Origin of the sequence: Chryseobacterium sp. JK1 (genome assembly GCF_050632815.1) — a bacterium.
In the GTDB taxonomy this organism is placed as follows: Bacteria; Bacteroidota; Bacteroidia; order Flavobacteriales; family Weeksellaceae; genus Chryseobacterium.
Window position 1 is genome coordinate 1,497,446 of sequence record NZ_JBODRU010000001.1, and the last position, 230,686, is coordinate 1,728,131.

223 protein-coding genes and 1 other RNA gene (1 of these 224 only partly in view) are annotated in these 230,686 nt (G+C 35.7%); 102 read left to right on the top strand and 122 right to left on the bottom strand.

The window, feature by feature from the left end; all coding sequences use genetic code 11:
- Positions 1 to 69: 69 nt before the first annotated feature.
- The 5 genes from ACQ76T_RS06705 to aroB form a co-directional block, all read right to left on the bottom strand.
- Entirely contained in the window at positions 70 to 780 is a 711-nt protein-coding gene (locus tag ACQ76T_RS06705) for a porin family protein (RefSeq protein ID WP_431342546.1), read from the bottom strand.
- A gap of 951 nt (positions 781 to 1,731) precedes the next feature.
- Positions 1,732 to 2,322: a porin family protein gene (locus tag ACQ76T_RS06710; RefSeq protein WP_431342547.1), complete on the bottom strand. Its 591-nt coding sequence runs from the start codon at positions 2,320 to 2,322 to the stop codon at positions 1,732 to 1,734.
- Positions 2,323 to 2,593: 271 nt separating this feature from the next.
- A complete protein-coding gene (locus ACQ76T_RS06715) occupies positions 2,594 to 3,211 on the bottom strand; it encodes a porin family protein (protein ID WP_431342548.1) in 618 nt (205 codons plus the stop codon).
- Positions 3,212 to 3,434: 223 nt separating this feature from the next.
- The gene (locus tag ACQ76T_RS06720) at positions 3,435 to 4,082 is read right to left on the bottom strand and encodes a porin family protein (RefSeq protein ID WP_431342549.1); all 648 of its coding nucleotides are present in this window, start codon (positions 4,080 to 4,082) and stop codon (positions 3,435 to 3,437) included.
- A gap of 277 nt (positions 4,083 to 4,359) precedes the next feature.
- On the bottom strand, positions 4,360 to 5,406 hold the full coding sequence (aroB, locus tag ACQ76T_RS06725; protein ID WP_431342550.1) for a 3-dehydroquinate synthase: 1,047 nt from the start codon (positions 5,404 to 5,406) through the stop codon (positions 4,360 to 4,362).
- A gap of 102 nt (positions 5,407 to 5,508) precedes the next feature.
- Between aroB and ACQ76T_RS06730 the strand changes: the two genes are divergently transcribed.
- From ACQ76T_RS06730 to ACQ76T_RS06740, 3 genes are all read left to right on the top strand, one after another.
- Positions 5,509 to 6,690 (top strand): pseudouridine synthase, encoded by a 1,182-nt coding sequence (locus ACQ76T_RS06730; protein ID WP_431342551.1) that lies wholly within the window; start codon positions 5,509 to 5,511, stop codon positions 6,688 to 6,690.
- A gap of 227 nt (positions 6,691 to 6,917) precedes the next feature.
- Positions 6,918 to 7,487: a TetR/AcrR family transcriptional regulator gene (locus ACQ76T_RS06735; RefSeq protein ID WP_431342552.1), complete on the top strand. Its 570-nt coding sequence runs from the start codon at positions 6,918 to 6,920 to the stop codon at positions 7,485 to 7,487.
- Positions 7,484 to 8,332 (top strand): sialate O-acetylesterase, encoded by an 849-nt coding sequence (locus ACQ76T_RS06740; RefSeq protein ID WP_431342553.1) that lies wholly within the window; start codon positions 7,484 to 7,486, stop codon positions 8,330 to 8,332. Before ACQ76T_RS06735 ends, ACQ76T_RS06740 begins: the two co-directional genes overlap by 4 nt.
- A gap of 70 nt (positions 8,333 to 8,402) precedes the next feature.
- Here ACQ76T_RS06740 and pncA read toward each other — a convergent pair whose 3' ends face one another.
- Positions 8,403 to 9,008, bottom strand: coding sequence for a bifunctional nicotinamidase/pyrazinamidase (pncA, locus tag ACQ76T_RS06745; RefSeq protein ID WP_431342554.1), 606 nt, complete (start codon positions 9,006 to 9,008; stop codon positions 8,403 to 8,405).
- A 390-nt stretch (positions 9,009 to 9,398) separates the two neighbouring features.
- On the opposite strand from pncA, the gene ACQ76T_RS06750 reads away from it, so the two are divergent.
- From ACQ76T_RS06750 to ACQ76T_RS06770, 5 genes are all read left to right on the top strand, one after another.
- Positions 9,399 to 10,487, top strand: a complete 1,089-nt coding sequence (locus ACQ76T_RS06750) for a DEAD/DEAH box helicase (RefSeq protein WP_431342555.1) — start codon at positions 9,399 to 9,401, stop codon at positions 10,485 to 10,487.
- 211 nt (positions 10,488 to 10,698) lie between these two features.
- Positions 10,699 to 11,235 (top strand): YfiT family bacillithiol transferase, encoded by a 537-nt coding sequence (locus ACQ76T_RS06755; protein ID WP_431342556.1) that lies wholly within the window; start codon positions 10,699 to 10,701, stop codon positions 11,233 to 11,235.
- Positions 11,229 to 11,690, top strand: coding sequence for a DUF1569 domain-containing protein (locus tag ACQ76T_RS06760; RefSeq protein ID WP_431342557.1), 462 nt, complete (start codon positions 11,229 to 11,231; stop codon positions 11,688 to 11,690). The genes ACQ76T_RS06755 and ACQ76T_RS06760 overlap by 7 nt, the downstream gene beginning before the upstream one ends.
- Positions 11,687 to 12,067 (top strand): bacillithiol system redox-active protein YtxJ, encoded by a 381-nt coding sequence (gene ytxJ, locus ACQ76T_RS06765; protein WP_431342558.1) that lies wholly within the window; start codon positions 11,687 to 11,689, stop codon positions 12,065 to 12,067. Before ACQ76T_RS06760 ends, ytxJ begins: the two co-directional genes overlap by 4 nt.
- Positions 12,064 to 12,660 carry a Crp/Fnr family transcriptional regulator gene (locus ACQ76T_RS06770; protein ID WP_422692342.1) on the top strand — a complete coding sequence of 199 codons (597 nt, stop codon included), beginning with the start codon at positions 12,064 to 12,066 and terminating at the stop codon, positions 12,658 to 12,660. The genes ytxJ and ACQ76T_RS06770 overlap by 4 nt, the downstream gene beginning before the upstream one ends.
- 85 nt (positions 12,661 to 12,745) lie before the next feature.
- Here the strand turns inward: ACQ76T_RS06770 and ACQ76T_RS06775 are convergent, their stop codons facing one another.
- Complete coding sequence (locus ACQ76T_RS06775; RefSeq protein ID WP_431342559.1) at positions 12,746 to 14,170, bottom strand: PLP-dependent aminotransferase family protein; 1,425 nt, start codon at positions 14,168 to 14,170, stop codon at positions 12,746 to 12,748.
- A 92-nt stretch (positions 14,171 to 14,262) separates the two neighbouring features.
- Here ACQ76T_RS06775 and ACQ76T_RS06780 point away from each other — a divergent pair, with 92 nt between their 5' ends.
- The 5 genes from ACQ76T_RS06780 to ACQ76T_RS06800 all read left to right on the top strand — a co-directional run bounded on the left by ACQ76T_RS06780 (position 14,263) and on the right by ACQ76T_RS06800 (position 17,567).
- On the top strand, positions 14,263 to 15,147 hold the full coding sequence (locus tag ACQ76T_RS06780; RefSeq protein WP_431342560.1) for a DMT family transporter: 885 nt from the start codon (positions 14,263 to 14,265) through the stop codon (positions 15,145 to 15,147).
- A gap of 295 nt (positions 15,148 to 15,442) precedes the next feature.
- A complete protein-coding gene (locus ACQ76T_RS06785; protein ID WP_431342561.1) occupies positions 15,443 to 16,054 on the top strand; it encodes a Crp/Fnr family transcriptional regulator in 612 nt (203 codons plus the stop codon).
- A 186-nt stretch (positions 16,055 to 16,240) separates the two neighbouring features.
- Positions 16,241 to 16,543, top strand: a complete 303-nt coding sequence (locus tag ACQ76T_RS06790) for a hypothetical protein (RefSeq protein ID WP_431342562.1) — start codon at positions 16,241 to 16,243, stop codon at positions 16,541 to 16,543.
- Positions 16,544 to 16,555: 12 nt separating this feature from the next.
- Positions 16,556 to 16,939 (top strand): hypothetical protein, encoded by a 384-nt coding sequence (locus tag ACQ76T_RS06795; protein ID WP_431342563.1) that lies wholly within the window; start codon positions 16,556 to 16,558, stop codon positions 16,937 to 16,939.
- Positions 16,940 to 17,066: 127 nt separating this feature from the next.
- Positions 17,067 to 17,567: a CinA family protein gene (locus ACQ76T_RS06800; RefSeq protein WP_431342564.1), complete on the top strand. Its 501-nt coding sequence runs from the start codon at positions 17,067 to 17,069 to the stop codon at positions 17,565 to 17,567.
- A 119-nt stretch (positions 17,568 to 17,686) separates the two neighbouring features.
- Here the strand turns inward: ACQ76T_RS06800 and ACQ76T_RS06805 are convergent, their stop codons facing one another.
- On the bottom strand, positions 17,687 to 17,815 hold the full coding sequence (locus ACQ76T_RS06805) for a hypothetical protein (protein WP_431342565.1): 129 nt from the start codon (positions 17,813 to 17,815) through the stop codon (positions 17,687 to 17,689).
- A gap of 142 nt (positions 17,816 to 17,957) precedes the next feature.
- A complete protein-coding gene (locus ACQ76T_RS06810; RefSeq protein WP_431342566.1) occupies positions 17,958 to 18,110 on the bottom strand; it encodes a hypothetical protein in 153 nt (50 codons plus the stop codon).
- Between the two features lie 417 nt (positions 18,111 to 18,527).
- On the opposite strand from ACQ76T_RS06810, the gene ACQ76T_RS06815 reads away from it, so the two are divergent.
- The 3 genes from ACQ76T_RS06815 (at position 18,528) to ACQ76T_RS06825 (ending at position 22,908) form a co-directional block, all read left to right on the top strand.
- Positions 18,528 to 19,664 carry an Atu1372/SO_1960 family protein gene (locus ACQ76T_RS06815; protein ID WP_431342567.1) on the top strand — a complete coding sequence of 379 codons (1,137 nt, stop codon included), beginning with the start codon at positions 18,528 to 18,530 and terminating at the stop codon, positions 19,662 to 19,664.
- A gap of 303 nt (positions 19,665 to 19,967) precedes the next feature.
- Positions 19,968 to 21,776 (top strand): hypothetical protein, encoded by a 1,809-nt coding sequence (locus tag ACQ76T_RS06820; RefSeq protein WP_431342568.1) that lies wholly within the window; start codon positions 19,968 to 19,970, stop codon positions 21,774 to 21,776.
- 187 nt (positions 21,777 to 21,963) lie between these two features.
- Positions 21,964 to 22,908 (top strand): aldo/keto reductase, encoded by a 945-nt coding sequence (locus tag ACQ76T_RS06825; protein ID WP_431342569.1) that lies wholly within the window; start codon positions 21,964 to 21,966, stop codon positions 22,906 to 22,908.
- An 81-nt stretch (positions 22,909 to 22,989) separates the two neighbouring features.
- Here the strand turns inward: ACQ76T_RS06825 and ACQ76T_RS06830 are convergent, their stop codons facing one another.
- Positions 22,990 to 24,837, bottom strand: a complete 1,848-nt coding sequence (locus tag ACQ76T_RS06830) for a chloride channel protein (RefSeq protein WP_431342570.1) — start codon at positions 24,835 to 24,837, stop codon at positions 22,990 to 22,992.
- Between the two features lie 260 nt (positions 24,838 to 25,097).
- Between ACQ76T_RS06830 and ACQ76T_RS06835 the strand changes: the two genes are divergently transcribed.
- The 6 genes from ACQ76T_RS06835 (at position 25,098) to ACQ76T_RS06860 (ending at position 32,351) form a co-directional block, all read left to right on the top strand.
- The gene (locus tag ACQ76T_RS06835) at positions 25,098 to 25,775 is read left to right on the top strand and encodes a response regulator transcription factor (protein ID WP_431342571.1); all 678 of its coding nucleotides are present in this window, start codon (positions 25,098 to 25,100) and stop codon (positions 25,773 to 25,775) included.
- Positions 25,776 to 25,825: 50 nt separating this feature from the next.
- A complete protein-coding gene (locus ACQ76T_RS06840) occupies positions 25,826 to 27,124 on the top strand; it encodes a sensor histidine kinase (RefSeq protein WP_431342572.1) in 1,299 nt (432 codons plus the stop codon).
- Between the two features lie 84 nt (positions 27,125 to 27,208).
- Complete coding sequence (locus ACQ76T_RS06845; RefSeq protein ID WP_431342573.1) at positions 27,209 to 28,243, top strand: sulfite exporter TauE/SafE family protein; 1,035 nt, start codon at positions 27,209 to 27,211, stop codon at positions 28,241 to 28,243.
- A 59-nt stretch (positions 28,244 to 28,302) separates the two neighbouring features.
- Positions 28,303 to 29,055, top strand: coding sequence for a COG4705 family protein (locus tag ACQ76T_RS06850; protein ID WP_431342574.1), 753 nt, complete (start codon positions 28,303 to 28,305; stop codon positions 29,053 to 29,055).
- A gap of 43 nt (positions 29,056 to 29,098) precedes the next feature.
- Entirely contained in the window at positions 29,099 to 31,516 is a 2,418-nt protein-coding gene (locus ACQ76T_RS06855; protein WP_431342575.1) for a TonB-dependent receptor domain-containing protein, read from the top strand.
- Positions 31,517 to 31,550: 34 nt separating this feature from the next.
- A complete protein-coding gene (locus ACQ76T_RS06860) occupies positions 31,551 to 32,351 on the top strand; it encodes a phosphatase PAP2 family protein (RefSeq protein WP_431342576.1) in 801 nt (266 codons plus the stop codon).
- Between the two features lie 62 nt (positions 32,352 to 32,413).
- On the opposite strand, the gene ACQ76T_RS06865 is transcribed toward ACQ76T_RS06860, so the two are convergent.
- Together ACQ76T_RS06865 and ACQ76T_RS06870 are read right to left on the bottom strand one after the other, a co-directional pair.
- Positions 32,414 to 33,217: an SDR family oxidoreductase gene (locus ACQ76T_RS06865; protein ID WP_431342577.1), complete on the bottom strand. Its 804-nt coding sequence runs from the start codon at positions 33,215 to 33,217 to the stop codon at positions 32,414 to 32,416.
- Positions 33,218 to 33,248: 31 nt separating this feature from the next.
- Positions 33,249 to 34,913, bottom strand: a complete 1,665-nt coding sequence (locus tag ACQ76T_RS06870) for an FAD-binding dehydrogenase (RefSeq protein WP_431342578.1) — start codon at positions 34,911 to 34,913, stop codon at positions 33,249 to 33,251.
- Positions 34,914 to 35,053: 140 nt separating this feature from the next.
- Here ACQ76T_RS06870 and ACQ76T_RS06875 point away from each other — a divergent pair, with 140 nt between their 5' ends.
- From ACQ76T_RS06875 to mug, 3 genes are all read left to right on the top strand, one after another.
- A complete protein-coding gene (locus tag ACQ76T_RS06875) occupies positions 35,054 to 35,482 on the top strand; it encodes a rhodanese-like domain-containing protein (protein WP_431342579.1) in 429 nt (142 codons plus the stop codon).
- A 1-nt stretch (position 35,483) separates the two neighbouring features.
- Entirely contained in the window at positions 35,484 to 35,981 is a 498-nt protein-coding gene (locus ACQ76T_RS06880) for a TlpA family protein disulfide reductase (RefSeq protein ID WP_431342580.1), read from the top strand.
- A 561-nt stretch (positions 35,982 to 36,542) separates the two neighbouring features.
- A complete protein-coding gene (gene mug / locus ACQ76T_RS06885; protein WP_431342581.1) occupies positions 36,543 to 37,067 on the top strand; it encodes a G/U mismatch-specific DNA glycosylase in 525 nt (174 codons plus the stop codon).
- Between the two features lie 55 nt (positions 37,068 to 37,122).
- Here the strand turns inward: mug and ACQ76T_RS06890 are convergent, their stop codons facing one another.
- The gene (locus tag ACQ76T_RS06890; RefSeq protein WP_431342582.1) at positions 37,123 to 37,728 is read right to left on the bottom strand and encodes a DNA-3-methyladenine glycosylase; all 606 of its coding nucleotides are present in this window, start codon (positions 37,726 to 37,728) and stop codon (positions 37,123 to 37,125) included.
- Between the two features lie 83 nt (positions 37,729 to 37,811).
- On the opposite strand from ACQ76T_RS06890, the gene ACQ76T_RS06895 reads away from it, so the two are divergent.
- From ACQ76T_RS06895 to ACQ76T_RS06950, 12 genes are all read left to right on the top strand, one after another.
- Positions 37,812 to 38,306, top strand: coding sequence for a GNAT family N-acetyltransferase (locus ACQ76T_RS06895; protein WP_431342583.1), 495 nt, complete (start codon positions 37,812 to 37,814; stop codon positions 38,304 to 38,306).
- 148 nt (positions 38,307 to 38,454) lie between these two features.
- Positions 38,455 to 38,871, top strand: coding sequence for an RrF2 family transcriptional regulator (locus tag ACQ76T_RS06900; protein WP_431342584.1), 417 nt, complete (start codon positions 38,455 to 38,457; stop codon positions 38,869 to 38,871).
- Positions 38,872 to 38,952: 81 nt separating this feature from the next.
- Complete coding sequence (locus ACQ76T_RS06905) at positions 38,953 to 39,666, top strand: phosphoadenylyl-sulfate reductase (protein WP_431342585.1); 714 nt, start codon at positions 38,953 to 38,955, stop codon at positions 39,664 to 39,666.
- An 11-nt stretch (positions 39,667 to 39,677) separates the two neighbouring features.
- Positions 39,678 to 40,586 carry a sulfate adenylyltransferase subunit CysD gene (gene cysD, locus ACQ76T_RS06910; RefSeq protein ID WP_431342586.1) on the top strand — a complete coding sequence of 303 codons (909 nt, stop codon included), beginning with the start codon at positions 39,678 to 39,680 and terminating at the stop codon, positions 40,584 to 40,586.
- 69 nt (positions 40,587 to 40,655) lie between these two features.
- A complete protein-coding gene (locus ACQ76T_RS06915) occupies positions 40,656 to 41,894 on the top strand; it encodes a sulfate adenylyltransferase subunit 1 (RefSeq protein WP_431342587.1) in 1,239 nt (412 codons plus the stop codon).
- 5 nt (positions 41,895 to 41,899) lie between these two features.
- Positions 41,900 to 42,730 (top strand): serine O-acetyltransferase EpsC, encoded by an 831-nt coding sequence (gene epsC / locus ACQ76T_RS06920; protein ID WP_431342588.1) that lies wholly within the window; start codon positions 41,900 to 41,902, stop codon positions 42,728 to 42,730.
- A gap of 27 nt (positions 42,731 to 42,757) precedes the next feature.
- Positions 42,758 to 43,669 carry a cysteine synthase A gene (cysK, locus tag ACQ76T_RS06925; RefSeq protein ID WP_431342589.1) on the top strand — a complete coding sequence of 304 codons (912 nt, stop codon included), beginning with the start codon at positions 42,758 to 42,760 and terminating at the stop codon, positions 43,667 to 43,669.
- A gap of 22 nt (positions 43,670 to 43,691) precedes the next feature.
- On the top strand, positions 43,692 to 44,537 hold the full coding sequence (gene cobA, locus ACQ76T_RS06930) for a uroporphyrinogen-III C-methyltransferase (protein WP_431342590.1): 846 nt from the start codon (positions 43,692 to 43,694) through the stop codon (positions 44,535 to 44,537).
- Entirely contained in the window at positions 44,527 to 46,239 is a 1,713-nt protein-coding gene (locus tag ACQ76T_RS06935) for a diflavin oxidoreductase (RefSeq protein WP_431342591.1), read from the top strand. The genes cobA and ACQ76T_RS06935 overlap by 11 nt, the downstream gene beginning before the upstream one ends.
- A gap of 41 nt (positions 46,240 to 46,280) precedes the next feature.
- Positions 46,281 to 47,954 (top strand): NADPH-dependent assimilatory sulfite reductase hemoprotein subunit, encoded by a 1,674-nt coding sequence (locus ACQ76T_RS06940; protein ID WP_431342592.1) that lies wholly within the window; start codon positions 46,281 to 46,283, stop codon positions 47,952 to 47,954.
- 359 nt (positions 47,955 to 48,313) lie between these two features.
- Positions 48,314 to 51,190 carry a TonB-dependent receptor gene (locus ACQ76T_RS06945; RefSeq protein ID WP_431342593.1) on the top strand — a complete coding sequence of 959 codons (2,877 nt, stop codon included), beginning with the start codon at positions 48,314 to 48,316 and terminating at the stop codon, positions 51,188 to 51,190.
- A gap of 4 nt (positions 51,191 to 51,194) precedes the next feature.
- On the top strand, positions 51,195 to 52,700 hold the full coding sequence (locus ACQ76T_RS06950) for a TSUP family transporter (protein ID WP_431342594.1): 1,506 nt from the start codon (positions 51,195 to 51,197) through the stop codon (positions 52,698 to 52,700).
- A 362-nt stretch (positions 52,701 to 53,062) separates the two neighbouring features.
- Here ACQ76T_RS06950 and ACQ76T_RS06955 read toward each other — a convergent pair whose 3' ends face one another.
- The 4 genes from ACQ76T_RS06955 to ACQ76T_RS06970 form a co-directional block, all read right to left on the bottom strand.
- Positions 53,063 to 53,971 carry a helix-turn-helix domain-containing protein gene (locus ACQ76T_RS06955; protein WP_431342595.1) on the bottom strand — a complete coding sequence of 303 codons (909 nt, stop codon included), beginning with the start codon at positions 53,969 to 53,971 and terminating at the stop codon, positions 53,063 to 53,065.
- A 71-nt stretch (positions 53,972 to 54,042) separates the two neighbouring features.
- Positions 54,043 to 54,972 carry an NAD-dependent epimerase/dehydratase family protein gene (locus tag ACQ76T_RS06960; protein ID WP_431343725.1) on the bottom strand — a complete coding sequence of 310 codons (930 nt, stop codon included), beginning with the start codon at positions 54,970 to 54,972 and terminating at the stop codon, positions 54,043 to 54,045.
- A 293-nt stretch (positions 54,973 to 55,265) separates the two neighbouring features.
- Positions 55,266 to 55,757 (bottom strand): hypothetical protein, encoded by a 492-nt coding sequence (locus ACQ76T_RS06965; RefSeq protein ID WP_431342596.1) that lies wholly within the window; start codon positions 55,755 to 55,757, stop codon positions 55,266 to 55,268.
- 185 nt (positions 55,758 to 55,942) lie between these two features.
- Complete coding sequence (locus ACQ76T_RS06970) at positions 55,943 to 56,341, bottom strand: VOC family protein (protein ID WP_431342597.1); 399 nt, start codon at positions 56,339 to 56,341, stop codon at positions 55,943 to 55,945.
- A gap of 76 nt (positions 56,342 to 56,417) precedes the next feature.
- Between ACQ76T_RS06970 and ACQ76T_RS06975 the strand changes: the two genes are divergently transcribed.
- Both ACQ76T_RS06975 and ACQ76T_RS06980 read left to right on the top strand, forming a co-directional pair.
- Positions 56,418 to 57,590: an MFS transporter gene (locus tag ACQ76T_RS06975; RefSeq protein ID WP_431342598.1), complete on the top strand. Its 1,173-nt coding sequence runs from the start codon at positions 56,418 to 56,420 to the stop codon at positions 57,588 to 57,590.
- A gap of 6 nt (positions 57,591 to 57,596) precedes the next feature.
- Positions 57,597 to 58,346, top strand: a complete 750-nt coding sequence (locus ACQ76T_RS06980) for a DeoR/GlpR family DNA-binding transcription regulator (protein ID WP_431342599.1) — start codon at positions 57,597 to 57,599, stop codon at positions 58,344 to 58,346.
- A 53-nt stretch (positions 58,347 to 58,399) separates the two neighbouring features.
- Here ACQ76T_RS06980 and ACQ76T_RS06985 read toward each other — a convergent pair whose 3' ends face one another.
- On the bottom strand, positions 58,400 to 58,792 hold the full coding sequence (locus tag ACQ76T_RS06985) for a Fur family transcriptional regulator (RefSeq protein WP_422692387.1): 393 nt from the start codon (positions 58,790 to 58,792) through the stop codon (positions 58,400 to 58,402).
- An 88-nt stretch (positions 58,793 to 58,880) separates the two neighbouring features.
- Here ACQ76T_RS06985 and ACQ76T_RS06990 point away from each other — a divergent pair, with 88 nt between their 5' ends.
- The 11 genes from ACQ76T_RS06990 (at position 58,881) to ACQ76T_RS07040 (ending at position 69,553) form a co-directional block, all read left to right on the top strand.
- Positions 58,881 to 59,219: a MerC domain-containing protein gene (locus ACQ76T_RS06990; RefSeq protein ID WP_431342600.1), complete on the top strand. Its 339-nt coding sequence runs from the start codon at positions 58,881 to 58,883 to the stop codon at positions 59,217 to 59,219.
- An 11-nt stretch (positions 59,220 to 59,230) separates the two neighbouring features.
- Positions 59,231 to 60,430 (top strand): GTP-binding protein, encoded by a 1,200-nt coding sequence (locus tag ACQ76T_RS06995; RefSeq protein ID WP_431342601.1) that lies wholly within the window; start codon positions 59,231 to 59,233, stop codon positions 60,428 to 60,430.
- A 76-nt stretch (positions 60,431 to 60,506) separates the two neighbouring features.
- Positions 60,507 to 61,901 carry an alkaline phosphatase gene (locus ACQ76T_RS07000; RefSeq protein ID WP_431342602.1) on the top strand — a complete coding sequence of 465 codons (1,395 nt, stop codon included), beginning with the start codon at positions 60,507 to 60,509 and terminating at the stop codon, positions 61,899 to 61,901.
- Positions 61,902 to 62,101: 200 nt separating this feature from the next.
- Positions 62,102 to 62,716, top strand: coding sequence for a TetR/AcrR family transcriptional regulator (locus ACQ76T_RS07005; RefSeq protein ID WP_431342603.1), 615 nt, complete (start codon positions 62,102 to 62,104; stop codon positions 62,714 to 62,716).
- A gap of 70 nt (positions 62,717 to 62,786) precedes the next feature.
- On the top strand, positions 62,787 to 64,076 hold the full coding sequence (locus tag ACQ76T_RS07010) for a TolC family protein (RefSeq protein WP_431342604.1): 1,290 nt from the start codon (positions 62,787 to 62,789) through the stop codon (positions 64,074 to 64,076).
- Positions 64,077 to 64,091: 15 nt separating this feature from the next.
- Entirely contained in the window at positions 64,092 to 65,024 is a 933-nt protein-coding gene (locus ACQ76T_RS07015) for an HlyD family secretion protein (protein WP_431342605.1), read from the top strand.
- A 50-nt stretch (positions 65,025 to 65,074) separates the two neighbouring features.
- Positions 65,075 to 65,989 (top strand): ABC transporter ATP-binding protein, encoded by a 915-nt coding sequence (locus ACQ76T_RS07020; RefSeq protein ID WP_431342606.1) that lies wholly within the window; start codon positions 65,075 to 65,077, stop codon positions 65,987 to 65,989.
- A gap of 10 nt (positions 65,990 to 65,999) precedes the next feature.
- Positions 66,000 to 66,743 carry an ABC transporter ATP-binding protein gene (locus ACQ76T_RS07025; protein WP_431342607.1) on the top strand — a complete coding sequence of 248 codons (744 nt, stop codon included), beginning with the start codon at positions 66,000 to 66,002 and terminating at the stop codon, positions 66,741 to 66,743.
- Between the two features lie 16 nt (positions 66,744 to 66,759).
- Complete coding sequence (locus ACQ76T_RS07030; protein WP_431342608.1) at positions 66,760 to 67,866, top strand: ABC transporter permease; 1,107 nt, start codon at positions 66,760 to 66,762, stop codon at positions 67,864 to 67,866.
- Positions 67,863 to 68,987: an ABC transporter permease gene (locus ACQ76T_RS07035; protein WP_431342609.1), complete on the top strand. Its 1,125-nt coding sequence runs from the start codon at positions 67,863 to 67,865 to the stop codon at positions 68,985 to 68,987. The genes ACQ76T_RS07030 and ACQ76T_RS07035 overlap by 4 nt, the downstream gene beginning before the upstream one ends.
- Positions 68,988 to 69,064: 77 nt before the next feature.
- Positions 69,065 to 69,553: a hypothetical protein gene (locus tag ACQ76T_RS07040; RefSeq protein WP_431342610.1), complete on the top strand. Its 489-nt coding sequence runs from the start codon at positions 69,065 to 69,067 to the stop codon at positions 69,551 to 69,553.
- Positions 69,554 to 69,603: 50 nt separating this feature from the next.
- Here the strand turns inward: ACQ76T_RS07040 and ACQ76T_RS07045 are convergent, their stop codons facing one another.
- On the bottom strand, positions 69,604 to 70,416 hold the full coding sequence (locus ACQ76T_RS07045) for an anti-sigma factor (protein WP_431342611.1): 813 nt from the start codon (positions 70,414 to 70,416) through the stop codon (positions 69,604 to 69,606).
- A gap of 1 nt (position 70,417) precedes the next feature.
- Positions 70,418 to 70,987 carry an RNA polymerase sigma factor gene (locus tag ACQ76T_RS07050; RefSeq protein WP_431342612.1) on the bottom strand — a complete coding sequence of 190 codons (570 nt, stop codon included), beginning with the start codon at positions 70,985 to 70,987 and terminating at the stop codon, positions 70,418 to 70,420.
- A gap of 872 nt (positions 70,988 to 71,859) precedes the next feature.
- Between ACQ76T_RS07050 and ACQ76T_RS07055 the strand changes: the two genes are divergently transcribed.
- The 3 genes from ACQ76T_RS07055 (at position 71,860) to ACQ76T_RS07065 (ending at position 74,066) form a co-directional block, all read left to right on the top strand.
- Positions 71,860 to 72,429, top strand: coding sequence for a fasciclin domain-containing protein (locus ACQ76T_RS07055; RefSeq protein WP_431342613.1), 570 nt, complete (start codon positions 71,860 to 71,862; stop codon positions 72,427 to 72,429).
- 78 nt (positions 72,430 to 72,507) lie between these two features.
- Positions 72,508 to 73,224 (top strand): ferritin-like domain-containing protein, encoded by a 717-nt coding sequence (locus ACQ76T_RS07060; protein WP_431342614.1) that lies wholly within the window; start codon positions 72,508 to 72,510, stop codon positions 73,222 to 73,224.
- A gap of 26 nt (positions 73,225 to 73,250) precedes the next feature.
- Positions 73,251 to 74,066, top strand: coding sequence for a ferritin-like domain-containing protein (locus ACQ76T_RS07065; protein ID WP_431342615.1), 816 nt, complete (start codon positions 73,251 to 73,253; stop codon positions 74,064 to 74,066).
- Between the two features lie 206 nt (positions 74,067 to 74,272).
- On the opposite strand, the gene ACQ76T_RS07070 is transcribed toward ACQ76T_RS07065, so the two are convergent.
- Positions 74,273 to 75,061 (bottom strand): XRE family transcriptional regulator, encoded by a 789-nt coding sequence (locus ACQ76T_RS07070; protein WP_431342616.1) that lies wholly within the window; start codon positions 75,059 to 75,061, stop codon positions 74,273 to 74,275.
- Positions 75,062 to 75,508: 447 nt separating this feature from the next.
- On the opposite strand from ACQ76T_RS07070, the gene ACQ76T_RS07075 reads away from it, so the two are divergent.
- From ACQ76T_RS07075 to ACQ76T_RS07085, 3 genes are all read left to right on the top strand, one after another.
- Positions 75,509 to 75,793, top strand: a complete 285-nt coding sequence (locus ACQ76T_RS07075) for a bacteriocin-like protein (protein WP_047430248.1) — start codon at positions 75,509 to 75,511, stop codon at positions 75,791 to 75,793.
- A gap of 157 nt (positions 75,794 to 75,950) precedes the next feature.
- Positions 75,951 to 76,430 (top strand): RidA family protein, encoded by a 480-nt coding sequence (locus ACQ76T_RS07080; RefSeq protein ID WP_431342617.1) that lies wholly within the window; start codon positions 75,951 to 75,953, stop codon positions 76,428 to 76,430.
- 214 nt (positions 76,431 to 76,644) lie between these two features.
- Positions 76,645 to 77,235 (top strand): methyltransferase domain-containing protein, encoded by a 591-nt coding sequence (locus ACQ76T_RS07085; RefSeq protein ID WP_431342618.1) that lies wholly within the window; start codon positions 76,645 to 76,647, stop codon positions 77,233 to 77,235.
- A gap of 152 nt (positions 77,236 to 77,387) precedes the next feature.
- Here ACQ76T_RS07085 and ACQ76T_RS07090 read toward each other — a convergent pair whose 3' ends face one another.
- Positions 77,388 to 77,846: a hypothetical protein gene (locus ACQ76T_RS07090; protein ID WP_431342619.1), complete on the bottom strand. Its 459-nt coding sequence runs from the start codon at positions 77,844 to 77,846 to the stop codon at positions 77,388 to 77,390.
- 185 nt (positions 77,847 to 78,031) lie between these two features.
- Here ACQ76T_RS07090 and ACQ76T_RS07095 point away from each other — a divergent pair, with 185 nt between their 5' ends.
- The 3 genes from ACQ76T_RS07095 (at position 78,032) to ACQ76T_RS07105 (ending at position 79,159) form a co-directional block, all read left to right on the top strand.
- Complete coding sequence (locus ACQ76T_RS07095; protein ID WP_431342620.1) at positions 78,032 to 78,298, top strand: T6SS effector amidase Tae4 family protein; 267 nt, start codon at positions 78,032 to 78,034, stop codon at positions 78,296 to 78,298.
- Between the two features lie 2 nt (positions 78,299 to 78,300).
- Positions 78,301 to 78,768 carry a hypothetical protein gene (locus ACQ76T_RS07100; RefSeq protein ID WP_431342621.1) on the top strand — a complete coding sequence of 156 codons (468 nt, stop codon included), beginning with the start codon at positions 78,301 to 78,303 and terminating at the stop codon, positions 78,766 to 78,768.
- Positions 78,769 to 78,889: 121 nt separating this feature from the next.
- Positions 78,890 to 79,159 carry a transposase gene (locus ACQ76T_RS07105; RefSeq protein ID WP_431342622.1) on the top strand — a complete coding sequence of 90 codons (270 nt, stop codon included), beginning with the start codon at positions 78,890 to 78,892 and terminating at the stop codon, positions 79,157 to 79,159.
- A gap of 65 nt (positions 79,160 to 79,224) precedes the next feature.
- Here the strand turns inward: ACQ76T_RS07105 and ACQ76T_RS07110 are convergent, their stop codons facing one another.
- The gene (locus ACQ76T_RS07110; protein WP_431342623.1) at positions 79,225 to 79,818 is read right to left on the bottom strand and encodes a hypothetical protein; all 594 of its coding nucleotides are present in this window, start codon (positions 79,816 to 79,818) and stop codon (positions 79,225 to 79,227) included.
- Between the two features lie 153 nt (positions 79,819 to 79,971).
- On the opposite strand from ACQ76T_RS07110, the gene ACQ76T_RS07115 reads away from it, so the two are divergent.
- Together ACQ76T_RS07115 and ACQ76T_RS07120 are read left to right on the top strand one after the other, a co-directional pair.
- Positions 79,972 to 80,367 (top strand): VOC family protein, encoded by a 396-nt coding sequence (locus ACQ76T_RS07115; RefSeq protein ID WP_431342624.1) that lies wholly within the window; start codon positions 79,972 to 79,974, stop codon positions 80,365 to 80,367.
- 196 nt (positions 80,368 to 80,563) lie between these two features.
- Complete coding sequence (locus ACQ76T_RS07120) at positions 80,564 to 81,433, top strand: DMT family transporter (RefSeq protein ID WP_431342625.1); 870 nt, start codon at positions 80,564 to 80,566, stop codon at positions 81,431 to 81,433.
- 75 nt (positions 81,434 to 81,508) lie between these two features.
- Here the strand turns inward: ACQ76T_RS07120 and ACQ76T_RS07125 are convergent, their stop codons facing one another.
- A complete protein-coding gene (locus ACQ76T_RS07125; protein WP_431342626.1) occupies positions 81,509 to 82,291 on the bottom strand; it encodes a YdcF family protein in 783 nt (260 codons plus the stop codon).
- 124 nt (positions 82,292 to 82,415) lie between these two features.
- On the opposite strand from ACQ76T_RS07125, the gene ACQ76T_RS07130 reads away from it, so the two are divergent.
- The 3 genes from ACQ76T_RS07130 to ACQ76T_RS07140 all read left to right on the top strand — a co-directional run bounded on the left by ACQ76T_RS07130 (position 82,416) and on the right by ACQ76T_RS07140 (position 85,164).
- Positions 82,416 to 83,225, top strand: coding sequence for an AraC family transcriptional regulator (locus tag ACQ76T_RS07130; protein ID WP_431342627.1), 810 nt, complete (start codon positions 82,416 to 82,418; stop codon positions 83,223 to 83,225).
- Between the two features lie 69 nt (positions 83,226 to 83,294).
- A complete protein-coding gene (locus tag ACQ76T_RS07135; protein ID WP_431342628.1) occupies positions 83,295 to 83,768 on the top strand; it encodes a DUF6265 family protein in 474 nt (157 codons plus the stop codon).
- Between the two features lie 634 nt (positions 83,769 to 84,402).
- Positions 84,403 to 85,164, top strand: a complete 762-nt coding sequence (locus ACQ76T_RS07140) for an O-methyltransferase (protein ID WP_431342629.1) — start codon at positions 84,403 to 84,405, stop codon at positions 85,162 to 85,164.
- A gap of 264 nt (positions 85,165 to 85,428) precedes the next feature.
- Here ACQ76T_RS07140 and ACQ76T_RS07145 read toward each other — a convergent pair whose 3' ends face one another.
- Positions 85,429 to 85,683, bottom strand: a complete 255-nt coding sequence (locus tag ACQ76T_RS07145) for a SymE family type I addiction module toxin (protein WP_431342630.1) — start codon at positions 85,681 to 85,683, stop codon at positions 85,429 to 85,431.
- Positions 85,684 to 85,833: 150 nt separating this feature from the next.
- Here ACQ76T_RS07145 and ACQ76T_RS07150 point away from each other — a divergent pair, with 150 nt between their 5' ends.
- The 8 genes from ACQ76T_RS07150 (at position 85,834) to ACQ76T_RS07185 (ending at position 92,984) form a co-directional block, all read left to right on the top strand.
- Positions 85,834 to 86,253, top strand: coding sequence for an XRE family transcriptional regulator (locus tag ACQ76T_RS07150; RefSeq protein ID WP_431342631.1), 420 nt, complete (start codon positions 85,834 to 85,836; stop codon positions 86,251 to 86,253).
- An 890-nt stretch (positions 86,254 to 87,143) separates the two neighbouring features.
- On the top strand, positions 87,144 to 89,261 hold the full coding sequence (locus tag ACQ76T_RS07155; RefSeq protein ID WP_431342632.1) for a carboxy terminal-processing peptidase: 2,118 nt from the start codon (positions 87,144 to 87,146) through the stop codon (positions 89,259 to 89,261).
- Positions 89,262 to 89,415: 154 nt separating this feature from the next.
- Complete coding sequence (locus ACQ76T_RS07160; RefSeq protein WP_431342633.1) at positions 89,416 to 89,748, top strand: ArsR/SmtB family transcription factor; 333 nt, start codon at positions 89,416 to 89,418, stop codon at positions 89,746 to 89,748.
- Positions 89,749 to 89,858: 110 nt separating this feature from the next.
- Positions 89,859 to 90,323, top strand: coding sequence for an SRPBCC family protein (locus tag ACQ76T_RS07165; RefSeq protein WP_431342634.1), 465 nt, complete (start codon positions 89,859 to 89,861; stop codon positions 90,321 to 90,323).
- Between the two features lie 125 nt (positions 90,324 to 90,448).
- Entirely contained in the window at positions 90,449 to 91,027 is a 579-nt protein-coding gene (locus ACQ76T_RS07170; protein ID WP_431342635.1) for a YdeI/OmpD-associated family protein, read from the top strand.
- Between the two features lie 17 nt (positions 91,028 to 91,044).
- Entirely contained in the window at positions 91,045 to 91,443 is a 399-nt protein-coding gene (locus ACQ76T_RS07175) for a DoxX family protein (protein ID WP_431342636.1), read from the top strand.
- Positions 91,444 to 91,582: 139 nt separating this feature from the next.
- Positions 91,583 to 92,140, top strand: coding sequence for a DUF4256 domain-containing protein (locus ACQ76T_RS07180; RefSeq protein ID WP_431342637.1), 558 nt, complete (start codon positions 91,583 to 91,585; stop codon positions 92,138 to 92,140).
- A 343-nt stretch (positions 92,141 to 92,483) separates the two neighbouring features.
- Positions 92,484 to 92,984, top strand: a complete 501-nt coding sequence (locus ACQ76T_RS07185) for a hypothetical protein (protein WP_431342638.1) — start codon at positions 92,484 to 92,486, stop codon at positions 92,982 to 92,984.
- A gap of 74 nt (positions 92,985 to 93,058) precedes the next feature.
- On the opposite strand, the gene ACQ76T_RS07190 is transcribed toward ACQ76T_RS07185, so the two are convergent.
- The 4 genes from ACQ76T_RS07190 to ACQ76T_RS07205 all read right to left on the bottom strand — a co-directional run bounded on the left by ACQ76T_RS07190 (position 93,059) and on the right by ACQ76T_RS07205 (position 98,713).
- On the bottom strand, positions 93,059 to 94,057 hold the full coding sequence (locus tag ACQ76T_RS07190; RefSeq protein WP_431342639.1) for a phosphotransferase enzyme family protein: 999 nt from the start codon (positions 94,055 to 94,057) through the stop codon (positions 93,059 to 93,061).
- Positions 94,058 to 94,088: 31 nt separating this feature from the next.
- Positions 94,089 to 95,120, bottom strand: coding sequence for a threonine aldolase family protein (locus ACQ76T_RS07195; protein WP_431342640.1), 1,032 nt, complete (start codon positions 95,118 to 95,120; stop codon positions 94,089 to 94,091).
- A gap of 57 nt (positions 95,121 to 95,177) precedes the next feature.
- On the bottom strand, positions 95,178 to 95,600 hold the full coding sequence (locus ACQ76T_RS07200) for a hypothetical protein (protein ID WP_431342641.1): 423 nt from the start codon (positions 95,598 to 95,600) through the stop codon (positions 95,178 to 95,180).
- Positions 95,601 to 95,701: 101 nt separating this feature from the next.
- Positions 95,702 to 98,713, bottom strand: a complete 3,012-nt coding sequence (locus tag ACQ76T_RS07205) for a zinc-dependent metalloprotease (protein WP_431342642.1) — start codon at positions 98,711 to 98,713, stop codon at positions 95,702 to 95,704.
- Between the two features lie 331 nt (positions 98,714 to 99,044).
- Here ACQ76T_RS07205 and ACQ76T_RS07210 point away from each other — a divergent pair, with 331 nt between their 5' ends.
- A complete protein-coding gene (locus ACQ76T_RS07210) occupies positions 99,045 to 99,698 on the top strand; it encodes a metal-dependent transcriptional regulator (protein WP_431342643.1) in 654 nt (217 codons plus the stop codon).
- 55 nt (positions 99,699 to 99,753) lie between these two features.
- Here ACQ76T_RS07210 and ACQ76T_RS07215 read toward each other — a convergent pair whose 3' ends face one another.
- Positions 99,754 to 100,668, bottom strand: coding sequence for a DMT family transporter (locus ACQ76T_RS07215; RefSeq protein ID WP_431342644.1), 915 nt, complete (start codon positions 100,666 to 100,668; stop codon positions 99,754 to 99,756).
- Positions 100,669 to 100,779: 111 nt separating this feature from the next.
- Here ACQ76T_RS07215 and ACQ76T_RS07220 point away from each other — a divergent pair, with 111 nt between their 5' ends.
- Positions 100,780 to 101,253, top strand: coding sequence for an Lrp/AsnC family transcriptional regulator (locus ACQ76T_RS07220; protein WP_431342645.1), 474 nt, complete (start codon positions 100,780 to 100,782; stop codon positions 101,251 to 101,253).
- A gap of 163 nt (positions 101,254 to 101,416) precedes the next feature.
- Positions 101,417 to 102,139, top strand: coding sequence for an IND family subclass B1 metallo-beta-lactamase (gene blaIND / locus ACQ76T_RS07225; protein ID WP_431342646.1), 723 nt, complete (start codon positions 101,417 to 101,419; stop codon positions 102,137 to 102,139).
- Between the two features lie 60 nt (positions 102,140 to 102,199).
- Here blaIND and ACQ76T_RS07230 read toward each other — a convergent pair whose 3' ends face one another.
- From ACQ76T_RS07230 to ACQ76T_RS07245, 4 genes are all read right to left on the bottom strand, one after another.
- On the bottom strand, positions 102,200 to 103,366 hold the full coding sequence (locus ACQ76T_RS07230; RefSeq protein ID WP_431342647.1) for an aminotransferase class V-fold PLP-dependent enzyme: 1,167 nt from the start codon (positions 103,364 to 103,366) through the stop codon (positions 102,200 to 102,202).
- A 97-nt stretch (positions 103,367 to 103,463) separates the two neighbouring features.
- On the bottom strand, positions 103,464 to 104,603 hold the full coding sequence (locus ACQ76T_RS07235) for a hypothetical protein (protein ID WP_431342648.1): 1,140 nt from the start codon (positions 104,601 to 104,603) through the stop codon (positions 103,464 to 103,466).
- Positions 104,604 to 104,628: 25 nt separating this feature from the next.
- Complete coding sequence (locus tag ACQ76T_RS07240; RefSeq protein WP_431342649.1) at positions 104,629 to 105,531, bottom strand: TssN family type VI secretion system protein; 903 nt, start codon at positions 105,529 to 105,531, stop codon at positions 104,629 to 104,631.
- A 54-nt stretch (positions 105,532 to 105,585) separates the two neighbouring features.
- Positions 105,586 to 106,503, bottom strand: coding sequence for a type VI secretion system baseplate subunit TssG (locus ACQ76T_RS07245; RefSeq protein WP_431342650.1), 918 nt, complete (start codon positions 106,501 to 106,503; stop codon positions 105,586 to 105,588).
- 411 nt (positions 106,504 to 106,914) lie between these two features.
- Here ACQ76T_RS07245 and ACQ76T_RS07250 point away from each other — a divergent pair, with 411 nt between their 5' ends.
- The 9 genes from ACQ76T_RS07250 (at position 106,915) to ACQ76T_RS07290 (ending at position 116,108) form a co-directional block, all read left to right on the top strand.
- Positions 106,915 to 107,706, top strand: coding sequence for a S1/P1 nuclease (locus tag ACQ76T_RS07250; protein WP_431342651.1), 792 nt, complete (start codon positions 106,915 to 106,917; stop codon positions 107,704 to 107,706).
- 464 nt (positions 107,707 to 108,170) lie between these two features.
- Entirely contained in the window at positions 108,171 to 109,037 is an 867-nt protein-coding gene (locus tag ACQ76T_RS07255; protein ID WP_002979276.1) for a sigma-70 family RNA polymerase sigma factor, read from the top strand.
- Positions 109,038 to 109,116: 79 nt separating this feature from the next.
- The gene (locus ACQ76T_RS07260; protein ID WP_431342652.1) at positions 109,117 to 109,689 is read left to right on the top strand and encodes a hypothetical protein; all 573 of its coding nucleotides are present in this window, start codon (positions 109,117 to 109,119) and stop codon (positions 109,687 to 109,689) included.
- Positions 109,690 to 109,778: 89 nt separating this feature from the next.
- The gene (locus ACQ76T_RS07265; protein WP_431342653.1) at positions 109,779 to 111,011 is read left to right on the top strand and encodes a hypothetical protein; all 1,233 of its coding nucleotides are present in this window, start codon (positions 109,779 to 109,781) and stop codon (positions 111,009 to 111,011) included.
- A 12-nt stretch (positions 111,012 to 111,023) separates the two neighbouring features.
- Positions 111,024 to 111,821, top strand: coding sequence for an alpha-ketoglutarate-dependent dioxygenase AlkB (locus ACQ76T_RS07270; RefSeq protein WP_431342654.1), 798 nt, complete (start codon positions 111,024 to 111,026; stop codon positions 111,819 to 111,821).
- Positions 111,822 to 111,891: 70 nt separating this feature from the next.
- Positions 111,892 to 112,392 (top strand): GNAT family N-acetyltransferase, encoded by a 501-nt coding sequence (locus ACQ76T_RS07275; RefSeq protein WP_431342655.1) that lies wholly within the window; start codon positions 111,892 to 111,894, stop codon positions 112,390 to 112,392.
- Positions 112,393 to 112,462: 70 nt separating this feature from the next.
- The gene (locus ACQ76T_RS07280; RefSeq protein WP_431342656.1) at positions 112,463 to 113,581 is read left to right on the top strand and encodes an FAD-dependent monooxygenase; all 1,119 of its coding nucleotides are present in this window, start codon (positions 112,463 to 112,465) and stop codon (positions 113,579 to 113,581) included.
- A 90-nt stretch (positions 113,582 to 113,671) separates the two neighbouring features.
- Complete coding sequence (locus tag ACQ76T_RS07285; RefSeq protein ID WP_431342657.1) at positions 113,672 to 115,696, top strand: S9 family peptidase; 2,025 nt, start codon at positions 113,672 to 113,674, stop codon at positions 115,694 to 115,696.
- 154 nt (positions 115,697 to 115,850) lie between these two features.
- Positions 115,851 to 116,108, top strand: coding sequence for a hypothetical protein (locus ACQ76T_RS07290; protein ID WP_431342658.1), 258 nt, complete (start codon positions 115,851 to 115,853; stop codon positions 116,106 to 116,108).
- A 74-nt stretch (positions 116,109 to 116,182) separates the two neighbouring features.
- Here ACQ76T_RS07290 and ACQ76T_RS07295 read toward each other — a convergent pair whose 3' ends face one another.
- The 8 genes from ACQ76T_RS07295 to ACQ76T_RS07330 form a co-directional block, all read right to left on the bottom strand.
- On the bottom strand, positions 116,183 to 118,981 hold the full coding sequence (locus tag ACQ76T_RS07295; protein ID WP_431343726.1) for a multicopper oxidase domain-containing protein: 2,799 nt from the start codon (positions 118,979 to 118,981) through the stop codon (positions 116,183 to 116,185).
- Between the two features lie 103 nt (positions 118,982 to 119,084).
- Complete coding sequence (locus ACQ76T_RS07300) at positions 119,085 to 119,558, bottom strand: DUF3347 domain-containing protein (RefSeq protein ID WP_431342659.1); 474 nt, start codon at positions 119,556 to 119,558, stop codon at positions 119,085 to 119,087.
- Between the two features lie 121 nt (positions 119,559 to 119,679).
- Entirely contained in the window at positions 119,680 to 120,060 is a 381-nt protein-coding gene (locus tag ACQ76T_RS07305; RefSeq protein ID WP_431342660.1) for an HYC_CC_PP family protein, read from the bottom strand.
- A 162-nt stretch (positions 120,061 to 120,222) separates the two neighbouring features.
- The gene (locus ACQ76T_RS07310) at positions 120,223 to 122,466 is read right to left on the bottom strand and encodes a TonB-dependent receptor plug domain-containing protein (protein ID WP_431342661.1); all 2,244 of its coding nucleotides are present in this window, start codon (positions 122,464 to 122,466) and stop codon (positions 120,223 to 120,225) included.
- Between the two features lie 43 nt (positions 122,467 to 122,509).
- Entirely contained in the window at positions 122,510 to 123,319 is an 810-nt protein-coding gene (gene kdsA, locus ACQ76T_RS07315; RefSeq protein ID WP_431342662.1) for a 3-deoxy-8-phosphooctulonate synthase, read from the bottom strand.
- A gap of 389 nt (positions 123,320 to 123,708) precedes the next feature.
- Positions 123,709 to 124,233 (bottom strand): DUF1697 domain-containing protein, encoded by a 525-nt coding sequence (locus tag ACQ76T_RS07320; RefSeq protein WP_431342663.1) that lies wholly within the window; start codon positions 124,231 to 124,233, stop codon positions 123,709 to 123,711.
- A gap of 101 nt (positions 124,234 to 124,334) precedes the next feature.
- Complete coding sequence (locus tag ACQ76T_RS07325) at positions 124,335 to 125,828, bottom strand: hypothetical protein (protein ID WP_431342664.1); 1,494 nt, start codon at positions 125,826 to 125,828, stop codon at positions 124,335 to 124,337.
- 88 nt (positions 125,829 to 125,916) lie between these two features.
- Positions 125,917 to 129,402 (bottom strand): glycosyltransferase family 117 protein, encoded by a 3,486-nt coding sequence (locus ACQ76T_RS07330; RefSeq protein ID WP_431342665.1) that lies wholly within the window; start codon positions 129,400 to 129,402, stop codon positions 125,917 to 125,919.
- Positions 129,403 to 129,625: 223 nt separating this feature from the next.
- Between ACQ76T_RS07330 and ACQ76T_RS07335 the strand changes: the two genes are divergently transcribed.
- From ACQ76T_RS07335 to ACQ76T_RS07350, 4 genes are all read left to right on the top strand, one after another.
- Positions 129,626 to 130,663 carry a PLP-dependent cysteine synthase family protein gene (locus ACQ76T_RS07335; protein WP_431342666.1) on the top strand — a complete coding sequence of 346 codons (1,038 nt, stop codon included), beginning with the start codon at positions 129,626 to 129,628 and terminating at the stop codon, positions 130,661 to 130,663.
- A gap of 81 nt (positions 130,664 to 130,744) precedes the next feature.
- Positions 130,745 to 132,016 carry an aminotransferase class I/II-fold pyridoxal phosphate-dependent enzyme gene (locus tag ACQ76T_RS07340; protein WP_431343727.1) on the top strand — a complete coding sequence of 424 codons (1,272 nt, stop codon included), beginning with the start codon at positions 130,745 to 130,747 and terminating at the stop codon, positions 132,014 to 132,016.
- Positions 132,017 to 132,090: 74 nt separating this feature from the next.
- The gene (locus ACQ76T_RS07345) at positions 132,091 to 132,969 is read left to right on the top strand and encodes a DMT family transporter (RefSeq protein WP_431342667.1); all 879 of its coding nucleotides are present in this window, start codon (positions 132,091 to 132,093) and stop codon (positions 132,967 to 132,969) included.
- Between the two features lie 128 nt (positions 132,970 to 133,097).
- Positions 133,098 to 135,287, top strand: coding sequence for a B12-binding domain-containing radical SAM protein (locus ACQ76T_RS07350; protein ID WP_431342668.1), 2,190 nt, complete (start codon positions 133,098 to 133,100; stop codon positions 135,285 to 135,287).
- Positions 135,288 to 135,664: 377 nt separating this feature from the next.
- Here the strand turns inward: ACQ76T_RS07350 and ACQ76T_RS07355 are convergent, their stop codons facing one another.
- From ACQ76T_RS07355 to atpD, 3 genes are all read right to left on the bottom strand, one after another.
- The gene (locus tag ACQ76T_RS07355) at positions 135,665 to 136,483 is read right to left on the bottom strand and encodes a hypothetical protein (RefSeq protein ID WP_431342669.1); all 819 of its coding nucleotides are present in this window, start codon (positions 136,481 to 136,483) and stop codon (positions 135,665 to 135,667) included.
- A gap of 81 nt (positions 136,484 to 136,564) precedes the next feature.
- Positions 136,565 to 136,852, bottom strand: a complete 288-nt coding sequence (locus tag ACQ76T_RS07360; RefSeq protein WP_422692464.1) for a FoF1 ATP synthase subunit delta/epsilon — start codon at positions 136,850 to 136,852, stop codon at positions 136,565 to 136,567.
- Between the two features lie 89 nt (positions 136,853 to 136,941).
- Positions 136,942 to 138,450 (bottom strand): F0F1 ATP synthase subunit beta, encoded by a 1,509-nt coding sequence (gene atpD / locus ACQ76T_RS07365; protein WP_431342670.1) that lies wholly within the window; start codon positions 138,448 to 138,450, stop codon positions 136,942 to 136,944.
- Positions 138,451 to 138,738: 288 nt separating this feature from the next.
- On the opposite strand from atpD, the gene ACQ76T_RS07370 reads away from it, so the two are divergent.
- On the top strand, positions 138,739 to 139,674 hold the full coding sequence (locus tag ACQ76T_RS07370) for a bifunctional riboflavin kinase/FAD synthetase (protein WP_431342671.1): 936 nt from the start codon (positions 138,739 to 138,741) through the stop codon (positions 139,672 to 139,674).
- On the top strand, positions 139,649 to 140,722 hold the full coding sequence (locus tag ACQ76T_RS07375) for an acyltransferase family protein (RefSeq protein WP_431342672.1): 1,074 nt from the start codon (positions 139,649 to 139,651) through the stop codon (positions 140,720 to 140,722). Before ACQ76T_RS07370 ends, ACQ76T_RS07375 begins: the two co-directional genes overlap by 26 nt.
- Positions 140,723 to 140,817: 95 nt before the next feature.
- Here ACQ76T_RS07375 and ACQ76T_RS07380 read toward each other — a convergent pair whose 3' ends face one another.
- The 3 genes from ACQ76T_RS07380 to ACQ76T_RS07390 form a co-directional block, all read right to left on the bottom strand.
- Positions 140,818 to 141,303, bottom strand: a complete 486-nt coding sequence (locus tag ACQ76T_RS07380) for a hypothetical protein (protein ID WP_431342673.1) — start codon at positions 141,301 to 141,303, stop codon at positions 140,818 to 140,820.
- 154 nt (positions 141,304 to 141,457) lie between these two features.
- Positions 141,458 to 145,189 carry a DUF3857 domain-containing protein gene (locus ACQ76T_RS07385; RefSeq protein ID WP_431342674.1) on the bottom strand — a complete coding sequence of 1,244 codons (3,732 nt, stop codon included), beginning with the start codon at positions 145,187 to 145,189 and terminating at the stop codon, positions 141,458 to 141,460.
- 17 nt (positions 145,190 to 145,206) lie between these two features.
- Positions 145,207 to 145,560, bottom strand: coding sequence for an MmcQ/YjbR family DNA-binding protein (locus tag ACQ76T_RS07390; protein ID WP_431342675.1), 354 nt, complete (start codon positions 145,558 to 145,560; stop codon positions 145,207 to 145,209).
- A 120-nt stretch (positions 145,561 to 145,680) separates the two neighbouring features.
- Here ACQ76T_RS07390 and ACQ76T_RS07395 point away from each other — a divergent pair, with 120 nt between their 5' ends.
- A complete protein-coding gene (locus tag ACQ76T_RS07395) occupies positions 145,681 to 146,337 on the top strand; it encodes an NAD(P)H-binding protein (protein WP_431342676.1) in 657 nt (218 codons plus the stop codon).
- 10 nt (positions 146,338 to 146,347) lie between these two features.
- Here the strand turns inward: ACQ76T_RS07395 and ACQ76T_RS07400 are convergent, their stop codons facing one another.
- From ACQ76T_RS07400 to ACQ76T_RS07460, 13 genes are all read right to left on the bottom strand, one after another.
- Positions 146,348 to 146,863, bottom strand: a complete 516-nt coding sequence (locus ACQ76T_RS07400; protein ID WP_431342677.1) for a VOC family protein — start codon at positions 146,861 to 146,863, stop codon at positions 146,348 to 146,350.
- A 78-nt stretch (positions 146,864 to 146,941) separates the two neighbouring features.
- Complete coding sequence (locus tag ACQ76T_RS07405) at positions 146,942 to 147,517, bottom strand: glutathione peroxidase (protein ID WP_431342678.1); 576 nt, start codon at positions 147,515 to 147,517, stop codon at positions 146,942 to 146,944.
- A 39-nt stretch (positions 147,518 to 147,556) separates the two neighbouring features.
- The gene (locus ACQ76T_RS07410; protein ID WP_431342679.1) at positions 147,557 to 148,219 is read right to left on the bottom strand and encodes a histidine kinase; all 663 of its coding nucleotides are present in this window, start codon (positions 148,217 to 148,219) and stop codon (positions 147,557 to 147,559) included.
- A gap of 76 nt (positions 148,220 to 148,295) precedes the next feature.
- A complete protein-coding gene (kdsB, locus tag ACQ76T_RS07415) occupies positions 148,296 to 149,018 on the bottom strand; it encodes a 3-deoxy-manno-octulosonate cytidylyltransferase (RefSeq protein WP_431342680.1) in 723 nt (240 codons plus the stop codon).
- 139 nt (positions 149,019 to 149,157) lie between these two features.
- Positions 149,158 to 150,144 carry a phosphatase PAP2 family protein gene (locus ACQ76T_RS07420; RefSeq protein ID WP_431342681.1) on the bottom strand — a complete coding sequence of 329 codons (987 nt, stop codon included), beginning with the start codon at positions 150,142 to 150,144 and terminating at the stop codon, positions 149,158 to 149,160.
- 292 nt (positions 150,145 to 150,436) lie between these two features.
- The gene (locus ACQ76T_RS07425; RefSeq protein ID WP_431342682.1) at positions 150,437 to 151,690 is read right to left on the bottom strand and encodes a pyridoxal phosphate-dependent aminotransferase; all 1,254 of its coding nucleotides are present in this window, start codon (positions 151,688 to 151,690) and stop codon (positions 150,437 to 150,439) included.
- Between the two features lie 28 nt (positions 151,691 to 151,718).
- A complete protein-coding gene (locus ACQ76T_RS07430) occupies positions 151,719 to 152,612 on the bottom strand; it encodes a hypothetical protein (RefSeq protein ID WP_431342683.1) in 894 nt (297 codons plus the stop codon).
- Between the two features lie 21 nt (positions 152,613 to 152,633).
- Complete coding sequence (locus tag ACQ76T_RS07435) at positions 152,634 to 154,349, bottom strand: phospho-sugar mutase (RefSeq protein WP_431342684.1); 1,716 nt, start codon at positions 154,347 to 154,349, stop codon at positions 152,634 to 152,636.
- Positions 154,350 to 154,553: 204 nt separating this feature from the next.
- A complete protein-coding gene (locus tag ACQ76T_RS07440; protein ID WP_431342685.1) occupies positions 154,554 to 155,255 on the bottom strand; it encodes a GIN domain-containing protein in 702 nt (233 codons plus the stop codon).
- Positions 155,256 to 155,547: 292 nt separating this feature from the next.
- Positions 155,548 to 155,931, bottom strand: coding sequence for a hypothetical protein (locus tag ACQ76T_RS07445; protein ID WP_431342686.1), 384 nt, complete (start codon positions 155,929 to 155,931; stop codon positions 155,548 to 155,550).
- Positions 155,932 to 156,039: 108 nt separating this feature from the next.
- Positions 156,040 to 156,432, bottom strand: a complete 393-nt coding sequence (locus ACQ76T_RS07450) for a hypothetical protein (RefSeq protein WP_431342687.1) — start codon at positions 156,430 to 156,432, stop codon at positions 156,040 to 156,042.
- A complete protein-coding gene (locus ACQ76T_RS07455) occupies positions 156,432 to 157,382 on the bottom strand; it encodes a glycosyltransferase family 2 protein (RefSeq protein ID WP_431342688.1) in 951 nt (316 codons plus the stop codon). Before ACQ76T_RS07455 ends, ACQ76T_RS07450 begins: the two co-directional genes overlap by 1 nt.
- A gap of 16 nt (positions 157,383 to 157,398) precedes the next feature.
- The gene (locus ACQ76T_RS07460; protein ID WP_431342689.1) at positions 157,399 to 158,001 is read right to left on the bottom strand and encodes a DUF4199 domain-containing protein; all 603 of its coding nucleotides are present in this window, start codon (positions 157,999 to 158,001) and stop codon (positions 157,399 to 157,401) included.
- A 131-nt stretch (positions 158,002 to 158,132) separates the two neighbouring features.
- Between ACQ76T_RS07460 and ffs the strand changes: the two genes are divergently transcribed.
- Positions 158,133 to 158,230, top strand: an RNA gene (gene ffs / locus ACQ76T_RS07465) — signal recognition particle sRNA small type.
- 116 nt (positions 158,231 to 158,346) lie between these two features.
- Here the strand turns inward: ffs and ACQ76T_RS07470 are convergent.
- The 6 genes from ACQ76T_RS07470 to gyrA all read right to left on the bottom strand — a co-directional run bounded on the left by ACQ76T_RS07470 (position 158,347) and on the right by gyrA (position 165,324).
- Positions 158,347 to 159,033, bottom strand: coding sequence for a metal-dependent hydrolase (locus tag ACQ76T_RS07470; RefSeq protein WP_431342690.1), 687 nt, complete (start codon positions 159,031 to 159,033; stop codon positions 158,347 to 158,349).
- 142 nt (positions 159,034 to 159,175) lie between these two features.
- A complete protein-coding gene (locus ACQ76T_RS07475) occupies positions 159,176 to 159,622 on the bottom strand; it encodes an SRPBCC family protein (RefSeq protein ID WP_431342691.1) in 447 nt (148 codons plus the stop codon).
- A 17-nt stretch (positions 159,623 to 159,639) separates the two neighbouring features.
- Positions 159,640 to 160,569 (bottom strand): 1,4-dihydroxy-2-naphthoate octaprenyltransferase, encoded by a 930-nt coding sequence (gene menA / locus ACQ76T_RS07480; protein WP_431342692.1) that lies wholly within the window; start codon positions 160,567 to 160,569, stop codon positions 159,640 to 159,642.
- A 75-nt stretch (positions 160,570 to 160,644) separates the two neighbouring features.
- A complete protein-coding gene (locus tag ACQ76T_RS07485) occupies positions 160,645 to 161,481 on the bottom strand; it encodes a 1,4-dihydroxy-2-naphthoyl-CoA synthase (RefSeq protein WP_034697698.1) in 837 nt (278 codons plus the stop codon).
- 156 nt (positions 161,482 to 161,637) lie between these two features.
- Positions 161,638 to 162,675: a tetratricopeptide repeat protein gene (locus tag ACQ76T_RS07490; protein ID WP_431342693.1), complete on the bottom strand. Its 1,038-nt coding sequence runs from the start codon at positions 162,673 to 162,675 to the stop codon at positions 161,638 to 161,640.
- A gap of 27 nt (positions 162,676 to 162,702) precedes the next feature.
- On the bottom strand, positions 162,703 to 165,324 hold the full coding sequence (gene gyrA / locus ACQ76T_RS07495) for a DNA gyrase subunit A (protein WP_431342694.1): 2,622 nt from the start codon (positions 165,322 to 165,324) through the stop codon (positions 162,703 to 162,705).
- A 148-nt stretch (positions 165,325 to 165,472) separates the two neighbouring features.
- Between gyrA and ACQ76T_RS07500 the strand changes: the two genes are divergently transcribed.
- Entirely contained in the window at positions 165,473 to 165,787 is a 315-nt protein-coding gene (locus ACQ76T_RS07500) for a DUF4286 family protein (RefSeq protein WP_431342695.1), read from the top strand.
- 60 nt (positions 165,788 to 165,847) lie between these two features.
- Here the strand turns inward: ACQ76T_RS07500 and ACQ76T_RS07505 are convergent, their stop codons facing one another.
- The 5 genes from ACQ76T_RS07505 to ACQ76T_RS07525 form a co-directional block, all read right to left on the bottom strand.
- On the bottom strand, positions 165,848 to 166,081 hold the full coding sequence (locus tag ACQ76T_RS07505; RefSeq protein ID WP_431342696.1) for a hypothetical protein: 234 nt from the start codon (positions 166,079 to 166,081) through the stop codon (positions 165,848 to 165,850).
- 105 nt (positions 166,082 to 166,186) lie between these two features.
- Positions 166,187 to 166,363 carry a quinol oxidase subunit 4 gene (locus ACQ76T_RS07510; protein WP_431342697.1) on the bottom strand — a complete coding sequence of 59 codons (177 nt, stop codon included), beginning with the start codon at positions 166,361 to 166,363 and terminating at the stop codon, positions 166,187 to 166,189.
- Positions 166,364 to 166,466: 103 nt separating this feature from the next.
- Positions 166,467 to 166,958, bottom strand: coding sequence for an N-acetyltransferase family protein (locus tag ACQ76T_RS07515; RefSeq protein WP_431342698.1), 492 nt, complete (start codon positions 166,956 to 166,958; stop codon positions 166,467 to 166,469).
- 6 nt (positions 166,959 to 166,964) lie between these two features.
- A complete protein-coding gene (locus ACQ76T_RS07520) occupies positions 166,965 to 167,477 on the bottom strand; it encodes a DUF421 domain-containing protein (protein ID WP_431342699.1) in 513 nt (170 codons plus the stop codon).
- A gap of 184 nt (positions 167,478 to 167,661) precedes the next feature.
- Complete coding sequence (locus ACQ76T_RS07525) at positions 167,662 to 168,882, bottom strand: MFS transporter (protein ID WP_431342700.1); 1,221 nt, start codon at positions 168,880 to 168,882, stop codon at positions 167,662 to 167,664.
- Positions 168,883 to 169,034: 152 nt separating this feature from the next.
- Here ACQ76T_RS07525 and ACQ76T_RS07530 point away from each other — a divergent pair, with 152 nt between their 5' ends.
- The 4 genes from ACQ76T_RS07530 to ACQ76T_RS07545 all read left to right on the top strand — a co-directional run bounded on the left by ACQ76T_RS07530 (position 169,035) and on the right by ACQ76T_RS07545 (position 170,811).
- The gene (locus ACQ76T_RS07530; RefSeq protein WP_431342701.1) at positions 169,035 to 169,625 is read left to right on the top strand and encodes a TetR/AcrR family transcriptional regulator; all 591 of its coding nucleotides are present in this window, start codon (positions 169,035 to 169,037) and stop codon (positions 169,623 to 169,625) included.
- Between the two features lie 69 nt (positions 169,626 to 169,694).
- Complete coding sequence (locus ACQ76T_RS07535; protein WP_431342702.1) at positions 169,695 to 170,153, top strand: hypothetical protein; 459 nt, start codon at positions 169,695 to 169,697, stop codon at positions 170,151 to 170,153.
- Between the two features lie 2 nt (positions 170,154 to 170,155).
- Positions 170,156 to 170,458, top strand: a complete 303-nt coding sequence (locus tag ACQ76T_RS07540; RefSeq protein ID WP_431342703.1) for a DUF3817 domain-containing protein — start codon at positions 170,156 to 170,158, stop codon at positions 170,456 to 170,458.
- The gene (locus tag ACQ76T_RS07545) at positions 170,455 to 170,811 is read left to right on the top strand and encodes a rhodanese-like domain-containing protein (RefSeq protein ID WP_431342704.1); all 357 of its coding nucleotides are present in this window, start codon (positions 170,455 to 170,457) and stop codon (positions 170,809 to 170,811) included. Before ACQ76T_RS07540 ends, ACQ76T_RS07545 begins: the two co-directional genes overlap by 4 nt.
- Before the next feature lie 60 nt (positions 170,812 to 170,871).
- Here the strand turns inward: ACQ76T_RS07545 and ACQ76T_RS07550 are convergent, their stop codons facing one another.
- Positions 170,872 to 171,825: a nitrilase family protein gene (locus ACQ76T_RS07550; RefSeq protein ID WP_431342705.1), complete on the bottom strand. Its 954-nt coding sequence runs from the start codon at positions 171,823 to 171,825 to the stop codon at positions 170,872 to 170,874.
- Between the two features lie 65 nt (positions 171,826 to 171,890).
- Positions 171,891 to 172,685 (bottom strand): helix-turn-helix domain-containing protein, encoded by a 795-nt coding sequence (locus ACQ76T_RS07555; protein WP_431342706.1) that lies wholly within the window; start codon positions 172,683 to 172,685, stop codon positions 171,891 to 171,893.
- A 202-nt stretch (positions 172,686 to 172,887) separates the two neighbouring features.
- Here ACQ76T_RS07555 and ACQ76T_RS07560 point away from each other — a divergent pair, with 202 nt between their 5' ends.
- Positions 172,888 to 173,394, top strand: a complete 507-nt coding sequence (locus ACQ76T_RS07560; protein WP_431342707.1) for a pyridoxamine 5'-phosphate oxidase family protein — start codon at positions 172,888 to 172,890, stop codon at positions 173,392 to 173,394.
- Positions 173,395 to 173,515: 121 nt separating this feature from the next.
- Here ACQ76T_RS07560 and ACQ76T_RS07565 read toward each other — a convergent pair whose 3' ends face one another.
- The 3 genes from ACQ76T_RS07565 to ACQ76T_RS07575 are packed head-to-tail and all read right to left on the bottom strand — an operon-like array spanning position 173,516 to position 175,118.
- The gene (locus ACQ76T_RS07565) at positions 173,516 to 173,749 is read right to left on the bottom strand and encodes a thioredoxin family protein (protein ID WP_431342708.1); all 234 of its coding nucleotides are present in this window, start codon (positions 173,747 to 173,749) and stop codon (positions 173,516 to 173,518) included.
- 4 nt (positions 173,750 to 173,753) lie between these two features.
- Entirely contained in the window at positions 173,754 to 174,632 is an 879-nt protein-coding gene (locus tag ACQ76T_RS07570; protein ID WP_431342709.1) for a dihydrodipicolinate synthase family protein, read from the bottom strand.
- 30 nt (positions 174,633 to 174,662) lie between these two features.
- Complete coding sequence (locus tag ACQ76T_RS07575; protein ID WP_431342710.1) at positions 174,663 to 175,118, bottom strand: cupin domain-containing protein; 456 nt, start codon at positions 175,116 to 175,118, stop codon at positions 174,663 to 174,665.
- A gap of 101 nt (positions 175,119 to 175,219) precedes the next feature.
- On the opposite strand from ACQ76T_RS07575, the gene ACQ76T_RS07580 reads away from it, so the two are divergent.
- Complete coding sequence (locus tag ACQ76T_RS07580) at positions 175,220 to 176,653, top strand: PLP-dependent aminotransferase family protein (RefSeq protein ID WP_431342711.1); 1,434 nt, start codon at positions 175,220 to 175,222, stop codon at positions 176,651 to 176,653.
- A gap of 101 nt (positions 176,654 to 176,754) precedes the next feature.
- On the opposite strand, the gene ACQ76T_RS07585 is transcribed toward ACQ76T_RS07580, so the two are convergent.
- The 7 genes from ACQ76T_RS07585 to ACQ76T_RS07615 all read right to left on the bottom strand — a co-directional run bounded on the left by ACQ76T_RS07585 (position 176,755) and on the right by ACQ76T_RS07615 (position 187,592).
- Complete coding sequence (locus ACQ76T_RS07585) at positions 176,755 to 177,159, bottom strand: hypothetical protein (protein ID WP_431342712.1); 405 nt, start codon at positions 177,157 to 177,159, stop codon at positions 176,755 to 176,757.
- A 186-nt stretch (positions 177,160 to 177,345) separates the two neighbouring features.
- Entirely contained in the window at positions 177,346 to 178,236 is an 891-nt protein-coding gene (locus ACQ76T_RS07590) for a hypothetical protein (RefSeq protein ID WP_431342713.1), read from the bottom strand.
- Entirely contained in the window at positions 178,236 to 180,257 is a 2,022-nt protein-coding gene (locus tag ACQ76T_RS07595; protein WP_431342714.1) for a hypothetical protein, read from the bottom strand. The genes ACQ76T_RS07590 and ACQ76T_RS07595 overlap by 1 nt, the downstream gene beginning before the upstream one ends.
- A gap of 77 nt (positions 180,258 to 180,334) precedes the next feature.
- Positions 180,335 to 183,163, bottom strand: coding sequence for an excinuclease ABC subunit UvrA (gene uvrA, locus ACQ76T_RS07600; protein ID WP_431342715.1), 2,829 nt, complete (start codon positions 183,161 to 183,163; stop codon positions 180,335 to 180,337).
- Positions 183,164 to 183,660: 497 nt separating this feature from the next.
- The gene (locus ACQ76T_RS07605) at positions 183,661 to 185,544 is read right to left on the bottom strand and encodes a type VI secretion system baseplate subunit TssF (RefSeq protein WP_431342716.1); all 1,884 of its coding nucleotides are present in this window, start codon (positions 185,542 to 185,544) and stop codon (positions 183,661 to 183,663) included.
- Between the two features lie 24 nt (positions 185,545 to 185,568).
- Entirely contained in the window at positions 185,569 to 186,009 is a 441-nt protein-coding gene (locus ACQ76T_RS07610; protein WP_431342717.1) for a GPW/gp25 family protein, read from the bottom strand.
- 170 nt (positions 186,010 to 186,179) lie between these two features.
- Positions 186,180 to 187,592, bottom strand: a complete 1,413-nt coding sequence (locus tag ACQ76T_RS07615) for an APC family permease (RefSeq protein WP_431342718.1) — start codon at positions 187,590 to 187,592, stop codon at positions 186,180 to 186,182.
- Between the two features lie 139 nt (positions 187,593 to 187,731).
- Here ACQ76T_RS07615 and ACQ76T_RS07620 point away from each other — a divergent pair, with 139 nt between their 5' ends.
- Entirely contained in the window at positions 187,732 to 188,232 is a 501-nt protein-coding gene (locus ACQ76T_RS07620; RefSeq protein WP_431342719.1) for a DUF4920 domain-containing protein, read from the top strand.
- Positions 188,233 to 188,298: 66 nt separating this feature from the next.
- On the opposite strand, the gene ACQ76T_RS07625 is transcribed toward ACQ76T_RS07620, so the two are convergent.
- Entirely contained in the window at positions 188,299 to 188,703 is a 405-nt protein-coding gene (locus tag ACQ76T_RS07625; RefSeq protein ID WP_431342720.1) for a hypothetical protein, read from the bottom strand.
- A gap of 75 nt (positions 188,704 to 188,778) precedes the next feature.
- Positions 188,779 to 189,888: a M14 family zinc carboxypeptidase gene (locus ACQ76T_RS07630; protein WP_431342721.1), complete on the bottom strand. Its 1,110-nt coding sequence runs from the start codon at positions 189,886 to 189,888 to the stop codon at positions 188,779 to 188,781.
- Positions 189,889 to 190,857: 969 nt separating this feature from the next.
- Here ACQ76T_RS07630 and ACQ76T_RS07635 point away from each other — a divergent pair.
- Positions 190,858 to 191,394 carry a helix-turn-helix transcriptional regulator gene (locus ACQ76T_RS07635; protein WP_431342722.1) on the top strand — a complete coding sequence of 179 codons (537 nt, stop codon included), beginning with the start codon at positions 190,858 to 190,860 and terminating at the stop codon, positions 191,392 to 191,394.
- A 471-nt stretch (positions 191,395 to 191,865) separates the two neighbouring features.
- Here the strand turns inward: ACQ76T_RS07635 and ACQ76T_RS07640 are convergent, their stop codons facing one another.
- From ACQ76T_RS07640 to atpB, 31 genes are all read right to left on the bottom strand, one after another.
- Entirely contained in the window at positions 191,866 to 193,032 is a 1,167-nt protein-coding gene (locus tag ACQ76T_RS07640; RefSeq protein WP_431342723.1) for a proline dehydrogenase family protein, read from the bottom strand.
- 63 nt (positions 193,033 to 193,095) lie between these two features.
- Positions 193,096 to 194,025 (bottom strand): UbiA family prenyltransferase, encoded by a 930-nt coding sequence (locus tag ACQ76T_RS07645; protein ID WP_431342724.1) that lies wholly within the window; start codon positions 194,023 to 194,025, stop codon positions 193,096 to 193,098.
- A gap of 10 nt (positions 194,026 to 194,035) precedes the next feature.
- Entirely contained in the window at positions 194,036 to 194,962 is a 927-nt protein-coding gene (locus ACQ76T_RS07650) for a mevalonate kinase family protein (RefSeq protein WP_431342725.1), read from the bottom strand.
- A 161-nt stretch (positions 194,963 to 195,123) separates the two neighbouring features.
- Positions 195,124 to 197,286, bottom strand: a complete 2,163-nt coding sequence (locus tag ACQ76T_RS07655) for a M12 family metallo-peptidase (protein WP_431342726.1) — start codon at positions 197,284 to 197,286, stop codon at positions 195,124 to 195,126.
- A 178-nt stretch (positions 197,287 to 197,464) separates the two neighbouring features.
- Positions 197,465 to 198,955 (bottom strand): MFS transporter, encoded by a 1,491-nt coding sequence (locus ACQ76T_RS07660; RefSeq protein WP_422692521.1) that lies wholly within the window; start codon positions 198,953 to 198,955, stop codon positions 197,465 to 197,467.
- A gap of 290 nt (positions 198,956 to 199,245) precedes the next feature.
- Positions 199,246 to 200,424: an acetyl-CoA C-acyltransferase gene (locus ACQ76T_RS07665; RefSeq protein WP_422692523.1), complete on the bottom strand. Its 1,179-nt coding sequence runs from the start codon at positions 200,422 to 200,424 to the stop codon at positions 199,246 to 199,248.
- Positions 200,425 to 200,483: 59 nt separating this feature from the next.
- Entirely contained in the window at positions 200,484 to 200,909 is a 426-nt protein-coding gene (locus tag ACQ76T_RS07670) for a hypothetical protein (protein ID WP_431342727.1), read from the bottom strand.
- Positions 200,910 to 200,926: 17 nt separating this feature from the next.
- Positions 200,927 to 201,313 (bottom strand): hypothetical protein, encoded by a 387-nt coding sequence (locus ACQ76T_RS07675; protein WP_431342728.1) that lies wholly within the window; start codon positions 201,311 to 201,313, stop codon positions 200,927 to 200,929.
- Between the two features lie 321 nt (positions 201,314 to 201,634).
- Complete coding sequence (locus tag ACQ76T_RS07680) at positions 201,635 to 203,017, bottom strand: nucleoside permease (RefSeq protein ID WP_431342729.1); 1,383 nt, start codon at positions 203,015 to 203,017, stop codon at positions 201,635 to 201,637.
- A gap of 22 nt (positions 203,018 to 203,039) precedes the next feature.
- Positions 203,040 to 203,639, bottom strand: a complete 600-nt coding sequence (locus tag ACQ76T_RS07685) for a bifunctional nuclease family protein (protein WP_431342730.1) — start codon at positions 203,637 to 203,639, stop codon at positions 203,040 to 203,042.
- Positions 203,640 to 203,828: 189 nt separating this feature from the next.
- Positions 203,829 to 204,776 (bottom strand): electron transfer flavoprotein subunit alpha/FixB family protein, encoded by a 948-nt coding sequence (locus ACQ76T_RS07690; RefSeq protein ID WP_431342731.1) that lies wholly within the window; start codon positions 204,774 to 204,776, stop codon positions 203,829 to 203,831.
- Positions 204,777 to 204,817: 41 nt separating this feature from the next.
- Positions 204,818 to 205,564, bottom strand: a complete 747-nt coding sequence (locus ACQ76T_RS07695; protein ID WP_422692529.1) for an electron transfer flavoprotein subunit beta/FixA family protein — start codon at positions 205,562 to 205,564, stop codon at positions 204,818 to 204,820.
- A gap of 149 nt (positions 205,565 to 205,713) precedes the next feature.
- On the bottom strand, positions 205,714 to 206,421 hold the full coding sequence (locus ACQ76T_RS07700) for an SDR family oxidoreductase (protein ID WP_431342732.1): 708 nt from the start codon (positions 206,419 to 206,421) through the stop codon (positions 205,714 to 205,716).
- Positions 206,422 to 206,645: 224 nt separating this feature from the next.
- Entirely contained in the window at positions 206,646 to 207,179 is a 534-nt protein-coding gene (locus tag ACQ76T_RS07705) for a hypothetical protein (RefSeq protein ID WP_431342733.1), read from the bottom strand.
- On the bottom strand, positions 207,172 to 210,231 hold the full coding sequence (locus ACQ76T_RS07710) for a M60 family metallopeptidase (protein WP_431342734.1): 3,060 nt from the start codon (positions 210,229 to 210,231) through the stop codon (positions 207,172 to 207,174). The genes ACQ76T_RS07705 and ACQ76T_RS07710 overlap by 8 nt, the downstream gene beginning before the upstream one ends.
- Positions 210,232 to 210,469: 238 nt before the next feature.
- A complete protein-coding gene (locus ACQ76T_RS07715) occupies positions 210,470 to 211,387 on the bottom strand; it encodes a T9SS type A sorting domain-containing protein (protein ID WP_431342735.1) in 918 nt (305 codons plus the stop codon).
- Between the two features lie 202 nt (positions 211,388 to 211,589).
- Positions 211,590 to 212,969 (bottom strand): dipeptidase, encoded by a 1,380-nt coding sequence (locus tag ACQ76T_RS07720; RefSeq protein WP_431342736.1) that lies wholly within the window; start codon positions 212,967 to 212,969, stop codon positions 211,590 to 211,592.
- Between the two features lie 156 nt (positions 212,970 to 213,125).
- Positions 213,126 to 213,404, bottom strand: coding sequence for a hypothetical protein (locus ACQ76T_RS07725; RefSeq protein ID WP_431342737.1), 279 nt, complete (start codon positions 213,402 to 213,404; stop codon positions 213,126 to 213,128).
- Positions 213,405 to 213,534: 130 nt separating this feature from the next.
- On the bottom strand, positions 213,535 to 214,680 hold the full coding sequence (locus ACQ76T_RS07730) for a class I SAM-dependent methyltransferase (protein WP_431342738.1): 1,146 nt from the start codon (positions 214,678 to 214,680) through the stop codon (positions 213,535 to 213,537).
- A gap of 248 nt (positions 214,681 to 214,928) precedes the next feature.
- The gene (locus tag ACQ76T_RS07735) at positions 214,929 to 215,312 is read right to left on the bottom strand and encodes a GxxExxY protein (RefSeq protein ID WP_431342739.1); all 384 of its coding nucleotides are present in this window, start codon (positions 215,310 to 215,312) and stop codon (positions 214,929 to 214,931) included.
- A 165-nt stretch (positions 215,313 to 215,477) separates the two neighbouring features.
- The gene (locus ACQ76T_RS07740; RefSeq protein WP_431342740.1) at positions 215,478 to 216,641 is read right to left on the bottom strand and encodes a methylmalonyl-CoA mutase family protein; all 1,164 of its coding nucleotides are present in this window, start codon (positions 216,639 to 216,641) and stop codon (positions 215,478 to 215,480) included.
- 110 nt (positions 216,642 to 216,751) lie between these two features.
- Positions 216,752 to 217,108, bottom strand: a complete 357-nt coding sequence (locus ACQ76T_RS07745) for an FtsB family cell division protein (RefSeq protein ID WP_422692536.1) — start codon at positions 217,106 to 217,108, stop codon at positions 216,752 to 216,754.
- Positions 217,109 to 217,113: 5 nt separating this feature from the next.
- Positions 217,114 to 217,728, bottom strand: coding sequence for a uridine kinase (udk, locus tag ACQ76T_RS07750; RefSeq protein ID WP_431342741.1), 615 nt, complete (start codon positions 217,726 to 217,728; stop codon positions 217,114 to 217,116).
- A 507-nt stretch (positions 217,729 to 218,235) separates the two neighbouring features.
- Complete coding sequence (locus tag ACQ76T_RS07755) at positions 218,236 to 218,541, bottom strand: ATP-dependent Clp protease adaptor ClpS (protein WP_422692537.1); 306 nt, start codon at positions 218,539 to 218,541, stop codon at positions 218,236 to 218,238.
- 10 nt (positions 218,542 to 218,551) lie between these two features.
- A complete protein-coding gene (locus tag ACQ76T_RS07760; protein WP_431342742.1) occupies positions 218,552 to 219,910 on the bottom strand; it encodes a hemolysin family protein in 1,359 nt (452 codons plus the stop codon).
- 270 nt (positions 219,911 to 220,180) lie between these two features.
- On the bottom strand, positions 220,181 to 221,044 hold the full coding sequence (gene atpG / locus ACQ76T_RS07765; protein WP_431342743.1) for an ATP synthase F1 subunit gamma: 864 nt from the start codon (positions 221,042 to 221,044) through the stop codon (positions 220,181 to 220,183).
- Positions 221,045 to 221,121: 77 nt separating this feature from the next.
- A complete protein-coding gene (atpA, locus tag ACQ76T_RS07770; protein ID WP_426478777.1) occupies positions 221,122 to 222,699 on the bottom strand; it encodes a F0F1 ATP synthase subunit alpha in 1,578 nt (525 codons plus the stop codon).
- Positions 222,700 to 222,715: 16 nt separating this feature from the next.
- Complete coding sequence (gene atpH, locus ACQ76T_RS07775; RefSeq protein ID WP_431342744.1) at positions 222,716 to 223,255, bottom strand: ATP synthase F1 subunit delta; 540 nt, start codon at positions 223,253 to 223,255, stop codon at positions 222,716 to 222,718.
- A gap of 2 nt (positions 223,256 to 223,257) precedes the next feature.
- Positions 223,258 to 223,752, bottom strand: a complete 495-nt coding sequence (locus tag ACQ76T_RS07780; RefSeq protein ID WP_431342745.1) for a F0F1 ATP synthase subunit B — start codon at positions 223,750 to 223,752, stop codon at positions 223,258 to 223,260.
- Between the two features lie 100 nt (positions 223,753 to 223,852).
- On the bottom strand, positions 223,853 to 224,071 hold the full coding sequence (locus ACQ76T_RS07785) for an ATP synthase F0 subunit C (RefSeq protein ID WP_034681712.1): 219 nt from the start codon (positions 224,069 to 224,071) through the stop codon (positions 223,853 to 223,855).
- A gap of 52 nt (positions 224,072 to 224,123) precedes the next feature.
- Positions 224,124 to 225,251, bottom strand: a complete 1,128-nt coding sequence (atpB, locus tag ACQ76T_RS07790) for a F0F1 ATP synthase subunit A (RefSeq protein ID WP_431342746.1) — start codon at positions 225,249 to 225,251, stop codon at positions 224,124 to 224,126.
- Positions 225,252 to 226,008: 757 nt separating this feature from the next.
- Here atpB and ffh point away from each other — a divergent pair.
- Complete coding sequence (gene ffh, locus ACQ76T_RS07795) at positions 226,009 to 227,370, top strand: signal recognition particle protein (protein ID WP_431342747.1); 1,362 nt, start codon at positions 226,009 to 226,011, stop codon at positions 227,368 to 227,370.
- A gap of 71 nt (positions 227,371 to 227,441) precedes the next feature.
- Here ffh and ACQ76T_RS07800 read toward each other — a convergent pair whose 3' ends face one another.
- The 5 genes from ACQ76T_RS07800 to ACQ76T_RS07820 form a co-directional block, all read right to left on the bottom strand.
- Positions 227,442 to 228,110, bottom strand: a complete 669-nt coding sequence (locus ACQ76T_RS07800; RefSeq protein WP_431342748.1) for a porin family protein — start codon at positions 228,108 to 228,110, stop codon at positions 227,442 to 227,444.
- 67 nt (positions 228,111 to 228,177) lie between these two features.
- Positions 228,178 to 228,843, bottom strand: a complete 666-nt coding sequence (locus tag ACQ76T_RS07805; protein WP_431342749.1) for an outer membrane beta-barrel protein — start codon at positions 228,841 to 228,843, stop codon at positions 228,178 to 228,180.
- A 91-nt stretch (positions 228,844 to 228,934) separates the two neighbouring features.
- Entirely contained in the window at positions 228,935 to 229,543 is a 609-nt protein-coding gene (locus ACQ76T_RS07810) for an outer membrane beta-barrel protein (protein WP_431342750.1), read from the bottom strand.
- Positions 229,544 to 230,001: 458 nt separating this feature from the next.
- Positions 230,002 to 230,499, bottom strand: a complete 498-nt coding sequence (locus tag ACQ76T_RS07815; RefSeq protein ID WP_431342751.1) for a hypothetical protein — start codon at positions 230,497 to 230,499, stop codon at positions 230,002 to 230,004.
- Positions 230,500 to 230,646: 147 nt separating this feature from the next.
- Positions 230,647 to 230,686 carry the final stretch of a porin family protein gene (locus ACQ76T_RS07820; protein WP_431342752.1) on the bottom strand. Its footprint extends 632 nt past the window's final position, so the window shows 40 of its 672 coding nt (coding positions 633-672); the start codon falls outside the window, past its right edge; it ends in the stop codon at positions 230,647 to 230,649.

Below are 230,686 nucleotides of genomic sequence, written 5' to 3' on the forward strand. Positions count from 1 at the left end.
ACATACAAAAGAGCCAGATGTACTACATCTGGCTCTTTCTATTGGGGTTAAAAAATTGGTTTGTATTAATTAAAATTTATAGTTTAAACCTAACTGAAATACTCTGTTGTTATTTTCAGCTGCAGACATACTCTTGTCGATCTTCGTTAAACTGTTTACATATCTTGCACTGATCCCGATATTGGAAGTGATATCATACCCTAAACCAAGTCCTAAACCGACGTTGAATCTGTTAATTTGGTCTTTGTCGATATCTGAAGAGTGAGAACTTGTTGTAGTTGTCGTAACACCTCCAGTAGTGCTTGCTACAGTTGTTTCTCCTTTATTTTTTCCGGTAATGAAATAACTGAATTCAGGTCCTGCTTCAATATAAAAATTATCTACAGGTCTCATCTGAAGCATTAATGGTACTGAAATATAATCCATTTTTACTCTGCTTTGAGCTTTAGTCTTTACATTCGTTACTCCGTTGTCAGTTTCTGTAGAATAAATTACATCTTTTGCACCCATCTGGTTATATAAAACCTCTGGCTGTAAACTGAATTGTTTAGAAAGTGGAATATTAACAAATGCTCCGGCATGGAACCCTAATTGCTGGCTATTGATACCGAATTTCTGCTGACTGAAGTACGCTGAGTTTCCTCCGGCTTTGATCCCGAATCTAACAGGTTGAACATCTTTTTTAAGAGGTGATGGATTTACTTTTTCTGTTTTTGGTGTTTCCTGTGCGAAAGCTAGAGTCCCGGCCGTTAAAGCCAGCCCTAAAAATAACTTCTTCATAATTTTATCTTTTAATTTTACTATTTGTGTCTTCGAATGATTTCTCAATCAGACTTGAATTATTTTGCAAATTGCTTGCCAAAGTTTAGAAATCCCTGTTTAAAGGGTGTTTCGGAGGGCTTCTGCTATAATTACATTTACTTTTTTTATTGCCTTTAGTAAAAAAAGATATCTTAAATATCCCTTTTTAGGGAATATTTTAAAAGTAATAAAGGTTATTTATTGATATTTTAATATTGTGGATAATTTGAAATAGGGCATTGAATTTAATGATAGAAAGAATCCTTTTTAGCGAAAAATTGAGAGAGAATATCTTTTTTGAGATCTGCTTCTTTCATGATTTGATTAAAAAAATAAAATGCCAGACTCAACAGAATCTGGCATACATTTGAAAAATAATAAATATCTCTACTTGATTAAACTAATCCACAATTATTTAAAAGAAAAATGTCTTTATTATCACGTTGAATTACCTGAAGAAAATTGACTGACTTAAAAAAAGCGAAAAAGTCAGACTTAAACAAATAAGCCTGACTTTTTCTATTGAAATCAAAATGTATTTTACTTTACAGGATTATAGTTCTGTATTCCGATCTTTCCTTTACAACATATCATATATTCAAAAATACCTTGTTTAGATTGGTACATACACCTGAATTTGAAATGAAAACCGATTTTAAATGGAATCAGTAAACATCTCATCTCAATAACAAAATTGTAGGTTGGATATATTTCGGAATAAGGATACAATCACTACTTTATACGCAAATTTCTTGCCAAAATAAATTGAATTGATAAAATAAAGTCATTTTTTTGTTAATGAGGCTGAGTGATCTTTTTAAGTGTTGATTATTAGAAGTTAACGTTAAAAACAATCACAAAAAAACCGGATTACATACATAATCCGGTTTCTATTAATATAAAAATTTGTTATCGTAAATGAAACTTTTCTTAAAATTTGTACGCCAAACCTACCTGGAATACACCGTTTTTAGATTTATCTGTAGAAAGGTCAGGTCTGTTTTTAGCAACATCTGTTAAGCCTGCAACATATCTTGCTGTAACTCCGATGTTTTGAGTGAAATAGTATCCAGCTCCTAATCCAATTCCAAAATCAAATGATTTAAATAGATCTTTACCATCTGTAGAGTTTGATCTATACTTTATCTTCGAATTCACCAAAAAGCTAAATTGAGGTCCTGCTTCTACATATAAATTAGGAAGAGCATTATATTGAATCATTAATGGAACTGAAATATAGTCAAGGTTGGCTTTTACATCACTATTTGCTTTAGTTTTTGCACCCATTCCACTGTACAAAACTTCAGGCTGGAAAGAGAAATCCTGTGCTACAGGAATATTAGCGAATACTCCTCCATAAAATCCAGCTTTTGAATTAAAATCTCCACCGGAAAGGTTAGAAATATTAAGACCCGCTTTCAAACCGAATCTTGCTGAACCTGTTGAAGTTGAAGTTGATGTTTTCTGAGCGAAAGTGAAAGTACCTGCTACAAGGGCAAGGCCTAAAAGAATCTTTTTCATAGTATTTTCTTTAATGTTGGGTTATTAAGTTTTATTTAACACTTTTTTTATTATCAAATGGCATGCCAAAAAACACATCTTTAATTAACATGCTGAAAATCAACTGTTAATTTAATTTGATTGTGGGCTTGATTTTAAATTTTTAATTGATTAAGTTTATATTCGTTAACATATTTTAAGATATATTGAAAAAAAACAGTTGTCTCAATTACTGAAACAACCGAATATATTTGTTAATATGAAGTTTGTTATCTAAAAATAGAAGTCAGATTTAGAACTTATAAGAAACACCCACCTGGAATACTCCGTTTTTTACAGAATTGGTATTATCATATCCATAATAATATCGTGTTTTTACAATATCAGATAAACCTGCAACATATCTTACATTCACACCGATATGACGGGTAATATAATATCCTGCTCCTAATCCGATTCCAAAATCAAACGACTTTGTTCCATCTTTATACGCTCCGGTAGAAGCGCTTTTCTTTAATCTGGCATCAATTAAGAAATTAAACTGAGGCCCGGCTTCAACATATAAATTAGGCAGAGCATTATATTGGAACATTACAGGAACAGATAAATACTCTAAGTTGAGCTTAGTACTGCTGTCTTCTTTTAATTTTCCTCCCACAGCACTGTACATTACTTCTGGCTGAACGGAGAAATCTTTAGTTACCGGAATATTAGCAAATACTCCTCCATAGAATCCGGCTTTTGCATTCATATCCATATTAGAAACCGTAGAAACATTAAGTCCCGCTTTTAATCCGAATTTGATAGAAGAAGAGGAATTAGGAGATGGAGTTGTGGTTGTGTCAGAAGTACTTTGTGCAAAAGCAAATGAGCCTGCAGCAAGTGCCAGGCTGAAAAAAATCTTTTTCATAGGTTAAAAGTTATTTTTATGTATGTTTAACCCGCGATCAGAAACAAACAACATGCCACAATCCCTTTATTCATCGGTATTAACGTTTTGTTAGCATATGGAGTGAATTCTTAAATCAATACCTATTTTTACTCTTTTGTGAAAAAAGAAAAAGATCAGACTGAAAACAATCTGACCTCTTTATTGAATATAAAAATTTGTTAGTGAATGTGTATGGAAAAGCTTATTTGAATTTATAAGCTAATCCTACCTGGAATACGTTGTTTTTTACAGAGTCTCCATTGTTATTTTTGTAAATATCTGTAAGACCAGCCGTATATCTTGCGGTAATTCCTAGGTTAGGAAGGAAATAATAACCTGCTCCGATTCCGATACCAAAGTTGAATGTTTGGAAATCGTCCTTGTTAAGAGTAGCAACCTGAGTGTTGTTGTTATTGTTGGTTGAGTTTTTGAATTTATCCTTAGCGCTTACTAAGAATCCGAACTCCGGACCTGCTTCAAGGAAGAACTCTGGAGTCGCGTTATATTGGAACATTACAGGTACTGCAACATATCCTAAGTTTCTTGAATATTCACTTCTGTATGTATTTCCAAGAGCTGAATATTCTCTGGTTACTTTTGAACCTAAGTCATTATAAATAACCTCCGGTTGTACACTGAAAGAACTCGCTAATGGAATGTTTGCGAAAACACCCGCGTTAAAACCGATTTTTGATTTTGAATCACTTAAGTCGGCTCCGTTAGATAATGAAGATACGTTCATACCACCTTTCACACCAAATGTTACCGGATTGGAAGAAGTGGTAGGGGTCTGTTGAGCGAATGCTAATGTTCCAGCAGTTACTGCTAATCCTAAAATTAACTTTTTCATAACTTTAATTTTTTAATTTTACTCTTTCTTAATTTTAAATTTTACTACTTGTCAACATTTTCAGTTGAACGCTGAGTATCTTCCAAATTGCTTGCCAAAATTCTTTTTTATGAGTAAAATCAATAAAGAAACCACTCAGGAAATGAGTGGTTTGTAATGTAAATAATTGATTTTCAATTACTAATTTAATTAAATAAACATTTGTTTAGAAGTGGTCTAAATTGACAATTTTGTCAAAAAGAGGATTGAAAAACTGAATGTTTGAATACAATTTGTACTATGCATCATTCAATTTTCGGTAAAAATGAATGGATTCAAGAATATTTTTATGGCTACATTGGTGATCATAGGTACAAGAACCAATTCCCGAAAGTAAAGAAAAGTTAATCTTACTGTCCGTGTTCTTTTTATCATTCATCAGTAAAGCCGTAATATCTTCATCTTTAAAATCACTGATATCCAAATAGGGGTAATATCTCTGAATATTTTCAATGATGATTTTTGAATCTTGTTCTGAAATAAGATTTTCAAGATAAGCAAGGTGAGCTTCAGCAATCATTCCCATGGCTACTGCTTCACCATGAAGAATAGGATTTTCCTGCTGCAGACATAAGCTTTCAACAGAATGTCCTATCGTATGCCCAAAATTTAATGTTTTTCTGATATTCTGCTCATGGAAATCTTTTTCTACCACATCCTGCTTAATGTCCATAGAAGTCTGAATATGAGGTGTAACGGAAGCTACATCTAACTTTTGAATTTGAATCAGCTGTTCCCAATGTGCTTTATCTGCAATAAGGCCATGTTTCAGCATTTCTGCAAAGCCACTTCTTAATTCTTTAAAGGGAAGTGTTTCCAAGAATTTCGGAAAAATAAAAATCTGCTCCGGGAAAGCAAAGGTTCCCACCATATTTTTATAATGCATCAGATCAATTCCTGTTTTACCTCCAATAGAAGCATCACACATCGATAAAAGGGTAGTAGGGATATTGATGAACTGTATTCCTCTTTTATAAGTAGAAGCTACAAAACCTCCCATATCGGTAATCACACCGCCACCAAGGTTGATAACCAATGCTTTTCTGTCCGCCTGCATTTCTGTAAGAATTTCCCAAAGCTGATTGGCTGTCTGGATATTCTTCATTTCCTCTCCGGCTTCAATCTCCAGAATTTCGAACCCAAGGTCTGTTTCCATGTTTCCAAGAAGAACAGGAAGACAGTATTCATGAGTATTCTCATCTACCAGTATAAAAATCTTACTGAAAGATTTTTCGTGAAGAAAGTCGTTGAGTTGAGAAAAATTATCATTTAATATTGTTATCATCTTAGTTGATATATAAAGTTAAAAACATAAACTATATTGCAAAGTTATGATTCTTAATTTTTAACTCATAACTAAATTACTATCTTTGCAGAAATTTTTAGAATGAGCAGAGATAATAATAATTCAGACAGACCAAAGAGACCAAGAATTTCAACCAAGAAAAGTTCTGATGATTCTCGTGCTTCCAGATCTGGAAATTCTTCAGGATCAAAACCTTTTAAAAAACCTTTCTCTAAAGACGGAGGAAGAAAAGGCCCGGAACATCAAGGGTCCAACTCAAAATTTGAAAAGAAACCTTTTAAGAGAAATACAGAAAGTTCTGAAAGCTCAAATGAAGATTTTGGCTCAAGATCTGAACGTAAGCCATACATTACGAACAAAAGTGAGAGCTTTGAGAGAAAATCTTTTGGAAAACCTAAAAGAGGTGGAAAAAATTTTGATACAAGAGATAAGTATGAAAGAGGCAGCCTGAAATATGGTAGAAGACCATCTAACGGCGAAGAAAGAAATGATGACAGAGCAAAATCTTTTGTACAGAAAAGAAGGCTGAACAAAATCGAAAAGGATGTCCACAAAGACAGCATCCGTTTGAATAAGTATATTGCCAACTCAGGGATCTGCAGCAGAAGAGAAGCTGATGAGCTGATCACTCAGGGACTTGTAGAGGTAAACGGAAAAGTAGTAACCGAAATGGGTTATCAGGTACAAAAAACAGATAGAGTAGTGTTTGACGGACAAAGTATTACACCAGAAAAACCTGTATATGTACTTTTGAACAAGCCAAAAGGTTATATTTCTACTACTAAAGATGACAAAGCCAGAAAAACTGTAATGGATCTTGTAGCCAATGCTTCTCCTTACAGACTTTTCCCGGTAGGAAGACTGGATCGTTCAACAACGGGAGTTATCTTGTTAACGAATGACGGTCATATGACGAAAAAACTTACTCACCCTTCTTTCGATGCTAAAAAGATTTACCACGTAACACTGGATAAGAAACTTACGGGTGAAGATTTGCGTCTTATTGCGGAAGGAATTCGTCTGGATGAAGGAGTAGCGGTTGTTGATCAGATTTCATATATCGAAGGAAAACCAAAGAATGAGATTGGAATTGAAATCCATATCGGATGGAACCGTGTGATAAGAAGAATATTCCAAAGATTAGGATACGAAGTAGAATCTTTAGACAGAGTAATGTTTGCCGGATTAACGAAGAAGAACATCAAAAGAGGGCACTGGAGAATCCTTTCAGAACTGGAAGTAAATAACCTTAAAATGCTTTAGACTCATGATGAGCTTTGAATTTTAGATTCAGGCTTCTGATTGAAACTATTATTGCCAGGTAATAATTTTAAAGGCAAAGAATAAAAAGCGCAGAAACTAGTTTCTGCGCTTTTTTGTAATATTAATAAGATAAAAATGCGGTTTCATTTTATATAAATTTATTATTTAAAAATCAAATTGTCTCATTGTTGAGACAATTGTCGTATATTTGTGTCAATAAAAAAGATATGAATACCCAGCAGAAAATTATTGATGCGGCAATATCCGTTTTGAACGAGAATTTCTCAGCAACATTTGAGGATATTGCGGTAAACTGTGGCATTAACAGAAGAACGATTCACCGGTATTTTAAAAGCCGGAATGAACTGTTGGAAGCATGTAACAGGAATATGATGGAAGCATGGGAATCGGCCACTCTTACAGTTTGTGACAGCTCAGAAGATCCTTTAATACAGCTTGAACATTTATTATATGCAGGAATTGATAGCGGAACAAAGTATGCTTTTCTTATTAAACTGAATGATCATGTTAAATTTTCTTCAACAATTGACGAAAACAGTCAAAGTGAGGCCTATTTAAAAAGAAGAAATCAGTTATTTGATGCCATTCAGGCATTACAAAAGCAGCAGGTGATCAATAATCAGCTTCCATTACCTTGGATAAGGATTCTTTTCACAAGCGTGATCACTGCAACGATTACGGCATTCAGATCCGGAGATATTGCTCAGAATGAAGTGAAAAAACTGGCCTGGTATTCATTCAGCAGAAGTATTGGTATACAAGAGAATAAAAAATGATACATTCCTTTTTAATGATAGGTCAGTCCAATATGGCTGGTAGGGGTTACACCAAAGAAGTTCCGCCTATCTACGATGAGCATATTAAAATGCAAAGAAACGGATTATGGCAGATTATGTCTGAGCCTATTAATTTTGACCGTTCCAATGCCGGTGTGGGACTTGCCGCTTCATTTGCTGCATCCTGGAGACTAGGCCATCAACAAGACGAGATAGGATTGATTCCCTGTGCTGACGGAGGAACCAGCCTTGATGATTGGGCGGTAGGAAGTGCTTTGTTTGAAAATGCTATATCACAGGCAAAATTAGCACAACGAACAAGCCAGATTGCAGGTATTCTCTGGCATCAGGGAGAAAATGACTGTTCTCCGGAAAAGGCCGAGAGATATGGCGAAAAATTTTCTGTAATAACAGAAACTTTGCGCCAGGAGCTTAATATTCCGGAAGTTCCTCTTATAATAGGTGGCTTAGGGGATTTTCTATCCAGTGGAATCTTCGGGAAATATTTTACTTCATATCCTCTGGTTAATCAGGCTCTGGAAGAATTTGCAAAATCCCATGAAAACTGTTATTTTGTTACAGCGAAAGGACTTACTGCCAATGCTGACAGTATTCATTTCAATGCCTTGTCACAAAGGATATTGGGTATCAGATATTACAGCGCTTTTCGTGAGGCAAAACATCTTCTGGTCCCTCGTCATGATGAAGAAAGTATTCTGAAGACAATCTATGATAGGCCTTATACAAAAACAGAAAAAATCAAACTGTTGGAACATGAATTTGCGATGGGAAATATTGAGCCCAAAGATTTTCTGTCAGAATTAGCGGTACTGAGCCAGGAGTAATCTATTATAAAAAAATAAACAGCATCACTGATGCTGTTTATTTTTGAGTATATCTTTATTGTATGCTGTTTTATCCAAGTACCGTTACTCCTTTTTCGATCATTTCATAGATCGCATCTCTGCCATTGTCAGGCTTCACATTTACGGCACGCGTTCCGTTAAAGTGTAAGCAGGTAATATAGCCGTTTGCTACAGCATCCTGAGCCGTAAACTTCACACAGTAATCCATTGCCAGGCCTACGATTTCCACCAATTGAATATCATGATATTTCAGGAAGTCATCCAAACCTGTTTTCATAAAATGGTTATTATCCTGAAAGCCGCTGTAGCTGTCAATTTCAATATTTTTACCCTTTTGTATCGTGTGAGTTACTTTTTCCTGATTCAGATCTTTATGAAATTCTGCGCCAAAACTTCCCTGTACACAATGATCGGGCCACATAAACTGAGGAACACCGTTCAAAATAATACTTTCTCCTACTTTTCTTCCGTTGCTGCTGGCAAAACTTTTGTGCCCTACAGGATGCCAGTCCTGAGTAAGAACAACCTGATCATATTCATTTTCCTCCATCAAAAGATTGATGTAAGGAATAATTTCATTAGCTCCCGGTACTGCAAGGGCTCCTCCTTCACAAAAATCATTCTGCACATCAACTATTATTAACGCTTTTTTCATATTTAGATTTATCGAATTTTTGATTAATTTACGAAAATCAGCGTCAAAAATTCTTCCAAAATAAAATTATCGGACAAATCGGCAATATAATTTTATTATAATGCTGAGAATAGAGGATAAAAGAGTAAAGTAAGACGTTTTAAGCTCTTATCAGACAGATTAAAAGAAACAGATATAACGTAAGAAAAAAAACAAGTTTTAATATTGAATTAGATTCCAATAAATACCTGAATTTTTTCAACTTATAGAGTAAAGGATAAACTTTGTCTTCAGTGATTCCTTTTTAAAGCGAAAACCAAATCTCAATAGCTTATCTTTGCAGGAAATAAGTATTTTATGTCATTTGAATCTTTAGGATTATCACACAATATTATTCGTTCTGTCAAAAAAATGGGTTACTTAAAGCCATTTCCCATTCAGGAGCAGTCTGTCCCGATTATTTTGCAGGGGAAAGACTTGATGGGAATTGCACAGACAGGTTCCGGAAAAACCGCTTCTTTTGTAATGCCGATTTTAGAGAAACTACAACATTCAGAAGCAAAGAAAGGACGTAATGTTCAGGTTCTGGTATTGGTTCCAACCCGTGAGTTGGCTATTCAGATTGATGAAGTTTTCAGAGCTTTCGCAGAGGATCTGAATCGTGAAATTCGTACAATGGCAGTGTATGGTGGTGTATCCATTAATCCACAAATGAAGGGGATGTTTGGCGTAGAAGTGCTTATTGCAACTCCTGGACGATTATTAGACCTGATTGATCATAATGCATTGAGTATTTCGGGCATTCAGCATTTGGTAATTGACGAAGCAGACAAAATGTTTCAGTTAGGCTTTGGGGAAGAAATGAATAAACTTTTTGCCATGATGCCGGTAGTGAAGCAGACTATTTTATTTTCAGCGACATTGAATGATAAGGTTTCTGAAATGAAAGAACGTTTATCCATCAATCCCGTTATCGTTGAGATAAAAAAAGAAGAAGTTGAAATAGATAATATTGAACAATTAGCGTATCACGTTGCTCCAGAAAACAAAGGTCCTTTTCTGCGTTATTTGATTAAAGAAAAGAAAGTTGAAAAAGCACTGATTTTTGTTTCATCTACAAGATCTGCCGATAATCTGGTTGAAAAACTGAAAAAGAATAAAATTAAAGCCGTAGCGATCCACAGTCAGAAATCACAAGGCGCCCGTAGAAATAATTTGGAAGAATTTAAAGTAAATGGAGCGCAGATCCTGGTTGCGACAGACTTAATTGGTCGTGGAATTCATATCGAATCTCTTCCGTGTGTGATCAACTATGAATTGCCCCGGTCTCCCTTAGACTATATTCACAGAATTGGTAGAACAGGACGTGCCAATGAAAAAGGAACCGCCATTACCATTCTTACAGATGATGAATTACAGCATTTCCGTGTTATTCAAAAGAAAATGGGCCGAAAGGTTACCTTACAGAGGACGGAAGGTATTGATCTGCATGGCTATTAATCTTACAATAAATAAAAGGCTTCATTTTTTATAAAATTGAAGCCTTTTTTTATGGAATGAAGATCATTCGTTTTTTAAGCACAATTAACATTTTTTTCATACTCACATATCTCGGATTTTTGATACATTTACAGACATAACAGCTAAAATTTGCTTTCAACTGAATAATCAGGCTGATCCTGGTAATATTTAAAAATTAAAACCCTGAATAATGAACGATTTAGAGAAAAAAAGATTTCCTATAGGGCCGTTTGAAGCTCCGGAAAATATCTGCGATACCACACTGGATACTTACATCAAAGTGATCAAAGATTTCCCCGGAAGGTTGAAAAATCTCATCGAACATTTTACGGATGATCAGCTGGATACTCCTTACAGAGAAGGCGGATGGACGGTAAGACAGGTTGTGAATCATCTTGCGGACAGTCATATCAACAGCTTTATCCGCTTTAAACTTGCCCTTACAGAAGATAATCCAACGATAAAACCTTATAATGAGGCACAATGGGCAGAACTTCAGGACAGTTATCATATGCCTGTAAAGCCGGCAATGCGTATGCTGAAAGGAACACATCAAAGATGGGTTACTCTTCTTAAAAGTCTTACCAATAAACAGTTTGAAAGAACATTCCAACATCCGGAGCACAACAGAAGCTATAATCTTAGAGAAAGTCTTGCCTTATATGTTTGGCATTGCAATCATCATTTTGCTCATATAGAAAATCTGAAGAAAGAAAAAGGTTGGTAAAGAAAAAACTGAATAACCCGATATATTACAGGGAAATTGTAGACAGAATTTCCCAACTTTCTGAAAATTCTCCAAAAAAATGGGGAAAAATGAATGTAAGTCAGATGCTTAGGCATTGTGATCTGGTGCTTCAGGTCGCTTTAAAAAAAATAGAACTTCCCCCCATCAACTTTATTTTTCAAACCATCGGGATCGTTACGAAAATAGAAATGTATGTTTTCAATAACGGAATTCCCAGAAATATGCCTACTTTTCGAAAACTAATCGTTAATTTTGAGTGTGATTTCGATGAATCAAAGACCAATCTACTGAAAACACTGGATGAATTCCGGGCAGCCTGTGATTATAAAAGCCTGCCTGACCATCATAGATTATTCGGGAACATGACTGAAAAAGACTGGCAATTTTTAGAATATAAACATCTTGATCATCATTTAAAACAATTTAATGTATGAGTTTTTTTGATAAAATATTCGGTGGGAACAATGAAAACCCCGATCAAAAATCTTTTTGGAAGAAGATAGAATCTGAGGAAGATCTGGTAAAAGCTATTGAAGAGTCTCACCATCATAAAATAGCAATATTCAAGCATTCTACAAGCTGTTTTATCAGCAGAACAGTTTTGAAAAATTTCGAAAGAGAGGTTGAAAATTCAAACCAGCCATTAGAACTATACTATCTGGATCTGCTGGCGTACAGACCGATTTCCAATAAGATTGCCAGTGATTTTGAGATAAGACACGAAAGTCCGCAACTGATCGTTATACAGGACGGAAAAGCAGTAAATAACGCTTCGCATCAAGACATTTCTTTAAGCCAGATTGTATCATGAAGAATATCAATAATTATTTAGCCAAAGTTTTAAACGTTCCGCTTCAAAGTGTGAATGCCTGCAGTCTGCATTACGAAGTAAAAAAGATCCCTAAAAATCAGTTTCTTTTGCAGTATGGAGAAATATGCAGACATATATTCTTTGTTGAAAGAGGGCTTTTAAAAATGTATTCTATCGATAAAAACGGGAAGGAACATATTATACAATTTGCTCCGGAAAGTTGGTTGATTTCTGACCGAAGCAGTCTTTATTTCAACGAAAAATCCAATTATTATATTGAGGCTGTTGAAGATTCAGAAGTCCTGTTTCTGCATCCCGACTTCTTCAACAAGCTGGTAGAACAATTCCCGAACAGTATTGAAAGAAGTGATTTTCTTCTTCAAAAGCACATCAGAAGCCTTCAGAACAGAATCAATTCTTTGCTTGGTGAAACGGCTGAAGAGAGATATATGAAATTCATTAAAATGTATCCGGATCTTCTTTTGCGCGTTCCACAATGGATGATTGCTTCTTATTTAGGAATCACTCCTGAAAGTTTAAGCCGCGTAAGAAAAGAACTCGCAAGAAAGAATTTTGTTCCGGATAATAAATAAAAAGCGGAAAAATTGAACAAATAAAGCTGGAAGTGATTATTGAAAGTAATGACTTCCAGCTTTCATTTTTAATATCAGAATCCTTTTAAGAAGTCTGATAAATCTTTTTAGCAAGTTGTCCTACCTGTCTCAGTTTTGTCTGGGTATCTTCCGACCAAGGGAGACCAATGCAAAGACGCATACAGTTTTCAAACTGCTCCTGAAAGGTAAACATTCTTCCGGGAGCAATGCTTATGTTCTGCTTAATAGCCAGATCGTAGAGTTCGGTAGTTCGGATTTTTTTATCAAATTCTATCCATAAAGAAAGACCTCCCTGAGGGCGACTGGTTTTAGTTCCTTCAGGAAAAGATTCAGCAATTGTCTGTACATAATTCTGATAATTACTTTGAAGTGTTTTGCGAAGCTGCAGAAGGTGTTTTTCGTATTTTCCGGATTTTAAAAAGTTGGCAACTGCTTCATTGACAATTGAGATGGAAGAAGTGGAATGCAGCAGTTTAAGTTTCAGTATTTTCTCTTTATATTTTCCGGGAGCAATCCAACCGACCCGGTAGCCAGGGGCCAATGTCTTCGATATTGAGCTGCAATACAGCACACTGCCGTCTTTATCAAAAGATTTGCAGCATTTTGGGCGGGAAGCTCCGAAATACAGATCTCCGTATACATCATCTTCAATCAAAGGGATATTATTTTCAGATAGTATTTTAACAACCTCTTTTTTGTTTTCATCAGGCATACAGCTTCCCAAAGGGGAGTTGAAGTTGGGAATCAACAGGCACAGATCAATTTTAGGGATCAGTTTTTTTAAAGCTTCTATTTCTATTCCTGTAGTGGGATGGGTGGGTAGTTCCAGAACTTTTAGTCCCATCCCATTGGCGAGCTGTAAAATTCCCGGATAACAGGGACTTTCAATAGCAATCGTGTCACCTGGTTTTCCTAATGCCATCAGACAGAAAGACAATGCATTCATTCCTCCATTGGTTGTCACGAGATCATCCTCTTTAAGGCCCCCTCCCCATTGAAGAGAGCGTACTGCGATCATTCTTCTAAGGGTAAGGTTTCCCTGAAGTTCTTCATACTCCGTTCCACCTTCCTTAAGGACACGGATAGCATTCACAATTTCTTTTTTAAGCTTGGCTTGGGGAAGAAGATCTCCAGAGGGAATTCCTATCGAAAAGAAAGTAAGATCTTTTCGTCCCATATTTTCATAAACCTTACTGATCAGTTCATCCGGTTCATCATTGTTGGCAATTAAAGACGGACGGCTTACCTCAGGAAGAGGGAGCTTTACAGATAATAACGGGCTTACAAAATATCCGGATTGGGGCTTCGACTCAACCATGGACATGGATTCAAGCTCCAGAAATACCCGTTTCGCGGTATTCATACTTACCTGATGTTCCTGACATAGCATTCTTACTGAAGGAAGCTTATCTCCAGCTTTTAACACTCCATTTCTGATCTGATTGGCAATGCCGTCAGCAATTTCTGTATATAAGAATTCTTTACTCATAATTTAAAACTGTGCTCATGCAAATATACAAAACTGATACTGTGTTTATCTATTTTTCCTTTCTAATTTTGAACCATACAAAAAATTAAAAAATGATGACAGATACAATTTCAAAAGATCAGGCGATAAGCGGATGGGTTAACGGATTCATTGGTGTTTTGCTTTTTAGTGGCTCAATGCCAGGTACAAAGCTGGCGGTAATGGAAATGGATCCTATATTTGTAACCATTGCAAGAGCTGTAATTGCGGGAATTCTTGCCCTTTCCGTACTGCTGATCTATAAAGAAAAACGTCCTGCTAAAAATCAGTTGTTTTCTCTGGTTCTAGTCTCTATAGGTTGTGTGATAGGATTTCCGCTGCTTTCCTCTTTGGCATTACAGTATCTCACCTCTGCCCATTCTATTGTATTTTTGGGAATGCTTCCTCTGGCTACCGCTATTTTCGGAGTGTTCCGTGGTGGAGAAAGGCCGCATCCTATATTTTGGTTTTTCTCGGTTATCGGAAGTCTTTTGGTGGTAGGTTATGCTTTTTCTCAAGGAATTTCAGTATCTCCTGTGGGAGATATTCTGATGCTTTTGGCTGTCGTTTTATGCGGATTGGGTTATGCTGAAGGCGCAAAACTTTCAAAAACATTAGGAGGATGGCAGGTGATTTCATGGGCATTGGTCATCTCTCTGCCGCTTATGCTTCCTCTTTTCTTTATTTATTTCCCCGAAAATCTGCAAGACGTTAGCTTTAAAGGGTGGTTTGGGTTAGGCTATATTTCTTTATTCAGCATGTTTATTGGTTTTATATTCTGGTATAAAGGATTGGCGCAGGGTGGCATTACAACAGTAGGACAACTTCAGTTGTTACAGCCTTTCTTTGGGTTGGCACTGGCTGCATATTTTCTTCAAGAGCAGGTAAGCATAGGAATGTTGGGAGTGACTGTAGGCGTCATTTTGTGTGTTGCAGGAACTAAAAAATTTGCCAAATAATACAAAACGTTCATCAAAAGGTGCAGAGCCTTCACCATATTTTTCAGAAAATGCATAGTTCTGAATAGCCGATTCCAGTTTGTTTTCATGATGAAAATAGCTGGAATTTTTTTTGAAATCATCAATATCCTCAATAATAGGTTTAATCGTTGGATTTTTACGAATAATATTCATAAACAGTTTCAAGGAAATAGAATTCGAAAATCAATTTAACTATTTTTAACATTTTTATCAATTTTTAAGGTTCAGTTTTTGTATAGGCATTAAAATCGACAAACACAACCACAATAAAATTATGAAAACGATAAGCTGTATGAATATTGACGAACATCTTCTGTACTCATTTGGTGCAGAAGATAAGACATACAAACCCAAAGAAACTATTTTTAAAGAAGGAGATCATACACTTTATTACTTCCAGATTGCCAAAGGAAAAGTTAAACTGAATAACTACAATGAAGACGGAAAAGAATTTATTCATAATATTCTGAAAAAGAATCAGAGTTTTGGAGATCCACTTCTTTTTCTGAAACATCCTTATCCCATGAATGCCGTTTGTATTGAAGCTTCTGAAATAATAAGGCTTCCCAAAAACAGTTTCCTTGAAATGCTCAAAGAAAATCCCGAGCTTTCTCTGGAAATGAATGCCTGCTTTTCTCAACAGGTGTATTACAAGCTGGTGATGATGCAAAGTTTAGCGTCACAAAATCCGGTTCAGCGTTTAAAAGGAATTTTGGATTATCTGAAAAGTTTCCATGAAGAAAGCTGTGGAAGTTTTCAAGTTGAATTTACAAGACAGGAATTGGCCAACCTTGTCGGGCTTCGGGTAGAAACTGTGATCCGTACACTAAAAAAAATGGAAAAAGAAGGCCAAATTAAGCTAGAAAATAGAAAAATATTCTATTAGCATCTTTTAATATGATCCAAGTCATAATAAAGTGAGCTATTCTGATGTAAATTTAAAACATTAATTTTAGTAAAAATAAAGGCCATCTTATCAACATATTATGCGTAAGGCTTTTATTCTGAATTTCCGGAGACAAGATCTTTTGCTAAGGTTTATCATACATCAGAAACTCAAATACAATGAGATATGGATTGCCAGAAGATCATTAAGAATTTAACGCATCAAGATTTTGTGAAAGTTCCCAATAAAGGGGATTGGTATGAAGCCGGAGCAGCCATTTATGCAAAAGAAATTAAAGAGAATATATTTCTGCTGTTTATCATTTTAAAAGATATACATATTGAAAATATTCAGGCTCTGATCGCTCATTTTGATTGTTTCAGCAGCATTGGAAATAAAGAACCGGAACAGATCATGTTCTATCTTTCCATTAAAGACAAAGATGATCTGCACTATTTTGAACATTATTTAAAAGCAACCAATAACTAATAACCTGGAAATATGATATTTGAAAATGAAACTTTACTGCATTCGGGATTGAATGATAAAAACAATGCCATTGAAAATGAATCTTTGTTTCCAGTTATTATCAATTCATACGGAGTGACTGCTTTTCTCATCAAATCTCTGGAAAAGATCAGGAACAATGCAAAATGTGAGATCCTGAAAAAAGTAATTAATGACAGTATCGATGAATACTTCCTTCATATCCGTGATTTTCACAGCCAAAATACAAGGGGAAATACAGATACTGAGGCAGAAGTAAGAATAGAAAGCCCTTCCTTCACTTTATATGCGAAAACAGCCTATTATAAAGTGAAAAAGGAGGAAGAATATATGAACAGATTTCTTGAACTACTGGAGAACAGCAAAAAGATTGATTAAAAGAAACACCCTTCACACCATCTTATAATATGAAATGAAAAAGCTGCAGTTTGATGCATTCAGCAGCTTTTTTTACCTTCATGATGCTGAAATCCCATTTTTAACCTATCACTTAAAATATTGTATTATGGATTTTCAAAAAAACCTTCTGGAATATATCAGTCAGTCTCTACTCAGTATCGATGAAACGATTTCCGTAGCGGAAAGTGTTACTTCAGGATGCTTACAGCTGGCTTTTTCACAGATGCCAAATGCCCAGCTATTTTATAAAGGAGGAATGACAACCTACAGTCTGCCGGAGAAAGTAAGATTATTAAAGGTAGACCAAAAAGAAGCCGAAGACTGCGATGCTGTATCAAAAAATATTGTTGAAACCATGGCTCTGCAGATTGCAACATTGTTTGAATCCGACTGGTCTATCGCCACAACTGGGTATTCTATCTCCAACAGAAGCTCGGCATATAAAGTGTATGCCTACTTCTCATTTTCTTATAAGGGAGAAATTATTCTCACCAAAAAATTGGAGCTGCATCCTAAAACCCAGGCTTTGAATGCTCAACTATATTATACCGAGTTTATTTTGGGTTGTTTTAAAAGTGAGCTCAACAGATTATTAATCTTAAAATAAATACAGTTCTATACGCTTTCGGCCTTATTCTTATGATGGCCCGGTTTGATGGTTTTTATCGCCGTAAAATAAGAATAAGTAAAGATTGAAAGGCTCTGATAACCTGTCTTATAGCAGGCTTAATTTAAAGTATATTGCCGGGTGTCAATCAGTTCTGTACTTTTTAAAATTCTGGTCAGCTGCAGGTATTTTTGTAATGTGATCCCTGTTTCATTTTTAAAGATGCGCTGCAGGCTTCTGACAGACATTTGGGCTTTTTCTGCCAAAGAATCAACATCCAGATTATATTTAAAATGAGTATTGATTTCTTGGATACAGGAATAAGTCTGATATCAGTTGACACAGGGATTTCCAATTCATTGCTTTCTTTACAGAAGTTGGGAAGACTCTTTAAAATCGCTTTAAAGAAAATACCCTGTTCATCATTTCTACAAAAGATTGGTTCCATTTTAAAGCATAAAGCAGCATTTCCCTGAGAATCGGAGGAGCGGCAAATACCTGAAGATTCTGATAAAATTCTTCTTCAAAAACTGATTTGAACAAAATACCATCAAATTTACCGTCTGTGTTTCTGAAGTTATTTTGTGAGCTTTATCAGAGGGTATCCATATGACATGCTGCTGCGGCACGAGATATATGAAAATATTGATAGCCATCTTCCACAAAAAGTAAGCTGGGCAAGGTGATGAATATGTTCGTAATCATCATGTTTCCAGTTTTTCTCGCACCATAGATTTGCTTCCTTTTCAATAGAGTCTACAAACTGGCTTTCTGTTGTTTCGGCTAAACCATATTTTATATTGTCGTTTAAGATATATTTTTTGGCAAATTTAATAAAAACGCCAATGCTAATTTTGTACTATCAAAGAAATAGATATTTTAATTCATCCACTTTGTATGAAAATATATGAAGAATGGAAAAATAAATGCCGGAAATAATAAACTTATATCTTATTAATAATGAAAAAATTATGTTCTTTTTTTATCTTAACTTTACTATTTAACACCATCAATATCATGGCACAAAACAAAGCTAAAGTATTGGTTCTCATTCAGTCTGATAATGGAGGAACCTACGAATTGGCTAAAGAAATAGCCAAAGGAATTGAAAGTGAAAACAACGCTGTTCCTTATATCAAATTGGTAAAGGAATCCCCCAATCCAATTCTTAAAAACCTACCAGTAGCTACCGTAGAAGAACTTACGGGTTATGATGGTATAGCTTTTGGTTCACCAGTTTATTTTGGGAATATAAGCACTGGGATGAGTGAGTTTTTATCAAAAACAGTTCAGCTTTGGACCAATCATGCATTGGAAGGCATTCCGGCTACCGTCTTCATGTCAGCTGGAAGCGGGGCAGGAAAGGAGCTTGCGCTACAGGCATTTTGGAACAGTCTTGCAGTGCACGGAATGGTTTTGGTTTCTAATGGAATACGTGGAACAGAAGATTTGAATAAATCGATTCCACAAGGTAATTCCGTGTTAGGAATTACAAGCATGGCTTCGTTAAAAGATGTGGAAAGACCTACCAAAGGAGAGCGCCAACTGGCAGAGCTACAAGGTAAAAACTTTGCAAAAGTAGCGTTGGCATTAAAAGATACTCATGCTAAAAAAACAATTCCTATGGTTGAAAATCATCAAAACTTCAATGAAATATTAAAGCAAAAAAATATTAGTCTTCCTCAGGTTCCAAAGCCTGCCGGGAATTATCAACCTTTTGTGCGCACAGGAAATCTGGTATTCATTAATCAGGTGGCATTAAAAGACGGTAAAATTTTTAATCCTGGAAAATTGGGAGTAGAAGTGAACGAACAGCAGGTTAAAGAAGCAACGAAAGTAACGATGCTTAATGTAATTGCTGTATTAAAAGACGCTGTGGGTGGAGATTTAAGTAAAGTAAAGCAATGTGTACAGCTTACAGGAATTTTCAATACAAAAGACGATTATACCAAGCATGCAGATCTTATGAACATTGCTTCGGATCTTACAGTGGATGTTTTTGGAAATAAAGGTAAACACGCAAGAGCAACATTGGGAGCAACATCTATTCCAGTAAATTCATCTGTTGAAATTCAGGCTATTTTTGAAGTGGAATAGTTACTGATAATATTATTTTCTACAAAACCCGCTGATCTTAACAGGTTGGCGGGTTTTTTATTGAGGATAGAATCTGAAAAAGATCTCCGGATTTTCTATACTCTCTGTAGATTAGAAAACCCGTTATCGCTTCAACAAAGAGAATATCGAAAGTACTTTTGGTTGTAAATGATGATATTTGGCATGTTTTCAATATTAAAAATGTTATTTAATGCATAATTCATTGTAAAATAATATATTTAAAGAGTGAATAGTTTTTAGAAGGATTTTTAGTGCATTAAGGAAAACTTTTATCGACAATATATGACAAAAAAACCTTTGCACAATTTCCATATTCCGGTAATGGGACTGGCGTATACAATAGACAGCCCCATCCGCGTTGCTCAATATGGAATCTCTTCCGTTATTTCTATTATTGATGATGAAATTCTGGAAAAAATGAAAAACTTTTATAATAAGAAATTTAATCTCGATTATTTAGGAATTTCAACAAAAACGGAAGACTACAGAGCCAAAAGAATTACAGCCTATCTGGATATGGTTGATGATATCGTGAACGAAAAATTTGAATCTTTCAAACAGGAAATCAGCAAAAATAAGGAGGCTTTGAAAGACTTTATGGCAATGTTGCCCAATACCTCAGATCTGAAGGACAGCCTTCAGAACTTTATGAATCAAACGGATAACTGGAGCTCAAATATTAAGAATTTCATTGAGTCTAACCTAAAGCCGGGAAGTATTGATGTAAATATCATGACGAAAGTAGATAAAGATAATTTTCAGAAAAATGAACAGCTTCCTGTAATGTACAATGATGCTCATGCTTCACTTCGCGGGTTTGCGATGAGTAAATTATCTTCTTCTATGGTTCTTTCTGCCGGAATGAACCCCCGTTTATACAGCTATATGGAAGAATTTGAAGACTTCTTCCCCAATGAAAACGGAATTATAAAAAAGAAAATCATCCTTAAAGTCAGTGACTTCCGTTCTGCAATGATCCAGGGAAATTTTTTAGCTAAAAAGGGACTTTGGGTTTCAGAATACAGAATAGAATCCGGGCTGAACTGTGGCGGTCATGCATTTGCTACCGAAGGAATGCTTTTGGGGCCTATTATGGAAGAATTTAAGCAGAAAAAAAACGATTTGATACAATCTGCTCATGCTTTAATGATTACGGCTTTGCAGCAGAAAGGAAAACCTGTTGTCTCTGAACCTTTAGAAATGAAAATTACCGTTCAGGGAGGAGTCGGAACGTCCGAAGAGCATGATTTTTTATTGGCGAATTATGATGTCGACAGTGTCGGATGGGGTTCTCCCTTTCTTTTAGTTCCTGAAGCGACTTCTGTAGATCCGGAAACGCGTAATCTTCTTTTACAATCCAAAGAAGAGGATCTTTATCTCAGCAATATTTCGCCTTTGGGTGTTCCTTTCAATACTGTAAAAGGGACTTCCAATGAAAGATTAAAGTATGAAAAAGAAGCAAAGGGTAGATATGGAAGTTCGTGTCCAAAGAAATTATTGGCTTTAAGTAAAGAATTTTCACAGGAAGGAACCTGTACGGCGTCTAAAAAATACCAGGAGATCAGATTGAAAGAGCTGTATGGCGAGCAATCATCTTTATCTCCGGAACAGTTTAATAAAAAGAAAGCAGAAATTACAGACAAAGCCTGCCTGTGCGTAGGATTGGTAAATGCGGCGTACATGGAACAGAATCTTGCGATAAAAGGAGAAAAACAAGGTGTTGTTATATGCCCGGGACCGAATATCGCTTTTTTTGATAAGGAAGTTTCTCTGTCGGAAATGGTACAGCATATTTATGGAAATGCCAATATTCTTTCTGATAATCAACGTCCGAATATGTTTATCAACGAACTTAAAATGTACATAGATTATCTGAAAAAGGAAATTACCAGTTCATCTGTTCAGATTACCAGTTCTCAATCTAAAAAATGGAACACTTTCAAAAATAATGTATTAGAAGGAATAGAATATTACCGTAATCTGTTTACAACATCTTCATTTTTCAAAAACGGATTACCAACGATAAACCTGCAGCTGCAGGAATATAAACTACTGCTTACAGCTCTTGAGATACCTCAGGCTGAAAAGTAGCCTTATTTTTTTATTGATAGATAAAACAGTCTTTCATTGGAAGGCTGTTTTTTTGTCTTTTTATTGAAAAAAAACGAGGAAAAATGGGGATTTTGATTTATAATAACTATAGACAGCATGGCTATTTTAAATCTTTTATTTGCCTCTATATTCCTTACCTTAGAGGTCACTTAGTAAAATTATTTTTATGGAAAAAAGAAAAATCAAAAATACGGACCTTGCCATAGCACCCATTAATTTTGGAGGAAATGTTTTTGGATGGACTTTGGACGAAAAGCAGTCCTTTGCTATATTGGATCGTTTTGCAGATGAAGGTTTTAATTTTATAGATACTGCAGATACCTATTCATGGTGGGTAAACGGAAAAGGCGGACAGTCTGAGGAAATCATCGGAAAGTGGATGAAAAACCGCTCCAACCGCAAAGATATTGTACTGGCCACCAAAGTAGGTTCTGAAACCAAAGAACATGGTTACGATATCAGCAAGAAGCATATTTTACAATCTGTGGATGAATCTCTGCAAAGACTTCAAACTGATCATATTGACATTTATTATACTCATTTTGATGATCATACCACTCCGGTAGAAGAAACCCTTTCTGCTTATGATGAGATTATTAAAGCTGGAAAAGTACGTTATATTGCAGCGTCTAACCTTTCTCCGGAACGTTTAAAGGCCTCATTTGAAGCATCGGAAAAGTATAACCTTCCTAAATATGTAGCATTACAGCCCCATTATAACCTGGTGGAAAGAGAAGGTTTTGAAAAAAATTATGCCCCTTTAGTAGAAGAATTTGATTTAAGCGTTTTTCCATATTGGTCGCTAGCAGCAGGATTCCTGACAGGAAAATACCGCACCGAAGCAGATTTTGCCAAAAGCACAAGGGGAGAAGGAGTGAGAAAATATTTGAATGATAAAGGAATTGCTGTATTAAAAGCGCTTGATCAGGTAGGTGAAAAGCATCAGGCTCCACAGAGTACGGTTGCTCTTGCATGGCTATTAGCCAATCCGCTGATCACAGCACCTATTGTAAGTGCAACCAGTGCATCACAACTTGATACGCTGTTCAATGCTCCCAAGTTGGTTTTAGATCAGGACGATATTGATCTGCTGAATAAAGTAAGCAATTAATTATATACCCCTCATTATTAGATTAAAAGAAATCCGTTCAAAACTGAACGGATTTTTTATTGATATGGTTAAAAAATGGTCTTAATCGGAGTATTCTTTAAGAAGCTGTCTGTAGCTCATCAGGATAGAAGATTTTGAGATAAACCCGATGAAATCATTATTTTCACTGACTACAGGAAGATTCCATACCCCTGTATCATCAAAAGTCTGAAGAATATCCAAAGGCTTATTTTCACGATGAAGAATAGCAGGCGGAGCTTTCATCACCTGGATAACTTTCTGTAAAGGATCAATCTCTTTATTGAAAAGATAAGGTCTGATATCATCCAGAGTAAGTACACCTTTTAGTTTTCGGTTTTCATCTATTACGGCAAAAATATTTTTATCTCCATTTTTTACCAATTCAAACAATTCTGTAATAGCGTCATTTTCATGGATCGTTTGCGAATATTTATCAATAAAATCTTCTGTTCTAAGAGCAAAAAGGAGGTTTTTATCATGTTTATTAGTGAATATTTTTCCTTCATCTGCTAAAGATTTAAGTTCAGGAGAGATAGGAGAGAACCACTTGGCAATAAGATAAGACATTACAGAAACAATCATTAGAGGAATAAAAAGATCATATCCGAAACTGGATTCTGCAATCAGAAATATAGCGGTAAGCGGGGCATACAAAACACCGCTCATGGCTCCTGCCATTCCAACCAGGACAAGATTGGTAACAGGAACATCGGTAAATCCAATATGCTGACATATTAAGGCAAACAAATATCCCAAAGTACCTCCCGCAAATAAAGACGGAGCAAAGTTTCCTCCATTTCCTCCACTAAAGATGGTAAATGACGTTGCAAAAGCTTTTAAAAGAAGAACAAGAACCAGAAATATAATGATGGTCCAGTCTCCGATCTCAAAATATCTGAAAAAGCTGTTTTCGATAATAGAATAAGTATTTCCATTCGTAAAAGCCTTTACTGTTTCATAGCCTTCCCCAAATAATGGAGGAAATAAAACGCATAATAATGAAAGAACAGCACCTCCAAACATCGCTTTACGTATTCTGGAAAGTTGGAGTCCTTTGATAAAATGTTCTACTTTTTGAGAGATAATGACAAAATATCGGGCATATAACCCTGTTACCAATCCCAAAATAAGGTAATAAGGTACATTTTTATAGTTAAAAGGATCTCTGGTGTAAAATCTGAAAAGTACGTCTTCCTGCAGCAAAATTCTGGATAAAAGGCTTCCGCAAACGGCCGCAACAACCAGAGGAATAAAATCAGTGAATACAACTCCGGTGAGTAGAATTTCAAAAGCAAACATGATCCCGGCAATAGGTGCATTAAATGCTGAAGCAATCCCGGCAGTGGCTCCCGCAGCTAAAAGCAGTGTTCGTTCTTTATAGCTAAGTCTGTAGGTTTGTGCATAGTTGGACCCAATGGCAGCTCCGGTAACGGCAATAGGACTTTCTAGCCCTGCAGATCCTCCTAAACCAACGGTAATAGCACTTTGAATAACCTGCGAATACATTTTTACAGACGCTACAATACTGGAATTTTGTGCAATTTCATATAAAATAGCCCCGATACCTTTTCTGTCCTGCCCTTTAAACAACGTCAGAACAATCATGGTTGTTAAAACGATTCCTAAGAAAGGAAAAACAATATAAAATAAAATCTGATACTCAAAATGGACTTTATTGGTAATAAAATAATGGATGTTGTGAACGAGTGTTTTCAGGATCACTCCGGCTAAACCAGCCGTACATCCCACGAGAATTCCGGAAAGAACAAGAAACTGGTTTCTGCTCAGACGATTGTTCAGCCAATGCAGAATAAGCTCATAACTGCGTGCTTTTTCCAAACCATATTTCTGGAAATCTCTTTTAAATTTAAGGAAGCTTAAGTACTTTTTTTTGTTGTGAATTTTCACCTGGGAAAAATTTTAATCCTGCTATCAGATTGATACAGTTCCGTAAATTTATGAAATATCTGACAGAATTACCAGTTAAGATATTTTTTAGACTCAAGAATTGTTGAATAATGTTCTCGCAATCAATGTTTATCACGGTATATATAAAGTTAAAATTTTTAATGATTAAAATAGTGAGAAACATTCATTTTATTTTTGTACATTCTATTCATGGATTAGGAATTCAAAATTTATTCAAAATTTAATGATAGTTTTATCGCATGAAAATTCTCATTATAGAAGACGAAACCGAACTGGCTAAAAGTATTTCCGAATATCTGTCGGAAGAAAGCTATCTCTGTGAGCTGGCCGGTACTTATACCGAAGCGATGAACAAAGTAGACACGTTTCAGTATGACTGTATCATATTGGACATTATGCTTCCTGATGGAAACGGTCTCAGGATTTTGGAAGAACTGAAGAAAAAGCAAAAGCAAGATGGAGTGATCATCATTTCAGCAAAAAATGCATTGGATGATAAGATTGAAGGTCTGAAATTGGGTGCTGATGATTATCTGACGAAGCCTTTTCATCTTTCGGAATTGATGGCCAGAGTGTATTCTATTATCCGAAGAAAGCAGTTCAGCAGTTCCAATGTAGTGACACAAAACGAGCTTCAGATCGATCTTCTGGCTAAAACTGTAGTGGTAAATCATGAAAATATTGCACTCACGAAGAAAGAATTTGATCTTCTGATCTATTTTATCGGAAATAAAAATAAAGTCATCTCAAAAAGTACTCTGGCTGAGCATCTTTCCGGTGATTTTGCTGATATGCTTGATAACCATGATTTTGTGTATGCTCATGTGAAGAATCTCAAAAAGAAACTTTATGATGCCGGCTCGCAGCACTACCTCAAAACGGTGTATGGTACAGGATATAAATGGGAAGTAGAATAATCGCACAATATAAAATAATCAAGTAAAACCTGAAAAATACTCTATCAATTTTGAAACCTCTACTCAGTAAAACCACAAAGCCTTTCCTCATCTACGTCCTTATTGTATTGACGATAAGTATTCCCGTATATTATTTTGTAGTGGATACCATCTGGAAAAACGAACTGGATGAACATAACCAGATTATTGTAGAGAAAACAGCTTATGAGTTTAATCAGTTAAAACTGTCTGATGCAGAGCTTGATAAAAGCCTTATTTTGTGGAATCATATTCAGCCTGAAACGAATATTGAGAAAATTCCGGCAGATAAAATAAAAGGAGATACGGTTTATACCTATGAAAAACACCTGCCTTTTATCTCAGAACAGAAAAAAGAGCGTTACCGATGTCTTCAGAAGGTTATTTATATTCAAAATAAACCCTATCTTTTTACAATACAAACCAATATTGAAGAATCTCACGAAACAATAGCAGTAATTGCTATGATTACCATATTTTTCTTTGTGATGATTGTAGTCGGACTGTTATATCTGAACAGAAAGCTGTCTGCTTCAATCTGGAAACCATTCCGGGACACTCTGGACCAATTAAAGACTTTTAAACTCAACCGTCAGTCTACCATTGTATTTCCCGTTTCTGATATTACAGAATTTGAGGAACTTAATCAGTCTCTCCAAAAATTGATTGAGCACAATGTCTCAGTCTATAAAAACCAGAAAGAGTTTACTGAAAATGCTTCTCACGAATTGCAGACTCCTCTTGCCATTATCAAAAACAAACTGGATCTTCTGCTTCAGGATCAGGATCTTACCGAAAAGCAATATAGAATTGCTGAACAGATCAACCGGGCGTTAACAAGAAGTTCAAGAATCAATAAAAACCTTCTGTTACTTGCTAAAATAGACAATAATCAGTTTGATAATTCTGAAATAATATCATTTGATCAGCTTCTTCATCAAAGTATCGAAATTCTACAGGAGCATGTTGAACAGAAAAATATTTCCGTGCAGAAAAATATCTCTTCCGATGTGAAACTCAGTGGAAACAGCAGTCTTACAGAAATTATGATCAATAATCTTATTGTAAATGCGATCAGGCATACTGCTCCCGAGGGTTCTATTGGAATACGTTTAACGGAATCTGCTTTTGAAGTTTCCAATTCCGGTATAGAAAAGCTGAATGAGGATTTATTATTTAAAAGATTTTCAAAACTGTCTACAGACAGCAATGGCAGCGGCCTGGGGCTTCCTATTATTCAGGAAATAGCTAAGTTTCATCAATGGATGGTCAGCTACAGGTTTGAAAACGGACATCATATTTTTACTGTTAATTTATCGTTAAAAAAATAGCAGGGTCCGAGAATTCTAAATTTCTTCTAAATCGGATTGCACCTTTGTATTGAAAATATACTGAAGTGTAAATTTTATTTAGAAATGATTGTAAAAATTGCCCTTTTATTCGCAGGAACAATACTTGCATTTTGGATCAGCGCTATTTGTGGAGGCGGTGCAAGTCTGATTTTGATCCCTATTCTTAATCTGTTGCTTCCTACCTCTTTGGTTCCTTTCTCCTTAACGATCGGTACCTTTACAAGTTCTGCCTCACGCATTGCTGTGTTTAAAAAACATATCAACTGGAAAATATTTCTGTGGTTTGTGCCATTTTCCATTCCGGCCGTTTTACTTGGAGCTTATCTTATTAAATATGTAAACCCCAATTATCTGCAGCTAATGGTAGCTTTCTTTCTGATCGCCAATCTGCCGCAGCTTTTTGCCTCAAAGAATAAAAAAGAAGACCCGGAGAAACCTTATCCTACGTCGGCTCTGGCACTCATTGGCTTTTCAGCAGGTTTTATTTCAGGAATTACAGGAGCTGTCGGGCTTCTTTTTAATCGGTTTTATTTAAAATTCGGACTTAAAAAAGAGGAAATTGTAGCAACGCGTGCGGCTAACGAAGTTTTTCTTCACCTGATCAAACTTATCATTTATATATCCTTAGGATTATATTCCAATATGGCATTATGGCTGGGAATTGCTATTGCGGTAGGTGCGGTTGTATCTTCTTATACAGTACAATATATTCTTCCGCATCTCAGCGAAAATCTGTTCAGAAAAATAGGGTATGGGGCAATGGTTGTTTCCGGGATTACTTTAATGACCACTACTTCCGGTAAAATTATCCAGCAGGATCAGATTACAATTCGTACATCGTCTGAGGAAAATAAAAATGTATATGCAATGTCCTGGAGAGATACGCGAGTGGTGCTGGAATATAAAGCCGACAAAGGCATTGAGCTTGAAAAAAGTATACAACCTGAAGATTTATCAGGAAACCTCAAAGAGATGTATCATCATCTCATGGAACATTATGATGATGTACATATTGAGAAAGTATATGCTTTAGGTAAAAAGACCACTCATGAATTCTATTGTTACAAAAATAATATACTGACCAAATTTAAAGCCTGATCATTTTATAAGGATTTAAATGTCATGTGAACAGAAAATTTAATGTAAAGCTTATCAAGATGAAAACACTCAATAAAGTAGCGTCTGTAACTCTTCTTTTCTGGCTGATGAAAATTGTGGCCACAACCTTGGGAGAGACTTTGGGAGATTTTATTTCCATGACACTTAATCTGGGATATACCATGGGAATCTTGGTTACCTTACTGTTTTTCATTCTGATCTTATCCGTACAGCTCAACCTCAAAAGGTATATTCCGGATGTGTACTGGCTGGTGATTATAGGAACAACGACTTTAGGAACTGAAATCTCAGATTTCATCGACAGAACATTAAAAGCGGGGTATTTCGCAGGCAGCCTGATCTTACTTTCCGGACTGTTGCTATCCCTGTTCTTTTGGTATAAAAAATATAAGAACCTTGAGGTGTATCCAATTTTTGAACGAAATAAAGAATTGTATTACTGGACAGCCATATTATTTTCCAATAGTCTGGGAACGGCATTCGGAGATTTTCTGAGTGATAACCTGGGACTTGGCTATTTAACCGGAGCCTGCATTACAGGACTTATTATTATCGTGGTGGTTATGCTGCATTATTTCACAAAAATCAATCATGTGATGTTGTTTTGGATTGCTTTTGTTTTCACAAGACCTTTTGGAGCTACTTTCGGAGATCTTTTAACAAAACCACTGGCAAAAGGCGGCCTGGATCTGGGAACCTTGAATGCCTCACTGATATCATTGGCTTTAATGATTCTGATGATTATTATTTCACAAAGAAAACACAACAAAGAGATGTCTTTAAAAAGCTGACCAATAATAAACACAATTCTTTTTAGGAACAAAAAATTAGATTATGAATAAAACTACGCTGTTAATTTTTCCCACAATGGTTATTTCTTCAATGGCTGCTGCGCAAATGAGCTCAGTAACTGTTTCAGGCAGAATTCTCAACAAAGAGAAAGCTTCGCTGCCTTATGTCAATATTATTTTAAAAAGGGAAAAAGACAGCGCGTTTGTAGCCGGAACCATTACCAATGAAGAAGGAAGATTTTCGATGACCGGAATACGGCCGGATCATTATCTTCTTGAAACTTCTGTTACAGGATACACTACACAAGTACAGCCTGTTTTTATAGGAAGTCTTTCAGAGTTTCTGGAAATTCCGATCATCGAACTGGAGCAGAAACCGGATCTCGAAAATAAAATTGAAGAAGTCACCCTTACCGCTTCTAAAAAAGCCGAAATAGGCAATCAGCTTGATAAAAAAACATATTCGGTGGCAGATAATATCAGCCAAAGCGGAGGATCTGTACTTCAAAGTATGCAAAATCTACCGGGGATTACCGTACAGGACGGAAAAGTTCAGCTGCGGGGGAACGATAAGGTTACGATTCTTATTGATGGCAGACAAACGGCAATGACCGGGTTCGGAAGCCAGACTGGTCTGGATAATATTCCTTCCTCTTCCATAGATAAAATTGAAATCATCAACAATCCTTCTTCAAAATATGATGCCAATGGAAATGCAGGAATCATCAACATTATTATGAAAAAGAATAAGAAAAACGGATGGAACGGTAAAGCGGGCTTCACTGCCGGACTTGGGTCTCTTTGGGTAAGAAAAGAAAACCTGCCAACCATTCGCCCTCAATATACGATGACTCCAAAAATCAATCCCTCACTTTCTCTTAACTATAGAAAAAATAAAGTCAATATTTTCCTGCAGGCAGATAACCTGTATACGCAAACGCTAAATAAAAACGAATTTGTTACCCGTACTTATGACAATGGAACGGTAATCAATTCACAGCTGAAGAGAAACAGAAACACCAACTTCCTCACTACCAAAGCAGGAATAGACTGGAATATTGATGATCAAAATACATTAACGGTTTCCGGAATGTATGGCAGTGAGAAAATTATAGACCGCGGAGATCAGCCTTTTTTCAATGGAGATGGTTCTCAGCGCCTTCGCCTGTGGCAGTTTTTAGAAGATGAACTGAAAACAACGGTAATGGGTACAGCTTCTTATCAGCATAAATTTAAGGAAGCCGGGCATTTGTTGAACGTAGGATTTAATTACACTTTCCATCGCGAGGATGAAAAATACTTCTATGATAATTATTTACCCACAACTACGGGAACAGATGCTTTTAAATTATTATCTGACGAGCAGGTGTATGATTTTAATATCGATTATATCAAACCATTAAAATACGGAAGAATTGAAACCGGAATTAAGCTGAGAAATAGAAATATCCCAACTAATATGAATTTTATGCCCGGAATGAATTCTGTGCTGGATGTTTCTGCAGGAGGAAAAGCCGATTATAAAGAATTTATTCCTGCCGTGTATGGAAATTATGTTTTTGAAAACGAAAAGTGGGAAGCAGAATTGGGACTAAGGCTTGAATATGTAAAAATTCAGTACGATGTAAATCCCAACCATCCTACTTATAAAAGTGATGGCTACAATTATACACAGCCATTTCCCAATTTCAGACTGGCTTATAAGGTAAATGATCACCATAAATTCTCGGTTTTTTATAACAGAAGGGTAGATCGTCCCAATGAAGTTGATATCAGAATTTTCCCAAAGTATGATGACGCTGAAATCATTAAAGTAGGTAATCCCGCATTGAGGCCTCAATTTACCAACTCCCTGGAACTTGGGTATAAGTATAACTGGGATAATGGATATTTGTATTCTGCTCTTTATCATCGTTTTGCCAATGGAACCATTACCAGAATTTCAAGTATTGTTCCGAACAGTACTTTGATCTATGCTATATTTCAGAATGCCGGAAAAAGCTACAATACAGGTGTTGAAGCCATATGGAACCAAAAAGTTTCTGATATATACTCTTTCAACATCAATGGAAACCTCTACAGAAATCAAATTGATGCATTCTCGGTATTGAATCTTTATCCTTCACCCAATACATTTTCTGCAGATCAGCAGTCTGCCATTTCAGGGAATTTGAAGATGAATAACATTTTTCATTTTACAAAAGGTCTGGATGCACAATTAACAGCCGTGTATCTGGCTCCTGATGTTATTCCACAAGGAAGAATACAATCAAGGTTTTCGATTGATGTAGGAGTGAAAAAATCAATCCAGAAAGGAAAAGGAGAGGTGTTTCTGAATGCTTCCGATCTTCTGAACACAATGGTCATTAAGAAAAAGATTCAGGGTGTTGGGTTTGCTTACACCAGCAATGATTATTACGAAACTCAGGTCATAAGGCTGGGCTACAGCTATAAATTTTGATACAGAATTTAAAACTCTATAAATGTGATTTAGGATGAAAAAGCACTTTCAAAAAAAACTGATGTATGGCGCTGTTTTACTCACAGCTTTCAGCAACGTTAATGCTCAGAATACCAATGATACAATAGCGGTTCAGGAAAAAAAACAGGACAGTATCGTAAGTATTCAACCCAGCAGACTGAATTATAAAAGTCTCATTATTCCCACTGTGTTTATCGGATACGGGATTGCAGGATTATCGATGAATAATCTGAAACAGCTTAATATATCTACCAAAACGGAAATCAACGAACATCAGCCCGGTCGTACCAACCTGGATAATTATACCCAGTATGCTCCTGCGGTGATGGTATATGGTTTTAATGCGCTTGGGATAAAGGGAAAGCACAATTTGAGAGACCGAACCATTATTTATGCTTCTTCTCAGCTGATTTCAGCCGCATTCACCATGCCATTGAAGTATCTGGTGAAGGAAGAAAGACCGGACCGCTCCAATACATTGTCTTTTCCATCAGGACACTCTGCTACAGCATTTTCTTCCGCACAATTTATGTTTAGAGAATATAAGGATACCAATATATGGCTGAGCCTTTCCGGATATCCTTTTGCCATTTTCACAGGAGTATACAGAATGCTGAATGACAAGCACTGGTTGGGAGATGTGGTCGCAGGAGCCGGATTTGGAATACTTTCTACGGAGTTAGCCTACTGGCTTTTTCCTAAAATAGATCATATACTTCGTGGTAAAAAAACGAAAAATACACTATCCTCCACAATGGTAATGCCTTTTTACCAGGACAAAACAGTGGGAATAGGATTGGTAAAGAATTTTTAAAAACCTGAAAGTCTTTTTATACGGGAATTTCATTCTTTTAACAGAGTGGAATTCCTGTTTTGTTATACGACCTTCGCCTTTCGAACTACCTTTGCCAATATTCCGGGAAAAAATCGTTTCAGATAAACAGCCAATACTTCTTTTCCTCCAATAGCTTGTTGGTTTTTCTTTTTTTCAATCGCATGAAGCATTTTCTTGGCAAAAATGTCTACAGGCATCCCATTATTGGTAGCGTCATCCATTGTTCCTTGTTTGGAACCATCTCCGGTGACTGCATTGATGGAAATATCCGTCTGTATAAAACCAGGACAAATAATGGTGATGCGTATTTTCTGATCATATAATTCTGCCCGCAATGCATCAAAAAAACCATGCAAAGCGTGTTTTGCAGCGGCATAACCACTGCGCATTGGAGCTCCAAATATTCCCATAAGGCTGGAAACTACGGCAATCTGTCCGCTACCATTGCTAATCATATAGGGAAGTACAGCTTTTGTAAGAGCTGCCGTTCCTATAAAATCTATATCCATAAGACGTTTATCTACTTCTATATCCGTTTCTAGGGCTAAAGAACGTTGAGATAAACCGGCATTATTAATAAGGAGATCTATTCTCCCAAATTTTTCTATGGCTTTGGAAACCACATCGGGCATATTTTTGTAATCCATCAAATCTAGAGGAATTACCGCATAGCGATTGGTAGGAAGACCTGCTTTTTCAGCAACAGCATGTAAAAGATCTTCCTTTCTCGAGGAAAGAATAATTTGGGCATTGGTATTCAGAGCCAGATTTTTTACCAGGGCTTCTCCAATTCCTGATGAAGCACCGGTAATCCAAATCACTTTGTTGTTAAAATAATGTTTCATGGTTTTTTTACCTGTATTTTTAATGAAGGTATTATAAACCTGCAATATATTTTCCTGCTTTCATTCCTGAAAAAATGCATCCGCCTAAGAATGTTCCTTCCAGGGCACGATAGCCATGCATTCCGCCACCTCCAAATCCAGCGACTTCTCCGGCAGCGTAAAGACCTTCGATGATACTTTCATCTTCCTTTAGAACCTGTCCGTTTAGATTGGTTTTAATTCCGCCTAATGTTTTTCTGGTGAGAATATTAAGACGTACAGCGATCAACGGTCCATTTTCGGGGGATAATATCTTATGGGGAGCCGCCACACGGCCAAGTTTATCTCCCAGATAGTTTCGGGTATTTCTAATGTAATTCACCTGTGTATCTTTCGAAAATTTATGATCCAATTCTCTGTCTCTTGCTTCTATCTGAGACTTTATGTGGTCATAATGTAAAAGATGATCTCCGGATAATGTATTCATTTTATCTACCAGATCTTTCAGATTGTCGGATACAATGAAATCCTTACCATGTACTTTGAACGCTTCTACAGGTCCTGGGGCTTTTTTTCCAAAAATTCGTTTCAGGAAAAGTGAATAATCTTTATTGGTAATATCGGGGTTCTGCTCCGAACCTGACAAAGCAAATTCTTTCTTAATAATTTTCTGAGTAAGAATAAACCATGAATAAGAAAAACCTGTCTCCTGAATATATTTCAAGGTTCCTAATGTATCAAAACCGGGAAGAAAAGGAGCTGGAAGACGGTTCCCTTTAGCATCAAACCAAAGAGACGAAGGACCCGGCAAAATCCGGATTCCATGATTGGGCCATATGGGGTTCCAGTTTTGTAAACCTTCTGTGTAATGCCACATTCGGTCGCGGTTGATAATGTCTGCACCTGCACTCTCTGCAATACCGATCATTTTTCCGTCTACATACGCAGGAACACCGCAAACCATATTTTCGGGGGCTTTTCCCAATCTTTCCGGCCAGTTTTTTCTTACGAGTTCGTGATTGGCACCAATTCCTCCGGAAGCAATGATAATATTTGGAACATTATATTCGAATTGAGAGATCACATTTCTGTTGGTTGCGACACCTCTTTCTTTTTTATCATTTTCCAGAATATCGCCTTTCAAACCTTTTATTTTACCATTTTCAATAATAAGATCAGTAACTCTATGCCTGAATTTCATTTGAAGCAATCCTTTTTCTTTAGCCTGATAGGCTTTTTCAACAAAAGGTTTTATAACACCTGTTCCAGTTCCCCAACTCACATGAAAACGAGGTACAGAATTCCCATGACCTGTTGCCGATCCATCACCACGCTCAGCCCAACCTACCATAAACATCAATTTGATCCCAAGTTTGGAGATATAATCATATTTCTCGCCTGCGGCAAATTGCAGATAAGCTTCCGCCCATTGACGAGGCCAATAATCTTCTTTACGGTCAAATCCTGCAGTTCCTTGCCAATCCTGTAAAGCCAGTTCATAGGAATCCTTGATGCCCATGCGCCGTTGTTGTGGCGAATTGATCAGAAAAAGGCCTCCAAATGACCAGAATGCCTGCCCACCCATATTTTCCTCCGTTTCCTGATCTAATAAAAGTACTTTTTTCCCGGCATTGGTTATTTCCATTGCAGCAGTGAGCCCTGCCAATCCTGTTCCTATGATGATGACATCAGGCTGGAATGTTTCTTCCTTATTCATAAGGTATTTTTATTGAATAATACTTCATATAAAAGTATAAAATTATTCCATAACGAACTGAAAAATCATGAAAGGAAAAAGGTTGCGTATATTGTTTTCAATGTTCAACTTCTTCATTTATCTTTGTAAAAAATAGAAGTATGAAGTATTTGTTTATTATGGTCTGCATGGTCTGTTCTATATTTGGCCACGCACAACAAAAACCTGATCCATGGAAAGACAGCCAGCTTATGGATCCTGCTTTGCTGGCATCAAGAATTGAAAAAAAGAAAACAAAAGATCTGGTTATCCTTTCGGTAGGGCCTGAAGCCATCATTAAAGGTTCTGTGGATATAGGACCAACCCGGGAGCCTGAAAACCTGGAGAAGTTAAGAAACTATCTGAAAAATGTTCCCAAGGATAAGGAAATTGTAATCTACTGTGGATGCTGTCCTTTCGTAAAATGTCCTAATATCCGTCCTGCTTTTAATTTATTGATGGAGCTTGGCTTCAAGAATGCAAAACTCTTGAATCTGCCTAAGAACATTAAAACAGATTGGCTGGATAAAGATTATCCTACAAATGATTAGTATGAAGGTTCGTTTTATATTATTGTTAATGGTAATTTCCGGACTTGCTTTTGCTCAAAATGGCAAAATAGAAATAGGGAAGAAGGCTCCTGAAATTAATATGACGAAAGCGGACGGAACTGTTTTTTCTTTTTCCACACTTAAAGGAAAGCTTGTTTTAATAGACTTCTGGGCAACGTGGTGTGCACCGTGTGTAGAAGAACAGCCTGAGCTGAGATCTCTTTATACGACCTATTCTGAACAGGTGAAGAATAACACATTTGAAATCCTTGGGGTTTCTTTGGATAAAAATAAAGACAGTTGGCAAAAAGCAATAGATCGTTTTGAAATCAACTGGGTTCAGATCAGTGATCTGAAATTCTGGAAAAGCCCCGTTGCCAAAACTTATGAAGTGGATGAACTTCCTTTCAATGTGATCATCAATGGAGAAGGAACTATTGTGGCGAAAAATCTCCATGGTAAAGATCTGGAAGAATTTTTAAAGAAAAACTTGCTGTAAAAGCAGTTGTCAACGGTTATCATTAAACATTTTGTTGAATAAAATAAAGAGTGGCATAGATGCCACTCTTTTGTATTTGTGTATTAGAATCTAACGCGCAATAATTTTTTTAAAATCATTATTGTATTGATAAAAGAGACAATCATGAGGGAATAGATTATCTTTTTTAATTTGAATAAGTAATATTTTAGTCAATTCTTATAGAAGCAGTTAGAATAAAAATACCTTGTGAATCGAAGAGTACTAATCCCTACTTAAACATATATTTAATAGGAAAAAGGAAAAAGTGATTACAGCTGATAAATGTATTTTCGCATCTATTTTGAGATTAATATATTGTATCCATGTAAATATAATGAATTATTTCATATAATTCGCTAATCGGTGAATTTTTGTTGAAATATTACCTAAAAATAATAATTTATTACTATTAAATTTACCTTGGTTAATAATCTATTATATAGAAGTATGATAGTATAGGGAAAAGTAGATTTCATTGCTAATAGATAAAAAGACCTTAAATATTACTAAATTGCTCCTTACAATTAAGGCGATTCAAGAATGTTAACAGATATTATTGCTCACCATCTCGATGTTATCTTTTGTGGAATTAACCCAGGATTAAAATCAGCGAATGACGGGTATCATTTTTCAGGAAGAAGCAACCGCTTTTGGAGGGTTCTTCATCAATCCGGTTTCACACCTTATGAGGTTGAAGCCATTCATGATACCCGTATTTTAGACTTTGGATATGGTTTGACAACTGCAGTAACCAGAGCGACTTCCCGTGCAGATGAGCTTTCAAAAGAAGAATTTGATGACGCTCTGGAAGCTTTTAAAGAAAAAATCACTGAATTTCACCCCAGATACATCGCTTTTCTTGGTAAGGCAGCATATAAAGCATTTTCTAAAAAGAAAGAGATTCTGTGGGGATTGCAAGATGAGGATTTTTGTGGAGCTAAAGTATGGGTTCTCCCTAATACTAGTGGACTTAACCGCGGATTTTCACTAGAAGATCTCGTTACATCATATAAAGAATTTTATTTAGCAGTCAAGAATAAAGGTGATCTGCATTTTAAATTTTAAAAAAGCACAGTTAAGGAAAAAAGATCTATTTCTTTAGCTATTCTTTGAAAATATTTTATAATGTATTAGGTTTACTCACATATTGATTTCCTTTCACAAAGAAACGCCACGGCAGAAGCGCGTCTTCCTGTGCATAGGCAACACCTATTCTGGGAACTTCAATAATGTCTTCAGCAGGATAGTGAATTCCGCGATCTTCAATCCAGATTTCATTTCCGGTAAGATCTTTTTTGTTGAAAGTTCTGTCAATACCTAATGCCTTTGCTGCAGATCCGGGACCGGAAGATATTGCAGCTTTGGTAACTGGCATTTTTCGTCTGGCTTCCATGAATTCTTTGCCTAAAAACGGTTCAACGGCTCTTATTAAAACAGCATGAGGTTCATCCTTCACAGAGGTTACCACATTAAAAAGATGATGGATTCCATAACACAGATAAACATAGGAAGCCCCTCCATTGTCATACAAGATTTCTGTGCGATCGGTACGTCTCCCTCCATACGCATGAGAAGCCTTATCTAATACACCATTATAAGCTTCTGTTTCTACAATAATACCAGCGGTTTTGTTGCCATCAATTTCAGTAAAAAGTACTTTTCCCAAAAGATCTCGTGCCAGAAAAAGAACATCTTGGTTGGAATAATAGGAGAGTGGGAGTTTCAAATCAATAAATTTATAGATGATTACTTCAAAATTAAGGATATTAATGTAATTTTATTGAATCTTATCAACCAAATCCTGTTTCTATGTATTACGAAGACAGTACAATTATTATCCGAGAGTTTGCCCCTCAGGAATTTTATTTATTCTCCACACTTTTTGAAAACGAAAATGTTACCCGCTATCTTCCCTATAAAACCCCTGAAGAATATAAAGAAATGTTTGAAAAAGCATTGTCAGATTATCAGGAAGGAAGCTTTAGCCGATGGGGAGTATTTAATGCCCAAAACAATGATTTCATAGGAATGTGTCTTGCCAGAATCTTTCTCGACAATCCTGAACAAGTAGAAATAGGGTATATCTTAGGAGAAAACTACTGGGGAAAAGGCTTGGGAACGAATGTGTGTAAAGCACTTATAGATTTTTGCTCATCATTAAATCATGAAAAAGATATCGTTGCCGTAACAAATCTTGACAACATCGGATCTCAAAAAGTACTTCTCAAAAGCAACTTTGCAAGAATTGAAAACCTGAAACGTGAAGATAGAGAACTGGCTTACTTTATATTACAGAAAAATTAGATAGATTCTGATACCAACCTCGAAATATGAAAAATATTTTCTCTTTCGGAAGGGCCGCAAATCAACGGATTTTATAGTTGGTTCTAATCCATTACTTCGTTATAAAACATTTCATAAATAAAATAATTTATCATAACTTGCAGAAATTATGATGTCAAAACGTTGCAAATACGCACTGAAAGCAATGGTCAGATTAGCAAGAAACTACAATCAAGGCTTTCTGCCCACTTCCATTATTGCACAGGACGAAAATATTCCCAAAAAATTTTTAGAACAGATTCTGCTGGAACTTAAAAGAGCAAAACTGGTCAACAGCAAACAAGGAAAAGTAGGAGGGTATTATCTCCTGAAATCTCCCGATGAGGTCTCTCTGGCAGATATTTACCGTATTTTTGACGGTCCCATCGCGCTTACTCCATGCGTATCTTTAAACTTTTACGAAGCCTGCGACGATTGTGTGAATGAAGCAGTATGTTACCTTAGAAAAGAATTAATGATCGTTCGTGAAAAGACCAGAACAAGCATGATGGAAGCGACTCTGACTAAGTTTATTAGTAACAAATAATTTTTTTTCACTTAAACTCTACTATTTTGATAGGAGTTATAGAATTTTATATATATTTGCAATACAAAAATTCGAATGGAAATGGAAAACATTCTTAAAAATGAATACGATATACTTCTGAAAGAGCTTTCTGAAGGCACTTTTCGAGGCAATGAACTGCAAACTCTGGCAGACAGATTTCCTGATAAAGTTATTTTCTCTACCAGTTTCAGCTATGAAGACCAGGTAGTCACTCATCTGATAAAAGATCTCAATATTGATATTTTTACTCTGGATACAGGGCGACTTTTTGAACAGACTTATGAAACCTGGACCAACACAAGGGCTTTCTTCAAAAAGAATATCAAAGCCTATTATCCCGATACTGAAGAATTGAAAAGCTTCATTTCTGAAAACGGTCCCGACTCATTTTACCAGTCCGTAGAACAAAGAAAAACCTGTTGTGCCATTCGCAAAGTTCATCCATTGAAAAAAGCCCTGAAAGGATATCAGGTATGGATCACCGGGTTGCGGTCAGAACATTCTTCCAACCGGCAAAGTATGCCACAAATAGAGTGGGATCCGGACAATAATATCATCAAGTTCCATCCCATCCTTCACTGGAGTTCCGAACAGGTTTCAGAGTATGTAAAAAAATATCACTTACCTTATAATCATCTGCATAAAAAAGGATTTGTGAGCATAGGATGTGAACCTTGTACCAGAGCCATTAAAGAAGGCGAAGATTTCAGAGCAGGCCGTTGGTGGTGGGAAGATGCCAATAAAAAGGAATGCGGTCTCCATATTCATCAATAAAAAATAAAAATATGTCAAAATACCAATTAAACTATCTGGATCAATTAGAATCTGAATCTATTTATATATTAAGAGAAGTTGCGGGTCAGTTTGAGCGTCCTGCTTTATTATTCAGCGGAGGGAAAGACAGTATTGTGCTGGCTCATCTGGCAAGAAAAGCTTTTCTGCATGGGAAAATCCCTTTTACATTCGTTCATGTAGATACAGGACACAATTTTCCGGAGGTTTTAGATTTTCGTGATCAGCTGGTAAAGCAATTGAATGTCAATCTGGTGGCAAGAAAGGTTGAAGATACCATAAAAAGTAAAAAATTAACCGAAGCTAAAGGGAAATTCCCCAGCAGAAACTGGCTCCAGACCTATACTTTGCTTGATACGATAGAAGAGTTTGAATTTGATGCCTGTATTGGAGGAGCAAGAAGAGATGAGGAAAAAGCCAGAGCTAAAGAAAGAATATTCTCTGTTCGTGATGAATTCGGACAATGGGACCCTAAACTTCAGCGACCCGAGCTATGGAATATTTTCAACGGAAAAATTCAGAAAGGAGAAAATGTAAGAGTTTTTCCCATCAGTAACTGGACCGAGCTTGATATTTGGAACTATATCCGCAGAGAAAAGATAGCCTTACCTTCTATCTATTTTTCGCACGAAAGAGAAGTGATTGACTTTAATGGACAATGGCTGGCCAATTCATCACACGTCTTCCTGGAGCCTGAAGATATCATTACCACGAAAAAAGTACGATACAGAACAGTAGGAGATATGACCTGCACTGCCGCTGTAGAATCCAGTGCCGCTACCATAGATTCTGTGATTGAAGAAATTGTTGCCACAAGAATTTCAGAACGCGGAGAAACCCGTATTGATGACAGAGTAACAGAAGCCGCCATGGAAGACAGAAAAAAAGGAGGATATTTTTAAAGCTAATTGATTGGTAATTTTCCAAAGCAGTTTCATCAATTAACCTATATAATTTATAATTAAAATCGGATGGATATATTAAGATTTATAACAGCAGGAAGTGTAGATGACGGTAAAAGTACCCTTATCGGAAGACTGCTTTACGATAGCAAAAGTATTTTACAGGACCAGCTGGAAGTCCTTGAAAAACACTCTAAAAATAAAAATGAAGACGGTGTAGATCTTGCTCTTTTAACAGACGGATTGCGGGCGGAAAGAGAACAGGGAATAACCATTGATGTGGCTTACCGTTATTTTTCTACTACCAAACGAAAATTCATCATTGCGGATGCACCAGGACATGTACAATATACACGAAACATGATCACAGGAGCTTCCAACTCCGATTTGATGGTCATTTTGATAGATGCCAGAAAAGGAGTGATAGAGCAAACCCGAAGACATTCTATTATCGCATCTCTTTTGCAACTGAAAAAGGTTGCTGTAGCCATTAATAAAATGGATATGGTAGATTATTCCGAAGATGTTTTTGAAACCATCAAATCCGATTATTCAAAAATTGCAGAAAATCTGGGATTGAAAGAGGTAAGTTATTTTCCGATTTCCGCGCTCAAAGGTGACAATATTGTTTCCACTTCATCCAGAACAGATTGGTACGAAGGAAACTCTCTTCTGGAATATCTGGAACAGGTGACCCTGAATGAAGAATTGAATACAGGAAGTCGTTTTCAGGTCCAGTATGTTATCCGTCCTCAAACGGAAGAACTTCATGATTACAGAGGATATGCGGGGCAGATATTGAGCGGGCATTTCAAAAAGGGAGATCAGATACAGATACTTCCTGCAGGTCTGGTAACCGAAATTTCAAAAATTGAGATCAACGGATTGGAAAAAGAAGAAGCATTTGAGGGGCAGCCTGTTGTTATTCATACGGTTCACGATGTAGATATCAGTAGGGGAGATATTTTTGCTACAGAAGATCAGCTTCCGGCTACAGAAAAAGATGTTGAGGTTCTTTTATGCTGGCTGGATCAGAAACCTTTAAAGCCTGGTAATAAATATCTGCTGCAACAAAATAGCAGACTGGTAAAAGCCATTGTTAAAGAAGTAGATTATAAGATCGATGTGAATACTCTTCAACAGGAACAAGTTGATTCCGATATCAAACTTAATGAAATTGTGAAAGTTACCCTTCGAACGGCACAACCTTTGGTCTATGATCGTTTTATCAATAATAAAACAACAGGGTCTGCAATTTTGGTAGATGAAACTTCTAATTCAACTGTTGCAGCCTGTATAATTCAATAGAAAAGATGACAATTTCCAATCATTTAATTCAGAAAATTCATCATACAAAAGAAAATAATATTCATGGATTTTTTGATAAAATAAAGACCAAAAAATGGGTCAAAGAACTGTACGAAGTACTTTTCCTTCCCCAAAATGACAATACTGAAGAACAGCTGGAAAAAGATTTTGAAACCTTACAGAAAACTCTTTCTGAACTGATCAATACGATAACCGCAGATAAGGAAGATACTCAATCTCATGTGAACAGGTTCTTTGAAGCATTACCGGGGCTGTATGATCAATTGGTACTTGATGCAAAATCAATTTTAGAATTTGATCCTGCTGCAGACTCACTCGATGAGGTTTATCTTGCTTATCCCGGCTTTTTTGCCACCTACGTTTATCGTATTTCACATCAGCTCTGGAACCAGGAAGTAAAGATATTACCACGCGTCATTTCAGAATATGCTCACAGTAAGACGGGAATAGATATTCATCCCGGAGCGGTGATCGGAGAATCCTTTTTTATTGATCACGGAACAGGAATTGTCATTGGAGAAACCACCATCATAGGAAACCACGTCAAAATCTATCAGGGGGTAACTCTTGGTGCGCTGAATGTTTCCAAAGAGAAAGCCAATCAGAAGAGACATCCCAATATTGAAGATGATGTTATTATCTATTCGGGAGCCACTATCCTTGGAGGAAATACGACAATAGGTCGGGAAAGCATCATTGGAGGAAATGTATGGATCACTCAGGACGTGCCTGCCCAATCGTTGGTCTTCCATAAAAGTGAAATTAAAATAAAGGATAACAGTTCCTTACCGGAATCTTTAAACTTTGTGATATAAAAAACAAAAAATAAAAATTACATTGATATGAAATTTCAGAACGCATTAGAAACGATTGGCAATACACCCGTCGTGAAAATCAACAACCTTTTCAGTTCCAATCATGAAGTCTGGATCAAATTGGAAAAAAATAACCCTGGCGGAAGCATTAAAGACAGAATAGCACTGGCAATGATTGAAGATGCTGAAGCCAAAGGATTATTAAATAATGACAGTACAATTATAGAACCTACCAGCGGAAACACAGGTATTGGTCTTGCATTGGTAGCGGCTGTTAAAGGATATAAACTCATTCTCGTAATGCCCGAAAGCATGAGTATAGAACGTCGTAAGATTATGGAAGCCTACGGAGCCGAATTCGTTCTTACTCCAAAGGAAAAAGGAATGAAAGGAGCTATTGAAAAAGCGAATGAACTGGCTGAAGAAACTCCAAATTCATGGATTCCAAGACAGTTTGATAATCCTGCCAATGTAAAAATACATACAGAGACAACAGCACAAGAGATCCTTCAGGATTTTCCCGACGGCCTCGATTATATCATTACTGGAGTAGGAACCGGAGGACACATTACCGGAATTGCAAAAGTAGTAAAGGAAAAATTTCCTCATGTAAAAGTAATTGCCGTAGAACCTGAACTGTCTCCAGTATTAAGCGGTGGAAGTCCTGCACCACACCCTTTACAAGGTCTCGGAGCCGGATTTGTACCTTCCATTCTGGATATTACCCTTTTGGATGGAGTAATCACCGTAGGAAAGGACGAAGCTTATGAATATGCCCTTAATGCAGCCAAAAAAGAAGGCCTTTTTGTAGGAGTTTCTACCGGAGCCGCTTTAGCTGCCATCGCAAAACATTTACCGCAAATACCTTCAAACGCTAAAATTCTAACCGTAAACTACGATACCGGGGAAAGGTATCTTTCTGTAGAAGGACTCTTTTAATCCTTAACTAACAACGACTTCAATGAAAACAACAATACAATCACCAAAGGTTTACCTTATCGGTGCAGGGCCCGGCAACCCCGAACTCATCACAGTAAAAGCAGTGAAAGCTATTGAAAAGGCAGATGTCATTTTATGTGACCGTCTTGTAAGCCCCGAAATTCTGGAAACGTATGCACAAGCACACACAGAAATAATCTATGTAGGCAAAGAATGCAGCAAAAATGCGTCTACTCCTCAGTCTCATATCAATACTTTAATGGTAGAATATGCTCACCAGAATAAAACCATTGTAAGGCTTAAAGGCGGAGATGTTTCTATATTTTCGAATATTCTGGATGAGCTACAGGCTTTAAAAGACAATCGCATCCCTTACGAGATCATCCCGGGAATTACGGCTGCTCTTGGAGCCGCTGCTTTTGCGGGAATGCCTTTAACAGCAAGAGGATATTCAACTTCGGTACGGTTTCTTACCTACTACAAATCCGATATTCTGAATGAAGAATATTGGAAAGAACTTGCCCTAACCAGTGATACCCTTGTTTTCTATATGTCGAAAGGAAACCTTACCAAGCTTGTAGAGAAATTCAGACAGCTTGGGATCTCCGAGGATAAAAAAATTGCCATTATTGAACAGGCTACAACTCCATATCAAAAAGTGTATACCTCTTCATTTGAGGATTTTAATCGAACATTTGGAAATAAAACCTTTGTTTCACCCTCATTGGTTGTTGTGGGTAAAATTGTTAATCTGCATGAAGAATTTGCATGGCTTGAAAATACAGAAAAGGAAGGCCTTTACTTCAAATCGGTGGAAAATGGAAGCCTAATCCCTAAAAATCAAAATTTCTTTGAATATGCTGTCTGAAAATAAACTGAATTTATTACAACAAATATCCGGAGATTTCTCCAGAGATGAAGCCATCTGGGCCAGTGGATATCTTGCGGGAATAGCAGGAGGAAATTCTCTCACCGCTGTATTGCCTCCCCAACAGCTTGAAAATACGCTGCCAAATACAGTGAAAAAAATCACGCTGGCGTATGGAACAGAAACAGGAAACAGCAAAAAACTAGCGACAGTACTGGCCGGAATTGTTAAGAAAAAAGGAATCCAGGTCAAATTAGCAGATCTTTCCCAATACAAAGCTAAAGATCTGAACAAAGAAGAATTCTTTTTTGTTATTATCAGTACTCAGGGAGAGGGAGAACCCCCTGCTCTGGCCAAAAAGTTCTACGATCATATTCACGAGAATGATATCGATCTGAGTGCATTGAAATTTGGTATTCTGGCGCTAGGAGACAGCAGCTATCCTCAATTTTGCAAGACAGGTGAAGACGTTGACTCCCGTTTCGAAATTTTGGGTGCTCAGCGTATCATCTCCTTGAAAAGATGTGATATTGATTATGAAGAAGAAGCAATTCATTGGATTGAACATGTATTCGAAACAGTAAGTAAAACTTCTGATCATACGATAAAAAACAGTACACCTTCAAAAGCAACATCAGGAAGAAAGAAATACAAAGGAAAAGTTTCTGCTACAGTCAATCTGAATGATATTACCTCAGAAAAAGAAACCTATCATATTGAAATAGAAACAGAAGATGCTCTTGTTTACCAACCGGGAGCTGCTTTAGGAATCGTTCCTCTCAATTCAAAAAAAGCAGTTGAAGAAATTCTAAATTTAACAGGAATAGATCGTAGCAGAAAAATTGAGACCCAAAAAGTGACTGATACTGCAGAAGAATTATTATACAGATATCTTAATATCAGTTATTTGCTGAAATCTGTAGTCGCTCAGTATGCTAACATTACGGGACATTCTATTCCTGAAGTTCGCTTAAGTCTTCTTGATCTGTTAAGAATTTACCCGGTAAAAAATGCTGAAGAATTTGAAGAAGTGATCCAGATATTAACGGGACAGGCTCCTCGTCTTTATTCTATTTCATCATCTTTAGAAGCACACGGGGAGAACGAAATTCATATTACTGTAGCCAAATCAGAGTTTTTTATTGATCATCAGAAACACAATGGACTTTGCAGCGGTTTCTTAAGTGATTTTAAGGAAGGAGAAAATATAGAGTTTTACATTCAGGATGCCGGACATTTTAAACTTCCTGAAACCAATAAAGACATTATTATGATTGGCCCGGGAACAGGGATTGCTCCTTTCAGATCATTCCTTTGGGAGCGTGATGCTTTAGGCGCGGAAGGAAGAAACTGGCTGTTTTTCGGAGACCGGAACTTTGTCTCAGATTTCCTTTATCAGGCTGAGCTTCAGGAGCTCCTTAAAACAGGAAGTCTTACTCACTTAGATCTCGCTTTCTCCAGAGATACAGCAGAAAAAATATATGTACAGCATAAACTCGAACAGAAAGCTCAGGAAGTTTTTTATTGGCTGGAAGGAGGAGCATCTGTATATGTCTGCGGAGCAAAAGAACCTATGAGCCGGGATGTGGAAGAAACACTCGTCAATATTATTCAGAAAGAAGGAAAACGAAGCAAAGAAGAAGCGCTTCATTACCTGGAAGAAATGGAACTGGCCGGAAGATATGCTAAAGACGTTTATTAATCTGAAACAAAAATAATTGTAAAATTTAAAGAAATCAATCTATGAGCAATAAAGATAACCTTTCTCCTGTAGAAAGGATCAAAACTGCGAGTAACGGCCTTAGGGGAACCTTAAAAGAAAGTCTTGCAGATCATATTACAGGAGCCATCAGAGAAGATGACCAGACCCTGATCAAATTTCACGGAATGTATCAGCAGGATGACAGAGACCGAAGAGAAGAACGTGTTTCCAAAAAGCTGGAATGGTTGTATTCTTACATGATCCGTCTCAGACTTCCAGGAGGCTTCTTAACCCCGGAACAATGGGTAGGATTGAATGAAACCGCAGAAGATCATTCCACGGGAACCATCAAAATTACAACAAGACAGACGATACAGCTTCATGGGATCTTAAAATCACATTTAAGACCAACGATTCAGAGTTTTAATCTCCAGCACCTGGATTCTATCGCTGCTTGTGGAGATGTGAACAGAAATGTAACCTGTACAGCCAATCCTTCAGAATCACCTTTGCATCAGGAAGCTTATGAACTGGCAGGAAAGATAAGTGAAATGTGTCTTCCTAAAACCCAATCATATTATGATATATGGATTGATGATGAATTGCTTGTAGACAGAAAATCAGAAGAAGATCCTCTATATCAGGACCGCTATCTTCCCAGAAAATTAAAGATCGGGATTGCCGTACCTCCGAACAACGATGTAGATGTGTTTATCAACGATATTGCCCTGATCGCCATCATTGAGGATAATACAATCGTAGGCTACAATATTGCTGCCGGTGGCGGATTGGGAGCCACTCACGGAAATGAAGCAACGTATGCACGACTTGCCTCTGTACTTGGTTTTGTAGACACAGAAGAAAAAGTTCTGAAAGCCGTATACGAGATTATCACCGTACAAAGAGATTTCGGAAACAGAAGTGACAGAAAACTTTCAAGGCTAAAATATACGATTGATAAACTAGGTATTGATCAGTACAGAGCCGAAGTGGAAAAACGAACAGGATTCAGCTTTGAGCCTGCCAGAGAATTTAAATTTGAACAGAGAAAAGATCGCTATGGCTGGATGCAGAACCATGAAGGGAAATGGTTTTATACTCTCTTTGTAGAACATGGAAGAGTGCTCAATACTCAGGAATATCCTTTGAAAGAGGGATTGTTGAAAGTTGCCAGATTGGGCAAGGCCAACTTCCGTTTTACCTGCAATCAGAATCTTATTTTGGCTGATATTGAGGAAAAAGATAAACCTGAAATTGAAAACATTCTAAAAGAATACGGAATTTCAGATTACACCAATGGAGCAAGCGCCTTACGTAAAAACTCTGTTGCATGTGTTGCCCTGAATACCTGCTCACTCGCTTTAGCCGAAGCACAACGCTATTTACCTTCTTTGGTAACTAAAATAGAACCTATCCTTGAAAAATATGGCCTTTTGCAGGAGGATATTACTATTCGTATGACGGGTTGCCCCAATGGTTGCGGAAGATCTCCCAACGCTGAAATAGGTTTTGTAGGAACTGCTTATGGCAAATATAACCTTCATATTGGCGGAGACCGATTGGGAATGCGTCTTAATACAAAATTTAAAGAAAACTTAGGCGAAGAAGAAATTCTTACCACATTGGACGAACTTTTTGGAATTTATGTACAGAAAAAACTTGCAGAAGAAACATTTGGTGATTTTTCATACCGTTACTTACACACCTTAAATTAATTATATGGCTAATTTTCATTATGATCTGAAAAAAAACAAAAAAACTAAACCTCTTCATGTAGGCGGACGAATGTGTATGTGTTGTTGATTCTTAAATAACAATACAAACAGAGCTGTTTGAAGTTTTTGAATCATGAAAGTTTAACAGACTGTCATTGCGAACCGAAGGTGAAGCAATCTCAGCAATAATATTAATGGCTTGAACCACCCCGTCAAAAATTCTTTGAATTTTCGCCACCCCTCTAAAAGAGGGGAATTCTAAGCCCTTCAATTGTAATATTAACCAATATAGAAGACTTTCATCATAGAAGTAAAAAAGTTCAGACAGCTTCATTCTCAACCTAAAAAATGAAGCAAAAATGAAAAACAAAAAACAGGGAACTTTTCTACCTAAAGCAGGGATTATCGCATTCACATTTTTATTTTTTAACCTGGCGGAAGCCCAGCAGCAGCTTATAGAACTAAGCGGAACAATCAAAAGTACAGGAACCCGCAAAGGGCTGGATTCGGTACAGGTACAGATCCAAAATACAGAAGATACAGCATTAACTGATCAATTGGGGAATTTTAAAATCAGAACAAGGGTAACCATTCCATTTCGTTTGGTCATTAATAAAGAGGGATTTACCAGTCAGACGGTTGAAGTTCTTTCCCCATCCAATAAAATTACGGTGGGATTGAATCCTCAAAACACAATTATTGATGCCGTTGTAATTTCAGCATCCAGGGTTCCGGAAAAAATACTGCGATCTCCAATAGCGATTGAAAAAATTGATATTAAAACCATTAGAGAAAGTCCTGCCGCCTCTTTTTATGAAACCTTAGAAAATGTAAAAGGGCTACAGTTACTCACCTCCAGTCTTACCTTGAAGATTCCTAATTCAAGAGGATTTAATTCTCCTAATAACTTTCGCTTTATGCAGTTGGTAGATGGGGTAGATGTACAGTCTGCAACGTTGGGAGTACCATTGGGAAATGCGATTGGGCCTACAGAATTAGACATCCAGTCTATGGAAGTTACTCCCGGGGCAGCTTCGGCATTATACGGAATGAATGCTATTAACGGGTTGGCAAGTCTTCAGACCAAAGATCCATTTACCTCAGAAGGATTGAGTGTGTATTTCCGTGGAGGAATCAATCATGTAAACAATTTTAACCATAAAATAAGTTCATTAGGAGAAAGTGCCCTTCGGTTTGCCAAAGTTTTCAATAAAAATCTGGCAGTCAAAATCAATGCCTCCTATTTTACCGGAACGGACTGGATTTCCAATAATCTGACTGATCAGAACCCCAATTCACTCATTACAGCCAATCCCAATTTTCAACTGGCCAATAATCCGGCAGAAGACCTTTGGAACAAATATGGAGACGAAAGAAACAACAGAGTAGCCGTAAAAGTAGATTATAACGGAAAACCAACCACCTTTAATGTTTCAAGGACTGGATATCTGGAAAAAGATCTGGTGAGCCCGGAAGTGAAAAATATAAAATTTGATGCCGGATTGTATTATCGTTTCGGTGATCAGTGGAAGGCATCATATGTTTATCGCTATGGCCTTCTGGACGGCACTTTCCAGAGAGGAAATAAAATACGTTTACAAAATGCAACGGTTCAGAATCATAAGATAGAGCTTACCGGCAAAGAACTAACCTTCAGAGCATATGTATCGATCGAAAATACAGGAGATTCTTACAATCTAAAGCCTTTGGCAGATAATCTCGACCTGACGAACCTTTCGAATAACAACTGGAAAAGCCTATTTCAGACTGCTTTACAAAACAGCATCAACGCAGGAGTAAATCTTAATGATGCTTTTATCCTGGCCCGCAAAGAGGCCGACAAAAACAGAGTGGTTCCCGGAACAGCCGCCTTTGAACAGTTGAAAAATACCATTATCGGGATTAATAACTGGGACTCTGCCAATGCAGGAATTGCAGGAGCCCCCGCAACAGGAGGTGCTAAGCTGGAGCAGAAATCACGCTTTTACCAAGGGGAATTGACTTATGATCTCAGCAGGTTTGTGAAATTTTTCAACCTTCTTGCGGGAGTTGATTACCGTTTGTACAGCATCACACCGGATGGGAACAATTTTGTGGATTTCAGCAGACCCGTTAGTGAGCGGAATGTTCCTTTAGCTAACGGTACATTCGGGAAAGATGTAATTTATGAAAAATATGGAGCTTTTGTACAGGCTACCAAGGTTTTCTTTAATGATAAATTGAAGCTGAATGCAGCTTTACGTATCGATAGAAATCCTGAATTTGAAGCCAAACTCAACCCGAGGATAAGCATTGTATATTCACCTGTGAATCAGCATAATTTCAGAGCATCTTTTCAGAATGGGTATCGGTTTCCCTCTCTGTTTGAAGCCCTCTCATTCGTTAACAACGGAAATGTGAGAAGAGTAGGCGGTCTCTCCAAAGTAAATGAAGGACTGGGATACCTGGAAAACTCATATACTCTTGCTTCTATAGATCAGTTTACCGCGGCGGTGAATGCTGATGTAGATGCAGGAAAAAGTCAGGCTCAGGCCGCACAGGATCATAAGCAGCTTTTAACAGTTGCTCATCTTCAAAAACTACAGCCCGAAAAGATCAATTCTTTTGAAGTAGGATATAAATCTGTCTTCTTTAACAATAAATTGGTTCTGGATTGGGATTTCTATTATAATATTTATGAAGGATTCCTGGGGCAGGTAGAAGTTGCTGTTCCCAAGGCCAGTCAGGTAGGAAGCAATGCTGCTGTTCTTGCGATGCTGGACAGAAGTAAGCAGGACCGATATAGGGTTTATACCAACAGCAATACAACTTATAAGAGTTATGGAACCTCATTAGGCATACGGTATAACATAACAGGAAATTATAATGTCAATACAAATGTTTCTTATAATGATCTTGCTTCCAACAATACTTCTGATCTTTTTATTACTGCTTTTAATACCCCCAAATGGATGGTGAATGTCAGTGTAGGAAACAGAGAAATTCTCAAAAATATAGGGTTTACCATTGTTGCGAGATGGCAAAGTAGTTTTATGTGGGAAAGCCCTTTAGCTTCGGGAGGAATTCCTGCATATTACACTTTTGATGCTCAGGCTACCTGGAAATTGCCTGAAATTCATGCCAATATAAAACTAGGCGCTACGAATCTTTTGAATCGCCGTTATTTTCAATATGCAGCGGGACCTGAGATTGGAGGTTTATATTATCTCGCTTTTACTTATGACTTAAAACTGTGATCAGATGAGTAATTCTTTATATCCCATATTTTTAAAACTTGAAACTCTTTCCCTGCTGATTATTGGCGGTGGAAAAGTAGCCCTCGAAAAACTGGAATCTATCTTGGGAAATTCTCCTGAAACCTCTATAAAACTGGTGGCAAAAGAAATTATTCCGGATGTTAGAGAACTTCAAGGCCAATATCCCAATATTATTCTACACGAAAGACCTTACGAGGAGAATGATTTTCGTGAAATTGATCTTGCAGTCATTGCAGTGAATGACATTACTTTGGCAGGAAAGATTCGTGAGCAGGCTCATCAGAATCATGTATTGGTTAATATTGCAGATAAACCGGATTTATGTGATTTTTATCTTGGTTCTATTGTTAAAAAGGGAAACCTTAAAATTGCTATTTCAACCAATGGAAAATCTCCGACAATCGCTAAAAGATTAAGAGAAACCTTTACAGATACTATTCCTGATGAAATGGAAATGGTATTAGATAATATGCAGAATATCAGGAATCAGCTTAAAGGTGATTTTAATTATAAAGTGAAAGAGCTTAACAAAATTACTACAGAATACCTTTCTGAAGGAAAAAAATCCGATGTTGAAATTGAGAAATTCATCAATATTACTAAAATTGCTCAAAGAAAAGCTAATATTTATCTGGCTATCATAGGAATATTCCTGATTTTCGGAATTTTTGGACTGATTGTTTATCAATTTGATCTTTACGGAGATATTCAACATTTCCTGAATAAAGACGGTCATATATTTTACTGGATGCTGTTTGCCGGTTTTATGGCAGAAATGGTAGCCGGATCGATGGGCATGGGATATGGTGTTATATGTACTACGATTTTATTATTGCTGAATGTTCCTCCGCCTGTAGTGAGTGCGAGTATTCACTCTGCAGAATCATTTACAACCGCAGCCGGAAGTTTCAGCCATTACAAATTGGGAAATGTAAATAAGAAAATGGTTTGGGTATTGTTTCCGCTGGCCATTGTTGGTTCTGTTATTGGAGCGCTAACATTATCTCATTATGGGGAACATTATGCACATATTGTAAAACCTATTATTGCCTGTTATACTTTGTATCTTGGGATGAATATTCTAAGAAATGCCTTCAAAAGCAAAAAAAAGAATCCGACGAAAGTTAAAAAAAGAACCAATCTCAGAGTATTGGGATTGGTAGGTGGTTTTATAGATTCTTTTGCAGGTGGCGGATGGGGACCATTAGTTACAGGAACTTTGATTAAAGAAGGAAGAATCCCCCGATATGTGGTAGGTAGTTCAACGGTTGCTAAATTTCTACTCACTGTTACAAGTGCTGTTACTTTTATCTTCACTATTGGGATTCATCATTGGAATATAGTTCTAGGACTATTGTTGGGAGGCGTTTTTACAGCTCCGTTTTCGGCTATGCTGACATCCAAACTTCCTACTAAAAAAATGTTTGTGGTGGTGGGAGTAGTGGTGATCATCATGAGTCTTATTACTATTGTTAAATCTTTACTATAAAATGGGTTTAAAAGACTTCTTTTTGGCGGGAGTATATTTTTTAACCACAGATGACGCAGATTTTCACAGATTATTGTGGGTAGATGAAGCGGCATAGCTTCAACGAATCAGCGAAGTTGGTTCTATTCTTTGCTCTTCTAGAATCAGCAGTTTCAAAAAATGAAAACTTTGCGCCATAAGAATTGCATTATCTTTAACCACAGATGACACAGATTTTCACGGATGTTTGTCGGTAAGGGGAACGTGGATGGTATTTCTTTGGATTTTATAACAGATTTTTTGAGGGTAATCTATTACAAAATCAGGAAAAGCAATTTTGGATTTATTGTTATTGGATGCTTCTAGTAGATTTCAAGTGGTTTTTAATTAAAAGTTTTTCGGAATTCTACAGGAGAAATGGTAGTTCGGTTTTTAAATAATCGATGGAACGATTGTGGATGTTCAAATCCTAAATGATAAGCAATCTCGGAAACAGACATGTTGGTTGTGGAAAGCAATTCTTTGGCTTTTTCTATCAATCTGTTCTGAATATGCTGTTGGGTGGTCTGCCCAGTGTGCGTTCTTAGCATATCACTGAGGTAATTGGGGCTGATGTTCATCTGTGAAGCAAGAAACGGTACTGTGGGAATGCCCTCCACCGCGAGTGTTTCATTTTTAAAATAGTTATCCAGTAAATTTTCCAGCTGGATAAGAAGATCGTGATTTACTTTTTTTCTGGTTAAAAACTGACGGTTATAAAAACGATCACAATATTTTAGCAGCAAATCGATATTGGATATCAGAAGATCCTGAGTAAAGCCATCCATATTGGCTTCTATTTCCCGATTGATATTTTCAAGGATATCTGTAACGGCTTTTTCTTCTTTTTCGGAAAGAAATAGTGCTTCATTGGCAGTATAGGAAAAATAGCCATAGTTTTTTATTGCAGAAGCCAGTGGGTAGCCCTGTAAAAAATCCGGATGAATCACCAGAACACTTCCTTTTACTTCGGAAAGCAGAATATTTTCAAACTGTACAACCTGATGAGGGGCAATAAAGTACATAATTCCTTCTTCAAAATCATAATATTGCTGACCATATTTGAACTTCCCGGCACATTCATTTTTAATGGCAACCACATAAAAATCTGTAGTTACAGCACTCAGAAGAGTTTGGGGATCAACGGAAACATCATTAAAATCAAAAACACTGATTAAAGGGTTGGAGGGTTTCTTCAACTTCAAATAATGGTGTAAAGCCGTAATGGAGGTTACTTTTTCCGGTGTTTTCATAGATGAACTTTTAATGTTGAATGATTGATTCAAACTTTTCAATTCCAAGTTACGATTTTGAAAGCGTTGTTTTACTTTTTCTGTTCTTTTTTAATCTGTTCAATTCCTTGTCTATAAGTGGTAACTTGAAATTCCGGAAATCTTTTTCTAAACTTTGAATCATCAAAAATATTATCATATTCATATCTTGGAAGAAGTTCCTGTAATTCTTTTGCATTTTTGTTGAATAAAGCTCCAATTTTAAAAGCAAACTTCGGAATTACAGAATATCGGAATTCCTGTCCGTAAACCTGAGATGCTAATGCAATAAATTCCTGATAAGTAAGTTTATGATGGTCTACAGGAAGATGCCAAGTTTGTCCGAAAGCATCCGGAGTATTTCCAATGAGTGCAGTGGCACGGCTTGCATCAGGAGTCCAGATCAGGCTTCGTATTTTATCCTCTCTCAAAGGAACTTTTAGCTTTTTATCTTCTTTTATTGCATTGAAAATAAGACTATTGGTAATGCTCTGGGTTTTTCCGGGACCATAAAATTCCGGAGCTCTGCAGATGACGGCTTCTATTGTGCCTGCTTCCATTTCTTTCAAAAGCATATTAGCCATTTTTTCTCTGATCTTTCCTTTTCTTCCTACAGGGGAAAATTGGGTTTGTTCTGTAAGGATTTGGCTATTCTGAGGGTACATATAGGTATTGTCAAAAAATACCAGTTTTGTCTTATTGATGATACAGGCATCTATTACGTTTTTCAGAATCAGAAGAAATTGTTTCTCCCATAGCTCAGTATCCATGGGAAGTCCAAGTGTAAAATAGGCAACTTCACTTCCTTTTACCGCTTCTATGGCCTTCTCTCTGTCTGAAAGATCAGCAGAAAAAACAGTATCTGTATCATTTACTTTGGCAGCCTTTCTGCTTACAATTCTGATGTCTGAGGTATAATTTCGTTTCAGTTCTCTGGCTAATTCTTCGCCAATTTGGCCGTTGGCTCCTAATATTGTTTGCATCATTTTTTATTTTGAGGGTTATATTCTGTTGAAAATAAATAGTTATTATGAACAGCTTTTATTTCTGATACAAAATTCGGATATCCTTATGAAAATAAAGTATCCTAATCCGGGGAAGTTGTAACAAAATCTCTGAAAGGCTTGGTTGTAAAACAAATATCTCCTTCCGAATTAAAAAATGAGCTAATAGCAAGATAGAGTTAATTACCACAAATGCACAAATAGGAAATATTTGTGCATTCGCGGTTCATTTTAAAATGATTTCTTCTAGAATAATTGGAATCTTTTCCGGTCTAAATTTTCACACCAATTGCTTTCAAAGCACTGGAGGTTAAATAAATGTCATCAAAAACAGTAAGTGACTCGACATCCTGAAAACCTGCAGGAAGCAGATCATTTTTATTGAAAGACAATTCTATGGAAGGGTCATAAGAAGCTGTAATTCTAACTTTTGAATATCCGTTATAATCTACTTTAAAACCTTCAAACATACATTGCAGTTCTGCTTTCTGATATTCTGTATATTCTTCAAATCCTACAATATCAGTTCTTTTCCCATTATTATGTTCCAAAGATTTCCATGAAGTATAATTTTTTGGTTCTTTGAGGATATTTCCCCGAGAATCTACAGGAACAAACATTCCCAGTGTAAGGCTTTTTTTTAGAAAATTGGCATAATTATTCATCAAATTTAAAATTTGAAGATCAGCATATCCTTCGTGTGAATAATATTCAATAACGAAGGTAGTCATCGGGATCAGCTTAAGAGAAGCGTCAGTCGGCATAATTAGTCTTTTCTTTATTCGGGCGATAAAATTAATATTTTTATTTACTTTTCCCAACGTAATGATATCAATAGGGCCGTATTTATACCGATTCTGAATAACGACAAAGAAAAGGCAGCTGTTTATTTTCCACTGTTTTTACTGAAAAAATGATTTTTTTTCTCCTTCTGACTCCTTTTATTTTCTTATACTGTAATTTCAATCCAATTCCCTTCAAGATCTTCTATGACACTTTCATAATATCCGTCTCCTGTAACTCTGGGCTCCCCAACAATTTTATAACCATCGTGACGGAGTTTTTCCGTAATATGATCTACAGATTCCTCACTTCCTACTGAAAAAGCAATATGTGCATATCCTTTCATAAAACCTCTGATATTTTTGTTTTCAGGAATATCCGGGCGTTTCATCAGCTCTAACCTCGCTGAAGAATCATCTGAAAAGGTGAGAAAATACGACTCATACTTTTTGGCAGAGTTTGTATATTTCTTATTACTGTTCATTCCAAAATAATTGATGTAAAATGTTTTCATCAATTCTAAATCGTTGCACCAAATCGCATAGTGGTCAATTTTAATGTTCATTTCAATTCTTATTTTTAAATTTTATTTTGCAATATTATGCAAATTTGCATAATATTGCAAAATAAAATAATTAATTATGATCGATAAAAAAACGGTTAATGCTAAAAGAGCCACCCAATTTATATTTCTCATTTGCGGGTTGGGAATAGCAAGCTGGGCACCTATGGTTCCTTTGGCAAAAGACAGATTAGGATTAAATGAAGCAGATTTGGGACTGTTACTTCTTTCACTAGGGATGGGTGCATTGGTAACAATGCCGTTGACAGGGATTTTCATCAGTAAATTGGGAACAAGAAAAGTAATTATGGGAAGTGTTTTATTTGCCGCACTGTTACTTCCTTGTTTACTGATCATTTCCAATATTTATCTTATGGCATTAGCACTTTTTGCATTTGGATGCAGCATAGGAGGGATAGATGTTGCGATGAATGCTCATGGAGTTCAGGTACAGAACAGTTATGGAAAACCTATCATGTCTTCATTACATGGTTTGTTCAGTGTTGGTGGGCTGTTTGGGTCTTTGGGATTAGGATTTTTAATTAAAATGGGACTGAATCCTATTCATGCGGCGATTACCATTTCTGTATTACTCATCTTATTATTAATCTTTCAGTATAGAAATCTGTTTAATTATTCAACAGAAAAAGGCATCATCATGAAGTTTTCTCATGTGGATGAAGAAAAAGCAGTTTCCAGTCGTTTTCAGTGGTTCAATTCAAGTGTTTTATTGCTGGGACTTATGTGTTTTATTGTATTTCTTTCTGAAGGAGCAATGTTGGACTGGAGCGCTATCTTTTTAAGAGATAATAAAAATATCGATCCTGAATTCTCAGGAATCGGATATGCTTCTTTTTCTGTGGCTATGGCTGTTATGAGGCTTACCGGAGATTCTATTGTAAGTAAGCTAAGTGGTAAAACAGTTGTGATTGCAGGAAGTATTCTTGCCTCTTTGGGGATCTTTATTCTGACTTTCAGCCCGTGGTTGATTTTGTCTCTTACAGGGTTTATTTTTCTTGGAATGGGAGCCGCTAATATTGTTCCTGTCTTTTTCAGTGTAGGAGGGAAGATCCCGGGATTATCACCTACCGTTACCATTCCGGTGATTACTACGATGGGATATGCAGGACAGCTCGCAGGACCGGCTTTATTAGGCTTTATTGCTCATCATTTTTCTTTGACAATAGCTTTTGAAACCATAGCTTTGCTGTTTATTGCAGTTGCTGTTATTTATAAACTAAGGAAATCATAAACGATCATGTTAAAAGAAGAACGTTTCGAGACCATCATTAGCCAGTTAAAAGAGAAGAATAAGGTTAAATTTGAAGAACTTGCCTTATTACTTCGCGTGTCTGAAGATACCATCCGAAGAGATATTGATGCTCTGCACCGGAACGGATTATTATCAAAAGTAAGAGGAGGGGCTATATTGCGGGAAAAAGATCCGTTATCTTTTCAGGATAGGCAGTCGTTTCTAACCAAAGAAAAAGATATTATCGCCCTTAAAGCTCAGCAATTTTTAAAAGATGGAATGACTGTTTTCATGGACGGAGGAACAACCGTATGCGCTGTCACCACTTATATGCCTTTGGATATAAAACTGAGAATTATTACCAATAATTACTCATTACCCGCCATACTCAGTAAATTTAAGAACATTGAACTGGTAATGCTTGGAGGAATTTATCATCATGATTTGGCTGTAACGATAGGGACAACCACCTGTAATGAGGCTTCGCAGTACATTGCCGACCTTTTTATCATGGGAACCTGCGCCATTGATGTAGATTTTGGAATCTCTGCCACAGCTATTCCGGATGGAGAAACGAAAAAGGCAATGGCTCAAGCATCCAAAAAAGTGATGGCTTTAGCTAACCGAAATAAGCTGCGCCGCACAGAAGCTTTTAAAGTATGCAATATTCATGATATCGAAAGCCTGATCACAGATCTGGACTCCAACGATCCGGAACTTGAACCTTTCAGAAATACAGGTATTCAGATTATCTAATTTCAATCCTTCCAACTTTGGAGGGATTTTTTTTGATAAAAAATTTCTTTCCTTTATTGTGACACTGCACATTTTGGGCAGATTCCACTGATGATAAAATTGTATTCCTGGGCAATAAAATGTTCAGGTAGACTGATTTCCGGGATGGCATTTTCAATACAGGTCACAGAATGACATTCTTTACAGTTAAAATGTACGTGGTTATGAAAATGCTGTTCACTTGTACATTTTCCGATACATTTAGCGAAGTTAACAACTCCGTCGATATTTACAATTTTATGAATAGCTCCTTCATTTTCAAGTCTTTCCAGAACTCTGTAAATGGTAACTCTATTGCAAAGATCTCCTAATTTTTTCTGAATATCAGAGTGGGTAAGAGCAACCTCAGATTCATTAATCAGATTTAGAATTTCAGTTTTTGCGTGTGTATTTCGTACTTGTTTCATTTTTTAATGCAACAAAGTTGCGTTATTTAAAAATTATTGTCTACTTTTGCAACAAAGTTACGATAACAAATTTAAATCCCATTCTTTAATGAAATCAAAAATATTAGATACCATAGGAATTTCTGCGGCAGTTTTATGCCTTATTCATTGTATTATTTTTCCATTACTGATGGTTATTCCACTGGGAATCTCTCACAATCCTTATATAGACCTTGCTTTTTTGCTCATCGGGGCTGTAGTTGTTTTCAGAATCACCAGACAGATATCCAGTCGTTGGCTGAAATTTCTATTCTGGACTTCTATAGGCTTAATATTGATCTCCGTAATGGCAGATTTTATATTTGAAGTACATATCCCTTTAATTTATGCAGGGGCAGCGGGACTGATTGCCGGCCACATTATCAATTTCAAAAATCATAAACACTAATTTTTAAAGATATGACTAAACTTCCTGTAACAGTATTGAGCGGTTTTCTGGGGGCCGGAAAAACCACTTTGCTGAATCATATCCTCCACAATAAAGAAGGATTAAAGGTAGCCGTAATTGTTAATGACATGAGCGAGATTAATATTGATGCCCGTCTGGTAGAAAACCAGAATACTCTTTCCCGAACGGAAGAAAAACTGGTAGAAATGAGCAATGGATGTATTTGCTGTACCCTCCGGGAGGATTTGATGGAGGAAGTTGAGCGCCTGGCTCAGGAAAATCGTTTCGATTATCTCCTGATCGAGAGTACAGGAATCAGTGAGCCGGTTCCTGTAGCGCAAACTTTTTCCTATATAGATGAAGAAAGTGGGATTGATCTTTCCCGTTTCAGCTATGTGGATACTATGGTAACGGTAGTGGACTGTTTCAATTTTATGAAAGATTTCGGTTCAAGTGAGCTTCTGCTGGACCGGGAGTTAACTGATATGGAAGGAGATTACAGAACTATTGTCAACCTTTTGACCGATCAGATTGAATTTGCCAACGTCATTATTCTGAACAAAACAGATCTTGTAGATCCTGAAACGCTGGGTTTCTTACAGTCAGCTATATATAAATTAAATCCAGAAGCAAAGATTTTACACTCAGAATTTAGCCAGGTGGATATCAGGGAGATTATCAATACCAAACTTTTTGATTTCGATAAAGCCCAGGCTTCAGCGGGATGGCAGAAAGAGTTGCAAGGAGAAACGCATACTCCTGAAACAGAAGAATATGGAATTGGTTCTATGGTTTTCAGACACAAAAGACCATTTCATCCTACCAGGCTCTGGAAATATCTCAATGAAAACTATCCTGAAGGTATATTCAGGGCAAAAGGTTTGTTCTGGCTGGCTTCCCGTCCGAATGATGCTCTCAATTTCTCACAGGCAGGAGGTTCTTTCCGCCTTGAAAAAGCTGGAGTTTGGTGGTGTAGCATGCCAATGAGCCAAAGGGCACAGTATGCTTCTTTCATAGAAAACCAGGATTTTATAGAAAGCAGATGGGATAAAGACTGGGGCGACCGCATCAACGAACTTGTCTTTATCGGGCAAAATCTGGATAAAGATCAGATAGAAGAAGACCTTGAGAAATGCCTTATCAGCGATTATGAAAAAGATTTTTTTAAACAGGGACGCGCTTTTCAGGATCCTTTTCCCAACAATATTTAAAGTTAATGTTTAATTAATGCAACAAAGTTTCGATAATTAAATAAATAAAATAACTTGCATCATATTTTGTAATAAAATGGATAGAAGAAAATTTCTAAAAGGTTCAGCATTGCTTTCCGGAGTATTGACAATATCTCCCTTTGAGTTATTCAGCTCTAAAGAAAAGGCCAGTTCAAATATAGCAGGTAAAGCCAAAAATATCATATTCATGGTTAGCGACGGGATGAGTCTTGGGACCCTTTCTATGGCAGATCTGTATTCCCGAAATATTTTAGGAAAAGGAAGTAACTGGATGAATCTTTATCATGATAAAAAAGTTTCACGGGCATTGATGGATACAGCTTCAGCGAGTTCTATTGTGACCGATTCTGCTGCAGCAAGTTCTGCTTTTGGAGGAGGAATAAGAGTAAAGAATGGTGTGCTGAACATGGGTGCTAATGGAGAAAAACACCTTCCAATCTGGCAAAAGTTTAAAAAAGCAGGTAAAAAAACAGGCTGTGTTACAACGGTAACCATTACTCATGCTACACCGGCAGGTTTCTGCGTTAATTCAGCACAGAGAAATGCTGAACCAGAGATCGCGGAGATGTATGCCGATCTTGAAATTGACGTACTTATGGGCGGAGGAGATGAGTTTTTTAACCCTGAAAAAAGAGAAGATAAAAAAGACATGTACGCTGTGTATAAGAAAAAAGGGTATCAAATCCTGAAAAACAGCCGCGATCTGAAAAATATAACCCAGAAATCAAAAACTCTTGGGATTTTCAACACCGGAGCTTTACCTTATTCTATAGACAGAACAAATCTTTCGGATTTTAAGGAAACTCCAACTTTAGCTGAAATGACCAAAGCAGCGATTGCTCAGCTAAAAGATCATCAAAATGGTTTTGTACTTCAGGTAGAAGGAGGAAAGGTTGACTGGTCTGCTCATGCCAATGATGTGGCAGCTCTTATACATGATCAGCTGGCTTTTGATGAAGCCGTGAAAGCTGCCATAGATTTTGCAGAAAAAGATGGAAATACATTGGTTATCATCACTACAGATCATGGAAATGCCAATCCGGGAACCATCTATGGAAGTGAAGCTACGAAAGGTTTTAACAGTATTTCTGATTATCAATATACCAATGAATACCTCCTCAATAAGATCCACAAGGACTTTTCTATGAAAGATATTAAGGACTGGGTTTATACAGGAAATAAAATCACCTTAACTGATGATGAAGCTAAACACCTACTAAGTTTCTATAACGGACTTGAAAAAGAGGAAGGTCTGTACAATTATAAAAAGCTTCCTTTTAAAATATACTCTGAAATTCAGAAAAAGCATAATTCCGTAGGCTGGATCAGTATGGATCACTCAGGAGATTATGTTGAAGTGGCCGCTTTCGGTCCAGGCAGTGAGCTTTTACAGCCCTTTGTAAAAAATACAGATCTCCATTATCTGATGCTGAAAGCCTCTCAAATATAACAGACACATTTTTTTAAACACATTATACATTTTTAACAGATTTTTTGAAGCAGAGCGGATATTATTCGCTCTGCTTTTTTTTAATAATAAAATATTGTATAATATTGATTTACATCAGTTTAATTTTTAATCAAATGATTAAAATAATTGATTAACTTATTGATATTGTTTTTATATTTGTAAAAGAAATTGAAAAGGGAATGAAGAAAATAGATGCCAGTACAGAAGAAAAAATTAAAAATGCTGCCCGTACTGTATTTTATAAAAAAGGATTTGCAGCAACCCGAACGAGAGACATTGCGGAAGAAGCAGGAATTAATCTGGCATTGCTCAATTATTATTTCCGAAGCAAGGCAAAACTGTTTGAAATCATTATGATTGAAACCATGTCAGGTTTTTTTAAGAATTTGATGATGGTACTGAACCGTAAAGAAACAACTCTTGATGAAAAGGTAGAACAGGTCGTACATCGGTATATTGATCTTATCATTAAAGAACCGGAAATTCCAACCTTTATCATTAGTGAGCTTCGTAATAATCCGGATCTTTTACTGCAAAAAATTCCTTTAAAAGAAGTCATACAAACTTCTGAGTTTTTGAAACAATACCAGGAATCTGTACAAAAAGGGGAGATTAGTGAACCCAACCCGCTACATTTCCTCATCAATATATTAGGTCTCACGGTTTTCCCTTTCATTGCTAAACCCATGCTTTTGGGAGGCAGTCAATTAAATGACAACGAGTTTGAAAACCTTATGCTGGAACGCAAAAAAAAGATCCCCATCTGGGTAAAAGCGATGATGGTAGCAGGATAGTTTTGAATCAACCAGTAAATGATTTAAAGAAAGGCTGCAATTGATGTTTAACTTCAAATGATCAATTCTTATGTATAGAAATTTTAATATACGCTGGCTTGCAATCGTATTTTTGAGTGGAACACCTTTTATTTCCTTACAGGCTCAATCGGTAAAGCTGACTCTCGACGAATGTTATCGTCTATCGAAAGAAAATTATCCCATGGTCAGAAAGCTTGGTATTATCTCAAAAACAAAAGATTATACAATCGAAAATGCCAACAAAGGATATTTGCCACAAATTTTCTTTTCAGGGCAGGCTACTTATCAGTCTCAAACGATTAATTTCTCTGATGCTCTGGGAGCGCTTCCTATAAGCACATCATTGCCTTCATTAAGCAAAGATCAGTATAAAATTCAAGGTGAAGTAGACCAGATATTGTATGATGGAGGAATCATTCGCAATCAGAAAGAGCTTACGAAAGCCAATACGGAACTGCAAACCCAGAACATAGAAACCAGCCTTTATGCATTAAAACAAAGAATTAATACCCTCTTTTTTTCAATCCTTCTGTTGGATGAACAGGCAAAGCAAAATATAATTAAAAAGAATAGCCTCCAGACCCAGGTTCAAAAAGCGGAAGCATCCCTGAAATATGGAACCGCATTCCGCAGCAATGTTGATGAACTGAAAGCAGAGGTTGTGAACACCGATATGGAAGGAACAGAGTATGCTTCCAATCGTGCTGCTTATCTTAAAATGCTTTCCTTATTTATTGGCAGAAATGTTTCAGATTCGTCAGAGCTTGAAGTTCCTGATCAGGAGATTTTACCTTCAGACATAAACCGACCGGAGCTGAAAGTTTTTGAGCTTCAAAAGTCTGTTTATACGCTTCAGAAAGAACAGCTTACCTCTGATTTTATGCCGAAAGTAAGTGCTTTTTTCCAAGGTGCGTATGGCAGACCTACTCTTAATATCATTGAAAATAAATTCGGACCATGGTTTGTAACCGGAGTTAGATTCAGCTGGTCACTGGAAAGCTTATATACTTTTTCTTCTAAAAAAGAAATTTTGGAACTCAACAGAAAAGCAACCGATGCAGATCAGGAAACATTTTTACTCAACACACGAATGGACCTGGCACAGCAGGAAGAAGGAATTAAAAAGTACAATGAGCTGCTTGAACAGGATAAAACGGTAATCGCTTTACGCCAATCTGTTACAAAATCTGCAGAAGCTCAGTTAGCTAATGGTGTGATTACCACTCACGAATACATTCAGAAACTTAATGCTGAACATCTTGCAGTTCAGATGATGATTCTTCATCAAATCCAATTGCTGCAGGCAAAATATAATCAGAAATTCATATCCGGAAATTAATAATCCATCAATCCCATGAAAAAAATTATCATTACCATAAGCACTTTTATTCTGTTGGCAGGATGTCAACAAAAAGACAATTTTGATGCATCGGGAAACTTTGAAGCAGACGAAGTTATTGTTTCAGCGCAACAAAATGGAGAATTAATGGCTTACTCGGTACAGGAAGGCGCCCAACTTAAAGCAGGCGCAACAGTAGGGCAGATTGATGTGAAAATGGCAACATTGCAAAAAGAACAGGCAGAAACTACCATTAAAGCCCTTCACGAAAAAACAAGCAATACCAACGAACAGGATCTGCTGGTAAAAAAGCAATTGGCAGTACAGGAAGCGCAACTGGATCAGCAGATTCATGAAAGAACAAGAACCGCTAATCTGGTAAAATCTGATGCTGCAACACGCAAACAACTGGATGATATAGATGCGGCCATTGTACAGCTGAAAAAGCAGATTTCTGTAACGAGACAACAGCTTTCTGTGAATAATTCTAACAACAGTACTCAAAACCGCAGTGTTTTAAGCGAAAAGGCTCCTTTGGAAAAAACGGCAGCCCAGTTTCAGGAGCAGATTAATAAAGGAACGATTGTCAATCCCATTAACGGAACTGTTCTGGTAAACTATGCCTTAAAAGGAGAAATGCAGGTGATTGGAAAACCATTATACAAAATTGCAGACGTCAGCAGCTTAGATTTAAAAGCGTATATCACGGGAACCCAGCTTCCACAGATTAAGCTTAATCAAAAGGTAAAAGTAAGGATTGATCAGGGAGATAAAGGATTTAAGGAGTATCCTGGAACCATTGTCTGGATTTCCGAAAAATCTGAATTTTCTCCAAAAACTATTCAGACCAAAGATGAAAGGGCTAATCTCGTATATGCCATTAAAATAAGCGTTAAAAATGACGGTTATTTAAAGATAGGAATGTATGGAGAAGCCTTATTCAAATAGAAAAAATACTCTGGCTTTTACTTCTGATATATAAATTTCAATGATTAAAAATGCACTCTGTTACTGTACAAAATATTATAAAAACCTATAATGGCGTAAAAGCTGTGGATGATGTTTCTTTTGATGTAAAAAAAGGGGAACTGTTTGGGCTTATTGGTCCGGATGGAGCTGGGAAAACATCGCTGTTCCGTATTTTAACAACTCTTATTCTTGCTGACAGCGGAACTGCCAGTGTGGAAGGACACGATGTTGTAAAAGATTACCAGACCATCCGAAACAAGGTAGGCTATATGCCTGGGAAATTCTCATTATACCAGGATTTGACTGTAGCCGAAAACCTGAACTTCTTTGCCGCCATTTTTGAAACTTCTATTGAAAAAAATTATGATCTTATCAAAGATATCTATGAACAGATTAAACCATTTAACAACCGCAGGGCAGGTAAGTTATCCGGCGGAATGAAGCAAAAGCTGGCATTATGCTGTGCCTTAATCCATAAACCGGAAGTCTTATTTTTAGATGAACCTACTACAGGGGTTGATGTTGTTTCCAGGAAAGAATTCTGGGAAATGCTTGGCAAGCTCAAGCAGCAGGAAATTACGATTATCGTTTCCACCCCTTATATGGATGAAGCCAAACTTTGTGACCGGATAGCTTTGATTCAAAACGGTAAAATAATGTCTGTCAATGAACCTAAAGCTATTATTAATAATTTTCCCAAGACTCTTTTTGCCATCAAAAGCAGGAATATCTATCAATTATTAGAGAATCTCCGCACAGATAAAGCCGTTGAAAGCTGTTATGCTTTTGGAGAATACCTTCACCTCACTTTATGGATTGAGGGGAATGAACAGACTGTAAGAAATATAGCAGCACAATACCATCCGAAAGAATTGGAAGTTATAAAAATTACGCCCAACATTGAAGACAGCTTTATAAGACTGATGCAGGAACAAACATTATAAAAGAAATACCATGGAATCTAAGGCAATTATCTGTAAAGATCTTACCAAGCAGTTTGGAGACTTCAAAGCGGTGGACCGTATTTCTTTTGAGGTAGATCAGGGAGAAATATTTGGGTTTCTTGGAGCAAACGGTGCAGGCAAAACTACTGCGATGCGTATTTTGTGCGGACTTTCTTATCCTACCTCCGGAACGGCATTGGTAGCCGGTTTTAATGTTTATAAGCAGCAGGAGCAGATTAAAAAGAATATTGGCTATATGAGTCAGAAATTCTCTTTATATGACAACCTTACCATTTTGGAAAATATTGAGTTTTATGGAGGGGTATATGGCGTTTCGCGGTCAGATATAAAAACGAGAAGCAGCGAACTGGTTTCCACGTTAGGATTAGAAAATGAAGCTAAAAAACTGGTCGGAGCATTACCTCTGGGCTGGAAACAGAAACTCGCCTTTTCCGTGGCCATTTTTCACAGACCTAAAATCGTATTTCTTGATGAACCTACAGGAGGTGTAGATCCTATCACAAGGAGACAGTTCTGGGATATGATTTATCGGGCTGCTGCAGACGGAATTACGGTCTTTGTGACGACCCATTATATGGATGAAGCGGAGTACTGCAATCGCATTTCAGTGATGGTGGATGGAAGAGTAGAAGCAATAGACACTCCAGCCAACCTTAAAAAACAGTTCAATGTTCATTCTATGGATGAAGTATTTTACGAATTGGCAAGAGGTGCTCAAAGATCAGGAGACTAGTAAAAACGGAAAGAAAATGAAACAATTATTCGTATTCATCAGAAAGGAATTTTACCATGTATTCCGGGATCGCAGAACTTTGCTGATTCTCTTTGGTTTGCCGATTGTACAAATCATTCTTTTCGGCTATGCTCTGAGCAGTGAGGTAAAAAATATTGGTATTGTTGTATTGGATAACGCTCACGATGTTCAATCGGAACAGATGATCTCCAGAATAGCCACCAGTCGATATTTTAAAATGCAAAAGCAAGTGCTGAATTATCCTGATATCGAGAAAGAATTCAGAAAGGGAAACATTAAATGTGCGGTCATATTTCCGACCCGCTTTGGAGCCGACCTTTACAGCAGTACAGGAGCGAGAATTCAGATCATAGCAGATGCTTCAGATCCTAATACTGCAACAATACTGACCAATTACCTAAATGCTATTATAGCAGATTATCAGCAGCAGCTTAATCCTAATATAAGACCTTCCTATCAGATTATTCCGGAGCTCAGACAGCTTTACAATGCTGATCAGAATGGCTCTTTAAACTTCATCCCGGGAGTCATTGCTTTGATATTTATGATTGTAAGTACGGCCCTAACTTCTGTCGCAGTCGTTCGGGAAAAAGAAATGGGAACCATGGAGATTTTATTGGTCTCTCCGTTCAAACCGGTTATGGTACTTATTGCCAAAGCCATCCCTTATCTGGTGCTTTCTCTTGTTAATTTTATTATTATTCTTTTTCTTTCTGTCTATCTGCTTCATGTAGAAATTCGGGGAAGTTTGCTACTGTTATTTGCAGAAAGCATTCTTTTTATTATCACCTGCCTTTCATTAGGGTTACTAATTTCTAATGTCACCAATTCACAGCAAACGGCGATGCTGATCTCCATGATGGGGATGATGCTTCCCACATTATTGCTGACAGGCTTTATGTTTCCGGTAGAGAATATGCCCTGGGTTTTTCAAATGATTTCAAGAATATTACCCTCCCGATATTATTATGATATTGTAAAAGCAGTCATGCTGAAAGGTCTCGATTTCAGTTATGTATGGAAGGAAACACTTGTTTTATTTGGGATGTCGGTCGTATTACTGACTCTTGCTTTAAAGAAATTTAAAATCCGTCTGTCATGAAAATAATGAGATTTATCTTGAGGAAAGAATTCCGGCAGATATTCAGGGATAAAACGATCCTGGCCATGATGTTTGTAATGCCTACGGTACAGCTCATTATTATGCCGCTGGCTGCTAACTTTGAAGTAAAAAATATTAAGGTAGCCTATGTAGATCATGATCATAGCAGCTATTCTCAGAAATTACTTCATAAAATTGGTTCATCAGGGTACTTTAAGCTCATCGGAGACCCGGATTCTTATAAAAAAGGACTGCAGATGATTGAAGAAGGTTCCGCAGATCTTGTCCTTGAAATTCCTCCAGGATTTGAAAGAAATCTTGTTCGGGAAGGCAGTCAGAAGCTCAATCTTTCCGTAGATGCTATTAATGGAACAAAGTCTTCTGTAGGAGGGAGCTATCTGCTTTCAGTGATCAGTGATTTTAATAATAATCTCGACATCAATATTAAATCTCCCCAGGGAAACAGTACTGTTTCTACGGCAAAAATAGGTACAGATACCATCAATTGGTACAATATAAAAGCAGAATATAAATATTATATGGTTCCCGGGATATTGGTGCTTCTGCTGACCTTAATCGGAGGATTTATAACCGCTTTAAATATTGTAAAAGAAAAAGAAATCGGCACTATAGAACAGATTAATGTAACGCCTATCAAAAAGTGGCAGTTTATACTGGGAAAACTGATTCCGTTCTGGATTGTCGGGATGATCGTTTTCACTATTGGACTCATTGTAATGTATATTATTTATGGTATTTTTCCGGAAGGGAGTCTTTTAACACTTTATCTGTTTGCAGCCATTTATCTCATTGCTTTATTAGGATTGGGATTACTTATTTCAACATTTGCTGACACGCAGCTACAGGCTATGTTTATTGCTTATTTCTTTATGATGGTATTCATGCTTATGAGCGGTTTTTTCACGAATATGGAAAGTATGCCGGACTGGGCAAGAACGGTTTCAAATTTCACCCCTGTTACACATTTTATTAAGGTAGTCCGCTTAATTGTACTGAAAGGAAGCCATTTTTCTGAAGTTAAAAACGAGTTTTTTTATCTGATAGGATTTGCGTTTGTCTTAAACGGTCTGGCCATTTTCAATTACAGAAAGACCAGTTGATTAAAATTCATATAAAGGTATAGGGTAGGCATTTAATTAAAAAAAGGTATATTTACATACACCAAAAAATTATTAATATGTCATTCATAACACCAGAAGGAGCCCATAAGGCCCAGCTCGATTTATCGGATAGAACTACGGTTGCCAATGCACTTCTTGCAGGCGCTGAAAGTATTTCAAAATACAATACAGGAGTATGCCATGATGCAGTTGCCTACGCTTTATATATGCGTGGAGCCAGAATAAGCCCAACCGAACTCGCAGAATCTGCCGGACAGAGGTGGCTTCATAAATTTAATTATCTGGGAGGTCAAAAATGGAACGGATATTCTGTAATTCCTAAAGGAAAAGCAATTGGATTTTACAGGCTTATCGATAAAACGTTCTTTCATTCTGCCATTACTACGGGTAATATCAATGAAATTCGTTCTGTAAACGGATTTAAATTAGGATCTGCCTGGGATATTCCGGTCAATATGAAATATGCGTTGGGGAAAATGAATCCCGAAGATGGAACATTTATGTACGACGGAACAAAAATCGAAGTATATATCTCTGATTTATAAATATCTTAAAGACGCAACAATCTTCTGATCTATTGAAAAATGGCTGGAAATTAAACTCCTCCCATTACATACATATTCTCCATAGTAGGTTCTTTGCTTCCACCTTCTTTTTCAAGGGTTATAGCAAAAGCCTGCGCATTAGGAATCTGTGCCAGTGCGATCAGACTGTCTTTGTTGTCCGAATAAAGACCTGCATTCACAGGTTTTCCGTCTGTTATAGCCCAGAGCTGATACTGCATTCCGGTAGGAGCTTTGGGTAAACTTTCGGCATTAAGATAGACCTCTTTTGTTTTTTTATCCCAAAATACCATCGCTTTGGAGTCGGTATGCTTTTCAACTCCCTTCAACATTACCATCTGCATATCAGGATTGGAAAACATTCCTATTTTCTGATTCATTTTTTGCATTTCGGTATCCTGAAGCTGCTTTTCCGTATTCATTTCTGCAATTTCTATTTTTCTTTCAGCTTCTTCCCTCATCCAGAACATATTGCCTGCAATGCTTAGAATCAGAATTACAGAAGCGGCAATAGCCAGATTTTTCCAGATATTACCTTTTCCTTCAATTTTAGTTTCTTCCTGAGCTTTGTTAGAAGGTATATCCAAAGCAATAACCGGCTGAACTTCTTCTTCAACCTGTTGTTCCTGAATTGTATTCCAGATCTTTGATCTTAAATCATCTGGAGGTGTTACAGCCTGTGCCGTAGCAAGATTTTCCAAAGTTTTCTGAGCTTCTTCTACAGCTTCTTTTACTTCAGTATTATTCTTCATCACACACTCCAAAATACCAGCTTCTTCAGGAGAAGCATGGCCTAGAATATAAGACTCTATGATTCCGGATGATATGTATTCTTTAGTGTTCAATTTATTGATAATCTTTTAGCAAATCCTTTAATTTCATCAGCGCACTTCGCATCTTTGTTTTTACCGTTCCCAGCGGTATCTTCAGTTTTTCGGATATTTCATTTTGGGTATATCCTTGATAATAAGCAAGATCAATAAGTTCCTGCTTGTCTACTTCAAGACCTTCCAATACATTATTAAACCCAATATAATCGGATGATTGATTTGTTGTGGAAAGTTCTGCAGTATTATATACGAAATCCGGAAGTGATTGGTTTTTAAGTTGATTCTGAAATCCTTTCGATTTTAGATAATCTATTGCCGTATTCCTTGCAATATTGATCATCCAGGTATAAAATCTCCCTTTGGAAACATCATACTGGTGAATAGAATTCCAGATTTTAACAAAAACATCCTGAATAATTTCTTCTGTATATTCTTTAGACTGAACGATTCGAAGAATAATTCCATATAATGCACCAGAGTAGTGATCATATAGATAATGAAAACCATTTTCGTTTTTTTCTTTTAGTAAAACGATAAGTTCCTCTTCAGAATAGGTTGTTTTAATAGCTTTTATTTTTCTACCCAAATGTAATGAAATAAATAATATCACCAAAAAAATATAAATATTCTTTTATTCATGCTTAATTCATAAAAAATCGACAAAATAAAATCAGAGTAAAAAACTGATTGAAAAGTCGTTTCTCTTTATTTTTTAAACTCTCAACAACAATATGCCTATAAAAATAAAGACCTTTTGCAATGATATAATCATTTTTAATAGTAAGTCTGTTTTAACTTAGTCACAAAAGTTTTTAAAACAAACACTTTAGTACACTTAAGAAGGCTTAAAATACTACAGCATACAAGTACACGGAAGAAAAAAATTAAAGATTTTTTTAAACTTATATGTGGACTTATTCTGTACCAGAATATTCTCTTAAGCTCACTTAAAGTGTTTCCATCTTTTGTGGCGTTTAAATTCATTGAATCTTCGACTTGTGGTTTAATAAAACACATAAAAGAATGATAATTTCTAATGCTGGATTCCTTCGGAATGACAAACATGACGTTGAGTGTATCCGTACACTTTGTCATTCCGTAGGAATCTAAACATTATATAATTTTCAAACACTTTAAAAAGGATAAGGAATACCACACAATGAATTTCATAAAGGATGAAAATCCTTGATTTTCAACAAAAATTTGGTGTACTTCTTATACCCAAAGTATATAACTTCAATAGCTTAAGTGTTTAAAAAAGCTTTTGTGACTTTTACGGTTTAATAAAAAAGTTTAAACAGTTCTAGTAAAATAATTTTATGTTTCAGGTGATTTTTAAAAATAAATCACCTGAAAACCAATGAGTTGTGATTTTTTTCTTTTTTTTTCAAACTAAAATAAAACCGCTCTCGTAAATGACAATAAGAACACTCATTAATTACTAAAAAAATCAACGTTATGAACACATTATCAAAAATCACAGTTTTAGCAATGGTTGCAGTATCATTTGCTTTTAGCGGGAAGGTAACAGCACAAACTATGAAAGAAAAAACAGTAATGGTAGGAGGAGCAGCCATGTATCCTTCTAAAAACATTATTGAAAACGCAATGAATTCCAAGGATCACAAAACCCTGGTTGCAGCTGTAAAGGCAGCGGGTCTTGTAAGTACACTGGAAGGAGCCGGACCTTTTACCGTATTGGCTCCAACAGATAAAGCTTTTGCTAAACTTCCAAAAGGAACGGTTGACAATCTTTTAAAACCTGAAAATAAAGCAATGCTCACTAAAATACTTACATATCATGTTTTAGCAGGAAAATATAGTGCTAAAGATATCTGGGCGGCTGTAGCAGCAGGAAAAGGAAAAAGTATGATGAAAACAGTGGAAGGAGAAGATGTTACTTTCTGGACAAAAGGTAAAGACCTATATATAAAAGATGCTAAAGGAAATAGTGCCAAAGTGACTATTGCAGATGTAAACCAGTCTAACGGAGTTATTCACGTAATAGATACGGTTTTGATGCCTTAGTAAAATCAGTTTTAAAACAGCATAGCAATATGCTGTTTTTTATTCTTATTATTCAATAAATCACTAAAAATTAATACTATGAAAAATACAATTCATGTATCTAATCAGGGAGCAACCCTTGATACTGGAAGAAGAAATTTTCTGAAACTGAGTGGAGTAGGAATAGCAATTGCAGGCCTTGCCCTTATAGGCTGCAGTGACAACAATGATGATTTTGAAATCATTAATCCAGGACCTATATTTGATCTCGGAGCAGGAGATGTCGGTATACTAAATTATGCTTATGCTTTGGAGCAGCTTGAAGCCGACTTCTATACCAAAGTAGTTAACAATTTCTACTCAGGTATTTCGAGTATTGAAAAAGAAATTTTCACAGACCTTTATCATCATGAAGTCGTTCACCGTGATTTCTTCAAGGCAGCTATAAGTTCTGCAACTCCGAATGTACTTCCAAAACTTGAGTTTCAGTATCCAAATGTAAATTTCAATGACCGAAATTCTGTATTGGCGACCTCAAAAGCTTTAGAAGATACCGGCGTTGCCGCTTACAATGGCGCAGGGAAATACATTACAAATCCTGACTATCTTGTCATTGCAGGAAAAATAGTATCTGTGGAAGCCAGACACGCTTCTGCGATCAGAAATTTAATCAATCCGGGATCTGCCGATTTTTCAGGAGACGATGTAATTAATGCAAATGGGCTGGATCTGGCGAAAGAGCCTAAAGATATTGTTATGGCTGCGGGAGCATTCATAAAAACGCCTTTCACATGGAAAGAAAGAGGTATTAATTAATTTATTCACCACCAAAATTTTGTATTATGAATATTCTTAAACTTTTAGATAAACTTTCTAATGATAAGTTTTTTACTGAAAAAACTTCCAGATCAGATTCTTTTCGTGATATTACCGCATTTGGAAAAAAAGCTGCCACAGCATCCCTTCCTCTCGGATTAGGAGCTATGATGTCTTCGCCTGTAAAAGCCGAAACTCAGAATACAAAAGCAACTGCATATTTCCTAAAAAGTGCTCTTACAGATGCATTGCAACTTGCTTTAGTATTAGAATATCTTGAAAATGAATATTATAGTATGGGACTTTCTAAAGCGGGCCTTATTCCCAGTGCAGACCGTACTGTTTTTATGCAGATTTCAAAACACGAATCAGCTCATGTGAGTTTTCTGCAAAGTACGCTAACTTCTTTAGGAGTAACTCCTGGTGCCAAACCAACATTTGATTTTACTGCTAATGGAAGCTTTTCTCCGTTTACAGACTACAATCAGTTCCTTGTATTGGCACAGGCTTTTGAGGATACTGGTGTAAGGGCTTATAAAGGTCAGGCAGGAAATGTAATGTCTAATAAAGTAGTTCTACAGGCCGCTTTACAGATTCACTCCGTAGAGGCAAGACATGCTTCCCAGGTAAGGAGAATGCGTGCTAACAAAGGTTGGATTGAATTAGCAAATGGCGGAAATATGCCTTCTTCTACCAATGCTGTGTATGCAGGAGAAGATAACGTTAATCAGGCAGGTTACAATACATCCACTTTATTTGGAGCTGCCGCAGGATCTGCAGCTTATGATGAAGTTTTAAGTGGTAGTGACGCACAGTCTATTGCTTCTTTATTTATAGTGTAATTGTGATTTGGATAGTGATAAAGTGGTGTGTCCTTTTCCGGATATCCCGGAAAAGGACATTTAATGAAAAAAAATTAGACCGCAGTTACCTTAAGAAAATACAGCTATCATTATCCGGTCAGGTTTTCTAAATTTTAATAATACAGCCGAGCTTTTATAGGTTCGGCTGTATTATTATAGATAGGGTATTCCGTTTTTCTCAGATTTTATTGGGTTTTGCGACGGCGAACAGAAACTTTACGATCCAGATCCCGGATATCCTGTCTCAGCTCACGGAACATTTCTTTAAAATTATAATTTTCATAATCTCCCGGTTCAAAGTCTTCCGGGAAAATGCCTGAAGCATATTGCCAGATTTCTACCACTTCTTCAAAAGGAATATCATAAGGTTCATAAAAAGAATTGTCAGCACTTACACTAATGGCATTTTCTTTTCTTTCTTTAAATCTTTTATAGGTAATTCCGTCATTCAGCGTTACAAAAACGTATGTTTTCCCAGGTTTAAGATCATTAACACCTTCTACATATTTCCCCACAATATAAGACCCGTTTCTAAAAGGAGGCATAGAATCTCCATCTGCCGGAAAAGCTCTGTACTTTCCATTGGTAAGGAAGGGAAGGGCAATTCTCTGAAGACTTTCTATATATTCTATATCACTATATCCTTCAAGATATCCCATAGAAGCTTTCTGAGGAATAATTTCAATGGTATCATTTCCCTGATCATCTACTGCTACCGGAAGAACTATTCTGTTATCCGGAAGTTTCAGCATCTCATCAATGGGGTATTTCTGAATATCAACTGACAGCATAAGATCAATACTGACATGAAAATATTTTGATATTTTGATCAGAAGCTCGATGGGAGGTTCTGATATACCGTTTTCATATTTAGAATACCGAACTCTGGAAATAGTAAGTTCATCGGCTACGTTTTGTTGGGAGAGCTTTCTCCCTGCTCTTAAGAAGCGTATATTATTTGAAAAAATTGACATTGATAAAAGTATGTCAGCAAAAATACAAAATTTGATATTCCTTATCAATGATCTGAGCAGGTTTTACCACAATAAGTAAAGAAATTGAGCTTTAATCACATATTTATTTTAAAATTATAGATTTTGAATGCTTTTTAAAGCCTGATATTTCTTCATTATGATCTTTTTCAGGTATGAATTTCACTCATTTTTCACGTTTGAAAAATAGTTATAAATAAACCACATTTGGTACAAAATATTAACTCTACATTTTTCAAATTGAGTTATATATTTTAATATTTAGTAAATCAAACACATATAAGTGAAAATGGTATTTTATCTAAAACACATCGATATTAATGAAATATTAAATAATAGAAACATATAATTAATTTATTGAAAATAATTTGCAATTGTATTGTTATTATTCCTATATTCGTGATGTAATAATCATATAAAATTATAGTTATGAAAAACTTAAAAAAATTAGACAGAAACGAATTAAAAGCTATTTCAGGTAATGGATTATTAGATCCAATCGGAGGTCTATTAGGTGGACTAGGAGGAGTAGTAGGTGGTGTAGTAGGTGGTGTAGGTACTATCGTTGGAGGAGTAGTTGGCGGTGTAGGATCTACAGTAGGTGGAGTAGTTGGCGGTGTAAGCACTGTTGTAACTAACGCTTTATGCCAAACTCAGTGTGTAGTAAATGGTGTGATCCACATCAAATTACTAGAGTGTGGTTCTACTTGCTAATCAGCAGACCCATTAAAGTTTAAAAGTCAACCGCTCTGAAAAGAGCGGTTTTTTTATGAGTACTATGATGATAAGATTTTAAAAATAAATACGATCAACATATGTAAAGATTTCTTCGAATTTAGAGCCTTAGATTTGTCTAAATTATTTAAAAACAATGAAATCTATATTCAATTTATCGGCTCTTTTACTGGGTTTTCTGGCTTTATCACAAAATACAATCAACTACAAAAATCCTAAAACTCTTTTTGATCCAACACCTTATGCTTTTTCTCATTCCGCAGCACCTGCTGAAACTGAAGGGAAATATGTATTCATATCCGGACAAAGCGGAGGTGAAGGGTTGAACCATCGTCTGTCTAAAGATTTCAGAACCCAGGTTAAAGCATCATTACAAAACTTGAAAATTATACTTACGGAATATAACCTGGAAGCTAAAGACATTCTTAAAATTACAATCCTGATTGTAGATCATAGCCCGGAAAAGCTTAGAATATGGTCTGAAGAAGCTGCCAAAATATGGAAAAACGATCAGTTTCCTGCAAGTACATTAATCCCCGTTCCCAAATTAGCACTGGATAATATGTTGATAGAAGTAGATGCGATAGCTTTTATGAAAAAAGACAAAGCAGAATAAGAGCGTTTATAAAACCTATAGTGAGGAGTCTGTAGTGTATGTATCATAAGTTATTCTGAAATATTCTTAGATATCAATGCTTTGTAATATTTTCAGAGTAACTTTGTCATTATAATTCTTTTTGACTTCCATACAAGAGGTTTGATAGGATTTACATTTTTTTGGATGACACCCATGAATTTTCTACTAATGAAGAATATACACCCCTTATCACATGATTTTTAATGATATTAAATTAAATATTGATGTTAAAGACAGTACCTTTAATGACCTATATCCCGTACACATACAAGAACTGGCAGGCCAGCATTGGACTCCCATTGCCGTAGCCAAAATGGCTGCTGAATATCTTGCTGAAAAACCCAATACTAAAATATTGGATATTGGTTCTGGTGTCGGAAAATTTTGTATGATTGGCGCCGCTTCTACAAAAGGAATGTTTTTTGGGGTCGAGCAGAGAGCATCTCTTACCAAAATATCAAAAAAAATTGCTGCCAAACATAAAATTACTAATGTAGAATTTATACATTCCAATATTAATGAAATCTCTTTCTCCAACTACGATGCATTCTATTTTTTCAATTCTTTTTATGAAAATATAGATACATTATCTCTCATTGATAATACCGTAATTCCAGACAAAGATCTCTATTTTTCTTATTCAGAGTATGTAAAAGAACAGCTTGACAAAACTCCTGCAGGCACACGTTTGGTAACATATTGGAGCAAGTGGGACGAAGTTCCGGGCAGTTTTAACCTAATTGCAACAGATTGTAATGGGTTATTAAATTTTTGGGAAAAGTAAAGTTAAGCTTCATAAAAAAATACCCGGAATTTGTTAGGGTATTTTATACGAAGTTATGGTTAATACTCTTTTTTGGGGCGGCTCACGAAAAGTAAAAAACTGGGTTAAGAATAAAATCTATTGAAAATTAATTTTTTGATAGATAAGTTACATTAGTATCTGTTTTTATAAAATCTGTGGGCGAAATCCTGATAAACAATCTCATCAGCCCCTTCGTGTATATTATAAGAGGACATAGTAGGGAAGAAGTCTTCATAGATGATACTGTCTTTTTTAAACAAAATCCCCTGCACACCGTTTTTTCCTTGTATAATGATGGTATGATCGACTCCAATATCCGGATACGAAAAAGACAAAACCTTTCCACCTCTTCTTAAGAAATAACATGGAGAGGTAATTTTTATCTTACCCGATATTTTGTAATTGTTGGAGTTTATTTTCAATTCCCCTTTACCAATACTATCTGTGAGTTCCAGAAGTATTCCTCTAACTATTGCAGTATCGGTAATGTTTTTTTGCTTTTTAATTTGTTCTGAAGAGATATTTTTATTCTCCTTTGAGCAGGAGATCATAAAAATACTAAGGATAGAAGTATAAATAATTTTTTTCATAGTACATTATCAATTATTAAATAAGAACCCAGAACCAAATTTCAACTCCCTTTTCAAAATAATCATTAGTCCCGGCTTTCAGCTCGATATCATTAAATAACAATAAGCAATTTAGTTACATTTTCAGTTTTATTTAATAGTTTTGTTAATATACTTTTTATAAAACAAAAATATGATCGTAGGATATGCCTGAGTTTCTAAGAGCTCAGGAACTAGCCGACTGGATACATATCCATCCTGAAATATTCGGACATAGAAAACTTTATGAAAGAAAAAAATATCCTAAACTGAATCAATCCGATTTTTGGAAAATGAAAGGAATTATATTCTTCAAAGATGGCTGGGGAGTAACAGATCATATAGATGTTTGGAATAGCTCTAAATTGAAAGGTGGAGAAACAGAATATTTTTTAAGCAGCTGGAAAGAAATATGGTTCTGGCAATTAACGTAATTATGATGAAAATACATCTTACATATCTGTGCCTCTGTATTATCTGTTTCTCCTGCTTGAAGAATAAAAACAGATCGGAGTCCGACAATATTTCTGAGAAAGAAATAAAGAATAGTATTAGTGATACTGCTATTATCAATGGAGCTTTAATAGAACTTGTAAACAATAACGGTAAAAGCAGCATTAAAGTAAATTCTAAAAAATACTTTCTTTCAGGAAATATTAAAGCCATTTCACCATGCCAATTTCTAAGAAGAGATGGAAGGGTATTATCTTTTTCGTATCCGGATATCGGTGTAGATCATACCATTATTGTACAAGGAAGAGGAGGAATACAGGGGATTTTATTTAAAAAAGAAAGCATAATATGTAGTGATTATATTACGTCTTCCTCTCCTTATAACATAGAAGAAGGGGCAGACGAAATTTTATATTCTGATTTCGCACACAGAACCTATAAGAATAAGTAGTCTATTGTCCTAAGTTTAACGTCCGGTCAGCGCGATGGAAAGAATTAGTCTTAGGCGATGGATTGCTTATTCTGTAATCTTCCCCAAAAAGTAAGCATTTAAAAGTAGAGTTTTTTTTAATTTGGAAGAGTATGAAAACAGTAAATTTTCAGAAGTTCAGATCATTAAGATTCTATCTGAACAAAATCAAGGTAAAACAGTGAATGAGATTTGTCGTGAACATGGCATCTGCCAGAAAGAACTTTCGCAGTACAAAAAAATCGTGGCTGAACTTACGTTGGAAAATGTAGTGATTAAAGCGGGGAAGATTACAATAATAGTAAGGACAAATGGAGAAGATTTATACAGGAAAATCAAATGCGATTCTGTTTTGAAAATAATACCAATTTAACATAATATAAATTATAGGAAAAAAATAATATCTTTAAAAGAGAAGAGTAATCGTCTTAGAATCCATTATTTACCCAAATTTTCTTCCAGATAACTTTTAACGATTTCTAGGAACTCTTCCTGCTTCATAAACCGATCGAGAAAATCTTCCAATTTCCCTTTACTTTCAATCTCCTGAAAATAAACTTCATGATCTGTACTGTAGACTGTCGGATTAGACTGATCAGGATCTGATGTACAAACAAAATAATGATCCGGATATCCATAAGAATAAAACAAACAGATAAATTCCATTTCCGAACCTTCTACAGCTTCACGAAGTTCATCTTCTTCTATAAATCCGTCCAAATCTCCGTAATCTTCTGAATCTTCTTTAAATGGCGTATACAGCCAATCTTTGAAAAAATATTGACCATAAGGAAATTCATGATTGGAAAAATAATGTGTTAAAAGTTGATCAAAAAACTTCGGCTTATCACATGCGTAAAGTTCTTTATTCTTTTCATAATACTGATCAATTCCGTATACATCCCAATCTTTGTCGTACAGATAATGGTCAAAAGTAATGCTCTGCCATTGTAAGACGAAACTTTTATCTCCACTTACATGGTTTGTGTTCCCACCTAACTTACTGATTTTCTTTACAATATTCTCGTTCATTATCATCTATTTTCTCTAGGGTTAAAAAAATACCGTTCAAATATTATGTTAAATCCAATAATAATTGTCCATTAAAAATACAAAATCTTGTCCTATGACAGTCTTTGTTGTCATGAAAGATGATAATTTTATACAACCTAAAACCAAAATAATATGAAACCTAAAAAGATCTGGGCGAATTTTGCTGTTGCTGACCTTGAACGGACGCAAAATTTCTATTCTGCACTGGGATTTAAACCTAATAACCCATACAGTTCTGACGAATTAGTCAGCTTTTTTGTTGGAGAAAATGACTTTATTATTCACTTCTTTCTGAAGAATATTATTGAAAATAATGTAAAAAATGTAGTATTTGGAGATGCTCAAAAAACTAATGAAATCATATTTACCCTTTCTGCGGAAACTAAAGAACAGGTAGATCTTTGGGCAGATGAAGTGAAAAAAGCAGGCGGAACAATAGTATCAGAACCTGAAGAGTTTGGCGAAAAGTATTACGGTTTTGTGTTTGCAGATCCTGATGGACATAAATTTAATGTTTTCAAAATGTAGGAATTCTTTAGCTGTTTCCTTATATTTGCGGTCAATAATTTTTCTATGAACCGAGCGAACTGTTTGCCTCCTCCGGCACCTTAATATTTTCAAACTGATTGGAAGCTTTATTACGCTGTTATTATTTAACAGCATAATTACCTATGCTTCATAGTCTTATAAAAATATTAATCAAAATTTCTACAGTTCATTATCAATGAAAAAATCATATTTATTATTACATCTGGCCGTAATATTGGCTGGATTTACGGGTGTATTCGGAAAATTAATATCTCTTAATGAAGGTTTACTGGTTTGGTACAGACTCCTCTTCTCCTCTATTATTCTGTTTTTTATTTTGAAACTGCTTAAAATTCCTTCTGATATTCGTTTTCGGGATAAAGTTCAGATAGGTAAAGCCGGGCTTCTGATTACTTTGCATTGGCTGCTTTTCTATGCCAGTATAAAATATGCCAATATCTCTATAGGGGTTATTTGCTATTGCCTTACAAGTTTTTTTACAGCTATATTTAAACCTATTATTGACAAAGAGAAATTCAAAATATCTGAGTTACTTCTAAGTACACTTACTCTTTTAGGAATAAGTCTAATTTTTCATTTTGATACTTCTTATCAACTCGGTATTATTCTGGGAGTATTTTCATCTGCAGTGGCGGCTCTTTATACCATCTATAATAAACGTTTGGTTCAACAGTTTGATACTAAAGTTATTAACTATTACCAGATGGCTGCCGGAACTTTATGCTGGGGCGCAATTTTGCCCATATACCTCCTCTATTTCAAAGCAGATAGCATAGTTCCTGGATTGAAAGACATGGCTTATTTGGGGCTCTTAGCGCTTTTCTGTACTGTAGGACTTTATGTGCTATTTGCAGAGGTTTTAAAGAAAATTCCAGCATTTACTGTTAACCTTACTTATAATCTGGAGCCGGTATACGCCATTATAATGGCATTTCTGTTTTTTGGAGAAAGTAAGGAAGTTAACCTTTCTTTTTATATTGGATTGGCATTTATTATTGCATCCGTGGTTCTTCAGACTGTAATTTCATTGAAGAAAACAGCGTAAGAATTCATTTTACCTAAAAATAAACCGGGCACTTAAGCTAGCTTAAGTGCCCGGTTTTATATATTTAAATAAAGATTAGCCGTTAATTCCAAGGCTGTTATACAGCTGTACCTGCCATATTCCAATTACTTCTTTTAACATCACAAATGTAAATGCTGCATTATAGCTGTTTGGAAATGGGGTAATTTCAGTATCAATAAAATCTGAAGCTTCCGGAACAGGATTCAATCCAAAAGTCTGAAATAAAGAAACAGATCTTTTCATATGAAAACCGGAAGTCACCAAATATACATCGGAAGGAGCCATCTCTTTTAGGATCTTGCTGGAATATTTTGCATTTTCGTACGTATTCATACTTTTATCTTCCTTAATCATATCAGAATCCGGCACTCCCATACTTTTAAAATTTTCACGGAAGAGCTCAGCTTCACTGAGGCGCCCTCTTCCCTTTCCGGAAACTACTATTTTACAAGGCAAATTATTTTTCTTGTATTCATGATACAATTGGTAGGCTGCAACAACTCTGGAATAGGACAGAGTATGCAGCTTTTCAATATTGTCGATATCTACAACTCCACCACCCAACACTACAATTACAGGGTTCTTAAAAGCTGTATTTTTAGCATTTCCTGTCTTCACATAGCTTTTCTGTAGATAATCTGAGGCTAGTCTTCCCAGAAAACCATTTCCTATCGCAATGATCATGACGACGGTAAATACATAGATGCCTATTTTAAGATTTTTTCGTTTATTATTTCTTCTTAGTAACGCTATAAGAACTACAGCAAGGAATAGTAAAAAATAAGGTTCTGCTAAAAGCTGCAAAACTTTAAATAAAAGGTTCAGTACAAATTTCATTTTTAAATAATATTGATGAATGCTTGAAAAACATTGGCTCAAATATAAGGCGAATTTATTGGGCATTCTTCGTTATTTTTCCCTTATTATTTAATAATTTTAGAATCAGAATAACGGTGTTTTTATGGATTACCAGATATTTAAACCTAATGCCAACCTGGCTCCCTTTATCAAATGTTACTGGACTCTGGATCACCCAAAAGAGGATGTTCCGCAGGTGCAGACTATTGTTCCGGACGGATGTATGGAAATGATCTTTCATTATAGAGATCTATACCAACAATATATTGATGAAAAGACTGTTGTACAACCCAGAAGCTGTGTTTTTGGACAACTGACAAAACCATTAAAGATAAAACCAACGGGAGTTACAGGTATATTTTCTGTAAGATTTCACCATGATGGTTTCATTCCGTTTGCTACTCTGCCTATAAAAGAAATGGATGACAGAGCTGTTTGTTTAAAGGAACTCTATGGAAATGAAGGAACTGAACTGGAAAAAAATATAATTTCAACACAAACGGTTAAAGAAAAAATAGATCTTGTAGAAGCATTTTTATTGAAAAAGCTGAATACTGAAACCATTGATAGGATTGTGAAGACAACTTTAGATCTGCTCTTACATGTGAACGGACAAATCTCTGTAAATGAGCTTTCCACCCAAACCAATATCAACCGCAGACAGCTGGAACGAAAATTTTCTTCAACAATTGGGTTAAGTCCAAAACAACTTGCCAAAACCATCCGCCTTCAAACAACTTTGAAGCATCTTCTCCATAAAGAATACATCAATCTTACAACCCTTGCCCATGACTCTGAATATTATGATCAGGCACATTTCATTAAAGATTTTAAAGAATTTACGGGGCTTACTCCTAAAGAATTTTATGGGGAAAATCTTCAGATGTCTTCCCTCTTCTATGGATCGGAGTAAAGATGTCGCATTTTTACAATTTTGAATCCTTCACCATGCCCGAACTTTGCTTCAATAAAATAAACGGCAATGAAAACAAAATTTCTTCTCCCTGTTATTGGATTATTAATATCAGGAAGCTGGGCTCTTCAACAATCTGAAATACAAAAAGCAGAATGGTTGCTCGGAACCTGGGAAACTAAAACTTCCAAAGGTAATCTGTACGAAACATGGGTTAAAAAAAGCAATACTGAACTACAGGGAAAAAGCTATTATCTCAATAAAAAAGACACTATTCTATTTGAATCTGTCAGATTAATAGAAAAGAATAAACAACTACATTATATTGTTTCTGTAAAAAATCATAATAATAACCTTCCCGTTGATTTTACCTTGAAATTGATTAAAGAGCCCTATTCTCTCATCTTTGAAAATCCCAAACACGATTTTCCGCAAACAATTGTATACAAAAAAGTCGGCAAAGACTCTCTGTTTGCAGAAATTTCAGGAATGATGAATGGAAAAATTGCAACACAGTCATTTCCTATGAAAAAGATACAGTAGATCGTATACTATTCTGCAGCTAATCTTTAATATCTTCTTTACAATCCTCCAATAGCGATCCATGAAAAATGTAAAAAAAATCAGCTAAATTATCTTTTTTGGTATATAATTATTTTATACATTTGTCATCATAAAACAACACACTTTTTGGTGTGTTAATAGAAAAAACTAATCTCTCTCCTAATGAAAAAGCATAAAAGTATCTCCATTTTTCTGAATGTACTCCGTATTTTTCTGGACAGACATTTTTGTAAAGAAAAAAGCAAAACCTCTCTTTTTAACATAAAGAGGTTATTTCAATCTTAAACAGGAAAATCATTCTTAGATGGTAGAGAATATTCCTCTTTTACAATAAGATTTTCATGATAACATATGCTTCGGCGGCCAAAGGCCGCCGAAGCCATTCATAAACATTCATCAGGCAGACTTACTTATCTTCAGATTCTTAAGGTAAAAATCCGCGTCAAGTATAAAAACTTTTAGATTACATCAAAAATAAAAATAGCGTACGAGTTCTATTGTTATGTACATTTATTAAAAAAGATCATACTTGCTCTTAAAATTAATACTAAATAAATATAATATTAAATTTAATAAGATATATTTGTCTCCTAACACAAATACAATCAACAACATGTCAACAGTTCTCAAAACACTTGTAGCTTATCTTAAAAGACCTGCTCTTTACCCTGAACTGGGTAGAAAAATCATTAAAAATACACTGAACAGAAGAAGCCCTTTTAAAGGAAAAGCAAAAACTAATTCTTGGGCAGCTTCCGTAGCGGTTTCTCAAAAAGAAGCTGTTTCCCTGCTTTTCTCCATGGATACCGACAATTTCAACAAGACATATGCTGATATACTTGAAAAAGCCAAAGTAAAAGAAATAGAATGTCCTATTAAAATGGGGGGTCCTGGCGCGCTGGAACTGATTTATTATGCATGTGAATTTACCCAAGCCCAAAACGTTCTTGAAACAGGAGTGGCTTATGGATGGTCTTCATTAGCAGTATTGCTCTCGCTTCAAAAAAGAAACGGTACATTATATAGCTCAGATATGCCTTATCTTGCTCAGGACGGTGATCAATATGTAGGCCATATTGTTCCTGAAAATTTAAAAAAATACTGGAAGCTGTTTCGTTTTGCAGATAGAGAATCTTTACCGAAGATCTTTAAAGAGGTGGATTTTTTTGATGTTTTTCACTATGATTCAGACAAAAGTTATCATGGAAGAATGTGGGCGTATCATCAAATTTATGAAAGATTGAAACCTGGGGCTGTCTTTATCAGTGATGATATTGGTGACAATTCTGCTTATCAGGATTTCTGTGCTAAAAAAAACATTAATACTACTGTTGTGGAATACGATGGAAAATACATTGGAGTTTTTATAAAATAAAAAATATCCCGCACAACAAGCATATACTTATAATTACGCTATAAACACCAGTAAAATCACTAAAACCCCTGAGAATACCTCCACCTCGCTTCATCAGGCAAGTTTACCTGCCCACCCTTTGCTCCTTACCATAAAACAAGCGCCAAAATTAAACTTTGCGTTTAAAACAACATTCAAAGCACGTAAGCGATAAAGGAGAATTAAGAGGAAAATATCTGAAAAATCAAAATGACTTATTTCTTGTAATCCTAACGAAGGAAGATCTTATTGAAAACTATTTAAATGAGATCCTTCATCATCCACTTCCCTTTCCAAAATAATTTGGTTTCTACTTACCGTAACCAATATCTTGTCTCCTGCCTGAAAACCACATTGCTGCACCCACTTCCCGGCAATTCTTATTTCGGGAAAGTAGACTATCTTGCCGTAGGCTCTTGAAAACGATTTGAGGAAAACCGTAAGGTTACGCTTGTACAGTTCATTATATTTGCTGCGGTTCATTCTTGCTTTTCTTTTCATATTTGTTATTTTCCTACAAATGAAAGCATAAGCAAAGGGATAAACCAGTTGATAATAAGATATTTTATTCAGAAAGAGAGATAATTTAGAATATCATTTATTTTAAAAAGAAGCTTTACTTTTTTGTTCTAAAGCTTTATATTTGTTATTATGAGTTACACAGATATGCAAAATAAAAAAATACATCAAGGCCGAAATATAAAGCGTTTTCGCGAAATGCTGGGAATCAAACAGGAAGCCTTAGCTTTTGAACTGGGTGAGGACTGGAACCAGAAAAAAATATCTCTTTTAGAACAAAAAGAAACCGTAGAATCTGATATTCTGACGCAGGTAGCACAAATCCTGAAAGTTCCCACAGAAGCGATTGAGAATTTTGATGAAGAATCAGCCATTAATATAATAGCAAATACTTTCCACGATAGCGCCGTTGCAAATACTTTTAGTGATGGTGGACAAGCAAATTTTCATTGTACTTTTAATCCTCTTGATAAAATGGTGGAGCTTTATGAGCGTATGCTGGAGCAGCAGAAGGAGATGATTGAGAAATTGGAGAGGTTATTAAATAAATAAATTCATTGCCCCCTTCTAATCTATACTAAAAAGCTGTTTAAGTTTTTTTATTAAACCGTAAAAGTCACAAAAGCTTTTTAAACACTTAAGCTATTTAATGTATATACTTTGGGTATAAGAAGTACACTAAAGTTTTGTTGAAAATCAAGGATTTTCATCCTCTATGAAATTCATTGTGCGGTATTTCCTTACCCTTTTTAAAGTGTTGAAAATTATATAAACACATAAAAGAATGATAATTTCTAAGGCTGGATTCCTACGGAATGACAAACAGGACGTCGAGTGTATCCGTACACTTTGTCATTCCGTAGGAATCTAAACATTATAGTAAACCACAATTCGAAGATTCAATGAATTTAAACACTTTAAGTGAGCTTAAGAGAATATCCTGGCACAGAATAAGCCCACATATAAGTTTAAAAAAATCTTTATTTTTTTTTTCGTGTACTGGTATGCTGTATTATTTTAAGCTTTCTTCAATGTACTAAAGTGTTTTTTAAAAAAACTTTTGTGACTTTTGTGGTTAAGTTTAGACAGACTTATTGTAAAATATTATAATTCTCTTCTTGTTATTATATATTACTTTTATCAAAATCATCATTTTCGTTTATACCGGATTATCTAGATAAAGAATGATTATTGTCTAACTCTTCAAACCTTAAATTTATCTTAAAATTCACTCTACAAAGACTTATTGTCAATATTTTTCATACATTCACATGATTTTTATATAAATTTCATCAAAAGTATTGATGAAATAATATTTTTAATTAAAAAATTGAAAATATATAAACCAACAATATAAAAACGATCAAAAATTTAAATATTGAATATACAACTGAATTAATATAAATTAATGATAGTTATCTATAAAAAACACAATCAGATTTATGTTGAAAAATTTTAGAACCGTTCGGTTTTTACTTCTACTTCCGCTTACATTTTTTGCGTTCGGTTTCCGTCCACCCAACAGTGAAGAAGAAAAAATGCAGATTATCATGGTGAGTGCAAAGAACATTTTGTCTTATTTGCATTACAGCCCAAAATCTATTAATGATGCCTACTCCAAAGAAGTTTACAAGCATTATTTTGAGCTGATAGATCCTACAAAAAAATACTTTCTTCAATCGGATATGGAGGAATTTCAGAAACACGAAACCAACCTGGACGATTATCTGAACAACGGTGACCTTACTTTCTATAATATTACCATCAACAAGCTGTATGAAAGGATGGAGGAAATTGATAAAATCACGCAGGATATTTTCAGTAAACCGATCAATCTGGAAGAAGATGAAGATTTGATTTTGGAACCCAAATTGAAGAAAGCACCAACCAGCAGGCAGGAGCTGTATAATGAATGGAAGAAATTCATCAAATACAGTATTCTTCAGGAAGTAGAATCAATAAACAGTAAAGAGGAAACGGCAGAGAAAAAGAAAGATTCCGGTAAAGACAAGACTCCAGATAAACCTGAAGTACTGAGTCAGAATCAAAAGATAAAAAAGGCAACAGAAAATGTTAAAGATCTTCTGGAAGAGAAGTTCACAAGATTCAAGAAAAGGAAAAAGATGGACTCTTTTACTTTATATATGAATGCTTATACTCATATTTTTGATCCGCATACCAATTATTACTCACCGCAGGGTAAAGAAGATTTTGATGTGAATTTCAAGGGGAAAATAATCGGTATTGGTGCCATGATTCAGGAAAAGAAAGGAAATCTTTATATCAGTACCTTAACCATTGGAGCTCCAGCATGGAAGTCGAAACAGCTTACAGAAGGGGATAAAATTATAAAGATAAAATCTAAACCTGATGAAGATCCTGTAAATGTAGCAGATATGCCCTCCAACGAAGTTACAAGACTGATGAGAGGAGAAAAAGGAATGCCCATCACTTTAACTTTACAGAAAAAAGACGGAACCATTAAGGATGTAACCATGCTTCGCGAAGAGATCGCACTTGAAGATACTTTTGCTAAAAGCATCATTGTGAATACATCCGATAAAAAATATGGACTGATTAATCTGCCCAAGTTTAACGAAGATTTTGGAAATAAAGAAGGAAGAAATGCGTCTGATGATATTAAAAATGAAATTATCAAGCTTAAGGAACAGAATATTCAGGGTATTATTCTTGACCTTAGAGGTAATGGTGGTGGTTCTTTAACGGAAGTTGGAGATATTATGGGACTTTTTATGGAGGCTGGTCCTTACGTACAGGTGAAGGATGGAAATGGAAAGATTATGGCCTTAAAAAATAAAAATGAAAAGCCCATCTGGAAAGGTCCGCTTGTGATTCTGCAGAATGAATTTTCTGCTTCTGCAGCAGAAATATTAACCGGCGTAATGCAGGATTATGGAAGAGCAGTCATCATGGGCTCTCCCGTATCTTATGGAAAAGGAACAGTGCAGGTATTTGTAGATTTGAACAAATTTCTCAACACTCAGGAAGATTATGGCTCTATAAAACTTACCATTCAGAAATATTACAGAATCACCGGGGAATCTACCCAAAGAAAAGGCGTTAGCTCAGATATTCCCATGAAAGATCTTTTTACTTATGCAGAAGTAGGTGAAAAATATGATGATAATGCATTAGCCTGGGATAAAATACCGGGAACAGATTTCAACAGGCAAAACGCTTTCAATATTCAGGCTTTGAAGAAGATGAGTACAGAAAGAATGGCTAACAACAATAATTATAAGTTAATACTTGAATATGCCCAGTGGAGAGAAAATCTGGATAAAGAAAAAACAGTTCCTCTGAATGTTCAAAAATTCAATGATCTGATGAAGCAGAGAAAGATACAGACGGAAAGATTCAAGGTTTTAAATACCTTAGAAAACGGGCTTACCTTCACCATGTATCCCAATGAAATTGAAAGAGAGAAAATTGACGAAGCCTTTAAAAGTAAATCTGAAATATGGCTTAAAAACCTACAGAAAGATCTGTATCTACAGGAAGCTATTAATGTAGTTGGAGATCTCAAGATGAGATCGTAAGCCTGTTTCGTACAACAGAAATTAAAAATAACAACAGCTCAAGAGTGTATTTTCCCTACATTTTTGAGCTGTTGTTATTTAAAATTAAAATTTTCCTCAAAATACTTGCGTAGCTAAATAACTACATATATATTTGTAGTCAAATAACTACACGATGAATTTAAGAAGAGATGTTTTCCAGGCAATAGCAGATCCTACAAGACGATCTATATTAATGTTGGTAGCGGCACAATCTATGACTGCGGGGGCCATTGCTTCTAATTTTGATACGGCAAGACCTACCGTTTCAAAGCATCTCCAGATCCTTACGGAATGTGAACTACTGAGATCCGAACAAAACGGCCGCGAAATTATCTATCACCTTAATCCCAATAAAATGAAAGAAATAGCCGATTTTATAGAACCCTTTCGCAAAATGTGGGACGAAAAATTTAATAAACTGGAAAGTGTGATGAAAGCCTTCCAAACCATAAGTAATAAGAGATAAAAGATGAGAGACGAATAGATAATAGGCCTTAACTAGTATCAATTTTCTCTCACTCTAATACTCTCCCAGCCTAAAACCCTAAAACCCTCCAACTCAAGAAAACTCAAAATATGGAACTAAAAACAAAAATTCACGCCGAAGATGGCAAACAGGAAATCTTCATTATCAGGGAATTTGATATTCCTGTAGAATTGCTTTTCAAGGCCTATACAGAAGCCGAATTTTTCGAACAGTGGATGGGAACCAAAGTGACCAAGTTTGACAACAAACCACATGGAAGCTACCGTTTTGAAACGTTAAATCCTCAGGGAGAAGTAGTATTCAGTGCAAATGGAACCATTCATGATATTGTTCAGAATAAGAAAATTATAAGAACCTTTCAAATGGAGAACACACCATTCCCAGTTCATATCGAGTTTTTAGAATTTGAAAAACTGACAGATTCCACCAGTAAAATAACAATCCAATCCATTTATAAATCAGTAGACTATAGAGACCAGCATCTGAAAATGCCATTTGCACAGGGAATCAATATAGCACATAATCGTTTACAGGAATTGTTAGGTGGCAGGTAGCAGATAATAGGTTTCAGATTGTCAATCATAGAGATAATCTCATTCCAAAACCCAATACTCTCCCACTCTAATGCCCTCAAACTCTCTTACTCTAATCCTCAAGAAACCCTCAAATACAAAACACCATGAATCCAAAAGTTAATTTTTTCTTTAATGACGCCAAGCAGTGGAAAAAAGAATTTGAAAAGCTAAGAACTATTGCCTTAAGCACTGAGCTTGCAGAAGATTTAAAATGGGGATGCCCCTGTTATACCTATGAAGGGAAAAATATTTTCCTGATCCACGGTTTTAAAGAATATTGTGCAATTCTCTTCTTTAAAGGTGCTTTGATGAAAGATCCTGATCAGATTTTGATTCAGCAATCTGAAAATGTGCAGGCTGCAAGACAGGTTCGTTTTACCGATGTAGAGCAAATCAATGATTTGAAAGAGATTCTGAAAAGATACATGTTTGAAGCTGTTGAAATTGAAGAATCAGGAGCCAAAGTAGAAATGAAGAAAACAAAAGAGTTTGAAATGGCTGAAGAGTTTCAAAGTAAACTGGATCAGAATCCGGCACTGCAGGAAGCTTTCAAAGCATTAACTCCAGGGAGACAAAGAGCTTATCTTCTCTACTTTTCTTCTGCAAAACAATCCAAAACCCGTGAAGCACGCATTGAAAAATGCATTCCACAAATCATGGACGGGATAGGACTCAACGATTAATTCTAAAAAACCATATCATGAAAACGCTCAATCCCACCACAAAAAAAACAAAGATCATTTACTGGTTATTTACCCTTTGGATGGCTTTAGGAATGGTTTCTACTGCCATCGTTCAGCTAATCAAAAGCAAAGACGAAGTGGCCAACTTCACAGGTCTCGGCTACCCTTCTTATCTGATGATCATCATCGGAATATGGAAAATTCTGGGTGTTATTGCTATCCTTATTCCTAAACGACCGTTATTGAAAGAATGGGCTTATGCAGGTTTTTTCTTCGTCATGTCTGGCGCGGTAATTTCCCATCTGATTGTTGGTGATCCCGCAGGAAGAACCTTGCCGGCAGTATTATTATTCGTGTTGGTTATTATTTCCTGGTACTTCAGACCTGCAGAAAGAAAAATCACAATTATTGATTAATCATTTTTGATTGTAAAGTTGTTTAATATTAATTTTAAAGGAGATAAAAATCTTTGCTCCCTAAACTAAACCTCATCAGCAAAACTTTCGCCTTTGCAATTATCCAACAATACAGAACCATTCAAAAACAAAATCTGATATGAAAAATAAATCATTAACTCGTGAACAAAGCAAAACACTTTTAAAAACACTGAAAGCCCGTTTTGAGAAAAATATGAACCGCCATGAAGGGTTAAGCTGGGGAAATATTCAGAAAAAACTGGAAGCTGATCCTGAAAAACTCTGGTCTTTAAATAAAATGGAAGAAACAGAAGGGGAACCGGATGTGATAGATTATAATAAAGAAATAGATGAATATTCCTTCGTAGACTGTTCTCCGGAAAGCCCAAAACGCCGAAGCCTATGCTATGACTATAAAGCCTGGAATTCCAGAAAAGCCAACAAACCTGAAAGCAATGTCATAGATACCGCCGCTGAAATGGGTGTTGAACTTCTTAATGAAGATCAATACCGTCAACTTCAGAAGCTCGGAAAATTTGATCTTAAAACATCAAGCTGGATACAAACGCCTTCTCACATCAGACAACTTGGCGGAGCTGTTTTTTGCGACAGACGTTATGATACCGTTTTCACTTACCACAACGGTGCAGATTCTTATTATGCAGCGAGAGGTTTTCGGGGAAGTTTGAGAGTCTGAGGGCATGTAAAAAAAATAGAGATTTTCAAAACTTAGGTGTACTTCATATACACAAAGCAGGAAACTTAAAATATCTTCCCGTGTGATCATCTTTTCTATTTTCTGTAGATCTCCCGAGGAAGTATAAATATAATTCTGAGGGGCCTGGCCCGACATAAAATGCAACCCCAATGTAAGAAATCCCAACCCTAGCATATGAGTAATCTTTTTCATTAAATCATTTTCAAAAAGTAAATCATTTTTAATGACTACTGAAATGATTCTTTTATCAACAATATTCTTTGATATATAAATAGTATTGTTATTTTTGGAAGGTAAAAATTCGATTTTAACAATTAAGGATATGAAAAAACTAATCTTATTGGGCGCTGTATCAGCTTTTTTAATCAACTGTAATAAAAAAACTGAAGCTCCGGCTCCTAAAGTGGAGGCAGATACTGTTGCTGTAGCTGAACCCGTTATTGACACATTGGGACCAAAATCATTCTGCTATGTAGGAGTTACCGGGAAAGACAGCGTTTTTGCTTCTATCGATGATAATCTGGGTACCATTACGGGAAAATTAGCCTATAAAAACAGTGAAAAGGATAGTTCAAAAGGAGACGTAACAGGTTTCAAATCAGGAGATACTCTAAAGCTTACTTATGAATTCACTTCTGAAGGAAAGAAAAGTAAAACAGATATTTATTTTCTTCAAAAAGATAATGTTTTAACAGAAGGAATTGGAAATCATAAAGAGGAAGACGGCCAGACCAAATATGCTGACGAGAAGAAGATCAGCTATAAAGACGGGCAAAAACTAAGTGCTACAGATTGTAAAACCGTAGCCAAAGCTGTAAAATAAATATTTCTAAAATAATGCAATATAAAAAGTGCTGTTCTACATTTAAGAACAGCACTTTTTACTTATAAATGTTATCAGTTCTCTTTATCCCAATAATTTTCTACAATATTTCTAATAAACCCGACAAATGACTTCAATTGCGCAGGTTGACTGAAAGCATAAAACTGATCGTGAGTGGTATGGAATCTCATATAAAAAAGCCAAAATCCTATTGCCAGATAAGGTATTGCAGCAAGCTCCTGATCGCTTATAGAACGATATTCCCTATATCCATCCAGAAATATTTTATACGTATTCTGAAATTCTTCATAAGTCATTCTTCCCATATAAGTATCCAGAGTAAGATGTACCCAGAAGGTCATAATATCATTAACAAGCCATCCTTGCCCCATAAAGTCGAAATCGAAGAACGTAATTTTATCACCGTCAAAATGAAAGTTCTTTGGTAAAAAATCAAAATGACAGTACCCTTTTGAGAATCCTGAAGAATCCAACTTTGCCAACCGTATTTTTATCCGGTCTGCTATGCCCTGCAACCAAATATGATCATCAGGGTTTTCTGTAAAAACAGATTGTAAGGTCTCTAAAGGTTTAAAAATGGTTGTTTCAAGATCAAAAGTCCATCTTTCCTGTCCGAATTTAAGATCTGATGAAACATGATGAAACTTTGCCATTTCATTTCCTAAAATACGAAGTTGATGATCATTCAGAAATCTAACGGCACTGCCTGCAGCATAAGAAAATAATACTGCATTTCTTTCTCCTTCCACAGCATTTATTGTTACAATCATTTTTCCCGAAATATCAGCTATCGGATAAGAGACAGATACGTCTGCTTCCTTTAAAGCCAATAATAGCTTTACCTCTTCTTCTATCTGCGCTAGGCTTCGATGGGAAGAACGATAAATACGAAGGATAAATCGAGCATCATGAGATTCAACCAGATAAGTATCCCCCACTCCACGAACCAATAATTTACAGTGAACCTCACTTATTCCGTATTTTTCAGAAATAAGTGATGATAATGCTTTTGGACAAAGAGTTGAGTAAGTGGCTGGAAAAATAGATTTCATACTGTAATAAAGTAATTAGGCTACTCAGTTTTTATAATTCTTTCTCGATAATATCAATAAAATGGTTAACAGCTTCATCACCTGTATTCCATGAGGTGATCAAACGAATGGCAGAAAACTGATCATCTGTTTTTTTCCAGACATAAAATTCAAAATGCTCGGATAAAACTGCAATAAGATCATTATGCAAAATCGGGAAAATTTGGTTGGTATAGGTATCAGAAAGAAATTCCACTCCTTTTTTCTTCATTGCATTTTTGATTTTCATAGCCTGCTGATTCGCATGGCTAGCCAGATCAAAATACAGATTATCCTTCATAAGCTCCATAAACTGTATTCCCAACAGTCTTCCTTTTGCGAGTAATGCTCCTTTCTGCTTGATATTAAAAGCAAAATCTTCCTGAAGGGCAGCGTTATTAATAATGATCGCTTCTCCTATCAAAGCACCGTTTTTTGTTCCTCCCAGATAAAAGACATCGGTGAGCAAAGCAACGTTTTCCAATGTAAGATCACTTATTTCAGAAGTAAGGCCATGCCCTAATCTCGCTCCGTCCATGAACAGATACAATTTGTTTTGTTTGCAAAAACTGGAAAGCTCTTCCAATTCCTGTTTTTTATAAATAGTTCCCAATTCTGTAGAGTTGGAAATATAAACCAGTTTCGGCATTACCTGATGGGGAACATTCCTGTGGCTTTCCAGCATCGGAATAATATCTGACGGTCTTAGCTTCCCATCTTCTGTTTCAATACTTAAAACCTTATGACCTGTCGCTTCAATAGCCCCTGTCTCATTATTGAGAATATGGCCTGTAGAAGCAGAAATAACACATTGATAAGGTTTTAAAATCGAAGAAATTACAATGAGATTGGCCTGGGTTCCGCCTGAAACTAAGAAAACTTCAGAATTCTTATTGTTGATTTTTTCTTTGATTAACGCCTTCGCTTTTAATGAATACTCATCTTCTCCATAGCCAGCCTGCTGATCAAGATTATATTGTAAAAGTGCCTGCAAGATATTCGGGTGACACCCTTCAGAATAATCGTTTTTGAATGAAAATTTCATAGAGTAAAAGTAAAAAGAAAATAGCTCTTATGAAACACTAACTATTTTTTATTACATCTATTCAATAACATCATTAGGCTGTCCAACCTGAAACCCTTTTTCAGAATGTATATAGACCTTATATTTCTTTTTACATTTTCTTTCCAGCGGTTCAATAAAATAAGAAACTCCCTTCTCTGTATAAGCTCCTGTCAGGCTTCCGGAAGCAATGGTTAAGATAATACGCTTTGTTCCATCTTCGGATTTACCTTTAAAGCTGTATATCTGCTCTTTTCTCAATGCCTCAGTAGTGGTGTCTGTTGTTATATATTTTGTTTCCTTTCCATTAATATCATATAAATTGAAAATAATCTCTTTACCTCCTTCTTTATTTAGTCTGTTTTCCTTTATCAATTTTTTAGGATTAAAGTTAAATGTAAAGCTTCGGGATTGTCCGGATGTATTACAGAACAATGTAAAAAGCAGAAATAGTAGAATCATGTTTTTCATCTTTTTAAATAATGTTTTATGAATACTTATACAAATTCTATACAAAAAAAGAGCTATAATGGTATAGCTCTCTTTTAAATATATAATCTCTATTATTTTTTGATAACTTTTGACTGGTAAATCAGTGTTTTATGATTCAATAATTTCAACATATAGACACCGGTTTTAAATTTTGTGAAGTTAATAACTGAACTATTCATCGCATTACTCTCCATTAATCTTCCAGAAGCATCATAAATTTCATAATCCGTTATTTTCTCATCACTGTATACCTGAAGAACATCTTTTACCGGATTCGGAACCAAACCAATTGGCTTTTTAGAAAGCTCTTTGGTACCTAATACAGAAGTAATATTTAAAGTAATATTATTTCTGCTTAATTGGTAACACACCTTGGCCTGATTAAGCTCTGCAATCGTTTTGTTAAGTAAAGCACTTTCTGCTCCGGTAAACGAAATACCCTGTACCGTATATGTTCCTACTGGTAAAGCAGTAAAGTTAGCTGTTGGACTTGTAGCAGTGATTGTATTGGTGGTTGTATTAATAGCTGCATAAGTGAAACTAACCCCTACAGGCGCATTAACAGTATCATAGAATTGCCCTGGCCCATTAATGCTAAGCACAACACTTGATCCTGCAGGAGTATTGCTCAGGTTTCTTGAAGTCATGAAATACTCTGAACCCTTTTCCAGATTTACCGTGAATGTTCTGTAATAGGTAAAGCTGGTTCCTGTTCCGGAGTACACAGCATTAGAGGTCAGGAAATTAGCCACTCCTGTCTGAGTTCCTTTATATAAAGTAATAGCTACACCACTTGGAGAAGGATAACTTAATGTATAGCTTCCTGTTTCTGTTGCTTTGAATCTTAAAGTAAGCATACTTGAGCTTGCATTAAGCAGATAAGGAGCTGTCTGTGCCTGGTTGAATATATACCAGCTATTAGCAGTCATATTTGCAGCATCGAAGGTCAGTGTTTTAGAATTATAGGTATCATTAGATGGTGTTTGTGGTGCCAGATTAAGGTTAGCCTGTATACTTCCCTGTATTGCAGTGATCACTTTCGGATTGTCTACAATAATGGTTTGGAAAGCATTACAATTGGAACTGATGATAAAATTAGTATCAGAAACATCAAAAAATTCTGCATAATCATTGATTACTGCAGTGACTTTTATCCTGGCTTTATTGGTATAAGGAACAAATGGTAAAGTTACCGCCGCAGTTCCATTATTAGGAACATTGGAAGCCAGTACATACGGGAAAGTATCTCCTCCGTCAGTAGAAAGAAGAACATTTACCGTATTTTTCAGAACATTCGTCTGGTTTACATCCCATGTTACATTGATATTCGTTTCGGCATTTACTGTCACATTTGAATTGGGATAAGTCACTGCTAAAGGCCCCTGATTAGTTACTGTTACTACAACCTGGTCAGAATCCGCTCCCCCTGAGATCACGCTGTTATCCCTTACAGTAAATCTCATTTTCATTGTTCTCGCTACCAAAGGAAGTGCTTCTGCTTCATTTACAGGAGGATTATTCTGGTTATTCAGAACAAATTTCATTTTTGGAAAATATCGTTCAGTTGTCGTGGTGCTCTGCTCAGATCGGAACAATGGCGCTGTGGTACTGTTGACTGCAGTATATCCACCAGCTCCATTAATAGTACTTCCAAAAGCTCCTTTATCATTAGCTGTAGCAACGTCTACCTGATCCCAGGTATAGGAAAGATTGGTATCTTCAGCATCACTTGCTATTCCTTTCAGTTTAAAAGGAGTGTTTTTGGGAATGCTTATCGCTGTATTCCCCGGATTAGCTGAAGGCGGTGTATTATTTACTGCCACAGAAGTATAGCATGTAGAAGCTACTGCCAGTGTATTTAAAATCTGATCAATACTTTTAGCATGGAAATAATTTAACCCGTTATTTCCTGTATTCGTTTGATCGTTAGGGGTGGTACAGTTATTTTTATAAGCCATTATAGTAGATCCGGAGCCTGGTTCTGTAGCTGCTGCGGAGTTCCATCCGGAAGTACAGAATGTAGGGCTTGAAGGGGTTCCTCCTACTGCATTGTAAGTATGTCCTGCTCCAAACTGGTGCCCCATTTCATGAACAATCAGGTTAGCAGACAAAGATTTGGGCATAGAGAGTGTCCACTGGCTCCATGCTCTTGCTTTCATAGATGCAGTACAAGGACGAGGCCCCGCCTGCCCCTGAGCGCTTCCTCCCGCTCCCGGCATAATATTAAAGGTATGACCAATATCGTAATCTGCATAAGGCAGCGTTCCGTTCGTATTCATAGTATCAAAACCAGATTGCGAATTAGCCGCTGAAGCAAAAGAAGGGTCTATTGTAAAAGGATCTGTGGCACCATCGGTAAAAATCAAGGTTTTATTAGTCGTTTTATCAATTAATGAAAAAGAAATAGATAATTCGGATTCATAGATCTGATTGATCAGGTTCATCATAGCGACCAGTTCTCCAAGGGCTGCATCCTGATTGCCTAGAGCGGTTGTAAACTCACCAGTAGTGGCTACGGCCATTCTGAAAGTTTTCAATGAGTTTCCGTAAGGAAATCCTGATGCGGACTTTTGAACATTAAGGCCTTTAGCAACAGCCTCTAAGCTTTCCTTAAAATCATTTTCATCAGTTCCGCAGATAAATTTTTCACCAAACATCTCAAAAGAGTTGTAAATACGGTATTCTCCTTTTTTAGTCTTATAAGGTTCAATAATATAATATCCCGTACCGGATTTAACCATAGCAGAGATCTCATTTCCAACAAGTGTAAGTTTTATCTTATCTTTTTTGTCCTTTGAATATCCGTCAAAAGTGACGATATTATCAATTTTCCTGTTTAACAGATTATTTTCGGATAGGATAAACTCTTTTTTAGTACCATCAATAAGTGTTAAAACAATAGATTGGTTTCTAATTTTTCCGGAATTTTTTCTATCTATATTTACACTTCTTTTAAAATCATCAATATTCAATTTAAAAGTTGTTCCAGGAAGATCTTCACTGCTAAAACCATTGGGTTTCAATACCTGCGCATTCAAGAGAAAAGATGCACAGAGTGAAAGAAAAGTAATTTTTAATTTCATTGCTATATTTTTTGAGAGTTAAGATAAGTAAAAAAGCAATAAATTTTCCTAAAAATAAAAAACATAAACTTTAATTAAAGATACCATTAAAAAAATATAAATATTTTCAACTATTTGAAATAATATTCATTAAAAACAGAATAAATAAAAATATAAAAAACATACAAGCTTAAAATATAACAACCTTATTTATAACCAATTTTAATTTTATTCATACTAATTTACTCACAATGTCATTTTTTTATTAAAACTTTTCCTGATCATTTTGCTTCATAAGCACGATAAGTTTAATATTATTTTGTTAGATTTGTAGTGAAAATCATCTAACATTTTGAAAACAACCCTAACAGAAGAGAATTACCTGAAAGCTTTGTTTCACTTAGTTGACAATGAAGGAAAGGTTACGATTAATGAGCTCAGCAAATTTTTAAATGTAAAAATGCCGAGTGTCAATAACATGATGAAAAAATTTGCAGACAAGAAATGGGTCATCTATGAAACCTATAAGCCTTTGATTGTTACAGAAGGCGGAAGACGCGAAGCGGCTCTGGTAGTTCGTAAACACAGACTTACCGAGATGTTTTTAGTGAAAAAAATGAATTTCGGCTGGGAGAACGTTCATGAGATTGCTGAACAGCTGGAACATGTACATTCGCAGGTTTTCTTCGATAAAATGGATGAAATTTTAGATTATCCTAAATTTGATCCCCATGGAGAACCTATTCCTGATAAAGACGGAAATATTATCGCCCAGGATTTACAGAAATTAAGCAGCTGCGAGGTTGGAGAAACAGTAATTTTTGCCTCTGTCACCCTTTCTGATGACGCTTTTCTAACTTATCTGAATGACAGAAAGCTTCTTCTCAATACTCAGGTTAAAATAAATAAAATTGAGAGTTTTGATAAATCAATGACTATAGAAATTGAAGGTAAAACCGAAATTTTAAGCAAAAAAGCAACTGAAAAAATATTGGTAAAAAAATAAAAATTCCGGTAATCTGTTGACGATTACCGGAATTTCTTTTTTAGGCCGCTCGATTTCAATTTATATGTTCTTCGATTGGTGTAACCTTCTTACGCTTCATACTCAATAGAAATAAGGTTGAAATGATACATATACTTCCCACCCAATCCATCACAGAATAGGAAACATTAAGCCAAAGAACAGCTAAAATAGTGGCTGATAATGGTTCTATAGAAGCCAGAAGGCTGGTTTTTTGTCCGCCAATAATCTGAACGGATGATAAGTAGAAATAAAAAGCAATTAATGTCCCAAATATTACAATAAAGGCTGTATAGCCGAATGTCTGCATATCCCATACCCCCTGAATATCCCAGGGCGTTTTTACGAAACTGAAAACAATTCCCGCGCAAAGCATTCCCCATCCAATAACCAAAGAAGATTTATATTTTGATAAAAGCTTTTCCGGCTGCAATGTATAAATTGCTAAAGCAACCGCAGAAGCCAAACCAAAAAATAAAGCACCACCAGATATGGAAAGGCTGGAAATATTTCCGTGAGTGACCAATAAAAAAGTTCCTCCTAAGGCTAGAATGATGGCTGCTATTTCCAATAAAGCTGGAATTTTTCTGTTTTTAAAAGCGATATACAAAGCAATAATAACCGGACCAGCATATTGAAGAACTGTTGCCGTAGCAGCATTGGAGTATTTAATAGCGGCAAAATAAGTATATTGAACAGCCAGCATTCCAATAAGGCTGAAAACAATGAGCTGTATAGAGTCTTTTGTGTTTTTCCAGATTTCAAAAAGTTCAACCTGATCCCCCCATCTTGCATACAACAGAAGACAGATTCCCGATATTAATAATCGTATCGTGATGATCCATTCCATATTAATTCCCCGTTGCTGAAATAGAAATTGCGCCAATGTTCCGGAAACACCCCAAAACAATGCAGCAAGCACTGCCAAACAAAAACCTTTTAGTACATTCATCGTGTAATTCAATTTTAAGTTGCAAAATTGCATCAAAATACACTTGATTTTTCATTAAATTTGAGTGATAATTTGCAATTTTGTTTCATAACATATTTAATTTTTTAAAAAATGAATGAACTGGATCACTTCGACCTATCTATTCTTGAAATACTTCAAAAGAATAATCTTACCCCTCAAAGAGATATTGGAGATCGTATAGGTTTATCTGCAGCTGCGGTACAAAGGCGTATTAAAAGAATGAGGGAAACAGGATTTATAAAAGCTGATGTCTCTATTATTGATACAGAAAAACTCAATCATTCTGTTACCATTATTGTAGAAGTTTTCCTCGAAAGGGATAAAATTGACCTTATTGATCAGGCTCAAACCTTATTTACGGCTGCTCCTGAGGTTCAACAGTGTTATTATGTAACGGGAGAATCAGATTTTGTATTGGTGATTGTTGTTTCGTCTATGAAAGAATATGAACAACTTACCCGAAGAATATTTTATAGCAACGAGAATATCAAGCATTTCCGGACATTAGTATCGATGAATACTGTGAAATCCGGGCTCGAAATTCCTATCAGTATGTTGTTCTAATATCGGAAAAGGATTAGAAATTTCACTTAAAATCGTTAAAAAACGGTTAAACTCTATTTCATATAATTGTTGATATTTTAAATTTATTAGGTTTGCAAAACTTTGCATCTATTTTGTCTTTCTGACAATTCTTAGCATTATAATCATCCATCTTAAAAAAATTATGAAAAAAAGTATTTCGTTTTTCGTCCTTTCCATGCTGTTAAGCCCTTTTGCCCATGCACAACAGGTAAGAGATTTTGTTATTGAGCCTCAGATTAAACCTAATTTTTACATCTATAAAACTTTCGGGGTATTTGGAGGGAAAGAATATTCAACCAACGCGGTATATCTTGTAACCCAAAAAGGAGTTGTTCTATTTGATGTTCCATGGCAGAAAACACAATACCAAAGCCTGCTGGATACCATTCAGAAACGCCATAATCTTCCGGTGATTGCTGTATTTGCGACCCACTCCCACGAGGACAGAGCCGGAGATTTAAGTTTTTACAACAAGAAAGGAATTAAAACTTATGCTACTGTAAAAACAAATGAGATTCTGAAGAAAGAAGGAAAAGCTACTTCTACAGAAATCATAAAAACGGGTAAACCTTACCGTATTGGTGGTGAAGAATTCATTGTTGATTTCCTTGGTGAAGGCCATACAGCAGATAATGTTGTAGTTTGGTTTCCTAAATATAAGATCCTTGATGGAGGATGCCTTGTCAAAAGTGCATCAGCTGTTGATCTTGGCTATACAGGAGAAGCAAATATTGCCCAGTGGCCACAGACAATGGAAAAACTGAAATCTAAATATGCACAGGCTACTCTGGTTATTCCAGGGCATGATGAATGGAAAGGCGGCGGCCATGTAGAACATACTCTTGAGCTACTGAATAAAAAATAATAGTGAAAAGCCCGGGCATTTGCCCGGGCTTTTCATATATCTTACAGTGGTTTTAAAAGGTTACTGAGCAAGAAGCTGGGATATTTTCTCCATTTCTTCTAATGTATTGAAATAATGGGGGGATAGTCGTATGGCTTGATCTACATTTTTAAGAGTAAAATCAATCAATGCGTTATTTTTATCGTTTACCTTGAAATATACATTATGATCTGTCAATATTTTACTGCTCTTCTCCACCTTTCCGTCTTTCTCACAAAAAGTAATAATACTGCCCAATCGATTTCCTTTATCTAAAATCCTGAAACCCTTATTCTGAAGATTCGTTCTTAATGTTTCTGCCAGTGTATGGTTATAGTTTTCGATGGTAACCATCCCTATGTTGTTGGCGTATCGCAATGCTTCTTTCAGACCGATAAGATCTGCGTTGGACCTTTCAAAGAGTTCAAATCTTTTTGCGGTTTTATTCAGCAGATAATCATCAAATACTGTCCATTGAGCACCATTACTGTCTAAAAACAGAGGGGCAAAACCTTCATTCAGCACCCGATCTGAAACATACAAGAATCCTGTTCCTCTTGGTCCTCTCATGAACTTTCTTCCTGTTACCGTTAAAAAATCACAATGAATTTCTTCTACATTCACAACAATCTGTCCCACAGACTGGCACGCATCTACCAGATAGAGAATATCATATTCTTTACAAAGCTTCCCAACTCCTTCTACGTTCTGAATAAGCCCTGAGTTTGTTGGAATATGAGTGACTGCAATAAGTTTTGGATGATGCTTTTTAATCAATCTTTCAAAATCCTCGAGATCCAGTTCGTTATCAGGAAGGTTTGTGACCCTGATGATGTCAATATGATATCTTTTCTGCAAAGAAATAAAAGCAATCTGGTTGGATATATAATCATCATTGGTGGTAATGATGCAATCACCTTCTTTAAAAGAAATACTGGATAAAGCTTTCGCATAGCCATCTGTAGAACTGTGTACAAAGGCAATATTAGAAGGTTTGGTATTGATGAGCTTCGCTGCCTCTTCATAAAAACTACCTATCAGCTCCGAGTGTCTACCTGCTAACGCATAGCCACCGATCTGCTGTTCTTCATATAAATAATTAACAACTGCCTCTACAACACTTTTGGGCATTAATGATGAACCCGCACTGTTCAAAAATATCTTATCCGAACATCCCGGGGTGTCCTGTCTTATTTTCTCTACATTCATTTTCTCTAAATCGTAAGAACTAATTTACTTCTATCTTTTTTAATATGAATAAAAAATTCCCGAATTTTCATCCGGGAATTATACTTTAAAAGTTATATTAATCTAAAACACTCCATCCTCTCTTCGGATTCGTGTTCGTAGAAACTTCCTGTTCGTTAACAATGATATTTTCTTTTCTCTGACCAATATAATCTAGTTCGCTTAGTTTAGCGAAAATGGTTTCCAAACTTCTCAACATCTGCTGAATATAAAGTAAAGGTTCTCCACAATTGTGATGATCATAGTTGGTTTCTGCCACAATAGAAAGCTGGTTCAGTAAAGTATGTGGTGCAATTTCGCTCCATTCCAAACTATAATTAAGCATTTCCTCCAATTCTGCAGGAACCAGAAGTTGTGTGGAATTGTACAGATGGAGAGCCAGTCTTGCGAAAGATTCAATTAAAAATACAGGTGGTTGCCAAGGGGTAATATTTCTGAACTGGAAATACATATCCCCAAAAGTATTTACCATGGTAGTACACAAAAATTTAACATTTTGTGCTAAAGCTGTATTCTGATTTTTGTGTGATGCTTTCTGAATGATTTTAAAAGCATACTGCTGCAAATTTCCTATAGATTTCGCATAACTGCTGTAATAATCTACCAAAGCCGGATGACTCTGAACGGAAGTACAAGGCGGAATAAAATTAGAATCTACCTGCGCGATGTTTCCTTTTAAATCTACTTTACCTATAATCAGGTAATTTCCTCCTGAATAGCTGCTGTTCAGAGAAGTAACAGGAAGCAGCTCAATATGATGGTTGGGTTGTGCGCTTGGATGGCGTGGCGGAATTTCTTCCGGGTCGATATCACCAAAAGGCACCTTATCAAAAGGATTTACAGAGATCAGAATATAGTATTCTCCGTCTGCCTGCTCCTCATTCATTGATTTTGCCAAAGACTTCACACTGATTCTTCGGTCGGTAAGCTCGATGCGGTAACCTGCCATTGTCACAGCACTGCAACGCTTAATAACAAGCTGTACGTCATTGGTTGCTGTATTGTGAACATCAAATATTGTACGGTCTGTAAATTCGGTAGAAATAGGCAGAAGTCCATAATTATATGTAGTAATTCCAAGAGAATTGGAATCTCTGATGGTATCAACTAAAAAGTTATCCTGATCATTAAGGTGTCTCTGGGAAACTTTCATCCCATCTACCCAATTGATTGCAAAATGTTTAATAGGCTGTATCATGTTTAATCTTTTTTAAATTTTGTGTTTATGGTTTTCTTACGATCCCTTCTTCTTCATGCTGAATAACTCTCTTACAGATCACCACTTCATTTTCAGAAATGTTGTTTGTCATAATATCCTGATCGAAATCGATATATTTTCTAAAACTGAAAAATGATTTTTTAGTATAGAAAATCCAGTAGTAAGGCTCGTTTCCTTCATCGGAAAGATGAATAATAGATCCGGGGTTTTTATGATTATAATCGTCTACCACTCTGTAAAACCAGTCTCCAAAGGTAACTCCTGTCGGAAGAGTTTTTGCTTTGATTCTGAATCTATTGGTATCTTCAAGGTTTTTGCTCAATTCAACATTCAATACCATTAAACGGTCAAAATCTGCTCCCTCAAAATCAGGAAGTTTCTGCTCCGGAGAGTATCTCCATGTTTTATAGATATCAAAAGGAATGCTGATAAACTGAATATAGCAGTAATAAAATACCATGGGAACAACAAAGATCAACATACTTGTTGCAGCCATTACAGCATATCCTGTTCCCCGGCTGATCCAGTTAAAAATCAAAGTGAAAAGATATCCTCCCAAAACCATACACGTTACCGAAAGAATAGACTCAAACAGAATGCTCATTGCAAGAGATTCTATATGTTTTTTGAAGTATTTGTGTAATAAATTAACGTGAATAACTCCGAAGATAAGATAGATCACCTGTGCAATAAGGTACCAGTAGGGATTAAAAAGATTTCCTGCAAATCCGAAAATGCCCGGTAATGCGAGACATAAGCTGCAAAGAAGAACATAAACAATAATCACTTTAATTTTTATCGCAGGTTTATTTCTTCTGATGATTCCTAATATAACCATCATAATAACTGCGATTAAAGGCATTAAAATATACCTTAAAAAAATACCTTTTACTGAAGAGATTTCCATTTGTTTCTTTTCGAATTTATACTTTGTTGGTAATTGTAAATATAATAAAATAATTTAGAGAAAGGTAGAATATCCAAGGCGGCTCGCATTTCTTTCGTCATCCTCCAGGCTGAAAGAATATTCTACTTTTTCCGTAACGAAATTCTCTTCCACATCCACGGTTACAGGAAGAAAATAATCATACAGAGCCTGAAGAACTTTTCTGAACGGACTTCCCGGGATATATCGCTTCATACCTTCATAAGGAATCGGTCCGATATTCACTACCCAGTTCCGTTGTCCGTCCATATGCCTTCCACTCGGAATGTACGTTACTCCAAGTCTGGAATTCCCCAATAACATAGAATCATCATTTTTTTCAATTTCATCAATAATATTGGGAGAAAAGGTAACTTCTACCGGTACCTGTAGAAAAGCGGTCATGCATCTTTCAAACCATTTTTTATCACCTCTGATCTGGTGGAAAAAAGGTAAAATATGCATAAATATGTATGCATTCTGCTTATCCAACATCTTGATCAGTGGCCAGAGTTCACTCACTGTTTCCATGAGAGCGTCTGTATGGCTTGTAATATCAAATTCGGATTCTTTAAGCAGAGCACTGATTTCTGTAAAGAATACTTCCAGTTCAAAAGGACGGAAAAACTTACGCGCATCCTCTTCTACCCTTTTCTGTTTGCGGATTTCCCGAACAACACTGTCAACATTCTTTCTGGATGTTCCTAAAGAAGGCGGATGGAACAAGCCTTCCGGAAGATAGTCATAAATACCTTCCCTATAACTTTCTATCGTAAAAACTTCCTCATCAAAGCCCAAATAGCTGCTCGAAATACTTTTAATATCTTTCAGATAAGCACGGTCGTTTATACCTACCCGCTCAATAAATATATTACTTACAGCCCGATGATATTTCAAAAGGTTAACAGCTACAGCTTCAGCTTTAAAGTCTGTCTGCAGCTTATTATAATTCATGTCTACAATATTATTCTCATACATAGTGTTTCCTCTGATTATGACTTGTAAAGATAATATATCTCTCAAGTTTGAAAAAATATTTCACTAACAATTTTGCCTTAAAAGTAATAATTTATTAAGACTAACCATGAAAGTTTTCAAAATTTACCGTAAAAATACGGTAATGCAAAGGATTACGGAAAATATTCAATTTCAAAATCAATCATTTAGAATTCAGAGTTTTAGAGATGAAATTTAAACTATAAAGGAATTAAGCTTCCTTCTTTTTTTACTTTTTATCCATTATCTGGGTTCAGATGTTATTTAGATTAATTTTTATTAACATAATATTATAGAATAAATTGAGGATAATTGATGCTCATTCGAAAACCGGAGCGTATCTTTGCAGACTGAAAATTGTTATTTAAAATGAAAAGTATTTATTCTAAAATTCTGATTTTAGCATTCATTTCCTCTTCACTTTACTCTTATGCTTGGGGACTTACCGGGCATAGAGTTATTGCAGACATTGCAGAAAACCACCTTTCAAGAAAGGCAAGAAGAGAGATTAAAAAAATGATGGGGAGAGAACGTCTTGCGTATTGGGCTAACTGGCCGGATTTCATCAAATCTGATACAACAGGCGCGTGGAAGCAGGCATCATCCTGGCATTATGTAAACATTGATCCGCAAACAGATTTTAAAGCTTTTGAACAAAATTTAAAAGCACAGGCCGGGCCGAGTCTTTACACTCAGGTGAAAACACTTTCAAGCCAGATCAAGGACAAAAATACTTCTGAAAAAGACAGAAAAATTGCTTTGATTTTCCTTATACACATCATGGGAGATCTTGCACAGCCATTACACGTTGGAAGAGCAGAAGATTTAGGCGGAAACAAAATCAATGTAACGTATTTCGGAGAGAAAACAAATTTACACTCTGTTTGGGATGGTAAACTGGTAGACTCACAAAAATACAGCTATACTGAGTATTCTAAGCTTTTGGATATTAAATCTAAAGAAGAAGTTGCACAGATTCAGACGGGTACACTGGAAGACTGGTTGTATGATTCTCACAAGATTGCCAACAAAATCTATGCACAGACTCCCAACGATTCCAAATTGTCTTATGATTATCAGTACAAATTCAATGATACGGTTGAGAGACAGCTTCTTTATGGAGGGTTAAGATTGGCAAAAGTTCTTAACGATCTTTTCTAATTGAAAAAATAAAATTGACAATATAAAAACGGAACTTCGGTTTCGTTTTTTTTTGTTTAAAATTCAAAGCTCCAGAATCAGAAACAAATTAATCTAAAAATCTGCGGACTAAGAAGCAGATAAATAACATTCTCTTCATCAAATCAACCTTGTTGATTCTTTCTTTGCTCCTTAAAGATATATAATAAAGAAATAAATCTTTGCGTTAAATTTCAGGAAATTAAAAAATCTATAGTTATACAGACAAAATATTCAGAATGCCTACTACTTCTCTATTAAAAACAAAAATAATTCATAAATAAAAGATAAATTTTAAAACACTCAATTTCAACAGATTAAACATATAAAACAGTCGTTATTATACTTTTCATCTTACATTTTACAAAAAAACATTGTAACTCGTGTAACCTTTTCATGTTTCCAAACGTATATTATATAGTAACTCTTTTTTGAGGATAAAATAAATGAGACAATTAAAAATCACTAAGCAGGTTACCAACAGGGAAACTGCTTCATTAGACAAGTATTTGCAGGAAATTGGTAAAGTGGAACTGATCACTGCGGACGAAGAAGTAGAATTGGCACAAAGAATACGTGCAGGTGATAGAGCCGCACTAGAGAAATTAATCAAAGCCAACCTTCGTTTCGTGGTTTCTGTATCCAAGCAATACCAAAATCAAGGTCTTTCTTTACCCGATTTGATCAATGAAGGTAACTTAGGATTGATGAAAGCGGCAAAAAGGTACGATGAAACTAGAGGTTTCAAATTTATCTCTTATGCAGTATGGTGGATCCGTCAATCAATTTTACAGGCATTGGCAGAGCAATCAAGAATTGTAAGACTTCCGTTGAACAAAATTGGTTCCATCAACAAAATTAATAAAGCATACGCTCACCTTGAGCAGGAAAATGAAAGACCACCTTCTCCGGAAGAATTGGCTGAAGTTCTTGACATGAGCGAGGAAGATATTAAAGAATCTATGAAAAACTCCGGAAGACACCTGTCTATGGATGCACCTTTAGTAGAAGGTGAAGATTCTAATCTTTATGATGTATTGCGTTCAGGAGAATCTCCAAGTCCTGATAAAGATTTGATGCTTGAATCTCTACAAATCGAGATTGAAAGAGCATTGAATACTTTAACGCCAAGAGAGGCAGATTTGGTAAGACTATATTTCGGACTGAACGGAAAACACCCAATGACTTTAGAGGAAATTGGTGAAACTTTCGATCTTACAAGAGAGAGAGTTCGTCAGATCAAAGAAAAAGCAATTAAGAGACTAAAACACAATACCAGAAGCAAGATCCTTAAATCTTACCTAGGTAAATAATTTTAGCGTAACAAATGTATAGCGGAGTCTGTTTTCAGGCTCCGTTTTTTTATAAATATCCAAATTAAAATATTTTATAATGAAGTCATTAATGAAACCCAAACCCGGAGATCTTTTTTATATTCCTTCTATTAACCAGTTGAATGAAAATGGATTTGTCATTGCCCGTTATATTGAATTTATGACTCCAAACCTAGGCCATCTTATTGAAGTCTTTGATCATTTTTATACCGAACCTCCAAAAAAGATTTCTGATGTATATACCACAAAGAGATTATTCCAGCCTATATTTTGCAGTATGCGTTTCTCTGGTATTCCAAGGTGGAAAATATTATTCAGTAATCCTGAATATGATAAATCTGAGTCATCATATAAAAATATTACCTTCGAATTTGACGGTAGTATCTGGATGGGTGGAGAAAGTATCATAACAGAAAATCAGGAATTACAAAATATTGAACCTTCTATCTGCTGGCGCATGGACCATATTATACTTAGAGTATTATACCATTTAAAAGGGTTTCTAGCTAATAATGAAATTATGGATTATGACAAAATCCCTATGGAATATAGTATGGATAATGAATTGACTGGGGAAAAAATACTTGAGATGGCAAAAATGACAGATAACAAATTTAAAAGCTGGATATAAAGAAGCTACAATCTTAACCATATTTCATACGGTTTTGTAACGAACCTGAAAATATTTTCAACTAATATAATTGCTAATTAAAAAAAACAATGACTACTCTACCCTTTGAAAACAAAATTACAAGAGATAAAAATATCCTGATTGTTCTACAGGATAGCCAAAACATTGATAATGAGCTTCAATATCTAATCAACAACTTCTGCGGAACGGTTGTAAATGATCTGGCAAAGCTTCAATCTGATTCCCAACATAAAAAAATATATGTTTGTGGAGATATCAACCAACTGAAAGACACAGATCTGTTACTACATGTTATTACAGAACTGTCTACGAATTATGAAAATTATACTCCTGAAAACCTAAAAATGGTTAATTTGGGACAAGTTCCCATCATTGTAAGTAATGCCGGAGTCTACTACAGAAAATTGTTTACTGATGATTATAGTTTCGACAAAATTAAATCTGAACACGATTTTCAGGAACTGACAGAATCCAACAAGGAAGCTAAAGCGTTTAGAAAAGGAATTTACCTGAGTAAAATTACCAAAGAAGTTACCGAAAATGGGCAGGAAGCTTTTCATTATCATCTTTTGAGATGCTCCAGTAACTTAACAGGTCCTACTGATAATTTCCGTAAAATTGATACCCAGATCATCCAACTTCTGAATGAGACTGCGAAAGACACTTTCGAGTACGATACAGATATGAATCATGCTTTAGTGCAGATTTATGAAAACAAAAAGAAAACTGCTGATTCTGACAAAGAAGTAAAAGCCAAAATAAAAGCGCACTCTGATAAAACGAAAGATATGCCTAAAGAAGGGCTTATTGCCTTTTGTACGTTCTATGATCATTCAAATATGGACAAAGTAAAACCTTCAGAAACAGATAGATTTGATCGGTCTTACAAACAGAACAGTGCTTTCACAAGGCTTCATTTCAGACTTAAAAAAACAGTCGACGATAGTTCGCTTGAAAAAGAATTCACCGTTACATTATATCCCAACTCTGCATTTTTGATTCCTCTTTCTACCAACAGATTGTATACTCATGAGATCAGACCTTCTGCTCTTGGAGTTGATCAGATTCCGCTAAGAATGGGATATGTGGTGCGTTGTTCTAATGTAGAAGCAATGTACACTGAAAATCAGGCTTATATTAAAGAAAACGGAGAATATATAAAACTTGAAGAGATCACTCCGGAACTTCATGAAGAACTGCGAAGCTCTTATTATGAAGAAAACAGTACTGAAAATAGAGTTGAATACGGAAAGGTTCATTTCAGCATGAATTCAGGAGATTACGAAAAACCTATTTATTAAGAGTTGAAAAGTATGAATGATACCGAATTCAAAAAAATACTGCTTCCATTAGAAGAAAATCTTTTTACAAGACTTTCTCTTTCTGCTGAATTTGAATCAACTGGGAAAGGGCGACTGGGAAACCATCTTGTAAAGGTGGAAGATATGCTGATTCCGATAGTAAGAACAACTACGCGATATACTATCCCGGCCACAGCATTTTCAAAAATTCATCATCAACTCGTTGACAGTATTAATGAAAAACTTTCTTCTGAAAACGTAGAAATACCAAAACAGGATTTCAACAATGCATTAATTGAAATTTATGATTCTTCTTATACAAAAATGGGCTTCCACTCCGATCAGGCATTGGATTTAAAAGACGATTCTTTTATAGGCCTTTTTTCATGCTATGATCGTCCGGAGGAAATAGAAGAATCTCAGTTGAGAAAGCTTGTCGTGAAGAATAAAACGACAGATGAAGAATTTGAAATATTACTGCATCACAATTCTGTCGTTTTATTTTCGGTGGAAGACAACAAGAAATTTCAGCATAAGATTATTCTGAATTCAGCTTCTAGCTCCAGAAAAGTGGAGAATGATAATAAATGGCTGGGAATTACCTTTCGTACTTCTAAAACCCATATCAAATTCCAAGATGAAAAACCCTATTTTTCAACTGGAGAAGTCTTAACAAAAGCTGACCAAGAACAGGAAGCAGAATTTTTCAAACTCCGAGGACAGGAAAACAGATTATTGGATTTTGTTTATCCTCCTATATTCTTTACGATCAGCCAGGCAGATACCTTACCACCTATTCATAAAGAATAGATTCAAAACCTAAAATACTGATTATCTTATTGAAAATCAGTAAAACGCAAATAATTTAAAATAACACCTCATGGAATATACCACAAAATGGCTCACCGATAAAACCCGCATCAAGGAACTGGTCGATTTTTTCATCACTCACAAAACAGATTCTTATATCTCTCATGGGGAAATGATGTCTGGCAGAGCACTAGATTCTCATCACTGGAATCCTGATTTGGAAGTGATACTGACTGAGCAGCTGCTTACAGATTTTAATTCTGATGGAAGTTCCAAACTGAATATTTTAATTACGGAAAATAAGAATGGAGAAATTGTCGGAATGATGGTTTTCAATGTGATCAACAGCCCTTTTAAAAAGTATGCAATTTTAGAAGATATGCTTTTGGATCAATCTGTAAGAGGACAGTCTCTTGGAAGCCAGCTGTTAGAAAAAGCTCTTCAGGAATCTAAAAACTGGAACATCAGCTTTATTTTATTGGAAAGCGGAGTTAACAACCATGGGGCTCATAATTTTTTCAGTAAATATGGTTTTAAAAAAGTATCTGAAAGTTATATTTTAACGTTTTAATTAAAAATTACTGATTATTAACAAGTTGAACAGTGAAAACGTTGTGGATGTTCAACAAAAATCAATGCTAATGAATGCTATTTCAATCATCGGAGCCGGAATTGGCGGCCTTACCTTAGGAAATATTCTGAAGCAACATGGGCATGATTTCACCATTTATGAAGCTGCCTCTGAAATAAAACCTGTAGGGGCAGGAATTATGATGGCTGTTAATGCGATGCAGGTTTTTGACCAGTTAGGGTTAAAAGAAAAAATTGAAAATGCCGGAAATAAGATTCATAGAATTACCATTGCAGACGAATCTTTAAAACCCATTTCCAAAACAGAGGTTCTTGAGCTGGAAAATAAGTACAGATCGTGTAATGTGGCTATTCACCGAGCAGAATTACAGAAAATTCTTGCAGAAAATATAGATACGGAAGCCATTAAGCTTGGATATTCTTTACAGAAAATAGAAAAGCGCGAGAACTATATTTTAGATTTTGAAAATACAATTCAGGAGGAAAGCAGGATTGTATTTGGGGCAGACGGTATTAAGTCTCCTATCCGAAATCAGATTCTAAAGACAGGTAATATCCGAAGCACCGGACAAAAGTGCTGGCGGGGCCTGGTAGAATTTGATCTTCCTGAGAAATACGACCAGGAAGCTTTTGAAATGTGGGGAAAAGGAAAACGTTTCGGTTTTGTAAAGATTTCTGATAAAAAAGTATATTGGTACGCCTGTATCAATGAAAAAGATTTCAGCAGATATCTTGAAATTACTGATATTTTTAATGATTTCAACACGTTAGTATTACAAATCATTGAAGCTACACCTCATGAAAATATTATTTGCAATACGATTACCGACCTCTCTCCTATTCCAAAATGGTACACGGATCATCTTTGCCTGATTGGAGATGCGGCTCATGCAACAACTCCCAATATGGGACAGGGAGCCTGCCAAGCCATTGAAGATGCTTACATCATTGGAAAGTTACTTGATCAGTACCAGGATTTTAATACTGTTTTCGAAAATTTTCAGATGATCAGGAGAAAAAAGGTGGATTATATTGTTAATACCAGCCGAACCATCGGAAAAGTTTCTCAATGGAAAAAAGGGAATTCAATCCGTAATTTTCTAATGGGACTGATTCCTGAAAGTGTGAACCAAAATATGGCAAAAAAAGTCATTACTTTAGAAATGTAAAAAAACAAAATTTAATACAATTGACAATCAATGAATTAACAGGATTTTAAATTATATTCGAACAACAAATCACAACCAAAAATTAAAAACATGAAAAAAATCTTTTATGTATTGCTCCTGATGATAGGAATTAATACAACACAAGCACAGGAAACCCCTCTTCTCGACAGGGGATTGTTCTTCGGAAACCCTGAAATATCCGGAGGCCAGCTGAGCCCGGATGGAAAATGGATCTCTTTTACCAAAGAATATGGAGGTATCATGAATATCTGGGTAAAGAAAATTGATGAGCCTTTTGAAAAAGCCCGCCCATTAACAGATAGTAAACGTCCTTTAAATGCTTATTTCTGGTCAGAAGATGGAAAGTACATTCTGTACGTAAAAGATAATAACGGTGATGAAAACATGAATATTTTTGCCGTTGATCCGATGGCTAAAGCAACAAGCGGAGTTCCGGCATCTAGAAACATTACTCCCCTTAAAGAGGTAACGGCACAAATTTATCTGGTAAGCAGAAAAGATCCTGATCTTTTGATGGTTGGACTTAATAACCGGGATAAAGCATGGCATGATCTCTATTCATTGAAAATCTCTACCGGAGAAATGAAAAAGATCTACGAAAATACAGACCGTATTACAAGTTATGATTTTGACTGGGATGAAAAGCTTAGGGTATTATCCAAAACAGATGATAAAGGAACAACTCAATTCTTCTACAAGGAAGGTGATAAACTGAATCCTATCTATGAAACGCTGGTAACAGAAAACGCTTATATTTCAAACTGGACCGAAGATAATTCTAAATTCTATCTTGTAACCAACAAAGGAGATCTGGATAAATCAGCCTTATTTCTGATGGATCCGAAAACAAAACAAATTACCAAAATCGAAAGCGATCCGAAGGATAAAGTAGATTTCGGAGGACTGTTTATAGACCGAAATACCAGAAAAATAATTTCTACCTCTTATACCGGAGATAAAACAGAATATTACTGGAAAAATAAAACATGGGAAGACAATTACAAATTTCTTCAAAGCAAATTCCCGGGAAGAGAAGTCGGTTTTGCCAGCTCAACCAATGATTATTCTAAATTCCTGGTATCGGTAGGTGGAGATAAATATGCTTCAGAAGCTTATTTCTTTGATTCTAACACGAAACAGCTTGTTTTTCAGTACACACCAAGAGCTGAACTGAAAAAAGTTGAGAAATATCTGGCTGCGATGACTCCTATCAGCTATAAAAGCAGCGATGGGCTTGAAATTCCGGCTTATCTTACTTTACCTGTAGGTTCAACAGGAAAAAATGTTCCCGTAGTTGTTTTGGTTCATGGCGGTCCAAAAGGTCCGAGAGATTATTGGGGATATAATTCAACGGTACAGTTTTTAGCTAACCGAGGGTATGCGGTATTACAGCCCAATTTCAGAGCAAGTGGCGGATTTGGTAAAAAGTTCCAGAACGGAGGCGATTTACAATGGGGAAAACTAATGCAGGATGATATTACCTGGGGTGTAAAATATCTGATTGATAACGGTATTGCTGATAAAAACAAAGTCGTGATAATGGGTGGAAGCTACGGAGGATATGCTACTCTGGCAGGGTTGGCCTTTACACCTGATGTATATGCTGCGGGAGTAGACATTGTAGGACCAAGTAATCTGTTTACCTTATTAGATTCGGTTCCTGCTTATTGGGAATCCGGACGGGCATTTTTATATGGAATGGTTGGTGATCCCAGAACTGAAGAAGGAAAAAAGAGGATGCATGATGCCAGCCCTTTATTCAGTGTAGATAAAATTAATAAACCTTTACTAATCGTTCAGGGAGCGAATGATCCAAGAGTAAAGCAGGCTGAAGCGGATCAAATCGTAATCGCTCTTCGTGATAAAGGTAAAAAAGTAAATTATATTCTGGCGGACGATGAAGGACACGGGTTCCGTAAACCTGTCAACAGCATGGCCATGTATGCTGAAACAGAGAAATTTCTTGCTGAAGTCATCGGAGGAAGATATCAAAAAGATATGCCTGAAAATGTTGCAAAACGTTTGAAAGAAATGACAGTTGACATTAAAAAAGTAACTTATACTCCAACAAAAAAAGCGGAAACATCTAAATAAGACATTTGATTTATAAGGATAAAACCACCTCAGTATAGAGGTGGTTTTGTTATATGTAGATATTGATTATGTATAACAAAAAGACGCCCTCATAAAGGGGTAATTTAAAAACATTTAAAATTGTAATAATTATTAATGATAAAAATTAATTAGAATGAATTTAAAAGAAAAGAAAAAAGTTGAACTATTAGTTAAAGATCAATTAACAAGATTTATTAATACTAAAGGGCTTACCAAAAAGAATAACAGACTGGTCAATCCAATTGGTTATCTAAAAAAGATAAAATTAGCCAAAGAATTCGGATTAAAATGTTCTTATACAATTCAAAAGAATCATTCAAAAGAATACAAAATCTATTTTGAAAATGAAGTATTCAAAGCTTGCAATGTAATTATTGCTCATTACTTATAATACAGATCGGGTTTATCGTAGAAAAAAAAGACTGCCTCACTGAGACAGTCTTTCTTGTATATAATAGATGTTAACTAGTAGTTGAATGTAACTCCTGCTCCCCAACCTATTTCATTATCATAATTTCCGGATAGAGATAACCATTTTTGTACGATATACCTTACTCCAGTGGAAAACTCTCCGTCTGAATTGACACTAAAGTTTCCTCTTAATCTTCTGGACAATGGAATATCTTCTCTGCTCAGTTCCAGCAAAACCTTTCCATTATGGTCTACACTTGCGTCTGCGGTAATCAACATCGGCAATACATATTGCATCCCCACGATGAAAGCATATTTACTTTTTGAAGCTTTCTGCTGACCAAACCAGGTTTTCTTCCCATGAAAATCCATTCCCAGATCTTCTGACATCTGTCTTTCCATTATTTCATGGTTATTTTGAATTCTGAATCCCGCATAAGGCAACGCCCACTGGAATTTTCCTAAAAAGCGTCCTACTTTTGCTGTTCCTTCAAAATGATCAAAATTCCAGTTGGAATGAAACTCATTAATATTGGCCCATCTTGGTCCGAACATCGTCATCGTTTCTGCATGCATCTTATTGCTCGCAACATCCAGCATCGCCATAGAACTTGTCATTTTATTATCCTGAATAAAGTTTTTCCAGGCCAGTTTTCTATTCGGAAGCTGTGGATTGGGTTTTGAATTTTCATAACTGAAAACCCTTCCCATTCCTGCCATCATGTGGTATAAAATATGACAGTGGAAAAACCAGTCACCATCCTGATTGGCAGCAAACTCTATTGTTACAGTTTCCATGGGCATGATATCTACAACGTTCTTCAAGGGTGAATACTCCCCTTTTGAATTAATCAGTCTGAAATCATGACCGTGAAGGTGCATCGGGTGACGCATCATGGAATTGTTATAAAGCTTAATTCTAATGACCTCTCCTTTTTTCACCAAAATCTTATCCGTTTCTGTAACCGTTTTGTTATCAAGCGTCCACAGATAATGGTTCATATTTCCTTCCAGCGTAAATTTCATTTCACGAATGCTGTCTGCAGGAAGAATTGTTTTTTCAGGAGATTTTAGAATATTATAAGACAGTCTTTTAATGGTCTTTTCTTCCTTCATATCCATCCCTGAATGTTGAGAATGATCTTCCACATGTTTCTCTTCCTTCATTTTTACCCCCATCATTTCATTGATGTGTTTCATCGTCTGCTTTCTCTGACTTTCAGGAAGTTCCGGATACATTACTTCGTTCATATCCATCATCTGGTTTCCCATTGTCATGTTCATTGGCTTCATATTTCCGCTCATTTCCATCATTCCATTCATCATTTTCATTCCTTCAAAAAGCATAAGCCTTGGAAGATTGGGCGCTTCCACCTTATCACCGGAACCCAGCCAAAGTGAAGCATGGCCTATTCTGTCTTCTGAAGTCGCTCTGAACTCAAAACTTTTATTTTCCGGAATGGTAACTTCAATATCGTAGGTTTCAGAAACCCCGACAATAAGGCGGTCTACTTCTACAGGCACTACATCATTCCCGTCATTACCTACAACTTTTATTTTTCCTCCTCCGAAATTCAGCCAGAAATAAGTGGAAGAACCTCCGTTGGCAACTCTTAATCTTACTTTATCACCCGCCTTCAAATTGGAATAATCAGAGCTTGGAGTTCCGTTGATGAGGAATTTATCATAATATACATCACTCACGTCCATGGCTTCCATTCTTTTCCATTCATTCAGAGCTTTTGTCCCGAAATTTCCGGATTTGATGGCTTCCCAGTAGCTTTGTACAGCATTTTTCTTTACAGCATACCAATCTGTATTGGCCATGTGGAGTCTTCTGGCAATCTGCATGGGATCATCATCACTCCAATCTCCCAATAATACAGGAATTTCTGCATTATATTCTGTCTTGGGTTCTCCTTCCCTTTTCTTGAAAACAAGAATCCCGTTCATTCCTATCTGTTCCTGAAGTGCTTCGTGAGAATGGTACCAATACGTTCCGTTTTGAGACACTTTGAATTTGTATAAATGGGTTTCTCCAGGTTTTACAGGTTTTGTCGTAAGATAGGGAACCCCATCGTGCTCATTGGGAAGAATAACACCATGCCAGTGTAATCCTGTATTTTCTTTAAGCATATTGTGCAGGTAAATTTCGGCTGTATCTCCTTCTGTAAAATATAAAGTCGGAGCCTGAAGTTTACCGTTAATTGCCAAAGCTCGTCTGTTCTTTCCTGTAAAATTGACAATCGTGTCTTTTACATACAAATCATACCGAACTGTTTTTCCTCCAAAGCTTATTTTTCCATTTTCCGAATTTCTTTTTAAAACAGATGATCCTTCCTGCTGATTTTCGGTTAAGCTTGGGGTATTATCTTCATTTTCTACCAGTTCCATTCCACATTTTGGACATTTTCCGGGTTTATTTGAAATAATTTCCGGATGCATAGGACAGGTGTACGTTTTTTGAAATAAAGAATTAGGTTTCGGTTGAGATACAATTTGCGATATTTTTTTTTCAGGCTTAGAATCTGGTATAACGGTCTTTACTTTCTCAGCTACAATAGCTTTTTTTTCGTTTTTTACCTTTTTATGATCCGTTTTTTTTTCGGGCCTGACTTTATTTATTTTCGTTTCTACTGGTTTAGTTCTGGTCTCTGCTTTAGGGATAGGCTTTACCTCTGGCTTAGTAGCTGCTTTGGGTTGTATAACAACGGTTTTCTTTACCAGAGTCATTTTGCACTTTGGACAGTCTCCTGGTTTTGAAGATACTACCTCAGGGTGCATAGGACAGGTATAGTACGTTTTCGTAGTTTGTGCGAAGGTAAAAACAGAGAACAAAAGTAACAGAAACATTATTAGTTTTTTCATAACATTTCGAACTTTTATAAGTTACACAACTTAAAGTTAATTAAAAATTAAGCTATGTAACTCATTATTTTAAAGAATAATACAATAATTATTTAATTTCTGCCTTTACACTTCCACATGAAAGCATAGACTTCCCATAATATGGATTGGCAATCTGCTTTTCGTCGCTTAGCCAGCTTCCGTCTGCCATTGGGCAATATTGTACATAAACCGGTTTTTCAGAAAGTTTAAACTGCTTAGTAAGAGCAATCATATTGTCTGAAAGATTCATGAAAGTTTCTCTTTGGGCGGCAACAGTTCGTGCTTCAGAAATAACAGAAGCATCTTTTCTAAGGATATTGAGATTTCCTTCAGAAACTTGTTTGTAATCAATTGCTGAAGCTGTTTTAATGAATTCTGTAGCAGCTTTTGATGTTTTGTCAGCATCATCTGAAGCTAAAGCAGATTTGATGGCGATATAATTCTGATACAGTTTGGAAACCTGTGCATCCTTTTTAGACTGGGCTGAAAGGCTAATAACTGAGAATAAAGATAGGGCTGCTGTAATGATATATTTTTTCATTGTTTTAAAATTTTAGAATTGTTTTTTTATAAAGAATAGTAAATAACGCATGCGGTAGATGCGCAAGGGCATGTCGACTCAACGGTATTATCCCATAACTCCGAAAAACGACTGACAAATTCTAAATTCTAAAATTACAATGATTAATGTAAAGAGGTACTGCCTCATATTCGGGCGGTGCATTGATCTGAATCTGAGTAAATTTGGTTGCAGAAAAAGACTTATCGAGAACAGTAAAATGATGTTTTACAGGCAATTCTGATACAGCATTTAAAAAATCTATTTTAAGAAGATCAGATTTCTGAGAATCATCCACTTTTACGATTTTGATCTCTGTTTTGCAGCATCCTTTTTTATCTTTAACACCACATTTTGCACAGATATCTTCAACTTTCTGGCTTACAGAAACAAATTCTTTCATACAATAATGAACACTAAAAGCTGCTCCGGAAGAAAACCCGAAGTAGAAAATAGAGAATAGTATGGCAAGAATCTTTTTCATTGTTGAAGCAAAGTTAAAAATATCCTGGAAACCGTTGTTATAAAATTCCGTAATGTTGTTATAAAATTCTGGTAAATGAAAAAGCTTTCAAAAATACATTTGAAAGCTTTTCTGTTTTTTATCGAAAATCTCAGCAGTTTAAAAAATGAGCTGAAATATGTTTTAAAGTCTGAATTCCAGTTTCACATTAAAGAAACGTCCTGTAAGACGTACCGGAACCGGATACATATTGGTGCTGGTTGAGTTATAATCTGTGATCCACTGGTTAGCTACTGTATTATTGATATTAAACGCATTGAATACCTGAACGCCTAAAGTAAGTTCTTCAAAATTACCCCAGAAGCCAGATCTTTTATTTTTCTCTTTCGGATCAATAAAGACTTTTGTTAGACCAATATCCACTCTTTTATAAGATGGAAGAGTCTTTTGATAATTGTATGCAGAAGTAAAGTCAGGCTGCCCGTTACTGTTGAACAAAACAGGTGCTCCCGTTGGCAGTCCCATAGCGTATACCAAAGTAAGATTCACTCTCATAGATGGGAATTCCGGCATATAATCCTGATAGAACATCGCAAACCTTAATCTCTGATCGGTAGGTCTAGGAATGTCTCCTTTCCCATCGATATTTTCATAAACTCTTGCGTAACTCGCAGATAACCACGAATCTACACCTGGAACAAATTCACCGAATAATCTTGTATCAATCCCGTACGCATATCCTTTAGAGTTATTTTGTCCTGAATAACGAATTCTCACATTATCCATATAGTATGGAATAAGGTTATCCATTTTTTTGTAATAAAGTTCCGTTGTCAATTTAAACGGTCTGTCATACATCTGGAACTCATAATCATTGGCAAGAATTACCTGGATAGAGCGCTGTGACTTTATATTGGAATTGAAGTTCCCGTCAAGATCCTTAATTTCCTTATAGAAAGGAGCCTGATAATAGATTCCTCCGGAAATTTTGAATAACATATCGCTATCCCAGTCTGGTTTTATCGCAAACTGAGCTCTTGGAGAGAATATGGTTTCTTTATTAAAGCTCCAGTTGGCAACACGTACTCCGGCATTAACAAATACTTTACTGGCTCCCCAATAGAATTTTTGTGAATACTGAGCATAAGCAGAAAGCCTTGTCGGTTCAATATTATTCTGCCCTGCAATATAGTAAGCGAGCTTAAGATCTCCTGTATTTCCTGTTCTGGGATCAATAACGTCCGGTCTTGGAAGGCTATATCCTGCAGAATCTACAAGCTTCCATTCATTGGTAAGATCTTTTAGATTTTCTTTCTCATATTTGAATCCAACTTCAATGTCGGTATTCACATTGGGGGAAAATTTTGCTCTGAACTGTGTTCCGTAGGTTCTTACAAACAAATCATTACGTGCATGCTCTATCTGTCCGCCCACGTCATAAGAAGCAACAGGCTCCTGTGTTTTAGGATCAAAAGTCTGCAATTCGTACGCTGACTGTATGGTATAATATTCTTTTTCTCTGTTTTGATAAGCGAAGGCATCCAAAGTAAGCTTCCATTTGTCTGCCGGCTTATAATTCATAGAAACAGTACCCATCATATTCTTGTACTGATCGTTCTCTTTACCTCCATATCCGATATTAACGGTAATGGGTTGCTGAAGACTTCCAAAAGTGACACTTTTCTCTTTAGGAATCATTTCATAATCATTCTTTGAGTAATATCCAATGAATGATACGGAGAACTTATCATTGATATGGTAATTAAGATAAGACTGGAAATCCCAATACGTAGGATTAAAGTCTGTATCTTCTTTCAATGTATTAAGAACAAGGTTGGTATTTCTGTATCTTCCTGAAAATAAAGCGGTAAACTTTTTGTTTTTTGAAGCAAGACCTGTTGTAAGTCTTCCTCCAATTAAGCTTGCTTCTCCGGAAAGTTCAAATTTTTCAGGTTCACGGTAATAGATATTTAAAGCCGAAGACATTTTATCTCCGTATTTGGCTTCAAATCCTCCGGCAGAAAAATTCACAGCAGATACCATATCCGGGTTAATGATACTCATCCCCTCCTGTTGGGAGTTTCTGATCAGAAATGGTCTGTAGATCTCAATATCATTAATATAGATAAGGTTTTCATCATAGTTACCACCACGAACCATGTATTGTGAAGACAGCTCGGTATTGGAGTTTACGGAAGGAAGTGTTTTAAGCATTCCTTCGATGCCTCCGTTGACAGAAACCACATTTTTGGCATCTTTGGCTGAAATTCTAACGTTGGTAAGGTCGTTGGTTCTTCCTGTTACTTTTTTCTGGAAGACAACTTCCTCTATATCGGTTACTTTAGTCGTCGCTGTATCTTTTTTTCTATGTTGGGAGAAAATCAGTACAGGGACCATAAGGCTTAGCGGTAAAACTAGTTTTTTCAAAAGAAATGTTTTAGAATCTCTAAAATTAATGTTTTTTTAACAATTACAAAATCGATTCTCTAATTCTTGTTAATTTTTGTAATAAATCTTCTAATAAATCAAGTCTTAACATATTGGCACCGTCAGATAGTGCGGTTTCCGGTGTAGGATGAGTTTCAATGAAAATTCCGTCTGCTCCTACTGCAATTCCTGCTTTGGCTACCGTTTCAATAAGCTCCGGTCTTCCTCCTGTAACTCCTGAGGATTGGTTAGGCTGCTGTAAAGAATGCGTAACATCCAGAATAACAGGAGCATATTCTCTCATTGTAGGAATTCCTCTGTAATCTACGATCAGATCTGTATATCCAAAAGAATTTCCTCTTTCAATAATGGCTACTTTTTGGTTATCGGAATCCGTCACTTTCTGAACTGCGAACTTCATAGCTTCAGGAGAAAGAAACTGTCCTTTTTTCAAGGTTACACATTTTCCAGTTTTTGCTGCCGCAACAAGTAAATCTGTCTGACGAACCAAAAATGCAGGAATCTGCAGTACATCTACATATTGAGCCGCTAACGCAGCGTGTTCATTTTCGTGAATATCAGTTGTAGTAGGAATATTGAATGTTTCTCCTACTTTTTTAAGAATTTCAAGTGATTTTTCTTCACCAATTGAGGTAAAAGAATCTACACGACTTCTGTTTGCTTTTTTGAAACTTCCTTTGAAAATATAAGGAATATTATATTTATCTGTAATGTTAATTACTTTCTCAGCAATTCTGAGTGCCATATCTTCTCCTTCAATAATACATGGACCTGCAATAAGAAAAAAGTTCTTTGAATCTTTGTGCTGAATATTATCTAAATACTGAATCATTTTATTAAAATTAAAAAGTTCAGTAAAAATACTGAGAAAGTTTCAGAAATGGAAATTATTTGATGGGTTTAATGGCCGTGGCCGCATTAGTTTTTGAGTCTTTGTTTTCATGAATTTCCGATTATAAAATTAATAGATGCTTCGACGAGCTCAGCATGACAACTTTAATACCATCAATTATATTAAAGTAAAACCACAATAACCGGATAGTAATCAAAAGATTATAGTTATTAATCAAAAAAAGTAAGGTTTTATGGACTCTGCAAGCTTACAATATGTGGAAATGAAGCATAAAAGACTCTTTGGACTCCCCTTTGGATTCACATTGCATTAAAAGTTAATTTACAGCGATGTCATGCTGAGCCTGTCGAAGTATTGCGATGATTTACTTAGAACTTTTTCAGGACCTTCTCAAATGTATTGACGTTTCTGCTGGTAAACTGATCTTTCAGACTTTTCTGTCCCAAAACCTTTCCGAACGTAGAATCCAGAGTATTTCCTTTTGGAACCTGCCAATAAAATATCCCGTTGATAATTTCAGCCTTTTCATTTTCTGCCTGCGCTGACTTTTGGAATTCTTCCAGCAAAACAGTTTCTACTCCCGGAATACCCACAAAGCCGTACACATGAAGCATTTCATTTTTTTCGAAAGGAATACTGTTCCAGAAAACTTCTGTTTCTTCCTGAGATTTAATAAACAAAAAAGCTTCGTATGAGAAATGATCAGACATCGCTTTTTCAAGGATTTCCTTTAAATCGGCTGCATTTTTGTCTGAAGAGAACACGATGTTTCCAGAGGCCAGTATAGAACTTACGTCTTTCATACCCGCATCTTTAAAAACCTGGCATACATCTGCCATTTTCATGTTGGTTCCTTTTACGTTAACGCCACGGAGAAAAGCACAGTATTTCATTTTTGAGGGATGTTGGGTTTGAGAATTTTAGAGTAAGAGAGTTATTTTACAACCTTTCGCTCTCGTAATTCAATCTTTAAATATTTTAGTTTTTCAATCTTTTAATCAACTCTAATGTACAAATTATAGTCTGTTCCCGAAGGTTTCAGATGGTAGATTTTCTCTAAAATTTTGTTATTGCTGTTCAGATGATCTTTAACCCTGAATTCTTTTAAAAGACGATAATGAGTTTGGTAATAAGCAGAATTCGCATCATTTCCTTCATACAGATTTTTGTACGAAAGCAGATATTTTGGTTTTCTATTTTTTACGGTATTAATCCAATAATGGGCTTTATCTTTCTTTATTTCCACCTGAATCTGCTTATCTACTAATCCTACTTCATCAATGGTTTTTAATCCTGAAAAGTAAGGCACATATCCGGCGGGTTCCAGTAAAATCCACTGATTTTTATCTTTCTCATATTGGTTTAAAAATAGCCCGATTGTTCTTCGATAATTCCACTCCCCATTTCCGGTAGCAATGCAGTGAATGGTCTGAAATGCAAGCATTGGAAGAATATAAAATAGGGTAAGCAAAGAAAGCCATAGATTTCTTCTTTCTTTCTGTTCAAGGATAAAGATAAGAATTGGGACAAAAAGTAATAATTGAGGCACCCAATAATACCAGTCGAATAAACTTTTCTGAGAGATAAAAATGATCTGTTTTGTCCATCCGAAAATAAAGATAACCCATAAGAAATAGTTTCTTTTTTCTCTTTGTCTGATAAGATAAATGAAGCACAGAAGTTCAAAAATCAATACGATAATTGTAACAGGATTGAAGTCTCCCGGAAGTTTCAGCATTCCCCAAAAGTTGCCAAAACTCTTAAAAAAGTAGTCAACATGCTGTTGGAAAGTAAGGTGCTCCTCATACAGTAATTTCTTTGCTGTAATCGTATTATTTACTACTTCTCCAAAATAAAACCAGTTGAAAGCCACCGTTGACAAAACACCCCACAGACCTCCAAAAACAAAATTCCATCTGACCTTTTTATTCCAAAATACATCCACAAGAAACAGGATTCCCAGAAATATTACAGTATCAATTCTGGTAAACATGATGAGAGCCGGAAAAAGAGTAATCACCCATTTTCTCCCTTTGTTAAAACCATAATACAATAAAGCCATTTCCAGGAAAAACAGAATTCCATATTCCATTCCAAGAATTGAAATCTTAATGGCAGGTGGTAGAATACCAATTAAAAATATAAATAAAGCTTTGTGCCAAGGGTTTTTAAGAACCAAATGAGACAAAAGCAATGTTCCTATTGTAAAAAGTAAAGAGTTAAAAATCAAAAGAGGCTCAATAAAGTTTTCTTTCCCAAAAACCAAATTGAAAAGATAAGACACAAAAACATAGAGATGAGTGGTAGATGCAGAGATCTTAGTATCGCCATTGAAGCCTATTACGCCGTAATCCAGTAAATTCTGAGCCACTCTCCAGGTGATAAATGCATCTTCCTGAATGTAATGGGTTAGTAAGAAAAGAAGTTTAAAGAGTACCGTAATAATAACGGCATAGATTGGGATTTTTCTATTTTGTGTTTCGGACATTCTGTATTTTTAGTTTCACAAATATAACCTTAAAATTCAGGATTCCCAATAATAAAAAAACGGAACCGAAGTTCCGTTTTAAAGTATGTTATTTTGTTGCTTTGATAATTGCTGAAGTAATCTGATTTTCTTTTTCTTTCGAATAAGTAGAATCAAAAGGCTCCATAACATCAAATAAGTACTGATAGAATGGCGTGATCTGCTGAACGTTTTCAGACTCTTTCATAGCCTTTTCTTTACCCATTTCCTGAAGATCTTTGATAAATACATTGAACTTCTTATCAATCGGCTCTATAGATTTTACAAGATAAGCGTATGCTTTTTCTTTCTGTCCGATCTTTGTGTAAGCATCTGTAACCGCTGAAACGACTAGAGAATACTCCATCGGTTTTGTTCTCATTTGTCTTCTCAGATAGCTTTGCTCTGCTTTAGAAAGGCTTTGGTAATAATCATATTCTTCAAAGATTCCTTTTTTAAGCACTTCTGCCAGTTGAAGACCTTTCTGCTCCTGTCCTGCAATAATGTATCCTGAAACAATAGAACTTAATGAACGAGGATCATTGTATTTTTCAGCAGGAATTTCTTTTGCTGCAAGATCCAGAACTTCTAATGCTTTTGCTTTCTGTCCGTTTAGTGCAAGGGCTGCTGCGGCTCTGCTTGCAGACATTCTATAGCTGATAATGTTGGAAGTTGCTGTTTCATCAAAGTGAGCATTCAGATCTTTGAAGTTCCCCCATCTGAAGTTTTTCACTACATTATATAGAGAATTGGCATCTACTCTTCCCATATCACCGTCAGGTGTTGGAAGCGTCTGGATAGGAACCAATCTGTAACTGAAACCGTCAAACTGAAGATAATCGTTAAGATAAAAAATGTTCTCGCTGTCGTAGATTCCTCCTGATGAGAAGTTGATTGGTCTCTTCCAGTCGAAGTTTGCCAATAGATCCATCAGGATCAGGTTGTTTTTATAAAGTGTATTTCCTTTGTAAGTAATCATAATCTGATTGGCTACATTCGGAAGGTCTGCCTGATTGATGATTCCTGCTTTTAAAGCATTTTCTTTATTTACCGGAAGAATGAATTTGTTTACCGGAAGAATATTATACTTCTCATATTTTTCTTCTCCGAAGTACATTTTCAACAACTGATCTTTTTCCGGAGATTTGAACTTAATGAAGTTCATCGCCTCTTTCAAAGTTAAAGAATCCTGAGTAAGATATTTTCTGAAATCTTTGAATTCTGTATCTGGAACTCCCTGTTCTTTCAACATAGAAAATACGCCTTCCCAATCTTCTTTCTTCATCATATAGATCTGGTCGTTTACACCGTCTCTGTAATCATCATGGGTTAACTGGCTAGGAATTCCCATTGCGTTATAAGTTCTTCTTTTCACCTGATCCAAATTCCAAGGAGTGGAAGCCAGAGTGAAGTTAACCACTTTTACGTCATCCCTGAATCTTTCTGTTTCCTGAATAGCCCAAACCGGATACGTATCGTTATCACCGTAAACAAATAGGATATCGTTTTTCGGTAATGATTTTAAAACTGAATAAGCATAGTCATATGCCGTATATCTGTTACTTCTGTCGTGAACATTATAGTTCTGGAAGCCCATCATAAAAGGTACTCCTAATAATACAACTCCTATCGCGATATTGGCACCGTTGGATTTGATTTTAGATTGAAGAAACCATAAAATAGCTCCGGCTCCAAGCCCGATCCATATGGCAAAAGCGTAGAATGAACCCACCATTGCATAATCTCTCTCTCTCGGCTCGAAAGGTTTTACTCCCGTGTAGAAAATAATCCCAACACTTGTTATAATGAATAAAGAAAGTAAAGCATAAAATCTTCCGAAATCTCTGTTCAGTTGGAAAAAGAATCCGATCAATCCTAAAATCAATGGAAGGAAGAAGAATTTTACCGTACTTTCATTTTTAAACTTAGCAGGCATTTTATCCTGATTTCCTACTATTACATTATCAATGAAAGGAATTCCGGAAATCCAGTTTCCTTTTGTACTTTCCATATTTCCTTCAAGATCGTTCTGTCTTCCTACAAAGTTCCACATCAGGTATCTTACAAAATAATATCCGTTCTGGAAAGAAATGAAATAATCCATATTCTGAAGTAAAGAAGGCTTCTGAACATTGATCAGGTTATAAGGTTTTACTTTCAGATAATCTGAAGCAGTAATCGATTTATCTTCGTATTTTGCTCTCAATTCATCAAAAATCTGCTTAGCCTGTGGGTTGTCTGCCACATCTTCGTTCCCGTAGTTGAATGTAAAATCCGGAGCACCATACATTGAAATATAGTTGGCCATTACATCTTTATCTTCGTTGAACATTCTCGGCATTAAGCTTATCTGAGACTTGTTGAATACATAATTGAATCGGTCTCCGGTTTTTCTGTAGGTTCCGGTTTTCTCATCTTTTTCGTAGATCTCACCTGTTTTCTGAGTCTTAAAGCTTCCGTCTTCATTTTTCTCAATTCCGTTAGCATCAAGAAACGCTGTATAGTTCTGTCCATAGATCGTTGGCCAGTCTCCATACTGCTCTCTGTTGTAATAATCCAACATACCAATTGCAGTATCAGGATCATTAAGGTTCATCGGTGGGTTAGCATTCGCTCTGATTGGGATTACCATCCAGCAAGAGAACCCGATAATCATATACACTACAGACAAAGCTACAGTCTGATACAGGTTTCTTTTTGTTTTTCTGGCGTACCTGATCATGAAATAAGAGATCGCAGCCATTAAGATAAACGCTGCAATAGTACCTGAGTGGAAAGGAAGTCCAAGACCATTTACAAAGAAAATCTCAAGTCTTCCAAACATCGTCATAATCAGAGGGAAGATAATTTTGAAAACAACAATCAAAATTCCCAATGTAATAAGGTTAGCGAAAACAAAATTCTTCCACGTAAACTTGTAGTTTCTTGCATAATATACAAGACATACCATAGGAGTTGCCAGCATACACATCATGTGTACCCCAACAGAAAGTCCTAAAACGAAGAAAATAAGGATAATCCATCTTTCACTGTCCGCTGCCTGATACTCATTTTCCCATTTCGTAATCAACCAGACCAAAAGAGCGATAAACATTGAAGCCATCGAGTACACCTCTCCTTCTACTGCCGAGAACCAGAAGGTATCTGAGAAGGTGAAGCAAAGTGCTCCAATAGCTCCGGCAAATAAAATGGAGATTTCCTGATGTTTGGTAATTTCTTCAAAATCTTTGTTTAAAAGTCTTCTCACAAAATGAGTGATCGTCCAAAACAAAAATAAAATAGTCAGCGCACTGAACAATGCAGACATCGCGTTGATTACGATGGAGTAATTTTCGCCTTTCCCTAATGCAAAAATGGCTGCCACGGCACCCACTATCTGGAATAAAGCCGCTCCTGGAGCGTGCGTTACTTCAAGTTTTACTGCAGAAGAAATGTACTCTCCACAATCCCAAAAACTGAAATTGGGTTCTATTGTGGACAAGTACGTGAAAAACGCAATGACGAAAATCACCCATCCTAAAACGGTGTTCCATTGCCTAAAAGTCCAATTTTTCATAGTATTAAATCAATTATGCGAAAATAAGGCTTTTATCTTATTTTATGCGGGTTTTAACAAAATTTAAAAATTTTGGCGTGGTATTTGAGACAATAGACGTGTTAAAAGTGAAAATACGAAAATAGATTTTTATCAAAACAGGGCCTAGAAATCAAACAAAAGTTTAGTAATTATTTATTTTTTTGTATTTTTGCAGTCAGATTTTTATTGAAAATAACAAATAATGAGTAATGTTTACGATAATATCCTTGGCCTTATAGGACATACTCCTATGGTGAAGCTAAATACTGTCACAAAAGATATTCCAGCAACCGTTTATGCCAAGTTAGAATCATATAATCCTGGACATTCCACCAAAGACCGAATCGCACTTCACATTATAGAGAACGCAGAAAGAAAAGGCTTATTAAAGGAAGATTCAGTAGTTGTAGAAACTACTTCCGGAAATACCGGGTTTTCTATTGCGATGGTATGTATCATCAAAGGATATAAATGTATTCTTGCGGTAAGCGACAAGACAAAACCTGAGAAAATTGCTTATCTTAAAGCATTGGGAGCAACCGTTTACATCTGCCCGGCCAACGTACCGGCGGATGATCCCAGATCATACTATGAAGTAGCTAAAAGAATCGCCCAGGAAACCCCTAATTCAATTTACATCAATCAGTACTTTAATGAGCTGAACATTGATGCCCACTATCAAACTACTGGTCCAGAAATCTGGGAGCAGACGGAAGGTAAGATCACTCACCTTTTTGCCTGTACCGGAACCGGAGGTACTTTATCCGGATCGGCAAAGTTCCTGAAGGAAAAGAATCCCGATATCAAAATTATTGGAGTGGACGCTGATGGATCTATCTTAAAGAGCTATCACGAAACCGGAGAAATTCACAAAGAAGATGTACATCCGTACCAGATTGAAGGAATGGGAAAAAACTTAATCCCTTCTGCCCTTCTTTTTGATAAAGTAGATGAGTTTGTAAGAGTGAATGACGAAATGGCAGCCTACAGAACCCGTGAGATTGCTTTGAAAGAAGCCATTATGGGAGGTTACACCACCGGAGCAGTTACACAAGGGTTAATGCAATATGCACAATCTCATGAACTGAATGAGAATGATGTTATTGTTTTAATTTATCCTGACCACGGTTCAAGATACATCACTAAAGTATACAGTGACAAATGGATGGCCGAACAGGGATTTGTGAATAACTGTTTTCACAACTATGACGAAGTTTTCAAGACTGAGTTTATCAAATAATATATAAATCACAATATAAATCAAGCCTTTTGCGTGTTCTACAAAAAAGGCTTTTTGACTTAAAAATTACGATATAAAATGTTGGATATTTTTGAAAGAATAAAAGAAAATCCAGGACCTCTTGGACAATTTGCAGACTATGGTGAAGGCTATTTTATTTTCCCAAGATTAGAGGGCCCTATTGGTCCCAGGATGCAGTTTCAGGGTAGAGAAGTAATTTTCTGGAGTGCCAATGACTATTTAGGACTGTGTAATCATCCTGAAGTAAAACAAGCAGACGCAGATGCAGCAGCAGAATACGGAATGTTCTATCCTATGGGAGCAAGAGCAATGTCGGGGGAAACAGATCAGCACCTTCAGCTGGAAAGAGAATTGGCAGACTTTGTACAAAAAGACTCAGCATACTTATTGAACTTCGGTTACCAGGGAATGGTTTCTACCATTGATGCTTTGGTAAGCAGAAATGATGTGATTGTGTATGATATGGATTCTCATGCCTGCATCGTGGATGGGGTAAGACTTCATTCTGGTAAAAGATTTACCTATAAACACAACGATATGGCAAGTCTTGAAAAAAACCTTCAGAGAGCAACGAAAGTAGCTGAAGAAAATGGCGGAGGTATTCTTGTCATTACAGAAGGAGTTTTCGGGATGAGAGGACAACAGGGAAAACTGAAAGAGATCTGTGATCTTAAATCAAAATATAATTTCAGACTTTTAGTAGATGATGCTCACGGATTCGGGACACTTGGTAAAACAGGAGCCGGAGCTGGTGAGGAGCAGGGATGTCAGGATCAGATTGATGTTTACTTTTCTACTTTTGCAAAATCTATGGCTGGTTTCGGAGCTTTCCTTGCGGGAGACAAAGAAATCATCAGATACCTAAAATTCAACCTTAGATCACAAATTTTTGCTAAATCTTTAACAATGCCAATGGTAATTGGTGGATTGAAAAGATTGGAATTGCTAAGAACAAGACCTGAGATCAAAGCCAAGCTTTGGGAAAACGTATATAAATTACAGAACGGATTAAGAGACAGAGGATTCAATATTGGTGATACCAATACTTGTGTAACTCCTGTTATGATGCAGGGAACTCCTGTAGAGGCTACTCTACTGGTGAAAGATCTTAGAGAAAATTACGGAATCTTTACTTCTGTGGTGGTATATCCGGTCATTCCGAAGGGGATGATTCTTTTAAGGTTAATTCCTACAGCATCTCATACAGATTCAGAAATCAATGAAACACTGGCGGCATTTGAAGCCATTCATGACAAATTAGTAAGTGGTTACTATAAAGAGCAGGAGCAATTATTACTGCAGGAACAGGGATTAAGTTTTAAAGCAATTTAATTCATAACAATACAAAAAACCACTGATTAGCTCAGTGGTTTTTTATTTTTAAAAACTATAATGCTACATAACAAATGAAACTCAGAGGATATACATTGGGAATTTTATCGGCGGTTTCTTACGGATTGATTCCAATCTTTATTCTTCCGATTAAGCAGGCCCGTTTTTCAGTAGACGTTACTTTATTCTACCGTTTTTTCTTTTCTGCTTTAATGGTGGGCGGATACCTGCTCTGTTCCGGAGAAAGTTTTAAAATCAATAAAAAAGAAGCCTTTATTCTGGCAGTACTTGGAATCTGCTATGCGTTATCTTCAGAATTTTTATTTCTGGGATATGATTTCCTGACACCTGGAATTGCCTCTACGGTTTTATTCATCTATCCGGTCATTGTAGCATTGATTATGTTTTTCTTGTACAGGGAAAGACTGACAAAACTTTCCATCTTCTCACTTCTTCTTGCCTTTGCAGGAGTTATCGTGCTATGTTTGAAAGGAAACAGTATGGAAATTAATTTTGCAGGATTGGGAATCGTAATGCTCAGTTCCCTTTTTTATGCCCTTTATATGGTGATCGTCAATAAGTCGAATATGAAAGTATCCGGGTTTAAGCTTTCATTCTACTCTATGTTTTTTACGTCTGTCTTTTTTATAACAAAAACTTCAGTAGCGGGAGAATCTTTAGCCATTCCTTCACTCTCTTTATTTTTAAACTTTTTGATTTTTGCCTTTTTAACTACAGTTATCTCCAGTTTATGCCTGGTATATGCCATCAAATATATTGGCTCTACTCCAACGGCTATTCTAGGAGCTTTGGAACCTGTAGTGGCAGTCATGATCAGTGTATTAATGTTTCAAGAAAAATTTACAGCCAACCTCTCCATAGGAATTACGTTGATTCTTTTGGGCGTGACCCTTAATGTGATTAGCGACCGAAAGAAAATAAACCCTATTTAAAAAAAACATATTTTTAATAAATACGAAAATCCGAGCCCTTGAAAGAGTTCGGATTTTATATGCTATTATATCACATCAAAAAATTTTTATTTAAAAAAAGTTTAGAATAACTTTGCAAAAAATTTCTGTTGAAAGACCTGCTTCTTATTACTCCGCCTTTTACCCAGCTCAATACTCCTTATCCTGCCACTGCTTATATTAAAGGATTTTTAAATACCAAAAATATTTCCGCATACCAGGTAGATTTGGGGATTGATGTTATTCTGGAATTATTTTCAAAAGATGGGATAAAGAAGGTTTTCAGTAAAGAAATTGATCTCCAAAATGTTTCTGAAAATTCACAAAGGGTTTTTGCTTTAAGAGAAGAATATATAAAAACCATTGATCAGGTGATTCTTTTTTTACAGGATAAAACGCCGACATTGGCAAGGCAGATCTGCAGTATGAACTTTCTTCCGGAAGCTTCCCGTTTCAACCAGCTGGATGATATGGAATTTGCCTTCGGAAATATGGGACTTCAGGATAAGGCCAAACACCTGGCAACACTTTACCTGGAAGATATCTCAGATTATATTGTTGAAAATATTGATGCTAATTTTGGCTTCAGCAGATATGCAGAAAGGCTTGGAAAAAGTGCTAATTCTTTTGACGAACTATATACAAAACTATCTGGTGAAAAGACTTTTATTGATGATTTTACCTTAGCAATTCTTCAGGAAAAAATTGAAACTGTGCAACCTAAGCTTGTCTGTTTTTCGGTTCCGTTTCCTGGAAATCTCTACTCCGGATTCAAATGTGCCCAGTTGATAAAAAAACACTATCCTCATATTAAAACGGCAATGGGAGGAGGTTTCCCCAACACCGAACTAAGAGAAATAAAGGATAAAAGAGTATTTGAATTTTTCGATTTTATCACTTTGGATGATGGTGAACTTCCTCTTGAGCTTCTTTGTCAGAGCTTAGATATTTCTCAGAAAGAAGCAGAATTCAAAAGAACTTTTTTAATTGAAAATCAGGAAGTCGTTTATAAAAACAACTCAAAGAGACACGATTATAAACAAGCTGATGTAGGAACTCCGGATTATACCGATCTGAAGCTTGATCAATATATTTCGGTCATCGAAATCGCCAACCCTATGCACAGTTTATGGAGCGATGGAAGATGGAATAAATTAACCATGGCTCACGGATGCTATTGGGGAAAATGTACTTTCTGTGATATTTCTCTGGACTATATTAAAATATATGAGCCCATTTCAGCCAAAATTCTGGTAGACCGAATTGAGGAGCTTATCAAAACCACGGGAGAAACCGGATTTCATTTTGTGGATGAAGCGGCTCCGCCTGCATTGATGAGAGAAGTTGCGCTGGAAATCCTTCGTAGAAATCTTGTTGTAACCTGGTGGACTAATATTCGATTTGAGAAAAGCTTTACCCGTGATCTCTGTTATCTTTTAAAACTTTCAGGTTGTGTAGCGGTTTCCGGAGGTCTTGAAGTAGCCAGTGATAGATTATTAAAACTGATTGACAAAGGAGTTTCTGTAGAACAGGTTGCTAATGTCACCAGAAATTTTACAGAAGCAGGGATAATGGTTCATGCCTATCTGATGTACGGTTATCCTACTCAAACTGTTCAGGAAACGGTAGATTCTTTAGAAATGATCCGCCAAATGTTTGAAATGGGAATTCTTCAAAGTGGGTTCTGGCATCAGTTTGCAATGACTGCACACTCTCCTGTTGGGATGAGCCCGGAAGATTTTGGCGTAGTTCCGATGAAGCAGGAAATACAATTTGCCAACAACGATATCGACTTTAAAGATAAAACAGGAATTGATCATAATAAATTCAGTTTCGGACTGAAAAAATCTTTATTCAATTATATGCATGGAGTAAATTTTGAACTCCCTCTTCAGGAGTGGTTTGATTTTAAAATTCCAAGAACCACCATTCATCCCGATTACATTCACGACTGTCTTTTGGAAAATGAGCAGTTTGTATTAAAAGGAAATTCAAAAGTGGTCTTTTTAACAAAAAACGTAATCGCTGAGAATCGCGTAAAAAATAAAAAGAAGTATTCTGGTACGTACACTCTTCTTACATTCCACTTAAAAACCAATATTGTGAAGGTTGAACTGGAAGAAGATAAAGCAAAATGGTTTACAGAGGTTTTAGAAGAAAACGCTATTGAAAATCAGAAAAAACCTACCATTCAGCAACTTAAAAATAATTTTGAACAAAATTTTGAAGATTTTGAACTGTTTTGGTTCTCAAAACCGATGCAACAATTGAAAGAAAATGGGGTCATTTTAAGTTTATAAAAATTGTTCATTTTTTTCCAGGGATTTTTGAAATAGCCGAATTTTACGTGGATTTCTATTTTTCTGAAGGAATAAGACTTGTTTTGATTGAACTGTAATCTATCACAGATTACAAAGATCTTAATTTTGATGTAGGAGAATCCAATCTCTATTTTTCATAACAAATGAATCAAAATCCAAATTTCTAACTGCCATACATAAGACGGCAAAATATTCCCATCCTCTGGAGGGGTGGTAAAAATTCAAAGAATTTTTGACGGGGTGGTTTTCGATATTTTATAAGTTTTGGCTAAAGGCCAATGGAAATTTAATATAATAAAGAATGGGCTAAAGCCCATTCCTATTGATAAAAAGCTATCTTATATTGGATAAACAAATCAATTAGGAGTTTCTTTTGATACAGTTCCTACAGACACCTTTTCCTGAACTTTAATAAAATTAGGATCCATGATAGCCATTCGTTCAACGAGAGCTTTGTATGTTGGAAATTTTAATATAGATGCTCTTCCAGACATTTCTCTATAAATAGTAAAAGATTTTCCTCCGGCTGTTTTCAGCTGCTTTGTTGTGGTAATATATTTTCCGATGAGTTTACTTTTAGCATCATAAATTTCGACGTCTATAGGGCTTTTATCCATAATGGTATCCTCTGAGCCAAAACTTACAGGCAAATTGGTAAAATAGCCTACAGGAACACCATTGCTCAGGATCTCTCCCACTTTGTTGACCTCAATATTCATTTTATCGATTTTCTTTCGGATGGTGTAAGCTTCTTTTGTCTTGTTATCTAGCTTTCTTTTGGGAACATTGGAGAAAATTTCATCAAGGTTTTTTAAGTTGATACCTTTATTATCGATGATTTTAAGATCTTTTACAGAAGTGAAGACCGCAGATTTTTCTTCCCCGGAGAAAGCAGAAGGTGATGAATAATCTACTTCAATGGTTTTGTCCCGGTTGTATACTCTATTGATACTGATGTAGCTGTCTCTCACAGAGTCTACAATGCTTTTATCAATAAATTTAATGGTATAAAGCGGAGTTTCCTTCAAATCCATAAAAATGTATTCGTTGGATTTACTGGTCAGCTTGGCAACCGGAATACCGTCCAGGTTAATGATTCCTCTTTTGGTTTTGATATTCTGAGCCTGAATCACAATTCCCAGAATGGTAAAGAATATAATGATACCTTTCTTCATAGCACCTGCCTTTTATATACAATAAAAAAAGTGTAACACAAAGTTACACTTTCTTGAAAATATATTTAGCTTTTCATTTAATTATTCACAAAGGATAATTCCTTTATTATGATTAAATTCTACAACACCGCTTTTGATAGAATAAGAAAAAACGGAGCCTTTACCTCCTTCCTGTAACGGAGTAAGGTTTTTAGCGTACGCTTCATCAACAGATGATGTAAAAAGCTTTACATTACCTCCAACTAAAGAAGATACAATTCCTGCGTGGTTTTTCATGATGTGAAATTCACCATTTTTTCCAGGCAACAATACAGAATCTACTTCTCCTTCAAAAACTACGTATTCTGGTGTTAAAATTTTTATATTCATTTTAATTTAGATTTGAAGATTTCAGATTTCAGATTTCAGACAAACTTAAAGTCTCATGTCTAGTATCTGATATCTTTATGTCTAATTTATTAAGCGTTTTCAGCTAACATTTTTTGTCCAGCTTCGATAGCTTCTTCGATGGTTCCTTTCAAGTTGAAAGCTGCTTCTGGTAAGTGATCTAGTTCACCATCCATAATCATGTTGAATCCTTTGATAGTATCTTTGATGTCTACCAATGATCCTGGGATACCTGTAAATTGCTCTGCTACGTGGAAAGGCTGAGATAAGAATCTCTGAACTTTTCTTGCACGGTAAACAACAGATTTATCTTCTTCAGAAAGTTCTTCCATACCAAGGATTGCGATGATATCCTGAAGAGCTTTATATCTTTGAAGAATTTCTTTTACTCTTTGAGCACAGTTATAGTGATCGTGACCTAAGATTTCAGGATTTAGGATTCTGGAAGTAGAAGAAAGTGGATCTACTGCTGGATAAATACCTAATGAAGCAATCTTTCTGTCAAGTACCGTAGTTGCATCCAAGTGAGCAAACGTCGTTGCAGGAGCCGGGTCAGTTAAGTCATCCGCAGGTACATATACCGCCTGTACTGAAGTAATTGAACCGTTTTTAGTTGAAGTAATTCTTTCCTGCATCGCACCCATTTCAGAAGCTAGAGTTGGTTGGTAACCTACCGCTGATGGCATACGACCAAGAAGTGCAGATACCTCAGAACCAGCCTGTGTAAAACGGAAGATGTTGTCTACGAAGAAAAGTACGTCTCTACCTTGTCCGCTTTCTCCACCATCTCTATAGTACTCAGCCAATGTAAGACCAGAAAGTGCTACTCTAGCTCTTGCACCTGGCGGCTCGTTCATCTGTCCGAAAACGAAAGCTGCTTTTGAATCTTTCATAGCTTCTACATCTACTTTAGAAAGATCCCAACCTCCATTTTCCATAGAGTGCATGAAATCATCACCATACTTGATAATACCTGATTCCAACATCTCTCTCAAAAGGTCATTTCCTTCTCTCGTTCTTTCACCTACTCCGGCGAATACAGAAAGACCTCCATGTCCTTTTGCAATATTGTTAATCAACTCCTGAATCAATACTGTTTTACCTACACCAGCACCACCGAACAATCCAATTTTACCTCCTTTTGCGTAAGGCTCAACTAAGTCGATTACTTTAATACCTGTAAATAAAACTTCTGCTGAAGTTGATAATTGATCAAATTTTGGCGCTGGTCTGTGAATTGGAAGACCACCGTCCTTAGAAATATCTTGAAGTCCGTCGATAGCATCACCAACAACGTTGAATAGTCTTCCGTTTACAGCCTCACCGATTGGCATCATAATAGGATTTCCATATCCAATTACATCTTGACCTCTCTTAAGACCATCAGTAGCGTCCATTGCGATACATCTTACTGTATCTTCGCCAATATGTTGTTCTACCTCTAAAACTACTTTTTCACCGTTTTCTTTTGTAATTTCTAACGCGTCATAGATTGCAGGAATTGCTTCTACATCTGTGAAGACAACGTCGATTACCGGACCAATAATTTGAGAAATTTTACCTTTAATTTGGTTTGCCATTGCTAAATTTTTTCTTGGTGCAAATATAGTGATTCTTCATAAACCCGCAATTGGTAAAAAAAAGATTTTTATCATGCTTTTTGTAAAGATGGCAGGCATTAGGATTTAGAAAGAAGGGAGTAGAATAGAATATCATTTTTGCAATTTTTCAATGTTTTAATGTTGTATTTTATTATTTATCGGAATGTTTTTTGCTTTTTCTTCATTTTCAATTTTTCAAATTCCCTTATTTATCAATCGTCAGATTCAAAATAAAGGCTTTATATTTGCAATCAAAATTTTTTCGTTTTGAAAGTTTTCAAGAATTTCACAGATTATTCCTCACAGAAACCTCTAGCATTGTCTTTAGGTATGTTTGACGGAGTACATCTAGGGCACAAAAGTATTATCGATGAGTTGATTAATGTAGGTACAGCAAATAATCTGGAAACAGCAATTCTCACTTTCTGGCCCCATCCAAGATTTGTTTTTAATCCTAATGAAGATTTAAAGCTTTTAAATACATTAGAAGAAAAGAAACAACTGGTGGAAAAATACGGTATAGATAACCTTTTCCTTAAAGAATTTGATGAAGAATTCAGAAATTTGACAGGTGAAGAGTTTGTGCGCCAGATTTTGATTGATAAACTTAATGTTAAATACCTTATTATAGGGTACGACCATTCTTTCGGAAAAAATAAAAGCGGAAATTTCGAACTTCTTCAGAAATTGTCTAAAGAACTTGATTTTGAAGTGGAACAGATGGAAGCAATCAATATCCATGAAAATAATATTAGTTCAACAAAGGTTCGTAATGCACTTTTAACCGGGAATATTATAGAGGCTAATGAGATGCTGGGGTATCCCTACTCAGTATCAGGAACGGTAGTCCACGGAAAAAAGATCGGAAGAACTATTGGCTACCCTACCGCAAATATAGATACAGAATCTATCAAACTTTTGCCTAAAAAAGGAGCCTATATTGTAGAAGTAGCCGTGAAAGGCAAACAATACAAAGGAATGCTGAGTATTGGTACCAATCCTACGGTAAATGGAGAAAAATTAACAGTTGAAGTGTATATTCTGGATTTTGATGACGATATTTACGATGAAAAAATAACCGTCAGGTTCAGAGATTTCCTTCACGATGAAATTAAATTTGAAAGCTTAGAAAAGCTGATCGAAAAACTGGACCTGGATAAAAAACACACCCAGGAGTATGAATTCAAGAATCAACAACTTTGATTTTCTCAGATTTATTTTTGCAAGTTTTGTAATTATTTCCCATTCTTACGGTCTATTAGGATCTACTGAAGGAGATGTATTGGCCAGACTTACCAATGGCCAGATGAGATTCTCGTATATTGGTGTTCATGGTTTTTTTATCATTTCCGGATATCTAATTTTCAACAGTCTCCTGCGTTGTAAAGGCCTCGCAGATTATTACTGGAAAAGAGTTTTAAGGCTCTATCCTGCATTAATTGTAGTCCTCTTTCTTACAGTTTTACTTGCCCCAGCTGTATATGAAAGCAGTATTCCTTATTGGCACAACACCTCTGTATACACTTATATTCCGAAAAACCTTACGTTATTCTTTCGCCAAAAAGGAATTGACGGCGTTTTTGAAAACAATCCTTATACATCCAGTATCAACGGAAGCTTATGGACGATATGCTATGAGTTCAGTATGTATGTAATGGTTTCTTCTTTATTTTTTATAAGGAAAAAATCTTTTGTAAAAATTATTGTGGCCCTGATTTTTGTTACAAGCTATATTTTAAGTGTTTTCAAGCCTTATCTTCTGAATGGATTATTCATGAAAATAGAACTTGTTAGCGGTAGCTTTTATAATTTGATGTGCTTTTTTACAGGTGGAATGCTCATGACTTATGTAACTATCAGGAATAAAAAGACTGAAACTATTCTTATTCTGCTTGCTCTTGTTATTCTTGTTATCAGTACCTATTTTGGATTGTTACTATATACATGTTATTTCACCTTGCCTATATTGGTTATTCTTATTGGTAAAAGTTCTACGCCATATATTAACAAACTTGGGGAGGTTATAGGTGATACCTCCTATGGAATCTATATTTACTCCTTCCCTATACAACAGACTCTGGTGCATTTCTATAAGATGGATACGATTCCATTGATCATATTTTCGATGGTATTATCGTTCGCCGCAGGTTATTTATCATGGCATCTGATTGAAAAGAAAGCTTTAGGGTATAAAGATTTATTTTCTAAGAAAAAGCCAGTTCAAGAGTCTAAAACTGAGATCATGTTTTAAAAAAAATAAAAACTAATTATAGAAAAAGAGCCTGGATTTTAAAATTTAGGCTCTTTTTTATGACAGCAATTCTAGCTTTATGATTTTAGCTGAAACTATTTGAGAGTCTTTAGATAAATTTTCTGAGTTTCATTATTAAGCTTTACATTTGGAAAAGCTTTATCATAATCTACAAAAATATCTCCTTTTTCACCTGCCTTGCCATTCCCATCAGAATCCCAGCTTACTGTTACATAGTATTTTGCAGGCCCTGCAGGTTTTGGGTTAATTTTACTTTCTACATCTTTAGGAACCGGAAGATCAATCGTAAAAGGTACTGACTTCTGCTCATATTCCTTTTCGGTAATTAATGTTGCAGGAGCATCGGCTAATTTCTCATCAACTCCATACAAACTTACTTTTAGTTTTGGATTTTTGATGGTAAAGTTATCCGTTCCGGAAAACTCTATTTTAAGATTGTTTTCTGTAGAATTTCCTGTTGTGGAAGTCATAGCCTCAGAACTGTTCTTCTGTTCAGGTTTATTACAGCTTGACAGCATCAATGTGCCAACGGCCAGGAATAATAATAAGTGGTTTCTCATTTGTTCGTTATTGTATTAATATTGGATATAATATTTCACCAATAATTGATAACAATATTCATACCCAGATGCATTAATTGATATTTTATTTGATACAATTATTACTATTTCGTTTAAAATAAAACCCGGATCATAAAACCCGGGGCACCAATTATCATTTATATCCTAAAATCTGATCCTCTGCACTGATAGCATCTTCAACAAATTTTTTAAACTCCGGATATTGTTCTTTTTTAATATCATCCCATGGTGTTTTTGATTTTCTTGTGATCTTTAATCTGTTATTTTTTTCCAGTTCGTATACAATTGAATAAGTAAAATCATTGTACGCCAGATTTTTATTTTCCGGGATTTCAATAAATTTCATATTCGCTGGAATGTTAAGATAAATCTCCTCAGCATATTCATTCTGCTTTTCATATTGAGTATACTGAATATCTGTATTCCTTTTTTCTGTGGCAATAATATCTTTCGTAAAAGGTTTCGTTATAAAAGGAATTTTCATAATCTTCAGACTTCCGACAGATTGTGGTTTATCATTAATATTAAATTGTACTTCATAAGCTAATGGATTTGAGGTAAGATCTTTTCCACTCATTGCTTTTACTGATTTGACATTAATTATTTTATCCAGAATAGATCCTAACTCCTTCTCCATCTTCTTTTTACGGTTATCCTCAGACTGTGAATCCTGAAAGAAACTGTTGTAATAACTTTTAGTTTCTCCCATAGTATATTGTTTGGTAACAAAATTCTGATCATCTCCATTAATCTGAACTTCACTGATTGTTTTAAATAAACTTTTGGTATTATAATCTGAAGAAATATCAATAAGCTGAGCAGAAGGGATAACTAATGCCTTCGCTTTATAATTCCCTTTTACAATAGCATTGAACGGAAGATACTTGTCTGTCATTTCAAGAAAAGTTTCTTTTCCATCAAGATTTACTTTTACAATACAATGATTAAAACTAAGATTGGGTAAAATAAGTCTTTGTGTTGAATTATCATTAGTCTGCACCAATACCAGATTAGATTTTAATCCAGCCTGATTTCCTAGAATAACAAAGAGTGTTGATAAATCTTTGCAGTCTCCCAGTTTTGTCACGAGAGTTTTTGAAGGTTTTTGAGGAATAAATCCGCTTTGACGGAAATCTACCGAACTATAAGTCACATTTTTTTCAATATAATTATAGATTCTTTCTGCTTTTTCAGTGTCATTAATTCCTGATATTCCAGTCGGAAATATTTCTTTAAAAGCATTCTCTACTACCCTGTCAGAAACAAGACTTTTTTTCGTAAGATCTATATACCAATTGGAGATTTCCTGCCATGTTTTTATAGAATTGGCTGTAACTGATATTGTAGAATCATAATATGTAGGTCCGTAATTTTCATCCAGATTAACTTCAGGAAGGTTGCTTAATCTCCAGGTTTGAGACTGCTTATTCCCTATTTTTTTCTTTACAGAAGGTACTTCTCCATTATTACCCTTTACTTGATATGAAACATCTTCAGGAGTAATTACTGTAAATACAGATTCCATCACAGGATACTCAGAATTGAAATAAGAACTGAGATTAAAGTCTTTGTAGAAACGTCCTCCTCTTCTTTCTATACTTTCTTTCTGAATAAGAATTATATCTCCTCTTTCGAGATTGGTAAAAACGATCTGATCTTCAGATTTTTCTCCGGGAACAATGTTTCCATTGGGTTTTACAATTTCGGATTTCAGAACATTATCATAATAATTGATATAATATTCTTTCATCTCCTCTATTCCGCTTTCTGAAGTAATTTCATAGGCATAAGTGATTCGTTTTTTAAATCCTCCTTCAGGATAAACATTGACAATATATTCATCCAGCAAGGTAGTCACTCCTTTTTTCCCTTTTTCTCCTTTATTTCTCCTTTCTAAGGCTAATTTTTTAAGATCTTTTACGGCGACCATGTCAATTTCATCCTCAGTCTGATCCAAATCTTTAATCAATTTGTACATACGCTCGTCAGCATAGTGAGAAATCGATTCTTTTGCATATTTAATGGCTTCTGTCTTATTTTTTTGAAGAGCCAAAATTTCAGCTTTTAAAGCCAATAAAGAGTAAGAATAGGGAAAGTTTGCCAATCCTTCATTTATCTGCTTCATTATTTCAGGGTCAGAAAGATTGTCCTGCAAAAGAGAAATGTATTTATTTCTAAGTACATTCACGGATGGATAAATTTCTATAAACTTCTTAAGGAGCTTTTTTTCTTCTTCAATTTTATTTGATTTTTCATAATAATCCAACAATGAATACATTACTTCCATATTATTGGTGGTTGCTAAAAAGTCTTCAAGCTTTTTAATAATTCCACTCTGATCCTTTTTATCAGCTTCTTCCAGATACGTCAGGTTAACAAAAAATTTCTCATTGTTGGCAAAATCATTTTTAATATTGGATAAATGCTTTTTCATTTTTTCCAAATCATGATTTCGGGCAGATATAATTACATCAAAGAGCTCCTCCATTGCTTTCGCTTTAGATTTTGTAAGTATAGCTTTGTACTTTTCCAGCTCCTGAATATTCATATTTTTGGTGACTTCACTGTCTACAATTTTCATTACAGGCACCTGGTAATACTGAGAATCATTAACTTCTATATTTTTATAGATCTCATTTAGCTTTTCATCATCTTCAATATTGGAATAGTAAACACCAAGAAGCGTCTGAATTAAGGAAGATTTTGGATATTTCTGCGCAAAAGCATCTAATTTTTCTTTTGCTTTATCATTCTGTTGATTATTAAGGTAGCCTAAAACAAGAAGATATTCATAGATAAAGTCACCTTTATGAGCAGCTATTTTTTCTTTAAGTTTCTGTTCAAATTGAAGTTCAAGTTCTTTAGGCTGGAGTTCTGCTAAGGTACTTTTCTTATAATCATGATAGGTGTCAAAATAGGTCAGATCATTTATTTTCTGATAATTTGTATCATAAGGGACCACTATAAATCCGGCCATATTACTGGTTTTTGAATCGTTTTTAAGCAAAAGCCTGTTCATGCCTTTGGGAAGTGTCACTTCTACAAGATGTGAACCTGTGGAAGTATACCCCTCTTTTGTACTTGATAAGATCTCTACATCATTCAGAAACACTTTAAGTTCATTATTTGCTCCTATATCAAGCCAAACTTTTCTTTCAATAGGATTATTGATAAAAGTCTGTGCATAGATAATTCCTCTTCCGTATTCAAGCTCATTAATAAAAAACGTAAAACCATCATTATCATTATGTTTTTTATTATACCATCCAATGTTTCCAAAGTTTCCGGTATTGAACAGTTTATCATTTTTAGCATACGTCTCCGGCTCATACTCAATGTCTAGACCACTTCCATTCAAATTTTCAAAAACCCCGGCGTATTGCCATTTATCTATCTTCCCCAGTTTAGAATGTGCCTCTGCAGAACCGGAAAAATTACTTCTTAAATAATCAAAATAAGTTTTAAGCTCTACTATACTGTTTAAATGTCCAAAACTTTTACTGTTGTATAGAATATCTACTTTTTTATAGGTATGCGCATCGATACCATTTTTTTTAATATCACCCAACATAGATTTTTCCTGAATTATAGGAAACAAATAGGCTTCTTCATCAGTAGTGTTGATAAAATTTTTAACAAATGTTTCATCAAAAATAAATTTCCCCATTTCCTGATCAATCAAGGCATCCAAGAATAAGGTTTCAAAATTTTTAAGTTTTTGGGATTGAAGTGTTTTGTCATAAAAGGCTCTTGCTTCTTCTCTTTTATTGTTCAGCAAAAGTTCCCAAGTCTTCGAATGATCTTTTGACTGGGCAAATACTCCGACTGACAAAAGGTAGACAGCCGAAATCAGTATTTTCTTCATGTTATTAGTTTGTTTTTTTAGGAATTGTTTATTAGTTGTTGGGCTTTTTTGGTTAAATATTTAAAAACCAATTCATACGACTGATCGATAAGTGCAAAAATAAGATCTCTTTTCAAGCCGTCTACAATTACAGAGTTCCAGTGGATCTTGTTCATATGATAAGCTCCTGTAATCTGAGGATGCTGTTCGCGAAGCTCAGCACTCCATTCAGGATCTGTTTTTACATTAATGGAAAGGGGTTGCTTTTCAAGGGCCATTAGTAAGAACATCTTAGTATCTACTTTTAACACAAGTGTTTCATTATCAAAAGGAAAGCTTTCCGTAACTGCTTTTTTAGTAAGGCAATAATCTAGAATTTCGTTGGCATCCATGGTTTTAATCAGTTGGGAGTTAAAAATGTAAAGATTGATCTGTAAGAAAAAACGTTCAATCTTTAATTCAAATTTAGTAAATTTAAGAAAGAAAATACCATCACATCAAACTACATTGTTATGAAAGCTTTAGTAATTGGTGCTACAGGCGCTACGGGAAAAGATTTAGTCAGTCAGTTACTTCAGGATCAGGATTTTGAGGAAGTTAATATTTTTGTCAGAAAACCTGTTGGTATCCAGAATGAAAGACTTAAAGTACACATCGTCAACTTTGAAAAACCTCAAGAATGGAAAGGCATGGTAAAAGGAGACGTTGCGTTTTCCTGTCTTGGTACTACTTTAAAGGATGCCGGAAGCAAAGAAGCGCAGAAAAAGGTTGATTTTGATTATCAATATGAGTTTGCTAAAGCTGCAAAAGAAAATGATGTGGAAGATTATATTTTGGTTTCTGCGTATGGAGCAAATCCCCAGTCCAAAATTTTCTATTCTAAAATGAAGGGGGAGCTGGAAGAAGCGGTAAAAAAACTTCACTTCAATAAAATTACCATTTTTAAACCCGGAATGCTTGAAAGAAAAAATTCCGAAAGAACGGGTGAAGTGCTTGGAAGCAGAATTATAAGGTTCGCCAATAAGCTGGGGCTTTTGGAAAGCCAAAAACCTTTACCAACAGATATTTTAGCAAAGGCTATGATCAAATCTTCCAAAATTAAGAGCAATGGTTACTCCAGTATAAAGCTTGGTAATATATTTTGTTTTGCAGAAAAAACGAATGATTAAAAGCTAGATTTTATTTTGTGGTTTTACTGCCCATTTTCTGTCCTAATTTTTCATATTCGACGTCATTGGGTTCCCAAAGCTCTATTTTGTTTCCTTCAATATCCATAATATGGACAAATTTTCCATATTCATAAGTCTCAATATTATCAACAACCGTTACGTTTTCTTTTTTTAGCTGTTCTACCAGTTTCTCCATATTTTCCACTCGGTAATTGATCATAAAATCTTTTTCAGAAGGTTGAAAATAGGTGGTTTTTTCACCGAAAGGGCTCCATTGGCTGAATCCTTTTTTAGAATAATCAGCTCCCTGATACCACTCAAACACGGCACCATATTGATTAGTGTTCAATCCTAAATGATTTTCGTACCATTCTCTCATCTTTTTAGGGTCTTTACATTTAAAAAAGATGCCCCCAATGCCAGTTACTTTTTTCAAACTGTCCGATTTATTTTCCGTGACGGCCTTAAAAGCGAATCCAAGCATAAAAGAAGCCGGAATACAAAGGATAAAAAGTATTTTTTTCATAGAGGTCTGTTTGTAATTATCTGAAAACAAAAAAAGTGGATGTAAACACCCACTTGTAAAAATATACTTTTTTTATCTTTATTTCAGATATTTTGTAATTGCATTAGATGTAGGCTTGGTAGTACTTACATAGCTGTCAATCAGCTTGCCGTTTTCATCCAATAAAAACTTGGTAAAGTTCCAAAGGATGGTTGTATTTTTTACTCCGTTAAGTTCCTGCTCTGTTAAAAACTTGAAAATAGGAGCTGTATCATCCCCTTTCACAGAAACTTTTGCTGCCATTGGGAAGGTTACTCCATAGTTTTTCTGGCAGAACTTTCCAATTTCGATATTGGTTCCCGGTTCCTGTCCTCCAAAATTATTGGCAGGGAAACCTATCACCACCAGTTTGTCTTTGTATTCTTCATATACCTTTTCAAGATCTGCATACTGAGGAGTAAATCCACATTCTGAAGCAGTATTTACAATAAGAATCTTTTTTCCTTTGAAATCTGCGAAATTGATCTCTTTGCCATCAAGGCCTTCCACGGTAAAATCGTATATTGTTTTTCCCATAAGTTCTTTGGTTTTAGCTTTAGAAATTTCACTTTTTTGGTTGGTGCAGCTTTGCAGAAAGGCGCTCAACGAAAGCAGCAGTAAAAAAATATTTTTCATTTCTTATCAATTTATGCAGCATATATTGCTGTGATGGATTTAAAATTTGAAAATATTAGCAGGAAAAGCTTTGTTTCCATCAATCTTATTTAGAATCATAACATAATCTCCATCTTTCTTCGGACTGGAAGATTCTATCCTGAATGGCATCACCAGATTTCCCACTTTTCTATAATCGGAATAGATTACCGTTTCGTCTTTTTTAATTTCTTTCAGCAGCATATAAGTTTTAGTATCAAAATAATACATATTCTTATTCACATTTTTGGTAAGTTCCACTTTATGGCAGTAGATCTCTCCTACTTTTTCCTTTCCGAGATATTTGGCATCAAAACCTTTACTTTCCCAGTCAATGAAGTCATTATCAAAACTTTCAGGAACGTATTCAGGATATTCCTGAAGTTTATTGGCTGCATAGTTCATTGCATATCCTTTTGTTCCGTCAAAACCTTCAATGGCGGTTTCTTTCCCATTGGTGGTGATCAGCGTTTTGGTAAGATTAGGACGCTGCTGATATATTTTGATAGGATATTCATCTTTAATTCCCAATATTACTTTTCCCTGAAGCAGGACTGAGTTCAAGAGTTTCCAATTGGTTAATCCACCGGATAGCTCAATATTTTTATCTATAATTTCTTTTGCAGTCTGTGCAAATGTTACATGTGAAAATATCAGTCCAAATACTAAGAGTAACTTCTTCATTAATTTTATTTATAAATTCAAATATAGGGGGATTTAAGTACAATTGCAAAAAGATGAATTCTGCTTTCTGGCTTTTTTAGATTAATTTTCTGGCTTTTTCAAGATCTTCCGGGGTATCAATACCTACACCAATGAAGTTGGTTTCTACCATTTTAATCTTCATACCATATTCCAGATAGCGTATACATTCTATCTTTTCGGATATTTCCAAAGGCTTCATTTCCAATTTCGAAAACTGTAGCAGCGCTTCTTTCCTAAAAGCATATACGCCGATATGTTTAAAGTACTTTACATCGTAAGCGATCTCTCTATGAAAAGGGATCGCAGAACGGCTGAAGTATAGAGCAAAACCATTATTATCTGTAATTACTTTTACATTATTAGGATTTTCAATTTCTTCTTTTTCAAAGAGTTGAATTTTTAAAGAAGCTAATGAAATCTCCTGTTGGGTATCATTTTTAAAGACTTCAATCAGCTGCTGTAAAGGTTCCAGTTTAAGGAAAGGCTCATCTCCCTGAACATTAATCACGATATCACAATCGATATTCTGTACAGCTTCGGCAATACGGTCGCTTCCTGTCTCATGCTGGCCCGTCATTACAGCTTTTCCTCCGTGGGTTACAATTTCATCAAAGATGATCTCGGAGTCGGTAGCCACAAATACTTCATCAAACAGCCCGGTTTCCACCACGTTAAGATAGGTTGTCGTAATAACGGTTTTTTCTCCTAAAATCTGCATTAGTTTCCCTGGAAAACGGCTTGCTTCGTAGCGGGCAGGGATGACAGCGATTATTTTCATTTTGTAAAAATATTAGTAAAAGTCTTTAAATCAACAACTTTGATTCCTACATAAAAAAATGCAGGAATCAAAATATATATTCAGACCAAATGTAGTGAAAACTATCTTATTTACTCAACAAAACAGGCATTTCGGAGGATTAAAAAGAAAGTTTTACACCTACCATATTGTATTCCCATTGGCGGGATGCTACAAAGTTGAGATTGTATTTTGTTTTTCCGATCGTACCTTCTGATGAAGTATATCTGCTTTTAGAGATGGTCTTCCCTATAAAATATCCCATTAATAGGGCTAAAGGGTAATCTGATGCCCAGTGAACTTTACTCTGCATCATTTGAAAAGATAAGGCTCCTGCCAATGTATATCCTACCGGTTTTATCCATCTTGCATCCGGATAGTTGTCTGCAATGACGGTAATTCCAGCCATAAATGTAGTTAAGTGTCCCGACGGCATTGCGTCATAATTTGAGGTGTTTTTTCCAAATTCTGAAAAACTAGGGAAAGGATTCCACGCCCCACCTTTATTTCCGTTGATTTCTGCAATGAAAGGGCTTTCTCTTCCGGTAATTCTCTTAAGAGTTTGAGTAAAAACTCCGGAAAGAATTAAACTCTCCATTAGACCACTCGCTGTAGCCTGTGCTCTGTAATCATTTTTGATTAATCCATAAGTTCCGAACCCTATTCCCAGTAATACCAATGTAGAACCATTTCCAATCAGATAAAGCGTAGAACCGATGTCTTTAGGTATTTTGAAAACACCCCCTACTTTATGATAGTTATTATCTTTACCCATTCCCCATCTTTCCCCCAGTTCTCTGGAGTTATCAATCAGTTTCTGATCCACTGGCAAAAGGATTAAAGTAGCTGCAACAGCTCCTCCCAGATAGTATGCATGGTCTTGGGCTACAAAATCTTTATTGGTATTGATAAAGTTTCTGGGTAGTTTGGTTACAAAATCCAATAGTTTGGGTTTGGGATAAGTTCTTACCGAACCATCTTTTAAAGTATAGGTTTGTACTTTGGGTAATTCAGGATTTTGTGGTAGTTCCTGGACCTTCAATGTATCCACCTCTTGTGAGCACACCAGTATAGAGACTGGTAATAGCAGAAATCTCAATTTTTTCATCTTAGTTGTTTTCCCCTTGTTTATTATTTTTAGCTTATAAAATTCCCAAAGGTAATCCCTAGTTGACTTTACTACAAAATGATTATTGAATTTTTAATATTTATTTAATTTTTTTAAAGAATAGTATCTTCTTGGTTTATACTTTTAACTAAAAAGACAATTCCGGAAAGGCAAAGAAAAATGCATAAAAAAAGCTTCGACTCTATTCAGTATGACATTGATAATACTCATTTTAGTTTTAACGATATCGTACTGCACAGAGCCGAAGCCTGTATTTATTTCTAGTTGAAAATTACTTTAGATTGTTTAAAGCAGCTTCTAGCTTCGGAAGCATCACTTTAATTTCATCTGTTGCCAATCCTCCTACAGAAGCACGGAACCAAGGTTCTGACTGGTCTTCTCCGAAAGCAGAGAATGGTACTAAAGCAACTCCTGCTTCATTGATCAGATAAAATACCAAGTCAGAAGAATTTTCAAGAACTCCTCCATCAGGTTTTGTTTTTCCGATATAGTCTAATTTAATAGTAAGATAAAGAGCTCCCATTGGTTCAATACTGTCAACCGTTAGGCCCTTTGCTTTCAGGTCCTGAATGCCTCCGTGAAGAACTTTTAAACTTTCTTCCAGTTTTCCTTTGAAATCTTCTACGAAAACATTTACATTTTCAGGGTTTTCAAAGAATTTTGCTGTTGCTTCCTGTTCTGGTTTTGGTGCCCAGGCTCCAACGTGTGTAAGAAGCGCTTTCATTTTATCAATAATATGAGCAGGACCGAATCCCCATCCTACACGTACTCCTGTTGCTGCAAGACATTTTGAAATACCATCGATGTAGATAGTGTAGTCTTTCATTTCAGGGAAAAGAGAAACCGGATCTACGTGTGGAGCTCCAAAAGTAAGGTTAGAATAAATTTGGTCATACATCAGATATAACGGTTTTTCATTCTCTCCTCTTTTCTTATTTTCAGCAATCACAAGTTCGCAGATTTCTGAAAGCTGTTCTTTGGTAAACATTGTTCCTGTAGGATTCAATGGTGAACAAAGAGCTAACAATACGGCTCCATCCAAATGAGGTCTTAAATCGTCTGCAGTGGGAAGGAAGTTGGTTTCAGGTTTTGTTTTTACTTCAACAGCGTTGGCTGAAGTAAGGTAGGCATAGTGGTTGTTGTTCCAAGATGGTGTAGGATATACTACTTTATCGCCTTCGTCTACAATGGTTTTGTACACTGCATAGATTAAAGGTCTTGAACCTGCTGTAATCAGGATATCGTTTGGAGCGTAATCCAAATTCCATCTGCTTTTCAGGTCTTTGGAAACTTCTTTTCTTAAAGATAAAAGTCCGTTTGCAGGAGGATAATTTGTCAGGTTATTCTGATAGGCTTTCTGAATTTCTTCCTTCAGCAAGGCTGGAATAGGATAGATATTAGAATTCAGGTCACCAATAGTAAGATTGGCAATTTCTGCTCCTTTTGCTTTTAGATCATTTACTTCGTTACCAATTTTTACAATTTCAGAACCGATTAGGTTCGCTGCTAATTTTGAAACTTTCACTTTTATTCTTATTTAAAATTTACTAATATTATCTTCTTAAATTGAGTTTCTCACCTATCTGATCCTCAGGGGTATGGGCATCATAGGCGGCTATTAGTTCTTTAGTTTTTTTTGCGGTCCTGGAGTTAGGGTACTTTTTGATGATTCTGTTGTATTCTTCCATTTTGTCATCAAAGATCTTCCTTTCTTCACTGTCATAAATCAAATCACTATCCATTCTCAGAAGATAATCCGACAAATAGCTATAATAATGATCTGTTATTGATTTGATTAATGGACTTTTAGGATATTTATTCATTAAATTTTCCCAAACGATTAACCGGTCTCCCAGTTCTTCCCAGGTGATCATCAGACCTCCGTTTATAGCATAATTTTCTTTGTTATCTTCCGCCATCTGTGAAATATAAGCACCATAATCAGGGGTTACCTTATTTTTAAAAACAGACTCATAATATCCGGGTAATGAATGAATTTCAGTAAATCCCTCACCCATTTCACGAAATTCCAGACCTACTTTATTCAGTTCTGCAACTATTTTTTTCACATTGGCCGGCAGATTATTAGTATCCGGTCCTGTGTGATAATCAATATACTTATCTAATATAGCTGTATGCAGATCATTAAGACATTCTGTATATTTCTCTCTTATTGTCAGGTAGTCTTCGTATACTTTGTCGTTCTGTTCCGGGCTGTTTCCTGCAATCTCCTTTTCAATTTTAGTCCGATACCATTGAAGAGCTGTGATGTAATCCTCCGTTTTGTTGGCAGGAGTACAAACTGTATCAATAGGTTTATATGGATCTTTGGTTTGGTTTTTAACAACTGAGTCATTTGCCGGTTTTGTGTCAGAAACTGCAGTCTCTTTTTTACAAGAAACTACAGCTGCCGACAGTAAGCAAATTGCTACAATATTTTTTATCATTTATGTGCTGTTATCAGGAGATTAGTCCAGTTTTAAATCTGTTTTAACGGCTCCTATTTTAGCTTCTAGTGATTTTAATTTATCTCTGAAGTCTGCTTCGGAAGAGATAGAGTCTCTTACGGAAACATAAAACTTAATCTTTGGTTCTGTACCTGAAGGCCTTACGCAAACTTTTGTTCCATCTTCTGTATAATAAATCAATACGTTAGATTTCGGAATATCGTTCATTACTTTCTTCACGTTTGTAGAAACGTTAAAGCTTGTTTGTTCGTTATAATCGTTGATTTGTAACACTTCTGAACCTGCTAATTCTTTTGGAGGATTTTCACGGAAGTTCTTCATCATGTTCTGAATTTCTTCAGCTCCTTCTTTTCCTTTTCTTACAATATTGATCAGTCCTTCATAATACATTCCAAGATCTTTATAGATGTCGATCATGTACTGATACATTGTTTTTCCGTTCGCCTTGCACCATGCAGCAATTTCACAGGCCAAAAGGATACTTCCACAAGAATCTTTGTCACGAACAAAATCTCCGGTCATGAAACCGAAACTTTCTTCTCCACCGCATACAAACTTTTGAGTTCCTTCTGCTTCACGGATCATTTTTCCGATCCATTTGAAACCTGTAAGACCTACTTTACATTCTACACCGAATTTCTGTGCAATATCATAGAAGATGTCCGAAGTAACAATCGTAGAACCGATAAATTCTTTTCCTGTAATTCTCCCCTGCTTTCTCCATTCATTCAGGATATAATAAGTAAGGATTGTATTGGTCTGGTTACCATTCAGCAGCTGCATTTCACCATCAAGGTTTCTTACAGCGATTCCTAATCGGTCACCATCCGGATCTGTCCCGATAACTATGTCTGCATTGGTAATTCTTGCCAGATCCATAGCCATTTCCAACGCTGCAGGCTCTTCCGGATTTGGAGAGTCTACTGTAGGGAAATTCGGGCTTGGAATCATCTGCTCCTTCACAAGATCTACCTTTTTAAATCCTGCTTTAGCTAAAGCTTTAGGAACAGTAGTATACGTTGTTCCGTGGATAGACGTGAAAACAATATTCAGATTTTCTTTTCCAACATCCTGATAGGTAGAATTTTCAATACAGGCATCAATATATACATCATCCTGCTCCTCCCCGATCCATTCGATCAGATCATCGTTTCCGTTGAACTTAATTTCATCAAATTTTACAGAATATACTTCCTTGATAATGGCTTCATCATTAGGCGGAACAATTTGTGCTCCGTCATTCCAGTATACTTTATATCCGTTATATTCCGGTGGATTGTGAGATGCTGTTAATACAATTCCTCCGTTACATTTTTTATCACGAACAGTGAAAGACAGTTCAGGAGTCGGTCTGTGGTCTTTGAAAAGTAAAACCTTAATCCCGTTTGCTGTTAAAACATCGGCTACCAATTTTCCAAATTCTTTTGAATTATGACGAACATCGTAAGCAATAGCTACTTTGATTTCTTCCCCTTTGAATTGTTCTAACATATAGTTTGCCAATCCCTGAGTAGCCTGTCCCAATGTATATTTATTCAAGCGGTTGGTTCCTACTCCCATTATCCCACGCATTCCTCCTGTTCCGAATTCCAGTTCTCTGTAGAAAGAATCTTCCAGATCAGGGGAATTGCTGTCGATCAATGCCTGTACAGCATCTCTCGTTTCTTTATCGAAGGTATCACTTAACCAAAGTTTCGCTTTTTCTAGTGTATTCATATTTATGTCTAAGTTTTTGAAGCTGGAAAAATAAAGCTAAAGACAAAAAATTATATCCTGCCTGGTTTCAAAATTCCTGCTTTGTTTGATTTTTATATTTTTTTATTGTTCAAGTTTGGAAGATTTTTTTTAATTCTGGAAAAAATAGAGATATAAAAAACTAACATTAATCCCTGCCTCTCATCTTTTGGCTTCCTACCAAAACTAATCTAATTTTTTGTTTTCTACCCTTGTCGTTTTATCAATTTTAAACGCTCTGATCGGATCATTGTAATAGATAAACTTTGCCGTATTTTGGATGTGTCCTTTTAAGGAATCTTTCACATTTACTTCTGCATAGTTTCCATTTTTAGAATCGATATTCAGATTGGTAATTTTCCAGTAAGGAGAAATTAAACTTGCTGTATCTGAAATCTTTATCACCGCATCTTTAGATAAACCAAGGAAGTTAGCACGGCTTCTGTTATGCATTTCCACTTCTGCTCTTCTGGTGTTCACAGATCCCATAAAGCTGGCATTATTTTTCATAGTAAGCCTGAAGTTATCAGTCTTAATTTCGCTTGAAATATTAACTTCCACAGAATCTGAAACGGCTACTTTTTCAAGATTATATTTAGAATAGATGGTTACATTGTAAAAATCTACCCCTTTTGTTCCTCTTTTTTCTTTAATGGACAGGGTTTTGTCTTTCACATCTACATCAAGATTACTGGCAACATTGGGATAGGTTTCTATTTCCACAAAATTCTTTGGCCCTCTGGCATAGAACACACGGAATTTACCTTCCAGATCCAGATTAACAAACTCTGAAACATCCACATCTTTCTTTTCAATATTTCCCTTTGGAGAGACTTTTCCACAGGAAACTACAGCAACCAACATCAATGTGTATAATACTTTTTTCATATTTAATGGTAAATATTCGAATTCAATAATGATTTTCTTAAAAATTTCTGAAAGTTTTTTTCAATCTTATCATAGAAATTTTCAATACTATTTTACAACAAAAATAGGATTAAAATTTTTAAAAATCTTTGTCTTTTGGCAATAAAATACCTGATATTTTTTAATTTTCTGCTTTTTATCTGAAAGTTTGTTGTAAGCAGCAATCGAGAATATTGAAATTACGTAAAATAACAGCAAAAATGTATATAAAAAATCATTTTCTGCCTGTTTTCAAGTAAAAAAGTCCTTTTTCCTATTTTTTATGGGGTTCTGATTTTTCGTATACCCAGGTTTTGGGAGCCTTTGTTGTTGAATACAGAAACAGATATTTAGAACTCAAATAAGAGATTTTCATCCGTGCAGTATCTGTTCCATCTTTATACTTCATCATGAGCAACTCTTTTTTCTTTTGATAAACTCCTGTGTCTTGCATAGAGCTGAAAGTCCCGTCTTTATGGAAAGTCAGCATTCCGTTTCCGTATTTTGAACTGTCGTTTTTCATTTTCACAAGATCTATATTCCTGATTTCTCCATCGTAAATTTCAATGAATTTCCAGGAACCGATTAGTTTGTTTGAGGAACATGATGTAATAAAAGTCAACAAAAGAAAAAAGATAAAAATTCTGAACTGCAACATCAGAAAGTTTTTACAAAAATAGAAAAGCACCCTATCAATAGAGTGCTTTTCGTCATATTTTATTTTTAATCTGTAATGATTGATGAACTATTACAACTTTTCTATTGTCTAGCCATTTTCAACAGAAATACCATAAATGATTAAGCCTAAAATAATTGCAGCGATAATTACAGCAATAATTAATGGTTTCCATATCGCTTTCGTAGGATACTGTTCTTCATTTGGGAAATATTTAGGCATAAAATAATAAGCAAGAAGAAATCCCCCGCCAAGGCCACATATATATGATAATGAAGTGCTAGGATTTTCCGGAATATTAACAATAATGCCAGTTAATATTGTTATTGCAATAGAAATTCCCAACACAGTATAAGCTTCTTTCTTTTTGTTGATCTCAATTAGATTTTGGTATAACAATACCCCTCCAAAAATTGTTGACATAAAGATAGAAAATCCTAAAATAGCTTTTTTAGAATATATTTTCGGTAATTTATCCTCCATTATATTACTTCATCAATATTGTAATTCTTATGCTCACGGTTGGTTCTGATGATCATTTCTCCTAAGAAACCTGCCACAAACAGAAGACTTCCCATAATCATCATAGTAAGAGCAATAAAGAACCAGGGATTATTGGTAATTAAATGTCCATAAATTCCTCTTGCCACATCAATAAGTTTAGAAATCCCCAACCAAAGTGCAGAAAGAAAACCAACGATAAACATTAAAGTTCCAACAGCTCCGAAGAAATGCATAGGTCTTCCTCCAAAGCGGCTTACAAACCAAAGAGTTATCAAATCCAGAAATCCTCTGACAAATCTTTCGGTTCCGAATTTTGAAGTTCCGTAAGGCCTTGCCTGGTGCTGTACTTCTTTTTCCGTAATTCTTCTGAATCCTGCATTGGCAGCCAATACCGGGATATAGCGGTGCATATCTCCGTATACATCAACAGATTTTACGACCTGTTTTTTATAAGCTTTCAATCCACAGTTAAAATCATGAAGATAAACGCCTGAAACTTTTCTCGCTGCGGCATTAAATAATTTTGACGGAATATTTTTCGTCATTACATTATCAAAACGCTTCTTTTTCCAACCGGAAACAATATCATAATTATCATGAATTACCATATTGTACAGTTCCGGAATTTCTTCTGGGAAATCCTGTAAATCGGCATCCATCGTAATCACGACTTCACCGTTTGTTCTTGCAAAAGCGGCATGAAGCGCCTGTGATTTTCCATAATTTCTGGAAAATTTAATTGCGTGGATCTGAGGGTGCTGCACCTTCATGTTCTCAATAATACTCCACGACAAATCCGTACTTCCATCGTCTACAAACCAGATCTCGTAAGATAAGTTACTGGTTGTGCATACTTTATCAATTCTAGAAAAAAGCTCTTCCAGAGAGTCTTCTTCGTTCAGTAACGGAATAACTATAGATAAATTCATTTAATTTTAATAAAAATTAGGCTTCGTTTGTTTCTTCGGGTTGATGAATTGTTCGTGTTCTGAAAAACGCTCCGAAAAACACCGACAAAACTACGTAAAATATAAGAATTGCGGCAAAATATCCTGAAAAATGACTTGCGGTAAGCATATCTTTTCCTTTTACAGCTGCAGGAGTGAAGCTTTGCAGCCTCTCTTTATACTTCTGATCCAGCTCATCAATATCTTTCTGATGCTTCAAAATCTTTCTTGCAGAGGTATATTCTGTATCTAATTCTGATTTTTGTCTTTGAACATATTGGTAGTTTAACAATTTTTTGGCATCAGTATCTGCAAAGTTTAAAAAAGCATAAATACTGAAGATGGAAAGAATTCCTCCGATAAACATTGGAACGAATGCTCTTTTGAAAGCATCTTTAAATTTTACGACTCTATGGGTGTTCCAATATACTTTTACAGACCAAAAAGCGGCCCCCGCATATAACAGTGGTAAAACAAAAGCATTGGCTTTCAAAGAGATATCAAAATAATTGATTCCTGAGAAAAACGTGTACACTACGAAGAAAACGATCATTGTAGCGATAAAAAGTATAATTCCTAATGTTGATGGACTTTTCGTCATATTTAATTTTTTAGAAAAAAGTTGAAAAATTATTCCCCTAAATGTCAGCTGATTAGCTCTACCACTGCATTTTTTCAACGAAATTTTCTTAATAAAGTTTTGAAGTTAATAAAATATTCCTACCTTTGCAACGGCAAGTCCTAAACAACTAGCTCCTGAGAATCCTCCAGGGTGGGAACGCAGCAAAGGTAATCGGTTGTAGCGGTGTGATTTAGGTAGCTTGCCATTTTTTTTTGTATTAAAGTAAGAAGAGAGGTAATTTGATAATTATCTTTTTTTGTTTTTAATACGTTACGCATCTTTTTCATTTTTCTAATTTTCAAATTACCCCGGTCTCGTTATCGATTAAAATTCGAATGTTTCTCCCAATTTTGGTAAAACAAGTTCTACATTTTTATCAGCAAAATGCTTTAAAGCACTTTCATGGTTGATTTCAATTGCTGGGAAAGTATCAAAATGACATCCGATTACTTTAGGAGTTTTTAATAGCTCTGCTGCAGCAAAAGAAGCTTTTCTAGGACACATTGTATAGTGGCTTCCGATGGGAAGGATAGAAAGGTCAATATTCCCGTAAAGTCTTGGGAACAGCTCCATATCTGCCATTACTCCTGTATCACCTGCCAAATAGATGTTCTTACCTTCAGGAAGTCTGAAAATATATCCTACAGGAATGCCTCCATAGCTTCCATCCGGGAAAGAACTTGTGTGGTGAGCCGGAACCATGGAAATTTTAAGATCGTCGATTTTTGCCGACCCTCCGAGGTTCACATCGTCTGTATTGACTGCTTGTTTGAAGTAAGCGCATACTTCCGGTACTCCAATGATGGTAGCTTCAGGATAGTGCTGCAATACTTCTCCTACGTCTGCAATATGATCGCCATGTGCATGGGTAAGAAGGATGTAATCAATTTTCTGGGCGGTAATATCAAAACCTGATTCCGCTTTTTTGTAATTGTAGAAAGGGTCGCATAAAATTGTCTTGTCCTTGTACGTAAACAGGAAGCAATTTTGCCCTAAGAATTGTATATTCATTTTAAATTTAATTTCAATTATTATTAAACACAAATGACTCAAATAATTTCACAAATAGCACAATGAGATTAGTGACGTTCGTGAAAGTATTCGTGCCATCTGTGTTTTCTTTAAAACGCTAAGCGTTGTTTATTTACTTTAACTATTTCGGTGGAAATTTATCCTCAATGAGGTTAAGGTTAATTCCATGCTCCAGATAGGCTTTACAGCCGTCTAAAACCGTTGTAAAACCACCTGTATTGTCGTTAATTACTTTTAGAAGATCTTCGCCTGTCTGGCTGAATCCGTAGCTTTTAATGACAACCAGAGTTCCGTTCTCCATTGTTTTAAATTCATAATCTACGTTTACCGCAGGCGTTCCCCACTCTGTCTTAATCAGTTGGTTTGAAATGATCTGGTGAACCGTCACGACATTTTTTACGCCGTACATTTCCCACTCCCAGATAATATCTTTTCCTTCTTCTAATTTTCCGGTAGATTTTGTAAACCAGAAATGAGTGGTTACTTCCGGATTGACAAATGCATCAAAAACCTCTTCAATGGGTTTTCTAATGAGCATTTGAGCTTCAACGCAGACTTTGGAACTCATGATGTATTATTTTAGATTTAGTTAAACAAATTAAGCCCGGCTGCCGTAAGAATAGCCATTACAAACGTCATGATCCCAACCTGCTTTAAATATTGATCTAATTCTTTTGGTTCTTTTACGGATAGAATCTTTCTTCTCAGCTTTGATAATGGAAACATAAGAATCATTACAATGAAAACATAATAGTTTTGACCCTGTATAAATCCATTAAGCCCTAAAAACATAAGAATAAGCAACAATGGAAGCTGCAGAAGAACCATTTCATAGATCATTGCATTTTTGAATCCTATTCTTAATGCAAAGCTGTTCTTTCCTGATAATCTGTCACTTTCAATGTCTCTCATGTTGTTCAGGTTCAGAACGGCCATACTCATCATTCCCACTGCCGTTCCCGGTAACAGGATATCCCAGCTGAACGTTTTTGTAAACAGGAAATAGCTTCCACATACCGAAACAAGTCCAAAGAAGATAAATACAAAGATATCTCCCAATCCCATGTATCCATAAGGTTTCTTCCCCACTGTATACCCGATTGCCGCTAAGATACAAGCGATTCCCAATCCTATAAAGACATAGAATTCATTCATATATTCCGGAATGAAGGCTACATACAGTAAAGCAACTGTAGCTATAAAAGACAGTGCGGAGAAAAGAATGACTGCATTTTTCATCTGCTTAGCTGTAATTTTCCCTGATGCTACGGCCCTTGCTTCTGCTTCGTTTATTCTTTTGGCATCGGTACCTTTTACTCCATCTCCATAATCATTGGCGTAGTTCGAAAGAATCTGATAAAGAAGGGTTACCAAAAGTGCCAGAGCCAAAATTTTCCAATCCCAGATTCCACCTTCACCGTAAAGTCTCCATTTGGCAATGAAGGCTCCCATAATAATTCCGCTTAAGGAAAGCGGTAAAGTTCTTAGCCTTGCGGCTTTTATCCAATCAGTCATACTATTTATAAGTAATAAGCAATGGGTACTAAGTAATGAGCAATATTTCTCATTACTTAGTACTCATCATTAATGTTATGATATCCATTGATCTTCTCCGAAGTTTGGCTTTCTTTTTTCAAGGAATGCATTTCTACCTTCCTGCGCTTCTTCGGTCATATATGCTAAACGGGTAGCTTCTCCGGCAAATACCTGCTGGCCTACCATTCCGTCATCTGTAAGGTTCATTGCAAATTTCAGCATTCTGATAGATGTTGGTGATTTTGCTAAGATTTCCTGCGCCCATTCGTACGCTGTATCTTCCAATTCTGCATGAGGAACTACTTTGTTCACCATTCCCATTTCGAAAGCTTCCTGAGCGGAATAATTTCTTCCTAAAAAGAAGATCTCACGGGCTTTTTTCTGACCAACCATTTTTGCAAGGTACGCAGATCCGTATCCTCCGTCAAAACTTGTTACATCAGCATCTGTCTGTTTGAAAATAGCGTGCTCTTCGCTTGCTAAAGTAAGGTCACACACTACATGAAGAGAGTGTCCTCCTCCTACGGCCCATCCTGGAACAACCGCAATAACTACCTTTGGCATGAAACGGATTAAGCGCTGAACTTCAAGGATATTCAAACGATGTCTTCCGTCTTCTCCTACATAGCCCTGGTGTCCTCTTGCTTTCTGGTCTCCTCCGCTACAAAATGCCCAACCTCCGTCTTTTGGACTTGGTCCTTCTCCTGAAAGAAGAACAACTCCAATTGAAGGGTCTTCGTAAGCATCGTAAAAGGCATCGTATAGCTCTGAAGTTGTTTTAGGTCTGAAAGCATTGCGTACTTCCGGTCTGTTGAAAGCAATTCTTGCTACTCCATTACTTTTTTTATAGGTAATATCTTCGTATTCCTTGGCGGTTTTCCACTCGATCATCTGATAAAAATTTTTCTCAAAGATACGGAATTACAGAGAATTTCCGGGGGTGAAATTTAGGGTTTACTACAACAAAAAATGCAGATATTTTTTCAATAAAAAAAGTAAAACCGGAACATTTACTGTCCCGGTTTTTATAGTTGGTTATCAAAATGATTATTTTCCTCCAGCCGCTGTAAGTTCAGCTTCTTTCGCTTTCATTTCTTTAACTTTATCCATGTTTTTAGTTACCATATAAATTTCTTTTAAAGCAGTAACTGCGTCCAGACTCTTTGGAGAGGCTTTATACCATCCTTCAGCATAAGGTAATGCTTTGTTGAATCTTTCTCTTCTTTCGTCAATCAGCTTTGAAGCCTCATCCGGTTTATCTTTTCTTAAAGCGTTGATTTGTGCTACGATCGTAGCATCATCTCCGATTGTAGTGTAAACCAAATTCTGGTGTGCATCAGCAAAGTCAGGCTTAAGCTGAATCGCTTTTTTGAATGACTCTAAAGCATCGTTCACTGTAGCCGGAGTTTTAGCCTGCATTACCCCAAGGTTGTACCAGTTTGTAGGGTCGTTAGGGTTTTTCGCCAACTGCTCTTTCAAACCAGAAACGAATTTATCTGTATTCCCAGATGCAAGGTAAGCCGAAGTCTGAGCTTCTTTAAGTTTAGCATTATTTGGATATTTAGCTAATCCTTTTTCAATAATTACTAAAGCTTCATTAGATTTTTTTGCATTCAGAAGTAATGTCGACAATGTCTCGTACAACTCAGGTTCTACACTTTTAGACTGTTCTGTTTTGAAGTCGCTATAATCTGGATTTTTCTTCATAAGCTCCCAAGTAGCTTTATCCAAATTCACTACCTGACCAGTCTTTTTTTCTTTTGCTGTATAAGTAGTTTCTACTCCTGTAAAGCCAGAGTTAACCAAATCTGTATATATCTTGATGGATTGGTCACTGTTATTGGCTAACGCGTGGCTAAGCCCTGCATAATACATATAAATTTTGTTGTCCTGGCCTGTAGACTTCAATAAGTCATAAACTTCCATAAACTTAGGAGCTGCAGCTGCATAATTTTTTGCATTATACGCATCCATAGCAACCTTGTTAGCTTCCTGAAGTTGTGCATTCAAAGCATTCGCATCTTTTTTCTGCCCAAAAGCGAAAGCAGACGCTACGATAGCCATTCCTAAAATCAGTTTCTTCATAATAACTATTTTATATTAATTGTACATTTATTCTTCGGAATCCTCAGTTCCCTCTGCCGGATTTTCATTTTCAGCCTGAGGTGTTGTATTGTCGTCTTCTAGGTTATCAAATAGCGTTCCTGTTCCTTCTTTAATTCCGCCTTCAATTTCTTCACCCCCTTCATTTCCTTCGATTTCTTCGGAATCTTCTTCTACATCTTTATCCATTTCTACTTTTGCAATAGCTGCAATTTCGTCATTTTTCTTAAGATTGATCAGTTTTACTCCCTGAGTATTTCTACCCATTACTCTCATTTCGTCCATTCCCATTCTGATGGCAACACCGGATTTATTGATGATCATCAACCCATCTTCATCGGTTACATTCTGAATAGCAATAAGGTTTCCTGTTTTTTCGGTAATGTTCAGGGTAATAACTCCTTTTCCACCTCTGTTGGTAATTCTGTAGTCTTCTACTGCAGTTCTCTTTCCGTATCCTTTTTCAGATACTACAAGTACGGTTTCGTTCTCCACATCATTCACAACAATCATACCAATAGCCTCATCATTATCTTCCATAGCAATACCACGAACCCCGATAGATCCTCTACCTACTTCTCTTACTTTTTCTTCAGGGAAACGGATACATTTACCATTTTTGGTGGCGATCATGATCTGAGAGGTACCATTCGTAAGGTATGCTCCTAACAACTGGTCATTGTCTCTAATTTCAATAGCATTCACCCCATTTACTCTTGGTCTTGAATACGCTTCCAGAGATGTTTTTTTGATTGTACCGTTTTTGGTAACCATTACAACACTCATCTGGTTTACATATTCAGAATCTTTCAGGTTGTTGGTTCTGATGTATGCCTTGATCTTGTCATCCGGTTCAATGTTGATCAGGTTTTGTACGGCTCTTCCTTTTGACGTTTTTGAACCTTCAGGAATTTCGAATACTCTTAACCAGTAACATCTTCCTTTTTCTGTGAAGAATAACATATACTGGTGGTTGGTTGCAGAAACAATATACTCCAGGAAGTCAGAATCTCTTGTGGTAGCAGCTTTGTTACCTACACCTCCTCTACTTTGAATTTTATATTCTGAAAGTGAAGTTCTCTTGATATATCCTGCGTGAGAGATTGTAAGAACTACAGATTCGTTCGGAATGATGTCTTCGATAGACATTTCACCTCCTGAATAATCGATTTCCGTTCTTCTTTCGTCACCGTATTTTTCTTTGATTTCAGCAAGTTCATCTTTAATGATCTGGAATCTTCTTGGCTCATTGGCTAAGATATCTTCTAAATCAGCAATTTCTTTCATGATAGTATCGTACTCGTCACGGATCTTATCAAGCTCCATTCCTGTAAGACGCGCCAGTCTAAGGTCAAGAATTGCCTGAGCCTGAATTTCAGAAAGTTCGAATGCTTCAATCAAACCTTCTTTTGCAGCCTGCGGATTGGCACTGTGACGGATAATTGAAATAGCTCTGTCCAGTGAATCCTGAGAACCGATCACCTTCATGAATCCTTCTAAGATATGCGCTCTTTCTTTTGCTTTTTTAAGCTCATACTTCGTTCTTCTTACGATAACTTCATGTCTGTGCTCTACAAAGTGATGGATAATATCTTTCAGGTTCAGCTGCTCCGGTCTTCCGTGTACCAATGCGATATTGTTTACACTGAAAGAAGTCTGAAGGGCTGTATATTTATATAATAAGTTGAGAACAACATTTGGAATGGCATCATTTTTCAGTTCATAAACCACACGAAGACCTGTTCTGTCTGATTCGTCTCTGATCTCATGAATACCCGGAATTTTTTCATCTTTAACAAGTTCTGCTGTTCTGGCAATCATTTCAGCTTTGTTTACCTGATAAGGAATTTCAGTAACGATAATTGCGTTTCTGTTTCCTATTTCATCAAAGTTAACTTTTGCTCTTAAAACTACTCTTCCTCTCCCTGTGTGGAATGCATCTCTTACTCCGTCATATCCATAGATAATCCCACCTGTAGGGAAATCCGGAGCAATGATGTGCTGCATCAGCTCATCAATGGTAATTTCTTTGTTATCAATATAAGCACAGATTGCGTCTACAGATTCGGATAAGTTATGAGGAGCCATGTTGGTAGCCATCCCTACTGCGATCCCGGAAGTACCGTTTACCAATAGGTTTGGAACTTTAGTAGGCATTACTGTAGGTTCCTGCAAGCTGTCGTCAAAGTTATTCTGAAAATCAACTGTTTCTTTGTCTAGGTCTGAAAGAACCTCATCAGAGATTTTTTTCAATCTTGCCTCAGTATAACGCATTGCCGCTGGCGGGTCACCGTCCATGGAACCGAAGTTACCCTGCCCATCCACTTGTGGATAACGCAAACTCCAGTCCTGAGCCATTCTTACCATTGCATCGTAAACAGAAGAGTCTCCGTGCGGGTGGTATTTACCCAAAACATCCCCAACAATTCTCGCAGATTTCAAATATTTTCTATTAGAAAAAACCCCTAATCCATACATACCATACAGTACTCTTCTATGAACGGGTTTCAAGCCATCTCTTACGTCAGGTAGCGCTCTTGAAACGATAACCGACATCGAATAATCGATATAAGATGACTTCATCTCATCAACAATGTTGATAGGAATCAGTCTTTCTCCTTCTTTTTGCATAAACAAATTTTATTATAATGATAGTCAGACCCTTAGCTGAAAGTCTGAAAATTATTTATTTCCAATTTTTATTAACGGGCTAATTTACGAAAAAAATGCCGATTTTTGCGATAGAATTTATCCACAAAATCTTAAAAATTCTTAAAATATGAGCGTATTAAGTATAACTTTCCACTGTACGAAAAATAATCTGGAAGAATGGGAAACTTATATTGATGAAACATTGGTTTTAATGACCGAAAATTTGATGGATGTGAGCAAGTACATCCTTTCAGAAGTTCATAGTGATTATATTGATGAAGGAAAGAATTATAATCTGCTGTTGATTTTTGATAATGATGATCTCCGAAACGATTTTATGGAGAGCGAACTTCAAAATATTGCAGAGCACATTGAGAAAAAGTTCGGGCAGGAAGTAATGATCTTCAATACATTCCTCAATCCGAAAAAGAAAAGACTGTAATATTATCATTATAAAGGAAAAGCACTGAAATTTGTCAGTGCTTTTTTTATGATGTTCATTTTATCTGTGAAATCCACCATGATGGCCACCTCCCATTGGATGATGAAATCCTCCGTGGTGTCCGCCACCATATACGTATACTCTCTCTGTGTATCTTGGACCGTAACCATAGCCGTAATTATAGTATCTTGGTCCATAATATCCATATCTAGGTGTTCTTACTCCGTAATATGCATCTGCCGTACAAGATGACAGCATGAATATTATCATCATGACCATTATAGCCTTCAACATAGTTTTCATTGTATTGTCACTTATTTTGTTACATTATAAAATAATCAATGTTGATGCCAAAACGATATAAAATGCAGACTGTTTTTAACCTTTTATTCTTTACTATTAATTTCTTTTTTTCACCTGTCCCGGAGCATAATCTTTGGCACTTCCACCATAGATTTTTTTGGCCTGTCCGGGTGGAATTTTCTTCGCCTGATAGCTATTGTTATCATATGCAACACACGAAGTAAGCATACTTATTATTATAAACATCCCTGCAATTTTACTTACACTTTTCATTATTTCTCCTTTTTCAAACTTGAGTATCACTTATAACAAGGGTGATGCCAAAGCGTGAATAAAATCATTAGTGAGTGTTAAACTTTTCGTTCTTATATGATCATTAAACGATTTCGCTTCTTTTTTCCATCATCACAAGATCTTTCCATTTGCCGTTGAGCTTGCCTATCTTTTTACGAACGCCTACGGTTCTGAATCCGTTTTTCTGATGAAATCTGATGGACGTTTCATTTTCGGGAAAAATATTGGTCTGCAAAGTCCAAAATCCGTGATCTTCGCTATCCAGAATCATTTTTTTTAGCAATACTGAACCTAGACCTTTTCCCTGGTATTCATTATCGAAATAAATACTTACATCTGCTACTCCTTTAAAGCCTTCTCTTTTGCTTACAGGTTTCAGGGCACACCATCCTACCACTTCATTGTTTTCGTTTTCCAGCACCCAGCGGCAATCGTTGAAATATTCCATACTCCAGGCTTCTGCCGTTGGAACTTCTGTTTCCAGTGTGGCAATACCGCTTTCTATTCCCTGTCTGAAAATTTCCAGTACCCGCGGCTCATCGCTGGGAAGCATTTCTCTTAATTCGTAGTTCATTGTAATTTAGTGGTATTTTCTTTTTATTTTTCTTTTAATTCTTGAGTAATGGGTCTGCTTGCTTTTTTCATCTTCAGAAACAACACTGATGTTTCCATCTACTTCCAGAACGGATAATTTGACATTTTTAATCTGATCGATCCCATGTTCTCTAATCGCTTCTTCCAGTTCACTTTGTGTAATCTTGGCACGGTTCAGAGCTGCCTGATCTGCTACTCCATCTCTGATAAGAATAACAGGTTCGTCTTCCATTAAAGTTTCAAAAGAACGATTGGAAAACATAATTCTTTTTAAAATAAAGTTAGCCACAAAAAGAACCAAAGCTGCAATAATACCTCCCTGTAAAGAAGTATCCGGGCCCACCATTGCATTTTGAACAGCATTGGAAATAAGCAACAGCAATACAACATCTCCTGCATTGAGCTGAGAAAGCTGATTTTTGCCAAATAAACGAATAGCAATCACCATAAAAAGGTAAACGCAAAGGGAACGAACAGCTACATTAAGAATAGGGTCCACAATTTTTTTTATCTACTCAAATGTATTAAATTTTTGATTAATCCAACAGAGGTTTTAATATTGAAAGTTTAACTGCTGGTATTCAATAAGAATGTCTATTATATAAATAAAAAAATTAGCCGCGAACATACAAATTAGTGTGCTCGTGGCTAAAAAATTAAACCATTGAAAAATACCGTGATTGTTATTTATTTTTACTCAAACGGATGCTATATAAGGTAATGAGTACTGTAATCACAAGAAACAAAGCTCCAATCCATGGAGTGCTCCCTAAACCCAGTGCTGAAGTCACAATAATTCCGCCTGCATAAGACCCGATAGCAATTCCAATATTGAAGGCTGCTATATTAATTCCTGAAGCCACATCTTCAGTACCGGGAAGCTCCTTCTCTGCAATCTGCACTACCAAAAGCTGAAGCCCCGGAACACTGGCAAAAGAAAGCGCTCCTAAAAAGAAAAGAGTAACAATACTTAATACCGGGCTGCTTACTGTAAAATAAAAAGCCAATAGAATTAAACCCTGAGCGGCAAACATCCATAGAAGAGCTTTCAAAGGGTTTTTATTGGCAACTTTACCTCCAATCAGATTTCCCAACGCAATGGCCACTCCATAAATAAGCAGGATAAAAGTTACTGTAGACTCCTGAAAACCTGTTATCTTTTGTAAAATAGGTGATAAATAAGTAAAAACAACAAACGTTCCTCCATATCCCATAGCGGTCATTAAAAAGGCGAAAATCAATCTTTTATTTCCCAGTACCTTAAACTGGCTTTTTAAAGACGCCGTTTTACCATTCTTTAAACTGTTAGGAACCAATAATAAACTTGCTAATAGTCCTATAATTCCTAATATTGACACTCCTATAAAAGTTGCACGCCAACCAAAATGTTGTCCTATGAAAGTCCCTAGAGGTACTCCAGTTACGATGGCTAATGTAAGACCGGCAAACATAATGGAAATTGCCGTAGCTCTTTTTTCTTCCGGAACCAATGATGCAGCAATTGTAGAACCGATGGAAAAGTAAACGCCGTGAGCAAACCCTGTTAATATTCTGGCGAGAACTAATGTTATAAATCCAGGTGCAATAGATGCCAATCCGTTTCCTATAACAAATAGCAGCATGATAGAAACCAAAAGTCTTTTACGGGGAATCTTTCCTGTTAAAGCTGTTAAAATAGGTGCTCCAATGGCGACTCCAATTGCATAAAGACTTACCAAAAGTCCTGCAGAAGGAATGGAAATTCCCAGATCGGAGGCTACAGTCGGTAGAAGTCCCACAATCACAAACTCTGTAGTACCAATGGCGAACGCGCTTATTGTAAGTGCCCATAACGCAGCCGGAAGTCCTTTGCTTTTTATACTTCCAGACGTTGGACTGATTTGTATTTCTTTTTGAAAATTCATTACGTTGTAATTTTATTGATGTTGATGATGCAAATTTCCGACGAATAATTGTATTATAAAAATTATTTAAATTGTACAATTGTATCAGAATAATAATACATTTCATTTTTATGCTGAAAATTTGTTCCTTTGTATTATAATTCTCAAAGTACATGAAGAAATCAGAAGCTACCCGTCTCAATATTCTGCAGAAAGCGTTTGAACTTATCTATATCAAAGGCTTTCAGACGACAAGCATCGATGAGATCATTGCAACGACTCAGGTGACTAAAGGGGCTTTTTATTATCATTTTAAAACCAAGGATGAAATGGGCCTTGCCATCATTAATGAACTGATGAAACCTAATTTCAGACGTACTTTTATTGATTCTCTTCAGGAAAACGACAATCCTTTGGAAAGTATTTATCAGATCATTTACCATCTTCTGATAGAAAATGATTTTTTGAAGGTTGAATATGGCTGCCCTACTTCCAATTTTATACAGCAAATGGCTCCGTGGAATGAGGCTTTTACCCAGGCTTTATTCGAGCTCTCAAGAGAATGGGAAGATGCCTTCACAGAAAGCATAAAAAAAGGAAAAGAAGCAGGCATCATCAAAAAAGAAGTAAACCCTGTAGAAGTAAGTGTTTTTGTTATTTCCGGATATTGGGGAGTGCGTAATCTGGGTAAACTTGAAAATTCAAAAGGAGTATATCTTGTTTATTTAAAGGGACTTAAGTCTTATTTTAACACATTGCAATAATTTTTTCAACAAAAACATACTAATTAGTATGTTTTTTATTTTACCTTTACCACATCAAAAAAATAATTGATGTACCAAACGCTTACCTTTTTACATTCCATAACCCGATGGTTGGTTCTGTTGAGTTTGACCTATACTCTTTTCCGTTCCTATAAAGGATATTTCTCCAACGGGAAATTCACCAAAACAGACGATACTGTACGGCATTGGACCACTACGATTGCGCATATTCAATTGGTCATAGGAATGATCTTTTATTTCAAAAGTCCTATTGTTCAATATTTCTGGAAAAACTGGAAGGAGGCAAAAGAATCGTTTGATCATTTATTTTTTGGAATGATTCACATTTCATTCATGATTATTGCGATTGTCATTATTACAGTCGGATCCGGATTGGCCAAAAGAAGATCATCAGACAAAGAGAAATTTAAAACCTTATGTGTTTGGTTTACTATTGCGTTGGTTATTATTTTCATTGCTATTCCGTGGCCGTTTTCTCCATTTGCCAACAGACCTTATTTCAGATAATTATGATACATTTATTAAAATCAAAAGTCGGCCGGCTAAGGATTCTGGCCATTTTAGAAGGCATTTCATTGTTGAGCCTGGTTTTTATTGCAGTTCCTATGAAACATTGGTTGGAAAATCCTTCTTTAGTAAGGATATTAGGCCCAGTACACGGAACTCTATTCCTTCTCTTTTTGTTCAATACACTGAGTATAGGCGTAGAACAGAACTGGAAGTTTAAAGAAATAACGTGGAAAATAATTCTGGCATGTTTTATTCCGTTCGGAACATTTTACATTGACAACAAAATATTGAGTAAGCTATGAAAAACCTTCTCATACTGTGTGGAATTGTCCTTACTCTATATATTGCGTATAAGGTTTACCGATTCAATACATTGGACAAAGGATTACCTCAGCTGATCAGAAACGGAGCCGTTGTTCTCGATGTAAGAACGGAGAAAGAATATGAAACAGGACATATCAAAGGTTCCGTAAATATTTCATTAGGAACTATCAGAGAGCGTTATGCAGAGCTTGATCCCAAAAAAGTATATATTACGGTATGCTCCCATGGCCTTCGAAGTGTAAAAGCAGAAAATATTTTAAAGGAAAAAGGCTTCCAACATGTTTATAATGGCGGAGCATGGAGTGATCTGCAGAAGACGATTACCCCATAAAAGACAGGAAGATGAAGAAACGTTTTACATTACCTTCATCTTCCTTTTATTTTCAACCTTTTAAACCGTTTTATTATTCAACCACACTACTTTCTGTTCAGAAAGATGCTCCTGCCCTATAATTTCTCTGTATAATTCCGGTCTTCGGGCCTGTATGTATCGGTATCCGCCTGCCTGGGTAAGCTTTTCCGGTGTAATAACGGCAGATTCAAAACTGTCGTCAAAAGAACGACATTCTGCAATAACATCACCAAAAGGATCGATAATCATAGAGCAGCCGTTTTTCAGCTGATCATCATCCATGCCGATAGGATTTGAAAAAACAATATACGCTCCGTTATCATAAGCTCTTGACGGAAGCCACTTCATCAGCCAATCCCGACCCTTCATCCCGTTGAACTCTAACCGTAAAGAGGTAGGATCTGCAACTCTGTTTTGCCAAAGATCAGGATTCACAAAACCTGCCCCCGGTCTTGTAGAAGGTGTACACATGGTAACGTGAGGCATAAAAATGATATCTGCGCCAAGAAGTTTTGTCGCTCTTACATTCTCAATAATGTTATTATCATAGCAGATAAGAATACCACATTTCCAACCCATAATGTCGAATATACAATATTCGTTTCCGGGCGTAAGATGAGGATTGATAAATGGATGCAGCTTTCTGTACTTAGCCTTTAAGCCCGTTTTATCAACACATACATACGCTTTATAGAGAAAATCTTCTTCGTCTTTTTCAAAAAGCCCTGCCAGAATAGTAATATTATACTGATCAGCAATCTGCTGTAATCGCTGAATACTTTTTCCTTCAGGAATAAATTCAGCAATATCAAGAAGTTGTTCTTTGGAAAGTTTTCTGGCAAAAGTATATCCGGTAATGGAACATTCGTGAAAAACGATGACATGAGAACCCTGAGAAGCGGCTTGTGAGGAAAGTTTTTCTATAACGGAAAGATTGTATTCTTTATCTCCGCTTTTATTTTCGAATTGTGCTGTTGAAATGGTAATGTTCATTATTTTTTTTCAGCAAAGCTACAGGACCTCATCGCCGAAAAATTGTATAAAACCGACTTTTTGATTTACAGTTCAATGAAATTAACCGCCATTTTATTTTCGGTTTTCAAGTACTGCTTCGGGGTTAGACCTACATTATTCTTAAATTCCCTGATCAGGTGAGATTGGTCCGTATATCCCGCATCATAAGAAAGCGTTGTCAGATTTTCATTATATTTTCTGTTATTCATAAGACTTAAGAAGTAATGGAGACGGATAATATTGCTATATTTCTTTGGGGATATTCCCATATGATTTTCAAACTTTCTTTCCAGATGCCGTTCCGTATATCCTGTGAATCTTTCCAATTCTTTTGAGGATACAGAACCTTTATTCTGAAGAATATATTTTTGAACTGCTGTTATAAAAGCATAATCAGAAGTGTTTTCTCCTGTTATAAATTCTGTAAAAAAAATGTTGAGATCATGAATAACAGTCAGAGGATTAATTTTGTTTAAAAGATTTTCCTGAAAACGCTGGAAACTGTTTTTCAATACATCTTCAACAGAAATAATACTGTCTTTGACTTCTTTAGCAGAAGCTTTCACAAGAATATTTAAAAAATAAGGCTGAAATACCACCGCAACTAAAGAAAATGCACCTTTAGAATAAAAATCTTTATAGCTGCTTAAAGTTCCATAGAAAAAAGACAGCGGCATATGATCTTCTGAGCCCGAAGAATAGAGATTCATGTCACCCGATAAAATAAGTCCGGTACTGCCATCGGTAAACAGACGTACATTACTGATCTCTTTTGAATTCTCTAAAAAGATGTAATGCCGTATAAAAGGAGACAGATGTTTTGGAGGTGAAATCTGCATATTCAAATGTACATAAATTACCTGCTAAGAGCAATTAATTCCTCTAATTAAGCTTTCATCACACAAATTCCGAAAATTTTTATTGTTAAAAAACAGCACATGTACCACACGGAATTTCCGTTTGGTCAGGTATTTGAATATTTTATTATCATCATTCCTGAAAAGGATTTTCATGATTAACCAATCACTAAAATAATATACGATGTCAACACAAAATCTTACCCACCTCGAAGCAATCAAAAAAATCAAAGAACTGTCGGAAAGTGCCAAAATATGTATGTTCTGTACAGAATTGGAAACCGTTCCTGTAACTTCAAGACCAATGACACTCCAGGAAACTGATGACAGCGGAAATCTCTGGTTCATCAGCAGTGAAACCAGCAACAAAAATTTTGAAATAAAAGAGGATCGCAGAGTACAACTGTTCTTTATGAATAATGGTGATGCCCAATATCTGTCAGTTTACGGAAATGCTTCTGTATATAAGGATAAAGCTACCATAGAAGAAAAATGGTCTCCACTGGCCAAAGCCTGGTTTGATGGGAAAAATGATCCGAATGTTACGATTATTCGCGTAGAGCCCCAGGAAACATATTACTGGGATACTAAGGCAGGAAAATTAGTCAGTCTTTTTAGTTTTGTAGCCTCTGCTATTACTGGTCATAAGACTAATAATTCTGATGGAGTTGAAGGTAATGCAACTATTTAAGGTGTAATTAACCTTTCTTATCCAGGTATTTTCTGGTGATACAGTAGAATCGCCATCAAACTTATGTATAAATCAAAAAAAGGCGGCTCATTTCTGAAGCCGCCTTTACAAGATTAAAATGTTATTTTTTCACCTCCTCTAGGGAAGCTCCAAAGTTAATATGGAGAACATTTCCATTGGGTGTTATTAAAGCCGGAACAGATTTTACGCCTGCTTTTTCGGCAGTTTCAATTTGGCTTTTGTCATTTCCTAAATGGATAACTTCAACGTTTTCGGCTCCGATAAGCTGAATGATATCCTGCTCTGCACTGATACATACCGGACATCCGGCGTGATAAAAAACTGATTTTTTCATAAGATTAAATAGATGTTATTATGTTCTTTAATTCTTCTACTTCCTTTTGAGGTAAAGGTTTCAAGGGGCTTCTCAGGTTTCCGCCTTCTTCACCAAGAATATTCAATCCTGCTTTAACGGCTCTTGGAAGTCCTTTACTTACAATAAACTTCAACAAATCAAACTGTTTGTAGAAAACCTCTTTTGCTTTTTGAAGATTTCCTTCCTCAACAGCATTATACAGCTCTATTGTAAGTTCGGGAATCAAATTGGGTGCGGCAGTGCACCAACCCTTTGCCCCTGCGGTAAATGCGGCCAATGCAAGAGGATTAGATCCGTTATAAAAAGCCACATCTTCTCCCAGTTCTTTTCTTAAAAAATGCATTCTCTGAATATCTCCTGTACTTTCTTTAATCATCGTAACATTCGGAATTTCAAGCAATCTTCTTAATACATTAGGAGACATATCTACTCCACTGGTTGCAGGATTATTATAAGCCATAATGGGGATTGAAATTTTCTGCGCTACCGCATCATAATGCGCTACAACTTCATCATCGGTAAGCTTCCAATAGCTCATGGGAATGATCATAACTGCATCTGCTCCGGCCTGCTCTGCAAATTTTGCATGATGTACTGTTCTTTCGGTCGTCAGATTGGAAACTCCTACAAGCGTTGGTATTCTTCCTTTTACCTGCTGTATCGTAGCTTCTGTTACAGCTTCTTTTTCGTCATCAGATAAATAGGGCATTACGCCGGTACTTCCCAAGGGTGCAATCGCGTGGCTTCCGGAAATAATAAGTCTTTCCACCAAATGCTTAAATAATGGAATATCAATCTTTTCCTTATCATCAAAAGGAGTAATGGGATAAGAAATAATACCTTTAAATGGAACGTTCTTCATTTTGAGTCTGTTTTACCTTTAATTATTGAGCTATAAATCTCTTCCTTCTTCTTCTCTCAGAGCTATTCCTAGGTTCTGCAATTGAGGTGCATTTTCACAGGCAATGTATTTTGCAGGTTCTGTGTCACTCATATTCTGATGTTTATGCCATGCCCATGAAGGAATATAAACCGCATCACCCGCTTCCCAATGTACTCTTTCGTCTTCAACCTCTGTCCAACCCTTTCCTTCTATTACAAAAAGAACGGTCTCATAGGTATGACGGTGTCTGTTGGTCTGCTGCCCCGGCAATAAACCTCCAATGGTCATACTTACATTTTTACTTGGAAGGTCTACAAAGAAAACCGGATGTTTTCTTTCTGTGGAAAACTGATTGTGTTCTCCTGCATTTTCTACATTTTTATGAATTAAATGACTTGGTTTTACATACTTTGGTCTTGCAAAGGTTTCATGAAAATCTTTTGAACTGAATTGTTTTTTGTCCATGATTTTAAAAATTAATAAGTTCTGTGCTTTATTGCATGACAAAATTATCTTATATTAGGACCACTTAAATGATTCAGTTTTCACATAAACAGATAGTCCAGATGCTTAGACCTTGGAAATTAGAATTAGAAATCAATAAAAATATTGACAAAGCCGTTTATCTCCAGATTGCGGATACCATCATTGGAGATATTCGTTCAGGAAGACTGAAGGCCGGAGATGCTCTTCCCGGAAGCAGAAATCTGGCCATGAGCTTAAAAATTAATAGAAATACTGTTGTAGAAGCTTATCAGGTGCTGATTAATGAAGAATGGGTGATTTCTAAAGAACGTAAAGGTATTTTCGTATCCGATCAGCTTCCTTCTTTACGGGAACAAAGACACGAAAAAGGAAATGATCCCTCCCATCACTTCAGTCCTCTTCATGGGAATATGATCAATTTTGATGATGGCCACCCTGATAGTAAAATTGCGCCCGTCACAGAACTAGCCAGGGCTTACAGACAAATTTTCAGTATCAAGGCAAAGTGGCAGATGATGGGTTATGGAAATGAACATGGGGAAACAGAATTCAGGAAAATGATCTCTCAAATGTTGAATCATCAGCGAGGCATGCAGATTAACGAAGATGAAATTTCCATTACAAGAGGCAGCCAAATGGCCATGTTTCTGACTGCTCAAAGTTTATTAACCTCCGGTGACCATATTATCGTAGAAAATCCAGGATATCAACCCGCCTGGCAGGCTTTTGAATATGCCGGAGCGCAGCTTTTACCCGTAGAAGTAGATGAGGAAGGAATATGTGTAAAAACGGTAGAAAAGCTTCTAACCCAAAATAAAAATATAAAAGCCATCTACATTACTCCTCACAGACAATATCCTACTACAGTTACGTTAAGTTTGGCAAGAAGGTTAAAACTTATTGAGCTGTCCAACCAATATCATGTTACTATTATTGAGGATGATTATGACAACGAGTTTCACTTCGGCTACCGTCCTATTCTTCCTCTTTCCAGTTTTCCGGAACTTAATCATTATGTTTATATCGGGACATTAAGCAAAGTGGTTGCTCCCGCTTTAAGGATTGGCTATCTGGCTACCAAAAATCAGGATTTATTACAAAAAATAGGAGCTTTGAGAAAAATTATTGATGTACATGGAGATGTCATTATGGAACACGCTGTTCTTCAGCTGATCAAGGAAGGAGCAGTAAAGAAACACATCAAAAAAGCAACTGTACATTATAAGGGCAAAAGAGATTTCGTATTTAAACTTTTGCAGAAACATATGCATGATATTTGTGATTTTACACTTCCTGAAGGCGGGCTAGCTTTTTGGATCGTTCCCAAGTCGAATTTAAACTGGGATGTGGTAACCTCAGCGTTATGTGACAGGAATATTAAGATCATTCCCCCTAAACAGTACAGCCATCAACCGATTAATGGTTTTAGGCTAAGTTATGGAGCGCTTTCTGAAGAACAACTGGAGCAAAGTATACCGATTATTGCAGAAATTCTCAGAAAATTGGCTGAATAGGCTTCCTCTCTTTCTTAGTATATAAAAACCAAGCTGCTTCATTTCTGAAACAGCCTGATTTTTATGCATATTTAACGATGGGAGCATCGCTACAAAATATTTTATCTGTTATTGATCTCAACTGTTACAGGCATTACATAGGTATAAGCCATCATATTGTCATTGAGGTCTTTGCGGTCTACTCTGTAATCAAGCTCGCTCAAAACAGTTTCAATTTCCCTGTCTACGGTTTTGCAGTCTCCGTTGGAATGAACATTGACAATTTTTCCGTTTTTAGCGATATCAAATTTAACAACTGAATTAACTGTTCCCTGCTGATATTCTGGATTGGTTAGATCAAAATTAGCCATCAGCTTGCCTCTGATATCATTGAATGTTTGATTTTTAGTCAGTTGAATTTCCTGAATGGTATTGTGATCTGTAGCCTGAGCTTTCACACCATTAAAAACAGCAGCGAATCCGCAAACAAAAAGTGAAGCCAAGAATATTTGAATTTTATTTTTCATAACTAACTGATTTTAAGAATTATACTAACATTATTTTGTATCTCTTATCCAAAGTTATTAAAAATAATTCATATTAATTTTACATTGAGTTAACATTGAGTTAACATTTAAATTTAATTTACTGATTTACAATGTTATAAATTTTGAAAATTTTTGAAAATTTAATATTGGGAGATAAAACTTTAATTAATAACTGTTTTTAAGTTCTTCAATAATGTCATGTTTAAATTTGGAAAAAGGTCTTTGATGATGATTATCTTCTTTAGTTTCAATACCGAAAATCATTCGATAAGCTTCTTTTTTTTTCATAATACCATCAAAATTACTTTCAATTATATTTAAAAAAGTATCTGAATATTTCATTCTTAAATCATACAAATCTTTAAGCTCAAAGTTTGAATGAGCATTATAAATTTCTTCTGTTTCAAAAAAATCTAAGGTTCTTTTTATTTTGGAATTTTCATTACTTTTAATTTTTACAGAAAGTTTGTTCAAAGAGTCTACATCATATGAAAACTTAAATTCTCTTTCATTTATATCAACTTCGCTAATATAAGGATGAAGATGTAAATCTTTGTTTAAAGGACTACTCCCTTTTATCGTACTGTTACAAATAGAACAGGATGGAATTAAATTATAAATAGAAAGTGCTAACAAAGGGTAATCCTTTTGAGAAAAATAATGATCAAATTGCGGTCTTGAGATTCTAGTTGAATCATTTACTCTATTTGTTTCCGGATCCGTATAAGCAATTGTCAAAGTATAATTTCGATTGCAATAAGTACACGTATTTATTCCAATTTTTTCGGCTATTTTATATGAAAATGGTTTAGACTGAGATATATATAATTCATAATTAAAAACTTTTTCAATTATTGACTTATTCTTCAATTCACAAGGTGATGCAGTATGAATATCTAATAAAATCTCTGGCTTTTCAGTTAGCAAAGCTTTAATAATATCTTCAGTTAAAAATTTTTTTGAGACTTCTGATAAATTAGAACAATTTATTTTATCTTTCATTTTTAGATAATACCAGTTTAATTTATCTGCTGAAATTTCATTTAGCTTAAACATTAATCATTAATTTTTATATTATACTTTCTTGCTAATCTTTCCAATTCTTTCATTTCATCTTCCTTTAGCTTTTCTTCATCAAAAATCTCATAATACATTTCGTTAAGTTTATTTTTTAAAAGAGGCTCGCCAATTAGTTCAATAATTCTTTTTGCTAATTCTTTTTTTTCTCCATTCTTTTCTTTAATAATGTTAATGACTTTATTGATTTTATTTTTTGCAAAATCTCCCATCAATATTTTTTTTCCATCTTCTTCTTCCGCAAAGAAAAAACCTTCTGCTAATAAGTCAGTAATATTGGCTCCAAAAGTATTTATCTCCTTAAAATCTTCAGGGTTACCATTATCTATAAATAATACATTCTGTTTAGGAATATCTGATAAAATAAACGGTGAATGTGTTATGAAAAGTAAATTAATCATTTTTATATCCCTAAAATCAGAATTATAAATTTGTTGCAACAAATTATTTATAAATCTTCTTTGAAATTCTGGATGAAAATAAAGTTCAATTTCATCAAGAATTATATTTACATACTCGTATTTAATAATTTCATCTTTTTTAACTGAATTAATATTATTTAAATGATAGATTATAGAACTAATTGTGTGAATCAATTGTTGTTCACCAGAACTTAAACTATCAAATTCAATTAAATCATTTTTATTTAAGCTTTCAATTAATACATTAATTTCAAAAACTGGTGGAGGTAAAATTTCAATCAAAGGGAGATTATCTTTTTCTGAAATAGCATTTAACTTTCCTGATAGTTCCTCAATATCAATAAATAAATTAGAATCGTAGACGCTCCAAACACCTGCATGATATTTTATATAGTTAATAGTTTGTTGTAATTTATATATAATATGGCTTGGATGTTCTTCTATATAATCTAAAAATCCTACGATATCTATATTATAAAATGTCTTATTATCGATAGTTTTAGGAACAACAAATTTTTTGTAAGACTCATACTTATGACAAATACTTATAATTTTGTACATTATGTAAGTGTCAAAATCTTCTTGATTTGTGATTTCTATATCAATAATATCAAACTTCTCCTTTGTTTTTTTTAGAATTTCTAAAGGATTTTGGATCAAATGCTGATTAACAAATATTCCAAAATTTGGCTTTTCAAGATATTCAATTTTTTTAAAATAGGGAGCATCATTTGGTAATCTTTCCTGTTGTAAATTATCTATTACTTTGAATTTTTTCTTCTTTATCCCTTTTATTTGTATCTTCTTTGCTATACCATTATCTCCCATTTTTCGTAGAGAGAAATTTTCATTTGATACAGGTTTTAAGATATTTGCCAAAAGTCTCTGTTGAAGTAAATATTGTTCATTATTAATATCAATAATGCCAGCTAAACCGTTGTCTTTACTTTCTCGTTTTGGATTAATAACTACAGGAATTTGATATGAATCATTTTTATGAAATAATTCATCAATCCACTCTCCCATATACCAAGAATTAAATGCATATAATGAATAATTTATAATCATAGAATAAAAAAAATTATCTAAATGAAAATCTATTTTTTTAGAAATATTATATAAGTTAAAGCTTGTACCATCTACCTCTAAGCAATAATACTCGGTTTTTAATTCATAAAAAATTTGACAATGTATGTTCTTGCAATCTGCATCACTATCTATTTCTTTTAATTCTGCAGAAGTTTTTAATTGTTTTGTTTTATCATAATTAAGTAGAGAGTAAGAAACTTGATTTATACAAGCTATAAACAATTCAACTATCGCACTTTTGCCACTTCCATTTTTTCCAACTATTGCAGAAATATTAATTTTATCTCCATATAGGTTTATAGGAACAGTCGATTCATATTTGATATTTGAAACTTCAATTAGTTGAGAGAAATCAATTATTTCATTTTCTTTAGCATCTTGAAATTCATAATCATTATAAAATTTATAAATTTTATTTCTTTCAAGATTTTTCAAAAATTTTGTTGTGCAATTCTCCAAGGGACGTATTGCAAGTAATTTAAAGCTCATGTTTATTCGTTTTCACCAAAAATAAATAAAAAAACCACAATTTCCATTGTGGTTTCCCGTAATATATCTATATAATTTTATAATTCCTTCTTCAAAAATTTCCCAGTCAAACTCTTCTTAGACTTCACAATTTCCTCAGGCGTTCCCTGCGCAACAATTTGTCCGCCGTGTTTTCCACCTTCGGGACCTACGTCGATAATATGATCGGCGAGTTTTATTACATCCATATTATGTTCAATGATAATGAAAGAATTTCCTAATTCTACCAATTGATTAATAGCATCCATCAGGATTTTCACATCTTCAAAATGAAGTCCGGTTGTGGGTTCATCAAGAATGTATAAAGTGTTTCCGGTTTGTCTTTTTGATAATTCCGTTGCCAACTTGATACGTTGCGCTTCTCCTCCCGAAAGTGTGGTAGACTGCTGCCCCAATGTGATATATCCCAAACCAACATCCTGCAGAGTTTTCACTTTAGCAAAAATCTTTGGAATCGGCTGGAAGAACTCTACGGCTTCATCAATCGTCATATCCAGAACATCAGAGATTGATTTTCCTTTGTAACGAACTTCAAGGGTTTCTCTGTTAAAACGTTTTCCGTTACACGTTTCGCAATGTACGTATACATCCGGAAGGAAGTTCATTTCAATCACTTTTAATCCTCCTCCCTGGCAGGTTTCGCATCTTCCGCCTTTTACGTTGAAAGAGAATCTTCCCGGCTTATAACCACGGATTTTACTTTCCGGCAGCTCTGCAAAAAGGTTTCTGATATCGGTAAACATACCTGTATAAGTTGCAGGATTTGAACGAGGCGTTCTTCCGATCGGAGTCTGGTCTACGTCTACAATTTTATCAATATTATCCAGCCCTTCAATCTTTTTGTATGGTAACGGTTCCTGAACTGCTCTGTAGAAATGTTTATTCAGGATTGGATATAGCGTTCCGTTGATCAGGGAAGATTTTCCACTTCCTGAAATTCCGGTTACCACCACCAATTTTCCCAATGGAATATCTAAGGTTACGTTTTTAAGGTTGTTTCCTGTAGCGCCTTTCAAAAGAATATTTTTACCACTTCCTGCTCTTCTTTCTGCAGGAATTTCAATTTTTCTTTTTCCGTTGATATATTGAGCCGTAATCGTATCGGCTTTTAATAAATCTTTCGGTTTTCCCTGCCAGAGAATCTCTCCACCGAATTTTCCGGCTCTTGGACCAATATCCAACACCTCATCGGCCTCAAGAATCATGTCTTTATCATGTTCTACTACCAATACAGAGTTTCCGATATCTCTAAGATTTTTTAATGAATGAATCAGTCTTTCATTATCTCTCTGGTGAAGCCCGATACTAGGTTCATCCAGAATATACAGTACATTTACCAATTGGGATCCAATCTGCGTTGCCAGACGTATTCTCTGTGACTCACCTCCTGAAAGGGTTTTTGAACTTCTACTCAAACTCAGGTAATCTAATCCTACATCCAACAGAAACTGAAGTCTGGTTTCAATCTCTTTTAAAATTTCGTGAGCAATGATTTTATTTTTCTCTGAAAATTTATCTTTAACATCCGCCAGCCAATCTTTTAAATCAGCCAAACTTAAACCGTTGACTTCGGCAATATTTTTTCCGTCTATCTTAAAGCTTAAGCTTGAAGGCTGAAGACGTGTTCCTCCACATTCCGGGCAGGTTTCTTCTGTCGTAAAGTGTCTTTCCAGTAAAATTGCCTCGTAAGATTCTCTCTCATCGATAATTTCTTCCATGAAAGCAATTAAGCCGTCAAAGCTGATCTTTATTTTTTTTGTAATTCCTGCGTATTTCAGGTCTTTATTAAATTCTTTATGACAACCGTTATAGATATAATCCAGTGCTTCTTCAGGAATATCCTTCATCGGAGTGGTTAATCCCAATCCAAAGATCTCAAGGATATTTTTAATCTGAGAAAGGATCCATTTATTCGATTTAATATCTTCGAGCGGAAGCAAACCTCCCTGATTAATGGACAACTTTGGATTATCAATAAAATAATCGGTATTGATTTTTTTGATCATTCCCAACCCTTTACAATTTGGGCAGCTTCCTTTCGGAGAGTTGAATGAAAAGGTATTCGGTTCCGGTAATGCTAAAGAGTGTCCTGTTTCAGCATCCATAAGGTTTTTGGAAAAGTATTCAATATCTTTACTTCCCAGCTTCTGAATTCCGATAATGCCTTCTCCCATTTCCATTGCGGTACGCAGGGATTTTTCCATTCTGTTTTCTGAAGCGTTTTCCCCAATGATCCAACGATCGATGACGATATCAATATCGTGGGTTTTATAACGGTCAAGTTTTAAGTCATATTCAATATCCTGCAACTCACCATCAATTCTTGCCTGGCCATATCCTTTTTTTGCCATCTGTACAAAAAGTTCATGATAGTGACCTTTTCTTGAACGAACTACGGGTGCAAGAAGCATAATCTTCTCACCTTTGTAGTTTTCTTTAATGGTTTCCAGAATCTGATCTTCGGTATAACTTACCAACTTCTGCCCCGTGGACAATGAATAGGCATCTGAAACTCTTGCATATAAAAGACGTAGAAAATCGTACAGCTCAGTAACCGTTCCTACCGTAGATCTTGGATTTTTATTGGTTGTTTTCTGCTCAATGGCAATCACCGGAGAAAGACCTTCTATTTTGTCTACATCAGGACGCTCCAAACCACCCAAAAACTGGCGTGCATAAGCAGAAAATGTTTCGATATAACGACGCTGGCCTTCTGCAAAAATGGTATCAAAAGCGAGTGAGGATTTTCCGCTCCCGGAAAGGCCGGTAATCACAACAAGTTCGTTGCGCGGAATTTTAACATTAATATTCTTTAGATTGTGTTCACGAGCTCCGTAAACTTCTATATATTCTGTTGATTTGCTCATAATTTGGGGTGATTTTGTCTGAAAATCACGACTGGCAAAATTACGGAATTTTTATGAAAATGTTTTTCCTTATAGGTGATTTTTTGACCACAGATTTCACGGATTTCCACAGATGTTTGCGTAGTGGAATTTTTATGAGAATGTTTTTCTGTATGGGGAATTATTTAACCGCAGATTTCGCGGATTTTCACAGATGTTTGCGTAAGTGGAGTTTTTATGAGAATGTTTTTCTGTATGGGGAATTATTTGACCACAGATTTCACGGATTTTCACAGATGTTTGCGTAGTGGAGTTTTTATGAGAATGTTTTTCTGTATGGGGAATTATTTAACCGCGGATTTCGCGGATTTTCACAGATGTTTGGGGAGAGGAGTGTTTATGAAATTGTTTTTACTTATGGGTTTATTATTATAATTAGATAACAGATATATATTGAAAATGCCGTAGAGGTACGGCATTTTTTTATTATTGGTTGTATTTTTAAAATCAGGATTGTTCTACATATCCTGGAATTCTATATCTTCATTGGTTACTTTCACAAGATACTCAATCCCATCTATAGCTTTGGCAATGATTTGATTTCGAAGGATATTGGCTCTGTTTTCCCAGTAGGCCCTTCCGTAAAAAGAATAATTTTGTGGGATAATTTCTACTTCTACCGTTCTTACAAAGCCTTCTTTAGGCTTATTGCTGATCATTGTTCCTCTTCTCACTTTCACCTCTCTCAGCTCATCCTTCAAAATCATTCGGCAATAGTTTTTAACGTCTTCAAGGGAAATAATTTTATCTCTTGTCGTCAAGGCATATTTATAAGCCTGAATGCTGTCTGTTCCTTTTTGTTCTTCAGCTCCGCCTAATGTTTCTGTAAGCAGAACAACGGTCTGTGATTTCAACTGGTTGGAAAGTTCAGTTCCAGGTCGCATATGGTTGGCAAGTGTACAGTGTGTTACCCAAAAGGAAGCATAGGTATGATCGGTTTTTTCTACAGGTTCCATAATCACATAGTTCAGTTCCTGTCTGACATTTCTTTTGGCGTTATTTACTTTCTGCACCATCGATTTCATTTTATCAGACATTTCGCTGAGAACGCCTTTTACATTATCTCTGTTCAGAAGTGAGAAAGCTGCAATTTCGTCTCTTGTAAGTTCAAGAACATTGGCAATCATATCTACTGCATTTCGGTTGGTAAAACGTTCCATGCCTCCTTTTCTTACCGTGTATAATCCTTTTTTAAGATCGTCTGCCGGAGTGAAAGGAATTTCCGTATATTTTCTTCCGTCACCATCCTGAACCTCATCTACATACAGAAAATGTTCCCCTTCGTCTGTGACTAACGGAATGTTGTTCCCCATAATATCCAGACTGTATTCTGTTTTTTTCCAGCCTCTGTTGTAAACTGGAAAAGCATTGAGTACAAATGAGAAATTATCCAGTATTTCTGCCGAAAACTGTGGCGGAAACTCAAAAGTAAGCCATAGATAACGTTTATTGTCAAGGTACTTTACAATTTCTTCTTTGCCGGCAAGAAAATCAAGGTTTTGAGGCAATTGTCCGGGTTCAGAAAACAGAGTATTGGAAATTCCTGTAATCTCGATGAATTTATGACGGTAGATACTTTTAATATCTTCAATAACTTTATTTCTGATGGACTGTTCTTTAAACATCTGCTCGTACCCATCGGCATGGCTTTCTGTAAGATAACTGAGCCCTTCTCTTACAAATAAAGGATTTCCATTACTGGTAACATTAATGTAAGGGAGTAATTTATAGACAAAGTCAAGATGTTCAAAAGCCGGATTGGAGCAGAATACGCTTAAATATTTCGGAAAATTTTCACTTACATATTTGGTAACGTCTACTCCTATTGTAATTTTTCTGTAATCTTCTGGTCTTCCCTGAAATCTTGCAATCGGAATTTTGTTGAATCTGTCATCAATACTATAGCAGGTATTTCCTACAAACATGATGGAAGTATGAACTTTATTTATTCTTACATTTCCTACGGGAGTAAAGGGAATATTGAGTTGCTTATCCGACTCCGATTTTACGGTGGAGGTCATTTGTTTACGGAAGAAAAACTCTGTGTGTTCCAACAAAACCTCAGAAGATTCGTAAGGTTGTGTAAATGCTACCGAATGGGCAGGAATAGGATGCGTATAAATGGATGGGGTAAGCAGTTTAGCCAGCTTTTCTAAAATACGGGCGTTTACAGTCTGTATTTCATTATTCGCTTTAAAAACTTCTGTGCTGAATGCGTCAATCAGTAATTTGACAAATGGATCTAAAGATTGCGGACTCTTCAATCCCCATACTTTAGTTGCATTTTGCAGCATTCTTGCTTTTACAGATTCTTTGGAGTAAATATTTTGATCTAGGTTCATAATTTTTTTTCAATGTTAAAAATATTAATCAATAGACATAGGGCTTAGGAACAGCTCTGTTGAAAAACTGAAGCGATCTCCTGTTTCCTCCATTTTTGCATTGATGGCAATTCTTACTTTCTTTTTGATTTCTGTGTGTTCTTTAGTATCGTAGCTGTGTTCTACAAATTGTATATGAGCATCAATCTGCGGGTTAACAATCCGGGGTTCATATTCCTGGATCTGTCTTTTAAGGCTTTTGATAAAAACGCTTTCCCAGATGGCGCTGGTAACTCCATTGTCGAATTCCAGATTCCAAACATCGTTTCCGTAGTTTTCATCATATCTGTTCTCCCCTTTTTTCGTGGTGATCAGCAGCATAATATTGTGGGCAATACTTTCCCCCATATCGCAGGTATCGATACTTCCGCCTTCGGTCATTAAAGTAGACGGTACGAAAGGCATTCTGTAATTTGGTGTATCCATAACTTTCTATTTTTACTTCATGGTCCTGTTTCTTTAAAAACAAGATACCAAAATACACATTTTCACTAAATAATTGCCAAACTATCTGAAATATTATCCAAAAAACAAGGACCTTCAAATGAATTGAAAGCCCTTAATCTTTTTATATTTTTTAATATTCTCTGTCATTTTTAATGATCTGCATTCTTCCTGTTGATGAAATAATAAACAGGGAGCCCCAACAGAACGAGTACAAACCCCGGCCATGTATATTGCTGCTTGTAGATTAAAAGCAGAATACAGAAACATGCTCCAATTACCAGATAAATAATAGGTGTTACAGGATAAAGCCATGTTTTGTAAGGCCTTTCAAGATCGGGCTGTTTCATTCTTAAATATATAACTCCAAAAACGGTAATCATATAGAAAAGTACGATCACAAAGGAGATCATATCCAAAAGATTCCCATACTGTCCGCTCAGACATAAGATAGAAGCCCATACTCCCTGCATCCATAAAGCATTTTCAGGAACTTCATTGCTATTGTTTTTAATGGCTGACTTAAAGAACATTCCATCTTTAGCCATGGTCTGGAAAACTCTTGCTCCCGCTAAAATAAGTCCGTTATCACATCCGAATGTAGAAACCATTACCAGTAATGCAATGATAATTGTTCCTGCGCTCCCAAATATATTCTGTGATGCAGCAACAGCTACTCTGTCATTGGTTGCAAAAGCAATACTGTCTCTATCTAACGAGTTCAGATAAACGAAATTCACAGCGATATACAAAATCATTACGGCAGAGGTTCCATAAATCATAGATTTTACTACATTTTTCTTCGGATTATCAATTTCCCCGGAAACGAATGTTACACTTTCCCAAGCCACAGAGCTGAAAACTGATCCTACCATAGCAGCAGCAATTCCTCCTAATAAAGTCATTCCACCGATAGGTTCCCAACCTTCTTTAAGAAAATTACCTACTCCGTCTTTTTTAAGATTATTAAATGATTCTGTTCCCCAACTGAAGTTTTCAGCCATATGGGAGAAATCTACTAAAATAAAGCCTAAGGCAATTAAGCCCAGTAAAGCAATGATTTTGGAACCGGTAAATATATTCTGAAGAATTTTTCCACTCTGTACTCCTCTGGTATTAATATAGGTAAGCAGAAGAATAACAGCAATGGCCAGAATCTGAATCCAGGTGATTTTAAATTCTCCACTTTGAAAAATAGGTTCAGCATCATTCAGAGAAGGAATAAGATAAGCTGTAAACTTTCCAAAAGCCATTGCTACAGCTGCAATAGTTCCTGTCTGGATTACTGTAAAAAGTCCCCAACCGTAGAGAAAGCCCATTCTTTTACCGAAAATCTCCTTCAAATAAGTATACTGTCCTCCTGCTTTGGGAAACAGGGCAGAAAGTTCGCCATAACTTATAGCTGCTGCTACAGTCATAATTCCTGTGATGATCCATACTACAATAAGCCAAAATCCTGATCCCAGGTTCCGCATCATGTCAGCACTTACAATAAAGATCCCACTTCCGATCATGGACCCCATTACCAACATAATGGCGTCCCATAGTTTCAGTTTTTTTTGCATAGTCAAGTATAGGCGTCAAATATAAACAAATCTCTGTTTGATTTTGAATTTTATTGAAAATTTGATACCACCTGTTGTAAATCATTTTTTATTCCGTTATGATTCGATTTTAATTAGTATTTTTGGGAAAATATTAAAAATGAAACTTAAAACCATATTATTTGCTGTAGCTGTGAGTGCTTCTTCTCTTGCTTTTGCACAGGAAATGGGCCCGCCTCCCGGAAAAGCATTGGTAGGTGATACTTACGGAAGTGAAGTATCTTCATCTATTGAATCTAAAGCGATTAGCGTAGACAAACTGAATAAACAGCTTAAAAAAGATAACAAAAAGGTTGAAAATGTAGCCGTTAAAGGAAAAGTGACGGATGTTTGTGATAAAAAAGGATGCTGGTTGACCATCCAAACGGAGGACAACTCAAAATTCTTTGTGAAAATGAAAGATTATGCCTTCTTTGTACCCACTGCTTTGAAAGGTAAAAATGTAGTATTGGAAGGTAATGCAGAAAGAAAAGTAACTTCTGTAAACGAACAGAAGCATTATGCTGAAGATGCTAAAAAGCCTCAGTCTGAGATTGATGCTATTACACAGCCTAAAGAAGAAATCAGATTTGTAGCAAACGGAATTAAAGTTATTAACTAATCTGTTTTAAACCATAAAAAAACGTCCTCAAAAGTAACTTTTGAGGACGTTTTTTATTAAAAATTATTATTTTCTTTGAGTCTGTTTCTTTTCTTTTTCCAGCATCACCGGATAAATAGGCAGAAAATCATAGGAAGGATAAAACTCTGTTTTGAATCCGCCCCAGGCTCCACTTTCAAATACCTGATTAACTTCTCTTGTATATTCCGGTTTAAAGCGTAAAGTCATAATCTGGCCAATACCCATCACCACATTCCACGACAGAATTCGGGCATGGCTTTGATTCAGCTTTTGATAAAACTTCTGTTTCATTACTTTTGCCTGAATGGAATCTACCGGATTTTCCTGTAAATGTTTCATTACCACCGTTACCATTACGCTGTCATTAGCTTTATAAGGTATGGATGATTGATTTTGCGCCCAAACAAACATTCCTATGGTCATCCATAATAAGGTCAGTACTTTTTTCATAGAGGTAATTTTTAATTTAAAAACAGAAAGGAATTTCGTACAATTTAAAATGTACAGCTCAACAGCTATACCCTTTTAATCTTCTATTTTAAATTCCACTACTGCATCGAGTTTTGGATATTTAGTGGCAGAAATAAATTTCTTTCCCGTGCAGTCTATTTCCACCCAGCCTTTTCTATTTCGTACATCTCCGGCTTCCATTACAAAAGGAATAAAAGAAATTTCATCCTTTCCCTCCTCTTTTATTTCTCTATACTGAACCGCTATGTCTAAAATACATTCGTGATCTGTATTCAGCTTTACGTTACGGTAAATAATATCGTAATGCGTTTCTTTATTTTCCGGAATTTCAAGATAAGTTTCCCAACCAGTAGTATCCGAATTTAATTCGCTGATCGCCTTCAAAGCATAATAAAGGGCAATAGTATAATATTTTCTGGTGCCTTTTCTGGTGTAGTCGTCTACAAAATGTCCGCCTTCAAAAAGGATCGTAGGCATTCCGGCTTTGATAAAGTTATCTCCCGTAGAAGTAGGATAAAACTCATCCGAATATCTTCCAATCTGATCGGGAATCATTTCTTTCAAATGACTGTACACATTTCCAATCACCGCCATACATTTTTTGCGATTTTCTGTAACGGTACGCTCAACGTTTTCAGAAGGAGCCAAAAAAGAAAGAGTAGCAGGATGAATACCATCTGTCGTAAAAATCGTTCTTTGCTCATGCAAATTCAGTGCATAGTCATATTTCCTCGAGGCAGCTGCATTTTTAAGGAATTTAATCTCTTTACTTGCTTCATTGTGAAAATCTCTGTTCAGATCAATATTCGCAGCATTCAATCTCGTCCATCTTTCAGAGCCGTCCGGGTTTAACATAAAGATAAAGTCCAGCCTTATTTTAGTGAAGAGGTCTTCTTTCATTTCAGGAGCTTTATCAAGACTGGTCAAAAGATCCAACATGGCATGTGTTGCATTGGATTCGTTACCGTGCATTTGTGACCATGCCAATATATGAATATTTCCGGTTCCGATACTTAATTGGTAAATAGGTTGGTCTAAATAAGAAGTTCCGATCTTCTGAATATAATCACTGAGGTTGGCCTGTAAGTAAGAAAATAATTTTTCAGGAGAAATATAGCGATTTGAGAAATTAGGGTTTTGAGAATAGATCTGTTCAAAATTCATTGTTGGAATAGTTTACAAGAATCAAATTTAACCATTTTAAGGTAAAAAAGTAAATTAACATATGTAAATTAACGTAAAATTCATGAAAACTAACAGAATTAACAATTGTAATACGTAAATACCAAAGTTAAATTATCAAACTTTTACCGTAAAAACAAAATTGCAGTTTGTAACATTGTTAAACAGCTTGTATTGTCAAAATGTCTGTGGATAAAATTGTGGATTGCGAATAATTTAATTTAAAACATTTAAATATTTACATTTCAGTTAGTTATGAATTTTACCTTAATACTATTTGTAAGGTTACTTTAAGTGAAAATAGCTGTAAAATAGGACAAATAGACATTAAATAATCAAACAAATAAAATGCTTATATGAAGTTTATATATTGAAGTAAACAAATGTAAACAAATGTAAATAACTCTAAATTTAAAAATTACTCTCCAATTTGCCTGGATTTGGGTTAGAAAATAGGTTTGGAATTTTATCTGTCATCATTTTAGAAATATATCAGACATTTATCTGAAAACTAATCGAAAAATAGTGTAAAGCAATGAGTTTACAGTTTTAAATTACACTTGTATACGTAATTAACTACTTATTTATGAAATAATTAGATATTTATTGACCAATTGTTTTGTATTTCTGTAAATTAATGATGTAAACAGTAGATATTGGTAATTTATGAGTGAAATAGAGGCTTAAAATCCCTGATAATTTACATTTATAATCAGGTTTTATACGAAATTTAGCTAATTCAGAGACTTTAGAGGTTATTACGTATCAATAGTACTTTAATGGTTAGAAACATTATAATACAACTGTAAATAGAAAATAAATCACTATAAATTAAGCATTTATAATTAGTTTACATTTGTATATTGATGAAATTTTCAGTTATTCACATTTGTATATTGCATTTGTCAATTCTATTATTTACATTTGTAAAATAATTAAAGGCTTATTTTTATGAGTTTAAACGAAAGAATTTCAAAAATTATAGAGTATTCTAATCTTACTCCTTCAGAGTTTGCTGATGAAATTGATGTGCAGCGTTCTTCTATTTCGCATATTACATCCGGAAGAAATAAACCTTCCCTGGAGTTTATCATAAAAATTAAAAACCGTTTTCCTGAACTTCTTTGGGACTGGCTGGTTACCGGCGAAGGTGTTATGCTGAAGTCTGAACTTCCCGAAGTAGAAATTCCAGAGAAAGCAGCTGAAGAAGAAAAAATACAGCCAACTCCTCTACCCGATCTTTTTACCATGATCAACGAAGATGAAGAATTTGGAACTGTTGAAACAGGTATTAGCGAGCCCCAGGCAACAGCTGGAGAATCACTTATATCATCCCCTAGTAAGGCTTCGGAAAAAATATCCGATTCTCAGCGATTAGAAAATTCTGCAGAAAATTTACTAGCACAAGCTATTGGAAATCAGACTCATAAAATAAAACGGATTGTTCTGTTCTACGAAAACGGAAAATTCGAAAGTTTTGAGCCATAAAAAAACCTGACCAAAGAAAAGTGGTCAGGTAAAAAATATTTGAAGAAGAAAACTAAAGCTATTGCTTTATTTGTTTTTTAAATTAACCTAAAGATTTATTGTCTTATCTCTTACATACCTCCTCAAAGGCAAATGGTCTGAAAATTTTAACGCGGTTTGATTTTGGGCAACTATATCCAAGAAAAATCTGAAGAATATTCTTACTGTAAGCCAGAATAAGATGGCAGTATTTTCATGGGTTAGTTTATTCGTTTTATCAAATATAATAAATAAAAGTTAAAAAATCAATATATTTAATATTTCATTGTATAATAAATAACAAATTAATAAATAATTCAAATTATTACTAATTTCATTTATACTATCAAAATATAGTACTGATATAGGAACTTTTACTACTTTACAGAATTAACTCTAATAAACAAGACTCACTAATACTAGCGAGTCTTGTTATTTTTATATATGCTATTGTTATTTTTTTCTTCTTTCCAGTTCTTTTTTAATAAGACCTAGTTCTCTACCGGTTTGTCCGGCCACTGAGGTGTTTTCTCTAGCTCTTCTTGTAAGATAGGGAACAACATCCTTTACCGGGCCATATGGGAGATATTTAGCCACATTATAGCCTTTATCTGATAAATAGAAAGAAATGTTATCACTCATTCCATAAAGCTGCCCGAAATAAACGTGTGGATTGTCATTTTGAAGAGATCTGGCTTTCATTTTATCCATAATAAGTTCTGAAGAGATCTCGTTATGCGTTCCAAAGAATGCTGATACTTTATCCAGATGATTCATTACAAAGTCGATTCCTGCATTGTAATTCTTATCTGAAGCTTCTTTAGTAGGCTGTATAGGATCTTCATATCCTTTTTCTGCTGCTCTGGCTCTCTCTTTTTCCATATAAGCACCACGAACAATCTTATATCCTATAAAATAATTCTTTTCTCTCGCTCTCTGAAGGTTGGCTTCCATATACTCCAATCTTTTCGTTCTGTACATTTGGATGGTATTCCAAACGATAGCTTTTTCTTGGTTATACTTCTCCATCATCTCTTCACAAAGGTGATCTGCCGCATCCTGCATCCAGGTTTCTTCAGCATCTACCATTACTTTTTTATCATTTTCATGACAAAGGCTGCATACCTCATCAAACCTTCTTACCACTCTTTCCCATTCTTCCTTTTGGCTTGTAGTAAGTTCAGCTCCTTTTCCAACAGCTTCATACAGATCAATTCTTCCAAAAGCTGTGGGTTTGAAAACGATAAAGGGAATTGCCGGATTTCCCACTGAGAATCTTACAATATCTTTAATCTCTTTGCATACCGCGTCAAAAGTTTCCTCATCTTCCTTCCCCTCAATCGAGTAATCAAAAATACTTCCAACTCCTCTTTTGAAAAGCTGTTTCACAACCTTCATACTTTCTTCACGGGTTTCTCCACCGCAGAACTGCTCAAATAAGGTTTTCTTTACAATTCCTGTAACGAAAGGAAAGTTGTTGTGTACTGTGAAATTAAGAACAGAAGTTCCAAGGCTTGTAAGAGCAGGCTGTTCAATCATTTTAAACATCCAGTAAGCCTTTCTCAATTGTGCATCAGACTTATCTGCAAATGCAACTTTAGTATCATTAAAAATGGGCATTCCTATTTATTAAATTTAGTTATGCAAAGGTAATAATAACCTCAGTTTATTTAAAGATTTTTTTTACAATTTATGCTCTATTCCATTTAAAAGCATCGCAATAATTCCTACAAAGACCCAAAATCGTAATATGTTCAGTGTGAGAAAGTTACTTCTTCTTGTAGAATTTAAGAAAAGATAGATACATGCAATCATCACAAAGAGCCCACCGGCGAAGTAATAAGCCATAAAACCTGAAACTCCTGTTTTGGTAATGATTTTCATAGAAACAGCCATTGTTACCAACAGTAAAGAGATCAGAATGATCTTGGTATTCCGGCTTTTAAAGTAATTGGGAATGGTAATATATCCGAATGTTTTATCAACTGTTTTTGTAAGAGTATCTTTTACGATGTCAATGCATAAAAGAATCAAAAACAGAAAAACAGCCATCAGAAAGACTTTTTTAGAAAATGTTTCATAGTATACCATCATTCCGAAAAAAGGGTATAGGGTAAGGCTGACAAAGGTAAGGTTGTTTACAATCAGAATTCTGCTAAGTTTATGGCTGTACAACCACATAAAGAACTGGTACACCACAAAAAATACAAAAACATTATGTGAAATAGTCCAGGCGACTCCTAAAGAAATAGCACTGAGCACCAGATAAGCGTATAGAAAATATTTTTGCTTGATAAAGCTCTGAACTCTGGTTCTGAAAGGCTTTACAATATGGTCTTTCTCCAAATCATAAAACTGGTTAATGATTCCTCCCGCCAGAATGGTAAGTACCGTACAGAAAATGATACCGTGTACTTTGAAATCAAATACAAATTTTCTAAAAGATTCATCCTGATTAAACAGGAAAAAAGTAGAAACATACAAGGCAAATGTAAGGAGAACCGCTACAAAAAAACGGGCTCCAAGCAGAAAGCCTACGAATTGTGAAAATCTGTAAAATAAAGATTTAGAGACATAGTTTTTAGATTGGAAAGTTTCTTTTTCAGAATTCATTCCAATCTATTTAAAATCTGTAAATCACTTCTTTTTGGAAGCCGTCAAGCATTTTTTCAGCTTTCTCATAGTCTTTGGTGAACCCTAAAATATATCCACCTCCTCCGCTTCCGCAAAGTTTCAGATAATAGGCATTGGAATCCAGTCCTTTTTTCCAGATATTGAAAATACTTTCAGGAATCATAGGACGGAAATGTTCATAAGCCCAGTGAGACAGTTTTTTTAAATTTCTGAAGAACGGGTTCATATCTTTTTTAAGGAAAGCCTCTATACAAGCATTGTTGTAACGGATAAACTCTTCTTTAAGTGTCTTACGGAAACCTTCTGTTTTCATTTTTTCAAAGAAAATCTGGATCATAGGACCTGTTTCTCCTGTAATACCGGAATCGATTAGGAAAATAGCTCCTTTTCCTTCTTCACCATCAGGAATGGAAACACGGTCTAAATTTTCTTTATTTTCGATAAGAATCGGCAGGTTCATATAACAGATCAAAGGATCCATCCCTGAACTTTTGCCATGGAAATAGCTTTCCATTTCACCAAAAACAGCTTTTAATTTTTTAAGATTATCTTTTGATATGTTGTCCGGATTCAGTTTGCTGATTGAATATTTTTCAAAAATAGCAGCCACCAAAGCTCCTGAACTTCCTACTCCATACCCCTGAGGAATATTGGAATCAAAGAAAAGGCCGTTTGAAATATCATTTTTGAAGCTTTCGATATCCAATTTAAAATCATCGGAAAGATCAAGCACGGTAAGAAAATCTGAATATTTCTGCAGATGTCTGTTGGAATTGAGCTCAAATTCAGAGCTTAGATCTGAAAATTTCAAAGTTCCCTTATAGAAACTGTAGGGTACTACAAGTCCCTGGGAATCTTCAATCATTCCATATTCTCCAAACAGAATTATTTTTGCATAAAATAATGGGTTGGTCATTGTGACAATAAATCTTTTTGCAAAGTTAAAAATTATTCCGCTGAATATAAGCAAAACTTGGGCCGAATATGAATTATTTTGGTCTTTTCTGCTTTATATATGTGTTAAAAATATAAAAAAAGCCTGAGAATCTCAGGCTTTTTTTCGAATTTATTTGGAAATTACTGTTTTATCAGTTTTTTGTTGATGATTTGAGTTGTCGTTTCTACAGTGATTACATAGTTTCCTGTCTGAAGAGTAGAAAGATTTATTTCCTGCTTATTTCCTTTTAAAGAAGATGCAGAATTTACCAATCTCCCCGCTTCATCATAGATTTTATACGATTTGAATGCCTCTTTTGATGAAAGAATAATCTTATTTTTGGCAGGATTAGGGTAAATATCTACGGTATTATTTTTGGTACTTACCTCCTCAACTGCGAGTACACTACAGCCGAAATTTACATTCCAGCCATTTGCTGTAACTCCTCCATCAGAAACAAATCTTACCGTTATGGCACCTGAAGGATCTGTGGATGTAAACGGACCAGGAATTGTAGTTCCTGTCAGATTATTTCCATTGGCAAATAAGGGTGAAGAGGTTGAAGGCCCATTATAGATAAACATAAAATCATATCCTTGCTCAAGATCAAACTCTGTAAAATTCATGGTCATTGTAGAGCCTGAGGTTGGATAAAAGGTTTTTACAATCTCTTCATTATCTTTATACTGGCCTGCAGTACCTCCTGTATCTGTAAATTGAACTCCGTCACACCATGCTCCATCCGTCAGAAAAAGTTTTGAGGTAAGGAAAGCATTAGGACCACTACACTCATTTCCTATACTCAGGTTATAATAAGTAGCTGGCTGAAGATTGGTAAAGTTGAAAGCTTGTGTCGCCCCATTTCCGGTAGATACTACAGTGCCGTTGCTTGTTGTAAGCCTGTATTTCCAGGATGTTGAAGCAGCATCTGTAAAAGTAGCACTTGCTGAGTTCTGGGTGATATTTGCAATTGTAAGATTTGTGATTGCTCCAGAACATGACGTTGTACAATTTGTTCCAAGGCATCCTTTCGTATCTATTGTATTTCTGATCAGCGTTCCCGGCTGTACCCCGAAACCGTTGGCAAAATTAATCCCCACACTGCTTAATAAATGACAATAGCTCATGATAGTACCTCCTCCTAAAGCTGGAAGTGCTGCAGTACATCCTTCATTGTTACCCGATGCAGGCCCGCATCCATCGATCGCTGTATTATTTCCGTTCCAGAAGCAGGCATGAGTATGCGGAGAACCTAGATTGTGACCAAGCTCATGCGTCATCGCTTCAATATTCCATGAGTACGTAGGAACATTCTGATAATTAAAATTCATTCCACAGTAAGAATATTTATAATTGGTACACAATGAATTCACATATGCAATACTAGTGGTAGCAGGATTTCTTAATAATTGCGCCAAATCTCCATTGAAAGAGGTTCTGGTAGTTCTAAACTGGTTCAGAATTCCACTTGGCGAACCCGAATAAGGATCTGTTGTTGTCCATACAAAAACTTCGCTTAGGGCTACATTTACGTTTTCATTGGCATAAAGTGTTGAAACGTTATTATGCATAGCTGTAACCCAATTGGTAGTTGTAGTTGTGTCGCTTCCGTTTTGAGTATAAGGACCATAACCTGCTTCATAGTAAATTCTTACACAGTTACTTGTTTTTTTACTGCTTGTCTCATTAGGATTAAAAGCAGGTCTTTGAACCTGATTTTCTTTCAATCCATCCACTTCACAGGAAAAAGGATTTGAACCTGTTAATTTAGAGTCTGAATAGCTTACAAAATCATTGGAATTTTTTGCTTTTCCAACCACTATATTTCCTAATTCCAGGGTTGAAGCGACTCCGATAACATCATTGTTGAAGAAACTGAAAGCAACGATTGATGTATTATCTCCCTTTACAATTCCCTGATAATATACTCCCGGAGTATATTCTACTACCTGACCTTTATCTGTAACTACTTTAAAATCGTTGGTTAAGATATTGTGTTTATACATTTCCAACGTAATCTGTTTTCCTCCATCCAATGGAATTGTAATTTCAAGAAAATCCGGTTTCTCTTTGGTCAGTTTTTTCAGTTCAGCAGTCTTTAAGGACATTACCGTAATGTCTGTGGCAGCACGTCTGTATTCCGCCAGTTTATCCGGGGATGTATTTACCTCAAATAAATGATAGCTTTTAAGCTCCGTTTTATCATTATGATATTGTAAAATTTTTTGAGCGATTGGTTTCAATTGCTGAGAAAAACCAACAACAAAATATTGCAAAAAGCAAAGTAATAGAATTTTCTTCATGATTCTGATAATTTATATCTTGTACAAATAAACAAAAAAAATCAAAGCATAGCGAAAAAGGATAGCCTTTTTCTTCGAATAACTAATAGCATATAATTTTATGAAACTAAAGGAATAAACAGAAGATTTTTATTCGTTTAAAATAAAAAAAGACGTTAAAAATAACGTCTTTTTACTTTTATAAAGTTTCTCTGTCTTTTCTCATTTTGACTTTCAGGAATCTTATCAGAATCAATCCTGCGCCGAAAAATATGGTCATTGATAAGGCTGCAATTCGCATATTATTAAAATGCTCGATCAGGGTCGCAAATATAAAGGTTCCTATAATGATGGCAATTTTTTCCAATACATCATAAAAACTGAAATAAGTGGTGTTCTCCATTGAATCTTCAGGAAGCAGTTTTGAATAAGTAGATCTCGACATCGCCTGAAGCCCTCCCATTACCAAACCAACCACAGCTGCTACTCCATAGAACTGATATTCTACAGTAGGATTTTCTTTATTAAGGAAGTAAGCCCATAAACAAGCTACTATCCATAGAATAATGGCTATTGATATTACATTTTTGTTTCCGATTCTTTTTGATAATCTTGAGAAGATCACTGCTCCAATGATCGCTTCAATCTGAATCACCAATAACGTTCCGATCAGTTTATCCTGAGCAAGGTTAATTTCACTTTTTCCGAATAAGGTAGCCATCAGGAAAATCGTCTGCATTCCCACGCTGTAAAAGAAGAAACTTGACAGGAAAAATTTCAGATTTTTATCTTTGAAAAGCACCCCTCCTACTTTAAACAGCTCATGAAAACTTTCTTTGGCAATATCAACATAAAAGCTCATATTGTCTTTCAGTACTTCGAAGAAACCTCCCTGTTCCTCATGTTTTTTAAAGATATTTTTATAGTTCAGTAATACTAAATCTTTAGGAAGCTTCTCTTTTACATTTCCAAATTGTGGAAGATGCTTAAAGGTATATTGGGAGAACCCAAACCACCATGCTCCTGTTAATAAGAAACTGATTCTGGTGAATAATAATTGCTGCGCTGCTCCTTTAGCAAAAACCTGAATCATTATCAGACAAATCACTACTAAAACTACCGAACCTATATATCCATACACATATCCTTTAGCAGAAAGAGCATCCTGCCTGTCCTGTGTGGCAATATCCGGTAAGAATGAATTGTAAAAAACTAAACTTCCCCAAAAACCAACACTGGCTGTAATACTGAAAAGAAGTCCTAAAAAGACATTATGCATTCCTGTAAACATTGCCAATCCCATACACGAAGTAGCGCCCAAGTAGCAGAAAAACTGCAGGAATGATTTTTTGTTACCAATAGTATCTGCCAAAGAGGATAAAAATGGAGACAGTAATACGACTATAAAAAATGAAATGGTTAAGGAATATCCATAAACGGCATCCGGCTGATATTCTTTTCCAAAAATTTTGATCAAATGCCTCACCGGAACGTCAATCCAGGTTTTGGTTTCCGCAATATATTCTTTCTTCTCATAAGCTGTGGTAAGAATAGAGTAATAAATGGGGAAAATAGTAGAGGTAATCACCAGGGAATACACGGAGTTTGCCCAGTCGTATACAGCCCAGGCTTTCATAATCTTAGGATTATTTTTTATGTTTTTAGACTGTCGATTCTCGGTTTCAGACATTTCAAATAAATATTAGTAGCACAAAAATAAAAAAACCGCTGAATATTCAATGGTTTTTAATTTTAATTTGGAGATAATAATTATAAACAATCTTTTTAAAAAATTATTATTGATGAGATGTATGACAGTGTTGGAAAAGATTCCCATACCGTTCCAGATCTATCAGCTGGTATCGGAGATGTCTCAGAGAGGGCTGAGAGACCCGAACAATGGACTCTGTAACCTAAAAAACGGGGTCCTTAGACCCCGTTTTTATATCTGAAACCATGCTATATGGTTGTATGTAATGATTATAGGTTTTCAATAACGATTGCAGATGCACCACCACCACCGTTACAGATAGCAGCAGCTCCGTATTTTGCATTATTTTGCTTCAATACGTTGATCAGCGTAACGATAATTCTTGAACCAGAACTTCCCAGTGGATGTCCTAATGCTACAGCTCCTCCGTTTACGTTTACTTTAGCAGCATCTAATCCTAAGATTTTATTGTTTGCCAATCCTACTACAGAGAATGCTTCGTTGAATTCGAAGAAATCGATATCTGAAACTTCAAGACCAGCTTTTTTAAGAGCGATAGGTAAGGCTTTTGCAGGAGCTGTGGTAAAGTTTTCTGGCTCCTGAGCAGCATCAGCATAAGAAACGATTTTTGCCAATGGTTTTAATCCCAGTTCTTCCATTTTTTCTTTAGAAACAAGGATAAGAGCAGATGCACCGTCATTTAAAGTAGATGCATTGGCAGCCGTTACTGTTCCTTCTTCTTTTTTGAATACTGTTGGAAGGGTTGTTATTCTGTCGAAATTTACAGCTTTGTATTCCTCATCTTCAGCAAAGATTACAGGCTCTCCTTTTCTTTGTGGAATAGAAACCGGTACAATTTCTTCGTTGAATTTTCCTTCGCTCCATGCTTTTGCAGATCTTTTATAAGATTCGATCGCAAAGTTATCCTGATCTTCTCTTGTGATATTGTAATCTACGGCACATTTTTCAGCACATACTCCCATATGTACTTTGTTGTATACGTCTGTAAGACCGTCCAACACCATTCCGTCCAACATTTTAACATCGCCTAATTTTGTGGCAACTCTTGCGTTGTAATAATGAGGAACTGAAGACATATTTTCCATACCTCCTGCTACGATTACTTCTGCATCTCCTGCTTTGATAGCCTGAGCAGCCATAGTAACAGCCTTCATTCCTGAAGCGCATACTTTATTAACTGTTGTAGAAGGGGTATTGATTGAAAGACCTGCTCCTAAAGCTACCTGACGAGCTGGTGCCTGACCTTCTCCTGCCTGAAGAACATTTCCCATATAAATCTCCTGAACCTGATTAGGATCTAATCCGATTTTGTCTAATGCTCCTTTTACAGCAGTTGCTCCCAGTTTTGTAGCCGGAACTGTTGATAAGCTTCCCATAAAACTCCCCATCGGAGTTCTTACTGCGGAAACAATGAATACTTCTTTCATGTATATAATTTTTATTTTTAGCCAAAACGAAGCAATTGCCTCATTTATATAATTTAAATTTATTTTACTTTTACATATACTACATCAAACTGTGATCCTTCAAATGTAATGGCGACCTTCAGAAGGTTATCCTGCGTGGCCACAATTTTGCTGTTGAAAACATCGCCTAGCTGAATAGGATCATTTTTATCAGACTTTTCCATAACGATCCTTTTGTAGTTACAGTCGTCCAGAAAAACTACTGTAGATTTGATGTAATCTTTCCCACTATTGAAATATTCTGTCTGAATATTGTCTTTAATAGTCATATACCAGATTGCTTCAGGATAATTGGGGTTCAAAAATTTGCCTTCTTTTAGATTGGCACATTTAACAGGCGTATCTGTTTTTTTTGTTTCTTTATCTTTAGACTGTACCTGAGCCTGGGCCTGAGCGGAGGCTATCAGTGCGATTCCTGCAGAAAATAATGTTTTTACAAGTTTCATATTCTATCTGTACTCTATTATTTACGATTATTGTTTCCGGCAAAAATCATTAGAAATCCTCCTAAAAATTCTACTGCCCAACCCCACTTTAGCTTAACAACTCCTGCAAATGTTTCCTGCCAGGATTTGAAAGGTAAGAAACTGAAATATTGCAAAGACTGCATTTTAACGGCTACCAAAGTGAATGCAAACAAAATGATAAGCAGTATCCCAAAAAAGCGTACTATTTTGGTACTGTTATTTACAATTCCGAATACGGCGCAGGCAGCAAAAATCCAGCATGCAATAGCCAGGTAATGATCAAGTTTCCAATAGTTCCAAATCCCTATGATAGGTATGTGTACTAAAGGTAAAAAACTACCTGCCACAACAAGCAGTAATCCTAATAACTGAATATTTTTCATATTTACTAAAGTGCCAAAATACAAAAAAAAACACACTTTTAAACGGTGTGTTTTAAAAATAGAAATTACGTACCCGAACAATCGTTAGTCACAAAAAAGCTCCGCTATTTTTAATAATTATATAAATAATAAACATATTTATTACCAATTTAAAAATCAACCTTTATCCTTTTTTCTCTGCTTTTTTCTTCATCAAAACACGGATGCCAAAAGAAATGAGGAAATCTTCTGATAGTCTTCCAAATTGTTGTTTGAAAAAGGATAAAAAAAATTGCATTTAAAAAAATGCAATTTTGTATGTATAATAAATGTTGGTTTAAACTAGTGTTTTACAGAGGAAACATCTTCGGGATTATGTTTATGTTTGAACAATACCGCAAAGAATATTGCCAGTACTAATGCATAGATTGCAAAAGAAAGCCATATTTGGTGCCAGTCTTTTACCATAACAACGGAAGAAAGTGTTCCGTCTGAGTTTACTGCTGCATTAAAACTGTTTTTCAGGACTTCCAGGAAACCTGGATTATCTGAGGTTGTATCTAAGTAAGCTGAAAGATCTGCTGCAGTGGTAAATTTATGAGTAAAAAATTTATCAATAGCCCACCCTGCGATGTAGCTTCCGAAAACAGCTCCAAAACCATTGGTCATCATCATAAATAAACCTTGTGCTGAAGAACGTATCTTTTTATCTGTAGTTGTTTCTACGAAAAGCGACCCTGAAATATTAAAGAAGTCAAATGCCATTCCGTATACGATACAAGAAAGAACAATCAATGAAAGCCCGAATCCGTCCGGTACACCATAGGCAAAGAATCCGAATCTTAAAACCCATGCCAGCATAGACATCAGCATTACTTTTTTGATTCCGAATTTCTTTAAAAAGAAAGGAATTGCCAGGATAAATAAGGTTTCTGAAACCTGAGAGATAGACATAATGATGGTAGATCTCTGTACGACAAATGAGTCAGCATATTTCGGGAAATGAGCAAATTCACTTAGGAAAACGTCTCCATATGCATTAGTTAACTGCAATGCAGCTCCCAAGAGCATAGAGAACATAAAGAATAATGCCATTTTATAGTTTCCGAACAGCTTAAGTGCATCTAAACCTAACTGTTCAAAAAGCGGAGACTTTTTGTCGATTAGTTTCTGTGGCGGGCATTTTGGTAATGTAAGGGCATAAATCCCTAAAATTATAGCTACTGCACCTCCGATGTAGAATTGGCCTTCTGTAGCCTTATTTCCTGTAAGATTGGTAATCCACATTGCGACAATAAAACCAATAGTACCCCAAACACGGATTGGTGGAAAATCTTTCACCACATCCATATTATTATTTTTGAGGATTGTATAGGAAATTGAATTGGCCAAAGCAATGGTAGGCATATAAAAACACATTGCGACAAGCATTACTGAAAAGAAGGAATTCGGATCTGCAGAGTGTGGCAATATAAAAAGCATTCCTCCGTAAAGGATATGTAATACTGAGAAAATACGTTCAGCGTTGATCCAACGGTCCGCAATAATCCCAGTAAGGGTTGGCATAAAAATAGAAGCAATTCCCATTGTTCCGAACACAGCTCCAAACTGAGTACCGTCCCAATGTTTTGTGCCAAACCAGAAGTTAGCCATCGTAATCAGCCATGCTCCCCAAACAAAAAACTGGAGAAAGCTGAGGATGGTCAGTCGTAATTTTAAATTCATAGTTTATATAAAAAGTATCTCTTTAGTCAATTTTCTTTTTCCTCCTCTTGATTTCTTCCTGAATCTCAAGGGCAGTATCATAATCTTCTTCTTTCACAGCATCATCCAACAACTTCTGAAGTTCCTCCATAGAAAGAGATTTCAAATTGTCTTCATTTTGTACTGTTTCTGAGAAAGACTGATCTTCTTTGGAAACATCTTCCAGTTCCAATAGAATCCCGGCTTCGTTCAAAACCTGCTGAGTGGTAAAGATAGGTGCATCAAATCTTACTGCCATGGCAACGGCATCAGAAGTTCGTGCATCAAGAATTAGTTCTTCGTCTGTCGCTTTATTTTTAAAGTTGATATTGGAGAAGAAAACTCCGTCTACGATCTGATAAATGATCACAGACATCAACTCATAATTGGCAGAAACTATAAATTTTGTGAATAAGTCATGGGTAAGAGGGCGCGGTGGATGAATATCTTTCTCTAGTCCTAGAGAGATAGACTGAGCTTCGAAATTTCCTATAACAACAGGTAATTTTATGTGTGTTTCTTCATGCTCCAATAACAATGCGTACGCCCCTGATTGTGTCTGGCTGTACGATATTCCGCGAATAATTAGCTGCTTATAATCCATAGCTACAAATATAGATTAATTTTTTATTGTGATTTCACTTTTTTACACAAAAATAAAAGCCCGGAAAGCCGAGCTTTTATTTGTATTGTTCATGATTGTAAAAAGTCAATAGTGAATTTTGCTTCGCAAGTGAATTATTTAATTAAAAATTGACGGGCAAAGCGAATTGACTATTCACCATTCACTTTCTTATCCTTTAATTGCTTTGATTTTCTCTGTTAAGGCAGGAATAATCTGGAAAGCATCTCCTACTACTCCATAATCAGCAGACTTGAAGAATGGTGCTTCAGCGTCGTTATTGATTACTACGATAGTTTTTGAAGAGTTTACACCGGCAAGGTGCTGGATAGCTCCTGAAATCCCTACTGCAATGTAAAGATTAGGTGCAATTGCTTTTCCTGTTTGTCCTACGTGTTCTGTGTGAGGTCTCCATCCGATGTCTGAAACTGGTTTAGAACAAGCTGTAGCAGCTCCTAAAACGTTTGCAAGATCTTCAATCATTCCCCAGTTTTCAGGGCCTTTCATTCCTCTTCCTGCAGAAACCACGATTTCAGCTTCTTTAAGGTCTAATTTACCAGAACTTTGCTCGTGAGAGATTACTTTTGTATCTTCATTGGCTACAGAAAGGTTTTTCACTTCTTCTGAACCGGAAACTGCATTTTCTTTAACTCCGAAAGCATTTTGAGAAACAGTAACAATTACTCCGTTTCCTTCTGCTTTAGCATGCATGAAACCTTTTCCTGAGAAAGCTTTTCTTTTCACCTGGAATGGAGAAAGGCTTTCGGGAGCTTCTAATGCATTTGTCAATAAAGAATAATTCTTCATGATTGCAAGCATTGGAGCGATTGAAGAAGCGTCTGTAGTATGAGGGAAAACAATAGTATTTCCGTCTGCTACTTCACTTACTGCCTGAGCAAATGCTTTTGCAGAGAAGTTTTTAAGACCTTCATCTTTGATATTGATAACGTTTGATGCTCCATATTTGTACAATAAATCTGAAGAATCTGTTGGGTTTACAGAGATTGCTGTAACGGTATCTCCTGCTTTATCAGCAATAGCTTTAGCATAAGAAACTGCTTCAAAAGCTGCTTTTTTGTAAACTCCGTTTATATTTTCTGCGTATACGAATACTGCCATTTTTTTAAATTTAAAAATTAAAAGATTGAAAAATTTAAAGATTAGATTACTTTAGCTTCTTCGTGAAGTAATCTTACCAATTCGTCCAGATTGTCAGGAGAAACCATTTTTACAGCTGCTCTTGGAGGAACGCTGTCATAAGATACTCCCTGAACTTTCACTTCTGAAGAAGTTGGCTCTACCACTTGCAAAGGCTTAGTTCTTGCAGACATGATCCCTCTCATATTCGGGATGATAAGGTCTTTTTCGTCTACTAATCCTTTCTGACCTGCAATGATTGCTGGTAATTTTACAGAAATAGTTTCTTTTCCACCTTCAATTTCTCTTACTGCAGTAGCTTCGCTTCCGTTTACGTCTAATCCTACAGATGCATTTACGAAAGGCTGGTTTAATAATTGTGCTACCATTCCCGGAACAGAACCTCCGTTATAATCGATAGATTCTTTACCACAAAGGATAAGGTCATATCCACCGTTTTGAGCTACAGCAGCGATTTCTTTTGCTGTAGAATAGCTGTCTTTCGGATCTAAATTTACTCTTACTGCATCGTTTGCACCAATTGCCAATGCTTTTCTGATTACAGGTTCTGTAGCAGCATCTCCTACGTTGATTACTGTTACTGTAGCTCCCTGAGACTCCTGAAGTTTAATTGCTTTTGTCAATGCAAACTCATCTAGAGGGTTGATCACCCACTGAATTCCGTTTTTGTCGAAAGCAGACTTATCTGCTGTAAAGTTAATTTTGGAAGTAGTATCCGGAACACTACTAATACAAACTAATATTTTCATGTGTACTATTTTATTTTTTCTCTTATAAGCATAAAATCATGACAGTTTATGCAGAGATTTTGTGTGAATTAATTTTTGCTAATATAAATAAAAAATATATTATGCATGCATAATACTTATTAAATTATTATTCAATACATTAGATGTAGTTACTTACCTGGTTTTGTTGCCCTAAACTCTATTTTACTAGGTAAAACTCTCGGATTCATCTTTAAAATATCCAAAATCAGGTTCCCCATATCTTCCGGCTGAATCTTCCAACTGTCTTTTTCTGAAGGAATATTTCCGTTAAAATGAGTCGCTACGGAGCCGGGCATAATGACTGTGGATTTGATGTTGTATTTTCTCAGATCAATCATTGCCGCCTGGGTAAATCCTACCACTCCAAATTTTGAAGCGTTGTAACCGGTTCCGTTTTCAAAGAAATTGGCTCCTGCAAGGCTTGAAATAGTGATATAATATCCTTCCGACTTTTTCAGTTCTTCTACAGAAGCTTTTAAGGTGTAGAAAACACCAGTAAGATTGGTTTCTATCATATCATTCCATTCTTCCGCTGTAAGCTCATCTACAGGCTTAAATATGCCTAATCCGGCATTGGCTATAACATAATCCAGTCTTCCAAACTTTTCTGTAGCATATTTTACAGCTTCCTGCTCGCTTTCAAGACTTTTTACATCCGAAACGATTCCCAGCACATTTTCCGAATATTGTTTCAATTCTTCTTCAGCTTTCAGTACGTCATCCCTTTTTCTGCCTGAAAATGCTACAGAGATTCCGTTTTCAAGTAAAATTTTAGCAATCCCGAAACCAATTCCTTTGGTTCCTCCTGTTATATAAGCGGTTTTATTTTCTGACATATTATTTCAAATTTTAATTCTCTAAAATAGCAAAAACGCCCCAATTGGAGCGTTTTATATGGGCTAAGATTTATCAGGTTATTTTTGATGAATTTTTCAAAAGCCATCACCGGGTGATCTACAAAAACTTTTCCATTAAAAAGCCAGAAAAGAAAGAGCTTATCCAGATTTGTTCTTTTTATTCACAAAAAAATGAGACGTTTTGTGGAAAAGGATTACATATTTTATTTCCAATAACTCCATTCGCTGCCGTTAAATATAGCCAAGGAGTTACTTATTGTATCATAGCACATCATACCAGGATAAGGACTTTTGACGTTTAGATGTGGATTTTCTATTTTAGGAAGAATCATCGCCTTATTGTTTGATTCCAAAACAATGACTCCTTTCGCATTACTTATGTGAGAGTTGATAATGATTCCCTGAGTAGTAGAATAATCAGGAGACGAATTTCGGATTATCAGAGAATCGTCTCCACTGTCGCTTAAATCAACCCAAGTATCATTCTCATACATCTTTACTTTATCATCACTTATATCAAACAAAAATGTGCCGTTATTATGAGAAGTGACTGTTGCCAAAGCCTCTGAAACATTCTCTACAGACGGAAGAATAATTCCTTTCCGGTTGAACGGAGAATCTTCAAAATCTAATATAGTACTGTTCCCATTAATTTTACTTTTTGATATCGCAATCTGGCCATTAGCAAAACTAAAAACATTTAGTACTGCCAGTATATATATTATATTTTTAATCATTACAGCTTTTTTTAATACAGTTCCACATAGTGCCGTTAAATAATTTGGTACATTTATCCTGTATGTCATACAAGAGCATCCCTGCTTTCGGATCCGAAATAGAGTCTGAGACAGCGGGTATGGTACTTACATGATTTACCCTTGTAACAACAAACCCTTTTGCTTTGGACTGCATCGCAAGGTGCCCATTTGGAATTTTATCTTGCCAGCCTGTCTGGTTTTCCTGAATAGATATCCCTATTGTAGTATAGGCATCAGGCATACCCCCTGCGGGCAGTTTTGTACAGGTTGACGGATAGACCCGAATTTTCTCACCATTATACCCTACTGCATACACGGTGGCGGCATTTGAAGGATAGTAGACTTTTGTCATCTGATTGGCTGTATCTCCTGCCCCTGTAACGGATACATAGATAAGTTCATTGTTCGCATTCATTGTCTCATAGGCAACTGCATTTTTCCAGACACTGTGCTGTACAGTAAGATAATTATTGCTTAAAGTAACTCCCTGACCTGTCTGCCCGCTTAGCGGAAGCTGGTTACGGAAAGCCTCAATACTTCGGGATGAAATATAATGTATGACCGGCGAAACAGGGGTCTGGTAGTTCTTAGCCTTTATAGATGAAACAGCAGCATCAATCTGAGCCTGCGTAATGGTAAGCTGTCCGGTACCATAATCATCAATAGATCTGTTTATTGGTTTTAAAAATCCTGTTTTAATGAAGAATCCGGTTAAATCTTCCTGTACTGCATCGCAGGTGTTTTTCACGAAATTCAGAAGCAGCTCACCATTTGAAATCCCTGAAGCATTATAACCTCTTGCTTTGTTCGCAACAGTACCGAACCAGTGCGCATAATCTACTCCTGTATAATTGTTTGGATAATTTAAGGAAAGAACCGGAGCATTTCGTGAAGCTCCGGCCAGCTGATAATACAGTTCAAGCTGCCAGAAAGGTACCAGCACTTTAAAAACATCCGTGTTGGCGTTCCCCTGTAGAGCTTCCTGATTGATGGCAGTATTCAAAATAGCTCCGTTTATTCTTCCTCCCGCGATACTGGTCATTCCTGCTGCTGGCTCTACAGCTTCTCTTTCCAAACGAGACATTCCATCATTTTGGGGATTCATATGATAATCTACCCATGCACTGTGCATATTATTGGTTACTTCTGTAGTCCCAATCCATTTGATGTCGGGTCTGATCTGGTTGATATGCCCGAATTCATGTGCAATTCCCCATAAAGACAATTGATTGACATCAGCCAGGTTCTCTTCACCCCATTCAGAATCCATATTTATACCCAGTCCGCCGGCATACCAGCCCCCGCCGTTATTACTATAGCTGAACATACGGTTTTTGGGAATTAAATTATATTTATACAATCCCATTACAAGCCATTCATTTTTTACAATAAGGTCATATTTTGAAACAAGCACTGCAGGATCAAAAGGAGCATAATTTTTAAGCATACTTTTTTTGTAAACTAAATGAGAATGCTGTCCCACAACATCCATCATATGATAGGCTGAATTTGTAAGATTAGTCTGCCAATCACTTTGCGTAGAGGTCTGATAATGATATAGTCCATTAACTTTACCGGAAACAATATTGATTTTGATATCAGGCAAAGCTGCATTGGTATTATAATAACTGATGTATCCTAAACCACTGTTGGTCAGCTGAAATACATTCAAACCATTATGAAGTTCATAATAGGAGGTAGTACCGCCAAGAATGGTAGAAAAATCCTTTACCTGCAATGAGATGCTGGCGCCGGAAGGGATATTCTGAGCAAACAAGGCCACTTTATCTCCCTGTGTAAAAACAATACCTGTAGCGTTTTCAAAACTATCATAACCGCTTCCCACCTTTAAATTACCTGTGGTAACAGAAATAGGAGGGTAAACCTTATAATCCTGAACCCTGTATTTATTTACATAGGTTCCATTGAACAGACACTGTGCCAAACCCTTATAGAACGGTGATGCCATCCCATCAATATCTGCCTGAATAACAGAAGGCTTTAATGCTGAGTAAAGTGTGTTGGCAAAAATAGTATTGTAAGGATTTACAGCTCCTGAAGAGCCTGCTGTATAAAAACCCATTTCGGCACAGCTAGCAAAATTTCCCTGGCCATTGTTTACAGTAATTCTTACATTTAAAGGAGTGATCTGATTTGGGAAGTAGACATTCACAGGAAAAGAAGAATGCTCAAAATTAAATGACATCAGATTAACAAACGTGCTGTTTACAATAGTATTGTAGCTGATGTTCACGCTTCCAAACCGGCCATTGTCCCCGCTGGGTCTAGGTGTATATTTCAGATAATCAATAGGAGTAGATCCGTCTAATCTGTAGTTTAACACCACCGGAAAAGTAGTATTGCTATACGAAGAGTGATACAATGTATTTATATCATTATCATAAGATTTATCAATATTTTCCCCCGACTGATAAGATGATGCGGTTGTTCCTGAAGGAATGATAGTAGCCTTCACATCGTTAGCGCCATTTATACTTAATTCTGATGTATTGATGGTACAGTCTATACCATTAGTAATCGCAGGTTGTGCTTCAGAAAAGAATTTCATCTCTGCTCCGCTCGAATAGTTTCCAATGCCTGCGTTTACTGAAATTTTAATCATATAAGGGTTCTGGATAGCCGTTGAAAAAACAACTTCTTTATCCTGAGCATTGGATGCCCAAATTAAATTATTGTTTACCATGATAAAAGTATTCGGAGCCCCCTGTGTACTATAGGAAATACTTACATTGGTCCAGATACCGTTTGTCCCGGATTGCCTGGGAGTATAAACCAGCTTTTTAATGCTGATGACATTCGAGGTAAAATAAAATGTAAGCTCATCCGGAATACCGTTCTGAGACCATTTCGAATGATAAATCGTGGAGTTATCACCGTCAAGCAACTTTGCAAATTCGCCCCCCGGCTGTCCCGGCTGCAAAGATGAACCTGAATATACAGGTACTTGAATAAGCTGCGAAAAACTATTAAATCCGACTAGTAGAAATAATAATAATATATTTTTTTTCATAAAAATGTTTTGCATGCAAAAATACCGTTTCTAAGATTATCGTAGAAAAGAAAGAGATAACTTTTTATCTATTAACTCATTAATCTATCGTAAAACATATATCTAATTTGATTCCCGGAATTTTTTTACTATTTCCTACACTCATTTTCAATTCTCATTCAATGTTTTTTTGATTCGCATTTTATAATAAAAAAAACGCCCCAATTGGAGCGTTTTATATGGGCTAAGATTTATCATGTTATTTTTTGATGAATTTTTCGATCATGTTTTTCCCGTCTGTTTCTATCGTGAGAAGATATTCTCCCACAGCTAAATGTCTTACATCAATTTTATTTCCTTCCATAGTAATTTCCATTCTTCTTCCGTTAAGATCAAAAGCTTTTACAGATTTTATTTTATTCTGAGAATCAATTTTCAAAAATTCTGTAGCCGGATTTGGATACAGTGTTACAGTTTTTGTATTGGGACGAACATCATTCACCCCCAGTACAATATCTTTATTGATGGTAATATTATCAATATAAGCAGTTCCCAATGCATTATTGTGTACAAATCTTAACTGGCCGATATCTAAAGCTGCTGCTGCCGAACCTGTAAAAAGTAAAAAATTATTAAGGTAATATTTCACTTCTGTACCTGTTCCTAACACTTTAAATTTGTACCAGGTATTCGGTGCCCAAGTTTCTGAAGTGGTGATCAGAGTCTGCGTTCCTGAAACTGTATTTAAAATCTTTATCTCTCCTGTTTTATCGAAATCCACCCTTACAACGTACTGTTCTTCTATGCTATCAACTCCCTGAAAGCCGAAAACAGACCCGTTGCGCTGAGACATATTAATATCAAATTCAACAGAGAAGTTGGTATACGCCAAGGGGATCTGCAGATTATAAAACCCTCCTATAATAGGTTCTGATTGTGTTCCAAATGTAGATTCCTGTACAATTTTGAGAGAGTTGCTCCCATGTGTAGATTTTTCCATACTGATGATCTGTTGGGTAACATTGGCAGGTGTTCCTCCTGTAGGAGTACTGATCCAATTCACCTGTCCGTTGACATCTATTGGTGAAAAACCTTCTGCATTTTCGAAAGAAATAATTTGCTGCGAAAAGCAAAGTACTGAAAATAAAGTCAGTACAAGTGAGTAATATTGTTTCATGGCTGGTAAGTTTAGTTATAAAAATACTAAATTTCCACCAAAAGTGAAATAATAATATTAAATAAATAACAATAATTATTTTATTTTGATAAATTAAAAACACCTATCAGCCCTACAATGACCTTCAATCAACAATTTAGAATAAAAAAACAGGATGCTTCCATTGAGAAACATCCTGTTTTTGTTGTATGTTAACGAAGAATTATTTCGAATAGTTTTCAAAAAACAATGGAATACTTTCGATTCCTTTATAGAAATTAAATAATCCGTAGTGCTCGTTTGGAGAGTGAATTGCATCAGAATCCAGCCCAAAGCCCATCAATACAGATTTAGCTCCTAAAACCTGCTCAAACATCGCTGTAATTGGAATACTTCCTCCTCCTCTGTAAGGAAGAACTTCTTTTCCGAAAGCAGATTCCATAGCCTGTTTTGCTGCTGCAAATTCTTTTGTATTGGTTGGTAAAACATAAGGCATACCTCCATGGTGAGGAGTTACTTTTATTTTTACCGTATCCGGAGCAATCTTTTCGAAATATTTCGTGAATTTTTCTGTGATCTCCTGAGGGGTCTGGTAAGGAACCAAACGCATTGAAATTTTAGCAAAAGCTTTTGAAGGGATTACTGTTTTTGCTCCTTCTCCTGTATAGCCACCCCAGATTCCGTTGCAATCTAAAGTAGGACGGATGGATGTTCTTTCTAAGGTAGTATATCCTTTTTCGCCTTCAATATTACTTAATCCGATCGATTTTTTGAATTCTTCAGGATTGTCTTTCAATTTGTTCATTTCAGCTCTTTCTTCGTCTGAAACGGTTTCTACATTGTCATAGAAGCCATCAATTGTAATGTGACCGTTTTCGTCGATCAGATTTGCAATCATTCTTGAAAGAACGTGGATAGGGTTTGGAACTGCTCCTCCATACAGGCCAGAATGTAAGTCTCTGTTTGGACCTTCCACCTCTACTTCTACATAGCTCAGACCTCTTAAACCTGTTGTAACTGTAGGTTGCTCGTTGCTGTAGATGTGTGTATCAGAAATAAGGATACAGTCGCAAGCTAATTTTTCTTTATTTTCGTTTACCCAGTCTCCTAAGCTTACAGAACCAACTTCTTCTTCTCCTTCTAAGATAAATTTAACATTGCAAGGAAGAGCATTGGTTTTCATCATAGCTTCAAAAGCCTTCAGGTGCATAAAGAACTGTCCTTTGTCGTCAGCAGAACCTCTTGCAAAGATTGCTCCTTCAGGATGTAGTTCAGTTTTTTCGATATAAGGCTCAAAAGGCGGCTTTGTCCACAATTCTAATGGATCAGCAGGCTGAACATCATAATGTCCATACACCAATACTGTAGGTAAATTTTTGTCTAAAATCTTTTCACCAAAAACAATTGGATACCCATTGGTCTGGCAAACTTCAACATTGTCAGCTCCTGCATTTTTAAGGTATGTTGCCACTACATCTGCACATTTCAAAACGTCATCTTTATACGCAGGATCTGCAGAAATAGAAGGAATTCTCAATAACTCAAATAATTCATCTACGAAACGCTGTTTGTTTTCGTTAATGTAATTTAATGTCTCTTGCATTGTAAAATTTTATTTTGTTAAAATTAAAAAAAATGCCCGGCAGGACCAAGTAAAAAGAAAGGATTTTCCCAACCTTATGTGAATGAGCCCAATAGCGATCTTTTTCATAAAAAATGCCCTGCATAAACAGGGCATTTGTATATTTTATACGAATAATTAGTGTTCAGCTTTTGGAGCTTCTTTTGCTTCAGCAGGTTTTGCAGCGGCAGTACTGTCTGTTTTATGAACTTCAGGTTTTACAGCTTCTTCTTTGTATCCTTCAGCTGTTGCAGCAGCCTCATGACCATGTCCGTGAGCTTCTCCTCCCTGTGGATCATCAGAATATCTTTCTGCTCCTTCTTCTAGTTTTAGAGTATTTTTATTCCCTCCAGCAGATATTTTTTTACAGCTTACAGCTACAGTTGCAATAGCTAAACATATAATCAATTTTTTCATATGTACAATTTAATTTTTTAAAAAATCATATGAAACCGCACTATTTTTGGTTATTTAAACAGCCCGCGATTTCATGCTTAAATTTTTGATTGCCCAAAATTAAGAAATCCTGCTTTTTTCAGCAACATTTTTATACTGATTTTAAAATAATTTTCCCTTTTTTGGATTGTGTAAAAATAAGGTAATGACTGCCACCGTCTTTTAATCCATATTTCTTTTTGATTTCTTCAGGCTTTAATGGGTAATTTTTAGCGATAATATTAAATTGACCTTTCTTTTTAACACTTTTAGAATCAACGATATCCATTTCAAAAATTCTCCCGGGAAAGCTTTCTTTTTTCTGATCCGAAGTATAAAGATGAGTGTTGGGATGCAGCTTCTTAAGTTCAAATTTTTCTGAAATCAAATTGAAAATACCTGCTTTTAAAATAGCATTATTAGGAACATAAATAAATTTTTCAGGCTCAGAATACTCTGATTCCGCATTTTCTTCTTCTCCGAAGGTAAAACTAAAGGCTGATTCCCCGCTTTCCAGATTCACTGTATTACAAGTAATCGCATGATGAATTTCATTAGATAGGAAAATTACAATTTCTTTTACGTCATTTTTCAGTGCTACAATATCGATTCTGAAAATCTGAGGTAACGCAGAAATAAGGTATTTGAGATCAATTAACGGAGAAAGCTTAATGACAACCTTGTTGGAAATTGATAATAATTCTCCCTGTATTTCCAGAATATTAGGCGACAAATCTTCTAAAAGGAAAACTTTGTTTTTATTCTGATCTCTTCTTGCAGGATCAAGATAAATGGTGTCAAAATGCTCTTGATTTTCATGTAAAAAGCCCTCGAGTTTTTTATTGATAAATCTTGCTTTTTTTCCTAGAACATTCCAGTTATGCGCTACTGTTTCTAAAAGTTCTGTATTTTGCTCTACTAAGGTAATATCTTCAAAATTCTGAGATAAATAATAAGCGTCAATTCCAAATCCGCTTGTCAGATCAATGAATTTTTTACCTTTTAAAATTTCTGATTTATAAAGGGCTGTTTTTTCAGAGGATGCCTGCTCCAGACTGAGTTGTGGAGGGAAAACAATTCCTTCTTTTAAAAGGAAGGGGAATTTTCTTTCTGCTACCTGCTTTCCTTTGACCTGCTGTACTATTTCCTGCATAGAAAGATCGGGAAATGGTGATTTTTTCAGTAATAATGTGTGTAAATCTACATTCAGATTTGCATTGATATAATTTTGAACTTCTTTGTTTAATATTTTAACCACAGATGATACAGATTTTCGCAGATGTTTATGTTTTTAGTTCTTAATATATTCCAATATTTTGTAAAAAATAGCTACATGGAGTTTAATCTTTAACCACAGATGACACAGATTTTCGCAGATGTTTATGTTTTATTTCTTGTATAACAGCTTTAATATAGATATAGCAATTGGTATGCTTTTTTCTTTACTATCAAATAAAATATGCGCAATCATCTGTGAAAATCTGCGTGATCTGTGGTTATAAAAAATCAGTCCAAATGTCCTCTCACTTTCCGGAAAATACTTTTGCTAATATAATCAGTATTAAAGTTAACCAGAATTCCTAATTTCAATCCTGTCAACTTTAGGTAAGTTAATAATTGCTGATGATGAATATTTCCTATTTCCAGTACCGCTTTCACTTCTATGATAACTTTATCTTCTACAATGATATCAGCAACAAAGCTGGAGTCAATAATAGTATCTCTATACTTAACTTTCATTGGAACCTGAGTCTTTACTTTTAGACCGTTATTCTCAAGTTCGTAAGCCAAAACTTTTTCGTAAACCTTTTCTAAAAGCCCAGGACCGAGTTCATTATAGACAGAAAAAATAGATTTTCTGATAAAAAAACTTATCTCATTTTCTTTCATATCATTTGTGTTTTGTGTTATGATAAAATTACACAAAATCTTTCCAGAAAATAGTTATTTATTAAAATAATCTCTAATAAAGAGGTTTAGTCTTATAATATCAGAACGCCGCTTTTGAGGATAATAATAACAAAAAAACTAGCTTAACTTTTTAATGGAAATGTTTTATTCAAACATTTCTGCCCAACGAACTGCTTTTATTTCTTTTTCATTGTAAAGATCTCCGATAGTCTTTTTAACGTCTAATTTAGGGTATAAATTGACTCCTATCAGCTTTATTTTTCCTTCTTCAATCCATTGCTGTTCTTTTACAGCATGTTCATAGATTTTTTTCTGAATAATTCCCTGCTTTAACAGCTCAAGGTATCCTCCAGCTTCTTCTATTTCAATAAATAAAGCCCATGATTTCTCTGCAAACTGACGGGTAATATCTTCTACATAATAACTTCCGTTAGAAGCATCTTCAAATACATTGATAATACTTTCGTAAGCTAAAACAATCTGCTGTTTGAAAGAGATCTCTTCCGAATTATCAGTACTTCTGCTCACCAGGTAATTATTGGTAAAAACAGCATCTGCTCCCCCAATCATTGCCGAAGCAAGTTCTAATGTAGATCTGATCAGGTTGTTTTCATTATCTGAAACCGCTTTATTTCTTTGGGAAGTTTCTGCAAAAATGTAAGGAATCTCATCCAGTCCGTATTCTTTTGAAAGTTGATTGAAAACGATTTTAAAAGCTCTCAGTTTGGCCATTTCAAAGAAATAATTACCTCCTACCGCAATTCTGAAGATCAGCTTATTGAGTATCTCGGCTCCATACACCTCCAGAAGTTCTTTTGTTTTTGCTAAAGCTATACCAAGCTGCTGGTAAATAGCGGCTCCGGCATTTTGGTGTAAGGAAATATCTACACAAATATTTCTTTTAAAGTCTTTGGATAGTAATTCTTTCGCCAGCTGATCATCAATACTTCCCTCCTTTTCATTAAAAATATCAATTAACGAGAAATATTGGTCTTCTTCTTTGGGACTGATATGACCTGCAAGTTCTTTGTTATTGATAAAAAGAGCTTTCTCATCAAGGTTTTCTACATTATGTTCCAAAAGGAATGCAAATACTTCATCTTCCAGGCTTTCGTGATATCTGGCCACCAAATGGGTACTTTCTTCAATTCTTGGCAGATTCGCCAATGGTTTCTGAACTTCTGTGTAAAAAGGTTTTACTTCTATTTCTTCGAGGTTTGCCTTTTCCAAAACAGGATAAATATCTTCTGTTTTAAGCTGCTTTTTAACCAATTTTTCCCAGTTTGGAAGGATATCTGTATTTGACATGAGTTTTAGTTTAAAATGTGAATGGTCAATGGTGAATTTTGTTTCACAAGTGAATAGTACCAGCCAACAAACTAAATTGACTATTCACTATTGACACTTTTAGCAAGCTCTTATTTCTTAGCGACTTTTGTACTGTCTACAACCAGGATGAAGATCTCTTCATTTGGTTTTTTCATAAAATAATTTTCTCTTGCGTATTTTTCTTTTTCAGACTTGTTATTCATCAGTTTTTTGTAAAAAGCATCGTTTTTTTCATATTCTTTTTTATAAAAATCCAATTGCTCTTCATACTTATGAATCTCTCCATTCAGTTCGTTAATAACAAGAAATGAAGTTTTGTCGAAGAAAATCATCCATACCAAAAACAGACAGATCGTAATGGTATACTTATTCAAAAAATATCTCTGGATAAGTTTGAATGTTTCAGATTTCGGCTGAATGTCTTTGATAAGTTTGTTCTCTTCCATTTTTTTTAATGTTTTCTCAACGAGTTTTTAATAACAGTAGTTAAAAAATCAATCGCTACGGAATTCTGTTTCATATTAGGGATAATAAGATCGGCATCATTTTTAGATGGTTCGATGAATTCCTGATGCATTGGTTTCAGGGTAGTCTGATAACGGTGCAATACCTCGCTCAGATCTCTTCCTCTTTCCTGGGTGTCTCTCCTGATACGCCTGATTAGTCTTTCATCAGAATCGGCATGAACAAAGACTTTCAGGTCAAATTCTTTAAGCAATTCTTTATTGGTTAAAACAAGAATTCCTTCTACCACCAATACGTTCTTAGGTTCTACAGTGACATGATCTCCTGTTCGGGAATGAGTGACAAAGCTATAAATAGGCTGTTCAATAGACTCATTATTTTTTAAAGCTTTAACATGTTTTATCAGTAATTCAAAATCTATGGACTTTGGATGGTCATAGTTTAAAGCTTCTCTTTCCGTAAGGGTCAGATTGTGATTGTCGTGATAATAATTATCCTGAGAAAGGATGTTCATTCCTTCAATATCAAGTTGCTGAAGTATCTTGTCAACAACTGTAGTTTTGCCAGATCCTGTTCCACCGGCAATTCCTATTACAAGCATTATTTTTTTGTTTCTTTATAGTTGGTACAAATATACTATTTTAGATAAAATGTGGCAATGCAGAGAGCGAAAATGAGTGATTAGAAAACTTTTATACTCTGAGGGTAAAGCAATTACTCTCAAAAATAGTTGAGTTACTGAAAATTGGATGATTGAATGGGAAAAAACTACTTTTTATCTTTAAAAACTACTGTTTTATTTTTTAACGCCAGGAATATGCAAAAGCTTTATAATATTGCATTGATATTTGTGTTCGCAATGGCATTTCATTCAGCAAGGGGGCTCAATAAAGGGGCCTGGCTAAGTGTTAACGCCTCCGCGAACAGAATTCTTCATTCTTTTAATTAAGAACCTTGCAAACCGTGCGTTAAAATAATTTACAGGAACAATAAAACTGGGTATTAAATTTAGAATATTTAGATTATTCCTTCGTCAGAATGGCAATACGAAGTATTCATAAAAGATTTTCACAAAAAAACCGGCCTTGTATTGGCCGGTTTTTTTATTTTATACAATTTCGCTTGTTAATTCGCGCGAAATCAGTTTTTCATGCATAGGCTTCAAAACATCCATTGAACCCGTTTTTACGGTACATTTACCTTTATAATGGACCAATATAGTACATTGCTCGGCCTGTTCCAATGTGTGCTTGCAGATTTCTATCAGACTGTCAATCACATAATCAAATGTGTGGATATCATCGTTGTGAAGCACCAATTTATAGACATCATCGGTATCATCAAGTACGAGAACTTCTTCTTCATACTGCCGTTTTGGATTTTCGTAGTCTTTTATCGTATTATAAAAATTCATTGTAGGGGTTTTAAACTTCTCCAATTTTATCTGCTAGGTTATCAATAGCGTTGGGTTCCTGATAAATTAATTCCACAAGTTCTACGCTTTTATTATTCATTTTCAGAATTTTAAAATGGTAGTTATCAAGATCAAACTCTTGGTTTTCTTCTGGAATTTCTTCCAGTTCATAAAGAATAAATCCTGCTAATGAATTGTATTCGCTCTCTTCAGAAAGTGGTAATTTTTTGGGTAAATGCTCATTGATCTCATCCAAAGGCTGAGTAGCCTGTACCCAATATGTATTATCAGCTATTTTATCAACGATCTTTTCTTCTTCATCTTCTTCATCCTGAATCTCGCCTACAAGCTCTTCCAGAATATCTTCAAGGGTGATAATTCCTTCCGTTCCACCAAATTCGTCAATAACAATCGCAATATGTTGTTTTTTCAACTGGAAAGTCTTCAATAAATCTGAAACTTTTTTGCTTTCCACCACGAAAAAGGCATCACGCATGAGGTCTTTCAAATCATCATGATCAAGATCTCCTTTTCTTTTAACAAATTCTCTTATAATTTCTTTAGTATAGAAAATTCCGATCACATTGTCTATTGAATCAATATATACAGGAATACGAGAATATCCGCTATCCATGATCGTATTGATGATGTCATTAACGTCTTCTTCAAAGTCTATAGAGGTAATATTCTGTCTTGGAACCATGATCTGCTTGGCTGAATGATCTGTAAAATCAAAAGCATTTTTAATGATCTCATAGTTCTCTTCTTCAATTTCACCGCTGTCTGCACTCTGTTTCACCAAAAGCTGAAGTTCTTCTGTAGAGTGAATTTCCTGCTCCGAAGCGGGGTGAATTTTGATTAATCTCAAGAACCCGTTAGACATTGAGTTCATCAACCAGATAAACGGTTTGAAAATCGTATAAAAAACTCTCAATGGAACCGCAGTTGCCATGGTAGTTGCTTCGGATTTTCTGATGGCGATAGATTTGGGGATAAGCTCACCAAATACAATATGCATAATGGTAATCAACACAAAGCTAGTAGCTACTGAAATTGTAGTAATGGTTGTCTGAGTCAAATCAATGCTCAAAGATGTGAAAATATTTTCAACAATATGATGCAGTGCACTTTCACCTACCCAACCAAGGGCAAGGGATGCCAATGTAATTCCTAACTGTGTAGCAGAGAGATATTCATCAAGATGTTTGATGATATGTTCTGCCTGTTTAGCCATAGAGTTACCTTCTGCGGCTTTTAATTGGATTTGTGAGTAACGAACTTTAACAATTGAAAATTCTGCGGCTACGAAGAAGCCATTTAGTAAAACAAGAAATAAGGCCAGCAAAAGCCTGACTATGTCCGAGTCCATTTAGAGGTTGTATATATTTTATTAGCTACAAAGATATGTAAAATATAAATAACCTGAATCTGGCTTGGAATATTTCATCTAATGATTTTGTAATGAAAAAATGAATCGATAATAGCTGAGTATTTTTCAATAAAAAAAATATTCGACCCTACCGCTCATTTTCAGCATTAAAAGTGGGTTTTTGGCTACCAAATGAGCTTCCAAAGGTTTTCAGGCATAAAAAAAGCATCGATAGTATCGATGCTTTTGATAGTATATTAAAATAATTCTTTACGAATTTTTCAAAGCTTCTGCTCCGGAAACGATTTCTAAGATCTCGTTTGTAATTGCAGCTTGTCTTGCTTTGTTATAGAAAATCTTAAGATCATTTCTCAAAGCTTCTGCATTATCTGTTGCTTTGTGCATTGCAGTCATCCTTGCTCCATGTTCAGATGCTACTGAATCTAAGATTGCTTTGAAAACCTGAGTTTTAATAGACTTAGGAATCAAATTATCCAAGATCTCAGCTCTGTTTGGTTCAAAGATATAATCTGTTTCAACCTGTGGCTCAGTAGTTTCAGGCATTGAGATTGGAAGAAGTTGTTCTGTAGTTACTTCCTGAGTGGCAGCATTCACGAATTTGTTATAAATAACATAAACTTCGTCAAATTTACCTTCTTTGAAGCTCGTCATAACCCCTTCAGTAATGTGGGCTACAGCATCAAAGCTTAAGTTATCATAAACAGAACTTCCATTAGTATATACTGATCGTGTTCTTCTTACAGCATCATATACTTTTTTACCTACAGGAAGAACTTCAATCTCATATTGAGAATTATTCTGATACTGAAGGTTAAGCTCTTTTACGATTGAAGAGTTAAAAGCTCCTGCAAGACCTCTGTTTGAAGTAACAGCGATGAAAAGTACTCTTTTAACCTCTCTTTTCTGAGCATATACAGAAATCTGATCAGGATCAGAGCTAGAATTTACATTCTGGATAAGCTCCTGTAATTTTTCAGAATAAGGTCTCAACATTACGATTGCGTCCTGTGCTTTTTTAAGTTTCGCAGCGGAAACCATTTTCATAGCACGGGTAATTTGCATCGTAGATGAAATTGACGTAATTCTGCCTCGTATTTCTTTTAAGTTTGCCATTAATTTGGGTTCAAAGTTTAAGGTCTAAAGTTTAAGGCTTAAAACGTTATATTTCAAACCTTAAACATTGAATTTTTTTAGTTGTATTTAGAAGCTAAATCGTTAGCAGCCTGCTTAAGAACGCTTGTAATATCGTTATCGATTTTTCCAGACTTGATAGCAGCCATAGTATCAGGGTGCTTAGATCTTAGGAACTCGATATATTCGTGTTGGAATTCTTTAATCTTGTTCAATGGAACGTTTCTCATTAAGTTTTCTGTTCCAGCGTATACAATTGCTACCTGACTGTCTACAGGAAGCGGTGCATTTACCGGCTGCTTAAGGATCTCTACGTTTCTTTCTCCCTTAGAGATAACTGCTAAAGTAGAGGCATCAAGGTCAGAACCGAATTTAGCAAACGCTTCAAGTTCTTTATATTGAGCCTGGTCTAACTTAAGAGTACCAGAAACTTTTTTCATTGATTTGATCTGAGCGTTACCTCCTACTCTCGATACAGAGATACCTACGTTGATCGCAGGACGAACCCCTGAGTTGAATAGATCAGACTCCAAGAAGATCTGTCCGTCTGTAATAGAGATCACGTTTGTAGGGATATATGCAGAAACGTCACCAGCCTGAGTTTCGATAATTGGAAGGGCTGTTAATGAACCACCACCTTTTACGATTGGTCTAAGAGATTCTGGCAAGTCGTTCATTTGCTTAGCGATGTTATCATCAGCAATTACTTTTGCAGCTCTTTCCAATAGTCTTGAGTGAAGGTAGAAAACGTCTCCAGGGTAAGCTTCACGGCCCGGTGGTCTTCTCAATAGTAGAGAAAGCTCACGGTAAGCAACCGCTTGTTTAGATAAATCATCATAAACGATAAGCGCTGGTCTACCAGTGTCTCTGAAGAACTCACCAATAGAAGCTCCTGCCATTGCAGAATATACCTGCATTGGAACTGGATCTGATGCATTAGCTGCAACGATTACAGTATAAGCTAAAGCTCCTTTATCAGAAAGAGTTTTAACGATTTGTGCTACAGTAGAAGCTTTCTGACCGATAGCAACATATATACAATATACTGGGTTACCAGCATCAAAGAATTCTTTTTGGTTGATGATCGTATCGATCGCTACAGTAGTTTTACCTGTTTGTCTGTCACCGATGATAAGCTCTCTCTGCCCTCTTCCTACAGGAATCATCGCATCAATTGCCACGATACCAGACTGAAGAGGTTCTGTTACCGGCTGTCTGAAGATTACTCCAGGAGCCTTTCTTTCCAATGGCATTTCGTATAAATCTCCTGTGATAGGACCTTTACCATCGATAGGGTTACCAAGAGTATCTACTACTCTTCCTAACATACCTTCTCCTACTTTGATAGAAGAGATTCTGTTTGTTCTTCTTACTGTATCACCTTCTTTTACTAATTTACTTTCACCCAATAAAGCAACACCTACGTTGTCTTCTTCAAGGTTAAGTACAATACCTTCTACATCACTAGAAAATTTCACCAACTCTCCGTATTGTACGTTTTCTAACCCGTATACACGAGCAATACCATCACCGATGGTTAAAACTGTACCTACTTCCTCAACGTTTGATTGAGTATCGAAGTTGGCCAATTGCTGTTTTAAGATCGCAGATACTTCTGCCGGATTTATTTCTGCCATTGTATGGTTGTTTTTCTTAATTTAATTGAAAATCTTTTTTAACTTGGTTCAATTTTGTCTTCACAGACGCATCTACCTGCTGGTCTCCTACTCTTAGGATGTATCCTCCTAAAATATCCTGGTTGATGATCAGCTTCAAATCGAAGTTTGAATTGGCGTTCACCAGGTTGGTAGACCTTAGAATCTGATCCATATTCTCTTTTGAAATCTGAGTAGCTGTAGTCAATGTAACTCTTTGTACACCATTGATATCTTCTACCTTGTTGATGAATTCCTGAGCGATATTTTTCAATTGGTTCTCACGTCCGTGTTTAATAACCAATGTGATCAAGTTCTGGGAAGATGTTGATAAACCTTTGAAAATTTCGTTTGCTACCTCTATTTTCTTTTTTGCATCAATGTAAGGTGTAAGGAAGAATTTGTTCAAATCCTTAGATTCAGCCATGATCTTCACTACATCTTTCATTTCAGAAAATACGGCAGCTGTCTGACCTGATTCATTAGTGAAATCAAGTAAACCCTGTGCGTATCTTTTCGCTACTTTAGATGTAAGCATTCTTAGTTAAGGTTAGATTTGTTGATATAATTTTGAACTAATTCATTTTGAGCTTCTGTATTATCTAGCTTTTGCTTCAAGATAGACTCTGCAATGTTTACAGATAAAGCACCGATTTGAGTTTTGATGTCTGCCATTGCAGCATTTTTCTCAGCGTTGATGGTTTGCTTAGCAGCTTCAATAAGTTTATCACCTTCAGCTTTAGCTACATCTTTAGCTTCACCTACGATTCTGTCTTTAATTTCTCTAGCTTCTTTAAGGATAGCGTCTCTTTCAATTTTAGCTTCACGAATGATTCTTTCGTTGTCAGCTTTAAGATCTTCCATCTCTTTTTTAGCCAATTTAGCTTGGTTCAATGCATCTACGATAGAAGTTTCTCTATCATTCACAGCATTTACAATTGGTTTCCAAGCGAATTTAGCGAGAAGAAACAATAGGATAACAAAAGTAAGGGTCATCCAAAACAAAAGTCCAATTCCAGGTTCAATAATTCCCATATCTGTAAATTCTTTTTTTAAGTGTTATTTTATGGATCGTTTTTAAAATTCTTAGCAGCAGCCAACCGCTTCGCTGCTAAGAATGTTTTTTGAGGATAGATTACTTGATGAAAGCACCAAAGATGATCGCGATAAGACCAGCACCTTCAATAAGACCAGCAGCAATAAGCATTGCTCCTTGAATCTTACCAGCTTGTTCTGGTTGTCTAGCGATAGCGTCCATTGCATGACCACCGATTTTACCGATACCTAGACCTACACCCAGTACTGCTAAACCGATACCTACGTAAACTAAACCTGTTCCTGTTGATAAATCCATAATAAATAAATTATATTAGTTAAAAATTATTTTCTTAAATTATTTCTATTAATTAGTGAGCGTGTTCTTCGTGACCGTGCTCATGTTCGTGTTCTGCTACTGCAATACCAATAAATAAGGCAGATAATACAGTAAAGATATATGCTTGTAGTGCAGCAACCAGTAATTCCAATACTGAAACAAATAATGCTAATGGCACAGACGCAAATCCTAACAATGGAGACTTGAAGATGAAGATCAATGAGATGATCGCCAAGATCATAATGTGTCCTGCAGTGATGTTAGCGAAAAGTCGCATCATTAAAGCGAAAGGCTTTGTAAAGATCCCGATAATCTCGATTGGAACCATGATTGGGTACAATAAGATTGGAACCGGCGGCATAAAGATATGTTTCCAGTAATCTTTATTCGCACTGAATAATGTAATTAATAATGTAATGATAGCCAACACACATGTGATTGCAATATTACCTGTAAGGTTAGCTCCGAAAGGGAAGAAAGGAATCAATCCGAAAAGGTTGTTAACCCAGATAAAGAAAAATGCAGTTAATAAATAAGGCATATATCTTTTATACTTAACAGATCCGATGTTTGGAATAGCCACCTCGTCTCTGATAAATACAATCACTGGCTCCATTAATTTCCCAATACCTTTTGGAAGTTGTGATTTTTTATAGTTCCTTGCCATTCCTATGAACACTACTGCCATAAAAATTACTGACAAGAACATTGAAGCTGCATTTTTTGTTATTGAAAGATCAAAAAACACTTCGTTTGATTTTTGCTTTCCGCTGATGATTGAAAACAATGTAGCTTTTTCAATACCTTTAGTAGAAACCACCTGTCCCTCTTCTAAAGTATACCCATCGTGTTCATGTCCGTGAGCAATACTGCTTGAAAGAAAAGTGTGCCACCCTTGGTTATCCTTAATAATAACAGGCAAAGGGATAGAAACGTGATGCTCTTCACCACTGTCATCTTTTGAAGTCCATAAATGCCATTCATTAGAATCACCGATGTGCTCCATGATCACTTTAGTCGCATTGAAGCCTTCTTTTGCTTCTCTGTGCTCTACTTTTTCAGCTAATTTTTCCCCTTCAGTCTCGTGCTGTGCAGCAGCTAAACTGCTAATAAACACAAACAAAAATGCGAAAAATAACGAAGAAATTTTTCTGTTCATATCTCTTTTTTAATCGTGTGCAAATATATCGATTTTATTAAACTTTACCAATAGTAAAAATTGATTTTTATCATCAAAATAATCAAGATTTATTAATGAGTTTTATTATGGGCAAATATATAAGGAATGACCCTATAATAAAGCATACAAGTAGAAATAGAAAATTTTCTTTTGTTTTATCAATAATCAATAATGAAACAGCAAGCCATATAATATCTTTAGGGATATTAAAAGTGAGAAACTTAAGGGCAGCATCCTGTCTTTTGTATAAATACTTTTTAAATATGACATACACTACTGTATTCAGAACTACAGTGAGTGCAATGATCATAAAAACATCTGAAAAATTCATGCTGCAAAAATAGTATTATAATTTTTTAAACAAAAAAAATGTTAAATTCTTCTACATATATTCTATTATATAGTAAAGAAAGGCGAAAGAAAAAGGAAAAAAGTCACAACTAAGTGTAATACCCGTTTAATTTTCCCCAAAAATCCACACCTACTTGTTCAATGACTATAATCATTACAAATTTTCGAGGGTTGCATAGTTATATTCTATTCATTGTACTAAATAAGAATCTGTATTTTTTTTAATATGCTCCGATCTCTTATTTATAGATTATTAAAACCTCCTTTTCCCGCTTACCCCCTGCTGCCGTTATTAAATCTCACCCTAACCTTATAATATTAAGTCTATAATACTCAAGTTTCTTAAAAATTCCTTATTTTTGCAAACCTATAATTTACAATAAATATGTTTAATAGTTTACAGGATAAATTAGACAAGGCATTACATAATATTTCCGGACGTGGAAAAATTACCGAAATCAATGTAGCGGAAACCGTAAAGGAGATTCGTAGAGCATTGGTGGATGCCGACGTTAACTATAAAGTTGCAAAAGATCTTACCAAAAGAGTTCAGGATAAAGCATTAGGCGAAAACGTTCTGACTTCCCTTACACCGGGACAATTGATGACCAAAATCGTTCATGACGAATTGGTAGACCTAATGGGAGGGTCTCAGGAAGGGATCAATCTTTCAGGAAAACCTTCTGTAATCCTTATTGCAGGTCTTCAGGGTTCTGGTAAGACAACTTTCTCAGGAAAACTTGCTAATTATTTACAGACAAAAAGAAATAAAAAACCTTTATTGGTAGCGTGTGACGTTTATCGTCCTGCTGCGATTGACCAGTTGAAAGTATTAGGAGGGCAAATTAATGTTCCTGTTTTTACTGAAGAAGGTTCTACTAATCCTTCTACAATTGCTGAAAATGCCATCAATTTTGCAAAAGCAAATGGTCATGATGTTGTCATTGTGGATACTGCAGGTCGTTTAGCGATTGATGAGCAGATGATGAACGAGATCAAATCTGTTCATTATTTTATCAAACCACAGGAAACGCTATTTGTGGTAGACTCTATGACAGGTCAGGATGCTGTGAATACAGCAAAAGCATTCAACGATGCCTTGAACTTTGACGGAGTTGTTCTAACCAAATTAGATGGTGACACAAGAGGGGGTGCTGCATTAACGATTCGTTCTGTTGTTGAAAAACCGATCAAATTCATCTCTACAGGAGAAAAAATGGAAGCTTTGGATCTTTTCTACCCAGAAAGGATGGCAGACAGAATCCTGGGAATGGGAGACGTTGTTTCCTTAGTAGAAAGAGCTCAGGAGCAGTTTGATGAAGAAGAAGCTAAAAAACTTCACAAGAAAATTGCTAAAAATGAGTTTGGTTTCGATGATTTCCTTAAACAAATCAACCAGATCAAGAAGATGGGTAATATGAAAGATTTGATGGGAATGATTCCTGGGGTTGGTAAAGCAATTAAAGATGTAGAAATCAGCGATGATGCCTTTAAGCACATTGAAGCAATTATCTACTCTATGACTCCGGAAGAAAGAAGAAGACCTTCTATCATCAATACTCAGAGAAAGAACAGAATTGCCAGAGGTGCAGGAAGAAAGATTGAAGATGTAAACCAATTGATGAAACAATTCGATCAAATGGGTAAAATGATGAAGATGATGCAGGGACCTCAAGGAAAACAAATGATGCAGATGATGAGCAAAATGCCAAATATGCCTGGAATGGGCGGAATGTTCGGAAAATAAGAAAGACAAAATCATTCATAAAAAAACTCTCAGAATTTCTGAGAGTTTTTTATTTTTATTGAGAATACAGTTTATTTAAACTTATATCCTACTCCTATTTGGAGGAAATTCATTTTCAATGTTTCGCCATCTACAGGATTTTTGATCATGTTAGTAAGACCAAAGCTATAGCGCGCATCTACGAATAGTCCTTTATAAATGTTATAATCAGCCCCAAGGAGTAATCCAAAGTCGGTTGATTTTAAGCCATCATTAAGTTCTCTTTCCAAATAACGTTCTCCTTCTTTAAGCCCTGCAGGGTTCACCATACCCGCATTTGGCCCGCTAACTTCAAAGTTCGCCTTATTATTTGTTTTAAAGCTTACATAAGGACCTGCATAAAGCCCTAGTTCCGGAGTCGCATAGTATCTTGCTGATATTGGAATTACAATTCTGTTGAAATTCATTTTTTCAGTTACTGTAATACCTGTGCCTGGTATTCCAACCTCTGCTTTTCCTCCAAGATTGGCATATTCTACCTCTCCCTGAACAGCAAATTTAGGGGTAATTTTATGCTCAACTAAAGCTCCAATATAAAAGCCAGATTTTGATTTTAAGCTTCCTTCGAGTCCCCCAAATTCGAAATCGCCCTCGCTAGAATTTAATTTTGATAAAGCATAACCTGCTTTTACACCAAATGTAGTTTGCGCATTCAGTCCTGCAAATAATGCAATTGCTGATGCTAATAAGATTTTTTTCATGATTTATTAGTATGAATATAAGTTAATTAAAATAAATAATCTGAATAAAACAACCAAGACTAATTAGTTATTTTGCAAAAACGTATTTAACGCCGAACATAATGGAAGACAAATTCACTCCGAATTTATAATTATTATTTCTTTTTACTTCGTCTATATCTTTTTTATGACTGTTGTATCCAAATTCACCGATTGTTGCTTCCAACGACCAGTTTTTGTTAACGAAATAATCCAGTCCCGGCTTAATATTTACCCCAATATTGGTGTAATTATTTTTTCTGTAAAAAGAAAGAGCAAGCTCAGGATCTCCATTGGTAACCTCGCTATTTGCCTCAAGCTTTTCCTGACCAAATTCTAACGGAATCTGCAGTTGTCCGAAAATATACAATCTATCCGATAAAGTCCAGTATTTTCTTACGAAAGGAGCTACAACGAATGCATTATCTGTATCTTTAATGTCAAATATATTGCTGAAAGGAGTGTTGCTCCCTACTTCATATTTAGTAACAGAGTTCTTATATCCTGCCCCAAGTCCTACCGCGAGATTGGTAGTAACGAAATACCCTGCCGTAGGAAGGATTTTTAGAACATCCTCTTTTGTTTTAAGTTGGAAATCAGTATTTTCTTTATGAGAATAATCTGCCTGTCCTGAAAGATAGACTGTTCCTTTAGCAATTTGAGCATTTGATAAACCAAAAAGCGCAACAGCACCTGCTATTAGTGTTTTTTTCATGGTTATAGTTATATATTATGTTAAGTGTATTTTAATCTAAAAAAGCCCTAAGAAATTCTCAGGGCTCTATTTTTGTTATATGCTTTGTTTATTATTTAGCAAATACATATTTAACTCCGAAAGTTACAGAAGATAAGTTCAATCCGAAGTTGTAGTTGTTTGTAGCATCACCGTCTTTTGGCTTATAGTTGTTATAACCAAATTCTCCGATTGTAGCTTCGATAGACCAGTTCTTGTTTAAGAAATAATCTAAACCTGGCTTCACAGTTACACCAATTTGAGTGTATTTAGCTTCAGTAGAAGTTGAAACATTTCCTACAGTGTTTTCATGCTCAGTTTTTCCAAACTGCATTGGCACTGCTAATTGACCGAAGATGTAGAATTTATCACCTAAAGTCCAATATTTTCTTACGAAAGGAGCAACAACGAAAGCTGGCTTCTTAGTTACGTTTTCACCGATAGCAGTAGTGTTTGTAGTTTTTTCAGTTTGGTAACCAACACCTAATCCAACTGCTAAGTTAGTTCCTACGAAATATCCAACTGTAGGTAATACGTTGAAGTGTTCTGTTTTATCGTTACCGTTGTTAGTTTCTTTTTGAGAATACTCAACAGATCCTGATAAATATGTAGTTCCTTTAGCAATTTGAGCGTTTGATAAACCAAAAAGTGCAACAGCACCCGCTAATAATATTTTTTTCATTTTAAAAAATTTTAATACTTTCTGAGGGCAAATTTACAGTGGTAGCCACTAATATTAAAATTTGTTAATGTGATTAATATCATTATTGAAATGTGGTATTTTATAACAAAAAATCTTATTTAAAAGAAGGCTTTGAGCTTTTCACAATATTATGAATAAAAAAATCGCAAATCATCAATAAGAGCCGATTATAATTGACTTTTTTAATTTCTTAATTTTAGCTTAAAATTTATACGTTAACAGAAAATTAACGAAAGCAAATGATTTAATATGTTAAAAATTAACATATTAAGCTTAAAAAGCCTCACAAATATCTTTCAATACTCCTTTTCTACTGCACTATCCGGGCAACTATATTGAATGTAAATCACTCGTTAACAGATTTCCTGTTCTATTCAACATCAATTAATAAAGAACTCCGGCCTTCGGCCGGAGTTCCTATTATCTTTTGATTTTCTTTATTTAATGAAGAAATTATATCCTAAGTTGACCGCGCCAACATTCCAGCTGTTTCTGTACCAGCCATAATCACGTCTGTTGCTGATAGACTGATATCCTATATATAGCTCTCCTTTACGCATCTGGTATCCGAATTTAGGCTGTGCATAAAAACCACCGTCTACCCCATCTTTAGTAGAGATCCCATACCCAAGGTCTAATCCTACAAAGATAGGAGCGCCTTTAAATTTATATTTTCCTGAAACGGCTACAGGAATAAATCCGAAATCATCAAAGTGGTCTTTTCCAAAGAAGTGAGAATATCCTGTAGTTACTCCAAGGTCCAGTCCTTTAGCGATATTCCACATATAAGCTGCATCTACTCCTAATGTAAAAGAAGATACATCACTTGCATCAGCTACAGGAACCCCAATGTGCCCACCAATTTTAAAACCTTCCTGTGCCTGTACAGCACCTCCTAAAAGTGCAAAAGCACCTATTAATAATAGCTTTTTCATTTTTTAAATTTCAAATTACTGGGCTAAAAATACAAATTATTTTCATTATGAGAATCAATCTCCGTATAGGTATGCAGCTATAAACAAAAAAAGCAGAACATGTTCTGTTCTGCTTTCTATGATTTTTATTGATAAATAACGGTGAAATTAGTTTCCTCCAAACTTGAAACCAACACCAATTTGAGCA

What these genes read in the sequence shown, in the direction of transcription:
- ACQ76T_RS06705 (WP_431342546.1), bottom strand. Translation starts at nt 780, where the DNA reads ATGAAGAAGTTATTTTTAGGGCTGGCTTTAACGGCCGGGACTCTAGCT.
- ACQ76T_RS06710 (WP_431342547.1), bottom strand. Translation starts at nt 2,322, where the DNA reads ATGAAAAAGATTCTTTTAGGCCTTGCCCTTGTAGCAGGTACTTTCACT.
- ACQ76T_RS06715 (WP_431342548.1), bottom strand. Translation starts at nt 3,211, where the DNA reads ATGAAAAAGATTTTTTTCAGCCTGGCACTTGCTGCAGGCTCATTTGCT.
- ACQ76T_RS06720 (WP_431342549.1), bottom strand. Translation starts at nt 4,082, where the DNA reads ATGAAAAAGTTAATTTTAGGATTAGCAGTAACTGCTGGAACATTAGCA.
- aroB (WP_431342550.1), bottom strand. Translation starts at nt 5,406, where the DNA reads ATGATAACAATATTAAATGATAATTTTTCTCAACTCAACGACTTTCTT.
- ACQ76T_RS06730 (WP_431342551.1), top strand. Translation starts at nt 5,509, where the DNA reads ATGAGCAGAGATAATAATAATTCAGACAGACCAAAGAGACCAAGAATT.
- ACQ76T_RS06735 (WP_431342552.1), top strand. Translation starts at nt 6,918, where the DNA reads ATGAATACCCAGCAGAAAATTATTGATGCGGCAATATCCGTTTTGAAC.
- ACQ76T_RS06740 (WP_431342553.1), top strand. Translation starts at nt 7,484, where the DNA reads ATGATACATTCCTTTTTAATGATAGGTCAGTCCAATATGGCTGGTAGG.
- pncA (WP_431342554.1), bottom strand. Translation starts at nt 9,008, where the DNA reads ATGAAAAAAGCGTTAATAATAGTTGATGTGCAGAATGATTTTTGTGAA.
- ACQ76T_RS06750 (WP_431342555.1), top strand. Translation starts at nt 9,399, where the DNA reads ATGGGTTACTTAAAGCCATTTCCCATTCAGGAGCAGTCTGTCCCGATT.
- ACQ76T_RS06755 (WP_431342556.1), top strand. Translation starts at nt 10,699, where the DNA reads ATGAACGATTTAGAGAAAAAAAGATTTCCTATAGGGCCGTTTGAAGCT.
- ytxJ (WP_431342558.1), top strand. Translation starts at nt 11,687, where the DNA reads ATGAGTTTTTTTGATAAAATATTCGGTGGGAACAATGAAAACCCCGAT.
- ACQ76T_RS06770 (WP_422692342.1), top strand. Translation starts at nt 12,064, where the DNA reads ATGAAGAATATCAATAATTATTTAGCCAAAGTTTTAAACGTTCCGCTT.
- ACQ76T_RS06775 (WP_431342559.1), bottom strand. Translation starts at nt 14,170, where the DNA reads ATGAGTAAAGAATTCTTATATACAGAAATTGCTGACGGCATTGCCAAT.
- ACQ76T_RS06780 (WP_431342560.1), top strand. Translation starts at nt 14,263, where the DNA reads ATGATGACAGATACAATTTCAAAAGATCAGGCGATAAGCGGATGGGTT.
- ACQ76T_RS06785 (WP_431342561.1), top strand. Translation starts at nt 15,443, where the DNA reads ATGAAAACGATAAGCTGTATGAATATTGACGAACATCTTCTGTACTCA.
- ACQ76T_RS06790 (WP_431342562.1), top strand. Translation starts at nt 16,241, where the DNA reads ATGGATTGCCAGAAGATCATTAAGAATTTAACGCATCAAGATTTTGTG.
- ACQ76T_RS06795 (WP_431342563.1), top strand. Translation starts at nt 16,556, where the DNA reads ATGATATTTGAAAATGAAACTTTACTGCATTCGGGATTGAATGATAAA.
- ACQ76T_RS06800 (WP_431342564.1), top strand. Translation starts at nt 17,067, where the DNA reads ATGGATTTTCAAAAAAACCTTCTGGAATATATCAGTCAGTCTCTACTC.
- ACQ76T_RS06805 (WP_431342565.1), bottom strand. Translation starts at nt 17,815, where the DNA reads ATGTCTGTCAGAAGCCTGCAGCGCATCTTTAAAAATGAAACAGGGATC.
- ACQ76T_RS06815 (WP_431342567.1), top strand. Translation starts at nt 18,528, where the DNA reads ATGAAAAAATTATGTTCTTTTTTTATCTTAACTTTACTATTTAACACC.
- ACQ76T_RS06820 (WP_431342568.1), top strand. Translation starts at nt 19,968, where the DNA reads ATGACAAAAAAACCTTTGCACAATTTCCATATTCCGGTAATGGGACTG.
- ACQ76T_RS06825 (WP_431342569.1), top strand. Translation starts at nt 21,964, where the DNA reads ATGGAAAAAAGAAAAATCAAAAATACGGACCTTGCCATAGCACCCATT.
- ACQ76T_RS06835 (WP_431342571.1), top strand. Translation starts at nt 25,098, where the DNA reads ATGAAAATTCTCATTATAGAAGACGAAACCGAACTGGCTAAAAGTATT.
- ACQ76T_RS06845 (WP_431342573.1), top strand. Translation starts at nt 27,209, where the DNA reads ATGATTGTAAAAATTGCCCTTTTATTCGCAGGAACAATACTTGCATTT.
- ACQ76T_RS06850 (WP_431342574.1), top strand. Translation starts at nt 28,303, where the DNA reads ATGAAAACACTCAATAAAGTAGCGTCTGTAACTCTTCTTTTCTGGCTG.
- ACQ76T_RS06855 (WP_431342575.1), top strand. Translation starts at nt 29,099, where the DNA reads ATGAATAAAACTACGCTGTTAATTTTTCCCACAATGGTTATTTCTTCA.
- ACQ76T_RS06860 (WP_431342576.1), top strand. Translation starts at nt 31,551, where the DNA reads ATGAAAAAGCACTTTCAAAAAAAACTGATGTATGGCGCTGTTTTACTC.
- ACQ76T_RS06865 (WP_431342577.1), bottom strand. Translation starts at nt 33,217, where the DNA reads ATGAAACATTATTTTAACAACAAAGTGATTTGGATTACCGGTGCTTCA.
- ACQ76T_RS06870 (WP_431342578.1), bottom strand. Translation starts at nt 34,913, where the DNA reads ATGAATAAGGAAGAAACATTCCAGCCTGATGTCATCATCATAGGAACA.
- ACQ76T_RS06875 (WP_431342579.1), top strand. Translation starts at nt 35,054, where the DNA reads ATGAAGTATTTGTTTATTATGGTCTGCATGGTCTGTTCTATATTTGGC.
- ACQ76T_RS06880 (WP_431342580.1), top strand. Translation starts at nt 35,484, where the DNA reads ATGAAGGTTCGTTTTATATTATTGTTAATGGTAATTTCCGGACTTGCT.
- mug (WP_431342581.1), top strand. Translation starts at nt 36,543, where the DNA reads ATGTTAACAGATATTATTGCTCACCATCTCGATGTTATCTTTTGTGGA.
- ACQ76T_RS06895 (WP_431342583.1), top strand. Translation starts at nt 37,812, where the DNA reads ATGTATTACGAAGACAGTACAATTATTATCCGAGAGTTTGCCCCTCAG.
- ACQ76T_RS06900 (WP_431342584.1), top strand. Translation starts at nt 38,455, where the DNA reads ATGATGTCAAAACGTTGCAAATACGCACTGAAAGCAATGGTCAGATTA.
- ACQ76T_RS06905 (WP_431342585.1), top strand. Translation starts at nt 38,953, where the DNA reads ATGGAAAACATTCTTAAAAATGAATACGATATACTTCTGAAAGAGCTT.
- cysD (WP_431342586.1), top strand. Translation starts at nt 39,678, where the DNA reads ATGTCAAAATACCAATTAAACTATCTGGATCAATTAGAATCTGAATCT.
- ACQ76T_RS06915 (WP_431342587.1), top strand. Translation starts at nt 40,656, where the DNA reads ATGGATATATTAAGATTTATAACAGCAGGAAGTGTAGATGACGGTAAA.
- epsC (WP_431342588.1), top strand. Translation starts at nt 41,900, where the DNA reads ATGACAATTTCCAATCATTTAATTCAGAAAATTCATCATACAAAAGAA.
- cysK (WP_431342589.1), top strand. Translation starts at nt 42,758, where the DNA reads ATGAAATTTCAGAACGCATTAGAAACGATTGGCAATACACCCGTCGTG.
- cobA (WP_431342590.1), top strand. Translation starts at nt 43,692, where the DNA reads ATGAAAACAACAATACAATCACCAAAGGTTTACCTTATCGGTGCAGGG.
- ACQ76T_RS06935 (WP_431342591.1), top strand. Translation starts at nt 44,527, where the DNA reads ATGCTGTCTGAAAATAAACTGAATTTATTACAACAAATATCCGGAGAT.
- ACQ76T_RS06940 (WP_431342592.1), top strand. Translation starts at nt 46,281, where the DNA reads ATGAGCAATAAAGATAACCTTTCTCCTGTAGAAAGGATCAAAACTGCG.
- ACQ76T_RS06945 (WP_431342593.1), top strand. Translation starts at nt 48,314, where the DNA reads ATGAAAAACAAAAAACAGGGAACTTTTCTACCTAAAGCAGGGATTATC.
- ACQ76T_RS06950 (WP_431342594.1), top strand. Translation starts at nt 51,195, where the DNA reads ATGAGTAATTCTTTATATCCCATATTTTTAAAACTTGAAACTCTTTCC.
- ACQ76T_RS06955 (WP_431342595.1), bottom strand. Translation starts at nt 53,971, where the DNA reads ATGAAAACACCGGAAAAAGTAACCTCCATTACGGCTTTACACCATTAT.
- ACQ76T_RS06960 (WP_431343725.1), bottom strand. Translation starts at nt 54,972, where the DNA reads ATGCAAACAATATTAGGAGCCAACGGCCAAATTGGCGAAGAATTAGCC.
- ACQ76T_RS06965 (WP_431342596.1), bottom strand. Translation starts at nt 55,757, where the DNA reads ATGCCGACTGACGCTTCTCTTAAGCTGATCCCGATGACTACCTTCGTT.
- ACQ76T_RS06970 (WP_431342597.1), bottom strand. Translation starts at nt 56,341, where the DNA reads ATGAACATTAAAATTGACCACTATGCGATTTGGTGCAACGATTTAGAA.
- ACQ76T_RS06975 (WP_431342598.1), top strand. Translation starts at nt 56,418, where the DNA reads ATGATCGATAAAAAAACGGTTAATGCTAAAAGAGCCACCCAATTTATA.
- ACQ76T_RS06980 (WP_431342599.1), top strand. Translation starts at nt 57,597, where the DNA reads ATGTTAAAAGAAGAACGTTTCGAGACCATCATTAGCCAGTTAAAAGAG.
- ACQ76T_RS06985 (WP_422692387.1), bottom strand. Translation starts at nt 58,792, where the DNA reads ATGAAACAAGTACGAAATACACACGCAAAAACTGAAATTCTAAATCTG.
- ACQ76T_RS06990 (WP_431342600.1), top strand. Translation starts at nt 58,881, where the DNA reads ATGAAATCAAAAATATTAGATACCATAGGAATTTCTGCGGCAGTTTTA.
- ACQ76T_RS06995 (WP_431342601.1), top strand. Translation starts at nt 59,231, where the DNA reads ATGACTAAACTTCCTGTAACAGTATTGAGCGGTTTTCTGGGGGCCGGA.
- ACQ76T_RS07000 (WP_431342602.1), top strand. Translation starts at nt 60,507, where the DNA reads ATGGATAGAAGAAAATTTCTAAAAGGTTCAGCATTGCTTTCCGGAGTA.
- ACQ76T_RS07005 (WP_431342603.1), top strand. Translation starts at nt 62,102, where the DNA reads ATGAAGAAAATAGATGCCAGTACAGAAGAAAAAATTAAAAATGCTGCC.
- ACQ76T_RS07010 (WP_431342604.1), top strand. Translation starts at nt 62,787, where the DNA reads ATGTATAGAAATTTTAATATACGCTGGCTTGCAATCGTATTTTTGAGT.
- ACQ76T_RS07015 (WP_431342605.1), top strand. Translation starts at nt 64,092, where the DNA reads ATGAAAAAAATTATCATTACCATAAGCACTTTTATTCTGTTGGCAGGA.
- ACQ76T_RS07020 (WP_431342606.1), top strand. Translation starts at nt 65,075, where the DNA reads ATGCACTCTGTTACTGTACAAAATATTATAAAAACCTATAATGGCGTA.
- ACQ76T_RS07025 (WP_431342607.1), top strand. Translation starts at nt 66,000, where the DNA reads ATGGAATCTAAGGCAATTATCTGTAAAGATCTTACCAAGCAGTTTGGA.
- ACQ76T_RS07030 (WP_431342608.1), top strand. Translation starts at nt 66,760, where the DNA reads ATGAAACAATTATTCGTATTCATCAGAAAGGAATTTTACCATGTATTC.
- ACQ76T_RS07035 (WP_431342609.1), top strand. Translation starts at nt 67,863, where the DNA reads ATGAAAATAATGAGATTTATCTTGAGGAAAGAATTCCGGCAGATATTC.
- ACQ76T_RS07040 (WP_431342610.1), top strand. Translation starts at nt 69,065, where the DNA reads ATGTCATTCATAACACCAGAAGGAGCCCATAAGGCCCAGCTCGATTTA.
- ACQ76T_RS07055 (WP_431342613.1), top strand. Translation starts at nt 71,860, where the DNA reads ATGAACACATTATCAAAAATCACAGTTTTAGCAATGGTTGCAGTATCA.
- ACQ76T_RS07060 (WP_431342614.1), top strand. Translation starts at nt 72,508, where the DNA reads ATGAAAAATACAATTCATGTATCTAATCAGGGAGCAACCCTTGATACT.
- ACQ76T_RS07065 (WP_431342615.1), top strand. Translation starts at nt 73,251, where the DNA reads ATGAATATTCTTAAACTTTTAGATAAACTTTCTAATGATAAGTTTTTT.
- ACQ76T_RS07070 (WP_431342616.1), bottom strand. Translation starts at nt 75,061, where the DNA reads ATGTCAATTTTTTCAAATAATATACGCTTCTTAAGAGCAGGGAGAAAG.
- ACQ76T_RS07075 (WP_047430248.1), top strand. Translation starts at nt 75,509, where the DNA reads ATGAAAAACTTAAAAAAATTAGACAGAAACGAATTAAAAGCTATTTCA.
- ACQ76T_RS07080 (WP_431342617.1), top strand. Translation starts at nt 75,951, where the DNA reads ATGAAATCTATATTCAATTTATCGGCTCTTTTACTGGGTTTTCTGGCT.
- ACQ76T_RS07085 (WP_431342618.1), top strand. Translation starts at nt 76,645, where the DNA reads ATGATTTTTAATGATATTAAATTAAATATTGATGTTAAAGACAGTACC.
- ACQ76T_RS07090 (WP_431342619.1), bottom strand. Translation starts at nt 77,846, where the DNA reads ATGAAAAAAATTATTTATACTTCTATCCTTAGTATTTTTATGATCTCC.
- ACQ76T_RS07095 (WP_431342620.1), top strand. Translation starts at nt 78,032, where the DNA reads ATGCCTGAGTTTCTAAGAGCTCAGGAACTAGCCGACTGGATACATATC.
- ACQ76T_RS07100 (WP_431342621.1), top strand. Translation starts at nt 78,301, where the DNA reads ATGATGAAAATACATCTTACATATCTGTGCCTCTGTATTATCTGTTTC.
- ACQ76T_RS07110 (WP_431342623.1), bottom strand. Translation starts at nt 79,818, where the DNA reads ATGAACGAGAATATTGTAAAGAAAATCAGTAAGTTAGGTGGGAACACA.
- ACQ76T_RS07115 (WP_431342624.1), top strand. Translation starts at nt 79,972, where the DNA reads ATGAAACCTAAAAAGATCTGGGCGAATTTTGCTGTTGCTGACCTTGAA.
- ACQ76T_RS07120 (WP_431342625.1), top strand. Translation starts at nt 80,564, where the DNA reads ATGAAAAAATCATATTTATTATTACATCTGGCCGTAATATTGGCTGGA.
- ACQ76T_RS07125 (WP_431342626.1), bottom strand. Translation starts at nt 82,291, where the DNA reads ATGAAATTTGTACTGAACCTTTTATTTAAAGTTTTGCAGCTTTTAGCA.
- ACQ76T_RS07130 (WP_431342627.1), top strand. Translation starts at nt 82,416, where the DNA reads ATGGATTACCAGATATTTAAACCTAATGCCAACCTGGCTCCCTTTATC.
- ACQ76T_RS07135 (WP_431342628.1), top strand. Translation starts at nt 83,295, where the DNA reads ATGAAAACAAAATTTCTTCTCCCTGTTATTGGATTATTAATATCAGGA.
- ACQ76T_RS07140 (WP_431342629.1), top strand. Translation starts at nt 84,403, where the DNA reads ATGTCAACAGTTCTCAAAACACTTGTAGCTTATCTTAAAAGACCTGCT.
- ACQ76T_RS07145 (WP_431342630.1), bottom strand. Translation starts at nt 85,683, where the DNA reads ATGAAAAGAAAAGCAAGAATGAACCGCAGCAAATATAATGAACTGTAC.
- ACQ76T_RS07150 (WP_431342631.1), top strand. Translation starts at nt 85,834, where the DNA reads ATGAGTTACACAGATATGCAAAATAAAAAAATACATCAAGGCCGAAAT.
- ACQ76T_RS07155 (WP_431342632.1), top strand. Translation starts at nt 87,144, where the DNA reads ATGTTGAAAAATTTTAGAACCGTTCGGTTTTTACTTCTACTTCCGCTT.
- ACQ76T_RS07160 (WP_431342633.1), top strand. Translation starts at nt 89,416, where the DNA reads ATGAATTTAAGAAGAGATGTTTTCCAGGCAATAGCAGATCCTACAAGA.
- ACQ76T_RS07165 (WP_431342634.1), top strand. Translation starts at nt 89,859, where the DNA reads ATGGAACTAAAAACAAAAATTCACGCCGAAGATGGCAAACAGGAAATC.
- ACQ76T_RS07170 (WP_431342635.1), top strand. Translation starts at nt 90,449, where the DNA reads ATGAATCCAAAAGTTAATTTTTTCTTTAATGACGCCAAGCAGTGGAAA.
- ACQ76T_RS07175 (WP_431342636.1), top strand. Translation starts at nt 91,045, where the DNA reads ATGAAAACGCTCAATCCCACCACAAAAAAAACAAAGATCATTTACTGG.
- ACQ76T_RS07180 (WP_431342637.1), top strand. Translation starts at nt 91,583, where the DNA reads ATGAAAAATAAATCATTAACTCGTGAACAAAGCAAAACACTTTTAAAA.
- ACQ76T_RS07185 (WP_431342638.1), top strand. Translation starts at nt 92,484, where the DNA reads ATGAAAAAACTAATCTTATTGGGCGCTGTATCAGCTTTTTTAATCAAC.
- ACQ76T_RS07190 (WP_431342639.1), bottom strand. Translation starts at nt 94,057, where the DNA reads ATGAAATCTATTTTTCCAGCCACTTACTCAACTCTTTGTCCAAAAGCA.
- ACQ76T_RS07195 (WP_431342640.1), bottom strand. Translation starts at nt 95,120, where the DNA reads ATGAAATTTTCATTCAAAAACGATTATTCTGAAGGGTGTCACCCGAAT.
- ACQ76T_RS07200 (WP_431342641.1), bottom strand. Translation starts at nt 95,600, where the DNA reads ATGATTCTACTATTTCTGCTTTTTACATTGTTCTGTAATACATCCGGA.
- ACQ76T_RS07205 (WP_431342642.1), bottom strand. Translation starts at nt 98,713, where the DNA reads ATGAAATTAAAAATTACTTTTCTTTCACTCTGTGCATCTTTTCTCTTG.
- ACQ76T_RS07215 (WP_431342644.1), bottom strand. Translation starts at nt 100,668, where the DNA reads ATGAATGTACTAAAAGGTTTTTGTTTGGCAGTGCTTGCTGCATTGTTT.
- ACQ76T_RS07220 (WP_431342645.1), top strand. Translation starts at nt 100,780, where the DNA reads ATGAATGAACTGGATCACTTCGACCTATCTATTCTTGAAATACTTCAA.
- blaIND (WP_431342646.1), top strand. Translation starts at nt 101,417, where the DNA reads ATGAAAAAAAGTATTTCGTTTTTCGTCCTTTCCATGCTGTTAAGCCCT.
- ACQ76T_RS07230 (WP_431342647.1), bottom strand. Translation starts at nt 103,366, where the DNA reads ATGAATGTAGAGAAAATAAGACAGGACACCCCGGGATGTTCGGATAAG.
- ACQ76T_RS07235 (WP_431342648.1), bottom strand. Translation starts at nt 104,603, where the DNA reads ATGATACAGCCTATTAAACATTTTGCAATCAATTGGGTAGATGGGATG.
- ACQ76T_RS07240 (WP_431342649.1), bottom strand. Translation starts at nt 105,531, where the DNA reads ATGGAAATCTCTTCAGTAAAAGGTATTTTTTTAAGGTATATTTTAATG.
- ACQ76T_RS07245 (WP_431342650.1), bottom strand. Translation starts at nt 106,503, where the DNA reads ATGAATTATAATAAGCTGCAGACAGACTTTAAAGCTGAAGCTGTAGCT.
- ACQ76T_RS07250 (WP_431342651.1), top strand. Translation starts at nt 106,915, where the DNA reads ATGAAAAGTATTTATTCTAAAATTCTGATTTTAGCATTCATTTCCTCT.
- ACQ76T_RS07255 (WP_002979276.1), top strand. Translation starts at nt 108,171, where the DNA reads ATGAGACAATTAAAAATCACTAAGCAGGTTACCAACAGGGAAACTGCT.
- ACQ76T_RS07260 (WP_431342652.1), top strand. Translation starts at nt 109,117, where the DNA reads ATGAAGTCATTAATGAAACCCAAACCCGGAGATCTTTTTTATATTCCT.
- ACQ76T_RS07265 (WP_431342653.1), top strand. Translation starts at nt 109,779, where the DNA reads ATGACTACTCTACCCTTTGAAAACAAAATTACAAGAGATAAAAATATC.
- ACQ76T_RS07270 (WP_431342654.1), top strand. Translation starts at nt 111,024, where the DNA reads ATGAATGATACCGAATTCAAAAAAATACTGCTTCCATTAGAAGAAAAT.
- ACQ76T_RS07275 (WP_431342655.1), top strand. Translation starts at nt 111,892, where the DNA reads ATGGAATATACCACAAAATGGCTCACCGATAAAACCCGCATCAAGGAA.
- ACQ76T_RS07280 (WP_431342656.1), top strand. Translation starts at nt 112,463, where the DNA reads ATGAATGCTATTTCAATCATCGGAGCCGGAATTGGCGGCCTTACCTTA.
- ACQ76T_RS07285 (WP_431342657.1), top strand. Translation starts at nt 113,672, where the DNA reads ATGAAAAAAATCTTTTATGTATTGCTCCTGATGATAGGAATTAATACA.
- ACQ76T_RS07290 (WP_431342658.1), top strand. Translation starts at nt 115,851, where the DNA reads ATGAATTTAAAAGAAAAGAAAAAAGTTGAACTATTAGTTAAAGATCAA.
- ACQ76T_RS07295 (WP_431343726.1), bottom strand. Translation starts at nt 118,981, where the DNA reads ATGTTTCTGTTACTTTTGTTCTCTGTTTTTACCTTCGCACAAACTACG.
- ACQ76T_RS07300 (WP_431342659.1), bottom strand. Translation starts at nt 119,558, where the DNA reads ATGAAAAAATATATCATTACAGCAGCCCTATCTTTATTCTCAGTTATT.
- ACQ76T_RS07305 (WP_431342660.1), bottom strand. Translation starts at nt 120,060, where the DNA reads ATGAAAAAGATTCTTGCCATACTATTCTCTATTTTCTACTTCGGGTTT.
- kdsA (WP_431342662.1), bottom strand. Translation starts at nt 123,319, where the DNA reads ATGATTCAGTATTTAGATAATATTCAGCACAAAGATTCAAAGAACTTT.
- ACQ76T_RS07320 (WP_431342663.1), bottom strand. Translation starts at nt 124,233, where the DNA reads ATGAAATACTGTGCTTTTCTCCGTGGCGTTAACGTAAAAGGAACCAAC.
- ACQ76T_RS07325 (WP_431342664.1), bottom strand. Translation starts at nt 125,828, where the DNA reads ATGTCCGAAACACAAAATAGAAAAATCCCAATCTATGCCGTTATTATT.
- ACQ76T_RS07330 (WP_431342665.1), bottom strand. Translation starts at nt 129,402, where the DNA reads ATGAAAAATTGGACTTTTAGGCAATGGAACACCGTTTTAGGATGGGTG.
- ACQ76T_RS07335 (WP_431342666.1), top strand. Translation starts at nt 129,626, where the DNA reads ATGAGTAATGTTTACGATAATATCCTTGGCCTTATAGGACATACTCCT.
- ACQ76T_RS07345 (WP_431342667.1), top strand. Translation starts at nt 132,091, where the DNA reads ATGAAACTCAGAGGATATACATTGGGAATTTTATCGGCGGTTTCTTAC.
- ACQ76T_RS07355 (WP_431342669.1), bottom strand. Translation starts at nt 136,483, where the DNA reads ATGAAGAAAGGTATCATTATATTCTTTACCATTCTGGGAATTGTGATT.
- ACQ76T_RS07360 (WP_422692464.1), bottom strand. Translation starts at nt 136,852, where the DNA reads ATGAATATAAAAATTTTAACACCAGAATACGTAGTTTTTGAAGGAGAA.
- atpD (WP_431342670.1), bottom strand. Translation starts at nt 138,450, where the DNA reads ATGGCAAACCAAATTAAAGGTAAAATTTCTCAAATTATTGGTCCGGTA.
- ACQ76T_RS07375 (WP_431342672.1), top strand. Translation starts at nt 139,649, where the DNA reads ATGAATTCAAGAATCAACAACTTTGATTTTCTCAGATTTATTTTTGCA.
- ACQ76T_RS07380 (WP_431342673.1), bottom strand. Translation starts at nt 141,303, where the DNA reads ATGAGAAACCACTTATTATTATTCCTGGCCGTTGGCACATTGATGCTG.
- ACQ76T_RS07385 (WP_431342674.1), bottom strand. Translation starts at nt 145,189, where the DNA reads ATGAAGAAAATACTGATTTCGGCTGTCTACCTTTTGTCAGTCGGAGTA.
- ACQ76T_RS07390 (WP_431342675.1), bottom strand. Translation starts at nt 145,560, where the DNA reads ATGGATGCCAACGAAATTCTAGATTATTGCCTTACTAAAAAAGCAGTT.
- ACQ76T_RS07395 (WP_431342676.1), top strand. Translation starts at nt 145,681, where the DNA reads ATGAAAGCTTTAGTAATTGGTGCTACAGGCGCTACGGGAAAAGATTTA.
- ACQ76T_RS07400 (WP_431342677.1), bottom strand. Translation starts at nt 146,863, where the DNA reads ATGAAAAAAATACTTTTTATCCTTTGTATTCCGGCTTCTTTTATGCTT.
- ACQ76T_RS07405 (WP_431342678.1), bottom strand. Translation starts at nt 147,517, where the DNA reads ATGAAAAATATTTTTTTACTGCTGCTTTCGTTGAGCGCCTTTCTGCAA.
- ACQ76T_RS07410 (WP_431342679.1), bottom strand. Translation starts at nt 148,219, where the DNA reads ATGAAGAAGTTACTCTTAGTATTTGGACTGATATTTTCACATGTAACA.
- kdsB (WP_431342680.1), bottom strand. Translation starts at nt 149,018, where the DNA reads ATGAAAATAATCGCTGTCATCCCTGCCCGCTACGAAGCAAGCCGTTTT.
- ACQ76T_RS07420 (WP_431342681.1), bottom strand. Translation starts at nt 150,144, where the DNA reads ATGAAAAAATTGAGATTTCTGCTATTACCAGTCTCTATACTGGTGTGC.
- ACQ76T_RS07430 (WP_431342683.1), bottom strand. Translation starts at nt 152,612, where the DNA reads ATGATAAAAAATATTGTAGCAATTTGCTTACTGTCGGCAGCTGTAGTT.
- ACQ76T_RS07435 (WP_431342684.1), bottom strand. Translation starts at nt 154,349, where the DNA reads ATGAATACACTAGAAAAAGCGAAACTTTGGTTAAGTGATACCTTCGAT.
- ACQ76T_RS07440 (WP_431342685.1), bottom strand. Translation starts at nt 155,255, where the DNA reads ATGAAAAAAGTATTATACACATTGATGTTGGTTGCTGTAGTTTCCTGT.
- ACQ76T_RS07445 (WP_431342686.1), bottom strand. Translation starts at nt 155,931, where the DNA reads ATGTTGCAGTTCAGAATTTTTATCTTTTTTCTTTTGTTGACTTTTATT.
- ACQ76T_RS07450 (WP_431342687.1), bottom strand. Translation starts at nt 156,432, where the DNA reads ATGGAGGATAAATTACCGAAAATATATTCTAAAAAAGCTATTTTAGGA.
- ACQ76T_RS07455 (WP_431342688.1), bottom strand. Translation starts at nt 157,382, where the DNA reads ATGAATTTATCTATAGTTATTCCGTTACTGAACGAAGAAGACTCTCTG.
- ACQ76T_RS07460 (WP_431342689.1), bottom strand. Translation starts at nt 158,001, where the DNA reads ATGACGAAAAGTCCATCAACATTAGGAATTATACTTTTTATCGCTACA.
- ACQ76T_RS07470 (WP_431342690.1), bottom strand. Translation starts at nt 159,033, where the DNA reads ATGAATATACAATTCTTAGGGCAAAATTGCTTCCTGTTTACGTACAAG.
- ACQ76T_RS07475 (WP_431342691.1), bottom strand. Translation starts at nt 159,622, where the DNA reads ATGAGTTCCAAAGTCTGCGTTGAAGCTCAAATGCTCATTAGAAAACCC.
- menA (WP_431342692.1), bottom strand. Translation starts at nt 160,569, where the DNA reads ATGACTGATTGGATAAAAGCCGCAAGGCTAAGAACTTTACCGCTTTCC.
- ACQ76T_RS07485 (WP_034697698.1), bottom strand. Translation starts at nt 161,481, where the DNA reads ATGATCGAGTGGAAAACCGCCAAGGAATACGAAGATATTACCTATAAA.
- ACQ76T_RS07490 (WP_431342693.1), bottom strand. Translation starts at nt 162,675, where the DNA reads ATGAAGAAACTGATTTTAGGAATGGCTATCGTAGCGTCTGCTTTCGCT.
- gyrA (WP_431342694.1), bottom strand. Translation starts at nt 165,324, where the DNA reads ATGCAAAAAGAAGGAGAAAGACTGATTCCTATCAACATTGTTGATGAG.
- ACQ76T_RS07500 (WP_431342695.1), top strand. Translation starts at nt 165,473, where the DNA reads ATGAGCGTATTAAGTATAACTTTCCACTGTACGAAAAATAATCTGGAA.
- ACQ76T_RS07505 (WP_431342696.1), bottom strand. Translation starts at nt 166,081, where the DNA reads ATGTTGAAGGCTATAATGGTCATGATGATAATATTCATGCTGTCATCT.
- ACQ76T_RS07510 (WP_431342697.1), bottom strand. Translation starts at nt 166,363, where the DNA reads ATGAAAAGTGTAAGTAAAATTGCAGGGATGTTTATAATAATAAGTATG.
- ACQ76T_RS07515 (WP_431342698.1), bottom strand. Translation starts at nt 166,958, where the DNA reads ATGAACTACGAATTAAGAGAAATGCTTCCCAGCGATGAGCCGCGGGTA.
- ACQ76T_RS07525 (WP_431342700.1), bottom strand. Translation starts at nt 168,882, where the DNA reads ATGAATTTTCAAAAAGAAATACAAATCAGTCCAACGTCTGGAAGTATA.
- ACQ76T_RS07530 (WP_431342701.1), top strand. Translation starts at nt 169,035, where the DNA reads ATGAAGAAATCAGAAGCTACCCGTCTCAATATTCTGCAGAAAGCGTTT.
- ACQ76T_RS07535 (WP_431342702.1), top strand. Translation starts at nt 169,695, where the DNA reads ATGTACCAAACGCTTACCTTTTTACATTCCATAACCCGATGGTTGGTT.
- ACQ76T_RS07540 (WP_431342703.1), top strand. Translation starts at nt 170,156, where the DNA reads ATGATACATTTATTAAAATCAAAAGTCGGCCGGCTAAGGATTCTGGCC.
- ACQ76T_RS07545 (WP_431342704.1), top strand. Translation starts at nt 170,455, where the DNA reads ATGAAAAACCTTCTCATACTGTGTGGAATTGTCCTTACTCTATATATT.
- ACQ76T_RS07550 (WP_431342705.1), bottom strand. Translation starts at nt 171,825, where the DNA reads ATGAACATTACCATTTCAACAGCACAATTCGAAAATAAAAGCGGAGAT.
- ACQ76T_RS07555 (WP_431342706.1), bottom strand. Translation starts at nt 172,685, where the DNA reads ATGCAGATTTCACCTCCAAAACATCTGTCTCCTTTTATACGGCATTAC.
- ACQ76T_RS07560 (WP_431342707.1), top strand. Translation starts at nt 172,888, where the DNA reads ATGTCAACACAAAATCTTACCCACCTCGAAGCAATCAAAAAAATCAAA.
- ACQ76T_RS07565 (WP_431342708.1), bottom strand. Translation starts at nt 173,749, where the DNA reads ATGAAAAAATCAGTTTTTTATCACGCCGGATGTCCGGTATGTATCAGT.
- ACQ76T_RS07570 (WP_431342709.1), bottom strand. Translation starts at nt 174,632, where the DNA reads ATGAAGAACGTTCCATTTAAAGGTATTATTTCTTATCCCATTACTCCT.
- ACQ76T_RS07575 (WP_431342710.1), bottom strand. Translation starts at nt 175,118, where the DNA reads ATGGACAAAAAACAATTCAGTTCAAAAGATTTTCATGAAACCTTTGCA.
- ACQ76T_RS07580 (WP_431342711.1), top strand. Translation starts at nt 175,220, where the DNA reads ATGCTTAGACCTTGGAAATTAGAATTAGAAATCAATAAAAATATTGAC.
- ACQ76T_RS07585 (WP_431342712.1), bottom strand. Translation starts at nt 177,159, where the DNA reads ATGAAAAATAAAATTCAAATATTCTTGGCTTCACTTTTTGTTTGCGGA.
- ACQ76T_RS07590 (WP_431342713.1), bottom strand. Translation starts at nt 178,236, where the DNA reads ATGTTTAAGCTAAATGAAATTTCAGCAGATAAATTAAACTGGTATTAT.
- ACQ76T_RS07595 (WP_431342714.1), bottom strand. Translation starts at nt 180,257, where the DNA reads ATGAGCTTTAAATTACTTGCAATACGTCCCTTGGAGAATTGCACAACA.
- uvrA (WP_431342715.1), bottom strand. Translation starts at nt 183,163, where the DNA reads ATGAGCAAATCAACAGAATATATAGAAGTTTACGGAGCTCGTGAACAC.
- ACQ76T_RS07605 (WP_431342716.1), bottom strand. Translation starts at nt 185,544, where the DNA reads ATGAACCTAGATCAAAATATTTACTCCAAAGAATCTGTAAAAGCAAGA.
- ACQ76T_RS07610 (WP_431342717.1), bottom strand. Translation starts at nt 186,009, where the DNA reads ATGGATACACCAAATTACAGAATGCCTTTCGTACCGTCTACTTTAATG.
- ACQ76T_RS07615 (WP_431342718.1), bottom strand. Translation starts at nt 187,592, where the DNA reads ATGCAAAAAAAACTGAAACTATGGGACGCCATTATGTTGGTAATGGGG.
- ACQ76T_RS07620 (WP_431342719.1), top strand. Translation starts at nt 187,732, where the DNA reads ATGAAACTTAAAACCATATTATTTGCTGTAGCTGTGAGTGCTTCTTCT.
- ACQ76T_RS07625 (WP_431342720.1), bottom strand. Translation starts at nt 188,703, where the DNA reads ATGAAAAAAGTACTGACCTTATTATGGATGACCATAGGAATGTTTGTT.
- ACQ76T_RS07630 (WP_431342721.1), bottom strand. Translation starts at nt 189,888, where the DNA reads ATGAATTTTGAACAGATCTATTCTCAAAACCCTAATTTCTCAAATCGC.
- ACQ76T_RS07635 (WP_431342722.1), top strand. Translation starts at nt 190,858, where the DNA reads ATGAGTTTAAACGAAAGAATTTCAAAAATTATAGAGTATTCTAATCTT.
- ACQ76T_RS07640 (WP_431342723.1), bottom strand. Translation starts at nt 193,032, where the DNA reads ATGCCCATTTTTAATGATACTAAAGTTGCATTTGCAGATAAGTCTGAT.
- ACQ76T_RS07645 (WP_431342724.1), bottom strand. Translation starts at nt 194,025, where the DNA reads ATGAATTCTGAAAAAGAAACTTTCCAATCTAAAAACTATGTCTCTAAA.
- ACQ76T_RS07650 (WP_431342725.1), bottom strand. Translation starts at nt 194,962, where the DNA reads ATGACCAACCCATTATTTTATGCAAAAATAATTCTGTTTGGAGAATAT.
- ACQ76T_RS07655 (WP_431342726.1), bottom strand. Translation starts at nt 197,286, where the DNA reads ATGAAGAAAATTCTATTACTTTGCTTTTTGCAATATTTTGTTGTTGGT.
- ACQ76T_RS07660 (WP_422692521.1), bottom strand. Translation starts at nt 198,955, where the DNA reads ATGTCTGAAACCGAGAATCGACAGTCTAAAAACATAAAAAATAATCCT.
- ACQ76T_RS07665 (WP_422692523.1), bottom strand. Translation starts at nt 200,424, where the DNA reads ATGAAAGAAGTATTCATTGTTTCCGCAGTAAGAACTCCGATGGGGAGT.
- ACQ76T_RS07670 (WP_431342727.1), bottom strand. Translation starts at nt 200,909, where the DNA reads ATGAAACTTGTAAAAACATTATTTTCTGCAGGAATCGCACTGATAGCC.
- ACQ76T_RS07675 (WP_431342728.1), bottom strand. Translation starts at nt 201,313, where the DNA reads ATGAAAAATATTCAGTTATTAGGATTACTGCTTGTTGTGGCAGGTAGT.
- ACQ76T_RS07680 (WP_431342729.1), bottom strand. Translation starts at nt 203,017, where the DNA reads ATGAATTTAAAATTACGACTGACCATCCTCAGCTTTCTCCAGTTTTTT.
- ACQ76T_RS07685 (WP_431342730.1), bottom strand. Translation starts at nt 203,639, where the DNA reads ATGGATTATAAGCAGCTAATTATTCGCGGAATATCGTACAGCCAGACA.
- ACQ76T_RS07690 (WP_431342731.1), bottom strand. Translation starts at nt 204,776, where the DNA reads ATGGCAGTATTCGTATACGCAGAAAATATAAACGGAGTTTACAAAAAA.
- ACQ76T_RS07695 (WP_422692529.1), bottom strand. Translation starts at nt 205,564, where the DNA reads ATGAAAATATTAGTTTGTATTAGTAGTGTTCCGGATACTACTTCCAAA.
- ACQ76T_RS07700 (WP_431342732.1), bottom strand. Translation starts at nt 206,421, where the DNA reads ATGTCAGAAAATAAAACCGCTTATATAACAGGAGGAACCAAAGGAATT.
- ACQ76T_RS07705 (WP_431342733.1), bottom strand. Translation starts at nt 207,179, where the DNA reads ATGATTAAAAATATAATATATATACTGGCAGTACTAAATGTTTTTAGT.
- ACQ76T_RS07710 (WP_431342734.1), bottom strand. Translation starts at nt 210,231, where the DNA reads ATGAAAAAAAATATATTATTATTATTTCTACTAGTCGGATTTAATAGT.
- ACQ76T_RS07715 (WP_431342735.1), bottom strand. Translation starts at nt 211,387, where the DNA reads ATGAAACAATATTACTCACTTGTACTGACTTTATTTTCAGTACTTTGC.
- ACQ76T_RS07720 (WP_431342736.1), bottom strand. Translation starts at nt 212,969, where the DNA reads ATGCAAGAGACATTAAATTACATTAACGAAAACAAACAGCGTTTCGTA.
- ACQ76T_RS07725 (WP_431342737.1), bottom strand. Translation starts at nt 213,404, where the DNA reads ATGAAAAAATTGATTATATGTTTAGCTATTGCAACTGTAGCTGTAAGC.
- ACQ76T_RS07735 (WP_431342739.1), bottom strand. Translation starts at nt 215,312, where the DNA reads ATGAAAGAAAATGAGATAAGTTTTTTTATCAGAAAATCTATTTTTTCT.
- ACQ76T_RS07740 (WP_431342740.1), bottom strand. Translation starts at nt 216,641, where the DNA reads ATGTCAAATACAGATATCCTTCCAAACTGGGAAAAATTGGTTAAAAAG.
- ACQ76T_RS07745 (WP_422692536.1), bottom strand. Translation starts at nt 217,108, where the DNA reads ATGGAAGAGAACAAACTTATCAAAGACATTCAGCCGAAATCTGAAACA.
- udk (WP_431342741.1), bottom strand. Translation starts at nt 217,728, where the DNA reads ATGCTTGTAATAGGAATTGCCGGTGGAACAGGATCTGGCAAAACTACA.
- ACQ76T_RS07755 (WP_422692537.1), bottom strand. Translation starts at nt 218,541, where the DNA reads ATGAATTTTTATAATACGATAAAAGACTACGAAAATCCAAAACGGCAG.
- ACQ76T_RS07760 (WP_431342742.1), bottom strand. Translation starts at nt 219,910, where the DNA reads ATGGACTCGGACATAGTCAGGCTTTTGCTGGCCTTATTTCTTGTTTTA.
- atpG (WP_431342743.1), bottom strand. Translation starts at nt 221,044, where the DNA reads ATGGCAAACTTAAAAGAAATACGAGGCAGAATTACGTCAATTTCATCT.
- atpA (WP_426478777.1), bottom strand. Translation starts at nt 222,699, where the DNA reads ATGGCAGAAATAAATCCGGCAGAAGTATCTGCGATCTTAAAACAGCAA.
- atpH (WP_431342744.1), bottom strand. Translation starts at nt 223,255, where the DNA reads ATGCTTACATCTAAAGTAGCGAAAAGATACGCACAGGGTTTACTTGAT.
- ACQ76T_RS07780 (WP_431342745.1), bottom strand. Translation starts at nt 223,752, where the DNA reads ATGGGAATTATTGAACCTGGAATTGGACTTTTGTTTTGGATGACCCTT.
- ACQ76T_RS07785 (WP_034681712.1), bottom strand. Translation starts at nt 224,071, where the DNA reads ATGGATTTATCAACAGGAACAGGTTTAGTTTACGTAGGTATCGGTTTA.
- atpB (WP_431342746.1), bottom strand. Translation starts at nt 225,251, where the DNA reads ATGAACAGAAAAATTTCTTCGTTATTTTTCGCATTTTTGTTTGTGTTT.
- ffh (WP_431342747.1), top strand. Translation starts at nt 226,009, where the DNA reads ATGTTTAATAGTTTACAGGATAAATTAGACAAGGCATTACATAATATT.
- ACQ76T_RS07800 (WP_431342748.1), bottom strand. Translation starts at nt 228,110, where the DNA reads ATGAAAAAAATCTTATTAGCATCAGCAATTGCATTATTTGCAGGACTG.
- ACQ76T_RS07805 (WP_431342749.1), bottom strand. Translation starts at nt 228,843, where the DNA reads ATGAAAAAAACACTAATAGCAGGTGCTGTTGCGCTTTTTGGTTTATCA.
- ACQ76T_RS07810 (WP_431342750.1), bottom strand. Translation starts at nt 229,543, where the DNA reads ATGAAAAAAATATTATTAGCGGGTGCTGTTGCACTTTTTGGTTTATCA.
- ACQ76T_RS07815 (WP_431342751.1), bottom strand. Translation starts at nt 230,499, where the DNA reads ATGAAAAAGCTATTATTAATAGGTGCTTTTGCACTTTTAGGAGGTGCT.